Origin of the sequence: Saliniferula longa, assembly GCF_050789285.1 — a bacterium.
Lineage (GTDB): Bacteria > Pseudomonadota > Alphaproteobacteria > Rhodobacterales > Rhodobacteraceae > CAVPWP01.
In genome coordinates, this window is the sequence record NZ_JBOUVX010000004.1 from 57,672 (window position 1) to 275,195 (window position 217,524).

Here is a 217,524-nt window from a genome sequence, read left to right on the forward strand (position 1 = left end):
CACACCTTACGAGCGGCCAAGCCGCGTCGAGTATGTGCTTGGGCGGCTGAAGGAACGGGGGCTGACCGACATCGTCGATCCCGGCGCGCCGGACATGGACGCGATCCGCGCCCTCTGCACCCCTGATTACCTCGAATTCCTCGAAACGGCGTGGGACGAATGGAAGGCCGCCGGGATGGCGGGCGAGATCATCGCGGCCAGCTTCCCGGCCCGGCGGATGCAGATGTCGCGCCCGCCACGCAACATCGACGGCAAGGCGGGCTATTACGCGCTGGCCTCCGAGACCGCGATCACCGGCGGCACCTGGGCCGCCACGCTGTCGTCGGCGGCCTCGGCGCAGGCGGCTCAGGCCCATGTCGCGGCCGGCGCGCGCGCGGCTTTCGCCCTGTGCCGCCCGCCCGGGCACCACGCCACCGCCGACATGTACGGCGGCTACTGCTTCATCAACAACGCCGCTCTCGTGGCCGAGGCCTTCCGCCGCGACGGCGCCGGTCGCGTGGCGGTGCTCGACATCGATTTCCACCACGGGAACGGCACGCAGGACATCTTCTATGACCGGGGCGACGTCTTCTTCGCATCGCTCCATGGCGCGCCGGAAGACGCCTTCCCCTATTTCCTGGGCTTCGCGGACGAGACCGGCGCGGGCGCCGGCGAAGGCGCGACGGTGAACTACCCCATGCTGCCCGGCACCGCCTATGGCCCCTGGGCCAAGGCACTGGACGATGCCATCGCGCGGATCCGCGCCTTCGGGGCCGAGGCGCTGGTCGTCTCGCTGGGGGTCGACGCCTACAAGGACGACCCGATCAGCTTCTTCAAGCTCGACAGCCCCGACTTCATGGACGCGGGCCGCCGGATCGGCAGGCTTGGACTGCCCTCGGTCTTCTGCATGGAGGGCGGCTATGCGATCGAGGCGGTGGGGATCAACACGGTGAACGTGCTGGAGGGGTTCCTCGATGCGTGACGTGGCGGTCGCGGTCACGCAGTTCGCCTGCTCGGACGATCTGGCGGCCAACGCCGACCGCGCCGAGGCCCTGGTGCGCCAGGCCGCGACGCAAGGCGCCCAGGTGATCCTGCTGCAAGAGCTGTTCCACGGCCCCTACTTCTGCAAGACCGAGGACCCGCGCTATTTCGTCTGGGCCAGCCCTTTCGAGGGCAACGCCCTTGTCGCGCGCTTCGCCGCGCTGGCGCGCGAGCTTGGGGTCGTGCTGCCGGTGTCGTTCTTCGAACGCGCGGGGCCCGCGCATTTCAACTCGGTCGCGGTGATCGACGCCGACGGTCGCGCGCTGGGGCTTTACCGCAAAAGCCACATCCCACAGGGACCGGGCTATGAGGAGAAGTACTATTTCACCCCCGGCGATACCGGTTTCCGCGTCTGGGACACCGCCTTCGGGCGGATCGGCGTCGGCATCTGCTGGGACCAGTGGTTCCCCGAGGCGGCCCGCGCGATGGCGCTGATGGGGGCTGAGATGCTTCTGTATCCCACCGCGATCGGGTCCGAGCCCCCTGCCCCAGCCTATGACAGCCAGCCGCACTGGGAGATGACGATGCGCGGCCATGCCGCCGCGAACATCCTGCCCGTGGCCGCCTCGAACCGGATCGGGCGCGAGGTGCAGGGCGGGCAGGAGGTGACGTTCTACGGCACCTCCTTCGTCGCCGATCATACCGGGCAGGTCGTTGCCCAGGCAGGCCGCGACGACACGGCCGTGCGGGTGGCGCGCTTCGACCTTGACGCGATCCGGGACCTTCGGCGCAGCTGGGGCCTGTTTCGCGACCGGCGGCCAGACCTTTACGGCGCCCTTCGCGGCTTCGGCGGTTGACCGCTAGACCGCAGGGGGACGGCGGGCCGGCCAGTCGGTCGCCCGGTGATAGGCATCGCCCATCGCCAGGATGGCGGCGTCCGCGCCGGCGGAACCGAAAAGCTGAAGCCCCGTCGGCAAGCCTGCGGCCGAGAACCCGGCCGGCAGCGCAAGGCAGGGAAGGCCGGCAAGGCTGACCGGCACGACGACCTCCATCCAGCGGTGGTAGGTGTCCATCCGGCGCCCGGCGATCTGATCTGGCCAGCGCCACTCGACCGGGAAGGGCCAGACCTGCGCGGCCGGCAGCGCCAGCGCGTCGAACCGCCCGAACAGGCGCGCGGCGCAGGCATACCAGCGCGAGCGCGTGACGCTGGCGTCATAGAAGGCCGCGGCGGTCAGTGATGCCCCCTGCTCGATCTCCCACAGGGTCTCGGGCTTCGTCAGCGCCCGCTTCGCGGGATCGTCCGCAAGGTCGCGCTTGGCGCCCGCGTTCAGACCCGCGCGCAGCGTCGTCCAGGACGACCAGAGATCTTCGGCCGGAAAGGGCGGTGCCAGCGGCTCGACGACGGCGCCAAGATCCTCGAAGACGCCCAGCGCGGTTTCGCAGGTGGACAGGATGCCGGGCTCCATCGGATAGGCGCCGCCCCAGTCCGCCAGCCAGCCGATGCGCTTGCCCGCAAGGCTGCTGCCGAAGCGGGCGGTGAAATCCCCGGACGGACGCGCGAACGGCACTTCGGGGTTCGGCCCCGCCAGCACCGACAGCAGCAGGGCAAGGTCGCGCGGGCTGCGCGCCATGGGCCCGTCGGTGGTAAGGGTCGACAGGAACGTGTCGCCCTCGGCGTCCAATGGAACCAGGCCCCAGGTCGGCCGAAAGCCATAGACGTTGCAAAAGGCGGCGGGGTTGCGAAGCGACCCCATCATGTCCGATCCGTCGGCCAGCGGCAGAAGCCGCGCGGCCAGCGCCGCAGCCGCCCCGCCCGACGACCCGCCCGCGCTGCGCGACAGGTCATAGGGATTGCGCGTCGCCCCGAAGACCGGGTTGAACGAGTGCGATCCCTGCCCCCATTCGGGCGCGTTGGTCTTGCCGATCAGAACCGCGCCCGCCGCCCTGACACGCGCAGCCAGCAGATCGTCGGAGGCCGGAACGTGGTTGGCAAAAACGGGCGAGCCCCAGGTCGTGCGCAGCCCCTTCGTCGCGACCAGGTCCTTCGCCGCGAAGGGCATGCCCCACAGCGGGCCGGTGGGCACGCCCTGGTCCAGCGCTTCGGCTTCGGCCATCAGTTCGGCCCTCGGACGAAGCGAAACGATCGCGTTGATCTTCGGGTTGACCGCCTCGATCCGGTCGAGAACCGCCGCCATGACCGCGGCCGGCGACAGCGCCCGCGACTGCAGGGCTTGCGCCAGGGCGACGGCGTCCATCGTGGTCGGGTCGTCCAGAGCCGTCGATGTCACGAAGGGGTGCCTTGGGTAACGCCGGGGGGCAGCGCCCCCCGGCAGTCCGGGCGCCGAGGCGCCCGGGTCATCACTTCTGAAGCTCGGTCCAGATCGCCGTGTAGTATTCCTGCGCCTTGGGCGAGCAGGTCGGCAGGAAGTGGCCCGCCGCGGCGAACTCTTCCGGCACCAGGATTTCGGGCGCGGACTTCATGTCCTCGGGCATGAACGGGTCGGACCCTGCGATGCCGTTGGCATAGCGCGCGAAGGCCGAGATCATGGCCGCGTTCTCGGGCACCATGATGAAGTCGAGGAACTTGTAGGCTTCTTCGACGTTCTGCGCATCCGACAGCAGCATCACCTGGTCCATCCACAGCGGGAAGCCTTCCTTGGGATAGCCATAGACCACATCGGGGTTCTGCAGGCGGGCGCGGAAGATCGCCCCGTTCCAATAGACCGAGGCCATCACGTCGTTGGCGGCCATCTTCTCGGTCATGCCGTAGTCCATCGACAGCCACATGGGCTTGGCGGCGACCAGCGCGTCACGGGCCTTCTTCAGGACCTCCGTGTCCTCGGTGCAGGGCTCGCCGCCCACGTACCAAAGCGCCAGCGAGATGACGTCGTTCATCTCGGGCGTCACGTTCACCTTGCCCTCAAGCTCGGGCGGCGGATCGAGGAAGATCGCCGAGGTGTTGATGTCGCCCGAATAGGCGGTCTTGTTCACCGCGACACCAGTTGAACCCCACTGCCACGGGATCGAGTACTTGCGGCCCGGGTCGTAGTCCACGTTCATCCACTCGGGCGCGATGTTGCCGTGATTGGGCAGCTTCGACAGGTCAAGCTCCTGCACGAGGCCCTTTTCGACGTAGATCTGCACGTAGTTGGCCGAGGGCACGACAAGGTCGAAGCCATGCCCGCCGGCCTCGATCTTGGCCAGCGCGGTGTCGTTGCTGTCATAATCGGTGATGGTGACGTCGATGCCGGTCTCGGCCTCGAACTTCTCGATCAGCTCGGGGCTGGTGTAGTCGCCCCAGTTGAAAAGCTGCAGCGTGCCCTCGGCATGGGCCAGTGTGGTCCCCGCCAGAAGCATGGCCACGGTCGACATGAGTTTCTTCATTGGATCCTCCAGGTTGGTCGATCTTCGATTTCAGTCCCGTTTGCGCGTCAGAACGAAGAATGCCGTCAGCATGATCACCGTCAGCAGCAAGAGCAATGTCGAGATCGCGTTGATCTCGGCCGAGACCGACCGACGGATCTGCGCGAGCATGTAGGTGGGCAGCGTATCCTGCCCGGCCGATTTCACGAAGAGCGTGATGACCACGTCGTCAAGCGAGGTGACGAAGGCCAGCATCAGCCCGGCGACAATCCCCGGCATCAAGAGCGGCAGCGTGACGTGGCGAAACGCCTGCCAGGGCGTGGCGTAAAGATCGGCGGCCGCCACCTCGAGGCTTTGGTCCATGCCTTCAAGCCGCGCCCGGATCGGCAGATAGGCGAAGGGGATGCAGAAGGCCGAATGCGCGGCGATCAGGTAGCCAAGCCCCTGATAGCCGGTCGCCACCTTGATCGAGGCGAAGAAGATCAGAAGGGCAACCGCCGTCACGATCTCGGGCACCATGAGCGGCTGGTTGATCATCAGGTAGATCACGGTCTGTCCCCGGGTCCGCCGCCGACGCGTCGTGCCAAGCGCGGCCATGGTCGCCACGAAGGTGGCGATGACCGAGGCGAAGGCGGCGATGGTCAGCGAGCGCAGCGTGACTTCGCGCACCTGCTGGTTGTTCCAGGCCTCGGGATACCACCGCAACGAGAAGCCTTCCCAGATCGCGATGCTGTCGCCGGCGTTGAAGGAGAAGGCGACAAGGATGAAGATCGGCAGGTAGAGCGCCGCAAAGACCAGCAGCGCCACCGTCGCGAAGCCGGGGATCCGCGAGGCGGAGAAGTCGCGCCTAGCCACGGGCGCTCTCCCGCGAGGTGACGCGCACGTAGAACACCAGTGCGATCGAGACGATCACGAGAAGCAGCACCGACAGCGCCGCCCCAAGCGGCCAGTTCCGGCCCTGCCCGAATTGCAGCTCGATGAAGTTTCCGATCATCATGTTGCGGCCGCCGCCGAGGATGCGCGGCGTGACATAGGCGCCAAGCGCCGGAATGAACACAAGGATCGAGCCCGCAACGATCCCGGGTCTGACGATGGGCATGATGACGCGGCGCAGCACCTGCCAGCGCGAGGCGTAAAGATCGTAGGCCGCTTCGATCAGGCGCATGTCGAACCGGTCGATCGCCGCGAAAAGCGGCAGCACCATCAGCGGAAGGTAGACATAGGTCATCCCCAGGAAGACCGCGAAGTCGGTATAGATGATCTGCAGCGGGGTATCGATCACGCCAAGGTGGATCAGCAGGGTGTTCAGGATGCCCTCGTTCCGGATGATCTGGTTGATCGCGAAGGTGCGGATCAGAAGGTTGGTCCAGAACGGAATGGTGATCAGGAACAGAAGCGCCGTGCGCATCCGGGGCGGCCGCGTGGCGATGAACCAGGCCGTGGGGAAGCCCACGATGAAGGCGAAGACGGTCGTGGTCAGCGCCAGCTTCACCGACCTCCAGAAGATCGTCAGGTGCGCGTCGGCCAGGCTGTAGGTGCCGTCGAAGATGTCGCGCGACAGGACGGTCGCGACCCAGGCGTCGGTCGAGAATTCCCACACCACGTTGCCGTACTGGCCCGGTGTCAGGAAGGAATAGACCACCATGATCAGAAGCGGGCCGGCGGCGGCGAAGGTCAGGATCACCAGCGCCGGTGCCGACAGAAGCCAGGACCCCCGCGCCTCGCGCCGTGCTGCCCTGTCTTCGGCCGCGCTCATCGCGTCAGTCCTCCAGCACTTGGACCGCGCCGGGCGCGAAGGTCACGCCCACCTCGGTGCCCACGGGCGGCGCGTCGCCGCCGGCGGCCTCGGCCTGGTAGCGGGCGACCAGACCCGCGCCATCGGCAAGACGCAGGTGAACGTGGCTGTCGGTCCCGAAATAGACGGCCTCGCCCACAGTCGCGGTCAGAAGAGCATCGGGGCCCGCCGGCACGATGCGCACATGCTCGGGCCGCACGGCAAGGGTGTGACGCCCCTCGGGCGCCGCCGCGTCGACGGGGATGGCGACCCCGCCCGCGATCTTTGCGACCCCGCCGCGGACCTCGCCCGGCAGGAAGTTCGTCTCGCCGATGAAATCGGCGACGAAGCGGTTGACGGGATGGTTGTAGATCTCGCGCGGGGACCCGACCTGGAGAAGCCGGCCCGCGCTCATCACGGCGATCCGGTCGGACATGGTCAGCGCCTCTTCCTGGTCATGGGTCACGAAGATGAAGGTGATCCCAAGCTCAAGCTGAAGCCGCTTGAGTTCCGACTGCATCTCCTTGCGCAACTTGAGATCAAGTGCTGACAGCGGCTCGTCAAGCAGCAGCACCTCGGGCGACGGCGCAAGGGCGCGGGCCAGGGCGACACGCTGCTGCTGCCCGCCCGAAAGCTGCTGCGGCTTGCGGTCGGCCATCTCCTCGAGCCGGACGAGCGACAGCGCCCGGTCGACGGTCTGGGTCACTTCCGCAGACGGCCGGCCCCTCATCACAAGGCCGAAACCCACGTTCTCGCGCACCGTCAGGTGCGGGAACAGGGCGTAACTCTGGAAGACCGTGTTCACCGGCCGGCGGTTCGGCGGTTCCTCGGTGATGTCGCGCCCGTTGAGAAGGATCTGCCCCGCGGTGGGCGTCTCGAAGCCAGCGATCATCCGCAGAAGCGTCGTCTTGCCACAGCCCGAAGGACCGAGAAGCGTGAAGAATTCGCCCTTGCGGATCGCGATCGATACATCGTCCAGCGCGACCACTTCCTTGGGGCCGGACCCGTACACCTTGCGGGCCGACCGCGCCTCGATCGCGTCTTCTATCGCCACCCGGACCTCCGATTTCCTTGCTGCCACGATGGACGATGCCGCAGCCCGAAAGCAAGCCTCGTCTAGGGGCGAAGCGCGCCGGACCCGCCCCCCGAGCGGCCCTGATGACCGACCCCGTTCGGTCTGCGATGAAACCACGGGCGCGCACGCTCGAGTTCCGCGCAAAGCGACAGCAGCAGTTCATCCTCGCCGAAGCGCGCGGCAAGGTGGATGCCGACGGGCAGACCTTCCGGCGACCAATGCAGGGGAACCGACGCCGCCGGCTGGCCGCTTGCGTTGAAGGCCGCCGTGAACGGCGAATAGGCGAAGACCCCGTCGGGACCCGTTCGAAAGGCAAGGTAGTCGTCGGTCGCGTGGTCGAAGCGGCCGATACGAGCGGGGGGTTCGGCCAGGGTGGGTGTCAGCAGGATGTCGTGGTCGGCCATGAATTCCGCCATCGCACGGCCGTAGGCATGGACGGCATTGACGCATTCAAGATAGCGGTCGCCCGAAACGGTGGCGGCATGCGCCATCGCGCCGCGGGTGACGCCTTCCACTTCGCCTGCCTCAAGCGGGCGCCCGCGGGCGGTGACGGCGCGGCGAACCGACAGCGCCGCACCACAGGCCACGATGTCGGTCCAGGCCCGCATCATGCCCGCCGTGTCGGCCTGGCGCGGCACGGCCGGCTCGATCTCGTGGCCGAGATCCTCGAGAAGGGCGGCGGCGTCGAACACCGCGCGGCGGCAGTCGGGATGCACGGGATCGCCGGTCAGGGTCGTTTCGCACAGCGCCACGCGCAAGCGGCGGGGGGCGCGATCGATCGCCTGACGGAATGTCCGCCGCAGGGGCGGCGCCCAGTAGGGCGCGCCCAGATCCGCGCCCTGGGTGCCATCGAGGAGGATCGCCGTGTCGCGAACGCTGCGGGTCAGGAAACCGTCGATCGCCATGCCGGCCCAGCCTTCGCCGTAGTAGGGTCCATCGGGCAGACGGGCGCGGGTCGGTTTCACCCCGAAAAGCCCGCAGTTCGACGCGGGGATGCGGACCGATCCGCCGCCATCGGACCCATGGGCGGCCGGGACGATTCCGGCTGCCACCGCCGCCCCCGCCCCGCCCGACGATCCGCCCGGCGTCCGGCCCAGATCCCAGGGATTGCGCGTCGGGCCGCCATAGACGGCGGCCTCGGTCGCGGGACCGATCCCGCCCTCGGGCGCGGTGGTGCGCCCGAACACGACAAGCCCCATCGCGGCCAGCCGCGCATAGATCGCCGAATCGCGCGCATAGCGCGTGTTCGCGAAAAGCCGCGAGCCGTTGTTCGACGGAAAGTCGACTGCCTCGGCGCCCAGGTCCTTGAGCAGGAAGGGAACGCCGCGCAGCGGGCCTTCAGGCAGGCCTTGGGCGATTTTCCGGCGTGCCACCCCTTCGGCCAGCATCACAACCGCGTTGAGATCCGCGTTCACCTCGCCCACCTGGGCGAGTGCAGCGTCAAGCAACTCGTCCGCGCTGACCTCGCCGCGCGCCACCAGCGCCGCAAGCGCGGTGGCGTCGTGATCGTCGTATCCGGTCATCGGTCTTCTCCCCGCCCCATCCCCGTCTCACAGCCTAGCGACGCCCGGATCATCTGCAACCGGAACGCGGGCGCTTCCCTCGGCAAGTTGGGGCGACTACGGTTGGATTGCCCGCAGGCAAGTGCGATTGGGGGGCAAGGCGATGACCGATCTGTATTATCTTCCGGCGACCGAGGTTTTGGACCTCTTTCGCCGGCGCGAGGTGTCGCCCATCGATTACCTCGAGGCGATTCTCGACCGGACAGCAGCGATGAACCCGGCGATCAACGCCTATGCCGACACCTATTTCGACGAAGCCCGTGCGGCGGCGCAGCGGGCCGAGACCGCCTATGCCACCGGAACGGCCCGCCAGCTCGAGGGTCTGCCTGTCGCGGTGAAGGACGCCCAGCGCGTGGCCGGCAAGCGCACCACGCACGGATCGCTTGCCTTCGCCGACAACGTCGAGACGATGTCCGACCCCACGATCGAGCGGCTTCAGGCGGCAGGCGCGATCCTTCACGCCCGCACCACGACACCCGAGTTCTGCCTGTCGGCGACCTGCGCCTCGCGCATGTGGGGGGTCACCCGCAACCCGTTCAATACCGACTTCGGCCCGGGGGGATCGTCCGGGGGATCGGCCGCAGCGCTGGCGGCCGGAATGACACCGGTGGCCACCGGGACCGACATCGGAGGGTCGATCCGCATTCCCGCCAGCGCCTGCGGGGTCGTGGGCTTCAAGCCCCCGCATGGCCGCAACCCCGACGGCCCGCCCGCCAATTTCGACCGCTACAACCACTGCGGCGTCTTGACCCGCACGGTGGCCGAGACCGCGCTTCTTCAGAACGTGATCTCGGGCCCGCACCCGCGTGACCACGACAGCTTGCGCGACGTCGTCCGAATCCCCGGCGCCTTCCCGCCCGCGCCGCTGCGCGTCGCCTGGTCGATGGACCTCGGCTATGTCCCGATCAGCGCCGACGTCCGGCGCAACACCCTGTCCGCGCTGAACCGCTTCCGAGACGCCGGCTGCACGGTCGAGGAAGTCGACATCGGCTGGACCCTCGAAACCGACCGGGCGGCGAACCAGTGGTATTCGGCCATGCATTTCGGCCGCCAGCCGCTGTGGAGCGCGCAGACCCATCGCGCGCTGCTGACCGACTATGCACTGGCGGTCGCCGATCTGGCCGCAAAGCTTGGCCCCGACGACGTGGCCCGGTCCTGGGAAGTGCAGCATCGGATGTACCAGGTGATCGGCGCGATCTTCGAGCGTTTCGATGTGCTTGTCTGCCCGACCCTGTCGGTGGGCGGCGTGCGCGCCGATCACGACCCGCTGTCGACGACCTTCGAGGTCGATGGACAGGTCGTCGACGCGGAATACGGCTGGGTGCTGACCCATGCCTTCAACATGCTGCACAACTGCCCCGTCATGTCGGTGCCCTCGGGGCGCGACGCGAACGGGGTGCCGACCGGCATCCAGATCGTCGGCCCTACCTTCGACGATCTCACGGTGTTTCGCGCCGCGATGCTGTACGAAGCGGCGGCACCGGAAATGTTTCTGCCCGCCTCGGGGCGACCCGACCCCCGGCCCGATCCCCGGCCCGTCGACGGCCCCAACGGCAGCGCGGCCTAGGCCACGTCCGCGACCCGGATCTCAAGGATCGAGGGCCCCGCGATGGCGCGCAGGCGCCGCAGGGTTGCCGCGATCGCGGCGGGGTCGGCGGCGACGGCGGCATGGGGCATGCCGCAGGCCCGGGCAAGGTCGGCGAAGTCGGGCGGTGTCGGATCGCAGCCGATCACAGGCGCGCCCGCATCCCGCATCGAGGTCGCGATCTCGCCATAGCCCCGGTTGTTCCAGATCACGAAAGTGACGGGAAGCGCCTCCTGCGCGGCGGTCATGAGTTCGGCCAGGCTGAACTGCGCGCCGCCGTCGCCCGTCAGGCACAGGACGGGAAGATCGGGGCGCGCGATGGCAGCGCCGATGGCGGCGGGAATGGCATAGCCCAGCGCGCCGTATCCGGTGGCCGAATTGAACCACCCCCCGGCCCGGTCGGGATCATAAAACAGGTTGCCGGCGTAGACCGGCTGGGTGCTGTCGCCCACGATCAGCGCGCCGGGGACGGCCTCGCGCATCGCGTCGAGACAGCGCACCTCGGCCCGCATTTTCGGACCAATCTCGTCCCAGGCGGCGTCCCGGGCAGCGGCGGCACGGGCCTGGGCGCGGGCAGGCTCGGCCGCGTCGGGGCCAAGATCCCGCAGAAGCGCATGTGCCGCGTCCGAGGCATCGGCCATGATGGCGATGCGCGCCGGATGTCGGGCCAGTTGGTCGGGGCAGATGTCGACGCGCACCAGCGACGGCAGGCGCGGCATCCCGCCGGTGCCGTACATATCGTAGTCCGTCGGCCCAAGCTCGGTCCCAAGGGCAAGCACGACGTCGGCGCCTTCAAGAAGATCGCGCACCGCCCTTAGGCTGGGACTGGCGGGCACGACAAGCGGGTGTGCATGCATCCGACCGCGCCCGTTCACCGTCTGGACCACCGGCGCCCCCAATCGCTCGGCAAGGGCCGCAAGGACCGCCCCTTCGCGCATCCCGCCCCCGGCCAAGATCACCGGGGCGCGCGCGGTAGCCAGAAGGCCCGCGGCGTCGGCGATCACCGCGGGATCGGGGCGCGGTACGGCCACCGGCGCGGCCGGGCCGCTGTCGCCCCCGACGGGCAGGCCGGCCACGTCGATGGGCACCTCGACATGCACGGGGCCGGGGCGCCCCGCCGCGAGCCGGGCAAGGGCCCGGTCGATGGCGGGACACAGGTCGTCCGGCGTCTCGACACGCTCCGAACTCAGCGCAACACCGGCGGCCAGGGTGCGCTGGTCGGGAAGCTCGTGCAGATAGCCGAGCCCTTGCCCAAGACTGTCCCGCGCATTGACCCCCGACAGGACAAGAACCGGCACGCTGTCGGCGCGGGCCTGCGCCATCGCGGTCAACGTGTTGGTCAGACCGGGGCCGGTGATGACAAGGGCCACGCCCGGCTTGCCGCTGGCGCGGGCATAGCCGTCGGCCATGAACCCCGCGCCCTGTTCGTGGCGCGGGGTCACATGCCGGATCCCCGAGTCGGCAAGACCCCGGTAAAGCTCGATCGTATGAACGCCGGGAATGCCGAAGATCGTATCGACGCCGCGCGCGACCAGCGCGCGGACCAGTGCTTCGCCCACCGTCGTCACGCGCGCACCCCGGCCAGGGTCCGGGCATAGGCGGCGATCCGGTCGCAGGCCTCGGCGAAGCGGTCGTCGTCCACGGTGAGCGCAACCCGCACCCAGTCACCAAGCGAGGCGCCGAAGGACGCCCCCGGCATCACCGCGACGCCCGCCTCCTCGATCAGGCCGGCGGCGAAGGCTGCGCCATCCAGACCGGTGCCCCGCACGTCGATCAGGGCGAACATCCCCGCCTGGGGCGCATGGACGCGCAGCGGCCCGTCGCCTTCGAGCCGGGTCTTGAGACGCCGCGCGCGCGCCGCGAAGCGCTGCCGCATCCCCGCCGCGACGGGCGAGGGCGCCCGAACCGCAGCCTCGGTCATGTCCGCGATGAAGGGCTGGTTGCCGAAAAGCATCGTTTCGGACAGCGGCAGAAGCCGCGCCGCGAAATCGGCCGGCGCCACGATCCAGCCGCTGCGCATTCCCGGCATGGCGTGCGACTTCGAGATCGAAGAGGCAGCGACCACCCGGTCGGCCAGATGGGGAAACGCCAGGGGCGACACGAATTCAGCCCCCTCGAAGACCAGATCCTCATAGACCTCGTCCGACAGGATCCACAGGTCGTGTGCCGTCGCGACCTCTCCGATCGCCTGCAGATCGTCCCGGCTCAGGATCGCCCCGGTGGGATTGTGCGGCGAGTTCAGAAGGATCGCGCGCGAGCGCGGCGTGACGCGCGCGGCAAGATCGGCCGCGTCCATCCGAAAGCCACGCTCGGGGCGCAGGGGCACCGGCACGGGCGCCGCGCCGCCGGCACGGATCACGCCTTCGTAAGTGGCATACATGGGATCGCCGACCAGAACCTCGGCCCCGACTTCGCCCACGCCAAGAAGCAGGGCGAAAAGCGCGGTCTGCGTTCCGGGAAAGCACAGGATCTGGTGCTCGGTGATCGTCCGGCCGGCACTGCGGGAATAGCGCTCGGCCAGCGCGCGGCGCAGCCCGGCCTCGCCCCGGCCGTCCGAATAACCGGTGCGCCCGGCCCGAAGCGCGGCGACGGCGACTTCGGTCAACACGGGCGGCGCGGGCACGTCGGGTTCACCGATCGTCAGTTCGATCACGTCACGGCCTTGCGCCGCCAGCGCGCGGGCGCGGTAGTGGATCTCCCACTTGGCGCCGCCAAGCCCGGCTAGGCGATCGAGGATCGCGGCGTGTTTCATGGCGCTGCCTCGTCACTGAACGGAATGGCCCGGGGCAAGGCGCCCGGCACGCGGCGGACCTGACAGGACGGCGATGGCTTCGTCAAGGCCGGTCGGGGTCCGCGCGCCGCGATGCGCGGCATCATCAGTCGCGCCCCCCGACAAGCTGTCCATCGGGCAGGCGCAGCACGGCATCGTCGTCAAGATCCGGCTGGCCGCTTGCCTCGGGGGTGCAGGGCGCGGTGGCCCCGTCCGGGCAAACCCTGTCGGCCCGCGCGCGCTGAAGCGTCTGAAGAGACCGGTGTCGCGCCGTGCAGCTTTGGCATTCGGTCCCGGGCGCCGCGACCTCTGTCGCCCCTGCCGCGTCGGCAGCGGTATCGGACTGCGCCGCGAACGGGGCCGCCAAAAGCGCCAAGGCGAAAGGGACGGTGCGATGCATCGCCGTCAGGCCCCGTCCATCCGGGCATCCGTGGGGACCGGCCGGTCAAGATACCGCCGCAAGGGTTCGGCGCTGTCCGCATGCCCCGCGGTCTCGCGGTGTAGGAACTCGAGCGCCGCGCGCTCATGTTCGGGGAGACAGGCAAGCCTCGGGCGATCGGCTTCGGGGCCATCAGCCGCAACCCTTTCGAAATAGGCGACATAGCCCGGATAGGTGCGGCACATCCCGGCCAGCAGCCGGTCCCAGTCGGGTGCCTCGCGCCGCGCCTGAGCCTGCCCCCGGGCCACAAGGCTGTCGTCATCACGGGGGACAAGGCCGTGCCGGCGCAGCAAGGGCGCAATGATGCGCGCTGTGTGCCGTTCGATCTCGGCAAGAAGGCGCAGGCGGTCCTGGCGGTGCGGGTCGTCGAACAACTCGGCGAGGGTGGCGAAATAGGCCTCGGTCTCGATCTCTTCCTCGTAGGCCAGCGTCAGCCGGTCGAAGTAGTCCTGCCGCGCCCCGGTCATGGCTTGGCGCGCCCGATATGCGCCCCAAGATCGGCCACCCGATCGCTGCCGACGTCGATCCGTTCATGCCGGAAGGGCTGGTCTTCGTCGACGACGGTGTCGAGTTCGCGCGCATAGCGGTGGCCGGCATGCACCGCCGTGGCGATGATCGAGGGGGCTTCGCAATCGCCGATTCGGGCCAGCGTAAACGGAAGCGGGTCGGTCCCCGCGCGCGCCATGAGGTCCCGGTAGAGGCCGTCGACAGGCCGACGCGACGTCACCATCACGACCGTTTCGAACGGCATGCGGACCGTCTCGCCGCCATAGACGCAGTCGAGCGCGATTTCGGCGCCGTCGAAGGACGTCAGGGTCTTCGCGGTCACGATGCCGACGCCCAGCTTCGTCAGCCGGGCCCGCATGCGCCAGGCCTCGACGGTGATGCTGCCATAGTCCGACACGCTGTCCGACGGGGTGCAGAGCGTCACTGCGTGCCCTGCCCCGCGCAGCTTTTCGGCCAGGCTGACGGCCATGTAATAGCCGTCTTCGTCGTAGATCAGCGTGGGTCCTTCAGGAAGCGCGCCATCCATGATGTCGTCGGGGGTCAGGACGCGGTCCAGCGCTGCGCCCTCGGCGATGGCGACGTAGCCCTCGGGCCCGAACCGTTCCTTGCGCCAGCGCGCCCCGGTGGCGAGGACCACGTGGTCGGCGCCCACGGCAAGGACGTCGTCGGCGGTCATCGGGCTTTCGCGGAAGACCTCGACATGGGGCATCTCCTGAAGCTGCTGCATCCGGTAGTCACGGACGCGGGCATATTCGCTCATGCCCGGCAGGGCGGCCTCGCGCGTGACGCGCCCACCAAGCTCGCGGGTTGCCTCGGCCAGCATCACCTCATAGCCGCGCGCGCCCAACGCGCGCGCCGCCTCGAGTCCGGCCGGACCCGCGCCCACCACAAGGATGCGCGCGTCCGAGCCTTTCGCGGCGATCGCCTCGGGGTGCCAGCCGCGGCGCCATTCCTCGCCCATGGTGGGGTTCTGCGTGCAGCGGATCGGGACGCCCAGCGCATCGCCCGAATAGCAGATGTTGCAGCCGATGCATTCGCGGATCGCCGACAGCCTGCCCTCCTCGATCTTCTTCGGAAGGAACGGGTCGGCAATAGACGGGCGGGCCGCCCCGATCAGGTCGGTGACCCCGCGCCGCACCTGGCTTGCCATCGTGTCGGGCGAGGTGAAGCGCCCGACCGTGACCACGGGCTTCGAGGTCTGCGACCTGACCCAGGCCATGTAGGGCTCGAGCGCGGCCTCCTTGGCGAAGCGCGACACCCCCATCTCGAGCGAGTAGTCGGCGATGTTGATGTCCCACAGGTCGGGCAGGTCGGCCAGCATGGCGAACATCTCGCGCCGCTCGCCCACGACCGGCACGCCGTCCTCGCCCTCTTCGGCATCGGCGGCAAAGCGCACGGCGACGGCGCAGCGGTCCCCCACCGCGTCCTTCGTTTCCTCGATCAGTTCGCGCACGAGACGGACGCGGTTTTCAAGCGATCCGCCGTATTCGTCCGATCGCGTGTTCAGCCGGGGCGACAGGAAATGCGACAGCAGGTAGTCGTGCGTCGCATAGACATAGACGATGTCGAAGCCCGCGTCGCGCGCCCGCAGTGCGGCCAGACGATGCCAGCGGCGCAGGTTTCGGATGTCGGCCTTGTCCATGACACGGGACTGATAGGGTTGGCCGTTCGGGTTGGGAAAGCTGTCGACGTCCATCGGCGCGATGCGCGACAGCAGGTTGGCGGTCCGCGCGCCGCCATGCCAAAGCTCGACACCGGCCAGCGCGCCATGGGCGTGGACGGCGTCGGTCATCAGCGCGTTCGCGCGGATGTCGCTGTCGTCCCAGAGCGAGGCATAGGGATAGGGCAGATCGTCGGAGGATGGGTGAATCGAGGCATACTCGGTGCAGACCACGCCCCAGCCGCCTTCGGCCTTGACCCCGCGCATGGCGGCCAGCGTGCGCGGTCGAAGCCAGCCCATCCCGGTGCAATGCGGCACCTGGTAAAACCGGTTTTTGGCCGTCACCGGCCCGATCCTCACGGGCTCGAACAGGATGTCGTAGCGGGGGTCCCTCGTCATGGTTCGGCCACCTCGTCGATCTTTTCTTTGCGGGGGGCATTCGTCGCGGCGGGGCTTGCCGGCCCGGGATGGAAATGCCGGGGGAAGACGGTGCCAAGATAAAGGTGGATCTGGCGCCGCGATCCTTCGCGGGTGAAACTTCCCGGATACATCAGCATGTTGAGCCAGAACCCGTCATAAAGCGCCTCAAGCATCCCGGCCACCTCGTGGGCCGGGGGGCCGTCGTAACCGCCTTCGGCAAGGATGCGGGCGCATAGCCTGGTCGAAACCTCGATGCGGCGGCTGTCCATCCCGTCGACAAGCGCGCGATAGACCGCCCGCCGTCCGGCCTCGCCGAAGAAGGCGTACCAGACCGACAGCTTCTTGCGGGTGCAGATGCGGGGGTGGAAATGCGCGTCGACGATCGCCAGAAGCTTGGCCGGGGCACCGAGGTCAGCGTCGCGATAGGCCTTTTCCCACAGGTCGTGATGTTCGCGCGCAAGAAAGACAAGTGTCTCTTCCAGCAGCTTCTGCTTGCTCTGGAAATGGAAGTTGACGATGCCAAGCGACAGCCCGGCAAGCTCGGTCACCGTGGTCATGGTGGTGCCCCCGATCCCGTGCCGGGCGATCGAGGTGATCGTGGCGTCGACCAGTTGCCGCCGCCGAACCTCTTTCGAGGCGGTTCGGGGCGTCGCCTTGTCGTTTCGCGCAGACCGCTTCGCAGAGGCGGGCATGGGGTATCCGGTTCGTCGGGGGCAGCCAGATGGCCGCCGGGTTTCAGGCTCAGTCCGGGTCGAGGACGATGACCGATCCGGGCTTCCAGCTCAGCCAGACAGGTGTGTCGCCAGAGGGCAGGTCCGCGCCCGCGCGCGTCTGGTTCGGCACCGACACAGCCACCGGCGCCTCCCTGTTGTCGATCCTGACATAGAAGTGGCTGCGCTCGCCCAGGAAGGCCGAGGTCGCGAGATGCCCCTGCACCGCCGGCCCGTCCAAGGGGCGTTCGGCCGAAAGGATGAGTTTCTCGGGTCGCAGGGCGATCTGGACGGTGGCGCCATCGGGCCGGTCCTCCTGGCCCTCGGGGATGGGCAGCAGGCCCAGCCCCTCGGCGTCGATCGCGACCGACGCGCCGCCGTTCCGGCGCACCTGTCCGGGAAAGAAGTTCATGCTGCCGATGAAGCTGGCCACGGCGCGCGAGCGCGGCGTCTCGTAAAGACCGGTCGGCGTGTCGACCTGAAGCACGCGACCGCCCTGCATCACCGCGATGCGGTCGCTCAGCGTCAGCGCCTCTTCCTGGTCGTGGGTGACGAAGACGAAGGTGATGCCGACCTTGCGCTGCAACTCGCGCAGTTCAAGCTGCATCTGTTCGCGCAGTTGCTTGTCGAGCGCGCCCAGCGGCTCGTCCAGCAAGAGCACCTTGGGTTTCAGGATCAGCGCCCGGGCCAGCGCGATGCGCTGGCGCTGGCCGCCCGAAAGCTCGTTCGCCTTGCGCCGGCCGTAGCCCGAAAGCTTGATGAGGTCGAGCATCTCGTCGACCATCTCGTCGCGGCGCGCGCGCGGCAGCTTCTGCTTGCGCAGTCCGTAGGCGATGTTGTCGCGCACGTTGAGGTGCGGGAAGATCGCGTAGCTCTGGAACACCATGTTCACGGGACGGTGGTGCGGCGGCACGTCGGACATCGGCTGGCCGTCGATGAAGATTTCGCCCGAACTGGGAAACTCGAATCCCGCCAGCATCCGCAGAAGCGTGGTCTTGCCGCAGCCCGACGCCCCGAGAAGCGAGAAGAACTCGCCGCGCCCGATGTCGATCGACACGTTGTTGATCGCGCGGAAGGACCCGAACATCTTCGAGACATCCCGGATCGAGATGAAGTCGGCGTCCGCGCTCATTCGCTTTTCCCTTCGCCCAATCCGTCGGAGACGCCCATCCGCCCGACCCACTGCGCGATGAAGATCAGCGGCACCGAGAAGAACAGGATGAGCGAGGCCATCGCCAGAACCGAAGGAAACTCCTGCGGGAAGCGCAGCTGACCCCAGATGTACATCGGCAGGGTCGGATCGGTTCCGGACAGGAAGAAGGCCATGATGAACTCGTCGAAGGAGATGGTGAAGGTCAGAAGCAGGCTGGCCACGATCCCGGGGAAGACCATTGGGAAGGTCACGCGCCAGAAGGTCCACCAGCCGTTTTCGCCCAGGTCGGCCGAGGCCTCTTCCAGCGAGGGGTCGAAGCCGTCGAAGCGGGGCAGAAGCGTGGCAACCGAGAAGGGAAGGCAGACGATCAGATGCCCCAGCGTGACGGTGTAAAGCGACAGCGGCACGCCAAGCCGGCTGAGCAGCACCAGAAGCGCCACCCCGAAGATGATGCCGGGAATGACGAGCGGCATCATGATGAACGTCACCAGCGCACTCTTCCCGGGGATACGGTACCGCGTGATGGCGCGCGCGGCGACGACGCCAAGGATGGTCGACACCACCGCGACCGAGACCCCCACGCGAATGCTGTTCCACATCGCGTTCCAGACCGGCTCGCGGGTCCAGAGTTCCGCGTACCACCGAAACGTGAACCCCTCGAGCGGGAAGCGCACGTAGATCGAATCGTTCAGGCTGAACATCGGGATGAACAGCACCGGCAGGTAGAGCACCACAAGGAACACCGCCGCATAGACCTGAAGCGGACGGTTCGGCTGCCGGAGGTAGGACCCGTCACTCATGCCCGGTCCTTCATGCCAGCCGCTCCTGCGCCTTGCGGGTGACGAACAGGAACGCCACCGCGATGGCCGAAATCCAGAGCATCAGCACGATCGAAAGCGCAGCGCCCATCGGCCAGTTGTTCACCGGCCCGAACTGGACCTGGATGAAGTTGCCGATCATCAGGCCATCGGGTCCGCCCAGAAGCGCCGGGGTGATGTAGTCGCCTGTGGTCGGGATGAAGATCAGGAACGAGGCCGCGATCACGCCCGGCATCGACAGCGGCAGCGTGACCCGGAAGAACCGCGCCATCGGTCCATCGCCCAGATCGGTCGCGGCCTCGAGCAGCGATTTGTCGATCTTCTCGAGCGAGACGTAAAGCGGCAGGATCGCGAAGGCCGCCCAGGCATGGGCCAGCGTGATGATGACCGCCTCCTGACTGTAGAGCAGGAACTCGAGAGGCGCCTCGATCCAGCCCAGCGACATCAGCGCCGAGTTGATGACGCCTTCGTAGCCCAGGATCACCTTCCATGCGAAAACGCGCAGAAGATAGCTGGTCCAGAACGGCAGCGTGATCAGGATGAGCCAGAGCATCTTGTTGCGATGCACATGGAAGGCCACGAAATAGGCCATCGGATAGCACAACAGGACCGTGGCCGCCGTGGCCATCGCCGAAATCCAGAGCGACCGGCTGAGGAGCGTGCCGAAGATCGGTTCGGCGACGATGCGGCGGTAGTTGTCGAGGGTCAGCGTGGTGTCGAACTCGAAGCCCTGCCGGGTCCAGAGGCTGAGAACCACGAGAATGACGAAGGGGATCACGATGCCCGCCGTCAGGATCAGTAGGGTCGGCGACATCAGCAGATAGCCGCGCAACGCCTCGTGCCGGTAAAGCAGGCCGGAAAGACGCCCCGCACGGCGCCCGGGGCTGCGTAGTGTCCGCGTCTCGGCGGCGAGGTCGGACGGAAGCGTGTCGGTCATGGTGTCCCGGTGTCAGGAATGTCCGGTGTCCGCCGCCCGAAGGCCGTGCGGACACCGTCTGGATCGGTCAGAACCCGGCCTTGATCTGTTCGAACGTGTCGTTCATCCGGGTTTCCCATTCCTGCGACTGCGGGACCTGGAAGTGGCCCGCCTCGAGGATCTCGATCGGGTTCGTGCTGAGACCAAGGCCGGCAAGCGTCTCGGCATCGAAGGCCTCGAACGCCTTGGCGTTCGAATGGCCGTAGCCATAGTCGTTGATCATGAACTTGCCGGACTCGACGCTGAGCAGCGAGTCGATGATGTCATAGGCATAATCGAGGTTCGGCGCGTCCTTGTGGATCATCAGGCCGCAGACCCAGGTCAGCGCCCCTTCCTTGGGCTTGGCGAACTGGACCGGGACGCCTTCGGACCGCAGCAGGGTCGCCGAGCTGTTCCAGGTCATCGCCGCGACAAGCTCGCCCGAGGCCAGGGCCTGCTCGAGCGTGGTCGTATCGTCGGTATAGACACGGATCAGCGGGCGCTGCTCGCGCATCGCCGCCGCGATCGTGTCGAAGGCCTCGTCGCTGTCGATGTTGGCGAAATCGACGCCCGCCTTGATGGCGCCGCACCACCAGGCATCCGCCCCGGCGGCAAGCGAGCCAAGCCGGCCGGCATAGCGCTGATCCCAGAGCATGTCCCAGCTTTCCTCGCCCTCGAGCTCGAAGAGATCGGTGCGATACGTGACCGAGGTCTGTCCCCAGTCGAAGGGCGCCATCCAGATCGCGCCACTGCCCGCGTCGTTGCCGGCCAGGTTGACGAGTTCAGGCATGACATCGGGCCAGTTCGACAGACGCGACGGGTCGATCGACTGGAAAAGCCCGGTCTGCACCCAGCGCGGCATCGACAGGTTGCAGGGGTGCGACACGTCCACGACGAACCCACCCCGCATCTTGGTCAGCGCCTCTTCCGAGCCGCCGAAGATCGCGAAGTTGGGCAGGGTGCCATGCTTTGCCTGATAGGGCACGAAAAGCTCGGGAATGTCGTATCCGCCCCAGGTGAAGTAGGTGGCGTCGGACGCGCTTGCCTGCGCGCGCCGCGGCAGAAGCGGCACCGAGGTCACCGCAAGTCCTGCCGCCATGAGCGACTTGGTGAAGGCGCGACGGCTGAGCTTGCCTTCGCGCATCGCGCCGAGTTGATCGAGTACATCCATGAAGTGCCGTCTCCCCTGTTGATCGAGTCCGCCCCACGCGGCCCGTTTTCGGGATGATCATGGCCTCGACAGCATCGGACCGAACCGCCGCGACAGGGTGCGGAAGCCCGCCCATTCCCTCCAGACCCGTCCATCCTCTCTCTGAATACTCATTCAATCGTGACGGGCATCCTTGCACTGAGTCAAGCGATTTGACGCGCATGGCGCATCGTGGCGACAACCAAGGGAAAGCCCACGCAAGAAGGACGTGGCGCGCCCCCGGGCCCGGGCACGGCCGGAAATCGACTGAATGCCCGTTCAATCAATTGCAACGTGGCCCGCCGGCTGCTAGCGAGACTGCAGGATCGCCTGAAAAGCCCAAGGAGGCACGCGGATGTCCAACGACCTTCCCAGCCACGCGCAGACGGTGATCGTCGGCGGCGGCTCCATCGGCTGCAACACCGCCTACCATCTGACGAAGCTTGGGCATCGCGACGTCGTCGTGCTGGAACAGGGACGCCTGACGTCGGGCACGACCTGGCACGCGGCCGGGCTTGTCGTCGCGGGATTGCTGAAATCCGAGGCGGAATGCGCGATCTACACGCACGGCCGCGATCTGTATGCCCGACTCGAAGAGGAAACCGGCCTGCCCACGGGCTTCCGCGCCGTGGGCTATCTGCAACTCGCCACCAATGACGAGCGCGTGCACGAGATGCGGCGCGTGTCCGCCTTCATGCGGCGATTCGGCATCGACAACCACGAGATCTCGCTTCGGCAGGCGCAGGAGCTGTTCCCGATCGCCGACCTTGGCGACGCGAAGGCCGCCTTCCTGATCCCCGAGGATGGCCGTGTGAACCCCGTCGACGTCACGATGTCGCTGGCCCGGGGCGCGCGCATGGGCGGCGCGCGCATCTTCGAAGGCACCCGCGTGACCGAAATTCTGTCACGCGACGGCACCGCCACCGGCGTGCGCACCGAGGACGGCCGTACGATCCACGCCGAAAACGTGGTGATCTGCGGCGGGATGTGGTCGCGCCAGCTGGGCGAGAAGGCCGGGCTCACGCTTCCGCTTCAGGCGGCCGAACACTATTACCTGATCACCGAGTCGATCCCGGGGTTGCCGCGCGACCTGCCCGTGCTCGAGGACCCTTCGACCTATACCTATTACCGGGAAGAGGTCGGCGGCCTGATGCTGGGCCTCTTCGAGCCCGGCGCGGCAAGCTGGATGCTGGGCGGTATCCCCGACGGGTTCCAGTTCGGCGAGATCGAGCCGGACTGGGACCGGGTCGGCCCGCACCTTGAAAAGGCCTATTCCCGCGTTCCCGAGACGATGAAGTACGGCGTCCGCAAGCTGTTCTGCGGCCCCGAAAGCTTCACGCCCGATCTGGCCCCCCTTGTCGGCCCCACGCCCGAGCTGCGCAACTGCTGGGTCGCCTGCGGCATGAACTCGCTGGGCATCCTGAACGGCGCGGGAACAGGCATGGTCCTGGCGCACTGGATCGTCGACGGACTCCCGCCCTGTGACGTCACCGGGATCAACGTCAACCGCTTCACGAAAAGCGAAGCGACGCCCGCCTTCCGCCGCGACCGCACGCCCGAACTTCTGGGCCGGATGTTCGGCCAGCACTTCCCCAACGAATCCTTCACCACCGCGCGGGACCTGCGACGGTCGGTCCTGCACGACCGGCTGGCGGCGGCAGGCGCGCATTTCTCGGAAAGCCACGGCTGGGAACTGGCCGACTGGTTCGCACCCTCGCCCGAAGAGGCGAAGGTCGCGCGCTACAGCTGGTTCCGGCAGAACTGGTGGGACTGGCATGCCGAGGAACACCGCGCGGCGCGCGAGGACGTGATCGTCATGGACATGTCGGCCATGGCCTGCTTCCTCGTTCAGGGCCGCGACGCCTGCGCCATGCTCGACCGGCTGAGCTGCAACCTGATCGACGTGCCGCCGGGCCGCGTAGTCTATACCGCCTGGACCAACGAGGCCGGCGGGTTCGAGGCCGATCTGACGGTGACGCGCCTGGCCATTGACCGGTTCCTTGTCGTCGTGGGCGAGAACTCGCGCGGGCACACCGAGATGCGCCTGCGCCGCGCCATCGGCCCCGACGAGTTCGTGACCGTCACCGATGTGACGGACGGCCGCGCCCAGATCAACGTGCACGGGCCGAAATCGCGCGACCTTCTTCAACGCATCTCGGGCGCGGACCTGACGAACGCGGGGTTCCCCTACATGACCGCGCGCGAAATCGACGTGGGCTATGCCAACGTGCTGGCCATGCGCGTCACCTTCGTGGGCGAACTGGGATGGGAGCTTCACGTCCCCGCGACGCAGGCGGTTCAGGTCTATGACCTTATCGTCGAGGCCGGGCGCGACCTGGGCCTCAGGCCCGCGGGAATGCAGACGTTGAACTCGCTGCGCCTCGAGAAGGCCTATCGCGACTTCGGCCTCGACGTCGACAACACCGACAACCCGATCGAGGCGGGCCTTGGCTTTGCCGTGAAGCTTGACAAGCCCGGCGGCTTCATCGGGCGCGATGCCCTGGCAGCGATCAAGGCCAGGGGCACGCCGCATAACCGGATGCTGCAGTTCCTTCTGAAGGACCCCGAGCCGCTTCTGCACGGGCTCGAGCCGATCTATCTGGGCGACGCGCAGGTCGGCTATCTTCAGGTCGGCGGCTACGGGCACAGCCTTGGCGGCGCGGTTGGCCTGGGGTTCGCCGAGCTCGACCGCCCGCTGACGGCCGAGATCGTGGCCGAGGGCCCCTGGCGGATCGAGATCGCGGGACATCGATACGAGGCGACGGCCTCGCTCAGGCCACTTTACGACCCGGACCTGACGAAGGTCCGAAGCTAGAGCTTGGCCTCGATCGCTTCCCACACCAGGGCGGCGATGTTGCGTCCTTCGAAGCGTTCAAGCTCCTGGATGCCGGTGGGCGAAGTCACGTTGATCTCGGTCAGGTAGTGGCCGATCACGTCGATGCCGACGAAGACCTGCCCCTTCTCGCGCAGGGTCGGCCCGATGCGGGCGCAGATCTCGCGGTCGCGATCGGTCAGGCCGGATTTCTCGGGCCGGCCGCCGACATGCATGTTGGACCGCGTCTCGCCGGCTGCCGGCACGCGGTTGATCGCGCCAACGGGGTCACCGTTGACCAGGATGATGCGCTTGTCCCCGTTCGCGACGTCGGGGATGAACTTCTGCGCGATGAGCGGCTCGCGGCTCATGCCGGTGAAAAGCTCGTGCAGGCTAGCGAGGTTCCGGTCGTTGGGATCAAGCCGGAACACCCCCGCGCCACCGTTGCCGTAAAGCGGCTTCAGGATGATGTCGCCATGCGCGTGCTTGAAGTCGCGCAGCGTCTCAAGATCGCGGGCGATGGTCGTGGGCGGTATAAGGTCGGGGAAGCTCAGCACCAGAAGTTTCTCGGGACAGTTTCGCACCCAGAACGGATCGTTCACCACCAGCGTGCGCGGGTGGACGTGGTCCAGAAGGTGCGTCGTGGTGATGTAGCCCATGTCGAACGGCGGGTCCTGCCGCAGCCAGACCACGTCGAACTCGGCAAGGTCGGCATGGCGCCGCTGGCCCAGGGTGACGTGATTGCCGCGCTCGCGCCGCACCACCATGTCGTGCCCGCGCGCGGCCACCCGGCCCTCTTCGAAGGCAAGGTGTTCAGGCGTGTAGAAGAACAGCGAATGCCCGCGCGCCTGCGCCTCTTCCGCGAGCCGGAACGAGCTGTCGGCGTCGATGTTGACGTTCTGGATCGGGTCCATCTGAAAGGCGACCTTGAGGCTCATCACCGTCCCTCTGTTGGCTTGACCCACTACATGGATCAGCCTTGAAGGGGGCGCAATGGCTCAGGCGGTGATGTTGGGCACGATCTCGACCCGGCCCTGCCCGTCAACCGCAGCCAGGTCGATGCGCATCGCCACGAGCGGGGGCACGTCGGGCATTGCCAGAAATTCCTCGGCCGCGCGGGCGATCCGGGCAAGCTGGCGATGCGAGAGGCTTTGAAGCGCGGCATCAATCGTGGCGGCGGCCTTCACCTCGACGATGACAAGCCCCTCGTTACCATCGAGGATCAGGTCGATCTCGCCGGCCTTGCCGCGCCAGCGCCGCGCGCGCAGGCGGTGGCCCGCGGCCTCATAGGCGCGCAGCACGATGTCTTCGGCCGCAAGACCGGCGTGATAGGAGCGCGCCCCGCTCATTCGCCCTTCGCCAGCGCCAGCGCGGCCTGATAGACCTCGCGCCGGGGCAGGTTCAGCGCCTCGGCCACCTGCCGCGCGGCGTCCTTGACGCTGGCGGTGCGCATGGCTTCGCGCAATGCGTCGTCCAGATCGGCCGCGCTGGCGGCCTCCGATCCGCGGTCGATCAGCACCACGAATTCACCCTTGCGCGGCATGTCGGCCAGCGCGGCGTCGACCTCGCCCAGGGGCGCGCGGCGAACCTCTTCGAACTTCTTGGTCAACTCGCGGCAGACCGCGACTTCGCGCGCGTCGCCCATGACCTCGCGGCAAGAGGAAAGCAGCCGGTCAAGGCGCTTGGGGCTTTCGTAAAGCACCAATGTCGCCTGAACCGGGGCGAGTTCTTCCAGGAACTTGCGCCGCGCGACCTCGGTGGTGGGGGGGAAGCCGGCGAAAAGGAAACGATCGGTCGGCAGACCGGCGATCGACAGCGCGGTGATCGCCGCCGAGGGCCCGGGTGCCGCCGTGACCGGATGGCCCGCCGCCCGCGCCGCGCGCACCAGCGCGAAGCCGGGATCGGCCACAAGCGGCGTCCCCGCTTCCGAGGCATAGGCGACCGACTTTCCCGCACCCAGCAGCGCAAGCAGACGGGGGCGCACCTCGGCGCCGTTGTGATCGTGGTACGAGATCACCGGACGCCCGCCGGCAGCGACCCCGTGGATCGCCATGAGATGCCGCAGGCTGCGCGTGTCTTCGGCCGCAAGGACGTCGGCAGAGGCCAGAATATCAAGCGCGCGCAAGGTGATGTCGCGCGCCGATCCGATCGGCGTCGAGACGATGAAAAGTCCCGGCGGAAGCGGCGTCGGCTGGACGCTCATCGGGGGCGATTGCCCGGGCGGCGAGATTTACATGGCGGGCGGTTGCGCATAGGGTCGCGGTCGATACCGCCTCAAGAGAAAGACAGTTGCCATGGTCGCGCTTTTGAACGCTCTTCGCAAGGTCACCATCCGCACCGCCGCCGTTCTGGGGGTTATCGCGCTTGCTGCCTGCGAGACGGCAAGCGTCGGTGGCGGCCCCTCGATCAACACGCGCGCGCCGGTGACGGTCGCGCTGCTGGTCCCGGCCAGCGGCGGGGACAGCGGCGGCACACTTGCGGCCAGCATCGAGAACGCCGCGCGGCTTGCCGTCGGCGACCTGCAGGGGGCCGAGATCGACCTGCGCGTCTATGACACGGGCGGAAGCCCCGCGCTGGCCGCACAAGTGGCGCAGCAGGCCGTGAACGACGGTGCCAAGATCATCCTTGGACCTGTCTTCGCCGAAGCCGCGAACGCCGCCGGCGTCGCCGTGGCGTCGCGCGGGATCAACGTGCTGTCGCTCTCGAACAACCCCGCCATCGCGGGTGGGAACGTCTTCGTCCTGGGCCAGACCTTCGGGAACACGGCCGAGCGGCTGGTGCGTTATGCCAATGCGCAGGGCAAGGGAGACATCTTCATCGTCCATGGCCGCGACACCGCCGAAACCCTGGGCCGCGACGCCATCCAAGGGGCAATCCTTGCCTCGGGCGCACGGCTGGCGGGCACCGCGTCGTTCGACCTGTCACAGCAGGGCGTGATCAACGCCATCCCGGGCATCGCAAGCCAGGTCGACCTGTCGAACGCGACATCGGTCTTCCTGACCTCGGGCACCGCAGGCGCGCTGCCCTTCCTGGCGGACCTTCTGCCCGAGAACGGCGTGAACCCGGCCGAGGTGCAGTACATCGGCCTTCAGCGGTTCGACATCCCGTCGAGCGCCCTGTCGCTGACCGGGCTTCAGGGCGGCTGGTTCGCCCTTCCCGATCCCGCGACAGCGGCGCAGTTCCAGGCCCGCTATGCGGCGGCCTACGGCGCGCCGCCGCATCCGCTGGCGGCCCTTGCCTATGACGGGATCGCGGCGATCGGCGCGCTGATCGCCACCGGCCAGTCCGACGCGCTGACCGCAAGCGCGCTGACCCGCCCGGGCGGCTTCGTCGGCGCCAACGGCATCTTCCGACTGACGACGACGGGCACGAACGAGCGCGGCCTGGCCGTGGCGCAGGTGCAGAACAACCAGGTGATCGTGATTGACCCCGCCCCGAGAAGCTTTGGCGGCGCCGGCTTCTGAGCCGCCCGCCTCCCACAGCGCCGCAGGGACACCTGCCAACCTCATCGCCGACGCAAAGCGCATCTTCGACGCGGATGCGGTGAACGCCGCCATCGCGGAAGCCGTCGACGCCTCGGGCGGCGACCACCCGAAGATCCGCGTCGGGGCGGTCCGGGTCCTCAAGGCCGCGCTGGCCGAAGGCCGCGAAACCATCGCCGAGGCCTTCCGGCTGCGTCCGCTGGCCTCGCGCGAGGCGGCGTCGGCCTATTGCTATCTGACCGACTGCATCGTGAGGACGGTCTTCGAAACGGCGTGCCGGCATCTTCACCCGGTGACCAACCCGACCCAATCCCAGCGCATCGCCCTTGTCGCCCTTGGCGGCTACGGACGCGCGCAGATGGCACCGTTCTCGGATGTCGATCTGCTGTTCCTCACGCCCTACAAGATCACTGCCTGGGCCGAGAGCGTCATCGAATCGATGCTCTACATCCTGTGGGACCTGCATCTGAAGGTCGGCCACTCAAGCCGCACGGTGAAGGACTGTCTGCGGCTGGCGCGCGAGGATTACACGATCCGCACCTCGCTTCTGGAAACGCGCTATCTGGAAGGCGATGCCGCGCTTTTCGACGAGTTGCGCAAGCGGCTGTGGTCGGACGTCTTCAAGGGCACCGGCTCGGACTTCATCGAAGCCAAGCTTCAGGAGCGCCTCGAACGCCACGAAAAGCAGGGCGGCCAGCGCTATGTGGTCGAGCCCAACGTGAAGGAGGGCAAGGGGGGGCTGCGCGATCTTCAGACGCTGTTCTGGATCGCGAAATACGTCTATCGCGTCACCGATTCCTCTGACCTTGTCACCAAGGGCATGCTCACGCAGGGCGAATACGACCGCTTCATCGCGGCCGAGACCTTCCTCATGGCGGTGCGCTGCCACTTGCATCTGATCTCGGACCGGGCGGTCGAGCAGTTGACCTTCGACCTTCAGGTCGCTGTGGCCGAGCGCATGGGCTATCGCGACCGCGGCGGGCGCCGCGCCGTCGAGTATTTCATGCAGGACTATTTCCGCCACGCCACGCAGGTGGGCGAATTGACCCGGATCTTCCTGACCGCGCTTGAGGCCAAGCACGCCAAGAAAGCCCCCAGCCTTGTCGGGTTCTTCCGCCGCAAGAAGCAGGTCAAGGCCGGCTACAAGATCGTTCACAACCGCCTTGCGATCGAGGACGAGCGCGCGTTCCTGGCCGACAAGCTGAACCTGCTTGCGATCTTCGAAGAAGCGCTGCGCACCGGCTACCTGATCCACCCCGACGCCATGCGCCTGATCTCGGCAAATCTCGACATGATCGACGACGAGATGCGCGCCACGCCCGAAGCGAACCGCATCTTCCTTGACCTGATGCTGAAGCACGGTAACCCCGAGCGGGCGCTGCGCCGGATGAACGAGCTTGGCGTGCTGGCGGCCTTTCTGCCCGAATTCGCGCCGATCGTCGCGATGATGCAGTTCAACATGTACCACCACTACACGGTGGACGAGCACATCATCCAATGCATCAAGACGCTGGCGCAGATCGAGCGGGGCGAACTGGTCGAGGAACTGCCGGTGGCCAGCCGCATCCTGCAGAACGATGTGAACCGGCGGGTGCTTTACGTCGCGCTTCTGCTTCACGACATCGGCAAGGGCCGGACCGAGGATCATTCGGTCGTGGGCGCGCGCATCGCGCGCAAGGTCGCCCCGCGGCTTGGCCTGAAGAAGGACGAAGCCGAGACGGTCGAGTGGCTTGTGCGCTATCACCTCCTGATGTCGGACATGGCGCAGAAGCGTGACATCGCCGACCCGCGCACCGTGCGCGACTTCGCCAAGGCGGTGCGGACGACCAAGCGACTGGACCTGCTGACGGTGTTGACGGTCTGCGACATCCGCGGCGTTGGCCCCGGCGTCTGGAACAACTGGAAAGCCCAGCTTCTGCGCACGCTTTACCGCCAGACGTGGAACGCGCTTGATACCGGCCTGGAGGCCGTCAACCGCGAAACGCGCGAGGACGAGGCCAAGCGCGAGTTGCGCGAAGCGCTGGCCGAATGGCCAGCGAAAGAACTGCGGGCCGAGGTGGCCCGCCATTACGGCCCCTACTGGCAGGGCATGCCCGGCGAGGCCCACGTGGTCTTCGCCCGCCTTCTGCGCGACATCGGCAACGACGAGGTTCGGATCGACCTTCTGCTTGACCAGGACCGGGACGCCACGCGCATCTGCTTTGCCCTGGCCGACCACCCCGGCATCTTTTCGCGCCTTGCGGGCGCGCTGGCCCTGGCTGGGGCCAACGTGGTCGACGCACGCACCTATACGTCGAAGGACGGCTGGGCCACGGCGGTGTTCTGGGTGCAGGACGCCGACGGACACCCGTTCGAGGCGTCGCGCCACGAGCGGCTCAAGACGATGATCGGGCGCACGCTGAAGGGCGAGGTCATCGCCTCGAAGGCGCTTGTGGGTCGCGACAAGATGAAGAAGCGGGAACGCGCCTTTACCGTGAACACCTCGATCACCTTCGACAACGACGGGTCCGAGATCTACACGATCATCGAGGTCGATACCCGCGACCGGCCCGGCCTGCTTTACGACCTGACCAAGACGCTGGCCGACGCGAACGTCTATATCGCCTCGGCGGTGATCGCGACCTATGGCGAACAGGTGGTCGACACCTTCTACGTCAAGGACATGTTCGGCCTGAAATTCCATGCCGTGCCGCGCCAGAAGCAACTCGAGCGCAAGCTGAGAGAGGCGATCGCGCGCGGCAGTGAACGGGCACGGGCCTGATGCAGCCCATCCGCCTTGTGGCAGGCATCCTGACGGTCGGGGTCTGGACGCTTCTGAGCCGCGTCCTGGGCTTCGTCCGGGATATCCTGATCGCCGCCTATCTGGGATCGGGTCCGGTTGCCGAGGCCTTCGTTGTCGCCTTCGCCCTTCCGAACATGTTCCGACGGCTTTTTGCCGAAGGCGCCTTCAACATGGCGTTCGTCCCCATGTTCTCGAAGAAGCTCGAGGCCGACGAAGACCCTCTTGGCTTCGCGCAGGACGCCTTCTCGGGCATGTTCTTCATCCTTACCATTGTAACGGTTGCGGGCATCGTGCTGATGCCGGCGCTTGTCCTGTTGATGGCGTCGGGATTTGCGGGCGATGAACGGTTTGACCTTGCCGTCGAGTATGGTCGGGTCGCATTTCCCTATATCCTGCTGATTTCGCTCACCGCGCTTCTGTCCGGTGTGCTTAACGCCAGCGGACGGTTTCTGGCCGCAGCTGCGGCGCCGGTGCTTCTCAACGCCGTCTTCATCCTGGCGATCATCGTTGCGGCCGGCCTGGGACGACCGGTCGGGGACGCGCTTGGGATGTCGATCGATGCCGCGCTTGGACTGCGCGTCGGCGATACGCTCGCGCTGTCGGTGCCGCTTGCCGGCCTGGTGCAGCTGGTCCTGGTGTGGTGGGCGGCCGCGCGTGCGGGCTTCAAGCTGAAGATTGGCGTGCCCCGCTTGACGCCCGAACTCCGGCGGCTGGCCATCATCGCGGCCCCCGCCGCACTGGCGGGCGGGGTCGTGCAGATCAACCTTCTTATCGGTCGGCAGGTGGCCAGCTTCTTCGACGGCGCGATCGTCTGGCTCAACATCGCCGACAGGCTGTACCAGCTTCCGCTTGGCGTGGTGGGCATTGCCATCGGGGTCGTGCTCTTGCCTGACCTGTCGCGCCGCCTGCGCGCCGACGACACGTCCGGGGGGCGCTATGCCTTCAACCGCGCGGCCGAGATCTCGCTGATGCTGACGATCCCCGCCGCCGTTGCTCTGGTGGCCATCCCGACCGCGCTGGTCTCGGTCCTGTTCGAGCGCGGCGCCTTCACCGCCGAGGACACCGCGGCGACTGCCGCGGCGCTTGCGGTCTATGGCCTGGGCCTGCCGGCCTTCGTGCTGCAGAAGGTTCTTCAGCCGCTCTACTTCGCGCGCGAAAACACCCGCACCCCGTTCTACTATGCGCTCGTCTCGATGGTGGTGAATGCGGGTTTGGCCATCGGTCTTGCGCCGGTCATCGGCTTTCTCGCCGCGGCCATCGGCACCACGCTGGCGGCCTGGGCGATGGTCTTCCAGCTGTGGCGCGGCTCGCGGAGCATGGGCGCCGCCGCCGAGCTTGACGACCGGCTGAAACGGCGGGTGATGCGCATTCTGGGCGCGGCCCTTCTGATGGGGGCGATCATTTATGGGGCGCAGCTTTTGCTTCAGCCCGTGCTCTACGGCGGGCGCGAACGCTATCTGGGGCTGCTTGCGCTGGTCTTGATCGGGGCGGTCAGCTACTTCGCAATCGGGCGGTTGATCGGGGCGCTCTCGCTGGCCGAAATCCGGACGGCGATCCGCCGTCAGCGCTGACGCAGACGCTCGCGCACGTGATGCCAGCCGCCGGGGCTGACGACGAAGGACAGAAGGAACCCCGCGACAAACCCGGCGACTTCGGCCACCCAGTCCAACCCCGATCCGAACAGAAGCCCGAAGACCAGCTGCACCAAGAGCAGGATCGCGATCAGCGAGAACGCCCGGTACTGCGGCGCCCCCGCCTGCCCCAGCCGCACCCACAGGATGAAGGTAAAGGCGCCGATCAGGCCATAGACGGCCGGATAGCCGCCCAGAAGCGGCGTGTTGGCGCTGGTCAGCAGCGCGAAGACCAGCGCCCCGATAATGGCCGCGCCGAAGAAGACGACAAGGAACGCCCAGGTCCCGAAGACCTCGCCCACCATCTTTCCCAGAGCCAGAAGGAACACGAGGACCAGAAGCAGATGCGTGAAGCCCAGGTGCAGGAAGGGGTAGGTCACGAAGCGCGCCATCTCGGACAGAGGAAACTGCCCGGTCTCCATCATGTAGCGGAAGACCGACCCGAAGAAGGCATGGTCACGGATCGCGTTCAGCCGCCAGCCCACCGCCTCGGGCCCGCCGATGAACCCGCGCGCCCCGGCCTCGAACAGGATCTCGACCCCGAACATGACCAGCGCCAGCGCCACCACCACGGGCGGCACGGCATTGAAAGGCGAGGCATTGTGGTCACCGCTCATCGTCGGGCCTTTCTTGACGGGCTTTCCCGCCACCGTTAAGCGACCCAGACACGGAAATCCACCATGGGAGTCGGCAATGACAACGGCGGCGTTCACCCCGCGCGTCTTTTCGGGCATCCAGCCTTCGGGCGGGCTGACACTGGGCAACTACCTTGGCGCGCTCAAGCGTTTCGTCGAGATGCAGGATGCCGGCACCCACGAGACGATCTATTGCCTTGTCGACCTGCACGCGATCACCGTCTGGCAGGACCCCGCGAAGCTGGCCCACAACACGCGCGAACTGGCCGCGGCCTTCATCGCCTGCGGAATCGACCCGGAACGGTCCATCCTGTTCAACCAAAGCCAGGTCCCCGAGCACGCGCAGCTTGGCTGGATCTTCAATTGCGTGGCACGCATGGGCTGGATGGGCCGCATGACCCAGTGGAAGGACAAGGCCGGCAAGAACGCCGAGAACGCCTCGCTTGGCCTGTTCGGCTATCCGGCGCTGATGGCGGCCGACATCCTTGTCTATCACGCGACGCATGTTCCGGTGGGCGAGGATCAGAAGCAGCACCTGGAACTGACGCGCGACATCGCGGCGAAGTTCAACCACGACTACGGCACCGACTTCTTCCCGCTGACCGAGCCGGTGATCGAAGGCGTGGCCACCCGCGTGATGTCGCTGCGCGACGGATCGAAGAAGATGTCGAAGTCCGACCCGTCGGACATGAGCCGCATCAACATGACCGACAACGCAGACGCCATCGCCCAGAAGATCCGCAAGGCCCGCACCGACCCCGAACCCCTGCCCGACAACGAGGCGGCGCTTGAAGGCCGGCCCGAGGCGCGCAACCTCGTCAACATCTACGCCGCCCTCAGCGAGCAGGAGTTGCCGACCGTCCTTGCCGAAGTGGGTGGCAAGCCGTTTTCCGAGTTCAAGCCGATGCTGGCCGACCTTGCCGTCGCCAAGCTGTCGCCGATCTCGGGCGAGATGGCGCGGCTGATGAAGGACACCGCCGAAATCGACCGCATCCTGTCGCGCGGGGCCGAGCGCGCGCGGGGGGTGGCCGCGCCGATCATCGATCGGACCTACGAGATCGTCGGCCTCGTCCGATAGGGCCCTTCGCGCCTTGCGCCGGTCTGCCGGTCTGCCGGTCTGCCGGGTTGCCGGTCCGTCGCGTCACAAAAGGGATTCAGACTCGGCCCAATACAAGGGTGCAACGGGCATCCCCGCCATTGCACAGCGCCGGCCGGGCCTTCCGCCTCGTCCCCAAGCAGGGTGCGCTCTCCCGCGCACCGTGGCCCGGCCGGACAGCCACCTCGATGGGTGATCCCCCGAACTGTGCGCAAATGCACGCTTTCCCCGCGACCGGGGCTCTTTTTCCGCACGTCATTAAGGCGCACCTTTCCGGCGAAAGGAGCGTCACATGACCTATACCATCGCCGCAGGTGCCCGAATCGGGCACGTCCATCTGAAGGTTGCGAACCTCGACCGCGCGATCGCCTTCTACCGTGATGCGCTTGGCTTCGAGCTTCAGCAGAAACACGGCACCCAGGCCGCCTTCTTGTCAGCCGGTGGCTATCACCATCACATCGGCCTCAACACCTGGCAAAGCAAGGGCGGCACGCCGCCCGCACCGCATCACACCGGCCTCTTTCATACGGCGATCCTTTACCCCGACCGCGCCTCGCTTGCGCGCGCGCTGAAGCGGCTGGTAGAGGCAGGCATACCGCTGGAAGGGGCGTCCGACCACGGGGTGAGCGAAGCGATCTACCTGCGCGATCCCGACGGCAACGGGATCGAACTTTACCGCGACCGCGATCCCGCTGACTGGCCGCGACGGCCCGATGGGGAACTGGCGATGGTGACCGAACCGCTCGACCTGCGCGGGCTGCTGGCCGAGGCGGAATAACGTCTGGACTTCTGACCTATCCGCGCCTACCGTCGCCGCCGAATGTCGACGGCGCGAGGAGGGGCCGATGGCGACCGGCACGAACATCCGCACCTATTTCGACGGGCGCTGGCACGACGGCGACGCGATGATCATGCGTGCCGCCGACCACGGATCTTGGCTGGGCACGACGGTCTTCGACGGCGCGCGCCGCTTCGAGGGCGTGGCCCCGGACCTTGAGGCGCATTGCGCGCGGGTGAACCGTTCGGCCGAGGCGCTGATGATCACGCCGACGGTGGCGACCAAGGACATGGTCGACATCGTGCGGGAAGGTCTGGCGTCCTATCCCAGGGACGCGGCCATCTACATCCGTCCGATGTACTGGGCGATCGAAGGCGGCGATCTGGGGATCGTGCCCAAACCGGGTGCGACCGGCTTCGCGATCAGCCTTGAAGAAATCCCGATGGCGCCGCCCACCACCGTCACGACACTGACGACGACGCGATTCCGCAGACCGGTTCTCGAGGATGCGGTTGTGAACGCGAAGGCCGGCTGCCTTTATCCCAACAACGCGCGGATGCTGGCCGAGGCCCGCGCGAAGGGCTATGGCAATGCGCTGGTCACCGACGCACTGGGCAACGTGGCCGAAACCGCAAGCGCCAATGTCTTCATGGTCGTCGACGGCGAAGTCTTCACGCCGATCGCGAACGGCACCTTCCTGGCCGGTATCACCCGTGCGCGCCACATCGCGAACCTGCGCGCCGACGGGATCGCGGTGCACGAGACGGTCCTGACCTTCGACGACTTCCGCAAGGCCGACGAGGTTTTCCTGTCGGGGAACATGATGAAGGTCACTGCGGTGCGCGAATTCGACGGCACGCATTACCAGCCCGGCCCGATCACCAAGCGGGTGCGCGAACTTTACTGGGACTGGGCGCTTTCCGAGCGTTGAGAGGGGCGCTCTTCGTGCTAGGCTTCGCCTTCGGCACGCAGGGAGGGCACGATGCAGCTTGGCGCGTTTTCCATCAGCCTTTCGGTCCGCGACATCAAACGGTCGCGTGCCTTCTACGAAACTCTCGGCTTCACTCCGGTCGGCGGGGACGAGGCGCAGAACTGGCTGATCCTTCGGAATGGCCACGCCACCATCGGCCTGTTCACGGGCATGTTCGAAGGCAACCTTCTGACCTTCAATCCGGGATGGTCGCCCGAGGCCGCGCCGCTGTCGGACTTTGACGACGTGCGCGAGATCGAGGCGCGGCTCAAGACGGCCGGCATTTCCATCATCTCGGACGCTGAAGCAGGCGACGGTCCGGCGCACTTCGTCATCGAGGACCCGGACGGGAACCGCATTCTCGTCGACCAGCACGTCCCGCGACCCTCGCGGCGATGACAGATCATCACGGAAACGTTGCGCCGCCGTCCGACCGACGGCATCATCGCGCGACCGCAGAGGAAACATCATGCGCAAGTTCCTAGTCGTTCTTGACGACAGCCGTGAATGCCTGAACGCGATGCGCTTCGCAGCCATGCGTGCGGCGCGCACCGGAGGGGGCGTGCAGATCCTTTCGGTGATCCCGCCCGAGGAGTTCCAGCACTGGATCGGCGTGGGCGAGATCATGCGCGAGGAAGCCCGTGAAAGGATCGTCGCCCATTTCGAAGTCTTCGCCAAATGGATGCGGGATCGCCAGAACGTGAACCCCGAACTGATCATCCGCGAAGGTGAACCCGTGCCCGAGATCCTTGCCCAGGTCCGCGAGGATCCCGAGATCGGCGTTCTGGTTCTGGGCGCCGGCAGCGACAAGAACGGCCCCGGCCCGCTTGTCTCGCAACTGACGCGAAGCGCGGGCAGCCTCCCCGTTCCGATCACCATCGTGCCGGGCGAGTTGTCGAAGGAGCGGCTCGAAGCCGTGACCTGAACCGGTTTAGAATCGTTCCAAACCTTGACACATCTCGGCGCGAGACGCATATCCACGATCAAACAGGAGCGCGCGCCATGTTCATCCAGACCGAATCCACGCCCAATCCGGCGACGTTGAAGTTTCTTCCTGGTCTGACCGTTCTTGAAACCGGCACCGCCGACTTTCCGTCCGCCGACACCGCGGGAACCTCGCCGCTTGCGCAGCGTCTCTTCTCGGTCGGCGGGGTGTCCGGCGTCTTCTTCGGCAGCGACTTCGTCACCGTCACCAAGGGCGACGGCGTGGAATGGGACCATATCAAGCCCGCCCTGCTGGGCGCGATCATGGAGCATTTCCAGTCCGGCGCGCCCGTGCTCGAAGGCGAGGGCGGCGGATCGGCCGGGCATGCGTCGCACGATGGGCCGGACGCCGACATCGTCAACCAGATCAAGGAACTTCTGGACACGCGCGTGCGCCCGGCCGTGGCGCAGGACGGCGGCGACATCACCTTCCACGGGTTCGATCGCGGCATCGTCTATCTGCACATGCAGGGCGCCTGCGCGGGCTGCCCGTCGTCGACGCTGACGCTCAAGATGGGCATCGAGAACCTTCTGCGCCACTACATTCCCGAAGTGGTCGAGGTGCGCCCCGTCGCCGCGTGATGGGCGACAGACCTTCCTTTCTTGTCGCCTTCGACACATCGGCCGCGCATTGCGCGGCCGCCGTCGTTCTGGATGGCGCTATCGCGGCCACGCGTTTTGAAGAGATGGGGCGCGGTCAGGCCGAACGGCTGATGCCGCTTCTCGACGAGATGCTGCGTGCCGAAGGGCTTGCCTGGGCAGAGATCGCGGGGATCGGCGTCGGGATCGGGCCGGGGAACTTCACCGGGACGCGCATTTCGGTCGCGACGGCGCGGGGTCTTGCCCTTGCGCTGGGCATCCCGGCGGTCGGCATCTCGGCCTTCGAGATCATGCGCGAGGGGACCGAGGACGCAGGTGCGCTGCCGCCGCAGGTGGTCAGCGTCGAGGCGCCGCGCGGGCTGGCCTATGTGCAGACGTTCCGCGATGGCCGAGCCGATGGCGCGCCGCAGGTGATCGACCCCGACGCCGTCTCCCAGATGCCGGGATTGACCGCGGGCGCTGTGGTCGTCGGGTTCCGCGCCGCCGAGATCGCGCGCGCCCTTGGCGTGGATCACCGCGCCGGCGGAGCCGAGGGCGTCCCTGCCCGTCTTGCCCACGCCGCGCACCGGGCCTTCGCACGCGGCATCGACCCCGCCACCCGCCCCGCGCCGCTTTATGTGCGCCCTGCGGATGCAGCCCCCGCGCGCGACGCGCCGCCCGTGATCCTGCCGTCCGGGATCGGCCCATGGGCGATCCCGAAGTGACCGCCGAGGACCTTGCAAGGGTCCATGCCCAGGCGATGGACAGCGGACCGGCGTGGAGCGCGGCGGACTTCGCCGGCCTTCTTGCCGCGCCCGGGGTCTTCGCACTGGGCGACGACCGGGGCGTCGCCCTTGGACGGGTGGCGGCGGACGAGGCGGAACTTCTGACGATCGCCGTCCTTCCCGGGCATCGCGGCGCCGGCGTTGGGCGGTCGCTCCTGGCGGCGTTCGAAACCGAAGCCGCCCGCGCCGGGGCCCGGGTCGCCTTTCTGGAGGTCGCCGCCGACAACCATGCCGCCCGCGCGCTTTACACCCGCGGGGGCTATGTCGAAACCGGCCGCCGCAAGGGCTATTACCGCCTGCCGGAGGGTGGCCGGACCGACGCGCTGACCATGACGCGGGCACTTCATCCCTGATCCATGGAATTGCGGCCGAACGCCAAGACGGCCGCCAAAAAGTCTATTGACCCTCCCCTGACCGTGCTGCCTTATCTGAACATGATCTGGCGTGGATCGAGTCTCATGCCGGGCATCTGCCTGTCTTGCCGATGCCCGAAGAACAGACACAACCGGGAGACACAAATGACCTTTACGAAGACCCTGCTCGGCTCTGCCGCGGCGATTGCCATGACCGCGACAGCGGCGGTGGCGGACCCTGCCCTGATCTTCGATCTTGGCGGGAAATTCGACAAGTCGTTCAACGAAGCCGCCTTCAACGGCGCGCAGCGCTGGGCACAGGAAACCGACGGCACCTTCCTCGAGATCGAGATGCAGTCCGAGGCCCAGCGCGAGCAGGCGCTGCGCCGCTTCGCGGAATCGGGTGCGAACCCCGTCGTGATGACCGGCTTCGCCTTTGGCAACGTGCTGAACGAAGTCGCGGCCGACTATCCCGACACCCAGTTCGCGATCATCGACATGGTCGTCGACCAGCCGAACGTGCGCTCGGTCGTGTTTTCCGAGCACGAAGGCTCGTTCCTTGTCGGCATGATGGCGGGCATGGCCAGCGAAACCGGCACGGTCGGCTTCATCGGCGGCATGGACATTCCGCTGATCCGGAAGTTCGCCTGCGGCTATGCCCAGGGCGTCAAGGCGGCGAACCCGGACGCGACGATCATCGCCAACATGACCGGCACGACCCCGGCTGCCTGGAACGACCCGGTGCGCGGCGGCGAACTGACGAAAGCGCAGATCAGCCAGGGCGCCGACGTGGTCTATGCGGCGGCCGGCGGCACCGGCGTAGGCGTCCTTCAGGCGGCGGCCGATGCCGGCATCAAGTCGATCGGCGTCGACTCGAACCAGAACCACCTGCACCCGGGCTCGGTCCTGACCTCGATGCTCAAGCGCGTGGACAACGCCGTGTACGAGGCCTTCAAGACCGGCACCGAAGGCACCTTCGAAACCGGCGTCGTCGTGATGGATCTTGCCGCCGACGGCGTGGGCTACGCCATGGACGAGAACAACGCCGAGCTCGTCAGCGCCGAGATGCAGGCCGCCGTGGAAGACGCGAAGGCCAAGATCATCTCGGGCGAACTCGCCGTCCACGACTACATGTCGGACGACAGCTGCCCTGCCCTGACGTTCTGAATGGGCCTTGGCGAAGATAAGGGGCGGGCGGGAACGGCCGCCCCTGCCATCGAACTGAAAGGCATCTCGAAAGCCTTCGGTCCGGTTCAGGCGAACAAGGACATCTCGATCCGGGTCATGCCCGGCACCATCCACGGCATCATCGGCGAAAACGGGGCGGGCAAGTCCACGCTGATGTCGATCCTTTACGGCTTCTACAAGGCCGATGCCGGGGAAATCTTCATCAACGGACGCAAGACCGAGATCCCGAACAGCCAGGCCGCGATCGCCGCGGGGATCGGCATGGTCTTCCAGCACTTCAAGCTGGTCGAGAATTTCACGGTCCTCGAGAACATCATCCTGGGCGTCGAGGAAGGCGCGCTGCTGCGGCCGTCGCTGGCCAAGGCCCGTGAAAGCCTGTCGAGGCTTTCCGAAGAATACGAACTGGCCGTCGACCCCGACGCGCTGATCGAAGAGATCGGCGTGGGCATGCAGCAGCGGGTCGAAATCCTGAAGGCGCTTTACCGTCAGGCCGACATCCTGATCCTTGACGAACCCACCGGGGTGCTGACCCCGGCCGAGGCCGACCACCTGTTCCGCATCCTCGGGAACCTGCGCGCCGAGGGCAAGACGATCATCCTGATCACCCACAAGCTGCGCGAGATCATGGCGATCACCGACACCGTCAGCGTCATGCGGCGCGGCGAGATGACGGCAACCGTCAGGACCGCCGACACGAGCCCCGAAGAACTGGCCGAACTGATGGTCGGGCGGAAGGTCCTGTTGCGCGTCGACAAGGCGCCCGCGACACCGGGCAAGACGGTTCTCGAGGTCGAGAACCTGCGCGTGACCGACGACAACGGCGTCGAACGCCTGAAGGGCGTGTCGCTGAACGTTCGCGCCGGCGAAATCCTGGGAATTGCGGGGGTGGCCGGCAACGGCCAGTCCGAGCTTCTGGCGGTTCTGGGCGGCATCATGGTCGGCACAGGGCGCGCGCGCCTCAACGGCGTCGAGATCCCGCTGTCAGGGCGCGATTCCAATGGCCAGACCCGGCGCGAGGCTGGCATCAGCCATGTCCCCGAGGACCGGCACCACCTTGGGCTGATCCTCGATTTCGCGGCGTGGGAGAACGTGGGCTTCGGCTATCACAATGACCCCGCCTACAACCGCAACGGGCTTCTGATGGACAACGCTGCGTTGCGCGCCGACACGGTGGGCAAGATGGAGCGCTTCGACGTTCGTCCGCCGAACCCGAAGCTTGCCGCGAAAAGCTTTTCCGGCGGCAATCAGCAAAAGATCGTCCTCTCCCGCGAGATCGAGCGCAACCCCGAGCTTCTGCTTGTCGGCCAGCCGACGCGCGGCGTCGACATCGGCGCGATCGAATTCATCCACCAGCGCATCGTCGAGTTGCGGGATGCCGGCAAGGCGATCCTTCTGGTCAGCGTCGAGCTTGACGAGATCATGTCGCTGTCGGATCGGATCGCGGTGATGTTCGACGGCCGCATCATGGGAGAGCGGCTGCCTGCCGAGACGAACGAGCGCGAGCTTGGCCTGCTCATGGCCGGGATCACCGATGCCGCAACCGAGGCCGCGCAGGCACGGCCCGCGCCGGCTGCGGCAGGGGGGCACTGATGGACACAATGCCGAAGTGGGCGGACGTCGTTCTGATCCCGCTGATCAGCATCCTGATCGCCTTCCTGATCTCGGGCCTCGTGATCCTTGCCATCGGCGAGGACCCGATCATGGCGCTGAAGACCATGGTGCAGGGGTCGCTGATGTCGACCTACGGCTGGGGCTACACGCTTTATTACGCCACGAACTTCATGTTCACCGGCCTTGCCTTCGCCGTGGCCTTCCACGCCGGCCTTTTCAACATCGGCGGCGAAGGACAGGCGATGCTGGGCGGCCTTGGCGTGGCGCTGATCTGCCTTGCCCTGCCCTGGCCGCACTGGACGCTAGCACTGCCTGCCGCAATGATCGCGGGCGCGCTGTTCGGCGCGGCCTGGGCCGCGATCCCGGCCTATCTGCAGGCCGCGCGCGGCAGCCACATCGTCATCACGACCATCATGTTCAACCTGATCGGGGCCTCGGTCCTGAACTACATGCTGGTCAACGTCATGCGGCCCGCAGGCGCGATGGACCCGGCCTCGGCCCGGTTCCCCGAAGGCGCGAACCTGCCCACGTTCCAGGACCTCTTTTCGACCGCGGACATGGTGGTTTTCCGCGGGGCGCCGGTCAACGTCACCTTCTTCGTGGCGCTTCTTGCCTGCGTGCTGGTCTGGGCGCTGATCTGGAAGACGCGCCTTGGCTATCAGATCCGCGCCTTCGGCAAGTCCGAATCCGCCGCCGTCTATGCCGGGATATCGCCGCTGAAGATCACCATGGCCGCGATGCTGATCTCGGGCGCGCTCGCCGGACTGATGGCGATCAACAACGTCATGGGCGAGGCCGAGCGGCTCGTCCTGAACGCCGTCGAGGGGGCGGGCTTCATCGGCATCGCCGTGGCGCTGATGGGGCGGTCGCATCCCTTCGGCGTCTTCCTGGCCGCGATCCTGTTCGGGTTCCTCTATCAGGGCGGGGCCGAACTTTCGCTTTGGACGAACATTCCCCGCGAACTTGTCGTCGTGATCCAGGCGCTGGTGATCCTGTTCACCGGTGCGCTCGACAACATGGTGCGGATGCCGCTTGAAAAGCTGTTCCTCGCCCTGCGTCGCCGGCCCGACGCGGGCCGCGCGCGAACACCGGCGGAATGACGGGGGCGGTCTGATGGATTTCGCGACGCTTCTGCAGATCCTCGACTCGACGGTGCGGCTGGCGATCCCGCTGCTGTTCGCCTGCCTCGCGGGCCTGTTCTCCGAGCGCTCGGGGATCTTCGACATCGGGCTTGAAGGCAAGATGCTAATCTCGGCCTTCTTCTCGGCCGCGCTGGCCTACATGACCGGGTCGGTCTGGATCGGGCTTCTGGCCGGCATTGCCGCGTCGATGGTGCTTGCTGCGATCCACGGACTGGCCTCGATCACCTTTCGCGGCAACCAGTTGATCGCCGGGGTGGCGATCAACTTCCTGGCCGCGGGCATGACCGTGCTCATCGCGCAGGACTGGTTCGACCAGGGCGGCCGGACCCCCGCGATCGAGGGCTCGGCACGCTTCCAGCCCCTGACCCTGCCTTTCGCGGACACCCTGTCCGGCGTGCCGATTCTTGGACCGATCTATGCCGAGCTGATCTCGGGCCACTCGATCCTTGTCTACGTCGGTTTCCTTGCGGTTCCGGTGACGTGGTATGTCCTTTATCGCACCCGCTTCGGACTGCGCCTGCGCGCGGTGGGCGAAAATCCGGGCGCGGTCGATACGGCGGGCATCTCGGTGGTGCGGCTGCGCTATGCCGCCGTGGCGATCTGCGGGCTTCTGTGCGGTCTGGCCGGCGCCTATCTGGCCACCAGCCTTTCCGCCGGCTTCGTCAAGGACATGAGCGCGGGTCGCGGCTTCATCGCGCTGGCCGCGCTGATCTTCGCGAAATGGCGTCCGTGGTACGCGCTTTACGCCTGCCTCCTGTTCGGTTTCCTCGAAGCGATCGGCAACCGCTACCAGAACATCGAGGTTCTGGGCATCACCCTTCCCGGCCAGTTCATGCAGGCGCTGCCCTACATCCTGACCGTGATCATTCTTGCCGGGTTCGTCGGCAAGGCGATCCCGCCCCGCGCCGGTGGCGTGCCCTATGTGAAGGAACGATGAGCGGCCCGAGGCAAAGCTGTCCCTTGCACTGCGGAGGCCCAAGGGTCTAGGGACAGCCATGCAAATCTACCTGCCCATCGCCGAGGTTTCAGTCAACGCGTTCCTCGTGCTGGGCCTCGGCGGGATCGTGGGCATCCTGTCGGGCATGTTCGGCGTGGGTGGCGGGTTCCTGATCACGCCGCTTCTGTTTTTCGCGGGCATCCCGCCCGCCGTCGCGGTCGCCACCTCGACCAACCAGATCGTGGGATCATCCGTCTCGGGCGTGCTGGCCCATCTCAAGCGGCGGACCGTCGACATACGGATGGGACTTGTGCTTCTGGCGGGCGGTCTTGTCGGGTCGGCCGCTGGCGTTCAGGTTTTCGACATGCTCCGCCAGGCCGGGCAGGTCGATCTTGTCGTCCAGCTGAGCTATGTCGTCTTTCTGGGCATTGTCGGCGCGCTCATGCTGGTCGAAAGCCTGAAGGCCCTGCGCCGATCGCGACGCGGGCAGGTCGTCGCGACGCGGCGCAAGCACAACTGGGTGCATGCCCTGCCCTTCAAGATGAAGTTCCGCGCCAGCGGGCTTTACATCTCGGTGATCCCGCCGCTTATGGTGGGCATGCTCGTGGGGGTCCTCGCCGCGATCATGGGGGTGGGTGGCGGCTTCATCATGGTGCCCGCGATGATCTATCTGCTGGGCATGCCGACGAAGGTCGTGATCGGCACGTCGCTGTTCCAGATCATCTTTGTCACGGCCTTCACCACCTTGATGCACGCCACGACGACCTATTCGGTCGATATGGTGCTTGCGGTGCTTCTTCTGGTCGGTGGGGTTATCGGCGCCCAGGTCGGCACGCGCCTTGGCGCGCGCCTCAAGGCTGAACAGCTGAGGATCCTGCTGTCGCTTCTGGTTCTGGCGGTCTGCGGCAAGCTTGCGCTCGACCTGCTGCTGGAACCGTCGGAACTGTTCTCGATCGGGACGGAGGGGCTGTGATGCTGCGGCTGCTTCTCGTGCTGCTGTGCCTTGCGCTTCCGGTGCGCGCTGAACAGGTGGTGGCCGGCCTCTCGCAGAACCGGGTCGCGATCAACACCAACTTCGACGGGCTCGAGATCCTGATCTTCGGCGCGGTCAAGCGGGAAGAGGCAATCGCGACCGAGCCGCCGCTGCAGGTCATCGTCACCGTTGCCGGGCCGTCGCGCCCGCTGACGGTGCGCAAGAAGGACCGCCGCTTCGGCATCTGGGTCAACGCGGACTCGCTGCACGTCGACCGGGCGCCGACCTTCTATGTGGTGGCGACCTCGGCGGCCTGGGACGAAGTCCTGTCCTTCGAGGAAGACTTCCGCAACCGCATCTCGATCCCGCGGGCGATCCGTGCCGACGGCGCGCCCGAAGCCGCCGACACCAAGGGCGACTTCACCGACGCGCTGATCCGTCTTCGTGAGGAGACGGGGCTTTACCAGACGCTGATCGGGGAAGTCGAACTGACCGAAGATACCCTTTTCCGCGCAACGGTGGCGCTGCCCGCGAACCTGACGGAGGGCGAGTATGTCACCCGGTTCTTCCTGACCCGGGGTGGCGAGATCATCGACCGGAAAGAAACCGTGATCTTCGTGCACAAGGTCGGTCTCGAGCGGTTTCTTTTCTCGATGGCGCACGAACAGCCGCTGCTTTACGGGCTGATGTCGATCATGATCGCGATCGGGGCCGGCTGGGGGGCCTCGACGCTGTTCCGCTATCTGCGCGGCTAGCCACGGCCCACATAGGGCATCTTCGTCGCCATGACCGTCATGAACTGGACGTTCGCCTCGGGCGGAAGTCCGGCCATGTGCAGGACGGCCGACGCGGCATGGGCGACGTCCATGGTGGGCTGCGCCTCACGCCCCTCGGCCCGGGCACGCTCGTTCAGGGTCTGAACCATGTCGGTCGCCGCATTGCCGATGTCGATCTGGCCGCAGGCGATGTCGAAGGGCCGGCCGTCAAGGCTCAGCGTCTTGGTCAGACCTGTGATGGCGTGCTTCGTGGTCGTGTAGCAAACCGACCCGGGGCGCGGCGCATGGGCCGAGATCGAGCCGTTGTTGATGATCCGCCCGCCCTGTGGCGACTGGCGGCGCATCTGCGCGAAGGCGATCCGCGCGGCGTTGAACATGCCGGTCAGGTTCACGGCGACCGAGCGATCCCAATCGTCGGGATCGATCTCGTCAATCGTGCCGGCCGGCGTGAAGATCCCCGCGTTGTTGAACAGCACGTCAAGGCGCCCCCAGCGGTCGGTCAGCGCGGCGACCGCGGCCTCGATCTCGGCACGGTGGGTGACGTCGCCGGGCAGGACCAGCGCCTCGCCCGCCGCAGCCACCTCGTGCAGCGGATCGGCGCGGCGGGCGAAAAGCCCCACGCGCCAGCCCGCGGCCAGCGCGGCCTCGGCGACGGCGCGCCCGATACCCGAGCTTGCCCCGGTGATCAGCAGCGTCTTGGTCATGCCTCTTCCTCCTTCAGTTCAAGTGGCACGGCGGGCGCACGCAGGTCCTCTGTGCCCAGCGCGCCCGCCGGCTTCTTCAGACGGTTGCGCGTCACCCACCGCAACTCGCGCTCGGCGCGCGTGATCGCCACATAGGCAAGGCGCTTCCAAAGCGGAATGCCCGCCTCGACGCGTCCCGCGCGGCTTGCCGCCCAGAGATCGGGGGCGAAGACCTGGACCGTTTCCCATTGCGAACCTTGTGCCTTGTGGATCGTGACCGCCGCGCCATGCAGAAAGACCGCCCCCATGTTCGCCGCATAGGGGATGAACGGCTCTTCCTCGTCGGGCTTCTCGATCTTGACGATCGAAGCGGCGGACACCCGCGGGTCCTCGGCACCAAGCACATGAAGGCGCGAAAAGCCGGGCCTCTGGCCGGGGCCAAGATAGATCACCTGTGCGCCCTTGATCAGCCCGCGCGCCTCGAGGTCGAGGCGCTTCTTGCGGTATTTCAGCGGAAGTTCGATCCCGTCGCAGATCAGGGGTTCCCCCGGAAGCAGGGCGTCTTCGGGGGCGCCGAAGGCGCTTCGGAACGCATGGATCAGCCGAATGCGCGTGGCGTTTCGCCAGACCAGTGCCGGGCTGCGTGCCATCAGGTCGGCGTCGGCCGCCTCGGCCAAGACGATCCGCTCGTCACGGTCGGCGTGATGCCGGATCATCGCCTCGAATGCCTCGAACTCAAGCGCGGGATCGGCGAGCGCGTGGGCCAGATCGAGGATCGGGTTGTCGGTCTCCTGCCGGTGGATGCGGTGCAGCGTCAGCTTGCGCGGACCGGAAAGATCGTCGAATACCATCGAGCCTGACTGGTTTACCGGCGCAAGCTGCGCCGGGTCGCCGAACAGGATGAGGCTGGGGAAGATCTCCTTGAGGTCCTCGAACTGGCGGGTGTCGAGCATCGAGGCCTCGTCGACGAAGCCGATATCCAGCGGATCCTCGCGCCGTTTCCAGCCGGTGATGAAGTCCGATCCGCGCAGGCCCGCGGCTGCAAGCGCGCCGGGGATCGACCGCACCGTCCTGTAGAATGCGGCCGCCCGATCAAGCGCGGCGTCGGTCAGCCCTTCGATCTGCGGACGCTCGCCGCTGCCGGTCAGCCATTCGGCGATCTTCTCGTACTCCGGGTGATAGACCGGCGTGTAGAGGATGCGATGGATCGTGGTCGCCGCGACACCGTGGTTGCGCAGGACGCTGGCCGCCTTGTTCGTCGGAGCAAGGATCGCAAGGGTGCGGCGGTCCTTCCGGCGCCGCCCTTCGTATTCGCCCGAAACCGTCTCGACACCGGCATCGGCCAGCGCCTCGGCCAGTTTCGACAGAAGCATGGTCTTGCCCGACCCGGCCTTCCCGACGATGGCGAAGACGCCAAGGCCCGCAGCCCCGGGCGGCGTGAGCGCGCCGTCCTCGATGTCGACGCCGGCCACGCGCAGGGCCTCGGCGAGGGTATCGAACGCGTCGGCCTGGTCGTCCGAGAACTGGTGCAGCGGCAGGGTCATGGCCGGGACCCTACCGTCCGGGTTCCGGCGGCGCCAGTGTTTCAGGCCCTGCGCTTCTGCAACGCCGTCTTGCGGCCGAAGGCCCGTTCGAACCAGTGGCGCGACAGTTCCGCCGACACCCCCGCGCTTTTCGCAACGCGCGCCTTCAGCACATCGTTGCATTCCCAAAGTCCGACGCTGATGCAGTCACGCCCCGTCCCTTCGGCGCCGACGATGATCGGCGCAGCGCCGATCATCCGGTAGATCCGGACCATCCGCGCATCGAAGACACCCACGAAATGGGCAATGCCGAAGCCCTCCATGATCTCGCCTCCGGCCTGCATCAACGCGGCCGAGACGCTGGGGATACCCTCGGGCGAAAGGCAGAACCGCGAGCATTCCCAGATCAGCGGGCTGGCGATGTGGACACCGTCGGTCAGGTGCTGGAAATGGTCGTTGACCATGGTGCGGCCGACGGTCGGCAGAAACCGCATCGAGCCGCCGTGCCCGCCCCCGGGGGTTTCCCAGATCACGTAGAGCGGGTTGAGCGCGTCGTATTGATCGTGCTCTTCCCCGTTCGCGTCGACCGACACCTCCCATTTCTGGCGGTGGTGGAATTGCTGCGCGCGGTGGCGGAACATCTCGGCGGCAAGGCGCGGATAGGCGGCAAGCTGGTCGGCGTAGAGATAGCGTATCATGTGTCCCCCGGACGGATCGTGTCCGGCAAACCCTCGTCAAGCCTGGTAAACCGCGGGTTAGAGCGGCGCGCGATCCATGCCCCGGTCCGGGCCGCCTAGACGACGATCAGGCCAAGCGACAGGGCGCGGGCAACCGCGTGGGTGGTGTTCATCGCCCCAAGCTTGAAGCGCGCGCTTTCGACATAGACCCGCAACGTATGCTCGGAAATCGAAAGCGTGTCAGCGGCTTGCGCGCGGGAATAGCCCAGCGCAAGGAAGGTAAGCGCCTCGGCTTCGCGGGGCGACAGGGCCCGCCCGGCGGTGCCCTGGCCGCCCTGTTCGAAGTCGAGCGCCTTCTGGTTGAAGTAATGCGCCACCAGCATGAGGTCGCGCATGTTGGTCTGGGTGAAGGCTTCCCACGCGTCGTCGGTGCACGAATCGTTGGCGGTGAAGAGGGCGAACTGGCCGGCCGGCCCCCGGAGCGGGATCGAATACCCCTGATTGCCAAGCCCGAAGCTCATCGCCTCGGTCATCAGGTGCCGCGCGGCCTTGCTGGACCAGTCCAGCCGCTTCCATTCGACCGGGTGAAACCGCTGGAAACAGCCCTGGATCACCGGATCGATGCGAAGATAGCCCTGCCGGACATAATGTTCGGCCCATTCGACCGGATAGGTCCCGGCGCCGTATTGTTCGCCATCGCTGTTGACCCAGTGATAGACGACATGGGCGATGCCGTAGTGGTCGCGCAGGTCGAAGGTGAGCGCCTGCAGGTCATCGCGGGTTGTTGCCGCCTCCATGCGCTCGAAGAAGGTATCCAGCATCGCTCGTCTCGACATGCGCCAGTGACGGCGTCATCCCCTCGGTCGATGCGATCTCGGCGGCGGCAACGACCGAAAGATCGTCCAGACCGTGCGTCAGGGCCGGAAGACCGTTGTCACGGGCGAAGGTCTTCAGGTCCGCGAGTACATCGAGTATCCACTCATTCGCCATTCCGGAGTCTCTTTCCCAATGGTTAACGAAGCATTAACACAACCCTAGCATGTAAAGGAAAGTCGCGAAATTCGCGAAATTCAACTCCCCCGATCCTGCGAAGGGGCCGATTGCAACCCACTGAAAACATGCGATTTCCCGCCGCGTGCCGACGGAAAGGGCCCGACGCAGATCGGCGCCGGGCCCCTTGGTTCGGTCCTGACCCCTCGGATCAGCGGCGGCGGCTGGCCTCGAGCGTATCCTCGAAGGTGCGCAGGCCGGTCGTTGGCGCCTGCACCAGCACCGCCATGTTGCCGGGCTTGTGCTCGTTTCGCAGCATCTTGGTGTGCGCGAGCGGAGTCTGCGCCCATGGGAAGACCTCTGACATGCAGGGATCGAGGCGACGCTCGATCATCAGCCTGTTGGCGGCGGCGGCCTGCTTGAGATGCGCGAAGTGACTGCCCTGCAGGCGCTTCTGGTGCATCCACATGTAGCGGACGTCGAAGGTGCAGTTGAAGCCCGTCGTGCCGGCGCAGATCACGACCATGCCGCCCTTCTTGCAGATGAAGGTCGACACCGGGAACGTCGATTCACCGGGGTGTTCGAAGACGATGTCGACGTTCACGCCCTTGCCGGTGATGTCCCAGATCGCCTTGCCGAAGCGGCGCGCCTCGTTGAACCATTCCTTGTACTCGGGTGACCCGACCTTGGGCAGCGGTCCCCAGCACTTGAAGTCCTTGCGGTTGATCACGCCCTTGGCGCCAAGGCTCATGACGTAGTCGCGCTTGTCCTCGTCCGAGATCACGCCGATCGCGTTGGCGCCCGCCGTGTTGATGAGCTGGATCGCATAGACGCCAAGTCCGCCCGACGCGCCCCAGACCAGAACGTTCTGACCGGGCTTCAGTTCGTGTGGATGATGGCCGAACAGCATCCGGTAGGCCGTGGCCAGCGTCAGCGTGTAGCAGGCGCTTTCCTCCCAGGTCAGGTGCTTGGGCCGTGGCATGAGCTGCTGCGCCTGCACCCGGGTGAACTGCGCGAAGGCCCCGTCCGGCGTCTCGTAGCCCCAGATCCGCTGGGTGGGGCTGAACATCGGGTCGCCGCCATTGCATTCCTCGTCGTCGCCGTCGTCCTGGTTGCAGTGCACCACGACCTCGTCGCCGACCTTCCAGGTCTTCACCTTGTCTCCAACCGCCCAGACGATGCCGGCGGCGTCGGACCCGGCGATGTGATAGGACGCGCCGTGGCCGTCGAAGGGGCTGATGGGCTCGCCCAGGCCGGCCCAGACGCCGTTGTAGTTCACGCCCGCCGCCATCACGAGCACCAGAACCTCGTGGCTGTCGATCCTGTGGGTATCGACGACCTCAAGCTGGAACGACTTCTCGGGCTCGCCATGTCGGTCACGGCGGATGGCCCAGGCGTGCATCTTCGCCGGCACATGGCCCAGGGGCGGGATTTCGCCCACGTCGTAAAGGTCTTTCTTCGGCGCGTCGTAGGTCATGATGTCAGCCTTCACGTCCAGTGCCATGGGCGGGCTCCCTGCAATGTCACGCTTGCCGCAATGCAGAATCAAGCGCTGTCTGGCGACTGGATACGAACGGCTGCGCAACTTTGCAACCAAATTTGGCGCCAACTTGTAATTTTATGTCGGTTCGAATTCGGCGGGGGCACGCCCCTCGGCGGCTGGCTTCGAGTCCGCAGCAAGGTGATGGGCGACCGAACGGGCGTAGAACGCCAGAAGCTCCGGCCCGTCGCCCTGCGGTGCGACCGTGGGACCGGGCGCAAGGATCCGGCGCCGGCGCAGGACCGAAAGCTCGAACCGGACCGCCGTGTCGAGCTGCGCGGGATCGAAGGTGAGGAACAGACGCTGGCCCTCGATCGCCTGGACCAGATCCCCAACGGCGGCGACGATGGCGTCGTCGTCAGGGGCCGCTCCGGTGTCGGCCGCATCGCGGATGGCATGGGCGACAAGGGGAACCAGCGGGATGGGGACCGACGCCCGGATCCGGTCGAACAGCGCGCGGGCAAGGACCTCGGGCGAGGGCACACCGTCGGCCTCGGCCATCAGGCGCAACGACAGCGGCTCGGCGGCCACGACGGCCGCGGCGCCGAAGCGATGTCCCCGTCCCCGCACACGGCGCCAGAGATAGCGCAGCGAGAACATGAAGGCCTCGGCCGCCGAGGCGCGAAACCGCCGGTCGCCCCGTCGTCCGGCGGCAACGAGCACCCGGTCCTCGAGCACGCGATCATAGTTGATCGCAACCGGCACGAAGACCATGTCGCGACCGGAGAGGGAGTAGCCCTCGATGATATAGCTGATCAGCCCCAGCTTCGGGTCGCCCGGCGCACCGCTCAGGCTTAGCCCGCCCTCGGGAAACATGGCCTGCGGCACACCGGCCTGGGTGGACAACTGCACATATCGCGCCAGCACCTGGCGATAGAGGCCGTTGCTGGACCGCCGGCGAATGAAGAAGGCCCCCATCCACCGGATGAAGCCCGTCAAGGGCCAGACCCGCGCCCATTCGCCCACAGCGTAGGACAGCGCCGACCGCCGCGCGGCAAGGTAGGTGACGAGCACATAGTCCATGTTCGACCGGTGGTTCATCACGTAGATGACCGTCGCCTCGGGATCGATCGCCGCAAGCGACCCGGGTCGCGTCTCGGCGAAGTGGACGTCGAAGAGAAACCGCGACAGACGCTTCGCGACCCGCGTGGCAAAGCCGAAATAGGCGGTCGCGCTGAACGAGGGCACGATCTCGCGCGCATAGCGCTTGGCCTCGGCGAAAACCACGTCCTCGCGCACGCCGGTTTCGGTGGCGCGGGCCTGGACCGCCTCGACCACATCGCGGTCGTAGATGACGCGCTGGATCATGTCGGTTCGTCGGGCCAGCTTGAAGGGCTGGATCGGGCGCTCCAGCCGCTTGTTCAGTTCCGCGACCACGCGTTCGGCCCGCCGGCGAAGAAACCAGCGCACGGACGGAAAGAGGAAATGCGAGGCGAAGGTGACGGCGGCAAAAAGCAGGATCAGGACAAGCGCCCAGACCGGCAGTTCGACCCTTGCCGTCACCGCTAGGGCTCCATCTCGGCCGCCAGCGTCAGAAGTGGCGACTGGTCGACTTCGATGAGGCCGCGGCGCGGGCGATCAAGGTCGATGATCAGGAAAACCAGCACGACGATAAGCGCTATCATCGCATAGACCGGGGGGCCGGGACGCAGACCGCCTTGCGCCGAACCAAGCCCCAGAACCGCGCCAACGACGATGAACGTTCCGTAAAGCGTGAACAGGACGACCTCGGGAACATGCCGTTCGATGGCGGCGTTCCGCGACAGCAGCGCGTCCGACATGTCGTTAAGGGACGTCACGAACGCCAGGGCGACGGGACCACGCTCGGACCGCGCCTCCTGCGCCGCCAGGACCCAGAGCTTTTCGAAGATCTCTTCCGCGGCGTTCACAAGGATCAGGCGGCGGTCCTCCTCCGACGCGGGCACGCGTCCCGCCTCGGAGCGAACGATCGCATATCGATGCAGCAAGGCGCGGGCTTCCGCGCGCGGTTCGTCCGCCAGAAGGTCCGTCCTGAGCCACGCGGTGCCGATGGCATTCGCTTCATCCACCACGGCCTGGCTTCGCATGTCGTAGCGCGACAGAGAGACCGAGAAGGTGAACCCGAGAAGAAGGCCCAGAATACCCAACAGCGACCCCTGCACGGTCAGCGTCTGACTCTTGGCCTCTTCGTCACGCTTCTTTCGGGCGACCCGTCCGACCGACAGTCCCCCGTACATCGCGGCGATCATCGAAATCATGAGGACGGCGGCGATCAGGCCCGAGGGAAGATCATACATCAACTCTTGCCTTGCCATTCTGGTTCCCGCCGCCTCTCGCGTTTCTGCCCGCTGCATCCGGGATTGACCAGCCCCAGATGCCGCGGCGCAGCATTCCGATTGACTTCGTCATTAAGTTTCCAATATCAACGGCAACGCGCAATAAAATTGCCATTCGGGATTCGCGAGGCCGACATATGCCCAACACCCTCAAGGACAAGCCCTGGCTTTTCCGCACGTACGCGGGCCATTCCACGGCCGAGGCCTCGAACGCGCTCTATCGCGGGAACCTCGGAAAGGGGCAGACAGGCCTGTCGGTTGCCTTCGACCTGCCCACCCAGACGGGATATGACAGCGATCACGAACTTGCCCGCGGCGAGGTCGGCAAGGTCGGTGTGCCGATCGCGCATCTGGGCGACATGCGGACGCTCTTTGACGCGATCCCGCTTGAACAGATGAACACCTCGATGACGATCAACGCCACGGCGCCTTGGCTTCTGGCGCTCTATATCGCCGTGGCCGAGGAACAGGGCGCCGACGTCGCCCAGCTTCAGGGCACGGTCCAGAACGACATCATCAAGGAATACCTCAGCCGCGGCACCTATGTGTGCCCGCCGCGCCCGTCGCTTCGGATGATCACGGATGTCGCCGCCTACACGCGCGCGCACCTGCCCAAATGGAACCCCATGAACGTCTGCTCCTACCATCTGCAGGAGGCCGGCGCCACGCCCGAGCAGGAACTGGCTTTCGCGCTGGCCACCGCGACAGCCGTGCTGGACGACCTCCAGGAAAAGGTCGCGCCCGAGCATTTCCCGGAGATGGTCGGGCGCATCTCGTTCTTCGTCAACGCGGGCATCCGCTTCGTCACCGAGATGTGCAAGATGCGCGCCTTCGTCGATCTCTGGGACGAGATCTGCCGCGACCGCTATGGGGTCGAGGACGAACGGTTCCGCCGCTTCCGCTACGGCGTGCAGGTCAATTCCCTTGGCCTGACCGAGCAGCAGCCCGAGAACAACGTCTACCGCATCCTGATCGAAATGCTGGCCGTCACACTATCGAAGAAGGCCCGCGCCCGCGCGGTGCAGCTTCCCGCATGGAACGAGGCCCTTGGCCTGCCCCGCCCCTGGGACCAGCAATGGTCGCTTCGCATGCAGCAGATCCTGGCGTTCGAGACGGACCTTCTGGAATTCGACGATCTCTTCGACGGCAACCCGGCAGTCGATGCCCGGGTCGAGGACCTGAAAGCCGGCGCGCGGGCCGAGCTTGCGCAGATCGACGCCATGGGCGGCGCGGTCGAGGCGATCGAATACATGAAATCGCGGCTGGTCGAATCGAATGCGGAGCGGATCGCCCGGATCGAGAACGGCCAGACCACGGTGATCGGCGTGAACCGCTATACCGAGGCCGAACCAAGCCCCCTGACCGCGGGCGAGGACACGATCATGGTCGCCGACGCAGAAGCCGAGGCAGATCAGGTCACCCGCCTGAACGCCTGGCGCGCGGCACGCGACGAGGCGGCCGTGCGTGCGGCGCTTGACGATCTGCGCGCCGCCGCGCGCGACGGCCGCAACATCATGCCCCCGTCGATCGCCGCCGCGAAGGCGGGCGCCACGACCGGGGAATGGGGGGATGTGGTGCGGTCGGTCTTCGGCCAGTACCGCGCCCCCACGGGCGTCAGCCGCAGCCCGTCGAACCGGACCGAAGGCCTGGACGAAATCCGCGATGCCGTCGACACCGTGTCGCGCAAGCTTGGCACCCGCCTGCGGTTCCTGGTCGGCAAGCCCGGCCTTGACGGACATTCGAACGGCGCCGAACAGATTGCCTCGCGCGCCCGCGACTGCGGGATGGAGATCCTTTACGAAGGCATCCGCCTGACCCCGGCCGAGATTGTCGAGGCCGCGCGCGAGAAGGCCGTGCATGTCGTCGGCCTGTCGATCCTGTCGGGCAGCCACCTGCCGCTGGTCGCCGAAACGATGCGCCTGATGCACGAGGCGGGCCTCACCGCGACGCCGGTCGTCGTCGGCGGCATCATCCCCGAAGACGATGCGGCGCGGCTGCGCGGAATGGGCGTCGCCGCCGTCTATACACCCAAGGATTTCGAGCTTAATCGCATCATGATGGATGTCGTGACGCTTGCCGATCGCCGGCTGATCGCCGCCGAATAGCCGCCCCGCGGAATACACGCCGGAAATCATCGTCGAAGGATTCGCGTTCCGAATTCCCGGAGAATCCTTATTGTGCGGGCAATAAAGCATGGTAATGAATGGGCGCTCAAAACCCGCGGGGACGGACATGAAGATCAATCTTTCCGAATTGAACGAAAAGCAGCTGGAAAAGCTGAAGGCGGATATCGACAAGGAATTGGTCGACCGCACGAAGCATAAGCTGGCCGAGGCCCGGAAGGCCGTGGAAGAGGCGGCGAAGAAGCACGGCTTCAGCCTTCAGGACGTCATCGGGGGCGGACGCGGGCGCGGCAAGGCCGCCGCGAAGGCCGCGGGCGCGCCGAAATATCGGAATCCCGCCGATGCCTCGCAGACGTGGTCCGGGCGCGGCCGTCAGCCTGAATGGTTCAAGGCGGCGATCGCCTCGGGTAAATCGCCCGACGACATGGCGATCTGACACTGCCATGACGATTCACATCGGCGCACGGCCCGGCGAGATCGCTGAAACGGTTCTGTTGCCCGGCGATCCCTACCGCGCGAAATGGGCGGCCGAGACATTTCTGAAGGATGCCGTTCAGATCAATCAGGTCCGCGGAATGCTGGGATTCACCGGCACATGGAACGGCAATCGCGTCACGATACACGGATCGGGCATGGGAATGCCAAGCCTGTCGATCTACGTGAACGAATTGATCCGCGACTACGGTGCGCAGACGCTGATCCGGATCGGCTCTTGCGGCGGGATGCAGGAGAAGGTGAAGGTTCGCGACGTGATCCTCGCGATGACGGCCTCCACGCTGTCGACGCCGTCGCGTGGGATTTTTCGCGATCTCAACTTTGCGCCCTCGGCCGACTGGTCGCTTCTTCGCGCGGCCGCAGCGGCGGCCGAGGCGAAGGGCGTTCCGACACATGTGGGCGGCATCTATTCGTCGGACGTCTTCTACGACGAACGCCCCGACCTGAACGAGCAGATGACCCGCCATGGCATCCTGGGGGTCGAGATGGAAGCGGCCGAGCTTTACATCCTTGCCGCCCGCTATGCCCGCAGGGCGCTTGCGGTGCTGACCGTCTCGGATCACCTCGTGACCGGAGAGGCCCTGCCCAGCGCTGACCGCGAGCGCAGCTTCGGCGACATGGTCGAGATCGCGCTGGAAGCCGCCTTCGCCTGACCAGCCGCCACGGCCCTAGCCATGGCTGCGGTCGTAGCCGTTGACGGGCGGCGGCGCCCACCCGTCAAGCGCGCCGTCTTCGGGCACGAAGACCTCGACCAGCAAGGGAAAGCAGGCGGCCGTATCGCTTGAATGCTCGGACGAGCAGTCGCCGCCGGGGCAGGCCGACAAGGCGCCAAGAAGCTCGATCTCGGCAAAGAACTCAAGAAAGTCGCCGGGCCGCACCGGGCTTGCCTTCATGAAGTACTGCCCGGTGTCGCGCGTGAAGCCCGTGCACATGAAGACGTTAAGCACGTCATGCACATGGCCTTCCGCCGTCTTGCGTGGCAGGCGCGACTCCTCGGCCAGCGCCCGCGTCAGGTTCGAGTGGCAGCAATGGTGGTACTGCCCCCCCGACAAGAGCGTGTGCGTATAGGGATCGCAGCGTGTTCCGATCACGTCGTGAACCCTGCCCCCGTGGGAATCGACCCCGTACCAGTCCAGCGTGTCCTCGATGATGGTCGCCATCGGGCGAAGCGTTGGGAACGACGACCAAAGCCTGTCGCCGGTGGACAGGTGCGTGCCATGCAGCGCGCGGGTCTTGCCGGAATAGAAGCGCTCGGACAGGTCCGCTGCATTCCACAAGTTCAGATCGCCCACTTGCGGCCCTTCGATGCAGTTGATCCGGAAAAAGGCGCCCGCCGGCACGTGAAAGCACGCCGCCTCGCGCGGGGGCGCCGTGACTTCCGAGACCTTTCGCGCGGTTCCCCGCGCGCGGCGATACAGGGCAAGATCGGGCTGCGGCAGCGTCTCGGTCGGATAGCAGATCACCGGGGCGATCGCGCGGCGGGCGTCGGCGTCGGTTGGTGCGGGCATGGGCGTCCTCGGGGCACGTGTTCCCCCATCCCCGCACAGCGCAGCCGGGTGGTCAATCCCGACCCCGCTCAGCCCGAAAGATCGACCGCCTCGACCGACAGGACGGTGGGCAGATGACGGGCGATCTCGTCCCAAGTTTCGCCCTCGTCGCGGCTGGCGAAGACCGAGCCCGAGTTCGTCCCGAAATAGACCCCCGCCGGATCGCGGTCATCCCCTGCCATCGCCTGCCGGAGGACGGTGAAGAAGCAATTCTCGGCCGGCAGACCCTGCTGCCGGGGGCCCCATGTCGCCCCGCCGTCGGTCGACTTCCAGACGGCCGCGCTGGCGCCGGGGGGAAAGCGACCCTGCGTGTCGCCGTTCAGTGGGACCGTCCAGATCGTGCCGGGATCGCGCGGATGAACGCGGATCGGAAACCCGAAGGTCGAGGGCAGGCCCTCGGTGACGTCGTCCCAGCTGCGCCCGCCGTCGGGGCTGCGGAAGACCCCGTGGTGGTTCTGCTGGTACAGGACGTCGCCCGCGCCCGGTGCCCGCATCATGTTGTGCACGCAGTGGCCGGTTTCCCCGCCCCTCGGCCCGGCCGGGTGGTCGTGATGAACGCAGGCCCCGGCGTTCGACATGCGGTTGCGCCTGTCCCAGCTTTGGCCGCCGTCCTCGGTGGCAAAGACCCCGGCGGCCGAGATGCCCAGCCAGAGCTTGGCGGGATCGCCCGGGTGACTGACGATCGTGTGAAGCACCAGGCCCGCCGCGCCGGGGGTCCAGTCCTCGCGCCCTGGAAAGGCGGCCAGGGCCTTGCCCATCTCCCATGTCAGACCGTGGTCAGCGCTGGTCACGATCTGGGCGGGTTTGGTCCCGGCATGTAGAAGGCCGTGGGCGAAGTGAAGCGACCAGACCGACGAGAGCGACTTGCCGAAGGCGGCTTCGCCCGGCTGCCAGCCGATGAAGGCCGCGAAATCAGGATCGTTCGCGGCCCAGTCGTCGATCGTGCCGGTCGACAGCTTCGACAGGGTCCAGGTCGCGCCGCCATCGGTGCTGCGCCAGACGCCGGCCCCCGTCCAGTCGCTGCCCCCGCCGGCCCAGAGGATGCCGGTGGCGGGATCGGCGACCATGTGGTTGATCGGCCAGCCGCCGCAGTGCGGACCGCTCAGCTTCCAGCCCGTCCGCGATCGGTCGCCCGAAAGCAGAAAGGCGCCTTTGGTCGTGCCGACCAACAGCGTCGGTCCATCGGTCATGCGTGATCCTCCCCACGCACAGAATAGCACAGCCCCGGCCGAACCGAAGCGCGACAGTGGCCCCACACGGCACCGCCTCAAACGGCACCCGGAATCGTGGGCCGCGCTGTCAAGAAAGCGTCATCTCGACCTGTCAAAGGAACTGCGTATGCTGCGGCAGACAGGGGTCGTCCACGAGGCGTGCGACATGAACGACAAGGACAAGTGCGAAGAGGGCCTTGACTGGCTTGAGGCAGAACTGGCCGACACCTTGGACGAGGATCTGGAACTCGAGATCTCGGAGCCCGCGATTTCGGCCGAACTCCGGCGCATCTATCGCGCGACGCGCCCCGAGACCCTGCCCCGCGCGGTCTACTTCCGCGAATTGCTGCGTCTGCAGGCCGAACTGATCAAGCTGCAGGACTGGGTCTCCTATCACGGCGAGAAGGTCGTGGTGGTTTTCGAAGGGCGCGACAGCGCTGGCAAGGGCGGGGTGATCAAGCGCATCACCCAGCGGCTCAATCCGCGCGTGGCGCGGGTCGTGGCCCTGCCCGCGCCTTCGGATCGGGAAAAGACACAGTGGTACTTCCAGCGCTACGTTCCGCATCTTCCCGCGGGCGGCGAGATCGTTCTGTTCGACCGGTCCTGGTACAACCGCTCGGGCGTCGAGCGGGTGATGGGCTTTGCCAGCCCCGATCAGGTCGAAGAGTTCTTCCGCGATGTGCCCGAGTTCGAGCGGATGCTGGTGCGGTCGGGAATCCGGGTGATCAAGTACTGGTTCTCGATCACCGACGAGGAACAGCAACTGCGCTTTCTCATGCGCATTCACGACCCGCTCAAGCAGTGGAAGCTGTCGCCGATGGATCTGCAAAGCCGGGTCCGGTGGGAGGACTATACCAAGGCCAAGGAAGAGACCTTCGCCCGCACCAACATCCCCGAGGCGCCCTGGTACATCGTCGAAGGCAACGACAAGAAGCGCGCACGGCTCAACTGCATGGCGCACCTTCTGAGCCAGATCCCCTACGAGCCCGTCCCGCACGAGGACGTCACGCTGCCCGAACGCGTGTTCAACCCGAATTACGAACGCGCCGTCCTGCCGCCCGAGCTTTACGTGCCGCAAAGGTACTGAGTCGGCTGCAGGACAGATGGGCCTCGCAGTCGCGTCAAGGCGTCTGGTCAGACGCGCCGGCCTCACGCACGATCTTCTCGCGCAGCCGTGCGAGCCGCGTTTCGATCGACGACAGCTCGTCGTCGACTTCCGCCGTGATCCAGCGCGCGAAGCGGTCGATGTCCCTCCTCCGCTGGCGCAGCACCGCCTGCGAGACCTCGGCCCGCCTGAGCCGCCATTCCAGCGACTCGTCCCCGCGGGAGTGCCCGCCCTGCCGATACTTCACCAGGGCCAGCGGCACATGATCGACCTGCCCCAGAAGGCGCGCCCGGCCGTAAAGCACCGAATCCTCGTAGGCACCGGTTTCCACAATCGGGCCGAAGACCTCGTAAAGCGCGCGTCCCCACGCGCAGCTTGCGCCGATGACGGACCGGCGCCCGCGCAGGGCCGCCGCGATGGTGTCATTCGCCTCGACCACCGATTTCCTCGATCGCTTTCCGATGGGCGTGCCGTCGCGCGCGATCGCGATCGTGTCCGAGTAAAGCAACGGCGCCCGGGTGCGTCTGTAGGCCCGGTACATCTCGGCGCAGCGATCGGGCAACGAGATGTCGTCGCCGGCGTTCGGCACGATCAGCACCCCTTCAGCCAGCTCGAACACCGTGTTCACGTGTCCGATCAGCCCAAGATTGCGGGGGTTTCTGTTCAACCTTACCCGATGCGGTCCGTCATAGGCGGCTGCCATCTCCTGCATGATCGCAAAGGTGCCGTCGGACGATCCGTCGTCGCTGAGCAGGATCTCGAGCGGCTGGTGGACCTGCGAAAAGGCGCCCTCGATCGCGTCGCGGACGACCGCTTCCTGATTGTAGGCGATCACGGCCAGCGTCACGAGTTCCTGCGTTTCGCCTGCGTCGTCCGATGATGCAGGTCCGATCTCGTCCACCGGCGCCGCGACCGGGATCGGTGCGGCGACGGGATCGATTCCATGGGTGGCAAGGAGCCGCCCAAGAAGGCTCCAGCGCGGGGGAATGCCGCCTTCCGCCTCGACAAGGCGCTTGCGCATCCGCCGACCGTAGAAGTGGATCGACCGCGTGTCGGGCAACAGATGGCCCGAGGTGTCGAACCCGCGCTGCAACATCTTTCGACGTTCCTGAAAGGTGAAGGGGTAAAGCACGTGGCGCGGGAAGGCGTGTGCGATCTCGCCCGTCGCCTGCAGGAAATGCGTCAGCGCATGCGGGCCCCAGACGCCCCACCGCATTTCGCCGGCATGCACCGGCGTGCCGGCAGCGGCGGCGGCACGATACTCCTGCTGCGCCGCTTCGTCGTACCACGGAGGGATGGCGAAGACATCGCTGGTGAACTCGAGAAGGGCGGCCAGCGTCGCGCTGTCGGCGGGAAGACCCAGAACGCCACCGTTCACATGCCGGTCGCTTTCCCAGCCATAGAAATGGCCGTCACGCGTCTCGAACGGGCGCAGGCAATAGGCATCGGTGTCCGCCCAGATCATTCCCGGTTCCGCCTTCAGAAGCCGGTAGCGGAAGAGGTCGGAATGCAGCGCCGGCGATCCGGTGCGTGCATGGGTCAGGTCGCCGCCGTCTCGGGGAAGGATGCTGGCGGCATCGGCCCGCGCGATGCCGTCCGGAACGTTCAGAACCTCGCCATAATGGTAAAGCACGACGTCGTGCCCGGCGTCGCGGAACGACACGATGCAAAGCTGCTCGAGATAGCTGAGCGGCCCTTCCATCCAGAGCATGCCGATACGTGGAAGCGCCACCAAATCCAAGCTCTCGTCCAGTGCGGGCCGAAGGCCGCACGGCGCTTCGGGTGATCGCACGAACCCTACGGCGTCGACGTCGGCCCGTCTAGAACGCGCCCCAAGCGCATGCCGGTCAGGTGTGCCCCCGAGGGAGGGCCGTCATGGGTGGAAACGGAGGGGTTTGGTGGAGCCAAGGGGAGTCGAACCCCTGACCTCTTGCATGCCATGCAAGCGCTCTCCCAACTGAGCTATGGCCCCGACCGTGGTGCGGGGCGGCCAGGGGCCGCCGCGCCGTGCGTGGTGCTTTAGGTCAGAGACCGAAGCACTGCAAGGGAAAAATCGGCCCCTGCCCGATCAGACGTCCTCGTCGTCACCGGCCACATCGGCCAGGTCGTCAAGCGAAACATCGTCGTCTTCGTCCTCGTCATCGAGGATGTCGTCGCCGATATCCACATCCGCCGCGTCCTCGTCCTCGAGGACCAGATCGTCTTCGTCTTCATGCACCTCGGGCTTGGCGGCCTTCGCGGCGCGTTCGCTGACCAGAACCCGGCTGGTGCGGCCGGTTTCCAGCGTCACGACCTCGCCCGTGTAGGGGCTGACGATCGGGGTCTTGCCAAGATCGTAGAACCGCCGACCGGTGGTCGGACAGACCCGCTTGGTGCCCCATTCTGCTTTGGGCATGCGCATCCCTTTCGATGAGTCGTTCATGTTACGGATTCGGGGCGACGTGCCACATGCCCCCGGCACTGTCAAAGGGTTTCGGCACGTGCGTGCGGGGCGGGCGGATTCCCCCTGTCAAAGGCATGCTCACCGCCCTAGACTCCGGGCCGGCAGGTTGCGGGCAGGTTAACGGCAGGCGGGGCACATGGGGCAGACGATCCTTGCGGGCGATCCCCCGATCACGGTGACATTGAAGCGGTCCGCGCGCGCGCGCCGGCTGGTCTTGCGCGTATCGCGCCACGACGGCCGGGTCACCCTGACGCTTCCCGACCATGTCTCGGAGCGCAAGGCGATGGATTTTGCCCGCACGCGCGAAGGCTGGCTGCGCGAGGCCCTGTCCGCCCTGCCGCCGACCGAGGCCGTCGGGCCGGGCACGCGGCTGCCCGTGCTGGGTCAGGCACTGGTCCTTGCCCCGGCAAGGGTGCGGGCACCGCGCCGTGAGGGCGACGTCCTCGTGGTGCCCGAGGGGCGCCCGGCCGCGGCGACCGCCGCCTGGCTGAAGGCGCTGGCACGGGACCGTCTGGCCGAGGCATCCGACCGGCACGCGGCACGTCTTGGACGCCCCTACAGCGCGCTGCGGCTGCGCGACACGCGCTCGCGCTGGGGATCGTGCAGCAGCGAGGGCATCCTGATGTACTCCTGGCGCCTCGTCATGGCGCCCGAGGCGGTTCTCGATTACGTCGCGGCGCACGAAGTGGCCCATCTTGCGCGGATGGACCACTCGCCCGCCTTCTGGGAGGTCGTGGCGCGCCTGTGCCCCGATCACGCCCGTCACCGCCGCTGGCTGCGTGAGCATGGCGGATCGCTGCACCGGTTCGCGTTCGCCGATTGACCGGCGTCGGGACGTGTGATCACATCCGCCCCATGGCGCAGACCACGCGATCCTCGGACACCCAGAGCCTGGCGCATGACCGCGTCTATCGCGCCATTCGCGCGCGCATCATGCATGGCGAGATGGCCCCGGGCGAAGCCATGACGCTGCGCGGGATCGGGCGAACCTATGGCGTCTCGATGACCCCCGCGCGTGAGGCGGTGCGGCGACTGGTGGCGGAGGGCGCGCTGACGATGAGCGCCTCGGGGCGCGTGGCGACGCCGGAGCTTGCCAACGAGCGGATCGAGGAACTGGCCGCGCTGCGCGCGCTGATCGAGACCGAACTTGCCAGCCGCGCCCTGCCCCGCGCCCACATGGCGCTGATCGAACGGCTTCAGACCATCAACATGGCGATTGCCGAAGTGATCGCGAAGGGCGACGTGGTGGGCTACATCCGCACCAACCTCGAGTTTCACCGCACGCTTTACCTGCGCGCGCAGGCGCCGGCGATGCTGGCCACGACCGAGACGGTCTGGCTTCAGCTCGGTCCCACCATGCGCAGCCTTTATGCGCGGCTCAAGCGCACCGAGGCGCCGGTGCACCACCGCGCGATCATCGCCGCGCTGCGCGCCGGCGACGAGCCCGGGCTCCGGCTTGCGGTGCGCACGGACGTGACGCAGGGTCTCAGGATGCTGACGGGGTAGAGGGGCCCTGCCCCTCTGCGCTGCGCGCATTCACCCCGAGGTATTTCCGGCCAGAAGACGTCCCTAGCTGTGGATCGGCCCGTCGCCGCAGGCCAGGGCGGCCTCGCGCACGGCTTCCGAGAAGGTCGGATGGGCGTGGCAGGTGCGCGCGACATCTTCGGCCGCGGCGCCGAACTCCATCGCGACGCAGATCTCGTGGATGAGATCGCCCGCCATCGGCCCGATGATATGGGTGCCGAGGACGCGGTCGGTCTCCTTGTCGGCGAGAATCTTGACGAAACCGTCACCGGCGAAGACCGCCTTTGCCCGACCGTTGCCCATGAACGAGAACTTTCCGACCTTGTAGGCGCGGCCTTCGTCCTTGAGCTGTTCTTCGGTCTTGCCGACGGTCGCGACTTCGGGGTGGGTGTAGATCACGCCGGGGATCACGCCGTAGTTCACGTGGCCGGCCTGACCGGCGATGGTTTCGGCGACGGCCATCCCTTCGTCCTCGGCCTTGTGGGCGAGCATCGGGCCCGCAATGCAGTCGCCGATGGCGTAGATGCCCTTGACGCTGGTCGCCCAGTGGGCGTCCGTCCTGACCTGGCCACGGTCGGTCATCTCGACGCCCAGCGCCTGCAGGCCAAGACCGTCGGTGTAGGGGCGGCGGCCCGTGGCGACCAGGACCGTGTCGGCCTCGACCGTCGCCACGCTGTCGTCCTTGCGCAACTTGTAGGTGACCTTGGCCTTGGTCTTGGTCGCCTCCACCTTCTGCACGGCGGCGCCCATGATGAAGTCGAGGCCCTGTTTCTTGAGGATGCGCTGGAAGGTCTTCTGCACCTCGCCGTCCATGCCGGGGGTGATCTGGTCGAGATATTCGATGACGGTGACCTCGGCGCCGAGCCGGGCATAGACCGATCCCATCTCGAGGCCGATGACGCCTGCGCCGATCACGACAAGCTTCTTCGGGATCTTCGGGAGGGCCAGCGCGCCGGTCGAGGTGACGACGACCTTCTCGTCGATCTCGACGCCCGGAAGGGACGACGCCTCGGACCCGGTGGCGATGACGATGTGCTTCGCCTCGTGGACCTCGTCGCCGACCTTGACCTTGCCGGCTTCGGGGATCGACCCCCATCCCTTCAGCCAGTCGACCTTGTTCTTCTTGAAAAGGAACTCGATGCCCTTGGTGTTCTGGCCGATCACGTCGTCCTTGTAGGCCAGCATCTGTGCCCAGTCGACCTTGGGCGCGGCGCCCTTGAGGCCCATGGCGGCGAAGTTGTGTTCGGCCTCATGCAACTGGTGCGTGGCGTGCAGAAGCGCCTTCGACGGGATGCAGCCCACGTTGAGGCAGGTGCCGCCCAGCGTCTCGCGCCCCTCGACGCAAGCGGTCTTCAGGCCAAGCTGCGCGCAGCGGATGGCGCAGACATAGCCGCCCGGGCCCGAGCCGATTACGATCACGTCATAGCTTGCCATGGGGTCCTCCGGTCATCCTGTGTCTTTGGTCTGCGTTCAATGTCAGAGAAGCGCGGCGATCACCATCGCCGTCGTCGCGAGAAAGCCCGCCGTCCAGACGAGCGAGCGCCAAGGCACCCAGCCGTAGAGATAGGCGGGCACATAGGCAATGCGGGCGGCCAGATAGATCCAGGCCATGGCGGCGGTTGTGCCCGAGGCCTTGCCCGAGAGCGTCACCACCGTCACCGCGACGGCGAAAAGGAGAAGTCCCTCGAAATGGTTGTTCATCGCCCGCTGGGCACGGCCCGCGAGGCCGGACAGCACCACCGGTTCGTCGCGTGGCAGAAGCGCCGTGCGCGTGCCCACCTGCGCACGCGCGACATGGGAGTAGAGCCCGATCTGGACGACCTGCAGGAGAAAGGCGAAGGCGAGAACAGTCAGTTCAGGGGTCATCGTTTTGTTCCCGATCCGGGGCCGGGCGGGGGGCTGACTGCCCCCCGTGCACCTGCGGCGCATGTCCCCGGACGGATATTTCGGCCAAGCAGAACCACCCTGCCTGCGATCACAGATCCATCAGGAGTCGGCGCGGGTCCTCGAGCGCCTCCTTGACGCGCACGAGGAAGGTGACCGCGCCCTTGCCGTCGACGATGCGGTGATCGTAGCTGAGCGCCAGATACATCATCGGGCGGATCACCACCTGCCCACCGACGGCGATGGGCCGGTCTTGAATCTTGTGCATGCCGAGGATGCCCGACTGGGGCGGGTTCAGGATGGGCGAGGACATGAGCGATCCATAGACCCCGCCGTTCGAGATCGTGAAGGTGCCGCCCTGCATCTCGGCCATCGACAGCTTGCCGTCGCGGGCGCGCACGCCCAGTTCGGCGATCTTCTTCTCGATGGCGGCAAAGCTCATCTGGTCGGCGTCACGCAGCACCGGCACGACAAGCCCGCTGGGCGTGCCCACGGCCACGCCCATGTGCACGAAGTTCTTGTAGACGACATCGGTGCCGTCGATCTCGGCGTTGACCTCGGGGATTTCCTTCAGCGCATGGCAGCAGGCCTTCACGAAGAAGGACATGAAGCCAAGCTTCACGCCGTGCTTCTTCTCGAAGAGGTCCTTGTATTCGTTGCGCAGCGCCATAACGGCGGACATGTCGACCTCGTTGTAGGTCGTCAGCATCGCTGCGGTGTTCTGGGCGTCCTTCAGGCGGCGGGCGATGGTCTGGCGCAGGCGGGTCATCTTGACCCGCTCTTCGCGCGCGGCATCTTCGGCCGGGACCGGGGCGCGGGGCATCTGCGCAGGTTCGGCCGTCTTCGCGGCGGCCTGACCGGCGGCAAGGGCGCGGGCCACGTCTTCCTTCATGATGCGGCCGTCGCGGCCCGTGCCCTGCACCCGGTCGGGCGTGAGCCCCTTCTCGGCCATCATCTTGTTGGCCGAGGGCGCATTCTCCACGTCCTTCGCCCCGGTCGAGGCGGGCGCAGCGGCGGCGGCAGGCGCGGCTTCAGGCTTCGCCACAGGGGCGGCGGCCGCGCCGCCGGCCGCCAGCACGCCCAGCTTGCCGCCGGCCTGAACCGTCTCGCCCTCTTTCGCGAGGATGCTCGTCAGGACGCCGGCGGCGGGCGCGGGCACCTCGACCGAGACCTTGTCGGTCTCGAGTTCGCACAGCATCTCGTCGGCGGCGACGCTGTCGCCTTCCTTCTTGAACCAGGTCGAGACCGTCGCCTCGGTCACGCTTTCGCCCAGCGTCGGCACCATGACGTCGACCGACCCGCCACCACCCGTTGCGCCGTTGGCGGCCGCGGGTTTCGGCGCCTCGGCCGGTTTCGCCGCGGCTGCGCCTTCGGCGATCATCGCCAGAAGCGCATCGACGCCGACGGACTGGCCTTCACCCGCCACGATCTCGGACAGGGTGCCGGCCACAGGCGACGGCACCTCGACCGTGACCTTGTCGGTTTCGAGTTCGCACAGCATCTCGTCGACGGCCACGCTGTCGCCCGGCTTCTTGAACCAGGTCGCCACAGTGGCTTCGGTGACGCTTTCCCCCAGCGTGGGCACACGGACTTCTGTGCTCATCCTGTCAGTTCCCTTCAAGTGTCAGCGCATCGCTCACGAGCGCGGCTTGTTGTTGCTTGTGCGACGAGGCAAGGCCCGTGGCGGGCGAGGCCGCGGCCGGGCGGCCGGCATAGGTCGCGCGGCTGTGCTTCGCGCCGATGCGCGTCAGCACCCATTCAAGGTTCGGCTCCATGAAGCCCCAGGCACCCTGGTTCTTCGGCTCTTCCTGGCACCAGACGAAATCGGCGTTCGAGAAGCGCTCAAGCTCCTTCACGAGGCTCAGCGCCGGGAAGGGATAGAACTGCTCGACCCTGAGAAGGTAGACGTCGTCGATGCCGCGCGCGTCACGTTCCTCGAGCAGATCGTAATAGACCTTGCCCGAGCACAGCACGACGCGGCGGATCTTGTCGTCCGCAACCAGCTGCGTGTCCGAATGCCCTTTCTCGGCATCGTCCCAAAGAACGCGGTGGAAGGACGAGCCGTTGACGAAATCCTCGGCATCCGAGATCGCAAGGCGATGGCGCAGAAGCGATTTCGGCGTCATCAGCACAAGTGGCTTGCGATAGCTGCGGTGCAGCTGCCGGCGCAGGATATGGAAGTAGTTGGCCGGCGTCGTGCAGTTCGCGACGATCCAGTTGTCCTCGGCCGACATCTGCAGGAACCGCTCGAGCCGTGCCGACGAATGCTCGGGCCCCTGCCCTTCGTAGCCGTGGGGCAGAAGCATCACGAGGCCGGACATCCGCAACCACTTTCGTTCGCCAGACGAGATGAACTGGTCGAACATGATCTGCGCGCCATTGGCGAAATCGCCGAACTGGGCCTCCCACAAGGTCAGTGCGTTCGGTTCGGCCAGCGAATAGCCGTATTCGAAGCCCAGCACGGCGTATTCCGAGAGCATCGAATCGATGACCTCGTACTGCGCCTGGCCGTCACGAATGTGGTTCATCGGATAATAGCGTTCCTCGGTGTTCTGATCGATCAGTCCCGAATGCCGCTGCGAGAAGGTGCCGCGCATGGAATCCTGCCCGGCAAGACGCACCTTGTAGCCTTCGGTCAGAAGCGACCCGAACGCCAGCGCCTCGGCCGTGGCCCAGTCGAAGCCCTTGCCGCTCGAGAACATCTCGGCCCGGGTTTCCAGAAGCCGCTGCACGGTCTTGTGCAGCTCGAACCCGTCGGGAACCCGCGTCAGCGCCTGCCCGACCTCGGCCATGGTCTTCTTGGTGATGGCGGTCTTGCCGCGCTGATAGTCCTTGCCCTCGCGGTCGAGGTGCGACCAGCGCCCGTCCAGCCAGTCGGCCTTGTTGGGTTTGTAGTCCTTGCCCGCTTCGAACTCCTCGTTCAGGCGGGCCTGGAAGGCGGCCTTCATGTCCTCGATCTCGCCCTCGGGGATAAGGCCGTCCTGCACCAGGCGCTCGGTGTATAGCTGAAGCGTGGTCTTGTGGGTCTTGATCCGCTTGTACATCACCGGGTTGGTGAACATCGGCTCGTCGCCCTCGTTGTGACCGAAGCGCCGGTAGCAGAAGATGTCGATCACCACGTCCTTGTGGAACATCTGGCGGAATTCCGTGGCGACCTTGGCCGCGTGGACGACCGCCTCGGGGTCGTCGCCATTCACGTGGAAGATCGGCGCCTCGACCATCAGGGCGATGTCGGTCGGATAGGGCGACGTCCGGCTGAAGTGCGGCGCGGTGGTGAAGCCGATCTGGTTGTTCACGACGATATGGATCGTGCCGCCGGTGCGATGACCCCGAATTCCCGACAGCTGGAAACACTCGGCCACGACGCCCTGACCCGCGAAGGCGGCGTCGCCATGCAGCAGGATCGGCAGGACCGCCTTGCGGTCGGGATCGTGCAGCTGGTCCTGCTTGGCGCGCGCCTTGCCCAGGACCACTGGGTTCACCGCCTCGAGGTGCGAGGGGTTCGCGGTGAGCGACAGATGGACGGTGTTGCCATCGAAGGTGCGGTCGGACGAGGCGCCGAGGTGGTACTTCACGTCGCCCGAACCGTCGACGTCCTCGGGCTTGAAGCTGCCACCCTGGAATTCGTTGAAGATCGCACGGTAGGGCTTGCCCATCACGTTCGCAAGCACCGACAGCCGCCCGCGGTGCGGCATGCCGATCACGATCTCCTTCACGCCAAGGCTGCCGCCGCGCTTGATGATCTGTTCCATCGCGGGGATCAGCGCCTCGCCGCCGTCAAGGCCGAAGCGCTTGGTGCCCATGTACTTGACATGCAGGAACTTTTCGTAGCCCTCGGCCTCGACCAGCTTGTTCAGGATCGCGCGACGACCTTCGCGCGTGAAGGCGATCTCCTTGCCATAGCCTTCGATCCGCTCTTTCAGCCAGGCGGCCTGAACCGGATCGGAGATGTGCATGTACTGCAACGCGAAGGTGCCGCAGTAGGTCCGCTTCACGATGTCGATGATCTGCCGCATCGAGGCAAGCTGAAGACCCAGCACGTTGTCGATGAAGATCGGCCGGTCCATGTCGGCCTCGGTGAAGCCATAGGACTTCGGATCAAGCTCGGGGTGCGGCGTCTCTTCGCGCATGCCAAGCGGATCGAGGTCGGCGACGAGGTGGCCGCGGATCCGGTAGGCCCGGATGATCATCAGCGCGCGGATAGAATCGAGCACCGCCTGCCTGACCTGCTCGTCCGAGATCGTCACGCCCTTCTCGGCGGCCTTCGCCTTGATCTTTTCGGCGGCCTTCGCCGGTTCGGCCCATTGCCCGTCAAGTGCGGCGGTAAGCTCGTCGCTAGGCATCAGCGGCCAGTCGGCGCGTGCCCACGAGGGCCCCGCCGCGTCGCGCTTGGCGTCGACCTCGGTATCGCCGAGTTGGCGGAAGAACTGCTGCCAGGCCTCATCCACCGCGTTGGGATCAGAGGCGAAACGGGCATAAAGCTGTTCGATGTATTCCGCGTTATGCCCCTGCAGGAAGGACGAGGCGTGGAACAGGTCGTTGGGGGATTGGTCGGTCATAGCGGAAGCCTCGAAGACTCGGGGTTGCCCGAGCGATGGTCGCGAAGTACCTCAGAGCAGCGTGAAAACGGGTTATCGTGGTGAAAACAGGCAGGACTAGTGTTCACTCTGCATGTGATTGACTCACTTGCGAATGATCCCGACACAAAGCGATGTCCGGGCGAGCAGCGGAACGACAAATGGATGGCAAGCGCTACCTTATTCTCTTGGGGGCACCGAAGTGTGCCACGTCGAGTTTGGCCGTTTGGCTGAGCAAGCTTCCTGGATCTGCGCTGTCTCGAAAGAAGGAGACGCTCTTTTTCACTGGCTACGGGGCGATGAGATGGACGGGGCCGGGCGCGGGCTTCGCTGACGGGGCTCCGAAGTCGGACGACGAGTTCAGAGCCCTGTTCGACCACGCCCTCGATGCAGATCTGCGGATTGAGGCATCGACCGACAATCTTTCCTGCGAGAGCGCCTGCGAAGCGATTCAGAGATTCGCCGCGCGCAGGGATGTGAGCTCGCTCAAGGTGGTGGCGATCACCCGTGATCCCGTCGAACGGATCATCTCCGAGTACGAACACACTCTCCGCCTGGGATGGCAAAGCGGCAATCTTCTGAATTCTCTGCGCCTTGAGGCGTCGCGGCGCGCAGATCACTGGAATCCGCTGTTCCATCACATCCATCGCACCCGGTACGCCTCCCAGATTGCCCGCTTTCGCGCGGCATTCGGGTCCGATCTGCGCGTGATCGATTATCATGAACTGAGCTCGCCCAGGGTGCTGCGAGGACTTGCCGCCTTCGCGGGGAGTGACGCAAGAACTTTGCCCGACACCCTCGGCCATCTCAATGTCCGCAAGGTCTATTCGCGCCCGCTCGTTGAACAACAACTCTCGAAATCTCCGTTGCGAAAGCATGTCGGCTGGCTTGTTCCCAAGGCCATGCGATCGCGCGTCCGATCCATTCTTCGAGGCGCTCCTCAAGATCGCTACCAGCCCACTCGGGAAGAGCGCGCTTTCATTCTGAACGCGCTTCGGCCCGAGATCGAAGCCTGCATTGCGGACCCTGAAATCGAGACGAAGCACTGGACGTCCCTCGAGGTCGTGTAGGTCGGCGTTCGGTCGCACCGTTACATTCCCAAGGACGGTCATTGATTACCCGATCGGCTTTTTCGCGGAGATATCTTCAATCTTCAGCTACCCGATCGCCTTCAGCACAGCCTCGCCAAGGCCGGCGGGGCTATCGGCGACCACGATGCCGGCGGATTTCATCGCCTCGATCTTGGACTCGGCATCGCCCTTGCCACCCGCGACGATGGCGCCGGCGTGGCCCATGCGGCGGCCCGGAGGAGCGGTGCGGCCGGCGATGAAGCCGGCGGTCGGCTTCCAGCGGCCCCGCTTCTTCTCGTCAGCCAGGAACTGCGCGGCTTCCTCTTCGGCCGACCCGCCGATCTCGCCGATCATGATGATCGACTGCGTCTCGTTGTCCGCCAGGAACCATTCAAGGACGTCGATATGTTCCGTCCCCTTGATCGGATCGCCGCCGATGCCGACGCAGGTCGACTGACCAAGGCCCACGTCGGTGGTCTGCTTCACCGCTTCGTAGGTCAGCGTGCCCGAGCGCGACACCACCCCCACGGACCCGCGGCGGTGGATATGGCCGGGCATGATGCCGATCTTGCAGGCGTCGGGCGTGATGACGCCGGGGCAGTTCGGCCCGATCAGGACGGACGGCGAGTCGATCAGCGCGCGCTTCACCTTCATCATGTCGAGGACCGGGATGCCTTCGGTGATGCAGACGATCAGCTCCATCCCCGCGTCGATCGCCTCGAGGATCGAATCCGCCGCGAAGGGCGGCGGGACGTAGATGACCGTGGCGTTCGCCTTGGTCGCGGCGCGCGCCTCGTGCACCGAATCGAATACGGGAAGGTCAAGGTGCGTCTGCCCTCCCTTGCCGGGCGTCACGCCGCCGACCATCTTCGTGCCGTAGGCGATGGCCTGTTCCGAATGGAAGGTTCCCTGGCTGCCGGTGAAGCCCTGACAGATGACGCGGGTGTTCTCGTCGACGAGGATTGCCATGGTCTTACCCCTTCACCGCTTTGACGATCTTCTTGGCCGCGTCGCTCAGGTCGTCGGCGGCGATCACGTTCAGGCCGCTGTCGGCGATGATCTTCTTGCCAAGCTCGACGTTCGTCCCCTCAAGCCGCACGACAAGCGGCACTTGAAGGCCCACTTCCTTCACCGCGGCGATGATGCCCTCCGCGATGATGTCGCAGCGCATGATCCCGCCGAAGATGTTGACGAGGATGCCCTTCACGTTGGGGTCCGAGGTGATGATCTTGAAGGCCTCGGTCACCTTCTCCTTCGTGGCGCCGCCGCCCACGTCAAGGAAGTTGGCGGGCTCCGAGCCGAAAAGCTTGATGATGTCCATCGTCGCCATGGCCAGGCCCGCGCCGTTGACCATGCAGCCGATTTCGCCATCGAGCGCGATGTAGTTCAGATCGTACTTCGAGGCGGCGAGTTCCTTGGGGTCCTCTTCCGTTTCGTCACGAAGCGCGGCGATGTCGGAATGGCGGTAGACCGCGTTGCCGTCGAAGCCCATCTTGGCGTCGAGGCACTTGAGATCGCCCTTGTCGGTCACGATCAGCGGGTTGATCTCGAGCATCTCCATGTCCTTGTCCACGAAGAGCTTGTAGAGCGTGCCCATGAGGTTGACGCACTGCTTGACCTGCTGGCCCGTCAGGCCAAGGGCGAAGGCGATGCGGCGGCCATGGAAGGCCTGGTAGCCCGTGGCCGGGTCGACCGAGAAGCTCAGGATCTTCTCGGGCGTCCGGGCCGCCACCTCTTCGATGTCCATCCCGCCCTCGGTCGAACAGACGAAGGAGATGCGGCTTGACTGCCGGTCGACGAGCAGCGCGAGGTACATCTCGGTCTGGATACCGGACCCGTCCTCGATGTAGATGCGGTTGACCTGTTTGCCGGCCGGGCCAGTCTGATGCGTGATCAGCGTGCGGCCCAGCATCTTCTTGGCCTCTTCGGCCGCCTCGCTGGCCGAGCGCGCCAGTCGCACGCCGCCCTTGTCGCCTGCGTCGGCCTCCTTGAAGTGGCCCTTGCCCCGTCCGCCGGCATGAATCTGCGCCTTGACCACCCAGAGCGGCCCGTCAAGTTCGCCCGCCGCGGTCTTGGCCTCTTCGGCCCGAAGCACGACGCGGCCGTCTGAGACTGGGGCGCCGTAGTCGCGAAGAAGTGCCTTCGCCTGGTATTCGTGGATGTTCACTGGTCCGTCCCGGCTCGGTTGTTTTGCGGGAGGTATGCATGGGATCGACCCCGATTTGAACGGCTTTTCGTCATCGGCGGGCGTTTCGCGGCCATTTTCCCGATTATGTGATCACACGCGGAAAAACTGTGATCACAAGAGCGGTGCTGCAGGGCGGCATCCCGCCCAGGAAGGGTGATTCGCCGCGCCCCCGGCGTCTTGGCGCACACGATGGCCATCACCGGCCTGTTACGCGATGGCGGCCAGTTTCGACCCGCAGGGTCCACCGATCCGTCTCATGCCGGCGCCGCTGGCCACCCATGCTGGCGGCGGGCGCCGGGTTGTCGACGTGGCGCCGGACCAACCGACGACGGCCGCACCGCGGTACCCTTTGCGGCCAGTCGGTGTCCGGCGGGTCCGGCTGGCAAGCGGGCGCATTCGGACGCGCCCGACCGGAGGCGCGAAGACCCATCGGGGCTCGCCGCGCGCGGGGCCGTCAGCGGCGCGCGAGCCGGCGCATCATCTCGCGGAAGGTCAGGTCGTGGTCGAAACTGCCCGTCCGCAGAAAGATCGCGGTTTGCGCGATGACCAGCGGATTGTTCATCATGAAGGTGTGGCTGACCGGTAAGACGATGTGGTCGGCCATGCCCTCGACCTTGGTGCTTTCGACCGAGACGGTGCCGTCGTCGGGGCCGGGAATGACGGCCGAGAACAGCGGGTTGATCGAGACGTCGCCTGCGATCACCCCAAGCTCGAAATCCACCGGCGGAAGGGCGGTCGCGATGCCGCCGGTGCCAAGCGCGGGTCCCGCGGGGCCGGTCAGGGTCTCGAAGATCGCAAGCTGGCCGAAGGTGTCGACCACCTCCGACCCTTGGTTCGGCGGCGCAAGCATCACGACGCGGCCCAGGTTTTCGGGCCGGTTTCCGGCCAGCCAGGCACGGGCGAGGATGCCGCCCATCGAATGCGTGACGAAGTTCACGCGCGCCTCGCCGCATTGGGCGACCGCGTCGGTGACATAGTCGAGAAGCCCCTCGATCGGCGTTTCTTGCGACGGATAGCCCATGTTGACGAGGCCAAAGCCCGCCGCACCCAGCATCTGTTCGAGAAGCACAAGCGAGGTTTCGGTGCGGCCAAGTCCGTGAAGCAGCACGACACATCCGCCCTCGACCGGATCGGCCGTCTGCGCGGCGGCGGGGATGGGGCCGGAAAGCGCGGCGGACGCAAGAAGGGCGATGGCGCGGATCATGGACCTGTGGCTAGCCGAATCCGCGACCATGTTCCACTGTCAAACCAGACAGTCGCACGCTGCGGCCGACCAGGGGGCACCCGGCCAGCCACGCGCACCACAGATGTCAGCCAAGGCTTTCGTCGATCGCCTTGCAGGCGGCGACAAGGCCCTTCACCGCGTTGACCGACTTGTCGAACATCGCCTGTTCGTCTGCACCAAGCGTGATGTCGATCACACGCTCGACCCCACCCGCGCCGATCACCGTCGGAACACCGACGTAAAGGCCGTTCAGGCCATAGGCGCCCTCGACCCAGGCCGCGCAGGGAAGAACGCGCTTCTGGTCCTTGAGGAACGCCTCGGCCATCTCGATGGCGCTGGTCGCGGGCGCGTAATAGGCCGATCCCGTGCCCAGAAGGCCCACGATCTCGGCCCCGCCGTCACGGGTGCGCTGGACGATCGCGTCCATCTTCTCCTGCGTGGTCCAGCCCATCTTGACCAGATCAGGCAGCGGGATGCCGGCCACCGTCGAATAGCGGACCAGCGGCACCATCGTGTCGCCGTGGCCGCCCAGCACGAAGGCCGTGACGTCCTTCATCGATACGTCGAACTCGAGGCTGAGGAAGTGGCGGAACCGCGCGCTGTCCAGAACGCCGGCCATCCCGCAGACCTTCTCGCGCGGGAGACCCGAAAACTCGCGCAGGGCCCAGACCATCGCGTCGAGCGGGTTGGTGATGCAGATGACGAAGGCGTCCGGGGCATGGGCCTTGATGCCCTCGCCGACGGCCTTCATGACCTTCAGGTTGATGCCCAGCAGGTCGTCGCGGCTCATCCCCGGCTTGCGGGGGACGCCCGCGGTGACGATGCAGACGTCCGCGCCGGCGATGTCGGCATAGTCGGTCGTGCCCTTCAGGCGGGCGTCGAACCCTTCGGAAGGGCCGGCCTCTGCGATGTCCAGCGCCTTGCCCTGGGGGACGCCGTCGGCGATGTCGAAGAGAACGACGTCGCCCAGTTCCTTCATCGCGACAAGATGCGCAAGCGTGCCGCCGATCTGTCCAGCGCCGATGAGGGCGATCTTGGGTCTGGCCATGGAATATGTCTCCGGTCCGGTTGGTCTTTCGCGCCAGTGCGTAGCGACCACCGCGAGGTGACGCAAGGGTGCGCCACCGCGCAACGGGCATCGGCAGCGCTAACAGTCGGGAAAGACATCGCGCCAGGGCGCCGGCCGGATCGCCCCGGCGCCCTGACCCGCCAGAGGTCTGGCGCGGATCAGGCGTCGCTGCCCTTGGGGGCCGGCGTCTCGGCCAGATCTTCATAGGCCTGCCCCGAGGCCACGAGGCACGTGGTGCCATTCGGCAGCGTGACCGTGATCGTCCATGTCCCGGTTTCGAGAGAGGCGAAGACTTCGACCACCTGGTTGTTGGCGCCAAGTCCGATCGACTGGCGGGATTCGCCGTAGCGGTCGGCAAGCGCGGCCAGCACATGCGCGCGGGGTCCGCAGTTCTGGCCCGGGGACTGCGCGAAGGCGTGATCCGTCGCCAGCACCAGGGCGCCGATGCCGAGAGAGAAAAGTGTGAGCCGCGCGTTCATGTCCTGCCCTTTCGATTTCTGGCAGCGCCCGTCGACGGTGCGGGCAGGGCCTTGCGTCGATGGGTGAAACCCTCGCGCGGCGATGCCAACATACGGTTAATGCAGGGTGCGCCCCGGTTGGGTCCGGGTGTGGTCGCAACCCCGCCGATTGCTGCGGCGCAGAAAAAAGGCTTGCGAAAAGGTGCGCATCCGTGATGTCTGGCGCAACAAAATTACCAGACGAGGGAATCATGGCCCTGTCCGACCGTCCACTGCGCTCGGTGCTGTACATCCCGGCCTCCAAGGGACGCGCACTCGAGAAGGCGCGTGACCTGCCCGCCGACGCCATCATCTTCGACCTCGAGGATGCCATGGCCCCCGACGAGAAGGCCGCGGCGCGGGCACTTCTGGCCGAGGATCTGGCGCACGGCGGATACGGGCGGCGGCTTCGGATCGTGCGCATCAACGCCCTGTCCACCGCCTGGGGGGCCGAGGACGCCGCGGCCATCGCCCGGATGGACTGCGACGCGGTTCTGCTGCCCAAGGTCGAGAGTCCACGCGACATCGACGACCTGCGGGCGCTGACCGGAAGCCTGCCGATCTGGGCGATGATGGAGTCGCCACGCGGCGTCCTCAACGCGCTTGCGATCGCCGATGCGGCGGGGATGGAGGGCTTCGTCCTTGGCACCAACGATCTGGCGAAGGACCTGGGCTGCGACACAGGCGGCGGGCGGGCGCAGTTGATGTCGGCGCTTCAGACTTGTCTTCTGGCGGCGCGGGCCGCCGGGATCGCCTGCGTCGACGGCGTCTTCAATGCCTTCCGTGACGAGGACGGTCTGCGCGCCGAATGCGCGCAGGGGCGCGATCTGGGCATGGACGGCAAGACACTGATCCACCCCTTGCAGATCGCCATCGCGAACGAGGTCTTCGCGCCCTCCTCCGACGCCGTCGACCTTGCCCGGCGCCAGATCGCCGCGTTTGACGAGGCGCTGGCGAAAGGCGAAGCTGTTGCCGTCGTCGACGGCAAGATCGTCGAGAACCTGCATGTTGCCACGGCCCGCGCGACGCTTGCCCGGGCCGCGGCCATCGCCGCGATGGAGTCCGCATGACGCTTCTAATCCTCGGGATCCTGCTTTGGGTGGCGGGCCATTTCTTCAAGCGTGCGCTTCCGGGCCTGCACGACAGTCTGGGTCCCGCCGCCAAGGGTGTCTCGGCCGTGGTGATCCTTGCGGGCGTCGTCCTCATGGTGATCGGCTACCGGGGGGCCTACACGGACCTCGCCTTTGTCCCGCCGTCCTGGGGGATCCACCTCAACAACCTGCTGATGCTGCTGGCGGTCTACCTTTACGCCGCCAGCGGCACCAAGGCACGGCTTGCCACCCGGATGCGGCATCCGCAGCTCACCGCCGTCAAGACCTGGGCCGTGGCGCATCTTCTGGTCAACGGCGACTGGGCTTCGGTCGTGCTGTTCGGGTCGCTTCTGGCCTGGGCCGTGGCCGAGGTCATCGTGATCAACCGCAGCAATCGCGACTGGACGCCGCCCGAATGGGGTGGCCGCACGGCCGAGATTCGGGCGCTGGCCGGAACGGCGATCGTCTTCGCCGTGATCGCGGGCATCCACGCCTGGCTTGGCTACTGGCCCTTTCCCGGCTGAGATATGACGAAGACCAATCCCGGCCGTTTCTTCGAGGATTATCGCCTGGGCGAAGTCATCGTTCATGCCGCGCCGCGGACGCTGGGCGAAGGCGAACGCGCGCTTTACCATGCGCTCTATCCAGCGCGTCATGCCCTGCATTCGTCGGATGCCTTCGCACAGGCCTGCGGGATGCCGGCCTCGCCCCTGGACGACCTTCTCGTCTTCCACACGGTGTTCGGAAAGACAGTGCCCGACATCTCGCTCAACGCGGTGGCGAACCTCGGCTATGCCGCGGGCCGCTGGCTGAAGCCCGTCTGGCCCGGTGACACGCTGCGCTCGGAAAGCCAGGTGATCGGCCTGCGCGAGAACTCGAATGGAACTTCGGGCATCGTCTTCGTCGAGACGCGGGGCTTCGACCAGCTGGACGACCCCGTCTTAAGCTATGTGCGCTGGGTGATGGTGCGCAAGCGCGACCCTTCTGCGCCCGCGCCACAGCCCGTGGTGCCCGAATTGCCAGCGGCGGTCCTGCCCGAAGACCTGACCGTGCCGGAAGGCCTGACTTTCGCATCCTACGATTTCGCCCTTGCGGGCGAACCGCATCGCTTGGGCGACTATGCCATCGGCGAGACGATCGACCATGTCGACCAGGTCACCGTGGAAGAGGCCGAACACATGCTGGCCACGCGGCTGTGGCAGAACACCTCGAAGGTGCACTTCGACGCCACGCTGCGCGAGGATGGCAAGCGGCTGGTCTATGGCGGCCATGTCATGTCGCTTGCCCGGACGCTCAGCTTCAATGGCCTGGCGAATGCCCAGATGATCGTCGCGCTGAACGGCGGCAGCCACGCCGCGCCCTGCTTTGCCGGTGACACGCTGGGCGCCTGGTCCGAGGTGCTGGACAAGGCGGAAACCGGAGTGCCCGGTGTGGGCGCATTGCGCCTTCGCCTGGTGGCGGTGCGGGCCGGCACGCCGCCCTTCGCGCTGCGGGACGACTCGGGCCGGTATGCGCCCGGGGTCCTTCTGGACCTCGACTACTGGGCGCTGATCCCGATGTGATCGCATTCGTGATCACACGACCGAAAAGTGTGATCACGAAACGCCGAAAAATGCCGCGATGCGCCAAAAAACCGCGCCGCAATGCGGCTAGGGCGCGTGACAGCGCGGAATTCCGCGTTATCAATGGCGCCAATGCCGCGCGGTGCCGGCCGCGACGAATAAGAGGAAGGGACATCGACGATGCCTGACGTCAACAGGGGCGACCGACCGCTGTCGCCATTCATGATCGGCCCCTACTACCGGCCGCAGTTGACTTCGATCACCTCGATCTTCGTGCGGATCACGGGCAACGCCCTGGGTGTGGCTGGCCTGCTTGTCGTCTGGTGGCTTCTTGCCGCCGCGACCTCGGCGGAATACTTCGCCGTCGCAGATGCCGTGCTGACCTCGTGGTTCGGTGATCTGGTGCTGTTCCTGTCGCTCTGGGCGCTCTGGTATCACATGCTGGGCGGACTGCGGCACCTCTACTGGGATCAGGGTGGCAGCCTTGACGTGGCGCTGGCAGAAAAGATGGGCAAAGGCATGATCGCGGGCTCGGTCGTCTTGACCATCCTGACCGCGCTCGTGCTGTAGGAGGGGCGACGATGACCTACGCGACCGACCGCAAGCGCGCAGTGGGCCTTGGCTCGGCCAAGGAGGGGACGCATCACTTCTGGTCGATGCAGGTCAGTTCGATCGCGCTTGCGCTTCTGATCCCGCTTTTCGTCTTCACTTTCGGGCGCATCCTTGGCGCGCCCCATGACGAGGTGGTCGCCTATTTCAGCCGCCCCTTCCCCGCACTTGTCGCGGCCGGAACGATCGCGGTGGGCTTCATGCACTTCAAGAACGGCGTGCGCGTGATGATCGAGGACTACACCGGGGGTCTGACCCGGACATATCTGATCATCGGCACGATCATCTTCAGCTACGCAGCGGCGGCGACGGGGCTTTACGCCATCGCCCGGATCGCGCTGTAAGGAGCAGGACAGAATGGCTGCATACGACTACGAGACGCATACCTATGACGTCGTGGTGGTGGGCGCGGGCGGATCGGGCCTGCGCGCGACGCTGGGCATGGCCGAACAGGGGCTGCGAACCGCCTGCATCACCAAGGTCTTCCCGACCCGGTCCCACACCGTCGCGGCTCAGGGCGGCATCGCCGCGTCGCTGGGCAACATGGGCCCGGACCACTGGCAATGGCACATGTACGACACCGTGAAGGGGTCGGACTGGCTGGGCGACGTCGACGCGATGGAATACCTTGCGCGCGAGGCGCCGAAGGCGGTCTACGAGCTTGAGCACTACGGCGTTCCCTTCTCGCGCACCGAAGAGGGCAAGATCTACCAGCGCCCCTTCGGCGGCCACACCACGGAATTCGGCGAAGGCCCGCCGGTCCAGCGCACCTGCGCCGCGGCCGACCGCACCGGCCACGCGATCCTGCACACGCTCTACGGCCAGTCGCTGAAGGAGAAGGCCGAGTTCTTCATCGAGTATTTCGCGATCGACCTCATCATGTCGGACGATGGCGTCTGCCAGGGCGTCGTGGCCTGGAAGCTTGATGACGGCACGATCCACGTCTTCAACGCAAAGATGACCGTGCTGGCCACCGGCGGCTATGGCCGCGCCTATTTCAGCGCGACCTCGGCGCACACCTGCACCGGCGACGGCGGCGGCATGGTCGCGCGCGCGGGTCTCCCGCTTCAGGACATGGAGTTCGTGCAGTTCCATCCCACGGGCATCTACGGCGCGGGCTGCCTCATCACCGAGGGCGCGCGCGGCGAGGGCGGGTATCTGACGAACTCGGAAGGCGAGCGTTTCATGGAACGCTACGCCCCCACCTACAAGGACCTCGCCAGCCGCGACGTCGTAAGCCGCTGCATGACGATCGAGATCCGCGAAGGGCGCGGCGTGGGGGCCGGGAAGGACCACATCCACCTGCACCTCAACCACCTGCCGCCGGAAACCCTGCACGAGCGGCTTCCCGGCATCTCGGAATCGGCCCGGATCTTCGCCGGCGTCGACGTGACCAAGGAACCGATCCCGGTTCTGCCGACCGTGCACTACAACATGGGCGGCATTCCGACGAACTACTGGGGCGAGGTGCTGAATCCGACAACGACCGATCCCGACCGCGTAAGCCCCGGCCTCATGGCCGTGGGCGAGGCCGGCTGCGCCAGCGTGCACGGCGCGAACCGGCTTGGCTCGAACAGTCTGATCGATCTCGTGGTGTTCGGCCGCGCCGCCGCGATCCGCGCCGGCGAAGTGGTGGACCCCGCGGCACCGAACCCGACCCTGAACAAGGCGTCCATCGACAAGGCCCTGGGCCGCTTCGACGACCTGCGCCATGCCAAGGGCACGGTATCGACGGCCGAACTTCGGCTCGAGATGCAGAAGACCATGCAGTCCGACGCCGCCGTCTTCCGCACCGACAAGACGCTCGCCGAAGGGGTCGAGAAGATGTATGCCGTCGCCGCCAAGATGGACGACATCCAGGTCACCGACCGCTCGATGATCTGGAACAGCGACCTGATGGAGACGCTGGAGCTGACCAACCTGATGCCGAACGCGTTGGCGACGATCGTCGGCGCCGAGGCCCGCAAGGAAAGCCGCGGGGCGCATGCGCACGAGGATCACCCGAACCGCGACGACGAGACGTGGCGCAAGCACACGCTGGCCTGGGTGAACGGCAAGGTCGAACTGGACTACCGCCCGGTGCACCTCAATCCGCTTCTGGGCCACAACGAAGGCGGGATCGACCTCAAGCGGATCGCGCCCAAGGCACGGGTCTATTGAGGGCGGCGGGGGTCATGTTGGCGGCACTTATGGTGGCGGGCTGCGCGACACCTCCGTCGATGCCGGCCGCGCCGGGCACGGTGCAGTGCGGCCCCGCCACCTCGGCCGCGATCGGCGGCGAGGCGATCATGGGCGTGGGAAGCGACGGGTTCATCTCGGACAGCAACCTCGTCTTCAGCACCAGCGTCAGCCCCGGCAGCGCCAGTTGCACTCGGGTCGGCGGCACGGTGCCGATCGTTCGATGAGGCGCGCGCCTCGACACTTCGCGCCATGCGCCCCCAAGGGCCAGCCGGCGCACAGGACGGCACAGACGAACCGCGGCCGCGACGCCGGGGTTGCGATGCAAGGAACAGACGCATGGTTCAGCTGACCCTTCCCAAGAACAGCCGGATCCGTACCGGCAAGACGTGGCCAAAGCCCGCGGGCGCCACCAACGTTAGGAAGTTCCAGATCTACCGCTGGAGCCCCGACGACGGCGAGAACCCGCGCATCGACACCTATTTCGTCGACATGGACACCTGCGGGCCGATGGTTCTGGACGCCCTCATCAAGATCAAGAACGAAATCGACCCGACGCTGACCTTCCGCCGGTCGTGCCGCGAAGGCATCTGCGGGTCCTGCGCGATGAACATCGACGGGATCAACACGCTGGCCTGCATCTATGGCATGGACGAGATCAAGGGCGACGTGCGGATCTATCCCCTGCCGCACATGCCGGTGATTAGGGACCTGATCCCCGACCTCACGCATTTCTACGCCCAGCACGCCAGCATCATGCCCTGGCTCGAGACCAAGACGCAGCGCCCCGAGCACGAATGGCGCCAGTCGATCGAAGACCGAAAGAAGCTTGACGGGCTTTACGAATGCGTCATGTGCGCGTCCTGCTCGACCGCCTGCCCGTCCTATTGGTGGAACGGCGATCGCTACCTTGGCCCCGCCGCGCTGCTTCATGCCTATCGCTGGATCATCGACAGCCGCGACGAGGCCACCGGCGAGCGGCTGGACGAGCTTGAGGATCCATTCAAGCTTTATCGGTGCCACACGATCATGAACTGCGCCAAGACCTGCCCAAAGGGCCTGAATCCGGCGCAGGCCATCGCCGAAATCAAGCGGATGATGGTCGAACGGATGGTTTGACGACCAGGCGCGTCCGCCCGCCAATTGACGAACGCTGGCGTCGCAGTCCCGTCTGCGGGCGCCGGGATTGCGAGTCCCTTGCCATCCCAAGGCTCGCCCGGCACGCCGTTCCCCTGCCGATACCGTCAGTGACGGGCCAACGGACATGACAGATCGTCGTCAGGGTCGGCGACAGATCACCCTGACAGGCAACACCGCGCGTACCGCAACATGCACCGCCGCTATGCTGCCCGTGTGGTGACGTCATTCGATGACTGGGGGTTAAGTGGCGCACCTCGACGGAGAAAGTTCGAACACTCTGTTTGAGGCTCTAGCTAACTGGGAACGTCATCTCGCATCAATAGACGCTAAGCGTCTGAGGTGCGAACATGATAAATTCGCGCCATAAATTCAATAAGATAGCCAAGGATGAGGCGGAGAAGTCGAAGTATCCGCCGCCGTTCTCGCTGCGCCTGACCTATGAGGAACGGGCGCGGCTGGATGCCGAACGGGGCGATCAGTCGCTCGGGGGATATATCCGCGAGCGTCTGTTTGGGGATGATGCTGCGCCGCGCAAGAAGCGCGGCAACAGCCCCGTTCAGGACAAGGAAGCCCTTGGCCGCGTCATGGGCGCGCTCGGCCAGTCGCGCCTGTCTGCCAACCTGAACCAGCTCGCCAAGGCAGTGAACACGGGCTCCCTGCCCGTCACGCCAGAGACGGAAGCAGAACTGATCGAGGCCTGCCGCGAAGTCTCGGAAATCCGTGATGCCCTCATGCGGGCGCTCGGCAAGATGCCAGGCGGTGCGCCGTGATCCTGAAAGCCAAAGAGCGCGGCAATGCCCCGCAGCTCGCCCGCTATCTGCTGGCGATGCGGGACAACGATCATGTCGAGCTGCATGAGGTGCGCGGGTTTATCAGTGACGATCTGGTCGAAGCCTTCGGCGAAGCCGATGCCATCGCGCGCGGAACGCGCTGTCAGAAGTACCTGTTCTCGATGAGCTTCAACCCGCCCCAAGGGGCGAATGCCTCCATCGAGGACTTCGAGAAGGCCATCGAGCAAGTCGAAGCCAAGCTCGGGCTGAACAGCCAGCCCCGCGCCATCGTCTTCCATGAGAAAGACGGACGGCGGCATGCGCATGCCGTCTGGTCGCGGATCGACAGCGAGCGGATGCGGGCAATCAACCTGCCGCACTCCAGGATCAAGCTGCGGGACGTTTCGCGCCAGCTCTATCTTGAGCACGGCTGGAGCATGCCGCGCGGCCTGGAAGATCGCCGCCTGCGCGATCCGCTGAACTTCACGCGGGAAGAATGGCAGCAGGCACGCCGCGCTGGCCTCGACCCGAAGGAGCTGAAGGCCGTCTTCAAGACCGTCTGGGAATCATCCGACAATCGCGCCGCGTTTGAACAGGCACTGAAAGAGCGTGGGTTCTGGCTCGCCAGAGGTGATCGGCGCGGCTTTGTCGCGGTCGATTATCGCGGCGAGGTCTTTGCTGTCGCCCGCTACAGCGGCGTGAAGGCAAAGGACGCGGCTGCCAAGCTCGGCGATCCGCAAGGGCTTCGTTCTGTCGATGAGATCAAGGCCGAGATCGCGGGCGGCATGACAGCCAGGTTGCAGGAGTTCATCAGGCAGGCCGAACGGGACGCGGCGCGGCGGTCGTTGCAGATCGACTTCCGCAAGTCGGAGATTGTCGGGCGGCATGAGGAAGAGCGCCGCGCGCTCACCGAAGCCCATGAGAGGCGCTGGCAAGCGGAAACCCGCAAGCGGGCTGAGCGTCTGCCGAAGGGGTTTTCGGGCATCTGGCATCGCCTGACAGGGCGTTATGCCAAGGTGAAAGAACAGAACGAGCGCGAAGCGCTCGATGCCCTGCACCGCGACCGCGCCGAAAAAGATGCGCTGATCCTGCGGCAGATCGAAGAGCGGCAAGCCATCCAGCGCGACATCCGTGCGCAGAGGGAAGCGGCTCAAGAAGAGCTGCTGCGGCTGCGCGAGGATGTGGCGCACTACATGCGCGAGGATCGGCATGACCCCGATCAGACACCTACGCGCAAGCGCGAAAAATCGCGTGAAGAAGAAGGCCGCAAGCCCGAACGCGCCCCGCGCCCGCATCGCAGGCGCAGCTTCGAGCCTTAAACCAAAGCAAATATTCTTCCAGATTTCTGCCGATGCGCTCACTTCCTAATGTGGCGACATATAAGTACGGCTCACGCTATAGCTAATGACCTACACAACTGTCCTTCTTTGGATAAGGGTATGGATCGGTTCTTCCTAAGTAAGCCGTCACCGGACCGCCTGGTCTCAGCCGAACGTATTCGATGTAGTTTTTGCCACCTCTATAGCACGGAGGAAGGTGTGGCATGGGTGAATTCGCATCGAGTTCGAGGCTAGGATTATGCAGGACGGCAACGACCCCAGATTTGTCTAGCGCCTCAAAAACGTAAAATACAAAACTTCGATCACGAATGTCAGCTCCACCACCCTCGATTGAGAGATCATATTTCATTCTTCTTAATTTTAGTTCTTTGTTGCCGTTGCTCGTCCAGAAATAGGCTCCATCCCTGAATTCTATCGCCATCTCCTTTTTGTCATCAATTTCGCTATTCTGAAGATTTGAGCCAATCGAGTCTGGATAGAGGCGCTCAAGGACTATGCCCATGGCGCGAAGGTCATTGTCTGTATGGGCATACTGCATTGCATTATACCAGAGGGTAGAGCCAGTCCCATGAATCGGCGGCAAGGCGGCAGGGCGAGCCAGCGTGGCAATTGAAACCAATGCCGCGAAAGTTAGAAAAAATAGTGGCACTCCAAACTTTGATAAATCTAATCGCTTCATGCGCATCTCAAAAATGTCATTCATTCTTGATTGTACCATATTGATCTACAATTTCGCCCATTAAGAATACACAGTGATTCATGCCTCTTTGAACCGCAACGATTTGGAAGGGCAAAGGGCGCTCTAGGAGCGCCCTTCTTCGTTTTGCGGCGGGGTGTCGTCCAGCGGAGCCCGCAGGACGATCCGTCCGTTGATCGGGCAAGTCTCAAGCTGAAGCGTGTAGCCCTGTCTGTCCCTGTGCGCCCAAGCTGCGCCGACTTTGTTCCAGGAAGATTTCTCGCCCTTCTGCGTGACGTGCCAGGCCAGAAAGTCGGGTGCGTTCAGTGCTGGGGTAGTTTTCGTTTTTTCGCGTGCCATGATCTCATCTCCTTTGTTTGGGGTGGCTTGCTAACGCCCTCCCGTCAGGCCGAAGGCAAAGGTGCGGAGTTCATGGTCAACACGGCTGGCGCAGCCGAGTGGTGCGGGCAGACCATTGAAGGCCGTGCCGCGTTCGGCCAAGGAGATCGCGAAGTGATTTGGGGTGTTGCAAAGCAAGTCAGCCAATCAGAGGGGATGATTGGCACGGGGGCAGAAAAACGGTGACTGACCTTCAGCCAGCCGCATCCGTCATGACCTGCTGCGTGTCTCGCGCATCTTCGAGGCGTTCATCCGCACCTTACAATCGCTCGCACTGTCTTCGGCGCGCTTGGGGCGGGTCAAACCCGATGCCCGCGTCTTTCCAATCAAACCGCGATCAATCCCGCCGTGCTCTTGGCGATGCCTGCCGCAAACGGAGTCTGCGCTCCCTGCGCATCCGCCTATGGCGTTCTTGCGTCACCTCCGAACCATCAGAGGCCTTCACTGGCCGATGATGATGGGTGCGAGCCGAAAGGCTCTGAGCGGTTCGGAGCCTCCTTGAAGCCAAAGGAGGATGACATGAAACTTGTCTCTCGATTTGAGGCGGCAGCGCTGAGCACAGCCGAATTGTACGGTCTGCGAAAAGAAGCGTTCATCGCCTTCACCGCCGCCCCGCGCGGCTCGCAGGAACAGCGCGAAGCGCTTGTGACGATGCGAACTATCGAAGATGAGCTGGCGACCCGTGCGCCAGGTCTCTAACCTGATGCGGCTGGCCGAGAGGTCAGCCGCGAATTTTTTCACTCAATCTCCACTTAGAACATGACGATGCAAATATCTAGTCAAAGCGAAAGTTGACTTAGATGATCCGAAATCCCTTTTTCGCAGAGTAATTTTCCCGCCAGTAGATTGCCCCTGAGAGCATGCCTAGGAATGGATAAAATAGAAACCCATCTGGCCAACCTGTCTTACCATCGATTGCGCCAATCATTAAGAAACAGAAAATCCCAACTAGAGCGCCCGCAAGAACAAAAGGCCAAAGACGTTTCATATTTCTGCGGTCGAAGAGGTGGCAAACGAAAACAGCCAAGGGCATTGCTGGTATAGCGGACAATAGAAACAACGGCATAGCGAAGACAAAAAACAGTCCAGCCAACGGATGCGCTAGCGTCAACCAGAGAAATGCAGTCACAAATGCACTTATCAAAACTGAATAGATCAGTGATATTGTAATTCTCAGAATGGATATGTTCTTTTCTTCGCTATTCGTGATTCTACAATAAAATCATAGCACAGCTGCGAAGAGCCGCGCTAACTGTTTCAGACAAAATATGTGATGGGCGGAGCCGCCGCTTACGCGGCGACTCCTTCTGCTGTTTCGGCCTTGGCTTGGAAGCCGTGCAGGAAGTCTGCTGCCTTCTGGGCGTGGGCGGCTGCCGAGAAGATCGCCCGCTTGTCGGATCGCAGAACCTTGAGCCAGCTCTGGATATAGGCGGCATGATCTGTGCCAGCCTCGGGGGTCAGACCAAGATCGGCACACAGGAACGCCGCGCCGAGTTCGGCAACCAGCTCTTCGCGGGCGTAGCCTTCATCGCCCCATTTCTTGCGCCCGAATTCGCGGTCAAGGCGCTTGGGGTGCTTCGTCCAGTGCGTCAGCTCATGCGCCAAGGTCGCATAGTAGGCCTCGGGGCTGCGGAAACACTCAAAGACGGGCATCTGCACATGATCGCTGCCGCCGCTATAGAAGGCCTGATTGCCGCCGTGCCGAACGTCTGCGCCCGTTGCCGTGAAGAAATCTTCGGCATGGTCGATGCGCTGCTCGGGGTCGATGACAGGCTCAGGCTTGACGTAGTAGTGCTCGGGCAAGCCTTCGATCTGATCGACGTTGAAGACGGTATAGGCCTTCATGAACGGGATCGTTCGTTCTGCCTCCTCTCCGTTGTCCTGTTCCTCGGTCTTGGTGATGGTGTTGGCATAGACGACAGAGTTGCCGCGCTCGCCCTTCCTGACGTGTGCGCCCAGCTCTTGGGCTTGGCGGTAGGTCATCCAGTACGGGGAGCAAAAGCCTGCTTCCATCGCCGCGCCCCACAGCATCAGGACGTTGATGCCGCTATAGGCTAGGCCGTTGTGGCGCAGGGGCTTGGTCACGCGCCCGTCCATATTGCCAGCGCTCCACGGCTTGAGCCATGTAAGCTCGCCCTGCTCCAGATCAGCGATGATCTTGTCTGTGACTTTCTGATAAACGTCTTGTTTCATTTCTTTTTCTCCTTTGTTTGGTTGCGCATGCAACCGAACTGCCCCTCTGGCGAAGAGAAGGGGGAGACCGTCCAGACCGCAGACGGCGGTGGGGGATCACCCGTCCTGCACGAAGCGACCTGTCCGCCGAAGCCTTGGCGAAGGCGAAGGCGGAAGCGAAGGAAGGATGGGGAAACCGCGGACTGCGCCCGAAGGGCTTGGACTTGACGGCGAAGGGGGGCGCAGACCCCAAAACAAAAGAAGGGAAAGTCAGCCCGCGAGGGCTGGCATCAGATCAGCGCAAGGGATGGAAGCCGCATTGCCGAGACCGCCGCAGGCGGGCTCGGTTTACGACAGCCCGACCCGAAGCGGTGCGCCCAATAATGACATAGATATCTTAACTAGAACCGCCATCCTTGATCTTCCATGAACTCCTCAAGATTCATGCAAGGAACCCCAAGATGAGCGCAGATATTCGGAATCTTGGCGGCACGAGGTTGATTGGCTTCTAAGGTGACAACCGACCGAGCGCTGGCATGCGCCTTGGCGATCACAAAAGGATCAGCATTAAGCCCCCCCTTCTGAATTTTCTTCATTTCAATATTCTGACGGAAGTGTGGAACACTGTAGATATCGCGAATCACTAAAGCTTCTTCAGCGGTGGGCGTTGTGAACATGCTGCCGTTGGCTGCAACCCAATCCTCATCAGCATGTGCATAAACTTCGAGTTCCCTTCTCACCTCGCGCGTTGAAGTTACCACACCATCAGCCACAAGATCCTCGAATTGCGCCCAAAGGGTAGGAAAGCGCCCTCTGTAGAAATGACGAAAAAGATTAGAAAGGGGAGAGGTATCAAATACGTACATCTAAACCACCTTTCTCGCGAAGTAGCTTTCCAGCTTTGGAAGGTTCTTCACTTTTGTGTCTAGATAATCAGCAAGCTGAGGCTCAGATATCCTATTCTGGTAATACCGCGAGAAGGCCAAATTGATGTAGTTCGTGCCCAAGTAGGCAATTTTTGTCCAGTAGTGATTGCCGCCGCTGCCTTCTTGCCGCTGTTGGCTCCACCTTTTCGCCGCCTCTAGGTACTCCCCTTCAGTGATTTGCCCTCGATCCAAGAAGCGACGGAATACCGATTCTCGCGATACATGGTACCGATTTGCAATTAGCGTAGCCGTTTCTTCTGAAGCTGGAAGGGTTGCCGTATCCGCCTCAAAAAGCTCAGAAGGGAGCAAGAATTCTGCGGCGAACTGATTACAAATCACCTCTATGCGACGGTCATCGGGAAGAAGAGCTTCTGTATGCTCATCGCTCAGCGTATTGATACCGCTGGTGTGAAACAGCAAATGAGAAAGCTCGTGGAAAAGGGTAAATATCTGACGCGTTTTGACAGAATTATTAACATATATTAAGGGAAAAACCTCGTCATAAAGACAGAATCCCGAATAGAAGTCATTTCGGAAAGCATCCTTGAACACTGCGACGCCATAGGTATCCAAGACATCTCTCCAAGCGTCAAAGGCTTCCTCACTATTGCTCCAGCCAATCTGAGTTGCAATCGGAACATTCAAATAATTGCGCACCACTTGCGCCATCTCGCTTATGTTCACATCGAGATCAAATCGCAAATCATCTAGAATAAACTTGGCGGCTGGATTTCTGCCTTCATTCAGCTCGGAAAGGTTGATTTGGAGCGCCTTGGCTTTCCTCAGTAGAAAACGCACCTCACGCGGAAGTGCGTCAAAATGGACGTCTGGAAGGGTGCGAAAGGATTCGCGGATAGGCGGGACATTGGGCGGCTCCGGAAAAAAGAATATAGCAACGGGCACTTTGAATGTTTCAGAAAGGCGTTCTAGTTGCGGATATGTTGGAAAAGACTCCCCTCTTTCCCAATCTTCAATGTTGCGAAAATCATCGAGCAGCTCTTCGATCGAGAACTGCGCACGCTCTCGTGCCCAGCGGAGGACTTCAGGCGTTATAGGAATTTGCTCTTTAGCCATGCCGTGAATCTTCCCTCTCTGCACCCAAACTGCCGTCTCGCGCCTCCCTAAGTGCTCGATTGAAAAAATGCCTTGTGGCTTTGTCTCTCGCTTCCGCATCAGTCAGCACGATGTTCCGCATCTCGTTGTCTTTCTGGAACATCTTGATCGCCCCTTGAAAGAAGGCTTGGGCAAAAGCGGTATAGACTACATCGGGTGGGTTATTGCGCAGCATTTCAGTAAGATCGTCATCCATGATGTCACGGTTGACCTGCTCGAAGCGGATCATGTCGGCCTCGCTGAAGTTGGTTCCGTGGCGGTCATTGAACGCCTTGACGATCTCGGAAAGTTCTTTCTGTTCGTCCTCGGTATAGGGCTTTGCACCGAATTCACTGATTGCCTTCAGCGCTGCGCGGTCGCCAGGGGAAAGTGACGCGCTGCCCTGTTCCTTCTGTTCCACCTTGAAGGCCTGAAGGCGCAGCATTTCATCGGTGATCTCAATTTCGGGCGGCACTTCGCGGTTGGGAAGCAAGCGGGCAAGCCATGCGCCGTATGAATACAGCTTCTCAATGCTTGTATCTTCTAGCTTCATGATCTGCGCGATAAAGCTGTAGAAGCGCATATAGCTCTTCAGGAGCTGGCGAAACTCCTCCTGACGGCCTTCGTCTTCATCAGCGTCAAAGCGCCCGACGGCCTCGCGCACCAAGCCCTCAAGGCGGGCACGGTCGCCACCGTCAAGCGCACCCTTGAAGTAGGTTTGGGCGAAGCGCTCTATCTCGTCCTTGTCGAGATAGCCGAACTTGAAGAGCCGACCTTCGAGATCATAGACCAGATTTGGATCGGAATTCGCTTCCAACGCCGTGACTTCATAAAAGGGGCGGAACGCAGTCTGGATGTCCTCCACGGTGTTCTGGAAGTCGAGGATGTAGGTCTGATCTTTGCCTTGTCGGGTGCGGTTCAGGCGCGAAAGGGTCTGCACCGCCTGCAAGCCTGCCAGCTTCCGATCAACATACATCGCGCACAGCTTAGGTTGATCGAATCCAGTCTGGTACTTCTCGGCGACGATCAGAATTTGGTATTGATCGGGGAAAGGCGAACCATCAGGTTTGAAGCCGTCGAAGCGGTTGGGAAGCTCGGTTTCGGCGAAGTCGTTGAGGTCAGCTTCGGTGTAGGTCTCGCCCTCGTAGTTTAGCTCTCCCGAGAAGGCGACAAGTGCTTTCAGATCATCATAGCCTTGGGCTTTAATGTAGTCGCGCACCCCGAAGTAGTAGCGGAGCGCATGGTCGCGGCTGCTGGCCACGATCATGGCTTTCGCCTGTCCGTCCAACATTCCCATGACATGGCGGCGGAAATGCTCGACAATGATCTCAACCTTTTGGCCGATGGCGGTCGGGTGCAGATTGGCATATCGGGCGACCTTTCGCTGCCCGCGCCGTCCGCTGAGGGCAGGATCGTCTTCGATGGCTTTTTCAAGCTGATAGTAGGCTTTGTAGGTCATGTAGTTCTGGAGCACATCTAGAATGAAGCCTTCCTCGATGGCCTGGCGCATGGAGTACAGGTGGAAAGGATGGGGAAGCCCGTCCGCGCCTTTGATCCCAAACCGCTCCAGGGTGACATTGCGCGGTGTCGCCGTGAACGCAAAGAAGCTGATATTCGCCTGCGGACCCCGTGCCTTCTGATAGGCGGCGATGATGTCCTCGATGTCGTCGCTCGATGATGCTTCACGGGTCAGCGCATCAGTCATTGCCTGCGCTGACTTGCCCGACTGGCTGCTGTGCGCCTCATCCACGATAACGGCAAAGCTGCGCTTGCCCTGACCCGAAATCTCCTTGAGATGTTCGGTCGAAAACTTCTGGATCGTCGTAACAATGATCCGAGCCCCTTTGGCAATCGCTTCCTTGAGCTGCTTGGATGTGCCGTCGATCTTGCGCACAACTCCCTGCGTCTGCTCGAACTGCGAAACCGTTCCCTGAAGTTGCCTGTCGAGCACGATCCTGTCGGTGACGATGATCGCTGTGTCGAAGACAGGCTGGTCGGCATCGTCGTGCAGCTTGATCGCATGGTGGGCAAGCCAGCCGATGGTGTTTGACTTGCCCGATCCTGCGGAATGCTGGATCAGGTAGTTATGGCCAGCGCCGAAGTCTCTCGCATGCCCGATCAGCTTGCGAACTGCGTCGAGCTGCTGGAAGCGCGGGAAGATCATGACTTCGCTCTTCCCGTTCGTCTCCAGGTGCATGAACTGCCCGATCACGTCGAGCAGGACGCCGCGCGAGAAGATCGCCTCGCCCCATGCGCCAGCGCGGTACAGGTAGGCGACGCGGAACTCGTCATCGACATCAGGATTGCCAGCTCCGCCATCACGGCCACGATTGAAGGGCAGGAAGCGGGTCTTTCCGTTCTGAAGCCGTGTCGTCATCGACACATTGTCCTCGTCGAGCGCGAAATGTACGAGCGCGCCCCGCTTGAAGGTCAAGAGCGGCTCGCTTGCTGGGGCGCGATCAGTCCGATACTGCCGCTCGGCGTGACGGAACGTCGAGCCCGTGAGAAGGTTCTTGGCCTCCATCGTCACGATAGGCAGGCCGTTCAGGAAGAGCACCACATCAAGACGGTTGCCGTGCTTGGTGCTGTACTCAACCTCTTTCATGGCCGAGAGGATATTGGCCTGATATTCGGCGATGCGCTTAGGCTCCAAGCCGCTTGCAGGGCGAAAATAGCAGAGGGCGAACTTGATGCCTGGCACGATCTTGATGCCCTGCCGAAGAACGTCGAGCAGACCGCGATCTTTCAATGCTTTTTCAAGCTGCTTGAAGAACGTTTCCTCCGCTGACGCGGTGTAGTGACCTACTAGCCTAGACCATTCGTCGGGCTGCGTCTCCTTCACGAAGCGAAGAGCAAGCGCCTTGTCCATTGCCAGCGCGCGGTCATAGTCGATAACGGGATCGCGCCGCTCATAGCCTTCGTCTTTGGCAAGGCATTCAATCAGATGATCTTGAAGAACCTGCTCCTTGTGGAGGTTGTGCGCAGATACGCTCATTGTGCGGACTTCCCTTCTCCGCACGCTACCATTGCGATGGTTCCAACGAGAGCGACGTTCAAAGCCGTCATGGCGGACTGAAAGTGATGAAGATTGACATGGAACTCGCCATCGACGGGGATATCCGCTTTGGCGCTCTTGTCGTATGTCATGTTGTATCGAAAGGCGGTCGAGTTGGGGTCAATTCCGCCCAATTCCTTCATACGTGTGATGATCCATTCAGGACAATCTGCGTCGAATTCTTCCTTGATGAATGCGCGGTATTCTTCTGCAAGAGAGTCTAGGCTGTGCGTCTTCGCCGCGTCCAGCATGACCGCTTTCAAGAACAGCTCTATCGAGTGCCTGTAGAGATAGAGTATAGGGTTCGCGACCTCGGAGTCCGCAACATCCTGATGCTTAATGCTTTCGACCAGGTAATGGGCGGCGTTGAAATACTGCTGACCGAGTTGCTGATACTTCTGATTAGCCATCCCGCCGACCATGAAGCCAAGCGGCTCCGACCACTGGCTCGGACGTTCAAGCGCTGCGGTCGGTTCCTCAAACAGAGGACGGTGCATCTGGTCTTCGTTGAACCCTGTCATCCCAACATCGCCTCTTCGATCTCATCAAGACGGCGGTCGGCGTGACCTCGCTTGCCCCATGTCGCCACGTCGATCTGACCCGTGACGGCAGCAATAGTCAGGGCTGAACTGTATTCTTTAAGCCGCTTGACGGATAGATTGGTTTTTCCTTTCAATTCATCAAATCGCGCGATTTCTTTATCAAGAAAGCTAGCGATCACCTCTTGTTCATCGGGTGGAGGAACGGGCATTCCCAACGCCTTCAGATCAGTCTGCGAGATTTTCATTCGGATGGTGTTAAGCTTACCTGTACCACTAAGTTTGATGAGAATCCCCTTACCATACCGTAGGAGTCCACGCTGAAATCCCGAGTTCAGAAAAATCTTTTCAAAGTATGGGACGTGAGCTGATTTATCTATCGGATACAGTGCATAATATACAGGGCTAATCGCCCCCAGCCATTGTGAGCGGCCAACTGCGCCAACGATTACGTTCATGCTGTTAAGTACGATATCCCCAGGAAAAGCCAACTTATAAGCCGACAGATCATCCTTGCGCTTGTTGCCTCCTGTTTTCTCCTCCTCTGAATAAAGCGTAACGCCGTGCGCTATCGATAATGATAGAATCTGCTCAGTGCGAACAGGATCGTTCTTCTCGTTCCTAAATGAAAAAATTGTACCCAGGCGCCGCGTCTTCCAGTGTTTAGGAATTGAGCCTATCCAGTCGATTCCAGTGTCATACAAATCTGCGCTTGGATTTAGACCCTTGGTCGCAAAGTGCGCAATCTGCGCCGCTTGCTTCTCTTCTAAGAGGCCGACAAAACGCTGCTTCTTCTCCACTAGCTGGTCGATGCGGGCGGTCTCGCGGTCGAGAAAATCTGCAATGGCTTTCTGAGTGTCAGTGTCAGGCGCTGCAATCCAGTCGTTCGGAAAGTCGGAGAACTTAATCGATTGACGAACGCCACCACCAAGGGAGTAGTAGTATTTTGCAAGGTCGAGGCCAAGAAGCGTGTAAGCCCAGAAACGAGGATCATGACCCTTTTTAAGCTCCAAAGCATCGTATGCGGACGTGATTATCCCGCGTTCCTTCACCAAACCTTGACGGAGACTACGTTTGTCGTTCTGAAGGTCGGTAAGCCGCATGACGATGTTGCCTGGCTCCACGACTTGGTAGGTTTCAAAGCTTTCTGGCAAGAGCCCTTCAGCGGAATCAATATCTTTCCGAATAACTCTGCCGTAGCTCAGCGAAAGTAGGTTGTCTTCCCGCATTCCGATGTTCTTGTAGCCCTTCCGCACCCGAAGCACACGATGGAGTTTGTTCAAGCTCCATTCGACAGGTGGCGGTGACGAGTGGACACGCTCTTGAAGGGTAATCACGCTGCCACCTCCTTCAGTAGCCCCGCGATTTGGGATTCTAGCGCCTTAAGCTCGGCGTCAATCTCATCAAGTGGACGGGGCGGCACATACTGGTAAAAATAGCGGTTGAAGTTGATCTCATAACCGACACGCCCGACTTTTTTGTCCGTGCTGTCCGTATGGCTCTCATCAACCCATGCGTCGGGCACAAAGGGCAGGACTTCGCGCTCAAGGTAGTCGCGCCAATCCTCGGACAGCGGCACAAGCTCATGGTCACGCAGATCGCTGTCGGCCTCGGGCTTGCCATCCTTGTCTGTGCAGATGTCGGCTTCGTCATCCCGCTCGGACAAAGCGGACAGGATCGCCTTTTTGATCGGTGCACCAATCTTGAGCCCTGTGGCTTTCAATGCCTTGTTGAGAACTTTCTCGAAGGCGCTACGATTGGTGAAGAGTTGACCTTCAATGGTTTGAAGTGCGGCCTCGATAGCCGTTTGGTCGGCCTTGTCTTGCCGTGCGTAGGGCTTCTGGTCGGCTAGGCGGGCGAGCCGTTCGGCGCTGACCTGAAAGTTCAGCTTCAGCGGACGCTCGACGCGGACTTCGCGATAACCGAAGTCCGCAATGTCGAAGATGCGGGAGACTTCGCCTTCGTCGCCCTCTCCGTTCAGGAAGCCAGCATAGATGCGTACGATTTCTTCGCGCGCTTCGTCGGTGATTTCGCGGCGCTTCGATCCAAGTGACTTCCGCATGGACTTCCAGAAGCGCTCGCCTGATGCGTCGATGAGCTGTACCTTCCCCTTGCGAGCGGCGGGCTTGCGATTAGTCAGGAGCCAGACATAGGTCTGGATTCCCGTGTTGTAAAAAAGGTCGGTAGGCAAGGCCACGATGGCCTCGACCCAATCATTTTCCAGCATCCAGCGGCGGATTTCACTCTCGCCTGAACCCGCGCCGCCAGTGAAGAGCGGCGACCCGTTCATGACGATGCCAATGCGCGAGCCAGTTTCATCTTCACGCATCTTTGAGATCATGTGCTGCAGGAAGAGAAGCTGGCCGTCGGAGATACGTGGCGTACCTGCTCCGAAGCGGCCATCGAAGCCCATCGTTTCGGCCTCTTCCTTGATCGGGTCTTGGTACTTCTTCCAATCCACCCCATAAGGTGGGTTGGAAAGCATATAGTGGAACTTCTTGCCCTTGTGAGCGTCCTGGGTGAGCGTGTTTCCGAAAGCGATCTGTTCGGGGTCGTGGCCTGTGACGAGCATATCCGACTTACAGATCGCGAAAGATTCGGGGTTCAACTCCTGACCGAAAAGCTCGACGCGGATCGAAGGGTTGAATTCCTTGAGCGCTTCCTCAGTGAGTGCCAGCATACCGCCTGTTCCGCATGCGGGGTCATACACTTGGCGAATGATGCCGCGCCCTGTCAGTTTGGCGTCATCATTGGCGATAAGTAGATCAACGATGAGGCGGATCACTTCGCGGGGAGTGAAGTGTTCCCCTGCCGTTTCATTCGAGATTTCTGAAAAGCGGCGGATCAACTCTTCGAAGAGATAACCCATTTCAAGGTTGCTGATCTTGCTCGGGTGTAGATCGATCTCCGCGAAGCGTTCGAAGACATTCCAAAGTATGCCTCCATCCTTAAGGCGCTTGAGCTGGTCGGTGAAAAGGAACTTGTCCAGAAAAATATCGCGGACGTTGCCCGAAAACTTGGTGATGTAGTCCACCATGTTCTGGTGGAGCTGGCGCGGGTCTTGCCCCTTCAGCTTGGTGAAGGTGAAGGCAGAAAGGTTATAGACCTTAACATTGCCGCCGACCGCACCGAACATAATCATATCGCGGGTCGCATCGTCCACACCTTCGGGCAAAGATTTCGCGGCCTCGAGAACCGCATCCTTGCTGTCTTCGAGGATGCAGTCGAGACGGCGCAGTACAACGAATGGCAGGATAACTTTGCCATACTCTGACTGCTTGAAATCGCCGCGAAGGATTTCGGCCACCGACCAAACGAATGCCCCGAGGTTCTGGATGTCTGCTTGTGCCACGTGAGCTGCTCCTACCCGTTGTACTTTTTGGCGAAGATAGCAGCCATATGCGGTATGTGCATCCACAAACGGGCGCGAGCTCGACTTATCCACAGGGCGATCCTCAGTCTTGGTCAGCAACCGTGAGTAGCGCCCTTCCAACCAGCGCAAGCTTGGTCGGGGGTCTCGGGGCAGAGTGTCCCCGAGTCGATGGGTGGTGCAGGTAGGGAGAGCGATGTCTCCCTCCTGGTCAGGGTTCCAAGGGGCTCGAAGGCTCCTTGGTCGATGGGATGGTTCCAAGGAAGGGCAGCGCGAAGGCTCCCTTCCCTTGGTCTCGACGAAGTCGTCTCCATGAAGTGGTCTGGATGAAGTCCTCATGGGGGTATCGGGGGAGCAGGAACGCTCCCCTGATTGGTGATGCAACGGCCAGACGGTGCGAGTGGGTTTCAAGGGGCGCGATAGCCCCTGATCCTCCTGACGGGATCGATGGGTGCAGGGAGAGCGAAGTCTCCCGCGAGTGATTGAACGGCGATACGTTCTGCTGGCTCTGGATGGGGTCGATCCCCTGACAGAGCCACAGCCTGGGGGATGCAACGGGGGTACGCAGTAGCCCCCTTGCCAAGATGGTTTTGTACTACAAAACACATCTTGCGGTATCGCCTTTCGGCTCCCGTAGGGCTTTGTACTACAAAGGATTGTTGCGGCGCACCAAGGCGCGCCACTCTTGTACTACAGCACCCTCAACTGACGCTGAGGATGCTGGAAAGACGGGGCTCAACCTTCGCCCGTAGCAGCTCGATCAGGGCAGGATCGCCCCGCTCGTACTCATCAGGGATGTGGAGCGTGATGATCCTGCTGTCGGCTGGGCGCTGCTTGTACTTCGATCTGATCCGCTCGCGGTGGTGGGTCTCCATGGCGAAGATCAGATCGGCGCTGGCGACAAGCTCCTTGGTCAGCGGCCTCGGCGCTGCCGAATCCGTGCCCGCCGACAACGCCTCGATGCCAGGGTAGTCCCTGAACACGTCCTCGGCTGTCGGGCTGCGGAGCTTGTTGGCGGTGCAGACGAACAGGACTTTCATGGCGGCAAGTCTACCTCATCCTGCTGCGCTGCGGAATCCCCTGCCTCGTGCTCTGCCTCGTCCTGGGCGGCATCCTCGATCCGCACAAGCTCGACCTCATAGTCGGGATGCAGCGGATTCGAGTGGGTCAGGCTTGATGGCCGTCCGATGCCGCCATTGAAATTGAGCTCGCCCCGCAAGGTCAGCGGATCGTCCGCGACCTTGTAAAGGCGATAGAGCCGCGTTTCGAGAACGGTTCGCGTTGCCATGAAATAGCGCGGCACGTCTCGGTCGGAATGACCGAAAGCGACGATGACCCCTGCCTCGGCTTCGCGCGGCAGGTCTTCGGGGAATTCCTCGATCTCGGGATCGACGGAAAAATTGATGATGGCTTCCGAGACAAGCAAGGCCTCGGATTTGGGCATCGGCTTCATCTCGATCACGGCATAAGGGACGCGCGAGATCATCGGCTTCATGGGTGCGGCAGAAAACTCGCCCCATTGGTTTAGCTGCATGACTTCCCTGAATCCGTCATGGCCGTGGGCGCGCCTGTCGGTGCTGGCGTAAACGCGGTAGCGCCCGATCAGACCATCGATCCGCTCCGCGCGCTTGATGCTGCGCGTGAAGAAATGGGCAAGTGTCGCCGCGCTCTGCTCGATCAAAGGCGGCGGGACGCTGCCAAGATAGCGGGCAAGGGCATCGATGAAATCGTCGGGCTGCCGATGCCTGCCCTGAAAGAAGCGCTCAACGCGCTTTCGGCCTGCATCCAAATCCAGCGGGAACTGCGTCTTTCTCGTGATGTCATCGGCGAGTGCCTGGGCGCTGAGCTTCATGGCCGTGCTGTATTCCTGCAAGGCGGCGCGCAGCCGCTCCCGCTCTTCATCGGAATAGTGAACGTACCGATCAGCCACTGTGCCGTGTCCATGTTGTGTCCGAGACGAATCCCGAATTCCCGTATTCATAGGAGGCCAGCACCTGAACCCGCGTCAACCGAAGGAGAGACGCAAATGGCTGGCAAGACCCCTCAGAACGGATCGCCGACCGCAGCCCTGCTGCTGGGCGTGTCGTTCTTCGCGGTCGCGAGCTACTGGCCGCATGTCATGGGCAGCGCGGGTGCTGCCGATGATCTCTATACGGGCTTCTTCAAGCTCGTGGGTGCAATCGCCGCGCTCGGCGGCATCGGCGGATACTATAAGGCCTGGCAGCAGTACCAGAAGCGCAAGGCCACCGAAGCGCTCTCGGGCACCTTCGGCGAAGCCGCGTTCGCAACCCTCGATGAGTGCCGCGATGCTGACCTTCTGAACCCGAACGGGCTGTATCTTGGCCTGCTGGATGGCGAGGCTCTGTTCTACAGCGGCAAGGCGCATCTTCTGACCTGCGCGCCCGCGCGGCAGGGCAAGGGCATCGGCGTCGTCATCCCGAACCTGCTGCACTATCAGGGCTCGGTCATCGTCACCGATCCAAAGGGCGAGCTCGCGGCCGTCACGGCGGCGCACCGCCGCGAGCGCTTCGGCCAGGATGTTGCGGTCTTCAATCCGTGGGGGCTACACGGCCTGCCGCAGCACCGCATCAACCCGCTGGATAACGTGATCGCCATTGCAGGCGATCCCGCCCGCCAGCGCGGCCTGACCGATGAGGTCAAGGCGATTGTCATGCAGCTCTATCCTGAGCCCGAAGACACGCGGAACCAGTTCTTCCGCGAGGGTGCGCGCGCCATCATGCGCGCGGTGCTGCTGTATCTCGCGGTCTGCGCGCCGTCCCGCTGCACCCTGCCCGAGATGTGGCGCATCATCGGCAATCCGCTGCGTCTTGAGCGCGCGATTGCCGCCATGCGCCGCGAAGATGTGCTGGGCGGGATCCTCGCCGATCTTGGCGATGATCTCGCACACCAGATGGAAGATAACGCCGATCTGTTCGGCGACTTCCGCTCGGGCGCTGTCCAGCACCTCTCGATCTTCGAGCCTGGCGGGTATCTGGCGGATGCAGTCAGCGGATCGGACATATCCCTTGCCGATCTGAAGACGGGAAGAGTGACGCTGTATCTTGCCTTCCCGCCTGATCGCATCGCCTCGCACGGCGCGGCGCTCGGCCTGATCGTCAATCAGGCGATCACAACGGTCGCGCGCTCGAAAGAGCGCGGCGAGGTTCTGTTCCTGCTCGATGAGTTCGCCAATATCGGCAAGCTCGCTGGGCTCGCCGAAAGCCTGACCACGCTGCCTGGGCTGGGCGTTCGGGTCTGGATGATCGTGCAGGAGCTCGCGGAGCTCGTGCGCCTCTACGGCCAGCACACGGCCAAGACCATCCAGTCGCAGGCCGAAGTGCGCCAGTTCTTCGCCGTCAATAGCGCGGAGCTTGCGCAGTCCCTTTCGCGCGAGCTCGGCCAGAGGACGGTGAAGACGCGCAACCATAATCTCGGGCGCTTTGACACCGACGAGATCGGCGAAAGCCTGTCCGAGACGGGTCAGCCGCTCATTCGGCCTGAAGAGATCATGCATCTCGGCCAGGGGCAGCAACTCCTGCTGGTCAAGGGCATCAAGCCGATCCTCGGCGAGCGCATGCCGTTCTGGTTCTTCGCGCCCTGGCGCGAATGGGCATCGGTGAACCCTGTCGAGGGCGATTTTCCAAATGTGAAGCCGCTCGTGCGGCTCGCCTACACCGCAAAGAAGGAGGCGAAGAAATGAGCAAGTTCGAGGTCAAGGTTATTGGCGGCAAGCCGCCAAAGCGGCCTGAAGGCGCGTTCAAGCGGCTGCGCCGCCGTATCGGCGGGGCGATCACGGCTGTCCTGCTGCGTCCTAGTATCGTCGTTCTCGCTGGCCTCTCGGGGTTTGTCGTGATGATCGGCACCCCGCATGTGGGCTGGGATTACCAGTGCAGACACGCAATGCGCGGCTTCGGCACCTGCGAGTCCGTCTCGTGGTGCGCCTATTACGGTATCCAAGGTCGCCGCGTGGTGCGCCCCGAAATCGGCGCGCGCTGCCAGCTCGTGACCTTCCTGCCGCCTGACTGGAACAAGCTGATCGAAGGAGTCCTGGGATGAAAAATGAGACGTTCGCAATCGAGCTGGGTGCCGTTCATTTGAACAAGCTCGAACGGCTCGCCGAACATTTCGGCCATGAGAACAAGGGAAAATACGCACTGATCCTCTTCGAGCATGCCATCAAAGAAGCCGAGATGTGGATGCGCGCCGATCTTTACGCAAAGCATGAGCGGATAATCATCGATCTCGAAGAGGCAGAGCGCAGAAACTGGGAAGAATATCTTGCCCGAGACGATGATTGGGATGGCCTGTGTGACGATGACATCCCCTTCTGAAACGCCCAGAATTTGCGGCTTTGCGCGTAATTCTGATAAAATAAAAGTGGGTATTGAAAAATACCCATCTCCCAAAAAGGAGATGACTATGAAAGATGAATTCAATAATTCGGAGCGCGGTGGCGTTCCCGAGACCGCCGCCGCGCATCCGAAGCGGATCGTGACGGTCGATGTCGAAAAGTACCAAGCCTATCTGGACGGCTCGGGCATGACCGATGCGGAGAAGACAGCGTATCTGGAAGCCCTCTGGTCGCTCATCGTGTCCTTTGTCGATCTGGGCTTCGGGGTGCATCCGCTGCAAGAAGTCTGTGGAAAACCCGAAACGCCCTGCGGTGAGGGTGCCAAAGAGGCCTTCGATGGGGTAAGCTCGGAGACATCCAACACAGAAGAAAAGGACAATGGATTCAAGCCCTGACGGGCGGATCGGAGGCAAGATGCACAGTTACGAGGACAAGGATCAGGACATAACCAAGGCCGTCATTTACTGCCGTGTGTCGAGCGCGAAGCAAACAGTGCGCGGCGACGGCCTCGGTTCGCAAGAAACCCGCTGCCGCGAGTTTGCCAAATACAAGGGCTATGATGTTGTCGAGGTCTTCCGTGACGACACGTCTGGAAGCCTCACCTCCCGCCCAGGCATGCAAGCCATGCTGGCCTATCTGAACGCGCGCCGCAAAGAGGCGCATGCGGTCATCATTGATGACATCAGCCGCCTTGCGCGCGGCCTCATGGCTCACTTCGAGCTGCGGGTGAAGATCAGCGATGCGGGCGGTGTCCTTGTCAGCCCGTCCATCGAGTTCGGCGAGGATTCGGACTCTCAGCTTGTCGAGAACCTGCTGGCGTCCGTCTCGCAGCATCAGCGCCAGAAGAATGGCGAGCAAACCAAGAACCGCATGCGGGCGCGGGTGCAGAATGGCTATTGGGTTTTTCAGGCTCCTGTAGGCTATCGTTACGAACGGGTGAGCGGTCACGGCAAGCTACTGGTGCGTGATGAGCCCAATGCGTCGGCATTGCAGGAAGCGCTCGAAGGCTATGCCTCGGGGCGCTTCGAGACGCAGGTGGAAGTGAAGCGCTTCCTGGAGCGCCAGCCGTCCTTCCCGAAAGACCTGCCGAATGGCGAGATTCGCAATCAGCGCGTCTATGACATGCTGACGCGCCCCGTCTACGCGGGCTATGTCGAAGCTCCGAATTGGGACGTGTCGCTGCGCAAGGGGCATCACGAAGGCCTCATCAGCTTTGCGACCTTCGAGAAGATACAGGCTCGCCTCAAGGGCACGGCCAAGGCTCCCGCGCGCAAGGACATCAATATGGACTTCCCGCTGCGCGGGTTCATCCTCTGCGATGATTGCAACAAGCCTCTGACGGCCTGCTGGTCGCAAGGGAAGAACCAGAAGTATCCCTACTATCTCTGCCCGACCAAGGGCTGCGAGAGCTATCGGAAGTCGATCAAGCGCGAAGAGCTGGAAGGCGAATTCGAGGACGTTCTCAAGCGTCTTGAGCCGTCACACAGCCTGTTTGCGCTGGTGAAGGCCATGTTCCGCGATGCCTGGGACATGCGCCTTGCGCAGGCCACAGACGCGAAGAAGACTCTGAAATCGCAGATCGCGTCGCTCGAAAAGCAGATAGATCAGCTTCTTGATCGTATCGTCGATGCAAGCACCGACTCGGTGGTTGCGGCGTACGAAAAGCGCATCGCCAAGCTGGAGCGCGAGAAGCTTCTGGCACAGGAACAACTCGCCGAAACGGGCGCGCCACGGCACACCCTGGAGGAGTCGTTCGAACACGCCATGACGTTTCTCGCAAACCCTTGGAAAATATGGGAAAATGCAGATTATACGCTCAAGAAAACCGTCCTGAGACTGGCTTTTGCAGAGCCTCTGCCCTACTGCCGAAATCAGGGACTTCGAACACCAAATTTGGCCTTACCCTTCAAGGTGTTAGGCCAAATTGGTGGTCAAAAATGTGAGATGGCGCGCTGGGGAGGATTCGAACCCCCGACCCCTTGATTCGTAGTCAAGTACTCTATCCAACTGAGCTACCAGCGCGCGGACGGATGGCAGATACCGACGGTCCCGCCGCTTTGCAAGGGGCAAAACCGCAAAAGACGCTCAACCGGCGTCGTCAGAGGCAGCCGGAAGAAGCGCAGGCGCGGATGGGTCGACCGCGACGGCCTTCGGCAGATAGACCCGGAACACCGTCCCCCCGGGTCCAGTCGAGACAAGGTCAAGACGCCCGCCATGTCCGCGCACCAGTTCGGCCGAAATCACCAGACCAAGACCTGAGCCGCCCTTTCGCACGCCGCCCTGAAACGGCGTGAAGAGGTGCTCGCGCGCCTTGGGCGGAAGTCCCGGCCCGGTGTCGCTGATGGTGACGGACCAGGCGCTGTCGTCCTCTCCGCCGGTGATCGCGATGCGTCCGGCTTCGCCCGTGGCCATGATCGCCTGCCGGGCGTTGCGGACAAGGTTGGCAAGAACACGGTAAAGCTGTTCTGCGTCGGCTCGGGCGACCAGTCCCGGCGGCATGTCGATCTCGAAGGTGATCGCGTGCCCCTCGCTGGCAAGCCGTTCGCCTTCGACCACGTCCGCGACGATCCCGGCCAGCGCGACGCGTTCAAGCTTCGGCGGCGGTTCCTCGGCGCGCCCGAAGGCAAGCGTGGCTTCGCACAGGTTCACCGCGCGACTGATCGAGCCCACCACCTTCGGCGCCATGCGCCGGACGGCGGGGTCCTCGCTGGCCTCGATCCGGTCCGCGAAAAGCTGGGCCGAGGTCAGGATGTTGCGCAGATCGTGGCTGATCTTGGCGACGGCCCCGCCAAGCTGTGCCAGCCGCTCTTTCTGCCGAAGCGCCCCGGTGAGGTCGGTCTGCAGCTTGCGCAGGGTCGTCTCGGCCTCGAAAAGCTCGGTCACGCCGGCCGAAGGTTCGATGATCCGCCGCGCGTCTTCGGGGGCTGCGGCGTAGCTTTGCATCGCGTCTACGACCCGCCGGATCGGCTTGACCAGGAAATGCCGCACCGCCACGAACAAGAGCGCCGCCGTGAAGATCGAGATGATGGCCGACAGAAGCAGGATCCGCAGACCGTAGTCGATCATCGCGGTCCGCAGGGGGCCGGTGTCCATCGTGACCTCGATCAGGATGCCCGCGTCTTGCACCGGGTTTCCGATGACCCGCACCACGGTGGGCTCGGGGTCGATCAGGCGGATCATGGCATCGCGGATCAGCGGCCACGCGCCCGGGTCACGAAGGTCGTAGGTGGCGCTGATCGGCGCCGGCATGGGGGACGACAGGATCAGTTCGCGCACCTCGTCGCGCCGAAGCGCCACGTTGAAGACGCCGGCGTTGCGCAGCAACTCCTGTTCAAGCTCGGCATCGATCATGTCGTTCGCCAGAAGCGCGAGCGACGCGATCTGCGCCCGCTCGAGCCGCGCCAGCATGTAATCCTCGCGGAAGCGCGCGATCGAGGGCACGAAGATGAACACTTCCGCAAGCATGACGAAAATGATCGTCAGGATCAGGAAACGTCCGGAAAGTGATTTCAGGAACATGCGCGCCCTTTGCCCGTCAGATCGTCACGGCAGAACCCTCTGCACAAAGCCGACGACCCGCTTCACCACAGGACTATCAAACAGCCTGGGCGAGAAATAGGCACCCGCGGCGCGCTTGTTAACCTCCATCAGCGTCGGATAGGGCGCCACCATGTTGGCGACCGCACTCATCTTCAGGCGGTTGGCAATGACCAGCGCCCAGAGCGAGATCAACTCGCCCGCCTGCGCGCCGACGATCGTGGCGCCGATGGGGCGGCCCTTCACGACCATCACCTTGACCAGGCCGGTGGTCTTTCCCTCGGCCACGGCGCGGTCGTTTTCATGGTAGGGAAAGCGCACGACCTCAAGCCGGGCGCCATGGGCCTTGCGCGCCGCCGCCTCGGTCAGGCCGACTTGCGCCAGTTCCGGGTCGGTGTAGGTGGCCCAGGGGATGTGATCCTCGCGCACCTTCGCGGGCAGCCCGAAGAGGATCGCGCGGATCACGACGCCCGCGTGATAGCCCGCGACATGGGTGAACTGAAGCTTTCCCGCCACGTCCCCCACCGCATAGACGCGGCGATTCGTCGTCCGCAGGTCGGGACCGACCTTCACCGCGCGGTCATGCGCGATACCCGCCGTGTCGAGGTCAAGCGTGTCGATGTTGGCCTTCCGCCCCACGGCGATCAGAAGGTGCGATCCCGTGAAGCTGCGCCCTTCACCCGCATGAACCGTGATCGCGTCGCCGTCCTTCGACACATGCTCGACCAGCGCATCCTCGGCGATCTCGACGCCCTCGTCGCGCAAACGCTGAAGGACGATCGCGGCAAGCTCGGGGTCGTCCTTGCCCAGCGCCTTTGCGCCCTCGATCACCGTGACCTTGCTGCCCAGCCGGACGTGCGCCTGCGCCATCTCCATCCCGATAGGTCCGCCCCCGATGATCAGCAGGTGATCGGGCCTGTCGCGCAGATCGAAGATCGTCTCGTTGGTGTGGAGCTCGACTTGATCGAGCCCCGGAATCGGCGGCACAAGCGGCGAAGACCCGGTCGCGATGACGAAGCGCCGCGCCTCGATCACCGTCTCGCCGGCCTGCACCTCGGTGGGCGAGATGAAGCGGCCCCAGTCCCGGATCACGCGGACGCCCAGCCCCTCGAACCGCTCCTGGCTGTCGACGGGGGCGATCGTGTCGATCACACGTCGCACGTGGTCCTTGGCGGCGGCATAGCTTACCTCGGGCAGGACCGGCGTCACGCCGAAGGGGCGTCCTGTCTGCATCGCGTGTGCGTGCTTCCCCGCCGCGATCAGCGCCTTCGAGGGCACGCAGCCAAAGTTGAGGCAATCGCCCCCCATCAGGTGGCCTTCGATCAGCACCACGCTTGCGCCCATCTGGACCGCGCCCGCCGCAACCGACAGCCCGCCCGACCCCGCGCCGATGACGCAGACATCTGTCTTGAGCCGTTCCATGCCTCAGATGTCCTTCTTGCCGCGAACGGCCTTGATGACAATCGGCAGCGCCGCCAGCGCCGCCAGCCCAAGGATCGGCAGCAGGATCTGCGGCTCGAAGAGAAGGCCAAGATCGGGGGTGGCGCCTTGCGCGAAGACTTCGCCCAGACCTGCGCCGGCCGAGGTATAGACCAGCGCGCCGGGAATGATGCCGAGGAAGGTCGTGATGACGAAGCGCGACAGCCGCACGCCGACAAGCGCCGGCACTAGGTTGGCGACGAAGAACGGCACCAGCGGCACGAGGCGGATGAGAAACAGCATCTCCCACTGGTTGCGGTCGATGCCGTCCTTGATCCGCTTCACCCGCCCTTCCGAGGCGTCCATGCGCGCGGCCAGCCGCTCGCCCAGGCCCCAGCGCGCGGCAAGAAAGATCGCCGTCGCGCCAATCGTGGCGGCCGTCACGTTGAACAGCACGCCCGGGAAAGTGCCGAAGAGGAACCCGCCCGTCAGCGTCGCGACCGTCGCACCAGGAAGCGAGAAGGCGACGATGCCCACGTAAAGCGCGATGAAGACCGCGACCGTCGAAAGGTAATGCGCGTTACGGAACGCGATCAGCGCCTCGCGGTTGGCGGCGAGCGTCTCGAACGACAGGACGTCGCGCAGGAAGAACGCACCCAGCGCCGCCACAAGAAGGATCGCGATCAGCGGCAGGCGGCGCAGCAGGCCAGTCCGGGGATCGGTGGCTGGGGCGGGGTCGGTCATCTCGCTCATTGGTCTGTCCCTCGAAGGTCGCATCGCTTGTGCCACAAGATGCTTACCTCGGGGGGCCGGCAACAGCCGGATCACGCGGCGTTGATAACCGGTGACCCGCGGCAGGGGCAACGCAGGCCGTTCGGGCCGGAATTGAAACATTCCCCGCGTCCGCCACCCGGAATGTTGCAGAACTGCGTGCGAGGTGCGTTGACTCGGGCCGGCCTTCTCCATAAAGAGCGGGCTTCGAACGCATTGGGGCTTCGCGGCGATCCGCGCCGGCTGGGGCCTGACCGACGGAGAAAAGCGATGAAGCGCACCTACCAGCCCTCGAACCTTGTCCGCAAGCGGCGGCATGGGTTCCGCGCCCGCATGGCGACCGCCGGGGGCCGCAAGGTCCTGAACGCGCGCCGGGCGAAGGGACGCAAGCGGCTGAGCGCGTAAGGCGCCAGCCCGACCGGATCGACGACATGGCACCGCCGGACGCTCGCGTGGCAGACACCGCCGAGCGCCCGGCGGTGCCTTTTCGTGTCGTGCGAATGACGGCGCGGCCGCACTTTCTGGCCGCGGCCCGCAGCCGCTGGAAGGCGATGCCGGGGCTTGTCCTGCAAGGGCGCGACGCCCGCGGCGATGCGGGCCGCGACCCCGAAGCGATCCGCGTGGGTTTCACCTGTTCGAAGAAGGTGGGCAACGCGGTCGAACGCAACCGCGCCAAGCGCCGCCTTCGCGAGGTCGCCCGCCTGATCCTGCCGAACGAAGGCCGTCCGGGCTGGGACTATGTCCTGATCGGACGGCACGAGGCGACAGATACCCGGCCCTTCGATGCGCTCTGCCGCGATCTGAGCGACGCGCTGCGCAAGATTCACGCCGCATGAACCCGCCAGGATGAGCCCGCTCGCCCATATCGTCGCCCTGCCCGTCCGGGCGTATCGGCTGGTCCTGTCGCCGTGGGTCGGCCATTCCTGCCGCTACCATCCGACCTGCTCTGCCTATGCGCTCGAGGCGCTGGAAAAGCACGGCGCGATCAAGGGCACGTGGCTGGCCGCGCGGCGGATCGGGCGGTGCCATCCCTGGGGCGGATCGGGCGTCGACAACGTGCCCGACTGAGCCGGGCACAGAAACCTCTTCCCCGAGTCACGCTTCCGTGATATCGCGCCGCCACGCGCAACACCGACAGTGAAGGAGGGCGTCTGCATGATCAGCATCACGTATCGCACCTTCCTCGCGGGGATGCGCCGTGGGGGCGATTGCCCCCGGGCCTAGGCCCGCACCCTGCCCGCCGTCAGTGACCTGACCGCCGGCAGTCCTTCCTGACCCGCAACCGGACCAGCCAGATCGCGTGCTTCCGCGCCTCGGGACCGGTCCGTTTCCAATCTGAAAAAGGAGTCCGCCTGCCGTCGTGCAGCGGGAAAAGACCATGATCGCAACGTTGAAACCTGGACCAACCCACCCCTCCCGCACCGCCGTGGAGGCCCTGATCGAGGATCTCGGCCCGCGCCGCGTCCTGATGATCGCCGCCGCGGCGCTGCTGCGCGAGATGACGCGGCCCCGTCCGCCGTCGGCGCACGAGTTGAGCGACCATCTGCGCAGGGACATCGGCTTGGCGCCACATGCGCCGCCCCCATTGCCAAGGGGTCCGGTCCTCTAGACGAAGCGGCGCGCGGGTGGACGACCCTTCCGCGCGCCGCACACCCACGAGGGCGGGGCAGACGGACGACTATCGCTTCTCGAAGAAGATCACGACCTCGCCGACCTTCAGGCCGAATCGCTCCATATAGGCGATGTTCAGAAGCCGATCGTCGGACAGAAGCCACATCCAATCGTCGAAGGTTACGCGCACCGTCTCGCCGCCGGACACCGGCAGGTCGATCGTGTAGCCCCAGTTGAAGGTGTCGCCGGCCTCGGTGCCGGTTGCGACGCCCTGAACCCCGGGTGCCGTGCCTTCCCAGGTGTCGTCGCCTGTCTTGCGCAGGGTCCAGACCCGGCGCTCGGTCGACGCGTCCTCGTAGACGAAATCCTCGACCAGGGTCAGCGTCTCGCCGTCCCACGTGCCGTCGATGTCGACGACAAAACGGCGCGTGACGCGGCCAAGGATGTCCTTGAACTGCCCATAGGCGACAAGGTCGCCCTCGAAGAATTCCTCGAGGTTCAGCTGACGGTCCGAAAGCGGCTCCTGGTCAAGGCTCGGGCGGGCCGAGCAGGCGGCAAGCACGACAAGGGCGGCAAGGGCGAGAAGGCGCATGATCTCTCCTGATCTTTGTAGTTCTACGATCCGGCGCGCCCGTCGGATGACCCGCCGGGTCTTTGCGGCGTCCGCGAATTCTGACATACGCCCCCTGTCCCCCGGAGACCGGCCCATGCTTGACGACGCAGACGACATCCACCCGCTGTTTCACGGCGCGCCCTCGACAACCGAATTCCGCAAGCTGCGAAAGCGCATCGTCCGCGAAACCCGCGAGGCGATCGACCGCTACGGCATGGTCGAGCGAGGCGCGCGCTGGCTTGTCTGCCTGTCGGGCGGCAAGGACAGCTACACCCTTCTGGCCGCGCTTCACGAACTGAAGTGGCGCGGGCTTCTGCCGGTCGACATCCTGGCCTGCAACCTTGACCAGGGGCAGCCCGGGTTTCCCGCGACGGTCCTGCCCGAGTTCCTTGCGCGGATGGGCGTCCCGCACCGGATCGAGTATCAGGACACCTATTCCATCGTCGTCGACAAGGTGCCGCAGGGGCGGACCTACTGCGCGCTTTGCTCGCGCCTGCGTCGGGGAAACCTGTACCGGATCGCGCGCGAGGAAGGCTGCTCTGCCGTCGTGCTTGGCCATCACCGCGACGACATCCTCGAAACCTTCTTCCTCAACCTGTTTCATGGCGGCAAGCTGGCCACGATGCCGCCAAAGCTTCTGAACGACGATGGCGACCTGTTCGTGCTTCGCCCCCTGGCCCACGTCGCGGAAGAGGATTGCGACCGTTTCGCGCGGTCGATGAACTATCCGATCATCCCCTGCGACCTTTGCGGCAGCCAGGACGGGCTTCAGCGCCAGGTGATCAAGTCCATGCTCGACGACTGGGAACGCCGGGCGCCCGGGCGGCGGCAAAAGATGTTCTCGGCCCTGATGAACGCGCGGCCCTCGCATCTTCTCGACCCGGGGCTTTTCGATTTCGCCGGCCTTGGCCGGCGCGACGACACGGCTGACCCCGACAGATAAAATCCACGGCAAATCGGACCGCCCGGATTAACCGGCTGCTGACGTCCCGCGCCCTAGCGTGCCGGCGACCCGGGGGCATGGGGCCCGTCCGGACCTGCCCGAGGGGATGCCGATGCCCGCCACCTCTGTCCGCCGTGGGGTGCGGCGCCTGAAATCCGCCATCCGCGCGCAGCTTCTTGCGCCACAGATCCTGGCCTTCCTGCCCGCGATGACGCTGGCGGCCTATTGGGTGGGCGGGCAGACGGCGCTTCTGCTGCTGGCGCTGGTCGTGCCTGGGGTCTTTGCTTTCGGCGGGCTCTTCGGTCGCCAGCCGCCGCGTCGGACCGATGGCGCCACCGGCCTGCCCTTCCGTGAAGCGGCGGTGGCTGCGCTTGACGCCGGCCTGCAGGCCGCCGCCCGCGACGGACGGGCCGTGGGGGCGCTGGCGATCGCCCTCGACAGCCCTGACGACACTTTGGCCGCGTTGGACGACGATGGCCGCGCGACGGTTCTGCGCAGCCTGGGTGATCGGGTCGTCGGCGTCCTGCGCGACCGCGACGTGGTGGCGCGTTCGGGGGCCTGGGGCGTTGTGGCCGCCCTGCTCGACCTGCGCCGCGCCGACCGCGAGATGATGGTGCAGATCGCCCAGCGACTGCAGGATGCCATGGCCGAACCTGTCAGCGTCTCGGGCAGCCGGGTCTTCGTCACGGTTTCGGTGGGCTTCTGTCTGCCGGGCCGTCTTCCGGCGCCGGACGGCGCGCGCCTGATTGCAGGGGCGGAAGACGCCCTTGCTGCGGCCAGGGCCGCGGGGGGATCGACGGTGCGCGGCTGGGAGCCCTCGATGGCGGCGACCATACCCGCGCTGCCCGTCAGCGATGACGAGGTCTCCCGCGCCCTTGATGCGGGCGAGATCGGCCCCTGGGTCCAGCCGCAGGTCGCCGCCGCGGATGGGCGCATCCTGGGGTTCGAGGCGCTCGCGCGCTGGACACATCCGAAGCGCGGCATCGTCCTTCCGGCCGAGTTCCTGCCAAGGGTCAAGGCCGCAGGATTGTCGCGGCGGCTGTGCGACGTCATGCTCTACGGCGCGCTTCAGACCCTGCGGGGCTGGGACCGTGCCGGGCTCGAGGTGCCAGCAGTCTCGGTCAACTTCACCCACGACGACCTTGCCGCTCCCGACCTGAGCGATCGCATCCGGTGGGAGCTTGACCGCTTCGACCTCGCGCCCGACCGGCTTGTGGTCGAGGTTCTCGAAACCGCGCTCTCGCCTGACGCCGAAGGCGTTGCCCGCACGTTGCGCCGCCTGCGCGACATGGGTTGCGGAATCGACCTTGACGATTTCGGCACCGGTCAGACCTCTATCGCGGGGTTGCGGCGGTTTGCGATCAGCCGGATCAAGATCGACCGGTCGCTTGTCGCCGGGCTTGATCGCGACGAACCGCAGCGCGAGGTCGCGGGCGCCATCGTCACGCTGGCCCGCGGCCTTGGCCTGGGCACGCTGGCCGAGGGCGTCGAACGCGTGGGCGAACGCGCCGCGCTGGTCGACCTTGGCTGCGACGCGGTGCAGGGCTTCGGGATCGCCCGGCCGATGCCCCCCGAAGAAGCGCCGGCATGGATCGTCGCCTGGCGCCAGCGCAACGGCCTTTCCGGCTTGCCGTGCGAAGATACCGCGCCTGCCGACCTTCACTTCCGGCGCACCACTGGGAAAACGGCTTGACCTTTGCCGCCGCGAACGATTGAACCCCCGTGATTCAATCTGCACAGGCGGTGGCGGGTGATGGACGATCAGAACAAGAACCTGATTTTGGCGACGGCGCTCAGCTTTGCGGTGATCCTTGTCTGGTTCCTTCTTTTCCCGCCCGAAGAGCCCGTTCCCGTCGACACGCTGCCCCAGGCCACGGCAACGACCGAAGGCCCCGGCGCTGCCATCCCTGGCGCCGTGGTGCCCGGCGCCGACGCCGACAGCCCCGCCGTCATTCCCGGCGTCACGACACCCGGCGAAAGCCGTGATGCCGCCCTGGCCACCACCGCGCGCATCCCGATCCTGACCGACCGTCTTGAAGGCTCGATCTCGCTGGTCGGCGGGCGGATCGACGACCTGTCGCTTAAGGATTATCGCGTCACGCTGGCCGACGATGCCCCGATCGTCACGCTGCTGACGCCGCAAGGAACGGCCGGTGCCTACTACGCGCTCTTCGGCTGGTCGCCCGGCGGCGGGCTGACGACCGATGACGTGCCCAACATCGACACGCCCTATACGCTCGAATCCGGCGACAGCCTTGCCCCCGGAAGGGACGTGACGCTTGTCTGGGACAACGGCGCCGGGCTTGTGTTCCGCCGCACCATCTCGCTTGACGACGACTACATGTTCACCATCACCCAGTCGGTGACGAACACGGGCGACAGCGCGGCCCGCGTGGCACCCTACGGCCTGATCGCCCGCCATGGTGAACCCGCCGACCTCAAGGGCTTCTTCATCCTCCACGAAGGCGTCATCCGCCAGACGGGCGAGAGGCTGGACGAGATCAAGTATTCCGATGTCCGCGATCTTGATCCCGATCCGCGCTGGGGGCCCGCGGCCGAGGTGATCGACATCTCCGGTAACGGCTGGATCGGCTTCACCGACCACTACTGGATGACCACCCTGATCCCCGACGGGGATCAGTCCTTCACCTCGGCGGTGCAATATGATCCCGAGCGCGACGTCTTCCGGACGACCGCGCTTCTGCCGACGATGGAGGTCGCCCCCGGTGCGACGGCGGAAGTCACCCAGCGCCTGTTTGCAGGCGCGAAGGAATGGGAAACCATCCGCACCTACGAGCGCGAACAAGCCATCTATCGGTTCATCGACTCGATCGACTGGGGCTGGTTCTACTTCCTGACGAAGCCGATCTTCTGGCTGTTGCACAACCTGAACGCCCTGATCGGCAACATGGGCTGGTCGATCATCGCGCTGACGCTGATCATCAAGGCGCTGCTCTTCCCGCTGGCCTACAAGTCCTACGTCTCGATGGCGAAGATGAAGGAACTTCAGCCCGAGATGGAGAAGATCAAGGAGCGTGCCGGCGACGACCGCCAGAAGCTCCAGACCGAGATGATGGAGCTTTACAAGAAGGAGAAGGTGAACCCTGCCTCGGGCTGTTTGCCGATCCTGCTGCAGATCCCGATCTTCTTCTCGCTCTACAAGGTGATCTTCGTCACCATCGAACTTCGCCATGCGCCGTGGATCGGCTGGATCCGCGACCTGTCGGCACCGGACCCGTCGTCCTTTTGGAACCTTTGGGGCCTCCTGCCCTGGGCCGCGCCCGATCCGGGCTCGATCCTTGCGCTGATGTTCATCGGCATCATGCCGCTGATCCTCGGGATCTCGATGTGGCTGCAGCAGAAGCTGAACCCGGCACCGACGGATCCGACGCAGGCGATGATCTTCGCCTGGATGCCCTGGGTCTTCATGTTCATGCTGGGCAGCTTCGCGAGCGGCCTCGTGCTCTACTGGATCGCAAACAACACGATCACCTTCATCCAGCAGTACGCGATCATGCGCAGTCAGGGCTACAAGCCGGACGTCTTCGGCAACATTCTGTCGGGCTTCAAGCGCAAGGCGCCTGGCAAGGAATGACCGTCCGCCTCGCCCAGATCTGGCGTCATCCGCTGAAGGCGCTGGGGCGCGAGGGACTGTCCGAGGCAAGGCTCGAACCCGCGAAATGGCTCCCCTTCGACCGCCTCTGGGCGGTCGAGCACGCCGCCGCGAAGCCGGGCGACGGCTGGCGACCCAAGGCGAATTTCCTGCGCGGGGTCAGCGCGCCCGCCCTCATGGCGGTGACGGCGCGACTGGACGAGGTGGCACGCCGCCTGTCGCTCGATCATCCCGAGGCCGGGCGGGTCGAGATCGCGCCAGACGACCCTCGGGACTGGCCCATGTTTCTGGATTGGCTCACACGGATCTGGCCGGCCGATCTGCCCGCGCCCACCGCCGTCGCAGCGGCACGGGACGCGCACCTGACCGATGTGCCCGAGCCCTGGATCTCGATCAACGGGTTATCGAGTCACCGCGCGGTCGAAGGCCGCGTCGGGCATCCGCTGTCGATCCACCGTTGGCGCGGCAACCTCTGGATCGATGGTCTTGCCCCCTGGGAAGAATTTGAATGGCCGGGGCGCGAGATCCGGATCGGCGCGGCCGTCCTGCGTGTCGAAGAGCGGATCACGCGCTGCAAGGCGACCATGGCCAACCCCGACACCGGGCGGCGGGACGTCGACACGCTGGCCGCGTTGCGAAGCTGGGATCATCAGGATTTCGGCGTCTATGCGTCGGTCGTCGAAGGCGGCAAGGTCCGCCCCGGTGACAAGGTCGAGGTGCTCTGACATGCCCGCTGACGCCCTGCCCTTTCCCGAAGCCGAGCCGTCGACCGAGGCCATCGAAGCTGGCCGCCTTCTGTTTGCCGGGCCGGTCACCTTCGTCAAGGGCGTCGTCGCCATGGACGGCCTGCCCCCGGCCGACCGGGTAGAGGTCTGTTTCGCCGGCCGCTCGAACGTCGGCAAGTCTAGCCTGATCAACGCGCTGACCGGGCAAAAGGCGCTTGCGCGCGCCTCGAACACGCCGGGCCGCACGCAGGAAATCAACTTCTTCGCCGCAGGGGACAGCAAGTACCTGGTCGACCTGCCTGGCTATGGCTTCGCCAACGCGCCGGTCAAGGTGAAGGAACGCTGGCAGGCCCTGCTCAAGGCGTATCTCTCGGGCCGGCCCTCGCTGCGGCGCGCCTTCGTTCTGATCGACGCGCGGCATGGCGTGAAAGCCGTGGACGAAGAGATCCTCAAGTTGCTCGACCGCGCGGCGGTGACCTTTCAGTGCGTCCTGACGAAGGCCGACAAGGTGAAGGCGACCGAGCGCGACAAGGTGCTGGCGCAGGTCCGCGCGGCCCTTGCCAGGCATCCAGCCGCCTTCCCCGAGATCGTCGTGACCTCGTCCGAGAAGGGCTGGGGCATCGACGCCCTGCGCGCCGTGGTCGCGACGCTGGAATAGCCGCGCTTGAGCGGCGGCACCCAAGGCGATAAACGAAGCCCTGATGGCCCGGGGGGACCCAAGATGAAAGCCCGCGATACGATGAACCGCGACTGGATTGCCACCGCCCGGACCCTGTCCGAGGCCCTGCCCTACCTTCAGCGCTATGACGGCGCGACGGTGGTCATCAAGTTCGGCGGCAATGCCATGGGCGACGACGCGGCCATGGACACCTTCGCACGCGACGTGGTGCTGATGCGGCAGGTCGGGGTGAACCCGGTGATCGTGCACGGCGGCGGCCCGATGATCAACGACATGCTCAAGCGGCTCGACATCCAGTCCGAGTTCGTGAACGGCAAGCGCGTGACCGATGCCGCCACCGTCGAGGTGGTCGAGATGGTGCTGTCCGGCCGCGTCAACAAGCGGATCGTTCAGGCGATCAACGCGCAGGGCGGGAAGGCCGTGGGCCTGTCGGGCAAGGACGCGAACCTGATGGTCTGCGAACCCGACGACCCAGCGCTTGGCTTCGTGGGCCGTCCGGTCGAGATGAACCCCGCGTTCCTGCGCGCGCTGGCAGCCGCCGAGACGATCCCGGTCATCGCACCCATAGGCACTGGCCGCGCGGGCGAGACGTTCAACGTCAACGGGGACACCGCCGCTGGCGCCATCGCCGCAAGCCTGAAGGCGGACCGCCTGCTTCTCTTGACCGACGTGGCCGGCGTGAAAAACGCCGACGGCGCGGTGGTGACCGAGCTGACCCCGGACCAGATCCGGGCGATGAAGGCCGACGGCACGATCCAGGGCGGCATGATCCCCAAGGTCGACACCGCGCTCGACGCGATTGAAGGCGGGGTCCGGGCCGTGGTCATCCTTGACGGGCGCGCGCCCAACGCCTGCCTCCTGGAGCTTTACACCGAGCATGGCGCCGGCAGCCTGATTCGCACCCCCCGGTGACGCTGACCGACATCGATGCCTCGGCAGGACGCGAGGGGCTTGCCGTCTTCGGGGCCTTCCATCCCCGAGCCGGGGACGAGACGCCGGACGGCACCGGGACGCTTGTTCTTCTCGGACCTTCCGAACCCGGGTTCTGGCCACACGTGACGAAGGCGCCCGAGTTTCTCGACGGGGCGCCCGACCCGCTGGACCGCTGGTCGTCTCGGGTGATCGGGGATCTGGCCTGCGCCTTTGCGGCGACCGCGCTTTTTCCTTTCGGCGGCCCGCCTTTCAGGCCCTTCGTGCGTTGGGCCCTTGCGTCGGGCCGCGCCTGGCAGTCGCCCGTGACGCTACTTGTGCACGAGACGGCCGGCCTGATGCTGTCCTATCGCGGCGCGCTGGCCCTGACCGAGCGGCTGGAGTTGCCCGCGACACGGCCCGCCCGGCCCTGCGACACCTGCGCCGACCGGCCCTGCCTGACGGCCTGTCCCGTGCAGGCGCTTGCAAGCGGACATTACGACGTCGCGGCCTGCCACGCCTTTCTGGATACCGACGCGGGACAGGCGTGCATGTCGCAGGGCTGTGATGTGCGGCGGTCTTGCCCAGTCAGCAGGAATTACGGAAGGTTGCCACAGCAATCGGCATTTCACATGGCGCGCTTTCATCGATGACACGGCAGCTTATCCTGACACGTCACGCGAAATCCAGTTGGGACGATCCCCGTCTCGACGACCATGACCGCCCCTTGAACGGGCGGGGCCGGGCGTCGGCTGCCGCAATCGGGGACTGGCTGCGCGCGAAGGGCCACCTTCCCGACGAAGTTCTGGTCTCGGGCGCGCGTCGCACGGTCGAAACCTGGGGGTGCATGGCGCCCACCATGCCTGCCGACGTCGTCATGCACAGCGAACCCGCGCTCTATCACGCCGGACCGCAAGTCATGCTGAATGTGCTGCGAACCGCGAAGGCGCCGGTCGTCATGTTGATCGGCCACAATCCGGGCATCGCCGAGTTCGCGGAAAGGATCGTGTCCTCACCCCCAGCGCATCCGCGCTTCGCCGACTATCCGACAGCGGCGACGACGGTCATGGACTTCGACATCAACGACTGGCCCGCCGCCGATTGGGGCGGCGGCGCGGTGCGCGACTTCGTCGTACCGCGCGACCTGATCGGCTGACTCGGGTCCCGCCGGCCCCCGGCCTAGTGGCCGAGGATCTGGCTCAGGAACAGCTTCGTGCGCTCGTGTTGCGGGTTTAGGAAGAATTCCTCGGGCTCGTTCTGTTCGACGATCTGGCCCGCATCCATGAAGATGACCCGGTTCGCCACCTGACGGGCGAAGCCCATTTCGTGTGTGACACAGAGCATCGTCATGCCTTCCTCGGCCAGCTCGACCATGGTGTCGAGCACTTCCTTGATCATCTCGGGATCGAGTGCCGAGGTCGGCTCGTCAAACAGCATGATCCGGGGCTTCATGCACAGCGACCGCGCGATCGCCACCCGCTGCTGCTGGCCGCCCGACAACTGGCCAGGGTACTTCAGCGCCTGCTCGGGGATCTTGACCTTTTCAAGGAAGTGCATCGCGGTCTCTTCAGCTTCCCGCTTCGGGATCTTGCGAACCCAGATCGGCGCCAGCGTGCAGTTCTCGAGGATCGTGAGGTGCGGGAAGAGGTTGAAGTGCTGGAACACCATCCCGACTTCCGAGCGGATCTTGTCGATGTTCTTGAGGTCCGACGACAGCTCGGTGCCGTCCACCATGATGCTGCCCGACTGGTGCTCCTCAAGCCGGTTGATGCAGCGGATCAGAGTCGACTTCCCCGAACCCGACGGGCCCGCGATGACGATCCTTTCCCCCCGGTACACCGTCAGGTCGATGTCGCGCAGCACGTGGAACGTGCCGTACCACTTGTTCATCTTGGTGATCTGGACCGCGACTTCATCCGACACACGCATCTGGCTGCGGTCGATTTCGCGGTCGATGGCGAGTTCTGACATCAAAGGATCTCCTTACCGATGCTCGCGACGCAGCTTGCGTTCGAGGTAAAGCGAATACTGCCCCATGGTGAAGCAGAAGGCGAAGAACAGAAGCCCGATGAAGACGAAAAGCTCCCAGTAGATACCATTCCACTCGGTCGTGGCGCGGATCGAGTTCGTCAGCCCGATCGGGTCGAGAAGCCCGATGAAGACCACAAGCGTCGTGTCCTTGAAAAGCCCGATGAAGGTGTTCACGATCCCGGGGATCGAGATCTTCAGCGCCTGCGGAAGGATGATCAGGCGCATCGACTTCCAGTAGTCGAGGCCAAGTGCATCTGCTGCTTCGTATTGCCCGCGTGGAAGGGCCGCCAGCCCGCCCCGGACGACTTCCGCGATATAGGCCGAGGCGAAGAGCGTGACCATGATGATGACGCGCAGCATCAGGTCGAAGTTCGTCCCCGGCGGCAGGAAGTAGTTGAGCAGAAGCGAGGCGGTGAAAAGCCACACGATCAGCGGCACGCCCCGGATCACCTCGATGAAGAAGACGCAGGTCTTGTTGATGATCAGCATGTTCGACTGGCGTCCAAGCGCCAGAAGGATGCCCAGCGGCAGCGACAGGGTGATCCCCGCGATCCCGATGATCAGCGCCAGCATGAAGCCGCCGATGTCGTTCGTCTCGACCGGGGTCAGCGCGATCGGGACGATCGCGTCGAGAGCCGACTTCACCGGCAGGTCGAGGAACAGCCAGTAGACGACCGGCAGAAGCAGGGCTGCGATCGTGCCGACCAGCGCCCCGGCCAGGCGCCCGACGAAGGTAAACGCAGCCCAGCCCACGGCGAAGCCCAGCGCCACGCTGACGGCGCCCCAGATTGACCCGCCCCAGATCAGCCAGAAGACCACGAACGGCGCCGCCAGCGACAGCCACATCGTCTTGCGCGGCAGTTCGGGGAAAAGAACAGGCATCACGGCCAGCAGGAAGACCACGAAGGCCAGGATCGGCCGCCAGTACAGCTCGGGCGGATAGAACCCGAAGATGAGCTGAGGCCAGCGTTCCGCGATGACCGCCCAGCAGGCCGCCGAGGCGTCGGGCCCAAGGGTGGCGTCACGGATCTGGCGGCATTCGTTCAGCGAACCGGCGTTCCAGATGCCATTGATGGCCCAGGGCAGCACATGGCTCAGGGCCCACCAGATCACGTAAAGCGAGACCACGGTCAGCAGGATGTTGAGCCAGCCCGAGAACATGTTCTCGCGCACCCATTTGAAGATCCCCGATTCCGTCAGCGGCGGGTCCTGAGGTTCGATCATCGTGTCGCGCGCGAAGGCGACAGTCTGTGCGTGGGTGTCGCTCATCCTACCGCTCCTTCAGCTTGACCGAGTTGTTGTAGACGTTCATCACGCCCGAGATCAGCAGGCTGAGAACCAGGTAGAAAACCCCCAGAAGAAGCATCCCCTCAAGCTCGCGTCCGGTCTGGTTGATGGTGATGCCGCCCAGAGTCGACCGCACGTCCATGTAGCCCACGGCGATGGCAAGCGAGCTGTTCTTGGTGAGGTTCAGAAACTGCGAGATCAGCGGCGGAATGATGACCCGCATGGCCTGTGGCAGGATCACGAGGTTCATCGTGGTCGAGGGGCGCAATCCAAGGGCATAGGCGGCCTCGGTCTGCCCCTTCGAGATCGCGAGGATCCCGCCGCGCACGATCTCGGCGATGAAGGCGCCGGTGTAAAGCGACAGCGCAAGCCACAACGCGATGAGCGAGTTGCGCAGGTGAATGCCGCCGTTGAAGTTGAAGCCGCTCAGTTCCGGTCGAACAAGGTGCGCGCCCAGCAGCGCCAGCACCAGCCCGGTCGGCACGAACAGAAGCGCCAGATGGATATGCCAGGTCTTGGGGCGGATCCCCGTCGCCTCTTGCTGCGCGGTGGCCCGGGCACTGACGCGGCGCATCGTGAAGATCGACGCCGCAAGAACACCCAAAATGACCAGCCAGTTGAGGAACGAGCCGCCGCTCAGCGGGTTGGCAAGGTGAACCGCGGGCACGTAGACCCCGCGATTGGTGATTGCCACGGAATCGAAGAGGATCATTGAGGCCGTCGCTTCGTCTCCGCGGAAGTCGCGCGGCGTCGGCATGGATTCCGTCATCAGCGCGAAGATCAGAAGGATCCACAGCAGAAGCGGTACGTTTCGGAATCCTTCGACGTAGACGGACATCAGCTTGGCGACGAGCCAGTTCCTTGACAGCCGCAGAACGCCCGCAATGACCCCAAGGATCGTGGCAAGAATGCAGCCCAGAACGGCCACCAATATCGTGTTCAGGATGCCGACCATCGCCGCGCGTCCATGGGTGGACTGGCTGTCGTAGGCGATCAGGCGCTGGTTGATGTCATAACCCGCGGGCTGGCTCAGGAACCCGAAGTTGAAGTCCTTGCCCAGAGCCTGAAGGTTCTGGATCGTGTTCGAGATCAGCCACGAGAACGCGAGCATCAGAAGGATCATCGCGACGACCTGGATCGTCATGGATCGGTAGCGCGTGTCGTAGATAAGCTGGCTCAGCCGGAATCCCTGTCCCGGCGCATCGGTCATTGTCGACATCGTCCTCTCCCCGCGAGGCGCCGTTCTTCCCGGGCTGCTGCATCGGTTGATCCGATGTCCCGCCCCCGTGCGGCGACTGCTTCATTCTTGGCCACTCGAAGCGAAAGGGGCGCGGCGATCTGGCCGCGCCCCCTCCGTCATCCGATCAGCGGAACGGCGGCGCGTACAGAAGGCCGCCATCGGTCCACTGCGCGTTCAGGCCGCGCGCCAGACCGATAGGGGTGTTCTCGCCGATGTTCTTCTCGAACACCTCGCCATAGTTGCCGCCGGCCTTGATGGCGCGAACAGCCCACTGGTTGTCGAGGCCAAGCATCTCGCCGAGGTTGCCCTCGGTCCCGAGAAGGCGGTTGATCTCGGGATTGTCGGTGCCTTTCGCCAGTTCGTCGACATTGGCCGACGTCACGCCGTATTCTTCGGCTGCGATCAGGGCATTCAGCGTCCAGCGCGCGATGTCACCCCACTCGTTGTCGCCATGGCGCACCAGCGGGCCCAGCGGCTCTTTCGAGATGATCTCGGGCAGGATCACGTGATCGGCCGGGTTCTCGAACGTGGCGCGGGTCGAAGCCAGACCCGAGGCGTCGGTCGTGTAAACGTCGCAGGCGCCGGCAAGATACTGCTGCTGGGCTTCGGCGTTCGTTTCGATCGGCACCGGCTCGTAGCTGATGTTGTTGGAGCGGAAGAAGTCCGCAAGGTTCAGCTCGGTCGTGGTGCCGGTCTGGATGCAGACCGTGGCGCCGTCGAGTTCCTTCGCCGAGGTCACGCCCAGTTCGCGGGGGGCGATGAAGCCCTGACCGTCGTAGTAGTTGATGCCGACGAACTCGAACTTGAGGTCGACGTCGCGCGAGAAGGTCCACGTCGTGTTGCGCGCCAGCAGGTCGATTTCACCCGACGCAAGCGCGGTGAAGCGGGTCTGGCCAGTGGTGGGCACGAACTCGACGGCCGTGGGGTCGCCAAGAACGGCCGCAGCGACCGCGCGGCAGACAGCCACGTCGAAGCCCTCCCAGACGCCGTTGGCGTCCGGAGCGGCAAAGCCGACGAGGCCGGTGGTCACGCCACAGTTCAGCTTGCCGCGGGCCTTGACGTCGTCAAGCGTCGCCGCAGCCGCCGCCCCGGCCGCAAGGCCGGCAAACGCGAGAGTGCCAAGGAATACCGATTTTTTCATGTTACCTCTTCCTGATTGTCCGTTCTTTAAGAACGGTTCTACCGGCCGCGGGCGGCCAGCGTGTGGAATGAAGGGTTGTTTCTCCCCAACAGCCGCGATTTTGGGCGCAATCCCTTTCCGACGTCAAGGTCATGGGGGGCGAAAACGGCCGCAGACCGCGTGAAACAAGGGTTACTTCAATTTCTTGCGGAATGACGTTGGGTCAGGTCAAATTTTGGGCAGACCGAATGAAGCTTTCCGCCGAAAGGAATGCGTCACGCCGATTCCCCGCGGCGATCTCGGCTTCGTCGTCGTGGCCCCATTGCTCGACCTGCCAATCTTCGTCGAGGCGCGACCTCGCCCAGGCATCCTCGGCGTCCAGATGCCCCCTCGCAACAGCCAGCCCCAGCACGAGCGAGCCCGACAAAGTCACCAGATCGTGCAGACCCGTGAGACCGAAGGCATCGAAGTCCTCGACCGCGCGCCGAAGCGGGTCCAGCGCCGCAGGCGGTTGCGCAACAGGCATGACCCCCACGGTCGAGACGAGGCGTGCGCCGAACGTCTTGGCCACCCAGTCAAGCAGCGGGTCCCAGGCAGTCGCCTGCCGTGCGGCCAGCAGGCCCGGGCCTTCGGCGCGATAGCACAGCAGGTCGGTCGCGCCGTAGCCCGCCACATAGGCCGCGACCTCGCCATGCCTGTCCGCCACGCGGTCGATCGCGGTATTCGCCATGCGCGTCATCGGCATGGACGTGGGCACGAGAACCTCGCCCTGGGCGTTCCATTCGGCTGCAATCGCCTCGGCCAGGGCATTGGTCGGCACGACAAGATCACGCCGGTCCGGCGTGCGCACGACGCGCCCGTCAAGCACGATGCCAAACCCGCCATCCCGGGCGACGGTGGCGGCCATGGTCCAGAATCGCTTGGGTGCCCATTCGGCCATCGGTTCAGTCCTCGTCGGCGAAGGGATCGGCGGGAACGTCGGCCTCGCGCCAGTCGAACATCGTCCAGGTGCGCTGCATGTGGTCGGGCAGCGGCGCGGTGATGGTGACCGCGGCCCCGGTGATCGGATGGGTGAAACTGATCGAGCGGGCATGCAGATGCAGCTTGCGGCTGACCTCGCCGCCCAGTTGCGCGCCCCAGCCCTCGCCGAGGTTCTCCTGCCCCGATCCGCCGTACTTGCCGTCGCCCACGATCGGGTGCCCGATCTCGGCCATATGCGCCCGAAGCTGGTGCGTGCGCCCCGTGATCGGGACCAGCGCCACCCAGGACACCCGGGTGCCCAGGGACGAGAGCACCGCGTAATCGGTGGTCGCGCGTTTGGCGCCCTCGGTCGTCTCGATGTCTCGGGGATGGATGCACAGCATCTTTTCGCCCTCGCCGCCCCGCCCCCGCCCAGGCGCCTTCACAAGGCCGAAGCGGATCGTGCCCATGCGCGGCTGCGGGGCACCGGCGACCGCGGCCCAATAGATCTTGCGCGTCTCTCGTGCGCGGAAGGCTTCCGACAGGCGGCGGGCGATGCGTTCGGACCGCGCCAGCAGCAGCACGCCCGACGTGTCCTTGTCCAGCCGGTGCACAAGCATCGGCTTCTCGGCCCGCCCGAACTTCAGCGCCTCGGCCAGCGCATCGACATGGCGGTCGCCCTGACCGCTTCCGCCTTGGCTTGGAAGGCCTGGCGGCTTGTTCAGTGCGATGATGTGGTCGTCCTTCCACAGTACCGCGCTCTGGATCATCTCGGCATCGCTTGCGCTGGGTCCGGCCGACGCGGCACGGTCGGGCCTTGTGCCGGCCGCGGGAAGCGGCGGCACGCGGACCGCCTGACCGGTCTCGATCCTCGTGGCCCCCTTCACCCGGCCGCCATCGACGCGGATCTGCCCGGTGCGGCACAATTTCTCGATCTGCACCTGGGAAAGCTGGGGAAAGCGCTTGCGCAGCCAGCGATCCAGCCGCTGGTCACCCTCGTCGGGTCCGACCGTCAATGTCTGCACGCCCGTCATGCGAAGATCCCCCGCCCGATCCACAGACCTGCCATCATCCCCGCGATCGACAGGGCGACCGACAGACCCACATAAAGCGCGGCCAGCCCAAGGTCGCCACGTTCATAAAGCGTCACCGCCTCGAGCGAGAAAGCCGAGAACGTCGTGAACCCGCCCAGAAGGCCGGTGGCCACAAGCGGCGAAAGATGCGTGAGCCCGCGATGCGCGGCAGCCGCCACGAAAAGCCCCATGAGTAGGCTGCCCAGCACGTTCACCGCCAGAATGGCCAGTGGAAAGCCGGTGTGCCCAACAAGGCGCACGACGCCGATCCCGGCAACATACCGCAGGCTCGCGCCGACCGCGCCGCCAAGGGCCACCTGAAGAAGGGTCGAGATCATGGAGGGCGTCATGGTGCGCGCGACGGGCGGAGTCAACCGGACTGCCGCTTCAGCCGCAGCTTCACGAAGTAATCCAGCCGGCGTTTCAACTCTCGTTCGTGTCCGCGCTCGACCGGCTGGTAATAGACCCCCCGTTGCATGCCCTCGGGAAAGTAGTTCTGTCCCGAGAACCCGTCCTGGGCGTCGTGGTCATAGTCGTAGCCCGCTCCATAGCCCTGCTCCTTCATCAACTTCGTCGGAGCGTTGCGGATATGCAGGGGCGGCGGTTCGGACCCGGTGCGCCGCGCGGCGTCGATGGCGGCCTTGAAGGCCGTGTAGGTGGCGTTCGATTTCGGCGCGAGCGCCAGGTAGATCACCGCCTGTGCAAGGGCGAGTTCTCCCTCGGGGCTGCCAAGGCGTTCGTAGGTTTCCCAGGCATCCAGGCACAGGCGCTGCGCCTGCGGATCGGCAAGGCCGATGTCCTCGACCGCCATGCGGGTGATCCGGCGGGCCAGAAAGCGCGGATCCTCGCCCCCGCCCAGCATCCGCGCAAACCAGTAAAGCGCGGCGTCGGGATCGGAGCCGCGCACGGATTTGTGCAGGGCGGAGATAAGGTTGTAATGCTCGTCCCCGGCGCGGTCATACTGCGCGGCCCGCCGCATGAGGCGAGCGCCAAGGGCCTGCGGATCAAGTTTTTCCTTCGCCGGCCAGGCGGCGACCTGCTCGATCAGGTTGAGAAGCGCGCGACCGTCGCCATCGGCCATCTCGAGCAGAGCCTCGCGCGCCTCGCCGGTCAGTGGAAGCGGGCGACCGATCTCCTGTTCGGCGCGCTGGACAAGGCGCTCGAGGTCGGCAAGGCTCAGGCGTTTCAGAACCAGGACCTGCGCACGGCTCAGAAGGGCCGAGTTCAGCTCGAACGACGGATTTTCGGTCGTCGCGCCGACAAGCACGATGGTGCCGTCTTCCATGTGCGGCAGGAAGCTGTCCTGCTGCGCCTTGTTGAAGCGATGGATCTCGTCGACGAAAAGAAGCGTTCCCCGCCCGTTGCGGCGGCGCAGTTTCGCCGATTCGAAGACTTTCTTCAGGTCTGCCACACCGGAAAAGATCGCGCTGATCTGTTCGAAATGCAGATCGGTGGCATGGGCCAGCAGTCGCGCGATCGTGGTCTTGCCGACGCCCGGCGGCCCCCAGAGGATGATCGACGACAGGTGTCCGCCGGCAAGCATCGCGCCAAGGGGCGCGTCGGGACCGATGACCGCCTCTTGTCCGATGACGTCGGCCAGGGTTGCCGGCCGCAGGCGATCCGCCAGCGGGCGCAGGGGCCCGGCGGGAAAGTCGCCCTGTGGGGCTGTGTCGAACAGATCAGCCATCAGACGGCCAGACTACGCCGCCTTCGGGGTCGCTGGAAGGGCCGCTTGCGGACGCCCACGCCCCCTCGCCGGGCGTCCGCAAGCGCTCTTTCAGTGAAGCTTGGTCGCCATCGAGATGTTCACGCAGACACTGCGAGAGCCGTCGATATCAAGCACCGGACCCGCCGGAAGGCAGTCGATCCCCGTCCGTCGGGCAAGACGCGGCGAATGCTCGGGGATAAGGCCCAGCACCTTGGTCGCGCCAAGATCGCGCGCCGAGCGCACCATCTCGGCGATCAGTTCGATCTGCACCTTCAGTCGGACCTTCGAGGGCACGTCCTCGGACACGAAGACGCGGCTCGATTCCCAGATATGGGGGGCGACCGGTGCCTCGTCCCAGAGGAGGTCGCGCGGGATCGATTCGAGCAGTCCGCGTTGGGCATCGCGAATCATGTAGGTGTAGATGCCGACCCGCGCGGTCGTAGGCGTCAGGCGCACCCCGGCCAGAACGCGGCCGAATTCATGCACCGCGATCCAGCGACTTGCCGGCGTATCGTACTGGTCGAACTCCATGCCGTCGGCCTGGGGCAGGTCCCAGTTGTTGCGCTCGATGAAGGTGCGGTGCCGCGCCCGCAGCATGTTGGCGAAAAGGTCGCCGTGCTTGTGGATGTTGTCGAAAGAAAGGGTAGTCGCTTGCATGGTAGCCTCCAGCTTGGGGTTGTAAAACCTGTCGCGGGGAGGCCACGACTTCAGAGAAGTCCGTATTCACGTGCCTTCTTCAGTGCCTGCGCCGTCGTACGCGCACCAAGGCGGACGCGCGCCGAATGCAGTCGGACCTTGAGCGCGCTTTCAGATATCCCGAGCTTGGCAGCCGCTGCGGTGTGCCTGTCCCCATCAGCAAGAAGACGCAAAGCCTCGATCTGCGCCGGGGTCAATTCCGTCGGAGGCTCGGCCGCGTCATGCATCTCGTGGACCAGGGCAGCGGCAGCGTCGATTTCGTCTTCGGTGAATTCGCGGTCCCCACGGGCCAGACCGACGATCGATCGGGATGTGATCGGCCCGCAGGAAATGACCGCACCGAAGGTCAGTCCGGCCTTGCGAGCCTGACCAAGAATGTTGAACGGATCCGGCAGGCGAATGTCGCTCCAGCGGGTCTGCCCCTTTACCCCCAGACCCCAGAAGACAAGGGGGTCGCGCAGGGCATAGGCGTTCTCGTCATAGGTGCGAAGCCAGGCATCGGAGTACGTGCGGACATAGACAAGCGGCGCGGCGAAACGGATGTGAAGCCCTGCCGAGAATCCGGCCGGCGCCAGCCGTCCAAGGTCAAGAAACATCTGGTCCAGCGTCGGCGCACGGGGCCCGCGTCGGCGCGCCGATGCCGCCTGTTGTTCGTCCTCGGACTTGATCGGTTTCCGGAATTCCTCGGTCGCGCGCCACATGCTGGGCTGTCTCTCTGCCAATGTCCTTGTCGCACCATGCGAACAGGGCGTCGTGCCAACCGAACCGCAGCCAATCTGGTCCGCAACCTGGGGTGACAAGGCGACTGCCCCTGACCTGTCCATTTAGACAGGTTGTGGCAACAGTTTTCAACCATAAAGTGTGTTCTGCAACCAGAGACAACGGAAAGTGTCTTGTCTTACGCAGCCAATCCGCCCGCCACGATCCTTGACGCGATGCCGAAACGGGAACGCGACGTCGTCTTGTCCTTCATCACGCTGAGCAGTCGCAAGACGGCCTCGGCCGACGAGGTATTCGAATCGATCTGCCTGTCGATCTCGCTCAAGGTTGCGACACGCAACAGGCCGACCTGACCCATGGCGCGGCGGGGTCTTCATGCCTCGCACCCGCGGCCTGAAAACGCAAAAGGCCGGCTGGACGCCGGCCTTTCGATCCTAAGTGCGCCGCCCGAAGGGGCGACCTGGACCTATTCGTCGCTCATCGCCTCTTCGGCGGCGACACGGGCGCGGTCACCGGCGCCCTTGGCGTCGGGGTCGCGGTCCACAAGCTCGATGATCGCCATCGGCGCCATGTCGCCATACCGGAACCCGGCCTTCAGCACACGGGTGTAGCCGCCGTTGCGCTCCTTGTAGCGCGGGCCCAGCACCTCGAAAAGCTTCTGGACATGGGCGTCCTGCTTCAGTTGCGCGGCCGCCTGCCGGCGGGCGTGCAGATCACCGCGCTTGCCCAGCGTGATGAGCTTGTCAGCGATCCGCTTGAGCTCCTTCGCCTTCGGCAGCGTCGTCTTGATCTGTTCGTGTTCGATGAGCGCACCGGCCATGTTGGCGAAAAGCGCCTTGCGGTGCTCGTGTGTCCGGTTGAGGCGGCGGTATCCGCTTGCGTGACGCATGGGTCTGTCTCCGTGTTGCCCTCTACGGGCTGTTTTGCTTTGTCCGACCGGCGATGCGTGTCACCGGCTCTCCTTGGGGCGGGATTGCCCGGGGTGCCGGCGGGCCCGAAGGCCCGCCGTGGTCTGGTTCAGAACTGGTCCTCGAACTTCTTGGCCAGATCCTCGATGTTCTCGGGCGGCCATTCCTCGACATCCATGCCAAGGTGCAGGCCCATGCCCGAAAGCACTTCCTTGATCTCGTTCAGCGACTTGCGGCCGAAGTTCGGGGTGCGCAGCATCTCGGCTTCGGTCTTCTGGATCAGATCGCCGATGTAGACGATGTTGTCGTTCTTCAGGCAGTTGGCCGAACGCACCGAAAGCTCCAGCTCGTCCACCTTCTTCAGCAGAAGCGGATTGAACTCGAGCCCGGTTTCCTCTTCGCCGCGGCCGGCCGATTCAGGCTCTTCGAAGTTCACGAAGATCGACAGCTGGTCCTGCAAGATGCGCGCGGCATAGGCCACGGCATCATCGGGGGTGATCGAGCCGTCGGTCTCGAGCTTGAGGGTCAGCTTGTCGTAGTCAAGAACCTGGCCTTCGCGGGTCGGCTGAACGTCGTAGCTGACCTTCTTCACCGGCGAATAGATCGCGTCGATCGGGATCAGACCGATCGGCGCATCCTCGGGGCGGTTCTTGTCGGCCGAGACATAGCCCTTTCCCGTATTCACGGTCAGTTCCATGAACAGGTCGGCGCCATCGTCGAGGTGGCAGATCACATGGTCCTTGTTCAGGATCTCGATGCCCGAGCTTTCCGAGATGTCGCCGGCGGTGACGACCTGCGGCCCTTTCGCCGAGATCGACAGGCGCTTGGGCCCCTCGACTTCCATGCGAATCGCGACGCCCTTCAGGTTCAGGACGATGTCGGTCACGTCCTCGCGGACACCCGCGACCGACGAGAATTCGTGCAGGACGTTGTCGATCTGGACGCTGGTGATCGCGCCACCCTGCAGGCTCGACATCAGGACGCGCCGCAGCGCGTTGCCCAGCGTCAGGCCGAATCCGCGCTCGAGCGGCTCGGCGACGACGGTCGCCTGGCGCGCCGGGTCGTTGCCGGGCTTCACCTCAAGCTGCGTCGGCTTGATCAATTCCTGCCAGTTCTTGTGGATCATGCGGGTCTCCTCAATTCCTGCCTTCCGCCCATGTCCGTAGCGGTCAGCGCCCGAGGGTCAAAAAATCTGCGACAGGCCACGCGGGGCGCGCATGGCCTGTCGGAAAAACACTGTCGGTCAGACGCGGCGGCGCTTCGGCGGCCGGCAGCCATTGTGGGCCATCGGCGTCACATCACGGATGGACGTGATGTTGAAGCCCACGGCAGCCAGCGCGCGCAGGGCCGACTCACGGCCCGAACCGGGGCCCTGCACTTCGACTTCCAGCGTGCGTACGCCATGTTCCTGTGCCTTGCGGCCGGCATCTTCAGCGGCCATCTGGGCGGCATAGGGCGTCGACTTGCGCGACCCCTTGAAGCCCATCGTGCCGGCCGACGACCAGGCAATCGCGTTGCCCTGCACGTCCGAGATCAGGATCTTGGTGTTGTTGAACGACGAATTCACATGCGCCACGCCTGCGGCGATGTTCTTGGAGACCTTCTTCTTGCCTCCGCGACGGGTATCACGAGCCATCTCGAAGCCTCCTTATTTCTTCTTGCCGGCGATCGGCTTCGCGGGGCCCTTGCGGGTGCGCGCGTTGGTATGGGTGCGCTGGCCGCGAACCGGAAGATTGCGGCGGTGGCGCAGGCCACGGTAGCACCCCAGGTCCATCAGGCGCTTGATGTTCATCTGCACTTCGCGGCGCAGGTCGCCTTCGACGGTGTAGTTGGCGTCGATATGTTCGCGGATCGCCAGAACCTCGGCGTCGCTGAGTTCGTTGACCCGGCGGCTTTCCTCGATCTTCACGGCGTCACAGATGGCACGCGCCGAAGCGGGGCCGATTCCGGTAATGTAGGTAAGGGCGATGGGAACCCGCTTTGCAGTCGGGATGTTCACGCCGGCAATACGTGCCACGTCGTCTGGTCCTTTCGTTGCGGTTCCGTAGCGCCAGAACCTTTTTTCACAACATCAAGCCCGGGACACATGGCCGCCGGGCTGAAGCGTTCGTCTCGGGGCTTGACCACCGGGAAGTCCCAAAGGCCGAAGCGATTCCCTTCCGGGATGCGGTGACATATGGGGTATCGCCCGGGCCGTCAAGGCCATACGCCCCGCGCTGCACGCCCCCGCGGCCGCGGGGCCGCCGCAGGATGTGGCGGGTCGGCCTGGCAGGCGGCGCCGCGAAATCCCGCCGATCCCCGGGCCATCCTCCCGAACCGGCCTGTCAAGACGCGCATTCTGATCCGATCCGGGGTATGATGCCAGCGACAGGCGCCGAAAAGGCAGGTGCCGACACCGGCGTAGGGGAGGCGATCGTGACACACGAACCGAAGACCGCGCGAGGGAACGTCACCAATGCGACGCACGCACACCATGCCTACATCCTGCAAAGGATCGGGCCCATGCCGCGCCGCACGCTTGCGGCCCTTGAGGATTACGGCCTCGACGATGTCGAGATTGCCCGATATCTCGGGCTGAGCGGTGCCTCACTCGGGCGGCTGCGGCGCACCCTGGGCGCGCGGCGCGCGGGCCCCTTGGCCGACGACCGCTGAAGGCGGCCTATCCCAGGATCTTCGCGATGGACCCGGCCACCTCGTCGATCTCGCCCAGGCCGGGCACCCAGCGCAGTTGCCCCTTCGCATGATAGTAGCCGATCAATGGCGACGTCTTCTTGTAGTATTCCATCAGCCGCGTCCGCAGGCTTTCCTCGTTGTCGTCGGCGCGCCGCTTGAACTCGGTCCCGCCGCAGACGGTGCACTTGCCGTCCGAAGGAATGGGTTTGGTGATGTCGTTATAGACTTCGCCGCACTTCGCGCAGGTCGACCGCGCGGTGATGCGGCTGACCAGGGCGTCGTCGTTCACTTCCATCGCGATGACGTGGTCAAGGCTTTGCCCGTTCCGCGCCAGAAGCGCGTCAAGCGCGTCGGCTTGGCCAAGCGTGCGCGGGAAACCGTCGAAGATGAAGCCGCCGCCAGTCGACTGGTGCAGCTTTTCGTCGATCAGGCCGATGACGATCTCGTCGGTGACAAGCTCGCCCGCATCCATGATCGCGGCGACCTTCTTGCCCATCTCGGTGCCCGAGGTCCGCGCGTCGCGCAGCATGTCGCCGGTCGACAGCTGCACCATGCCGCGCTCCTCGACGAGCCGCCGCGCCTGGGTACCCTTTCCGGCGCCCGGCGGCCCGAGGAGAATGATGTTCATCGTCTGGACGTCCCCTTCTTGCCGCCGCGCCGCTTGCCGCGCAGCTGCGATTTCTCGATCAGCCCTTCGTATTGGTGGGCAAGCAGATGTGACTGAATCTGCTGGATCGTGTCCATACCCACCGACACGATGATCAGGATCGAGGTCCCCCCGAAATAGGCCGTGATCGCAAGGTTCGACCGCACCATCTCGGGGATGAGGCAGACAAGCGCCAGATAGACCGAGCCGAGGACGAGCAGACGGTTCACGACGTACTCGAGGTATTCCTCGGTTTTCTTGCCGGGGCGGATGCCGGGGACGAACCCGTTCTGGTTCTTCAGGTTCTCGGCCACGTCGTCGACCTTGAACGACACGTTATGCGTGTAGAAGTAGGTGAAGAAGATGATCATGCCCCCGAAGAACAGCAGGTAAAGCGGCTGTCCCGGGCCGAAGTAGGCAAGGATCGTCGACATCACCGGGCCGCTCTGGCCGCCCGAGAAGGTGGCCAGCGTCGTGGGAAGCAGCAATAGCGACGATGCGAAGATCGCCGGAATCACGCCCGCAGGGTTCACCTTGATCGGCAGGTGGCTCGACCCGCCGTCGTAGATCTTCATCCCCACCTGACGGCGCGGATACTGGATGTGGATCTTTCGCAGGGCGCGCTCCATGAACACCACGAAGATTAGCGTCCCGATGAGCATCGCGATCACGCCAAGGACCACGGCGGTCGACAGCGCGCCGGACCGACCCTGTTCGAAGAACTGCGCCATCGCCATCGGAAGTTCGGCGATGATGCCCACGAAGATGATCAGCGAAATCCCGTTGCCGACGCCGCGGGCGGTGATCTGCTCGCCCAGCCACATCAGGAACATCGTGCCGCCGACAAGCGTGATGACCGTCGCCGCACGGAAGTACCAGCCCGGATCGGTGGCAAGATCACCCGCTTCAAGGCTGACGGCCAGACCATAGGCCTGCATGGTGGCCAGAAGGACCGTGCCGTAGCGCGTGTACTGGTTGATCTTCTTGCGCCCCTGTTCACCCTCTTTCTTGAGCTGCTGGAGCGACGGCACCATCGCGGTCATCAGCTGAACGATGATCGAGGCCGAGATGTAGGGCATGATGCCCAGCGCGAAGATGCCCATGCGGCTGATCGCGCCGCCGGTGAACATGTTCAGGACGCCGCCAAGGCCAGCCGCCGCCTGATCCATGAAATCGCGCAGCGCGTTGCCGTCGATGCCTGGGACCGGGATGTAGGTGCCGATGCGATAGACGATCAGAAGGCCGATGGTGAAGAAGATCCGCTGCCGAAGCTCGGTCGCCTTGCCAAGCGTGCCCCAGCTGACGTTCGCGGCCATTTGTTCTGCTGCAGATGCCATTCAGCTTTCTTTCATGCAGACGCCGCCAGCCCGTCTTCCGGTCGGCGGCGTGGAAAACCATGCACAGATGTAGGCGGCGCGACGGCCGCCCACAACCCGTTACTCGGCCGCGGACACCGTCGTGACCGTGAGCGCGCCACCCGCCTTCTCGACCGCGGCGATCGCCGATTTCGAGGCGCCGGTCACGGCGATCTTCGCCTTGGCGGTGAAATCGCCCTTGGCAAGGATGCGCACTCCGTCCTTCTTGCGCCGCACAAGGCCGCTGGCGACCAGCGCGTCCTCGGTGATCTCGGACTTCACGTCGATCTTGCCGTCGTCGATGAACTTCTGGATCAGCCCAAGGTTCACCACGGCGAAGGCCTTGCGGTTGGGCTTGTTGAAGCCGCGCTTCGGAAGGCGCTGGTAAAGCGGCATCTGGCCGCCTTCATAGCCGTTGATGGCGACGCCCGAGCGGGATTTCTGACCCTTGATGCCGCGCCCGCCGGTCTTGCCCTTGCCCGAACCCGGGCCACGGCCGACACGCTGGCGTTTCTTGGTTGCGCCGGGATTGTCCCGGAGGTCGTTCAGTTTCATGTCGCTTCTCCTTGCCGGATGCGGGGGGCGAAGCGATGAGGCCCCCGACCACGGCGTTTCTATATTGTTTGGGGTGCCCCAGAGAGCACCGGGGGCGTATAGACCCTGTGCAGCGGGCGATCAAGGGGGCGCGTTCGTCGGACGCGCGGCAGCCGGTCAGCGCGCGTAGAGATCGTCGATCACCTCTGTCAGGTCGGCGAGAAGCGCGCAGGATCGGCCAAGGTTCTCTTCTGTCACGTAGTCCCATTGTGCGGGAAGCATCCAGATCGACTCGTATCCCGCGACCCTTGTCGTCTTGCCGTCCGCCCCCCTGACCCAGACCCAGTAGCCAAGCTGATGCATCGACATTGCTCCGCCACCGGCGAAGAGAACATCGACGGCGACCGGCCGTCCCCCGTGAGAGCCGACGAAGCGTGACATGTCGGAAGACGACCTTTCTTCCGACGCGCCGAAACGCTGCTTGAGGGTGTGCGCGATTTCCTTCCGGATGCGGCGCGGCGGCGCTGGCACGATCCCGTCGAGTTCCGACACGACGGGCGGATGCAGCCGCAGGGCACCCTCGGGCCAGCGAAGCGACGACGCAAGCTTCTCGAAGGTTTCGAAGGATGGATCACGCCGGACGCCGGCTATGACCTTGACGGGCAGGGTCGCCACTCCGCGCCGGTCCCCAAGTGACGCCCTGTCGGCGTTGTAGGTGGCAAGCGCGGGATACCGCTCGATCACCGGTCGCAGATCGGACAGTGGCTCCTTGGCGGCGGCCAGCTCGGCCTCGAAGGCGGTCCAGTCGTCGCCAAGCCGGGCGGCCTGGTCCGGCGTGAGCCGGTCGAGATACCGGATCGCCTTGACCGCAAGGGTATTCGGACAACTGCGCAAGAGCGGCCAGCCGGCCACCGCCTCGGAGCGTCTGTGGTCGGCAAGGCGGTCCGGGTCGATGCCGTTCATCTTCTGTCCTGCGCGCGTCTGACGCCGGGCTCGATAATGGATCAATGCGGCAATTGATTGACGGCAGTCCAGCATCGAGATCGCCCGCGAAGGCCGCGACACGACGGCCGCACCTCGCTCGGGCGGGTCCGATGCGGCAATCCGCTCGGACGTTCCGCCAGCCCGAAATGAAGAACGCCCCGTGCCGGGCACGGGGCTTTCTTATTCGTCCTTTACCGTTCGGCCGGCCTCAGCCCTTCTCTTCGACGATCTCGACGAGGTGAGGGATCGAGTTGACCATGCCGCGCACCGAGGGGGTATCCTCAAGCTCGCGGGTGCGGTGCATCTTGTTCAGGCCAAGTCCCTTCAGCGTGGCACGCTGAACGGCGGGGCGGCGGATCGGCGAACCGATCTGCTTCACGACGATCGTCTTTGCCATGTCTCTCAGGCCTCCTCAGCCACAAGCGACGACTCCGCCGGCGCGTCTTCGCGCTTGGGCAGGATGTCGGCAACCTTCTTGCCGCGACGCTGCGCCACCGAGCGGGGCGAGGCGACCTTTTCGAGGCCGTCGACCGTCGCGCGGATCATGTTGTAGGGGTTCTGCGAACCGATCGACTTGGCGACCACGTCCTGGATGCCCAGCATCTCGAACACGGCGCGCATCGGACCGCCGGCGATGATCCCGGTGCCCTGCGGGGCCGCGCGCATCACCACCTTGCCGGCGCCATGACGGCCTTCGATGTCGTGATGCAGCGTGCGGCCTTCGCGCAGCGGCACCCGGATCATCTGACGCTTGGCCTGCTCGGTGGCCTTGCGGATCGCCTCGGGCACTTCCTTGGCCTTGCCCTTGCCAAATCCGACCCGGCCGCGCTGGTCACCCACCACGACGAGGGCCGCGAAGCCGAAGCGCTTGCCGCCCTTCACGGTCTTCGAAACACGGTTGATCGCGACGAGGCGGTCGGCGAATTCGGGGGTCTCTTCCCGCTCCTGCCGGCCACGGCCGCGACGGTTTTCACGTTCTGCCATCGGACAGTCCTTGCCTTGGTGGCGCCGGGGCGCCGTTGCATCCGATCCCTGGTGACCGCACGGGTCCCGGATCATCGGGGGGGCCGGTGCGGCCCCCCGCCTATCGTCAGATCTTCAGGCCGCCTTCGCGGGCCGCGTCGGCAAGTGCCTTGATCTTGCCGTGGAAAAGGAAGCCGCCACGATCGAAATAGGCTTCCTCGATCCCGGCCTTCTTCGCGCGCTCGGCAATCGCCGCGCCGACCTTCGCCGCCGCTTCGATGTTGTTCTTGCCCACGACGCCGAGGTCCTTCTCGAGCGAGGAGGCCGAGGCGAGCGTGACGCCGTTCACGTCGTCGATCAGCTGGACGCTGATGTTCTTGTTCGAGCGGTGCACCGACAGGCGCGGACGCCCGGCGTTCACCTTGCGAAGCTTGTTCCGGACGCGCAGGCGGCGCTTGAGGAACAGTTCCCGTTTGCTGTTTGCCATCTCTGCGATCCTTACTTCTTCTTGCCTTCCTTGCGGAAGATGTACTCGTCCTTGTACTTGATGCCCTTGCCCTTGTAGGGCTCGGGGCCACGCCATTCGCGGATATTCGCCGCGACCTGGCCGACAAGCTGCTGGTCGATACCTTCCACAACGATCTCGGTCTGCTTCGGGGTCGTCACGGTGACGCCCGCCGGCACTTCGAAGTCGACGTCATGGCTGTAGCCAAGCGCCAGCTTCAGAACGTTGCCCTGCATCTGCGCGCGGTAGCCGACGCCGTTGATCTCGAGTTCGCGCTTGAAGCCGGTGGTGACGCCCGTCACGAGGTTCTGGACCATCGTGCGGGACATGCCCCACTGCTGGCGCGCGCGCTTCGAGGTGCTGCGCGGCTCGATCTTCACGATGTTGCCGTCGATGCTGATGGACACATCGTCGGTCGCCGTGAACGTGCGGCTGCCCTTCGGACCCTTGACCGAAACGGTCTGGCCCGAAACGCTGGCTTCGACACCCGAGGGCAGCTCGACAGGTTTTTTCCCAATACGAGACATGTCGCTCTCCTCAGAACACGGTGCAGAGCACTTCGCCGCCGACATTGGCGGTTCGTGCTGCGGCGTCCGACATCACGCCCTTCGGGGTCGAGACGATGGACACGCCCAGGCCCTGACGGACCTGCGGGATGTCCTTCACGCCCATGTAGACGCGGCGGCCGGGTTTCGACACGCGCCGGATCTCGCGGATCACCGGGGTACCTTCATAGTACTTCAGGCTGATCTCGATGGCCGGCTGGCCGTTCTTGTCGGTGACGTGCTCGTAGCCACGAATGTAGCCTTCGCCCGCAAGCACATCGAGCACCCAGGCCCGAAGCTTCGAGGCGGGCGTCACGACGGTGGACCTGCCACGCATCTGCGCGTTGCGGATGCGGGTCAGCATATCGCCAAGAGGATCGTTCATTTCATACCCTCCTTACCAGCTGGACTTCACAAGGCCGGGGATCTGCCCCTGCGAACCAAGTTCGCGCAGCATGATCCGGCTGACCTTGAGTTTGCGGTAATAGGCGTGCGGACGCCCGGTCAGCTGGCAGCGGTTGTGCAGCCGCGTGGCCGACGAGTTGCGCGGCAGCTGGGCAAGCTTGAGACGTGCCTTGAACCGCTCTTCCATCGGCTTCGTTTCGTCGTTCGCGATCGCCTTCAGCGCGACGCGCTTCGCGGCGTAACGATCCACCAGCGCCTGACGCTTCTTTTCGCGTTCGATCATTGCTTTCTTCGCCATGTCGAATCCCTCAGCTGTTGAAGGGCATGTTGAAATGCTTCAACAGCGCCTTGGCTTCCGCGTCCGTGGCCGCGGTGGTGACGATGATGATGTCCATGCCCCAGACCTCGTCGACCTTGTCGAACTCGATCTCGGGGAAGACGATGTGCTCTTTCAGGCCCATGGCATAGTTGCCGCGGCCATCGAACGACGCGCCCGAAACGCCCCGGAAGTCACGAACGCGCGGCAGCGCGATGGTGACGAGGCGGTCAAGGAATTCGTACATCCGGTCGCCGCGCAGCGTCACCTTGGCGCCAAGCGGCATTTCCTCGCGCACACGGAACCCGGCGATCGATTTCTTCGCCTTGGTCACCACGGCCTTCTGGCCGGCGATCGTCGACAGGTCTTCCTGGGCCGATTTCGCCTTCTTCGAATCCCGCACCGCTTCGGCACCGCAGCCGATGTTCAGCACGATCTTCTCGAGGCGCGGGATCTGCATGTCGTTCTTGTAGCCAAACTCTTCCTTCAGAGCGGCCTTCACGGCATCCCGGTAGTGCGCCTTCAGGCGCGGGGTATAGGTCGCAGCGTCAAGCATCAGATCACGTCCCCCGTGGTCTTGGCGAAGCGGACCTTCTTGTCGCCGTCCATGCGGAAGCCGACGCGGGTGGCCTTGCCGTTCTTGTCCATCAGCGCAAGGTTCGACAGGTCGATCGGCATCGCCTGCGGAATGCGGCCGCCCTGGCTTTGGGCGCTTTGACGGGTGTGGCGGATGGCGATGTTCACGCCGTCGACGATGGCCTTGCCGTCCTTGGGCATGACGCGGGTGATCTCACCCGTCTTGCCCTTGTCCTTGCCGGCCAGCACGACGACCTTGTCGCCTTTCTTGAGTTTCGCAGCCATCAGAGCACCTCCGGTGCCAGCGAAATGATCTTCATGAAGTTCTTGGCGCGCAGTTCGCGCACGACCGGCCCGAAGATGCGGGTGCCGACGGGCTCGTTCTGGTTGTTGAGGATCACGGCGGCGTTCCGGTCGAACCGGATCGAGGTGCCGTCCTCGCGGCGCACTTCCTTGGCGGTCCGCACGACGACGGCCTTGCGGACATCGCCCTTCTTCACGCGACCGCGCGGAATGGCTTCCTTCACCGACACCACGATGATGTCGCCGACGCTGGCATAGCGGCGGTGGGAACCACCCAGGACCTTGATGCACTGAACCCGGCGGGCGCCGGAGTTGTCAGCAACATCCAGATTGGTCTGCATCTGGATCATTTGGTTTCTCCCGACCTATGAGGGCTGTTCTGTTGTTGGCCCCCAGGGTTTCGTTCAAACCGGGTGTCGTGTGCCTTAGACGGCGGTCACGACCTCCCAGCGTTTCGTCTTCGAGATCGGCGCGCATTCCTGGATGCGGACGGTGTCGCCCACCTTGAACTGGTTCTCGGCGTCATGCGCACGGTACTTCTTCGACTTCCGCACCGTCTTCTGCAGAAGCGGGTGCTTGAAGCGGCGTTCCACCAGAACGGTCACGGTCTGATCGTTCTTGTCGCTGGTGACGGTGCCTTGGAGGATGCGTTTGGGCATGGGATCAGGCCTCCGACGCGGCGGCAGCCGCCTTTTCGTTCAGAATCGTCTTCACGCGCGCCGCGTCACGGCGCACGGTGCGCATGCGCGCGGTGCTTTCAAGCTGGCCGGTGGCCTGCTGGAAACGGAGGTTGAAGGCCTCCTTCTTGAGCGCGGTCAGCTGGTCACGCAGCTGATCGGGCGTCTTGTTACGCAGTTCCTTGGCGTCCATCGCCGGGTCTTCCTTCCAACAATCACGAGGGCGCCCCGTATGGACGGGTCACGCTGATTCCCGTGGAGTTCGTGAATGAGCGCGGCAGATACCCCGCGGGGACCGACAATGCAAGCCCCCGTCAGGTCTTTTCACCGCGACGGCTGCCCGCCAGGCGTCAATCCGCGTGGGCATCGAAATAGGCGATGGTCGCCGCGATCATCGCTTCCAGGGTTTCGTCGGTCGAGAAAGCGTTGAAGACATGGTCCATTTCGGCCACCCAAAGCTCTTCCGGGCCGTCGTGCGCGGCAATGAGCACCTCGGCCGAGGCCGGTGGCACCGTGTCGTCAAGGCTGCCCTGGGCGACGAACAGCGGTCCGGCGTAGTCCGCGATCTCGGCGGCCGGGTCGAAGGTGGCGACGCCATCGAAGAAGGCGCCCTTCAGTTCGATCTCGGCGCCCCAGGGCAAGGTGACCGCATGAACCGTATCGGCATCGCCCGCGATGGCCGCATCCACCAGGTCGGCGCCAAGGATGCCAGCGTAGGTCGAGGGCGGCGTGGCGACCGCAGCCCAAAGCGCCACCGCGTCGGGCAGGTCCGAGCGACCGGCCGCCGCAGTGGCGACGAGGCCCCCCTGACTCCAGCCGATGACGAAGATGTCGTCGCCCGCCACCCCCTCATGCGCGGAAAGGTATTCGAGGGCGGCCAGGGCGTCGGCCGTTTGCCCCTCGAACGTCGTCTCGGCGAAGGTCAGATCGGCCAGGCTTTCGCCAGAGCCGCGAAAGTCGACGCGAAGGCTGGCGTAGCCGGCGTCGGCCAGGCGGGCGGCGGTGCGGGCGAAGATGCCTTCGGGGACACTTTCGGTCGACAGTTCGTTCCTGCTCCCCGTAAAGCCATGAAGAAGAAGGACGACCGGCGCCGGGTCGCCCTCCGGCAGGGAAAGGGTTGCCACGATCTCGCCCCCCGGCGAGGGAATCGTGACGACGTCTTCCGCCGCGAAGGACGGAATTGGCGCAAGAAGCGCGGCCGACAGAAGGGACAGGCGGACAGGGGTCATGGAGTCGTCCTTCGGACAAAGGGGTGCCGTTCGATGATTTGCCCTTGCCGGGCGCGCGTCAACTGCCGCGACGCGCCTCGGCCCTGCGTCGGACATGAAACGCCCCCGCCGGCCCGCGACCGGAGTGTATTGAGCGCCGTCAATGCCCCGAAGGGGCGGAGCGACAAGACTCGGCGCAGAACTCAGACGAAGGGATGAAGATGCATCGCGGCACACTGGCCCTCTTGCTGGCCGCCCAGATCCTCGGGTCCTGTGACGCGGGCAACGCCAATCCGCAGGGGCCGGACGCGTTATCGGGGCTGCCCTTGACCGATGCCATTCGCGCCGAGTTGTCACAGAGTCTTGCGGCCTTCGACGACCCCGACCTGCGCCGCTCCTGCTCGGAAAACGAGATCGCGTTTCTGCGCACCAGCCTGATCGGCTACGGCGTGTTCATCGGCGAAGAGCAGACCGCCCCCTGGACGGCGAGCGAACGCAAGGCTGTCGAGGCGCTGATGCAAAGGTGGAACAGCCTTGGCGGCGACGGAAGGGAAGTATCGGACCGGTGCAGCCAGGCCGAAGCGTTGCTGGCCGGAAAGTGAAAGGCCCCCGCCGATCGTTCGGCAGGGGCCCGATAGCTGGGCGAATTCGAAGCCTGGTTTACCAGTCTTCCCGCATCACCGTCCGGGTCTTGATCGGCAGCTTCATCGCGGCAAGGCGCAGCGCCTCGCGCGCGACCTGTTCGCTGACACCGTCAATCTCGAACATGATGCGACCCGGCTTGACCTTGGCGGCCCAGAAATCGACCGAGCCCTTGCCCTTGCCCATCCGCACCTCGGTCGGCTTCGACGTCACCGGAACGTCCGGGAAGACGCGAATCCAGACGCGGCCCTGACGCTTCATGTGACGCGTCAGCGCCCGCCGGGCGGCTTCGATCTGCCGCGCGGTGATGCGCTCGGGCTGGGTGGCCTTCAGACCGAACGAACCGAAGTTCAGTTCGAACCCGCCCTTGGCCTCGCCATGGATACGGCCCTTGTGCTGTTTACGGAACTTCGTGCGCTTAGGTTGCAGCATCTTCCTTCACTCCTTAACGGTCACGGCGGGGGCCGCCGGCGCCGCGCGGAGCGGGGCCATCCTGGGCCTCTTGCTGGCGACGGTCACGGGCAGACGGATCGTGCTCGAGGATCTCGCCTTTGAAGATCCAGACCTTCACACCGATGATGCCATAGGGCGTCGAGGCTTCGGCCAGGGCATAATCGATGTCGGCGCGCAGCGTGTGCAGCGGCACGCGTCCCTCACGGTACCATTCCGTCCGGGCGATCTCGGCACCGCCAAGGCGGCCGGCCACGTTCACGCGGATGCCAAGCGCGCCCATGCGCATGGCGTTCTGCACCGAGCGCTTCATGGCGCGGCGGAAAGACACCCGGCGCTCCAGCTGCTGGGCGATCGATTCCGCCACAAGCTGGGCGTCAAGCTCGGGCTTGCGCACCTCGACGATGTTGAGGTGCAGCTCGGACGCGGTCATCGCGGCAAGCTTCTTGCGAAGCGTCTCGATGTCCGCGCCCTTCTTGCCGATGATCACGCCCGGACGGGCCGTGTGAATCGTCACACGGCATTTGCGGTGCGGACGCTCGATGATGATCTTCGACACGCCGGCCTGGGCGCATTCCTTCTTGATGAACTCGCGCATGCGCAGGTCCTCGAGAAGGAGGTTGCCGTAGTCCTTCGTGTCGGCGTACCAGCGGCTGTCCCAGGTGCGGTTCACCTGAAGGCGCATGCCGATCGGATTGACCTTCTGACCCATTACGCTTGCTCCTCGACCTGGCGGACCTTGATGGTGAGTTCCGAGAACGGCTTCATGATCTTGCCGTACCGGCCACGGGCCCGCGGACGGCCGCGCTTCATCACGAGGTTCTTGCCGACATAGGCTTCGGCCACCACCAGTTCATCGACGTCCAGGTTGTGGTTGTTCTCGGCGTTGGCGATCGCGGACTGAAGGCACTTCTTCACGTCCTGCGCGATCCGCTTCTTCGAGAAGGTCAGATCGGCCAGCGCCTTGTCGACCTTCTTGCCGCGGATCATCGCCGCCACGAGGTTCAGCTTCTGCGGGCTCGTGCGAAGCATCTTCGACTTCGCCATCGCCTCGTTCTCCGCCACGCGGCGGGGATTCTTCTCCGTGCCCATGGCTTACTTCCTCTTCGCTTTCTTGTCGGCAGCATGACCGTAGTAGGTCCGCGTCGGCGAGTACTCGCCGAACTTCTGGCCGATCATGTCCTCGGTCACGTTGACCGGGATGTGCTTCTGGCCGTTGTAGACGCCGAAGGTCAGGCCCACGAACTGGGGCAGGATCGTCGAGCGGCGCGACCAGATCTTGATGACTTCGTTGCGGCCCGATTCACGGGCCTTCTCGGCTTTCTTCAGGACGTACGCGTCCACGAAGGGGCCTTTCCAGACAGAACGGGTCATGGCTTAACGGCCCCCTTTCCTGGCGTGACGCGAGCGGATGATCAGCTTCTGCGACGCCTTGTTCTTGTTGCGGGTACGGGTGCCCTTGGTGTCCTTGCCCCAGGGCGTGACCGGCGTGCGGCCACCCGAGGTCCGGCCCTCGCCACCGCCGTGGGGGTGGTCGATCGGGTTCATCGCCACGCCACGCACCGTCGGGCGGATGCCCATGTGGCGCTTGCGGCCGGCTTTCCCGAGGTTCTGGTTCGAGTTGTCGGGGTTCGACACCGCGCCGACCGTCGCCATGCATTCCTGGCGGACCAGGCGAAGTTCGCCCGACGACAGGCGGATCTGGGCATAGCCGCCATCACGGCCGACGAACTGGGCATAGGTGCCCGCCGCGCGCGCCAGTTGCCCGCCCTTGCCGGCCTTCAGCTCGACGTTGTGGACGATCGTGCCGATCGGCATGCCCGAGAAGGGCATCGCGTTTCCGGGCTTCACGTCGGTCTTGGCGCCCGCAATCACGGTATCGCCAACGGCGAGACGCTGCGGCGCAAGGATATAGGCCTGCTCGCCGTCCTGATACTTGACCAGGGCGATGAAGGCGGTGCGGTTCGGATCGTATTCGATCCGCTCGACCGTCGCGGGGACGTCGAACTTGCGGCGCTTGAAATCGACGACGCGGTAAAGGCGTTTCGCCCCACCGCCCTTGTGCCACATCGTCACCCGTCCGGTGTTGTTCCGGCCGCCGCTCTTGGTCAGGCCCTGCGTGAGGGACTTGACCGGACGTCCTTTCCAAAGCTCCGAACGGTCGATCAGAACCAGCCCGCGCTGGCCAGGCGTCGTCGGCTTGTACGACTTGAGTGCCATGCTTCCTGTCTTCCGTCTGCTTGGTGCCCCGTTGCCGGGGCGGGTTGAAAAATCGCGGCCCCCGAAGATCGGGGGCCGAAAGCTGCCGCTCTCTATTAAAGACCCGTGGTCACGTCAATCGTGTTGCCCTCTTCGAGGGTCACATAGGCCTTCTTGACATCCTTGCGGGTGCCCTTGATTCCGCGGAACCGCTTGGTCTTGCCCTTGGCAACGGTCGTGTTCACGGCCTTCACCTTGACACCGAACAGCGCCTCGACCGCCTGCTTGATCTCGGGCTTGGTCGAATCGATCGCCACTTCAAAGACGACGGCTCCGTTCTCGGACACCATCGTGGCCTTCTCGGTGATGATCGGCCGGCGGATCACGTCGTAGTGTTCTGCTTTCGCGCTCATTTCAGCCTGGCCTCCAGAGCTTCGACACCCGCCTTTGTGATCACCAGGGTGTCACGCTTGAGGATGTCATAGACATTCGCGCCCATCGACGGCAGCACATCCACGTCCTGGATGTTGGCCGCGGCGCGGGCGAAGTTCTCGTTCACTTCGGCCCCGTCGATGATCAGGACGCGCTTCCAGCCAAGATCCTTCACGGCCTTGGCAAGACTGCTCGTCTTGGCTTCGGCCAGCGACGCTTCGTCGATGACGACGAGGTTGCCGGTCGCGGCTTTCGACGACAGCGCGTGCTTCAGACCGAGCGCCCGGAACTTCTTGGGCAGGTCGTGGGCGTGGCTGCGGGGCGTCGGGCCCTTGTAGGTGCCGCCATGACGGAAGATCGGCGCGCCCTTGTCACCGTGGCGTGCGCCGCCGGTGCCTTTCTGGCGGTAGATCTTCTTGGTCGAATAGCTGACCTCGGACCGCCCCTTGACCTTATGGGTGCCGGCCTGCGCCTTGGCGCGCTGCCAGCGGACCACGCGGTGAAGGATGTCGGCGCGCGGCTCGAGACCGAAGATCTCGTCGCCAAGCTCGACCGAGCCGGCCTTCTTGCCGTCCAGCTTGATCACGTCGAGTTTCATTCCTCGCCTTCCTTCTTCTCGGGCTCGGCGGCGTCGTCGGCCTGGGCCTCTTTCTGCGCTTCGGCCTCGGCGGCCTCCATCGCGGCCTGTTCAGCCTCGGCGGCGGCCTTCGCGGCGGCTTCCGCTTCGGCTGCTGCCTGGGCCGCAGCTTCCTCGGCGGCGCGACGCGCTTCCTCGGCGGCCGACTTCAACGCGGCGGGAACGATGACATTGTCCGGAACCGGCTTCTTGACCGCGTCCTTCAACGTCACCCAGCCGCCCTTGTTGCCTGGCACCGCACCCTTGATCATGATCAGGCCGCGGTCGGCATCGGTGCGCACGACCTGCAGGTTCTGCGTGGTCACGCGCGCGGCCCCCATGTGGCCGGCCATCTTCTTGCCCTTGAACACCTTGCCGGGGTCCTGGCACTGGCCGGTCGAGCCGTGCGAGCGGTGGCTGATCGACACACCATGCGACGCCCGCAGGCCGCCGAAGTTGTGCCGCTTCATCGCGCCCGCGAAGCCCTTGCCGATCGAGACGCCCGTCACGTCGACGTACTGACCCTCGAAATAGTGGTCGGCGGTGATTTCCTCGCCCACCGGGATCAGGTTTTCGGGGTCGACGCGGAACTCGGCGATCTTGCGCTTGGGTTCCACCTTGGCGGCGGCGAAATGGCCGCGCATCGCCTTCGACACGCGCTTGGCCTTCGCCGTGCCCGCACCAAGCTGGACCGCCGAATAGCCGTCCTTTTCGGGCGTGCGGTTGGCGACGACCTGCAGCCCGTCAAGCTGCAGCACGGTCACCGGCACCTGCCGTCCGTCTTCCATGAACAGCCGGGTCATGCCCAGCTTCTTCGCGATCACTCCGGAACGCAGCATCATCCTGCCCTCCCTCAGACCTTGATCTCGACATCCACGCCGGCGGCGAGGTCGAGCTTCATGAGCGCGTCCACCGTCTGCGGGGTCGGATCAACGATGTCGAGAAGACGCTTGTGCGTCCGGATCTCGAACTGGTCACGCGACTTCTTGTCGATGTGCGGACCCCGAAGAACCGTGAACTTCTCGATCTTGTTCGGCAGCGGAATCGGGCCGCGGACCTGGGCGCCCGTGCGCTTGGCCGTGTTGACGATTTCCTGCGTCGACGCATCGAGGACGCGGTAATCGAAGGCCTTGAGCCGGATGCGGATGTTCTGGCTTTGCATTGCCATTTTCTAGCCTTTCACGATTGAGAGGAGGGGGCGGGCGGACCCGCGCCCCTCGTCGAACCGGTTTCAGATTACTCGAGGATTTTCGAGACGACGCCGGCGCCGACGGTGCGGCCGCCTTCACGGATGGCGAAGCGGAGCTTCTCCTCCATGGCGATCGGCGCGATCAGCTCGACCTCGAACTTCAGGTTGTCGCCCGGCATCACCATCTCGGTGCCCTCGGGAAGCTTCACCGTCCCGGTCACGTCCGTCGTGCGGAAGTAGAACTGCGGACGGTAGTTCGCGAAGAACGGCGTGTGCCGCCCGCCCTCTTCCTTCGTCAGGATGTAGGCCTCGGCCTCGAACTTCGTGTGCGGCTTCACCGAACCCGGCTTGCACAGCACCTGGCCGCGCTCCACCGCGTCCTTGTCGATGCCGCGCAGAAGCGCGCCGATATTGTCGCCCGCCTCGCCGCGATCCAGCAGCTTGCGGAACATCTCGACGCCCGTCACCGTCGACTTCTGCGTCGTCCGGATCCCGACGATCTCGACTTCGTCGCCCACGTTCACAACGCCGCGCTCGATCCGGCCCGTCACGACCGTGCCCCGGCCCGAGATCGAGAACACGTCCTCGATCGGCATCAGGAACGGCTGGTCGATCGGACGCGCCGGCGTCGGGATGTAGCTGTCCACGGCCTCCATCAGCGCGCGGATCGACTTCTCGCCGATCTCCTCGTCACGACCCTCCAGCGCGGCAAGCGCCGAGCCCTTGATGATCGGAATGTCGTCGCCGGGATACTCGTAGCTCGTCAGAAGCTCGCGCACTTCCATCTCGACAAGCTCCAGAAGCTCCTCGTCGTCCACCTGGTCGACCTTGTTGAGGTACACCACCATGAACGGGATGCCCACCTGGCGGCCCAGAAGAATGTGCTCGCGCGTCTGCGGCATCGGGCCGTCGGCCGCGTTCACCACAAGGATCGCGCCGTCCATCTGCGCCGCGCCCGTGATCATGTTCTTCACGTAGTCCGCGTGGCCCGGGCAGTCGACGTGCGCGTAGTGCCGGTTCGGCGTCTCGTATTCAACGTGCGCCGTCGAGATCGTGATCCCACGCGCCTTCTCCTCGGGCGCCGCGTCGATCTGGTCGTACGCCTTGAACTCCCCGAAGTACTTCGTGATCGCCGCCGTCAGCGTCGTCTTGCCGTGGTCAACGTGACCAATCGTGCCAACGTTCACATGCGGCTTCGTACGTTCGAATTTTGCCTTTGCCATGGTGGCCTCCTTGAACTGACGGGCGGCGGGGGGCGTCCCCCGCCGGCTGCGTTACGCGTATTTCTTCTGGATCTCGTCCGAGATGTTCTGCGGGACGGGTTCGTAGTGGTCGAACTGCATCGTGAACACCGCACGACCCGAGGACATCGAGCGCAGGGTGTTGATGTAGCCGAACATGTTGGCGAGCGGCACGAAGGCGTTGATGACGTTCGCGTTGCCGCGGGTGTCCTGCCCCTGCACCTGACCACGGCGGGACGTGAGGTCGCCGATGATGCCACCGGTATATTCCTCGGGCGTCACCACCTCGACCTTCATGATGGGCTCGAGCAGCTTCGCCCCGGCCTTCTTCATGCCGTCGCGCATCGCCGCGCGGGTCGCGATCTCGAAGGCGAGAACCGACGAGTCGACGTCATGGAACGCACCGTCGACCAGCGCCACCTTGAAGTCGATCACCGGGAAGCCCGCAAGCGGACCCGAATCCATCACCGACTTGATGCCCTTCTCGACGCCGGGGACGTATTCCTTCGGCACCGCGCCACCGACGATCCGGCTTTCGAACGAATAGCCCTCGCCCGGCTGGGTCGGCGTGATCTCGAGCTTGACGCGCGCGAACTGGCCGGTACCGCCGGTCTGCTTCTTGTGCGTGTAGTCGATCTCGGTCTTGTGGCTGATCGTTTCGCGATAGGCCACCTGCGGCGCGCCGATGTTGGCCTCGACCTTGAATTCGCGCTTCATCCGGTCGACGAGAATGTCGAGGTGAAGTTCGCCCATCCCCTTCATGATCGTCTGGCCCGACTCGAAGTCGGTCTCGACGCGGAAGGACGGGTCTTCGGCGGCCAGACGTGCCAGCGCAATGCCCATCTTCTCCTGGTCGGCCTTCGACTTCGGCTCGACCGCGATCTCGATGACCGGCTCGGGGAAGGTCATGGTCTCAAGGACAACCGGCTTGGCCGGGTCGCACAGGGTGTCGCCCGTGGTCGTTTCCTTCAGACCCGCAAGCGCGATGATGTCGCCCGCGAAGGCTTCTTCGATCTCTTCGCGGTTGATCGCGTGCATCATCATCATGCGGCCCACGCGCTCGCGCTTGCCCTTCGTGGCGTTCAGCATCTGGTCGCCCTTCTTGAGCTGGCCGGAATAGATGCGCGTGAAGGTGAGCGAGCCCACGAAGGGGTCGTTCATGATCTTGAAGGCAAGCCCGGCGAAGGGCTGCGCGTCTTCGGCCGAGCGCTCGATGTTGCGCGTCTCGGTTTCGTCACCCGGAGCGAAGCCCATGTAGGCCGGCACGTCGAGCGGCGACGGAAGGAAGTCGATCACCGCGTTCAGAAGCGGCTGGACGCCCTTGTTCTTGAAGGCGGAGCCGGCGGTCACCGGCACGAAGTCCAGCGCCAGAGTCCCCTTGCGGATAAGCCGGCGAAGCGTGGGCGCGTCGGGCTCTTCGCCTTCCAGATAGGCCATCATCACGTCGTCGTCCTGATCGACGACGATCTCGATAAGCTTGCCGCGCCATTCCTCGGCTTCGGCCTTCAGGCTGTCGCGAACCGGCTGGCGCCGCCAGGACGCGCCAAGATCCTCGCCCTCGTAGACCCACTCTTCCATGGTGATGAGGTCGATGATGCCTTCCAGCTTGTCCTCGGCACCGATCGGCAGCGCGATGGGCGCAGGCGTGGCGCCGGTGCGGTCCTTGATCATCTTCACGCAATTGAAGAAGTCGGCGCCGATCTTGTCCATCTTGTTGACGAAGACGATGCGCGGAACCTTGTAGCGGTCGGCCTGACGCCAGACGGTTTCGGTCTGCGGCTCGACGCCAGCGTTGGCATCGAGAAGGCAGATCGCGCCGTCAAGCACCGCCAGCGACCGCTCGACCTCGATGGTGAAGTCGACGTGGCCGGGCGTGTCGATGATGTTGAAGCGGTACTTGGTGTCCGACGTGCCGGCCGGAGTCGGGTCTTCCTGGCGCTGCCAGAAGGTCGTCGTCGCGGCGGACGTGATCGTGATCCCGCGCTCCTGCTCCTGCTCCATCCAGTCCATGGTGGCGGCGCCGTCGTGGACTTCACCGATCTTGTGGGACTTGCCGGTGTAGTAAAGGATGCGCTCGGTCGTCGTGGTCTTGCCGGCGTCGATGTGCGCCATGATCCCGAAGTTCCGGTAGCGCTGAAGCGGGTATTCGCGTGCCATTGGTATGGTCCTCAGGCTGAGATTTTGGGTTACCAGCGGTAGTGGCTGAACGCCTTGTTGGCGTCGGCCATCTTGTGGGTGTCTTCGCGCTTCTTCACGGCGGTGCCGCGGCCGTTCACGGCATCAAGAAGCTCGCCCGCAAGGCGCTCTTCCATGGTGTTCTCGTTGCGGTTGCGCGACGCTGCGATGAGCCAGCGGATGGCCAGTGCCTCGCGGCGTTCCGGGCGCACCTCGACCGGCACCTGGTAGGTGGCGCCGCCAACCCGGCGAGAGCGAACCTCGACCGCAGGCTTGATGTTGTCGAGAGCCTCGTGGAACACCTCGACGGGCGCACGCTTGAGGCGCGACTCCACCCGATCGAAGGCGTTGTAGACGATCGTCTCGGCGACGGACTTCTTGCCGTCGACCATCAGGTTGTTCATGAACTTCGTCAGGACCACGTCACCATACTTGGCGTCGGGCAGGACTTCGCGCTTCTCGGCAGCGTGACGGCGGGACATTTCGGCTTCCTCTTACTTCGGACGCTTCGCGCCGTATTTCGAACGGCGCTGCTTGCGGTCTTTGACGCCCTGGGTGTCGAGCACCCCGCGCAGAATGTGGTAGCGAACGCCGGGAAGGTCCTTCACGCGGCCGCCGCGGATCAGGACCACCGAGTGCTCCTGAAGGTTGTGGCTTTCACCGGGGATGTAGCTGATGACCTCGTAGCCGTTCGTCAGGCGCACCTTGGCGACTTTCCGCATGGCCGAGTTCGGCTTCTTCGGCGTCGTGGTGTAGACGCGCGTGCAGACGCCACGCTTCTGCGGGCAGCTCTCGAGGTGCTGGGACTTCGAGCGTTTCACTTTCGGCTCCCGCGGCTTGCGGATGAGCTGTTGGATCGTGGGCATTGGGTCTCGTTCCCCGTGTTGCAACACTTCAATTCATGGGGCGCGCGCACCCCGGTTTCGTCGTCAGCGTCCTGCGCGTCCGCAAAACGCAAAAACCGCATTCGATCCCTTGCTCGCGGGATCGACGCGGTGGGCATCCAGAGGATCGGGGCCATGGGCCCGGATCGTGACCACTTCGGTTCTGTGACAGGTTCCGGCCTGAAGCCAGGAGCCCGAGTGCGCGCCGTATAGATAGAGTCGCAAGGAGTGTCAACAGCAGCCGGCAGTCACCTTCGGGTTGGCCGGAGGTCGCCGGCGTCAGCCCGTCGCGGCCTCTTCCGCGCGGGTGTGGCGCAGCCGGGCGCGGGTCAGCCGATGCTCACGGTAAAGCGTGAAAAGCCCGGTCGCCACCACGATTCCGGCGCCCAGCAACGTCAGGTTGTCGGGCCACTCGTCGAAGATCGCATAGCCAAGGATCAGCGCGACCACGAGGCTGGTGTATCGGAAGGGGGCGACGAACCCGATCTCGCCGGTTCGCATGACCATGATCGAAAGAAGATAGCCGCCCATCACGAAGATGGCCGACCCGGCAAGCTGCATCGCGGCACGGCCCGAGACGGGCGCCCAGCCCTCGAACACCGACGCGAGGCCGGCGGCAAGGCCCACGGCCAGGGCCGTGATCAGCGCAACCGACATCGACGGCACCGAAGGCGACAGTCGCCGCGTGCACAGGTCGCGCAGCGCCACCGCGAAAACCGCGGCCACGACGTAGAGCGAATACACGTTGAACCCCTCGCCGCCGGGCCGGACGATCAGCATGACCCCGCCGAATCCGATCAGAATCGCCACGAGGCGCCGCCAGCCCACGGCCTCGCCCAGAAACAGGGCGCCAGCCAGCGTGATGGTCAGCGGCAGCGCCTGCAGGATGGCCGAGACGTTGGCGAAGGGCATGTTGAACAGCGCCGTCAGGAAGAAATAGGCGGCCGCGATTTCGCCCAGCGTGCGCAGGCCGATGATCCCCCAGTCGCGGCGCGGGATGTTGAGGTCGAACCGCCCGGTCAGCTGCAGGAACAGATAGATCAGCGCCGAGGTCGCCATGCCCCTCAGAAACAGCGCCTGCATCAGCGGCAGTTCGTCCGACAGCGCCTTCATGCAGGCATCGTTGAACGTGAAGGCCGTCATGCTTCCCACCATGAGAAGCGCGCCGCGCATGTTGTCGGTCAGGGCTGGCATCGCCGGGGTCTTTCAGGGGCGGGTCGTCCCGCCCGGGTCCCGCGCCGAACGTGATCTGACCTGGCAGGGGCAGAGGGACTCGAACCCCCGACCCTCGGTTTTGGAGACCGATGCTCTACCAACTGAGCTATACCCCTGCGGCCGTGGGCTGGATTAGGTGGAATGCGGGGGGAAATCAAGGCGGATTTCACGCTGGTGCAAAGCGCTGCATTCCTGCTAACTCCGGCGCATGTCGACCACCGGGAAACGCAGTCTGCGCAAACGCATCGCGGACAGCGAAACACTGAACAACGCGCTTGCGGCCGTGCTTGCACGGTATGTGGCGTTCTGCCATCGCACCTCGATCTGGGACCGCCGCGGTTTCGAGGAACTCACGGAATTCCTCAAGACAGGCCAGCCCGCGGTCATGTGCCTGTGGCACCAGCGGCTTCTGATGGCGCCCTATCTCTTCGACCAGGACACCGCGCGGATCTGCTCGCTGAACACGACGGCGCGCGCGGGAATGCTGGCGGGCCGGATCCTCGAGAAGCTGGGATTCGAGGTCGAGGCAATGCACCCCACGGCGACGAACGTCACCGTCTCGCGCGCGGTGCTGGGCCGGATGAAGCGCGGCTATTCGGTGGGCATGGCGACCGACGGCACCCGCGGCCCGGCACGGGTATCGAAGACGCATCCGCTGCTCTGGGCCCGCTCGGCGCAGGCGCCGATCTATGTCGTCGCCTACGCCGGAAAGCGCTGCATCCACCTGCCCAGTTGGGACAGGATGATGGTGCCGGTCCCGTTCACCCGCGGCGCGCTTGTCATCCGCCGGTTCGAGGAAGAGGTGCCGCGCAAGATGGACGAGGCCGAGCTTGAGGCGCTTCGGCAAAAGCTCGACCAAGCGCTTGATGCCGTCACCGAGGAAGCCGACCGGATCGCGGGGCGCATCGCCTAGCCTGGCGCACAGCGCTCGACCCCGGCGATATCGCCCGCGCACAGCGCCGGCTGGGCGTCAAGGATGTTCCCAAGCGGCCAGTCCCACCAGGCCAGCGCCATCAGTCGCGCCACGACATCCGGCGGAAAGCGCATGCGCAGGACGCGGGCGGGGTTGCCCGCGACGATCGCATAGGGCGGGACCGTGCCGCCGACCACGGCGCCCGCGCCAACGATGACCCCGTCGCCGATCACGCTGCCGGGCAGGATGCGGGCGCCCTGCCCGATCCAGACATCGTTGCCGATCACCGTGTCGGGGCCAGGGCCGGGCATCGACGCCGCGTCGCCTCCGAAGATGAAGAACGGATAGCTTGTGAAGCCATCGTGGCGGTGGTTGGCGGACGCCGTGATGAACTGCACGCCGTCCGCAATCTGGCAGAACTTCCCGATCACCAGCCGCTCGGGACTGAAAGCGTAAAGATAGGGCGCAAGATGCGCGGCCCAGTCGGCGGGCGGATGATGGGCGCTGGCATAGCTGTAAGCGCCCGCCTCGAACCGCGGGTGGTCGATGACGGCGGACAGAAACACCGTGCCTTCGTGCGCACTGCCATCGGGCAGTCTCACGGGGTTGCGCGTGTCGGGCGCGGGAAAACTCGGGGGCATGGGCGGACCTCGCTGAAAAGCCGGAATGTCGGTTCGTTCAGTGCGCGGTCTGGTTCATCTCGCCCTCCATTGATCGGGGTGTGCCTACCCGATCGGGGCCCAAAAGAGAAGGCCCGCAGGGGAATCCCGTGCAGGCCTTCGGTTCGTCTGACTGGCGCGAAGCTTACTCGAGGATCTTCGAGACGACGCCGGCGCCGACGGTGCGGCCGCCTTCACGGATGGCGAAGCGGAGCTTCTCCTCCATGGCGATCGGCGCGATCAGCTCGACCTCGAACTTCAGGTTGTCGCCCGGCATCACCATCTCGGTGCCCTCGGGAAGCTTCACCGTCCCGGTCACGTCCGTCGTGCGGAAGTAGAACTGCGGACGGTAGTTCGCGAAGAACGGCGTGTGCCGCCCGCCCTCTTCCTTCGTCAGGATGTAGGCCTCGGCCTCGAACTTCGTGTGCGGCTTCACCGAACCCGGCTTGCACAGCACCTGGCCGCGCTCCACCGCGTCCTTGTCGATGCCGCGCAGAAGCGCGCCGATATTGTCGCCCGCCTCGCCGCGATCCAGCAGCTTGCGGAACATCTCGACGCCCGTCACCGTCGACTTCTGCGTCGTCCGGATCCCGACGATCTCGACTTCGTCGCCCACGTTCACAACGCCGCGCTCGATCCGGCCCGTCACAACCGTGCCCCGGCCCGAGATCGAGAACACGTCCTCGATCGGCATCAGGAACGGCTGGTCGATCGGACGCGCCGGCGTCGGGATGTAGCTGTCCACGGCCTCCATCAGCGCGCGGATCGACTTCTCGCCGATCTCCTCGTCACGACCCTCCAGCGCGGCAAGCGCCGAGCCCTTGATGATCGGAATGTCGTCGCCGGGATACTCGTAGCTCGTCAGAAGCTCGCGCACTTCCATCTCGACAAGCTCCAGAAGCTCCTCGTCGTCCACCTGGTCGACCTTGTTGAGGTACACCACCATGAACGGGATGCCCACCTGGCGGCCCAGAAGAATATGCTCGCGCGTCTGCGGCATCGGGCCGTCGGCCGCGTTCACCACAAGGATCGCGCCGTCCATCTGCGCCGCGCCCGTGATCATGTTCTTCACGTAGTCCGCGTGGCCCGGGCAGTCGACGTGCGCGTAGTGCCGGTTCGGCGTCTCGTACTCAACGTGCGCCGTCGAGATCGTGATCCCACGCGCCTTCTCCTCGGGCGCCGCGTCGATCTGGTCGTACGCCTTGAACTCCCCGAAGTACTTCGTGATCGCCGCCGTCAGCGTCGTCTTGCCGTGGTCAACGTGACCAATCGTGCCAACGTTCACATGCGGCTTCGTACGTTCGAATTTTGCCTTTGCCATCGCCTCTGTCAGCCCTTTGCGCGTTGTGGTGGGTCGATATCGGGCCGCCCCTTAGCGGCACGCCGGGGGAAAATCAAGCGGCAGATGGGCAGCGGTGCGGACGGGTCACTCGCCCGCGCGAAGCGTCTCGGCGGCGCTGCGCGCGGCGTCTTCGGTGGCCGTGCGCTCTTCGTCGCCGAAGGGCACGCGGACCTGACCGGGCTTCGGAGTGAACCAGGTCTCGTTCTCGCGCAGCCAGTCCTCGATCTGTCGGGCGGCGTTGGCCGAGATGTTGGCAAGCTGTTCGTCGCGCGCGCGCGTCAGCCCCGAGCCAAGGACCGGCACCGTCTTGTCGAACCCCTCGCCGATCACCATGCGGTGCGGTTCCGCGTTCAGGCGCTGGCGCGTCGCGTTGTCGAAGACGTTGACCTCGATCACCATGTTCGACTGCGGGGTATAGACCAGCGGCACCCCCGGCAGGGCAAGCACCCCCGCCCCGACATAGACCCCGATGTGATACAGGCCGTCGCCGTCGAACCGCCCCAGGCGCTGCTGGATTGCGGTCTGCATCGCGACCTCGATCTCTTCCTCGACAAGCTCGCGGGTGAAGGGGCCCGCCTGGATGTTGTCGGCAATGACGATGTTGTGGCCAAGGCGGAAATCGCCCAGCGGCTCGGAACTCATCTGGGCAGGGGCGCAGGCGGAAAGGCCAAGCACAAGCGCCAGCCCCGCGATGACGATCCGTGCGTCTGCCATTCAGCCCCTCCAGATACCGTGGGCGCCCTGCCCGTTCACCCGCGCTTAGCGCAGCACCGCCGGTGCCGCAAGCGCGCCGCTATTCACAAATCCGCCCCAGAGCCGCCCAGTCGGCGGCGTCGAGCGCAGGCGTGAATGCCCGGCCCGATGTCGCGCCGGCATTGCGCGAGGCGACGATCCGGTCGCCGAGGTCGGGGTGCGACAGGAAATGGCGAAGGATCCCCGGCACCGCCCCCACGTCCTTCTGCAGCGCTTCGAAGAAGGTCGCCAGCGCATCGGGCCTGATCCCCGCCTCGGCCATCGCGGCAAGCGCGAAGGCGTCGGCGGCGGCCTCGGCCTCGCGAGTGTAGCTGGCCTGGATCAGGCGCTCGGTCAGGAACAGGACCACGGCGCCACCGGCGAAATCACCGAAGAGCAGGCCGAGAACACCGATCGACCCGGCCGACCGCAGAGCGATCCGGACCGGATCGCGCGACACCACGTGGCCAAGCTCGTGCGCGAAGACTGCGGCGACCTCGTCGGGATCGCCGGCAGCGTCGATCAGTCCGCGGAAGAAGACGATGTGCCCCCCGGGTAGGGCGAAGGCGTTGACCAGTTCGTGGTCAAGCACGGTGAGTGTCAGGTCATAGGGCAGCGTCCGGTCGCCGACGATCCGTGCGCGCATCCGTTCCAGCGCGGCGACGCCTTCGGGGGCATCACAGACCCTCAGCCCGTCGACCGCGCCTTCGGCAAGCGCCGACCGCACCTGCGCAAGCGTCGCATCGCCCAGCGCCTTTTCCCCCCGCGCCGGCAAGAGCGTGGCCAGTTGGTTGGCCAGCACGGGGAGCATGACAAACAGGATCAACGCCACCGAGGCGACGGCGGCGGCCCCCCAGGCGAAGATCCGGCCAGTTCCCCCGGCCCCGGCCCGCGCCGGCGAGCGCCGCGTCAGGTGCGGCGCCTGACTGCGCAGGACGCGGACCATGTCGGCGTCGGCCAGGTAAAGCCGGGCAAGCGGCTCATCCGTTGAACTGACGACAAGGCCCCTGTCGCCGGCCTGATCGTTCGGGCTGAAAAGGTCATCGAGGCGCCACTGCCGGGGCGGCGCCTCGGGCAGCGCGATTGCCAGCCACTCTCCCGACAGCGAGACTTCGGCCCGCTGGACCCGGGCGGTCCGGCCATCGACGAAGTCGGCGAAGACCCCCGTCATATCGCCGCCCCCAGATCAAGCGCCTCGGCAAAGCCCTCGGCCTCGACGTGGTCGTCACGTCCGCGCTGCTTTACCGCGGCAAGGGCGTGCGCGCCCTGGATCGTCAGGGTCTGAGCGTAATGCGCCCAAAGCGGCAGGGTGATGAAGACCTGACGGAACACCTGCCAAAGCAGGAACAGACCAAGATAGGCCCCAAAGAGAAGGCCAATGCCCAGGGCAATCGGGATATCGAGGTCGTCGACCCCCGGGTCGAAGGTCGCGGGCCCCGCGACGGCTGCGACGATGGCGGTCCCGGCCGCCGCGAAAAGGCCGAGCGCGCCACCCAGCAGCACCCCGATGATCAGGTTGCCCGCGACATGGATGCCAAGGACCTGCCCGACCCGCGGTCGGGCGGTCAGCGTTACGCCCCCCGCGCGCTTGAGGTTCGTCAGGATTTCGAGACTGCGCACGCGGTAGTGCAGAAGGCCGTAGAGGAACAGTGGCACGGTGGCGATCAACAGGAAAAGCCAGCCGGGCGATCCCAGCCACGCCGCCGCAACCGCAAGAAGGCTCGCGATCACGCTGAACAGAAGCGGTCGCGCCGCCGGGAAAAGCATGGTCCAGTGCCCGCCCTGCTCGAACCTGAGGTCGCCGTACCAGGTCCGGTCGGTGCGGTACTTCTCGAGCCAGAAGGTCATGCGCGGCCAAAGAAGGCCAAGGCTCAGGACCGTGATCAGCCAGTGCCCCATGGCGCGCCAGGCATAGCCCCAGGCACCGGGTTCAAGCCCGAAGCGGATGCCGCGCCAGCGGGTGCGGGCCAGCACGTATCGGCGCGCGCGGTACTGGGCATAGAACCACAGCGGGATGACGCCAAGGAACGACAGCAGGTAGCCCGCGCCGCCCCCCTCGAAAAGCGACAGGCTTGCGAAGACCAGAAACAGGTTCACGATGCCGACATAGAAGGCAAGGATCACGACAGCGATCAGGAAGCCCAGAAGCTTCTCGCCGCCCTGTCCGACGTACTCGAGCGGCAGCCCCCCCGGCCGGACCGATGACCAGAAGTACCGCCTGAGCCGCGTCTTCATCCAGAACCGGTAGAGGCCAAGCGTCAGCATCGTCAGAACCCCGGTCCTGAGCCCAAGCCAGAACAGGGCCCCGCGCTGACCGGCGAAAGTGGTGACCAAGGGATCAAGCATGGGCCGGCGCGCTCAGAACAGGCCGAGGCCGCGCTGACCGGGCTGAGTCACGTCCGCGCCCTGCGCGCGACGCAGGCGCCCGGCAAGGATGCGGGCGATGGCATAGACAAGGTCGCAGGACCGGGCGGGATGATCGCGGCGAAAGGCCTCGAAGGCGTCGTGCGAGACGCGGAACAGGGTCGATGGCCCGCTTGACCAGACGCTGGCCGAGCGTTGCCGTTCGTCGAAGAACGCGACCTCGCCCACGATCGATCCGGCTTCGACCCGGAAACCCGGCACGATCGAGATGCTGCGCGCCTGCGGGACCGAAACCTCAAGCGCGCCCTCGGCCACGAAGTAAAGGTCGTTTCCGCCGGCGTTCCGCTGGATCAGGACGTCGCCGTTCCCAAGCGTCACAATGTCGGCCCGGGCAAGAAGCGCCTCCCAGGCGGCATGGTCCCAATGCATCAGGGACAGGGCGTCTCCGGCGCCCGCACGATCGGCGACGGCGGCTTCAAGACGGGCCAGAAGCGCGGATCGGTCGGTCATGGCGCCTTCATATCCCTGCAAGCGCGTAACTCCACGCCGTCAGTGTAACGAACGAGATCGGCACGCCAAGCCCGACCAGCAGGGTGGCGAGTTGCGGATCGAGGTCGTTCTCCATCGCGACGATCGAAGCACCGATCATCGGCGCCATGGCGACTTCGAAAACGGTGATCTGCGCGACGATGCCCGATCCGCCAAGGGCCCAGACCAGAAGCCCCAGAACGATCAGCGGCCCTAGGATCAGCTTGTAGGCAAGGCCAAGGATCAGCGGCCGAAGCTTTCCGCCGATATCGGTCAGCCGCAACTGGAAGCCCACCGACACCAGCGCCAGCGGCGCCACGGTAACGGCCAGCCGCTCGAGCATGCCGTCCAGCCAGTCGGGATAGGTCGTGTTCATCAGGGCAAGCGCCACGACGGTGGCGATGAAGGGCGGAAAGGACAGGATCGTCCGGGCGATGTCGCGCGGCGCCGGTCGCGGACCCTCGGCGAAAAGGCGCGCGACGGTAATGCCGAGGAATGTCAGCACGATGTAGGATCCAAGCTGGTCCATCACCACGCCCACGCTCATCCATTCGGGGCCGTAGAACGCTTCGATCATCGGGATTCCGATGAACGAGGTATTGGCAAGCCCGCCCACAAGGATGACGCAGCCCGTCGTCTGCCGCGGGAATTGCATGACGCGGCACAGAGGCCAGAGGATCGCGATGCCGACAAGGAACAGCACCCAGGGCGCAGCGGCCGCAAAAAGGAGCTCGGGCGAGAGCGTCAGACCGTTCAGATAGGCCAGTGCCATGGCGGGCAGGCCGATATTGATGATGAACGAGTTGAGCACCGACGAGGCATTGGCCGGAAACCGCCCGAGACGGCGCAGGGCAATCCCGGCCGCGAAACAGAAGACAAGAAGAACGATGTTGTCCATGCGGCCTCACCCGCCGCGCGGGTCAAGGGCGGCAGTTCACCGAACCCTGCCCCAAATCGGGTGGCAAGGGAATCGCCTTGATCGCCGCCTAGGTGAAGCGGTTGTCGCGGGGGAAGCCGCGCGGGGCCATGCGCCCGGACCCGGCGCGCTTGCCGATCCAGTTGGCAAGGTCGGTTTCTGTGCGGGTGCGGCCGGCGGGATCAAGCCAGCTCAGTCCCTCGGCCAGGGTGAAAGTCGTGGCGTCCGACAGCCCACCGTCCTTGTACTTCTGAAGTCGCACGCCCTTGCCCCGCGTCATCTCGGGCAACTCGTCGATCGGGAAGACCACCACCTTGCGGTTGTCGCCCACCACCGCGACGTGGTCGCCGGAAACCGGGCGGCAGACGGCGGCGCGGGCCGGGTCCTTCACGTTCAGCACCTGCTTGCCGGCGCGGGTCTGGGCGATCACCTCGTCCTCGGCCACAAGGAAGCCGTCGCCGGCGGTCGAGGCGACCAGCAGCTTCCTACCGGGGCGGTGAATGAAGAAGGCCACGATCTCGGCCTCGTTCGGCAGATCGATCATCAGGCGCACCGGTTCGCCCATGCCGCGACCGCCCGGCAAATTGGCGGCGGCAAGCGTGTAGAACCGACCGTTCGTGCCGAAAAGCACAAGCTTGTCGGTCGTCTCGCCGTGGAAGGCGAAGCGGGGACCGTCGCCGTCCTTGAACTTCAGGTCCTGCCCAAGGTCGAGATGCCCCTTCATCGCCCGGATCCACCCCATGCGAGAACAGACGACGGTGATCGGTTCGCGCTCGATCATCGCCTCGATCGGCACGTCCGCGACCTCGGCGGCCTCGGCGAACTGGGTCAGGCGCTGCCCGCGCGCATGGTCTTTGCCGAACTGCTTTTTCACCTCGCGCAGCTGTTCGGCGATACGGGTCCATTGCAGGCCATCCTGTTCAAGCAGGTCCTCGAGGCCCGCGCGTTCCTCCATCAGGGCGTCGCGCTCGCGCAGCAGTTCAAGCTCTTCGAGGCGGCGCAGGCTGCGAAGCCGCATGTTGAGGATCGCCTCGGCCTGAAGGTCCGACAGGCCCACTTCGGGGTCCGCCCCGGCCGGCGCCAACGGCGAGACGTAGTCAGCCTCGGAACTGGCGCGCGGCTTCGGGTCGGCCCAATCCTCGGCCATGAGCGCGGCCTTGGGATCGTTGTCGTAGCGGATGATGTCGATCACCCGGTCAAGGTTGAGGAAGGCCAAGATGAAGCCTTCAAGCACCTCAAGCCGGTGGTCGATCTTGTCCATCCGGTGCCGGCTACGCCGGATCAGGACCTCGCGCCGGTGGTCGAGGAAGGCGCGCAGAACCTCCTTGAGGGAACAGACCTTGGGCGTCAGCCCGTCGATCAGCACGTTCAGGTTCATCGGGAACCGCGTCTCGAGGTCCGAGTTGCGGAACAGAAGGCCCATCAGCACCTCGGGGTCGACGTTCCGCGACCGGGGTTCCAGCACGATGCGGATGTCGTCGGCGGATTCGTCGCGCACATCGGCAAGGATCGGGATCTTCTTGGTCTGGATCAGCTCGGCGATGCGTTCGATCAGCTTCGACTTCTGCACCTGATAGGGAATCTCGGTGACGATGACGACCCAGGTGCCGCGGCCCTGATCCTCCACCCCCCATTTCGCCCGCAAGCGGAAGCCGCCCCGGCCGGTCCGATAGGTCTCGGCGATTGAAGCATGGGGCTCGACGATCACGCCGCCGGTGGGAAAATCCGGGCCGGGGATGAAGTTGAGAAGCGTGTCGTCACGTGCGTCCGGCGTCTTGATCAGGTGCAAGCAGGCGTCCACCAGCTCGCCGATGTTGTGCGGCGGGATGTTCGTGGCCATGCCCACGGCGATGCCGGACGATCCGTTGGCCAGAAGGTTCGGGAAGGCCGCGGGCAGGACCACCGGCTCGCGCAGCGTGCCGTCGTAGTTGTCGCGGAAGTCGACCGCGTCCTCGTCCAGCCCTTCAAGAAGCGCCTCGGCGGCGGCGGTCATCCGGGCCTCGGTGTAGCGGCTGGCCGCCGGGTTGTCGCCGTCGATATTGCCGAAGTTGCCCTGGCCATCGACCAGCGGGTAGCGCACGTTGAAGTCCTGCGCGAGACGCGCCATGGCGTCGTAGATCGCCGCGTCCCCATGGGGGTGGTAGTTCCCCATCACGTCGCCCGAGATCTTCGCCGACTTGCGAAACCCCCCGGTGGACGACAGGCGCAGCTCGCGCATCGCGTAAAGAATGCGCCGGTGCACGGGCTTCAACCCGTCGCGTGCATCGGGAAGGGCGCGGTGCATGATCGTCGACAGCGCATAGGTCAGATAGCGGTCGCCCAGAGCGCGGCGAAGCGGCTCGGACAGATCGGGGACCGGGACGTTTTCGTCGTCGATGGCATCGGACATGAAAGCGGTGTAAACGGGCGGCGAGTCTGGGTCCAGAGGCGAAAGCAAGAGGCAGGAAACCGTGACCCGATCGATCCTGATCACCGGATGCTCGTCGGGCATCGGCCTTGATGCCGCGCATGGGCTGCGCGCGCGCGGCTGGCGCGTTTTCGCAAGCTGCCGGCAAGCGGCCGACTGCGACCGCCTTAGGGCGGAAGGCTTCGAGAGCCCGCGCATCGACCACGCCGATCCCGCGTCCATCGTCGAAGGGCTCACCGAGGTGCTCGAGGCCACGGGCGGGACGCTGGACGCGCTGTTCAACAACGGCGCCTGGGGCTTGCCCGCCCTTGTCGAAGACACCCCGCGCGAAGCGCTCGAGGCGATCTTCCACGCCAATGTCTTCGGCGTCCACGACCTGACGCGCCGCGTGATCCCGGTGATGCGCCGGCAGGGTCAGGGCCGGATCGTGACCTGCAGTTCGGTCCTTGGCTTCGTGGCGGCCCAGTTCCGCGGCCCCTACTGCGCGACCAAGTTCGCGCTTGAGGGTCTGACCGACGCGCTGCGGCTCGAGATGCGGGGAACCGGCATCCATGTCGTTCTGATCGAGCCCGGCCCGATCGGCACCGCGTTTCGCAGGAACGCGGCCCTCCAGTACGAACGCTGGATCGACCCCGCGTCCTCGGTGCGGACCGACGACTACCGGTTTCGTGTGGAAAAGCGGCTATACCGGCCCGATGGACCCGACCGGTTCGAATTGCCGCCCGCTGCGGTGACCGCGAAGCTGGTTCGCGCGCTCGAGACGCGAAATCCCCGCGCGCGCTACTTCGTGACGACCCCCACCTTTCTTGCCGCGGCGCTCAAGCGCATCCTGCCGACCCGGACGGCCGACCGGTTGCTTGCGCGGCAGTGACGGTGCAGGGTCGCCTTTCGCCGAAAGTCGCCTAGGTGAAGGCGCGTTGACAACAGGAGCCGCAGGGTGCTGACCGATCCATTCTTCTACGTCGTCCTTGCCGCGGTGCTTGCGGTCGCGGTCATCCTGATGATCGGGATCGGCGGCTTCGCGAAGGGCGGCGACTTCAACCGCAAGCACGCCAACCGCGTGATGCGCTGGCGGCTTTACGCGCAGGCCTTCGCGGTCGCGCTGATCGTCGCCTTCGTTCTCATCCGGCAGGCAGGAGGCTAGGGATGGTCGTTCTCAACAAGATCTACACCAAGACCGGCGACGCCGGCGAAACCGCGCTTGGCAACGGCGCGCGGGTGGCGAAGCATTCGCTGCGCGTGGCCGCCTATGGCACGGTGGACGAGACGAACGCCGCTGTCGGCCTGGCGCGTCTGCACGCCGCCGGCGACATCGACGCGCGGCTGGCCATGATCCAGAACGACCTCTTCGATCTGGGCGCCGATCTGTGCCGCCCGGACATGGAGCGCGACGGCGAGGCAGGCTACCCGGTGCTGCGCATGGTCGAGGCGCAGGTCACCCGGCTCGAGCGCGAGATCGACGAAATGAACCTCAAGCTTCAACCGCTGCGGTCGTTCATCCTGCCGGGCGGTTCGCCCCTTGCGGCGCATCTGCACCTCTGCCGCACGGTCAGCCGGCGCGCGGAACGCCTGACGGTCGAACTGGCGACGATGGAATCGGTGAACGAGGCGGCGGTGAAGTACCTCAACCGCCTGTCCGACTGGTTCTTCGTCGCCGGCCGGATCGCCAACGACGATGGGCGCGCGGACGTGCTTTGGGTGCCCGGAGCGAACCGCTGAGCGGTCAGCACGGGCGGGAACGAAACAGTGATCGCGCGATCCGCCACATTGACGGGACCTGGATTCGGTGCTGCACTTCATCTGACGTGCCGTGACGATTACAGGAGGTGCCGAAGATGACCGATCGCGGGTCCGAAGCTGCGACGCGGGTCTATACGCGGGCCGAATACCTGTCGGACGCAGCCATTCATGTCATCGGGGTTCTGGCGGCGCTGATCGCGGCACCGGTCATGGTGACGCTGGTCGTCCTTTGGGGCGCCGACGCCGGCACCGTGACCGCCGTCACGGTCTATGCGGTCACGCTGATCGCCATGCTGTCGTGTTCGGCCTTCTACAACATGATCCGCACCGAAAGCTGGAAGCCGGTTCTGCGCCGGATCGACCAGTCGGCGATCTACATGAAGATCGCGGGCACCTACACGCCCTTCGTGATGCTGACCGGCGCGCACATGGGCCTGTTCCTGACCGCCGTGTGGAGTGTCGCCGGCGCCGGTGCCGCGCTCATCATATTCGGGTCCGAGCGGGTCAAGCCGCTGGCCATCGTCCTTTACCTTGCACTTGGCTGGGCCGGGGCGGTGTGGGGCGGACCGCTGATCGACGGGCTCAGCACGGCGGGCTTCGTCCTGATGGTGATCGGCGGCATCCTCTATTCGGTGGGCGTCATCTTCCTGCTTTGGCAACGGCTGCCCTTCCACAACACGATCTGGCATGTCTTCGTGCTGACCGCGACGGTGCTGCTTTATGCAAGCCTTCTGGTCGAACTGATCGGCCGCACCTCGGTCGCCTGACCTGCAGGAAGGATGAGACGCGGCGTCGCAAGGCGCGGACATGACGTTTTTGCACTGTTTTCCGGGCCGGGGCCGGGCTAACACCGGACGCGATTGGAACCGGCGCGCGCGCGCCGCAACGATGGAGCCACGCCGATGAAGGTTCTCGTCCCTGTGAAACGGGTGATCGACTACAACGTGAAGGTCCGGGTGAAGGCGGACGGCAGCGGGGTCGACCTGGCGAATGTGAAGATGTCGATGAACCCCTTCGACGAGATCGCCGTCGAAGAGGCGATCCGGCTGAAGGAAGCCGGCAAGGCCGAAGAGATCGTGGTCGTGTCGGTCGGCGTAAAACAGGCGCAGGAGACGCTGCGCACGGCGCTTGCCATGGGCGCGGACCGCGCGATCCTAATCGAGGCCGCGTCCGACGTGCACCAGGACATCGAGCCGCTGGCCGTGGCCAAGCTTCTTGCCAAGGTGGTCGAGGATGAAGAGCCCGGGCTTGTCCTGTGCGGCAAGCAGGCCATCGACAACGACATGAACGCCACGGGCCAGATGCTGGCCGCCCTTCTGGGCTGGAGCCAGGCGACCTTCGCGAGCGAACTGGCCGTGGAGGGCGATCATGCGCTGGTCACGCGCGAAGTCGACGGCGGGCTGCAGACGGTGAAGGTGACGCTGCCGGCGATCGTCACGGTCGACCTGCGGCTGAACGAGCCGCGCTATGCCTCGCTGCCCAACATCATGAAGGCGAAGAAGAAGCCGCTCGACGAAAAGACGCCGGCCGACTACGGCATCGACGTCACGCCGCGGCTTCAGGTGGTGAAGACCACCGAACCTTCGGCGCGCAAGGCCGGGGTCAAGGTGGGTTCGGTGGACGAGCTGATCGCGAAACTCAAAGACGAAGCGGGGGTGATCTGATGGCGGTTCTTGTTCTGGCCGAGGTGGTGAACGGGCAACTGGCCACCGATGCGGTTTCGAAGACGCTGACGGCCGTGGCGCCGCTTGGCGAGGTGCATGTGCTGGTGGCTGGCCAGGGCGGCGATGCCGCGGCGGCCGAAGCGGCGGCGGTTCAGGGCGTCGCGAAGGTGCTGTTCGCGGGCGACCACGGCTTCTGCCACATGCTGGCCGAACCCGTGGCCGCGCTGATCGTGTCGATGGCCGGCGGATACAGCCATATCGTCGCGCCGGCGACGTCGGACGCCAAGAACATCCTGCCGCGGGTGGCCGCGCTTCTGGACGTGATGGTGATCTCGGACGTGACCGGCATCGTGGACGCCGAGACCTTCGAGCGTCCGATCTATGCCGGCAACGCAATCCAGACCGTTAGATCGACAGATGCGGTGAAGGTCCTGACGGTGCGCACCTCGACCTTCGATGCGGCGGGCACGCAGGCCCCCGCCCCGGTCGAGGCGGTGGGTACCTCCGCCACCGGCGGCCTGTCGGAATGGGTCGAGGACAAGGTCGCCGCCTCTGATCGGCCCGAACTGACCTCGGCCGGGATCGTCGTCTCGGGCGGTCGCGGCTTGGGCAGCCAAGAGCAGTTCGCGATCATCGAGTCGCTTGCCGACAAGCTGGGCGCCGCGGTCGGCGCGTCGCGCGCCGCGGTCGATTCGGGCTATGCGCCGAACGACTGGCAGGTGGGCCAGACCGGCAAGGTCGTGGCGCCCGAGTTGTACATCGCCGTGGGCATCTCGGGTGCCATCCAGCACCTTGCCGGGATGAAGGACAGCAAGGTGATCGTCGCCATCAACAAGGACGAAGAGGCCCCGATCTTCCAGGTCGCCGACTACGGCCTGGTCGCCGATCTCTTCACCGCCGTCCCCGAGCTTATCGAAAAGCTCTGACACCTTCGGCCAGTTCCACGCGCGGCCCGGCGACCCGATCGCCGGGCCGTTCACGTTTCAGATGCGCCGCCAGGCAGACGGCCAGCGCATCGGCGACCTCGCGATGAAAAAGCGGCCCGGGCACTTCCATCGCAGCCGGCGCCTCCATCGGGGCGAAGACCTTGCCATCCAGTCCGGCGGCACGGGCGGGATCGCTGGCCACAACCTCGACGATGTCGGACACGTCGGCACGGAGGGCCTCGATCAGGGCGCGGTCGACGAAAAGCGGATCAGCGGACAAGGCACGGTCGGCGCCCTGCCCGGGTCCGCGGTTCGACATCCACAGAAGCACGACGCGACCACCGATCTTGCGCACCAGCATCCGCATCCGCCCGAGCCAGGCATCGCGCAACTCGTTCCGCACGGCCGCGAAGGCGTCGGGGGCATGGCCTTCCAGCGCGGCCAGCAGGTGACGTGTGAAGTTGAACTCGGTGAAGTCGAGGTGAGGATAGAGCGCCCGAAGCGCGGGCGACGCCTTGAGGAACCGGTCGTTCCGGCGGGGGTGGACGGTGTAAAGGCGGTTCGACATGTTCGCCGCGCCCATGACCTGGATCACGGTCAGATCGGCCTCGCCACAGGCGGCAAGCACCGAGTCGTCGTCGACGAAGACGTTCACGCCGGCATGCATGCAGCCGAAATTCACCACCGGCAGGCCAAGACGTTCCCCAAGCAGCGCCGGGAACGGCGCGGCCACGTATTTTCCGTAGGTTTCGGTCCCGCCAAGAATGGCGACATACCCGCCGTCGATCTTCGGACGTGGACCCCGGAACAGAAGCCGCGACCGCCCGAACCGGTAGGCAAAGTAATCCAGTCCGCCACCGGCACCATCTTCATATGCCATGTCCACCCACGCTGTCCGATCTGACCCGCCCCCGGTGTGCCGGAAGGGTCTTGCCAATCCGCTAAAAGCCCAATTTTCCGCGAATTCGCGACACCGTTACCGCTTGCGCCCCCGGGCGGCTGCTGCATAAGGTCGGCGCGACCAGACGGACGGGAAGTGGCGGGATGGACATCGCGAAAGTTGGCGTAATCGGCGCCGGGCAGATGGGCAACGGAATCGCGCATGTCTTCGCCCTGGCCGGCTACGACGTGCTGATGACGGACATCAGTCAGGACGCCCTTGAAAAGGCCCGTCAGATCATCGCCGGCAACCTTGACCGGCAGGTGACGCGCGGACGGATCGACGCCGCCGAAAAGGACGCCGCGCTTGCCCGCATAGACACCACGCCGTCGTTGAAGGACCTTGGTCCGTGCGACCTCGTGATCGAGGCCGCGACCGAGCGCGAAACGGTGAAGACCGCCATCTTCGAGGATCTCGTGCCCCATCTGGCGCCGCACACGATCCTGACGTCGAACACCTCGTCGATCTCGATCACGCGGCTGGCCAGCCGCACCGATCGGCCCGAAAAGTTCATGGGCTTCCACTTCATGAACCCCGTGCCGGTGATGCAGCTGGTCGAGCTGATCCGCGGCATCGCCACGGACGAGGACACCTACCAGACGCTTCATGCCGTGGTCGAGCGGCTGGGCAAGACTTCGGCCACGGCCGAGGATTTCCCCGCATTCATCGTCAACCGCATCCTGATGCCGATGATCAACGAGGCGGTCTACACGCTTTACGAAGGGGTGGGCTCGGTCCAGTCGATCGACCAGGCCATGAAGCTGGGCACGAACCACCCGATGGGGCCGCTGGAGCTGGCCGATTTCATCGGCCTCGACACCTGCCTTGCGATCATGAACGTGCTGCACGACGGGCTTGCCGACACGAAATACCGGCCCTGCCCGCTTCTGACCAAGTACGTCGAGGCCGGGTGGCTGGGGCGCAAGACCCAGCGCGGCTTCTACGACTATCGCGGCGAGGTCCCGGTTCCGACGCGCTAAAGCGCGTCGCCGCCCAGCATCAGCGTCTGTTCGCGCAGCCAGGCCATGAAGCCGCGCGTGTTGCCTGACCACAACTCGATCTCCTCCCGGCCGATCGGATGACCGATCACCGGACGCTGCGGCTTGTTCAGCGCGTGGACGACCTCGTGCAGCAAAAGCCCCTGCCGCAGCGTGGCCGAGATCTGGTTGGCGATCTGGTAGGCGCGCGAGTTCCGGCCGGGAAAGTAGATGGGCAGCACCTGCGCGCCCGACCGTTGGATGAGCTTGGCCGTGAACGGGTTCCATTCGGCTTCGATCACGGGGCCGAAGGCCGATTTCGAAGTGGCCACCACACCGGACGGAAACACGGCGATGACGCCGCCCTGCCCTAGGTGATCCATCGCGCGGCGGCGCATCTCGAGGTTCTTCTCAAGTGCGCCGGCCTCGTGCTGGAAGGGCACCGGGATCATGAAATGCGCGATCTCGCTGACCCCTGTCAGCAAGTTGCGCGTCAGGATCTTGTAGTCGGTGCGCGTCCGCCCGATCAGTTCGGCAAGGACCATCCCGTCGACAAGGCCGTGGGGATGGTTGGCCACAACCACCAGAGGCCCCTCGCGCGGGATGCGGGCAATCTGTTCGGCAGGCGTCAGAAGCTCGATTCCCATGTGGCGCAGCGCCTGCGCCCAGAACGCCTGTCCGATCGGCACGCCCTCGCGCTCGAACCGGCGGATGCGGCGCAGCAGCGTCAGCTTGCCGGTCATCCATTCCATCGTGCGGATGCTGCCGGCCTGCCAGCGATTGTCGAAGGTATGGGCGTAGCTCAGCCGCCGCTTGTCATAGGGCACGTAGCCTTCGCCGGCCTTCTGCGTGTGCCTATCCAAAGTGCTGTCGACCACAGCTTCCGGCTTCGCCTCCCGCCGCGCCCGCGTTTTCCGGGGCGTCACATCTCTTCGCCGAAGCGGTCCGCGACAAGCGCGTCCAGGGCATCGGCCAACGCCGCAGCGTCGGGGCCGCGGGCTTCGACTTCAATAGTTGTTCCTTTCGAGGCTGCCAACATCAAAAGCCCCATGATGCTGTCACCCGAGGCGGACAGTCCGTCGCGGCGCACTTCGGCCGTGGCATCGAAGGATTCGACCACCTCGACCAGCCGCGCCGAGGCCCGGGCATGCAGCCCCTTCTCGTTGATGATGGTAAGCGTCTTGCGCACGCAGTCCGACACGGCCGACCTATCCCGCAGTTCCGTCGTAACTGTCGATGTATTTTCGCCCGGCGGCAAGGGCGCCCGCGACCGCGTCCGGCATCGGCTTGTGACGGGATTTCGCTAGCTTGATCAGAAGCGGCAGGTTGGCGCCATAGATGATCTTGCGATCCGGCGGCGTGCAGGCCGGAAGCGACAGGTTGGAGGGCGAGCCGCCGAACATGTCAGTGACCACGACCACCCCGTCGCCGGTGTCGACGCGATCCACGGCCGACATGATTTCGGTCTGCTTCGCGGCCCGATCGTGCTCGGCCTCGATCGATATGGCAAGGATGCCGGGCTGATGACCAACCACATGTTCGACAGCGGAAAGATACTCTCTTGCCAGCCCGCCATGTGCCACGATCACGATGCCGATCACGCGCGTTACCCCGCCTCGCCCGGCGCGGATGCCCCGGTCCTGCGCTCAAGCTCCCTGTGCCTTATAGACACGCCCCATCCGGCCTCTGCAAGGGCCTCGGCAAGCATTTCGGCCAGGGCGACGGATCGGTGCTGGCCACCCGTGCAGCCGAAGCCGATCGCAAGGTGCGACTTGCCCTCGTCGCGGTAGGCCGGAAGCAGCGAGAGCACCAGATCACGCACGGCGGTGAAGAACGGCTGAAGCCGGGGATCCTCGGCCACGAAGGCTGCGACGCGCGGATCGCGCCCGTCAAGCGGGCGCAGCGCCGCCTCCCAGTGCGGGTTCCTCAGGAAGCGGACGTCGAACACCATGTCGATGCCGCGCGGCAGGCCACGCTTGTACGAGAACGACTGGACCGAGACCGCCATTCGGCGGTCGTCCTTGGGCGCGTACCATCGAGTGATCTCGTCGCGCAGGTCATGGGGGGTCAGATCGGATGTGTCGATCAGCACGTCGGCCCGGTTGCGAACCGAGGCCAGCATCTCGATCTCACGGTCCACGCCGATCGACGGCGCGTCCTCGGGCGCGGCGGGATGGCGCCGGCGCGTTTCGGAATAGCGGCGCACGATCACCTCGGGGCGGGCGTCGAGGTACAGCACCTCGGCCTGAAGCGCGGGATCGCGGGTCAGAAGATCGATCGCCTCGACCATCGCCGCGACCGAGAAGTCGCGGTTTCGCACATCGATGCCAAGCGCAAGCGGATGGTCGAGAGGACCCGACAGAAGGCGTGGCAGGAAGGACAGCGGAAGATTGTCGATCACCTCGAAGCCAAGATCCTCGAGCACGTTGATCGCCGTCGAACGGCCGGCGCCGGAAGGGCCGGTGACGAACACGACACGACCGCCCGGCGCCGAAGCGCCGTCGGCCGGAGACCCCGACCTTTCGCTGTTGTCAGTCGTCGTCATCACGCGCACCGCCCGGCCTTGAGATACTGCAGGATCGCAGGGGCGAAATGCGCACTCTCCACCTTGTGAACAAGAGGGATCGCGTGACCAAGCACCGCGACCTCGCGTCGGGGAGGAAGCCGGTCGGTTTCCGTGGTGGACAGATCGACGACCAGCGCAAGCCAGGCCCCCTCGGCGGCGTCGGCCGACAGAAGGCCCAGGTGCCGGGCCTCGATCATCCCGGAGATCCCCGGCGGCGCGCAAAGCCAGGGGACGCCGTCCCGAAGCGACAGCGCGACACGATCGTCCGCCACCAGGACCGCGCCGCAGGCCATGAGCGAAAGCGCAAGACCCGACTTGCCCGATCCCGACGGCCCAAGGATAAGCAGCCCGCGCGGGCCCAGCGCAACGGCGCTTCCGTGGATGGTTCCAGGGCTGTCGAGCGGGCTATGCGCCTGGTCCGACATGGCGCGGCCGGTCAGACCGGCAGGCCCACGACGAAGCGTGCGCCCAGCGGTTCCGAGGTGATGTCCTCGTCGGTGGGCCGGATGTTCTCGGCCCAGATCACGCCGCCATGGGCCTCGACGATCTGTTTCGAGATGGCCAGACCAAGGCCGGAGTTGTTGCCGAACTGTCCGGCGGGGCGCTCGGAATAGAAGCGGTTGAAGATCTTGGTCAATGCCTGTTCGGGGATACCCGGGCCCGTGTCCTCGACCACCACGAGGACACGGTTGTCGCGTTTGCGCGCCCAGACGCGGATCGCGTCGCCTGCCTCACAGAACGAAATCGCATTGGTCAGCAGGTTCACGAAGACCTGCGCCAGACGCGATTCAAGCCCGACGATCTCGATCGGGTCGGTCGGCAGGTCCGTGATGAACTCGATCCCCTTCGACTTCGCTTCCTTGCCAAGATGGTCGGACAGGTTGTGGATCATCTTGACCAGGTTGAACTGTTCTTCCTCTTCGCGCACCAGTTCGCTGTCGAGCCGCGAGGCGTTCGAGATGTCGCTGACCAAACGATCCAGGCGGCGCACGTCATGTTCGATCACGTCGAGCAGGCGGTCACGCTGGTCGTCGCGCTTGGCCACGCGCAAGGTCCCGACGGCGGACCGCAGCGAGGCAAGCGGGTTCTTGATCTCGTGCGCGACGTCGGCTGCGAACTGTTCGTTCGCGTCGATCCGGTCGTAAAGCGCCGCCACCATGCCGCGCAGCGCGCCCGACAGCCGTCCGATCTCGTCGGGGCGGGCCGTCAGGTCGGGAATGCGGACGCGGCCCGGGCTGACGCGGCCGGCGTTCTTCTCGCGCCCGATCTCGGCCGCGGCGGCCAGATCGGACAGCGGGTTGGCGATGGTCGAGGCCAGAACAAGACTGAGGCCGATCGACACGAGAATTGCGATGACGAACATGTGCAGCACCTGCTCACGCTCGGCGCGAACAAGGTCGTCGATCTCGCCCGCCGCGCTGGTCAGCGCGATCACGCCGACGGCCTCGCCGTCCTGAAGGATAGGCGTCGCCACCGCGAAGATCGTGTTGCCCTGCGGGTCGGTCCCGGTGTCGCTTTGCGTCCGCCCTTCCAACGCCGACGGCACGAGCCGGCGCGCCTGGCTTTCCGATCCCGGATCCTCGGACCCGCGGCCGCCGGGATGCAGGACGCCCGAAAGACCTTCCCAAAGCTGCGTCAGGGCATCGGTGATGACGGTCGACCGCTCGTCCCGATCCAGCCCGATGATCGGCGGCGGAGAGGTGCGGGTCTGGCCCACGGTCGTCGCCATGAGCGTGCCGTCCGGGGCATAGACGAAGACTTCGACCGCTGAGGGCAGGCTGAGTTCCAGAAGCGTGTCGCCGACATCGAGACCGTCGCCGGCGGCAAGGCTGACCGGCACACCGCCGGGAAGCCGGGCCTCGAACACCTCGGCGATCAGCTGTGCCTCGTTCACAAGCCCTTGTTCGCGCTGGAAGACAAGGCTGTCGCGAAACGGGTTGAGCAGCAACACCCCCGCGACCAGCACGAGGATCGCAAGAAGGTTGAAGGTGATGATCTTCCGCGCCAGGGGCGAGCGGTTGATCGAGATCAGGCCACGGCGTTCGCGCCGGCTGCGCAGTTCGGCTTCGGCCTGGCCCTGGGGGCCAACCCAATCTTCACCCAGAACGACGTCGGGTTGCCGCGCCCTGCCGGAGCCCTCCACCTTGATCTCCGTTGCCAGCTACGCTTACTCTTCGTTGTACCGGTAGCCGATCCCGTAAAGCGTTTCGATGGCAGAAAATTCGGGGTCGACCATGCGCATCTTCTTGCGCAGGCGCTTGATGTGGCTGTCGATCGTGCGGTCGTCGACATACACCTGATCGTCATAGGCCACATCCATCAGCTGGTCGCGGCTTTTCACGAAGCCGGGGCGCTGCGCGAGGGCCTGAAGAAGCAGGAACTCCGTCACCGTCAGCGACACGTCCAGCCCCTTCCACACCACCGAATGGCGCAGCGGGTCCATGCGAAGTTCGCCGCGAACCATGACCTGGGCCTGCTCGCCCTCGCCGACGACGTCGCCGGCGATCACTTCCTGGCGGCGCAACAGGGCGCGGATGCGTTCCACCAGAAGGCGCTGGGAGAACGGCTTCTTGACGTAGTCGTCCGCCCCCATGCGCAGACCCAGAACCTCATCGATCTCGTCGTCCTTCGAGGTCAGGAAGATGACCGGCATCGAGGTCTTCTGCCGCACCCGCTGCAGCAGGTCCATCCCGTCCATCCGGGGCATCTTGATGTCGAAGACCGCCATGTCCGGCAGCTTCTTGTTGAAGGCGTCGAGCGCCGCCTGACCGTCATTGTACGTCTCGACCTCGAACCCTTCGGCCTCGAGGGTGATCGAGACCGACGTCAGGATGTTGCGGTCGTCATCGACCAGCGCGATGGTGGCCATGAATCTGATCCTTGTTCTGCTCTCGGTGCCCGCACACACACATGTTGGTGCGACTTTTTTGGGGCAATATCATGTGCAGTTCCGCCCGAATCAACAATAATGTGAGAATCCAGTCATTTGTTGCCGGCATGCGCCGCAGATAATTGCGAAGCATGACCGAATTGCCGCAGTATCCGAACTTGGTTGCGCTAACGTTCAGATGGTTGCGCTAACTGCCCGCATCGGCCCTGTTCAAGACGTCTCACGCAAGATTATAACCCGCCCAAGGCAGCGGGGGGCTTGATCCTTTCGCCGTCCCTGTCACCTTTTTTGCCGGCGCCGTCCGGCCCATGGGGGAGCTTGATCAAGATGACCACTGGAACCGTCAACCCGAAGCAACGCCTCGAGGATCAGGGCATCACGGGACTTGGCGCGGTCTATTACAACCTGCTCGAGCCCGCCCTGATCGAAGAGGCGCTGAAGCGCGGCGAGGGCCGGCTGGGTCTTGGCGGCACGCTTCTGGTCGAAACCGGCAAGTACACGGGACGCTCGCCCAAGGACAAGCATGTGGTCCGCACCGCCACGACCGAGAACGTGATCTGGTGGGAAAACAACGGCACCATGACGCCCGAGGGGTTCGAACGGCTGCACGCCGACATGCTCGAACATATGAAGGGCCGGGACTACTTCGTTCAGGACCTTTTCGCAGGCGCCGATCCGGCGAACCGGCTGGACGTGCGGCTGGTGACAGAGCTGGCCTGGCACGGTCTGTTCATCCGGCACCTCCTGCGCCGCCCCGACCGGGAAGAGCTGTTCTCGTTTGTCCCGCACTTCACGATCATCAACTGCCCAAGCTTCAAGGCCGATCCCAAGCGCCACAGCTGCCGCACCGACACCGTGATCGCGATCGACTTCGACAAGAAGCTTGTCCTGATCGGGGGCACCGAATACGCGGGCGAGAACAAGAAGGGCGTCTTCACCCTGCTCAACTACCTGCTGCCCGAAAAGGGCATCATGCCGATGCACTGCTCGGCGAACCATGCCCGCGGCAACCCCGTCGACACCGCGATCTTCTTCGGCCTGTCGGGCACGGGAAAGACCACGCTGTCCTCCGATCCCGACCGCATCCTGATCGGCGACGACGAGCACGGCTGGTCCGAGCGCGGCACCTTCAACTTCGAAGGCGGCTGCTACGCCAAGACGATCAACCTCAGCCCCGAAGCCGAGCCCGAGATCTTCGCGACCACGAAGATGTTCGCCACCGTGATCGAGAACATGATCTTCGATCCCGACACGCTCGAGCTTGATTTCGAGGATGACCGCCTGACGCCGAACATGCGGGCGGCCTACCCGATGGACTACATCGCCAATGCCTCGACGACGGCGCTTGGGGGGCATCCGAAGAACGTCGTCATGCTGACCTGCGATGCCTTCGGCGTGCTGCCGCCGATCGCGCGCCTGACGCCGGCGCAGGCGATGTATCACTTCCTGTCGGGCTTCACCTCGAAGGTCGCAGGCACCGAGCGCGGCGTGACCGAGCCGCAGCCCACCTTCTCGACCTGCTTCGGCGCGCCCTTCCTGCCGCGCCGCCCCGAGGTCTACGGCAAGCTCCTGCGCGAGAAGATCGCACGCCACGGCGCGACCTGCTGGCTGGTGAACACCGGCTGGACCGGAGGCGCCTACGGCACCGGAAGCCGGATGCCGATCAAGGCGACACGGACGTTGCTGACCGCGGCGCTTGACGGGTCGCTGCGCGACGCCCCGTTCCGCAAGGACAAGTATTTCGGCTTCGAGGTTCCAACCACGGTCGATGGCGTGCCGGACATCCTGCTTGATCCCCGCCGGACCTGGGACGATCCCGAGGCCTACGACCGGCAGGCCGAAAAGCTTGTCGGCATGTTCGCCGAGAACTTCGCGAAATACATCGATCATATCGACGACGACGTGAAGGCCGCCGCACTGGGCTGATCCTTTCGGCCGAAACGGGCTTGACCTTTGCCCGCTCCCCCATAAGTTAGCGATACTAACTTCAAGGGAGCGGGCGATGCCACGCACAGTTCTGGTCACCGGGGCCACCGGCTACATTGCCAAGCACATCGTGCTTCAACTTCTCGAACGGGGCGACCGCGTGCGCGGCTCGGTCCGGTCCGAGAAGCGGGCCGGCGACCTCCGCGCGTCGTTGCAGACCGCCCTGTCGGACCCCACGAAACTTCACAACCTGTCGACCGTGACGCTCGACCTGACGTCGGATGACGGCTGGGATGCCGCGATGGTCGACGTCGACGCGGTGATCCACACCGCCTCGCCCTTTCCGCTTGTCCAACCCAAGGATGAGAACGAGGTCATCCGCCCGGCAGTCGACGGCGCGCTTCGCGCCCTGCGCGCGGCGCAGGCGGCGGGCGTGCGCCGCGTCGTGCTCACTTCGTCCGCGGTCGCGGTGATCACGGCCGTGCGCCCGTCGAACGGCCGGGCCTACACCGAGGCTGACTGGTCCGACGCATCCAGCCCGGCCGCCACGCCCTATGCGAAATCCAAGACATTGGCCGAGCGCGCAGCTTGGGATTTCGTGCGCGACAGCGGCGGCTCGATCGACCTGACCTGCATCAATCCGACGCTGGTGGTGGGACCGCCTCTCGACCTCGACTACGGGACTTCGATCGAGGTGATCGAGCGTGTCCTACGCGCCAAGGACCCGATGCTGCCGAACGTCGGCTTCGGTACGGTCGACGTGCGCGACGTGGCGACGGCCCACGTACAGGCGCTGGACGTGCCGGAAAGCATCGGCCAGCGCGTCCTGATCAACGATCGCTTCATGTGGTTCGCCGACATGGCCCGCGCGGTGAAGACGGCGTTGCCTGACCGCAAGATCGTGACGCGCGTGGCGCCCGACTTCGTGGTGCGCTTCCTCGGCCTCTTCGATCGGTCGATCGCGACGATCAGGAACGATCTCGGCAAGAGCCTGAGCATCGACACCACGCGGGCGCGCGAGCTTCTGGGCATCGCGTTCCGCGACACGCGCCAAAGCGTGGGCGAGACGGCGCGCTGGCTGGTCGACAAAGGCCGCGTCTAGCCGGCCCGCGCCAGCAGGTCCAGCAACCGCTGGCGCGCCTCGGGCACGGGGCGATTTCCCATCGCTTCGGCCAGCTTGGCGACAAGGAAATGCCCCGTCGTCCCGAGCCCGGCCAGAACCTGGGCCACATCGTAGGTATCGGTGCCCGTCATCGCGGGGCTCAGCGGCAAAAGCCGGTCGGCCCACTCTCCGGCCGCGCCCCGGCTGATGGCCCGCCCCGAGCGTGGCGAGACATAGACCAGGTCGTCGACCGTTCCCGTGACGGCGCAGCCCGACAGGTCAAGGCCGAACCCAAGCTCGTCCAGAAGCGCCATCTCCCAGCGCAGATAGGCCAGCGGCCAGACTTCGGTCGCGCCGATCATGTCGAGAAGCCCGATGGTGCGCGCGTAAAGGCGCGGGTGCGCCTCACGCTCGGGCAGGGCAAAGGTCAGCAGGGCTGTGACCGCGTGAAGGCCGGCAAGGGATTGGCGGTCCGACATGAGATCGGCCGCCCGGCTTTTCAACGGCTCGACGGTGAAGGCGCCGATGTGTTCGTCCAACCGCGCGCGCCAGGTCAGGTCGAGCTGCGCGCCCGGTTGCAGGATCGGCGCGATCTTGCGGCTTGTGCCGCCCCGCACGACACCGGCGTGGCGGCCATGGCCGGCCGTGAAGACCTCGATGATCGCGGCTGTCTCGCCGTGGCGGCGCACCGACAGAAGCGCGCCTTCGTCGCGCCACTCCATCATGTCGAAAGGCCCGGTTCGTCCAGCAGATGCCGCCCCTCGCGGTCCTCGACCTCGATGACCCAGAGATCGCGGTCGAAGCCGCGCTGACGGGAGATGGCGGCGTCGACCTCGGCCTCGGTGCCTTCGGTCAGCACGATCCACGCCCTCTCGCCGCTGGTCAGGTCGAACGATCGCTGGAAGGCCCGCGCCCGGCCGTCAAGGGTGTTCTGCTTGACCAGCACCGCGCCCGCTGTCCCGTCGCCCTTCGCAACGACGAAGGCCGGAATGTCGGCAAGGCGCAGCCGGTTGAGATAGGCCGCGACCCAGAAGTCGGTCGTCAGCCGCGTCACGGTTTTCCGTCGGAGAAGTCGAGACCCATCTCGGAATAGCGCTCGGCTTCTTCCAGCCAGTTCGGCCGGACCTTCACCTGAAGAAACAGGTGCACCTTGCGGCCCAGGAACTCCTCGATCTCGGCGCGGGCGAGTTGGCCGATGGTCTTGATCGTCTCGCCCTTCTTGCCCAGCAGGATGCCCTTGTGGCCGTCGCGGGCGACATAGATCACCTGGTCGATACGGACCGAGCCATCCTTGCGCTCGTCCCAGGCTTCCGTCTCGACCGTCAGTTGATAGGGCAGTTCCTCATGCAGGCGCAGCGTAAGCTTCTCGCGCGTCATCTCGGCGGCGATCATCCGCAGCGGCAAGTCTGCGATCTGGTCTTCGGGGTAAAGCCAGGGGCCTTCGGGCATCTCGGCCGCCAGCCACTCGCGCAGGGCGTCGACGCCATGCCCGCGCTCGGCCGAGATCATGAAGGTGCGCACAAAGGGGAAGCGCTCGTTCAATTGCTTGGTGAGTTCCAGAAGCTGAGGCGCCTCGACCCGGTCGATCTTGTTGATGGCCAGCGCCACCGGCCGGTCGCCGACACGGCCGCTCAGGGCCTCGAGAATCGACTCGACGCCCGGGGTGATCCCGCGGTGCGCCTCGATCAGAAGGACCACGACATCGGCATCCGCCGCCCCGCCCCAGGCCGCGGCGACCATGGCGCGGTCCAGCCGGCGGCGCGGCCGGAACAGGCCCGGCGTGTCGACGAAGACGATCTGACTGTCGCCTTCCATGGCGACCCCGCGGATGCGCGCACGCGTGGTCTGCACCTTGTGCGTGACGATCGACACCTTGGCGCCGACCATGCGGTTCAGCAAAGTCGACTTGCCGGCGTTCGGTTCCCCGATGAGGGCGACGAAGCCCGCGCGCGTGGTGGTCATTCGTCTGCCCTCACCTTTTCCAATAGCGCCTGCGCGGCCAGTTGCTCGGCCTGTCGTTTCGATCCCGCCTGGGCCACGGCGCTGCGCCCGTCCGACAGACGTGCCTCGATCGTGAAGACCGGCGCATGGTCGGGGCCCTCGCGCTGGGTCTCGACATAGTCGGGCGGTGTCTGGCCCTGCGCCTGCGCCCATTCCTGCAACGCCGACTTGGGGTCGCGCGCATCGTCTTCGACCGCGGCAATGCGGTCGGTCCAATGCGCCAGCACCACCGCGCGCGCCGCCTCGAAGCCTGCGTCCAGATAGACCGCGGCGATCACCGCCTCCATCCCGTCGGCCAGAAGGGCGTCCTTCCGGCGCCCGCCCGACATCATCTCGGACCGGCCAAGTTTCAGCACCGACCCAAGGTCAAGGGTGCGCGCGATCTCGGCGCAGGTTTCCTTGCGCACGAGCGCGTTGAACCGTGGCGCCAGCGTTCCCTCGGACGCCTCGCGGTCGGCTTGGAACAGCGCCTCGGCGATGACAAGGCCCAGGACCCGGTCGCCCAGAAACTCGAGCCGCTGGTTGTCCGGGCGCGACGGCGTCGCGATCGAGGGATGCGTCAGGGCGCGGATCAGAAGGTCCGGGCCCTGGAACCGGTGGCCGAGACGCCGCGCGAAGGCGTCAAGATCCGCCGAAAGCTTCACTATTCGATCGCCTTGAAGAACCGGTCCGCGCGCCAGGTCCAGAAGAAGAACAGTGACCGGCCAGCAGACGAGAACATGACCCGGTCGGCGCGACCGATCAGGTTCTCGAAGGGCACGAAGCCCACGCCCGCAGGCGGCATGACGCGGCTGTCGGTCGAGTTGTCGCGGTTGTCACCCATGAAGAAGTAGTGACCCTCGGGCACCGTGTAGACGCCGGTGTTGTCAAGCTGGCTCTCGCGGGCGTTCAGGATGCGATGCTCGCGGCCGTTCGGCAGCGTCTCGATGAAGCGGTCCTTCTCGCACACCGCGCCAAGGCCCACAGCCATGTTCTTGCACAGCGGCAGGCTGCCGCTTGCGCCCTGGCGTTCATAGATTTCCTCGAAGACGCCATCGGGGGTCTGGGGCGCGGGCGCGTCGTTGATCTGGAGAACGCCGTCGATCACCTGAACGCGGTCGCCGGGAAGGCCCACGACGCGCTTGATGAAGTCCGATCCGTTGGTGGGGTGGCGGAAGACGACGACGTCGCCGCGCTCGGGTTCGGTGGCGAACCAGCGCCCGTCGATGAAGACGCACATCGAGAACGGGCAGGAATGCCGCGAATAGCCATAGGCCATCTTGTTGACGAACAGGAAATCGCCGATCAGCAGCGTGTCCTTCATCGACCCCGAGGGAATCCAGAACGGCTGGAAGAACAGCGTGCGGAACACGCCCGCGATGAGAAGCGCATAGACGACCGTCTTGATCGTCTCGACGACCGCGCCGCCTTCGCTCTTGTCCGCCATTGTCACGTCCGCCTTTCGCTGGTTGCGCGCTACATGGAAGGGCCGTCAGGGCGTGTCAAGCGGACGCGCCTCGATCACCACGAAGGCCTGCGCCCAGGGATGGTCGTCGGTCAGTGTGACATGCACGATCGCCTCGTGGCCCGGCGGCGTCATCTCACGCAGGCGCTCGGCCGCCCAACCGGTCAGGTGCATCACCGGCTGGCCGGTGCGCAGGTTCGACACGGCCATGTCCTTCCAGGCGATGCCCATGCGCAGGCCCGTGCCCAGCGCCTTCGAGCAGGCCTCTTTCGCGGCCCAGCGTTTGGCATAGGTGCCGGCGGTGTCGGCGCGGCGTTCCGCCTTCATCTGCTCGACCTCGGTGAAGACGCGGTTGCGGAAGCGGTCGCCGAAGCGCTCAAGCGTGCGTTCGATCCGCTCGATGTTGCACAGATCGGTGCCGATGCCGAGGATCATGCCATCCCCCGGGCGATCATGACCCCGCTGGCGAAGTCATGGCCGGCCTGTTGAAAGTTCCGGGTCATCCGCACCTGTCCCGCGGGTCATCAAGGTCGGGCGATGCCCGGTCCGGCACTGCATACGCCCCGGGTCGTGTCAGGGCAATGCTTGGCCTTGCAAGGGTCCGACGGGCCCGGACTTGTGCGCAAGCCCAGGTTGGGCCATGACCGGCACAACCGCAGCGAAGGAACACGCAAGATGGATTACGGCAAGTCCGGTGCCGCCCGCCAGGGCAAGAGCGGGCCGAAGCACGTCGAGCACAACGCGAAGGGCACCGCGAACAACCCCTTCGGCGCGCGCGACGCGAAGGCCGAACTCGTGGCGCGCATGAAAGCCGCCGCCCAGGCGAAGGCACGGCCCGACCGCGACGGCGCGTCCTAGCCCCGCGCCTCGTCCATGAGCCGCCGCATTTCCCCGATGGCGGGGCCAAGGCCGCGGAAAATCGCCTCGCCGATCAGGAAATGCCCGATGTTGAGTTCCATCACCTCGGGCATGGCCGCGACGGGGGCGACGGTCTCGTAGGTCAGGCCGTGGCCCGCGTGCACCTCGAGGCCCAGCGAATGGGCGAAGGCCGCCATGTCGCGCAGCGCGGCAAGCTCGCGGTCGCGCGCGTCGAAATGACCTTCGGCATGGGCGTCGCAATAGGCGCCGGTGTGCAACTCGATCACCTGCGCGCCGATCCGGGCGGCGGCCTCGATCTGGCGGCGGTCGGCGGCGATGAAGATCGACACCCGGCAGCCCGCCTCGCGCAGGGGCGCGATGAAGTGGGCAAGCCGGTTTTCCTCGCGCGCGACTTCAAGGCCACCCTCGGTGGTCCGTTCCTCGCGCTTTTCGGGCACGATGCAGACGGCATGCGGCCGGTGGCGCAGGGCGATCGCCTGCATCTCGGCCGTGGCGGCCATCTCGAAGTTGAGCGGCAGGCGCAGGTTCGCCATCAGCCCCTCGATATCCGCGTCCGAGATGTGGCGGCGGTCTTCGCGCAGGTGCGCGGTGATGCCGTCCGCACCTGCCTCTTCGGCAAGTTTCGCGGCGCGGATCGGGTTGGGATAGGCGCCGCCGCGGGCGTTCCGCACGGTCGCCACATGGTCGATGTTCACGCCCAGCCTCAGCCTGCCCAACGGCTTCATTCCCTGTCCTCCTCGGCCTGCGCGCCTGCCGCCGCGGCCCCGGCCTCGGCGCGCTTGCGTCGCTTCTTTTCAAGCCGCGCCTGTTTACGTCGGTCGCGTGCCTTTTGGTAGGTCACGATGATCGGATAGGACAGATAGTACGCGGCCAGCCCGGCGACGATGCCCGGGATGATCCCGCCCACGAGATAGGGCAGGAAGATCACGCGGAAGAAATCGGCAAGCCGGTCCCAATGCATCGCTTCGGGCGAGAAGACGGCATAGAAGTTATGCCAGAGTTCCTGGAAGGCCTGGCTGAAGGCCTGGCCGACCCGGTTGAGCGGGACCGGGGGCGAACCCAGCATCCACGAGCCGATTTCCATCGATACGGCGGCAATGATCGGGAAGGTGATCGGATTGCCGATGAAGGTCGCCAGAAGCGAGGCCAGGATGTTGCCGCGCAGCGCCACGGCAAGTCCGGCGGCCAAGATGAAATGGAACCCGAAGAACGGCGTGAACGACACGAAGACGCCCGCTGCGACCCCCCGGCTGATCTTGTGCGCCGGGTCCGGCAGACGCCGCAGCCGGTAGATCACGTATTGCGAGGCACGCCGCCAGCCCCCCCGCGGATAGAAGGACTCCGCGACGATCTGGTAGTAGGTCCGTGGCGTCCGTCGCTTGAAGACCACCTAGGCGTTTCCCCGTTCCGTCCCTATGGCTTGCGGCCAAGATCGCGATGACGCGAGATCGAGGCCACGTCACTGTCGGCCTCGAGCGCCAGCATCACCGAATGCAGATGCTCGACATCGCGCAGATCCACGTCGACGATAAGGCGATAGAAATCCGGTTTCCTGTCAAGAAACTGAAGGTTCGAGATGTTGGCGCGCTGTTCCCCTATCAGCGTGCAGATCCGGCCCAGAACGCCCGCGTCGTTGGCGATGGTCAGGTCAAGGCTGACGGCGTGGACCGCGGGGTGATTGCCGGAATGCCAGTGCAGGTCGACCCAGCGCTTGGGCTGGTCCTCGAATTCCTGAAGCGCACGGCAGTCGATCGTGTGGATCATGACGCCGCGCCCGCGATAGGTGATGCCCACGATCCGCTCGCCCGGCAGGGGCTGGCAACAGTTCGCGCGGCTGAAGGTCTGCCCGGGCTCGAGCCCGACGACCGCGCGCGCAGCGTCGATCTCGTCGCCCTTTTTCGCGACAAGTTCGGGGTAAAGCGTGTTCACCACCTCGCGCGCAGTCAGCTCGGCCGACCCGAGGCGGGCCAGCAGTTCCTCAGTGTCCTCAAGGCCAAGGTGCCGGGCGGCGGTGCCCAGCGCCTTGTCGGTGGGTTTTTTGCCGACGTGCTCGAAGGCCACGCGGGCCAGTTCGCGTCCAAGCTTGATGAACCGCTCGCGGTCCTCTTCGCGCAGGCTGCGCCGAATCGCGGCCTTGGCGCGCCCCGTTGCGACGATGTCGATCCAGGTGGCCTGAGGGCGCTGGCCCTCGGCAGTCAGGATCTCGACCGACTGTCCGTTCTTCAACCGCGTCCAGAGCGGCACGCGGATCGTGTCGACCTTCGCACCCACGCAGCTGTCGCCGATGCGGGTGTGGATCGCATAGGCGAAGTCCAGCGGCGTCGCCCCGCGCGGCAGCTTCACCACCTCGCCCTTGGGCGTGAAGCAGAAGACCTGGTCCTGATACATCTCGAGCTTCACATGCTCGAGGAACTCGTCGTTCGTCTCGGCCACCTCGAATCGTTCGGTCAGCGTCGAGATCCAGCGCGCGGGATCGACGGCAAAGCGGTTCTCCGACCGCACCCCGTCGCGATAGGACCAGTGCGCGGCCACGCCGGTTTCGGCGACCTCGTGCATCTCGCGCGTGCGGATCTGCACCTCGACCCGCTTGCCGTCGCGGCCCGATACGGTGGTGTGGATCGACCGGTAGCCGTTCGACTTGGGCTGGCTGATGTAATCCTTGAACCGGCCCGGCACCGCGCGCCAGCGCTGGTGGATGGCGCCCAGCGCGGCATAGCAATCGGCCTCGGTGCCCACGATGATGCGGAAGCCATAGATGTCCGAAAGGCGCGAGAAGCCCTGTTCCTTCTCCTGCATCTTGCGCCAGATCGAATAGGGCTTCTTGGCGCGGCCGATCACCTCGGCCTGAAGACCGGCCTTCTCGAGTTCGAGCTCGATATCGGCGGTGATCTTCTGGATCACGTCGCCGGTTTCGCGTTGCAGGGTGATGAAACGGCGGATGATCGAGGCGCGTGCCTCGGGGTTGAGGACGCGGAAGGCCAGATCCTCCAGTTCCTCGCGCATCCACTGCATGCCCATCCGGCCGGCGAGCGGCGCGAAGATGTCCATCGTCTCGCGCGCCTTCTGCGCCTGCTTCTCGGGCCGCATCGACCGGATCGTGCGCATGTTGTGCAGCCGGTCGGCCAGCTTCACCAGGATCACCCGCAGGTCCTTGGACATCGCCATGAAAAGCTTGCGGAAGTTCTCGGCCTGCTTCGACTCGGTCGACGACAGTTGCAGGTTGGTCAGCTTCGTGACCCCGTCGACCAGTTCCGCGATCTCGACGCCGAACTCGAACTTCACGTCCGAATAGGTCGACCGCGTGTCCTCGATCGTGTCGTGCAGAAGCGCCGTGACGATGGTGGCGTCATCCAGCTTCATCTCGGTCAGGATCGCCGCCACGGCGACAGGATGCGAGAAGTAGGGTTCGCCCGAATGACGGAACTGGCCGTCATGCATGCGCTGACCATAGGCATACGCCTTCCCGATCAGCGCGGCGTCTGTCTTGGGGTTGTAGGTGCGAACCAGCGCGATCAGGTCGGAGGCATCGATCATCGCGTCCGCCCGTGTGGGGCCTTGCCGCCCCTTACTGGCGCTCCTGCGCTTCCATGAGGGCGCGAAGCAGTTTCTCTTCCGAGATGTCGTCGTCGACCGGCCGGTCGGCCTCGGCGCCCATCAGAAGCGCCATCGCGTCTTCCTCGGGTTCGTCCACCTCGATCTGGGTCTGCAGGCTTTCGATCATGCGCTCGCGCAGATCGTCGGCTTGCTGCGCCTCGTCCGCGATCTCGCGCAGGCTGACCACAGGGTTCTTGTCGTTGTCGCGCTCCACCGTGATCGGCGCCCCCGACGCGATCTCGCGCGCGCGGTGCGCGGCAAGCATGACAAGCTCGAACCGGTTGGGAACCTTGTCAACGCAGTCTTCGACCGTCACGCGGGCCATGGGTCACTCCATCGTTGGGGTGGGGGGCAAAACGAACCCTGCATTTAGACGCTGGGCCGACGAATGGCAAGCCCCCTGCCCCCAAGGCGCAGAGCCGGCGAATGCGGCACAAGTCCCGGATCATGCCGAATTGATGCGCCGCGAGGTCCCGACAGGTCCGACACGGAAAATTGTCGGTTGCGCAACGACCGCGAATGCCTATCTTGCGGCGGGTCCTGATGTCCGAAGGGTGCCTCACTCCCACCCGACCGAAGCGGACGGAGGGGCCATTATTCGGAAGGAAGGATAGATGTTTTATCGGGACGAACGGCTTGCGCTGTTCATCGATGGATCGAATCTTTACGCGGCCGCGAAGGCCCTGGGATTCGACATCGACTACAAGCTCCTCCGGCAGGAGTTCATGCGGCGGGGAAAGCTTCTTAGAGCCTTCTACTATACGGCGCTTCTGGAGAACGACGAGTATTCTCCGATCCGTCCGTTGGTGGATTGGCTCCATTACAACGGCTTCACCATGGTGACGAAACCCGCCCGCGAATACACCGACAGCATGGGGCGTCGGAAGGTCAAGGGGAACATGGACATCGAGCTTGCCGTCGATGCCATGGAGCTTGCGCCGCGGGTGGACCACATCGTCCTCTTTTCGGGCGACGGCGACTTCAAGCCGCTTGTCGCAAGTCTTCAGCGCCAGGGCGTGCGGGTTTCGGTCGTGTCGACCATCCGCAGCCAGCCGCCGATGATCGCCGACGACCTGCGCCGTCAGGCCGACAACTTCATCGAGCTTGACGAACTGCGCGAAGTGATCGGGCGCCCCCCGCGCGAGGATCGTGAAGACGACCGCGCCGAACGCGCCGACCGCACGCAGGACCGCGTCGCCGAATAACCTTGGCCGGCTGATCCACGGCCACCCACCGGCAGGGAGGGTGGCCGTCTTCTTTTCCCCCGGCAGGACGATGTCCGGCAAAGTCACGGTTGCGCGTTCCGGCATCCCCTCTATCTTGACGCCATCAGCCACCCCGCTGGAGGCGCCCCGTGCCCAAGCCGCCCCTGACCCTTTATCTTGCCGCGCCGCGCGGGTTCTGCGCGGGTGTCGATCGCGCGATCAAGATCGTCGAGATGGCGCTTCAGAAATGGGGGGCGCCGGTCTATGTGCGCCACGAGATCGTTCACAACCGATACGTGGTCGACGGGCTGCGCGCGAAGGGCGCCGTCTTTGTCGAGGATCTTGACGACTGTCCGCCAGACCGGCCGGTCATCTTCTCGGCCCACGGGGTGCCCAAGGCCGTCCCGGCCGAGGCGTCGCGGCGGCGGATGATCTTCGTCGACGCGACCTGTCCGCTGGTGTCAAAGGTCCATATCGAGGCCGCGCGTCACCACGAAAACGGGCTTCAGATGATCATGATCGGCCATGCCGGCCACCCCGAAACGATCGGAACCATGGGACAGCTGCCCGAGGGCGAGGTGCTTCTGGTCGAAACGGTCGAGGATGTGGCGGCGGTGAGGGTGCGTGACCCGGCCCGACTGGCCTTCGTCACCCAGACGACGCTGTCAGTCGACGACACCGCGGATATCGTGGCCGCGCTCAAGGCGCGGTTTCCCGCCATCGTCGGCCCGCACAAGGAAGACATCTGCTACGCCACCACCAACCGCCAGGAGGCGGTGAAGGCGATGGCGCCGAAGGCCGACGCGATGCTGGTGGTCGGTGCGCCGAATTCCTCGAACTCGAAGCGTCTGGTCGAGGTCGGCGCGCGGGCCGGTTGCGCCTATGCGCAGCTTGTCCAGCGCGCGACCGACATCGACTGGCGCGCGCTCGAAGGCATCCGCACCGTCGGGGTGACCGCCGGCGCCTCGGCCCCCGAAGACCTGGTGGACGAAGTGATCGACGCCTTCCGCGACCGCTTCGACGTGACCGTCGAACTGGTCGAGACCGCGGTGGAGAACGTCGAGTTCAAGGTGCCGCGGATACTTCGCGAACCGGCATGAGCGACTGGCTGACCTTCGAGGGGGTCATCGAACCGGTTCTGTGGGGCGAGACGACCTATACCATCCTGCGCCTGCCGCGAGAGGTGGCCGAAGCGCTCGAGGCCACCGGTGCGCGGCGCGTCGAGGGCGAGTTCGGCGAGCATCCCGTGAACCTTGCGCTGACGCGGGCCGAGCCGACCGGAGACGGGGTCTTTCTGTGGGCCGGCAAAAGTCTGCTCGCGGCGACCGGCCTTGAACCCGGCGACGTCTTCGAGGTCCGGCTGCGCCCGGCGCCCGAGGACGCGGTCGACACACCCGACGATGTCGCCCACGCCCTGCAATCCGCGGGCCGGACCGCCGACTGGGAGGCGCTGACGCCCGGCAAGCGGCGCGGGCTGCTCTACAAGATCGCCACGGCCAAGACCGAGACCACGCGACACAAGCGCATTGCGCAGATGCTTGCCGACCTGCAGAAGGCCCCATGACCCCAATCCCTCGCTCTGCCCTTGTCCTTGGCCTGGCCGGCCTTCTTCCTTTCCTCTGGGGGGCGCTCACGCTGTTCAGCGAAGCTGCGGCCGGCGCCGGGATGCAGGCCTTCGGTCCGCGCTTCGTCGGCCCCTATGTCCTTCTGTCCTATGGCACGGTGATCCTTTCGTTCATGTCGGGCGTCCTGTGGGGCTTTGCCACCCGGGCCGAGGGCCGGGTCGCCTCGACCGGGTATGCCCTGTCGGTGCTGCCCGCGCTCTGGGCCTTCTTCTTCGTGGGCGGCGGGCCGGTGTCGGCGGCGATCTACCTGATCGCGGGCTTCGTCGGGCTGCTGGGCCTTGACTGGCTGTTCTGGACGCAGGGCCTTGCGCCGCGCTGGTGGATGAGCCTGCGCATCGGGCTGACCGTCGTGGTCGTGGCCTGCCTTTCGATGGTGGTGATCTGATGGGGCTGACGCTTTATTCGATGCCGTCCTCGGGCAACAGCTACAAGGCGCGGCTTCTGCTGGCGCACCTTGGCCTGCCCTACACCCATGTCGGGATGGAGTACCTGACCCCGGAACTCGACGCTGCCCATGGCGCGGGCACCCTGCCCTTCGCCAAACTTCCGGTTCTCGAACTCGACGACGGCACACGCCTCCCGGAATCGAACGCGATCCTGTGCTATCTGGCCGAGGGCACCGACTGGCTGCCGGCGGACCGGCTGGACCGGGCGCGGGCACTGGCCTGGATGTTCTGGGAGCAGAACCAGCACGAAGGCGTCATCGCCGTGCGCGCGGCACTTCTGACCTATCCGCACCGCGCGCATCTGGCCACGCCCGAGCGCCTGGCCGAGCTTCTGGATCGTGGCAATGCCCTGCTGGCGATCATGGAACGACGGTTGGCCGGGCATGACTGGATCGCGACGCAAGCTCCGACCGTCGCGGACCTGAGCCTTTACGCCTATACCCACAGTGCCGAAGAAAAGGGCGGCTTCGATCTTGGGCCCTTCCCCGCAGTGCGCGCCTGGCTGGACCGGGTCGCGCGCCTGCCTGGCCATGTCGGGTTGACCGACATTCCCGCATGACCGAGCTTTTCGCCTATACCGACGGCGCCTGTTCAGGGAACCCGGGTCCCGGCGGCTGGGGTGCGCTTCTGGTCGCCCGCGACGGCGAACGCGTTCTGAAGGAGCGTGAACTGAGCGGCGGCGAGGCCCTGACCACGAACAACAGGATGGAGCTTCTGGCGGCGATCAACGCGCTCGAGGCGCTGGACCGACCGTCGACGATCACGGTGGTGACCGACAGTGTCTACGTCAAGAACGGCGTCACCGACTGGATCCTGGGCTGGAAGCGCAACGGCTGGAAGACAGCCGCGAAGAAGCCGGTGAAGAACGACGATCTCTGGCGCCGTCTCGACGAGGCGCGGGCGCGCCACGAGGTGCGGTGGGAATGGATCAAGGGCCACGCCGGCCACCCCGAGAACGAACGCGCCGACGAACTCGCGCGGGCGGGGATGAAGCCCTTCAAGCCGGGCAAGGCCGCGCAATGACCGCGCTTTCGATCCTCGATCACGCGGCGGTGCTTGTCTTCGCCCTGACCGGAGCGCTGGTCGCCAGCCGGGCGCAGCTTGACATCGTGGGCTTCGCCTTTCTGGCCTGCCTCACGGCGGTGGGCGGCGGCACTGTGCGGGACCTCCTGCTTGACCGCCATCCGATCTTCTGGCTGTCGGCGCCGACGTATCTTCTTCTGGCCTCGGTCGCGGCGGTGGTCGTCTTCTTCACGGCGCATCTGCTGGAAAGCCGCTACCGCGTCCTTCTCTGGCTCGACAGCGTGGCGCTTGGCGTGGCGGTCGCCGCGGGCGTCGCGGCGGCGACGGCGGTGGGACAGCCAGCGGCGATCGTCGTGCTGATGGGCGTGATCACCGGCTGCCTCGGCGGGCTGATGCGCGACGTGGTCGCCAACGAGGTTCCGCTGGTGCTGAAGCAGGGCGAACTTTACGTCTCGGCAGCCTTCGGCGGCGCGCTGGCCGCGGTCCTGGCCGCGCCGTTCCTGCCCGGCACGCTCTGGCAGCTTGCCTTGTGCATCGGCGTGACCTGGGCGCTGCGCGCCGGGTCCATCGCCTTCGGCTGGCGGTTGCCGGTCTATCGTGCCCGGCCGCCGCGGAACCGCTGAGCCGTCATTTCCGCCAGTGCGTCGGCACGATGATCAGCGCGCCGACAGCAGCGACGATGGCGTTGATGCCGGGCCTTCCGAAGCTGATCCCGAACATCAGTGTCACGAAGTAGAAGACGAACGCCCCGCCGACGCAGATGATAATCGACTGCAGGATCCCGTTATGGGTGAAGCCGGTCTTCTCGGCGAGGTAGCCGACGATCCCGGCGATCACGACCGTGCCGATCAGGGTGGGGAACATGGACTATCCTCCAAGGATGGTGCCGGGGGGCAGCGGCGTGCCGTTGAGGAAGGCGTTGACGCCCTGCCGTTCGCGGCCCTCGATCTGAGCTTCGGTGACTTCCACGGCGCCGGTTCCGCAGGCCACGATGAAGCCTTCAAGAACCGCACCCGGCGCGCCGGCCCCCTTCGCCAGCCGCGACCGCAGAAGCTTCACGCGCTTGCCGTTCAGCGTCGTCCATGCGCCGGGGAAGGGCGAAAGGCCGCGGATCTGGCGGTCGACCTCGACCGCGGGGCGGATCCAGTCGATGGCGGCCTCGGCCTTGTCGATCTTTCTGGCATAGGTCACGCCCGCCTCCGGCTGCGGGTCGGGCACAAGCGTATCGAGACGGTCCAGCGCCATGACGATCAGCCCGGCGCCAAGGCCCGCCAGCCGGTCGTGCAGGTCGGCCGTTGTCTCGGCCTCGCCGATCGGCGTCGCCTCGCGCAGAAACACTGGCCCGGTGTCGAGACCGGCCTCCATGCGCATGATGCAGACCCCGGTTTCCGCGTCGCCCGCAAGGATCGCCCGGTGGATCGGCGCCGCACCGCGCCATCGCGGCAAGAGAGAGGCATGGATGTTCAGGCAGCCGCGGCGCGGCGCGTCGAGGACCGCCTGCGGCAGGATCAGCCCATAGGCCACGACGACACCCACATCGGCGTCGAGCGCGGCGAAGTCGGCCTGCGCCTCGTCGGTGCGCAGGCTGCGGGGGTGGCGCACCACGATCCCAAGCGCCTCGGCCCGGGCATGGACCGGGCTTGGCCGGTCCTTCTGGCCGCGCCCCGCCGGGCGCGGCGGCTGGGTATAGACACATACGACGTCATGCCCCGCCGCGACCAGCGCGTCGAGCGCCGGAACCGAAAACTCCGGCGTGCCCATGAACACCACCTTCATGCCGCGCCCTTCCGCACCTTGCGCAGCAACATGTCACGCCGCGTCCGGCTTAGCCGGTCGATGAAGAGCCTGCCGTCCAGGTGGTCGATCTGGTGCTGCACGCTGGTCGACCACAGCCCCTCGAAGTCGCGCGTGACGTCGGCGCCCGTCTCGTCGAGGTAGCGCACCGTCACCCGCGCGGGGCGGTGCAGGATGGCCGAAATGCCGGGCAGGTTGGGGCTTGCCTCTTCATGGGCGCGCAACTCGTCAGAGGCGGCGACGATCACCGGATTGGCCAGCCGCACCGCCTGATCGCGTGCGTCCGAGGCATCGACGACGGCAAGGCGCAGCATCACCCCGATCTGCGGGGCGGCAAGGCCGACGCCCGGCATCGCCTCCATCGTGTCGATCATGTCGCCCCAGATCGCGCGGGTCGCGTCGGTGATCGCGGGCACCTCGTCGGCGCGGGTCCTGAGCCGGCGGTCGGGCCAGGGCAGGCAAAGGCGCGCCGTCATCTCGTGGCCTCGGCATAGGCGGACTCGAGGTCGGCACGCAGAGTGGGGTCGGCGCGGGCGAAGGTGACGATTCCGTCGAGGTGATCGTATTCGTGCTGGGCGCAGATCGCGGCGAAGCCCGTCATCTCGGCCTCGACACGGGCGCCCTTCAGATCGGTCCAGCGCAGCACGATCCGGCCCGGACGCCGGACCGGCACAAGGATGCCGGGGATCGACAGGCAGCCTTCCTCGTTCAGAAGCAAGTCGCCGCCGGTCTCGACGATCTCGGGGTCGATGCAGACGATCGGGTCGGGGTCGCCGGTCTTCCAGGCCACGTCCATGACGAACAGGCGCCGCGACACGCCCACTTGCGGCGCGGCAAGGCCGCGTCCGGGCGCGGCATACATCGTTTCCAGCATGTCGGCGGCAAGGGCGCGCACCCCGTCGTCCACCCGCCCCACGGGATCGGCCCGGCGCGCCAGCACCGGATCGGGCCATAGGGCGATGGGCCGAACGGTCACGCCCGCGCCCGGTCGCGCTTGAGCTTGACCATCTTGCGGGTGATCATCTGTCGCTTCAGCGGCTTGAGATAGTCGATGAAGAGGATGCCGTTCAGATGATCGATCTCATGCTGGACGCAGGTGGCCCAGAGACCGGAAAAGCGTTCGGCCTGGGGCTTGCCGTCAAGACCGGTCCAAGCCACCTCGACCTCGGCCGGGCGCTCGACCTCGGCGTATTGCTCGGGGATCGACAGGCACCCCTCCTCGTAGACGTTGCGCTCCTCCGAGGACCAGACCACCTTGGGGTTGATCAGGACCATGGGGCGCGGGGGCGCGGCTTCGTCCTTTACGCAATCCATCACCAGCATCTGCTTCAGCACGCCGACCTGCGGCGCGGCAAGACCGATGCCGGGGGCATCGTACATCGTCGCCAGCATGTCGTCGGCAAGCCGACGCAGGTCGTCGGTAATCTCGGACACGGGGTCGGCGACCTTCTTCAGGCGCGGGTCGGGATGGATCAGGATCGGGCGCAACGTCATGGCCCCGATTTAGGGGACCCTCGCCGCCTGCGCAATCGGCTTGCGGTCGCCCGCCGCCCGGCTAGGTTTGCCGAACTTCGGCGAGGATGACGAACCATGGACTTCGATTTCGACAGCGCCCCCTCGGGCAAGGGACACTTCGCGCAGAAGTGGGATGACATGGCCACGCTCATGGGCGTGACCGCCGAGGACGCCATTCCGATGTGGGTGGCCGACATGGACTTCCAGGCCGCGCCCTGCATCCTCAAGGCGCTTCAGACCGAGGTCGATCGCGGGTTCCTTGGGTATTTCGCGCAGACCGCCCGCGTGTCCGAGGCCGTCACGACATGGATGTCCACCCGGCACGGCTGGAGCTTCGATCCGTCGGCCTTGCGGTATTCGCACGGGGTGGTCGCGGGCTTCGCCATGGCGGTCGATGCCTTTTCCGACCCAGGCGACGGCGTCATCCTGTTCTCGCCCGTCTACCATTCCTTCTACGGCAAGCTTCGGGCATTGGGCCGCACCGTGCTGGAAAGCCCGCTGGCGATGACCGACGGCCGTTTCGAGATGGATCTCGAAGACCTGGCGACCCGGCTGACAGGCCGCGAACGGATCGTGGTCCTGTGTTCACCGCACAACCCCGGCGGGCGGGTCTGGTCGCCGGACGAGATCCGCGCCCTGGCCGCCTTCTGCGAGGCCCACGACCTGATCCTGATCTCGGACGAGATCCACATGGACCTGACCTTCCCGGGCGTCCGCCATGTGCCGACCGCGGTCGCCGCGCCCGAGGCCAGGGCACGGCTCGTCACCCTGTCGGCGGCGTCGAAGGGCTTCAATATCGCCGGGGGCGAAACCGGGTTCATCGTGATCGAGGATCCCGCACTGATGGCGACCTTCGACCAGACCTTCAGGAACCGGGGCGGCACCCCCAACCGCTTCGGCATGCTCCTGCTGCGCGCGGCCTGCCGCGAGGGCGGACCGTGGAGCGATGCGGTCCGTGCCTATCTTGCCGACAACTTCACGCTGTGGCGGGACCGCATCGGCGCCCTGCCGGGCATCGAGGTCATGGACATGAGCGCCACCTATCTGTCGTGGGTCGACTTCCGTGGCACGGGCTGCACGACGCAGGATGTCGATACCCGAATCGGGGTCCATGCCCGAATCGCCAAAAGCCCGGGTCAGGCCTTCGGCACCGGCGGTGACGGCTGGAACCGGTTCAACCTTGCCATGCCGCGGCCGCGCCTTTTGACGGCGATCGAGCGCATGGAAGAGGCCTTCGCCGATCTTCAGTAGGTCCGCCGCGCCTCAGACAAGGCGCGGGATCAGACCCACGGGGGCGTTTTCGTCCCGGTCGTAGTCCAGCGGCGCGCGGTCGACGGCCGCGGTCGAGCGCTTGAATTCATAGACCATCTCGCCGGCCTCTTGCGCGCTGGCCACGATAAGGCACTGCGACAGATGCCGCGCGCCATCGTAAAGGTCGACAAGGCCGCGCAGGTGCGGCGCGTCCTCGGCATCGAGGGCGAAGCCCCGGTCCCACACGCGCAGAATGGTGAAGGTCTGATCGCCAACCTTCACCCGAAGGCGGCTTTTCTTGGCGGCGGCACGCTTGCGGGCCCGTTCCAGGCCGTCACGCACCTCTTTCGGCAGATACTCGGACATGACACATACTCCCCCTAACGCCTTGAGGATGAGGGGTTTTCACGTTTCGTCAAGCAAAGCTTCGGAATCTCCAAACGCAAGGCGACGATTCCACTTCGACTGGGGAATTGTCGCCACATGGGCCGGCCGTCGGATTTGGTGTGCAATTTCGCACTTAAGCTGCGCCAACATGGGGATTACTGTGCCTGGATGCGTCGCCTACCTGACCCGTGGATTGCTGAACGGAGGACCTCGGATGGGACAGCTGGTAGACGGCGTCTGGCACGACACATGGTACGACACGGCGCGCAGCGGTGGGGCCTTCGTGCGGTCGACCGCGCGGTTCCGGAACTGGATCACCCCCGATGGCAGGCCGGGCCCGTCAGGCGATGGCGGCTTCGAGGCCGAAGCGGGACGCTATCATCTTTACATCTCCTACGCCTGTCCCTGGGCGCATCGCACGCTGATCTTCCGCGAACTGAAAGGCCTTCAGGACCTGATCGGCGTTTCGGTCGTGCACCCCGACATGCTGACGGACGGCTGGACCTTTGCGCATGACTATCCGGGCACGACCGGAGACAGGCTGCATGCTGCGCCCTTCCTGCGCGACATCTACCTGAAAGCCGATCCGAAGATTTCGGGCCGCGTTACCGTGCCGGTGCTCTGGGACCGGCAGCGCGAGACGATCGTGTCGAACGAATCCTCGGAAATCATCCGCATGTTCAACGGCGCCTTCGATCACCTGACCGGCAACCGCGACGACTACTGGCCAGAAGACCTTCGCGCGGCCATCGACGACGTGAACACCCGCATCTACGACACGGTCAACAACGGCGTCTACCGCGCCGGCTTCGCCACCACCCAGTCCGCCTACGACGCGGCAGTGGCGCCTCTGTTTCAGTCGCTCGACTGGCTCGAGGATCGGCTGTCACGCAGCCGCTACCTGATGGGCGGGCGGATCACCGAGGCCGACTGGCGGCTCTTCACGACGCTGGTGCGCTTCGATCCGGTCTATCACCTGCATTTCAAATGCAACCGGAAACGGCTGATCGACTATCCGAACCTCTGGGCCTACACGCGCGAACTTTACCAACGACCGGGCGTCGCCGGCACCGTGAACTTCGACCACATCGTGCGGCACTATCATTACAGCCACGCCTCGATAAACCCGCATCGCATCCTCCCGATCAACCCGATCCTCGATTGGTCCGAACCGCATCGGCGCGAGGAACTGCCGCGCAGGGCCGCCTGAAGCCAGGGCCTCAGGTGCTGCCGTAGTGGTGGACGATCGCCGCGATGTCCTCGGGCGGGGTGTGGGTTTTCACATAGGCGCAGGCGTTGGGGATGTGGTTGAAGATCGACCCGTCGGAAAAGAAGGTGCTGTTCGTGACGAAGACGACCTTGGCGTCGGGCTGGCGGTAGCTTGCGAAATCGGCCACCGCGATCGCGCTGCCCCGCACCAGCATCAGGTCGAGCACGATGACGCCGACCTCGAACTCGCACAGGAACTGCGTTGCCTCGTCCTGCGACGCGACACGCGCCACGATGGCTCCAAGACGCTCAAGATGGTTCGCCCAGACCCTCGACAGGTCGGGATTGTTCGCCACGATCAGGACCAGCATGTCACCTCCGGGGCCAGATCTTCCGGCTCCGCGTTCCCCCGACGCCAATATGTCGGCCAAGTTCCTAACGAAAGGTTAACGCGCGACCGTGGTCGACACCTGACGCGGCGGCAGTCCGCCGGCCATTGCCAGACGGCAGCGGACTGCTAGGGTTCAGCATCACAGACGGAGTGACCCCATGCGCCTGCGCCACCACATCGCCCCCCTCATGGTCGCCCTTGCGGGCCTTTCCGCAGCCGCCCCCGCATCTGCGAGCGTGCCCTGCGGAGGAAGCTTCGGCGATTTTGTCGCGGCGATGAGGGCCGAAGCCCTGCGCCAGGGGTTCGACCGGGCAAGCGTCGACAGCTTCTTTTCCGGCGTCCGGCAGGATCCGGCGGTGATCCGCGCCGACCGCGCGCAGGGCATCTTCCAGATGCCCTTCACCGATTTCGCCCGCCGTCTCATCAGCAACGACCGCCTGGTGCGGGGCCAGCGCAACGCGCAGCAGTGGGATGCCGTCTTCGACCGGATCGAACGGGACTACGGCGTCAACCGGGGTGTCCTTCTGGCCTTCTGGGCCTTCGAGACCGACTACGGCGCGGTTCAGGGCGACTTCAACACCGTGAACGCGCTGATGACCCTTTCGCACGACTGCCGCCGGCCCGACCTGTTCCGGCCGCAGGTCTTCGCGGCGCTTCAGCTTTATACCATGGGCGATCTCGACCCGGCGCGCACCACCGGCGCCTGGGCGGGCGAGATCGGCATGGTGCAGATGCTGCCGGGTGACATCATCCGGAACGGGGTCGATGGCGACGGCGACGGGCACGTGCGGCTCAAGACCTCGGCGCCCGACGCGCTGATGTCGGGGGCGAACATGCTGCGCGCGCTTGGCTGGCGGGCGAACGAGCCCTGGCTGGTCGAGATCGTCGTGCCGCAATCGCTTGACTGGTCGCAAACCGGGCTTGGAAAGGCCAGGCGCGTCTCGGACTGGGAGGCGCTGGGCGTGCGCGGCAGATCGGGCGCGTTGCCGGCGCGAAACCTGCCCGCCTCGGTCCTGCTGCCGCAGGGGCGCAACGGGCCGGCCTTCCTCGCCTACCCGAACTTCGACGTCTATTTCGAGTGGAACAAGAGCTTCGTCTACGTCACCACCGCCGCCTATTTCGCGACACGCCTGGAAGGCGCGCCGGTGTTCGAGGCCGGCAATCCCAGCCCCGCCCTGCCCGAGGGACAGATGAAAGCCCTTCAGCAGAAGCTGCAGGCGCGCGGGCACGACGTGGGCGCCATCGACGGCATCCTTGGCGCCCTGACGCGCGCGGCGGTCCAGAAGGAGCAGATGCGCCTTGGCCTGCCCGCGGATGCCTGGCCAACGACCGAGCTTCTGAACCGCCTCTGAAGCGGTCAGCGCAGGGCGACGACCACCAGCGGCTTGGTCGCGAAATCGCGCTTCACCGCATGATCCGGGCTGCCAAGCCCGCTGGCGATGGCCAGAAGGAAGAGACCCAGAGCGATTCCCGTGAACTCGTACATCGTGAACACCTCATGTCGTTCGTTCACGAGTCGTTCTAAGCCGTAAAGGTTAATTCGGTCTAAGGTTAAGCGACCAGCGCCTCGGCCTTTCGCAGGTCGACCGAGACAAGCTGGCTGACCCCCAGTTCGGCCATCGTCACCCCGAACAGCCGGTCCATCCGCGACATGGTCACGGCATGATGGGTGATGATCAGGAATCGTGTGTCGGTGCGCCGCGTCATCTCGTCCAGAAGGTCGCAGAACCGGGTAACGTTGGCGTCGTCCAGCGGCGCGTCGACTTCGTCCAGAACGCAGATCGGCGCAGGGTTTGCCAGGAACACGGCGAAGATCAGCGCCAGCGCGGTCAGCGTCTGCTCGCCCCCCGACAGAAGGCTGAGCGTGGCCAGCTTCTTGCCCGGCGGCTGGCACATGATCTCGAGCCCGGCCTCGAGCGGGTCATCGCTTTCGACAAGGACAAGCCTCGCCTCGCCGCCCCCGAAGAGATGCTTGAAGAGCATCGCGAAGTTCCCGTTCACCTGCTCGAAAGCGGTTAGCAGCCGTTCCCGGCCCTCGCGGTTGAGGTTGGCGATCCCGGTCCGCAGGGTGCCGATCGCCTCTTGCAGGTCGGTGCGCTCGCTCACCAGCGTGTCGTGTTCTTCCTGCACTTCACGGGCGTCTTCCTCGGCGCGCAGGTTGACCGCGCCAAGCGCGTCGCGCTGGCGGCGCAGGCGATGGACGTCTGCCTCGAGCGCGGTGGCCGAAGGCATGGCGTCAAGCGTGGTGGCCAGGGTGTCGAACAGCGCGTCGGGCGACGTGTCGAGTTCTTCGGCGATCCGCGCCGCGGCCGCGGCCACGGCCTCTTTCGCGGCGGCGTGCCGCGCCTCGGTGCCGGCCCGCGCCTCGCGGGCCTCGGATGCGGCGCGTTCGGCGTCGCGTTCGGCCGCGGCGGCCTCGCGCAGGGCGGTCTCGCCCGCGGCCAAGGCATCGGCGGCCTTCCGGCGCCGCGCCTCGGCCTCGTCGATGCGCGACCGCAGCGCCGCCTGATCGGCACGGATGCGTTCAGGCGCGGCCTTCGCCTCGGTCAGCTTGCGGTCGGCGGCCTCGCGACGCTCGTCGAGTTCGGCGATCCGCGCCCCGGCGGTTTCAAGCCGGTTGACCCAATCGCCGCGCTCGCGCGCGATCTCGGTCAGGCGGCGATGACGCGCCTCGCCGGCGCGGCGCAGCTCGTCATGACCCGACCGCCGGGTCATCATCGTCATCCGCGCGGCCTCGACGGTCACGCGCACATCCTCGGCCTCGGCCCGTGCGGCATCGAGGTCGCCCAGACCCTTCAACGCCGCCTCGGCCTGGCGCAGGCGCTCGCGTGCCGCCGCCGCTTCCTCGGAATGGCGCACCTCGGCCAGGCGCGAGCTTTCCAGCTTGCCCGCGGCGATGTTGCGATCGGCTTCGGCCCGCGACAGCGCGCGGCTGGATTCCGTCACGCGCTGGTCGGCGGCACGGCGGGCTTCGCGCGCGGCCCGGTCGGCCTCGGTCGTCTCGGCCAGCCGCCGCTTGAGCACCTCGTGCGCCTGTTCGGCGCCCGCGGCGCGCGCACCGACCTCTTCAAGGTCCTGCTTCAGCTCCTGCAGGCGGTTCAGTTGCTGCATCCGAAGCGCGGTCGCCGAAGGCGCATCCTCGGCGGCGGTGCGGAAGCCGTCCCAGCGCCAAAGGTCGCCGTCGACGCTGACAAGGCGCTGGCCGGGACGAAGCTCGGCCTGACGCCGGGTGCCATCCGACCGGTCGACCAGTCCCACCTGGCTCAGCCGGCGGGCCAGGACATCGGGCACGGTCACGAAATTCGACAGGGCCGCGACGCCGTCGGGCAGGGTCTGCGGCTGGGCATAGCCCGGCAGCGCGGCCCAGCCCGACACGCCATCGGCCTTCACGACCGGGGCGCGCAGGTCGTCGGCCAGCGCCGCGCCCAGGGCCTTCTCGTAGCCCGACTTGACCGAGACAAGGTCCAGAACCTGCCCGCCCTCGGCGGTGTCCCGCTGGACAAGACGCGCCAGCGCGGCAACCTCGGCCCGAAGGGCGCTGACCTCTCCCGAAGCGGCCGAATGGGCGGCCCGGGCGTCGGACTCGCGCGCCTGGGCTTCGCCGCGCGCATCGTCGGCGGCGACCAGCGCGGCCTCGGCGGATTCGGCGGCGGCGGTCGCTTCGGCCAGCGCCGCCTCAGCGGCCGCAAACGCCGATTCCGAGCGCTTCAGGTCCTCGGCGGACTGGCGCGCGGCCTCACGGGCAGCGACGGCGGCAGCCTCGCTTTTCTGCTGTGTCGCGGACTCGTCCTCGACCAGACGCTGCGCGGACTGATGACGCGCGGCAAGCCGGGCCACATCCTCGGTCAGCTGGGAATAGGCGGTCTCGCGATCCTGCAGGACCTGCGCGGCGTCGTGCGCGGCCGCCGCGGCAGCCTCGAGCGCGGCCTCATGCCCCTCGCCATCGGCCGCAAGCCGCGTGGCTTCGTCGTCAAGCGCCGCCAGCGTCTGGCCGGCGTCCCGGTTCAGCACGGCTTCGCGTTCGGCGTCGCGCGCCAACTGCTCGATCTGGGCCTCGAGTGCCGCGATCGCGCCGCGCGCCCGCTTCTCGGCCTCGTCCAGCGTCGACAGCTCGACCGTCAGCCGCTGCAGGATGGCCGAGGCGATGGCCTCTTCCTCGCGCAGGGGGGGCAGACCTTCCTCGGCCTCGCCCCGGCGCGTGGCCGCCGCGCGCGCAAGGCGCTCGGCCTCGGCCGTGCGGCGCGTCTGGTCGGTCAGGGCCGCCTGAGCCGCCTGCGCGTGCTGGCCGGCCTCGTGCCAGCGGCGATAAAGCAGCGCGCCCTCGGCCTTGCGAAGTTCTTCGCCGATCTCGCGATAGCGCGCGGCTTGTCGGGCCTGGCGTTCCAACTGCCGCAATTGCTGGGCCAGCTGCTCGATCACGTCCTCGACCCGTGCAAGGTTCTGCTCGGCGCCGTTCAGCTTCAGTTCGGCCTCGTGACGGCGCTGGTAAAGACCCGAGATGCCGGCGGCTTCCTCGAGGATCCGGCGACGGTTCGTCGGCTTGGCATTGATCAGTTCCGAAATCTGGCCCTGCCGCACCAACGCCGGCGAATGCGCCCCGGTCGAGGCATCGGCAAACAGCATCTGCACGTCGCGCGCGCGCACGTCCTTGGCGTTGGCCTTGTAGGCCGACCCCGCGTCGCGGGTGATGCGGCGCACGATTTCAAGGGTGTCCGCGTCGTTGAAGGCGGCCGGAGCCAGCCGCTCGGAATTGTCGATGAACAGTGCCACTTCCGCGAAGTTCCGCGCCGGGCGGCTGGCGGCCCCGGCAAAGATCACGTCCTCCATCCCGCCCCCGCGCATGGCGGTCGGGCGGTTTTCCCCCATGACCCAGCGCAGCGCCTCAAGCAGGTTCGACTTGCCGCAACCGTTCGGCCCGACGACGCCGGTCAGCCCATCGGCGATGACAAGGTCGGTGGGGTCGACAAAGCTTTTGAAGCCGTTGAGTCTGAGCCTGGTGAAGCGCAAGGGCGTGCGGGGTCCGCTGTGATTCCGATCCGGGCAGTGTCAGGCCGGTGCGCCGCCCTGTCAACGCAAAGGACCCCGCATCTGCGCGACCTTGCCGGCTTGTCCACAAGATATTGAAAGGGTGTGCGCGTTCAAAGCGACCGGCGCAATCCCATCTCGCGCGCTTCGGACAGGCTGAAGCCGGTCGCCAGCGCCTCGGGATCGAGGCGCAGTTCGATCACGGCGGCCGTACCCGAGGCAAGGGCCCGCGCGAACGCCGCCGGGAAATCCGACGTGCGCTCAACCGTTTCGCCATGCCCGCCATGGGCACGCGCCAGCGCCGCGAAGTCGGGATTGCGCAGGTCTGTGCCGCTGACGCGGCCCGGATAGGTCCGCTCCTGGTGCATGCGGATCGTGCCGTAGCGGCCGTTGTTGGCGACGATGACGACGACGTTCGCACCGTATTGGAGCGCGGTCGAGATTTCGTTCCCGGTCATCTGGAAGCAGCCGTCGCCCGCGAAGCAGACGACGGTCCGTGCGGGGTGTTCCAGCTTTGCGGCGATGGCGGCGGGCAGGCCGTAGCCCATGCTGCCCGAGGTCGGCGCAAGCTGGCTGCGATAGCCCTTGTAGGTGAAGTATCGGTGCACCCAGGCCGCGTTGTTGCCCGCGCCATTGGTGACGATGGCATCTTCGGGCAGGCTGTCGGAAAGCCACCGGACGACCTCTTCGAGCCTGACCGCACCGGGGCTCTCTTTCGGCACCTGCCAGGCCTGGTATTCGGCGCGCGCGGCGGCGGTCCAGTCGGCCCAGTCGCCCGTCACCGGCCCGCCGTCCAGCAGCGCGCGAATCGCCACGGGCGCGGGGACGCACAGCGTCACATCGCTGCGAAAGACCGTGCCCGGCAGGTCCGGGTCGGGATGGACGTGCAGGATCGTCTTGCCCGGTGCGGCGGGGTCCATCAGTTCGTAGCCTTGCGTCGGGATATCCCCGAACCGCGACCCGAGGATCAGAAGGCAGTCCGCCCGCTGAAGCCGCTGGGCAAGCTTGGGGTTCATGCCGACGCCAAGATCGCCCACGTAGGACGCCGACCGGTTGTCTATATGGTCCTGCCGCCGAAAGGTCACCGCGACCGGAAGGCCCGAAGCCTCGGCGAAAGCGCGCAGATCCTCTGCCGCCTGCGCCGTCCAGCCCGACCCGCCGGCGACGATCAGGGGGTTGCGCGCCCGCCCCAGCCTGTCACGGATCGCCCGCAGCGCGTCCGCGTCCACCCCCTGCGCCGAGGGCGCGGTGGGGGCAAGGTCGGGGACGTCGGCGTGTTCGGCCAGCATGTCCTCGGGCAGTGCCAGCACAACGGGGCCGGGACGTCCCGACATAGCCACATGAAATGCGCGGTTCAAGTATTCGGGCAGACGGGCGACATCGTCGATCTCGGCCACCCATTTCGCAAGCGGGCCGAAGACCGCGCGGTAGTCGACCTCCTGGAAGGCTTCGCGGTCGCGGTGGCCGCGCGCGATCTGGCCGACGAACAGGATCATCGGCGTCGAATCCTGCCGCGCGACGTGGGTGCCCGAAGCGCCGTTCGTCGCCCCCGGCCCGCGGGTGACGAAGGCCACGCCCGGGCGTCCGGTCAGCTTGCCGTGCGCCTCGGCCATCATCGTCGCGCCGCCCTCGTGCCGGCAGACGACATTCTCGATCCCGCTGTCGTAAAGCCCGTCGAGCACCGCAAGAAAGCTTTCGCCCGGGATCGAGAAGACCCGCGCCACGCCCTGCGCCTTCAGATGATCGACAAGGATGCGGCCGCCGTGCCTCATGTCCCGTTCCTCCGCGATTCGCTTGCATATCCGGGCCAGTCCCCTAGATCGCGTTCGGAACCAACGGGGGACAGCCCATGCTGCTTGGCATCTCGGGGTCGCTGCGTAAAGAGGCGACCAACCGCAAGCTCATCCGCGAGGCGGCGCGGCTTTACGGCGGCCCCTACACCGAAGCCGACCTGCGCCTGCCGCTTTACGACGGCGACGAAGAAAAAGCCGAAGGCATCCCCGCCAAGGTCCAGACCCTGGCCGACCAGATCAAGGCGGCCGAGGCGGTGGTGATTTCGACCCCCGAATACAACCAGTTGCTGTCAGGCGTCCTGAAGAACGCGCTCGACTGGGTCAGCCGGGTGCCCGGCCGGCCGTGGCGGGACAAACCCGTGGCCGTGATCTCGGCCGCCGACGGGCGCGCGGGCGGCGCGCGGGCGAACTCGTCGCTGCGGCTGGCGCTGGTGCCGTTCCGGCCGCGCATGCTGATGGGGCCGGACGTTATGGTCGCGGACAGTTCCAACGCCTTCGACGAGTCCGGCCGACTGACGGGCGAGCGCTACATCGCGCAACTGACCGAGTTGATGGAGCTTCTCAAGGCCGAGGCCCGAAGGGGCCAAGGGGCCTAGAGGGACGCCTCGACGCGGAAGTCGTCGGGAATCGTGTCGCGTCCGTCAAGGATCAGGTCGGCCATGACCTCGGCCACCTTCGGGGCGACCCCGAACCCGATCTTGAAACCGCCGTTGGCGATGAAATGCCCGGGCCGCCCCGGCCAGGGCCCGAGGATCGGGGCGCGCGACCGGCTGCGCGGGCGCAGGCCCGCCCAGCGCCGGACGACCCGGGCGCCGTGCAGCACCGGCATGGCCGCGACCGCCTGCTCGATGACCGCGTCAAGGGCGGCATCAGTCCCGGTGGGGTCTGCATAGTCGCGTTCCGAAGTCGATCCGACAGCGACCGTGCCATCGGCATGGGGCACGATGTGAAGCCCGCCCGCGAAGACCTGCGGCATCTCGCGCGCGTCGAAATGCAGGACGGCCGCCTGCCCCTTTACCCCGCCGCCCGCCGGCCGCCCCGTCGCCCCGGACAGCGCATGCAGGCCGGCGGCCCCCGTCGCCCACAGGACCGCGCCGTCGTCCGCGCCGTCGCGCAGGATCTCGCCCCCACGCATCGCGATAGCCGCGGCCAGCGCATGGCAGGCGGCGAGCGGGGCTAGGCGGGCGCTCAGGTCGTCATGCACCAGAAGCCCCGTGGGTGACGGCGGTGCCCAGGCACCGGCCTGGGTCGCGTCAACCACGCTCCAGCGAAAGCGTCCCTGCCAGACCTCCTGCGCCGAGGCCTCGCGCGCCCGCGCCATGTCGACCGCGCGCTCGTCAGCAAGGGGTTGAAGCCGCCCCAGCCGGGCATAGCCCGTGACCAGACCCGACGTCGCCTCGACCTGACGCCAGAAGGGCTCTGCCAGAACCAGACTGTCGAACTGGAAGGCCTTCTTGGCGTTCCAGGCGTCGGGCGTATGCGGGGCCAGCGCGCCCACGACCCCCCCCGAGGCACCGGCCGCCACGCCATGAGGATCGACCACCCGCACACGCGCGCCCCGAAGCAGCGCGGCCCAGGCCACGGACAGGCCGAAGATGCCCGCCCCGCGCACGGTCAGATCGACGGTTGCCAATGCTCGCGGCCTTCTCCAGTGTCGCGCCGGCGATCAGGGTAGTCGGGACGGGAACCGGTGGCAAACGGGCAGGCAGAGGTGGACTGGCGCGACGGGCGCGTGCCGATCTCGACTCGCTTCGACGACCCCTATTTCTCGCTCGAGGATGGTCTGGCCGAAACACGCCACGTCTTCCTGCAGGGCAACGACCTGCCCGCGCGCTTCCGCCCCGGCTTCACCATCGCAGAACTTGGCGTCGGCACGGGGCTGAACCTGCTTGCGGCCCGGCTGCTGTGGCGCGAGAGCGGACAGACCGGCCGGCTTCACTATGTGGGCTTCGAAGCCTACCCGATGGCCGAGGCCGATCTGCGCCGGGCGCTGTCGGCCTTCCCCGAAGTGTCCGACGGCGCGGACCTCGTCGCCCGGGCTCTTGCGCAACCGGGAACAACCGTCGAGGACGGCGACATGGCGGCAACGATCCTGATCGGTGACGCTGCACGGACCCTTCCGGGATGGTCGGGGAGGGCCGATGCCTGGTTCCTTGACGGCTTCTCGCCTGCCAAGAACCCCGGGCTCTGGACGCCGGACCTTCTGGCCGGTGTCGCGCGTCACACCGCCCCGGGGGGCAGCGCCGCCACCTATTCTGCCGCCGGCGCCGTGCGCCGAGCGCTGGCCGAGGCGGGATTTCAGGTCGAACGCCGCCCGGGCTTCGGCCGCAAGCGCCACATGACCGTGGCCCGGATGCCCGAATGACCGAGACCAACACCCGCCTTGGCATCTCCCTCATGCTGGCGACCACCTTCGTCTTCGCGACGCAGGACGGCATCTCGCGCCACCTGGCGTCCGAATACAACGTGCTGATGGTCGTGATGATCCGCTACTGGTTCTTCGCGGCCTTCGTCATGGCGGTTGCCGCGCGAAAGAGCGGCGGCCTGCGCAAGGCGGCCGCGACGTCGCAGCCCGTGCTCCAGACGGTGCGGGGGTTGCTCCTGGCCAGCGAGGTCTGCGTGATGGTTCTGTCCTTCACTCTGCTTGGCCTGATCGAAAGCTATGCCGTCTTCATCAGCTATCCGCTCATGATCGCCGCCCTGTCAGGCCTCGTCCTGGGCGAGCGCGTGGGCTGGCGGCGCTGGGTCGCCATCGCGGTGGGCTTCGTCGGTATCCTGATCGTGCTTCGGCCGGGGTATCACGTGTTCTCGCCCATCGCGCTTGTGCCCCTTCTGTCGGCGCTGATGTTCGCGCTTTATGGGCTTCTGACGCGCTATGCGGCGCGCAAGGACACGACGGCCACCTCGTTCTTCTGGACCGGCACGGTGGGCGCGGCCTTCATGACGCTTGTCGGCATCTGGTTCTGGGAACCGATGACGCCCGCCGACTGGGGCTGGATGGCCGCGCTTTGCGTGACCGGGGCGCTGGGCCACTGGCTGCTGATCCGCTGCTACGAGGTGGCCGAGGCCAGCGCGGTGCAGCCCTTCGCCTATTTCCAGCTGGTGTTCGGGGCGATGTTCGGGATCTTCATCTTTGGCGAGACGATCGAGACGAACGTCGCCATCGGAACCGCCGTCGTGATCGGAGCGGGCCTGTTCACGCTGTGGCGCGAACGGCTGGCGCTGCGGCGTCAGCGGCCCTGAAGCTCCTGGCTCAGCCGCAAAGGCTCGGTCCGGCCTGTCAGACGCGCGCGATAGACCGGCAGGCTTTCGGTGACCCGCATCACATAGTTGCGCGTCTCGTCGAAGGGGATGTGCTCGATCCAGTCGATCACGTCGGTCCCGGCCGCGCGCGGATCGCCGCGCTCTTGTATCCAGCGGCGGGGACGGCTTGGTCCAGCGTTGTAGGCCGCCGAAACAAGCACGAAGTTACCCCCGAACTCGCTGATCAGCTCGGCAAGGTAGGCCACCCCCAGCGTCGCGTTGTAGGCCGGGTCGCTGAGCAGCCGGTTCGCGCTGTAAGGCAGCCCAAGATCGCCGGCCATCTCTTCGGCGGTGCCCGGCATGAGCTGCATCAGCCCCCGTGCGCCCACGCCGCTGACCACGCCCGGGTCGAATTCGCTTTCGCGCCGCGCGATAGACAACGCCAGTTCCGGCGGCACGATCGGGTTCGCCGCCCCCAGGTCCACGACCGGGTAATAGGCCGCCGGCACAACGATCCCGGCATCCGCCGCTCGCTTGGCGATCATCAGGGCGATGTGCGGCTCTTCCAGTTCGAAGGCCAGCGCGGCAAGCTGGCCCACGCCGGACTCATCCAGGCTTTCGGCCAGGTGCGTCAGGAAACGCTCGGCCAGCGACCGTTCGCCCGCCTTTTGCAGCAGAAGACCCGCCGCCAGCACCGAGCTTTCGGCGAAGGACGAGGTGCGCCAATCGCCATAGTCGGTGGTCCCGGTCAGCGCGGGATCCATCGGCAGGCCTGCGGCTTCGGCCGCCAGCAGGCCGTAGAAGCTGGTCTGGAACTCGCCGCCGAAGGCATAGGCGGCCTGGGCCATCTCGGCATTGCCCATCGCGGCGTGGGCGCGACCTTCCCAGTAGCCCGCGCGGCCAAGGCTGATCGGCGTCTCGACCGCCAGTCGGAAACGCTGGAAATGGCCCAGCGCCGCTTCGGGATCGTCGAGATACCGCAGGGCGACATAGCCGGCCAGCCATTCGAGATCGGCATAGTTCGATCCTTCGGTCAGACCGTGGCGCGCGGCAAGGCGATACGCGGTGCGGGCCTCTCCGCTGCGCATGGCCGATCGCGCGAGAACCCGCCGCCAGTTCGACCAGGCTTCGGGATTTCCGAGATCGGCCACCGTGCCGTCGCGGTCGATCATCAAGGCGATGGCGTCGTCGGTTCGGCCCTTTCGGACACGCCACTGCATCCGCTCGTAAGCCAGGCCCGGATCGTCGGCATGCGACGCGGGAATGGCCGCGATCAGCGTGTCGACGCCGGGCTGGTCCGCCCGCAAGGCAAGGCGCGCGCGCCCCAGCGCCCGCCAGCCTTCGTCCACGCGGGGATACATGCGCTCGGCCCCTGGCCGCTGGTCACGCCAGAGCAGCATGTCGAGCCGCTCGGTGTGATGCGGGGCAAGAACGCCGCCGAAGCGCGACAAGAGAACGTCTTCGTCCGCCGCCGACAGGATCTGTGTCCGCCAGGCAAGGACGGCCTGCGCCTCGGCCTCGGCGGCCCGGCCTTCGGCAAGATAGGCCGCAGTCAGCGCTGACGAGCCCGACCCCGTCTGCGGCGGGGTCTCGGCGAAGAAGGCAAGCACCTCGGCCGAGCGCGTTCCGAAGGGAACAGCCGCCTCGGATCGTTCACGCAGGTAGGCAAGGCCCGGCCAGTCGGGGCGGCGGGCAAGAAAGGCCACGGCTTCGTCGAAGGTCCCACGCGCGCCGCGCAGGTAATGCCATTCGATGATGTCGGCACCGATGGGTCCGGCGCCACGCGCCGAAGCCCGAGCGGCCTCCCAGTCGCCCGCGCGCATCTCGGTCAGGGCACGCGACAGCGCGTCGGCCTCGCGCGTGGATTGCGCGGCGGCCATGCCGGCGCCGGCCAGAAGAAGGGCCAGAACGGTGATCAGGCGGGCAAGAAGGGGGCGAAGCGACATGCGGGGGACCCTAGCTTGGCCGCACGCCGTGGCAATACACAAACTTGGCAAGGCCCGGCGGCTTGGCTAGTGTCCGCCGCGATCGGTCCGGGGTGGCCGGACGCGGTCATGGGGACCGCCAGGGGAATGAGGGACGCGCGCATGTTCAAGGGATCGATTCCGGCACTGGTCACGCCGTTCCGCAATGGCGAGCTTGACCTCGACACCCTGCGCGCGCTGATCGACTGGCACGTCGCCGAGGGCAGCGCGGGCGTGGTCCCGGTGGGAACGACCGGCGAAAGCCCGACGCTGACCCACGAAGAACACGAGCTTGTGGTCAGCGAAACGGTCAAGGCCGCCGCTGGCCGGATCCCGGTGATCGCCGGGGCCGGATCGAACAACACCGTCGAGGCGATCCGATTCGTCCGCCACGCCGAAGCCGCGGGCGCGGATGCCGCCCTGGTGGTGACGCCCTATTACAACAAGCCGACGCAGGCGGGTCTCATCGCGCACTACCGCGCGCTGCATGACGCCTCGAGCCTGCCGATCATCATCTATAACATTCCCGGCCGCTCGGTCGTCGACATGACACCGGCCACGATGGGCGAACTGGCCAAGCTGCCGCGCATCATCGGGGTGAAGGACGCGACCGGCGACATCACCCGCGTGTCGAAACAGCGCGAGACCTGCGGCAAGGACTTCCTGCAGCTTTCGGGCGAGGATGCCTCGGCGCTGGGCTTCAATGCCCATGGCGGCAGGGGGTGCATCTCGGTCACCGCAAACGTCGCGCCCCGACTTTGCGCGGAATTCCAGGCCGCGACGCTGGCGGGCGACTATGCCGCCGCTCTCGCCTACCAGGACCGGCTGATGCCGCTGCACGAGGCGATCTTCCTTGAACCCGGCCTTGCCGGCGCGAAGTATGGCCTGTCGCTTCTGGGTCGCTGCCGCGAAGAGGTGCGGCTGCCTCTGGTCGGCCTGACCGACGGCACGAAGGACCGCATCCGCGCGGCCATGCGCCACGCGGGTCTCGTGAACTAGTCGCTCCAGCGCATTCTGCGCATGTCGCGCAGTGTGTCGGTCAGCATCGCGGTCAGCAGCCCGAACATCAGGAAGCCGTTGGCGCCGACCATGCCGCCCAGAAGCCGCCATTGCAGCGGCACAAGGACATCGCCCAGACCAAGCGTGGTATAGGCCACCAGCGAGTAGTAGATCGCCTCTTCGACCGTATCGAAGGTGTCGATGGCGATGAACACCGTCGCCCAGATGCCCACGCCCAACATCACGACAGCCATCGTCCAGGTGACCACAAGGCAGATCACGCCGATCGTCTTGAAGGCATAAGGGGGGCGCCGCACCCAGGGCTCGATCCGCCGCAGCATCCGGATCAGAAGCCACCACATCACCGCGCCGACGATGACTGAGCAGAAGGTGATGACGGTGCCAAGCAGGATCTGGACAAGCATTCCGGACTTGTTCTCCAGACCGAAGGTCGGGTCAAGGCTCGGACTGGACAGGCAGGACCGTGCACCATATGTCAGGCGGCCATGTCGAAGCCCAAGGACAACCCCAACTACAAGGTCGTCGCCGAGAACCGGCGCGCGCGCTTCGACTATGCCATCGAGAGCGATCTCGAATGCGGGATCATCCTCATGGGGTCCGAGGTGAAGTCGATGCGGACCGGGCAGGTCAACATCGCCGACAGCTATGCCGAGGTGAAGAACGGCGAGCTCTGGCTCGTGAATTCCTACATCGCGCGCTACGAACCGGCCCGCCAATGGGGCCACGAGGAACGGCGGATCCGCAAGCTTCTGATATCGAAAAAGCAGATGGCCGACCTCTGGAACGCCACCCAGCGCCAGGGCATGACGCTGGTACCGATCGTGCTGTATTTCAACGACCGTGGCATCGCGAAGCTGAAGCTGGGCATCGCGAAGGGCAAGAAGGCCACCGACAAGCGCGAGACCGAAGCCAAGCGTGACTGGCAGCGGCAGAAACAGAGGCTCTTGAAGGAGCGGGGGTGAGGCGGGGACGCCACGGCGCTCCGCCAGATGCGACCACCCGGCTATGTGTTCAGGCAAAACCGACCTTATCCTGAAGCCATGGCTCGTCCCCTTGTCCATGCCCTCGCGCTCGGCGTGACGCTCGTCGCCACCTTCGCGGCGGACGGCGCCGTCGCCGAGGGGTCCGAGGCAACGCCCTGGTACGTCGACAACGCGCGGCTCTGGCCTGACGGGGCCGCGGTGAAGTTCGACACGCGGTACCTCCGGATCTGCCAGCCGTGGTTCGGCCCGGCGTCCGGGCGGCAGGCGCTCCTCGGCGTCAACGCGGCGGTGATCCCCGGCTCGGAGAACGCCTATGCGCCGCTGAACCTGCGCCTCAGTTCGCGCAGCTCGAGGGACGAGGTCAAGGCGAACATGCTCGGGTTTCTCACGCTTCGCGGAACCCGCGCGTTCGGTCCGGTGACCTACGAGGCTTACGAGTCGTATCGCGACGAAGGTGACATCTTGCCGGTCCGAGGCCTGTAGATCTTCGAGGGCGACAGCGGCCAACCCTGGCCGCCGCACTGGGTCAACTGCTCGCATGAGGTTTCTGTGCCCTCGGGTGGAATGGAGGCCTGCAACGTCTGGGTCTGGTACACCGACCACCTCTCGGCGCGCCTCGTCTTCCACCGCTCGCTCGAGCGCAAGGACGTGCGCGCCTACTTCCCCTTCTTCGCCCGCGAGATCGTCAAGGTGCTGGAGGCGGTCGATGTCACCGACGACCTCCCCGACCTCGAGGGGCCGATCGATATCGTGGAGTGACCCCCGCCCCTTGCCTGATGCCCGCTGCGGCGCTAGGCACGACAGGCGCACCTTCCGGGGGTTTCCGCCATGTCCGACGATCCGAAAACGCTTGTGTCCACCGGCTGGCTGGCCGAGCACCTGAAGGACCCCGACCTGCGGGTGCTCGACGCAAGCTGGTATCTGCCGGACATGGGCCGGGACGCGAAGGCCGAGTATGCGGAAAGCCACATCCCCGGCGCGCGGTTCTTCGATATCGACGAGATCTCGGACCTGCGCTCGGACCTGCCGCACATGGCGCCGCCGCCCGAGAAGTTCATCAGCCGGATGCGCGCCATGGGCGTGGGCGACGGGCATCAGATCGTGATCTACGACGGGGCGGGCATGTTTTCGGCCGCCCGGGTCTGGTGGCTGTTCCGCCTGATGGGCAAGACCGATGTCGCCGTGCTTGATGGCGGGTTCCCGAAATGGCGCGCCGAAGGCCACCCGGTCGAGGACATGCCCCCGATCCTGCGTGACCGACACATCACCGTGCAGCGCCAGGCGGCGCTGGTCAACGACGTGACGCAGGTCGCCGCCGCGGCAAAGCTGGGCGACCACGAAATCGTGGATGCGCGATCTCCCGCCCGGTTCCGGGGCGAGGAAGCCGAGCCCAGACCGGGCCTGCGGTCAGGACATATCCCCGGCTCGAAGAACGTGCATTACCGCACGGTCCTGAACGACGACGGCACCATGAAGGACACGGCCGGCATCCGCGCGGCCTTTGCGGCGGCCGACGTGGACCTGTCGAAACCGGTCATTACCACCTGCGGGTCCGGCGTCACGGCCGCGATCCTGTTTCTGGCGCTGGACCGGATCGGGCACCTCGACCATTCGCTTTACGACGGGTCCTGGGCCGAGTGGGGCATGTATCCCGACCTGAAGGTCGAGACGGGATGACCATCGTTCCTGCCGGCACCGAGGTGCCCTACACGGTGACCTTCCTCGAAATGACCGAGCGCCCCACCTGGAGCTATCCGCATCTTCCTGCCACGGAACCGGCCTCGCTTCTGAAGGCCGAGGATCCGCCGGTCTGGTACTTTCTGTCGCTCTACGACGCGGTGGGGCGCGATTATGCCTGGGAAGACATCCACCAGCGCGAGCATTCCGATATCGCGGCCTGGCTCTCGCACGAGGCGGTGACGCTTCATACGCTTCTCGTGCACGGTTGGCCGCACGGCTTCTTCCTGCTCGACGCGCGCGCGGGAACGACCTGCGATCTCGCCTATTTCGGCCTTGTGCCCGAAGCGGTCGGGCGCGGCCTTGGCTCGTGGCTTCTGAAGACCGCGATCCTGATGGCCTGGGACATGCCCGGCGTGACCCGGCTTGAGGTGAACACCTGCACGCTCGACCATCCCCGCGCACTTCAATCCTATCAGCGTCACGGTTTCACGCCCGTCCGCCGCGAGGATCGCACCCGTGTGCTGACACGCAACCGCGACCTGACCCGCATCCCCGACTGAGAGTTCCCGATGCTTTCCAACCTCACGCCCCAGCCCGCCGACAAGATCATCGAACTGATGAAGCTCTTCCGCGAAGACCCGCGCACCGCCAAGGTCGACCTTGGCGTCGGCGTCTACAAGGACGCAACCGGGCATACCCCCGTGATGCGCGCGGTGAAGGCCGCCGAGAAGCAGCTTTGGGAACAGGAGACGACCAAGACGTACGTGGCGCTGGCCGGCGACCCGGCCTTCGCCGACGCGATGCGCCAGCTCATCCTTGGCGACGCGGCTCCCGCCGCGCGCGTGGCGGGCGCCGCGACGCCGGGCGGCACCGGCGCGGTTCACATGGCCTTCGAACTTGCGAAGATGGCGAAGCCCGATGTGCGCGTGCGCGTGTCTTCCCCGACCTGGCCGAACCACCTTTCGATCCTGAGGCACCGCGGCATTGCCTTCGCCGAGTATCGCTATTTCCACGAGGCGACACGCGGCGTCGATTTCGATGCGATGATGGCCGACCTGGCCGACGTGGGACCTGGCGATCTGGTGCTGCTGCATGGCTGCTGCCACAACCCGACCGGCGCCAACCTTACCGAGGCCCAATGGGGCGCCGTGGCGGATCTGCTCGAGCGGACCGGCGCGGTGCCGATGATCGACATGGCCTATCAGGGCTTCGGCGATGGGCTTGATGCCGATGCCTATGGCACGCGGCTTCTGGCGGCGCGGCTGCCCGAGGTGCTGATCGCGGCAAGCTGTTCGAAGAACTTCGGCGTCTATCGTGAACGCACGGGGCTTCTGCTTGCCATTGCGGCGGATCAGGCGACGCGGGATATCGCGCAGGGTTCGATGGCGCACCTGAACCGCCAGAACTTCTCGTTCCCGCCCGACCACGGGGCACGGCTGGTGACGATGATCCTGAACGATCCCGCCCTGCGCGCCGACTGGCAGGCCGAACTCGAAGAGGTGCGGCTGGGAATGCTGGGTCTGCGCCAAAGCCTTGCGGACGAATTGCGCCAACGCACGAACTCGGATCGCTTCGACTTCGTCGCCCGGCATCGCGGCATGTTCTCGCGCCTGGGCGCAACCCCCGAACAGGTGATGGCGATGCGTGCCAGCCACGGGATCTACATGGTGGGGGATTCGCGGATCAACATCGCCGGGCTGAACGCCACGACCGTCCCGATCCTTGCCGAGGCGATCGTCAAGGCGGGCGTCTGACCGAGATGGCGGGCGGGCTGCGCATCGCCGCCGTCACCGGCGCGGCGTCCGGCCTGACCGATCCGATTCTGGCCGAGCTTGCCGACCGCCTGACGGCCGAAGGGCTGCGCGTATCCGGCGCGGTGCAGCGCACCACACCGTCCAGCGCCCTTCGCAACAAGACGATGGAGCTTGTCCTGCTGCCCGATCGCCGGGTGGTGACAATTTCCGAGGAACGCCCCCCGGGGGCGCCGGGCTGTTCGCTGGACCCCGGCGTCTTCGAGACCGTGGCGGCCGAGGTCGCCGCGCGAATCGCCCCGGGGGCCGACGTCGCGATCCTGAGCAAGTTCGGCCAGCGCGAGATCGAGGGGCAGGGCCTGCGCGCAGCCATCGTGGCGGCGGTGGAACACGACCTGCCGCTGCTGATCGGTGTCGCCCCCGCCCGCGTGGCGGCCTTCGAGGCCTTCGTTGGCGGCCCTGTGACCTGCCTTCCGGCGGCCGTGCCCCCCTTGCAGCGTTGGGTCCGCGACAATCTTGGGCAGCTTGCCTGAGCGCGGAAGATCGTCCTGAAACACGAGAAAGCCCGGGCGCGAACGCCCGGGCCAGTGGTGAAGAGCTGACAGGAAGGGAGATCAGCCCTTGGTGAAGTCCGGGTAGGCCTCCATGCCCATTTCGGCCATGTCGAGACCGTTGATCTCGGCCTCCTGATCGACGCGGATCCCCATGATCCCTTTCAGGATGATCCAGACGATCAGCGAGGTCACGAAGACGAAGATCCCGATCGCCGCGAAGCCGATGAACTGGGTCACGAAGCTCGTGTCCGGCGCATAGAACGGAACCGCCATCGTGCCCCAGAACCCGGCGACAAGGTGCACCGGGATCGCGCCGACCACGTCGTCGATCTTCATCTTGTCGAGCATCGGCACCGCGACGACCGCGATGATGCCACCGACGGCACCGACCCAGAGCGCGCCGAAAAGCGTGGGCTCGAGAGGGCTTGCCGTAATCGACACGAGACCGGCCAGCGCGCCGTTCAGCAGCAGCGTGAGGTCAGGCTTCTTGTAGAGCACCTGCGACAGGATCATCGCCGCCATCGCGCCGGACGCCGCCGCCATGTTGGTGTTGGCGAAGATCCGGCCCACGTCGGTGATGTCGCCCACGGTCCCGGCCGCAAGCTGCGAGCCCCCGTTGAACCCGAACCAGCCAAGCCACAGGATGAACGTCCCCAGCGTCGCGAGGGCCAGGTTCGAACCCGGCATCGGAATGGTCCGGCCGTCCTTGTAGCGGCCGATCCGCGGGCCAAGGACGAAGGCACCAGCCAGGGCGGCGAAGCCACCTGCGGCATGGACCAGCGTCGAGCCGGCAAAGTCGTAGAAGCCCATCTCGGACAGCCAGCCGCCGCCCCACTGCCAGGACGCCTCGATCGGGTAGATGAATCCGGTCAGGACGACCACGAAGATCAGGAAGGGCCACAGCTTGATGCGCTCGGCCAGGGTGCCCGACACGATCGACGCCGTGGTGGCGCAGAACATCAGCTGGAAGAAGAAGTCCGACGCGACCGACGCGTAGTCGAGCGAGGCATCCGCCGCCGCAAGGCCAACGGGTTCAAGCGACGTAGGCGAGAAAAGCGCGCCCAGCCAACCGGCGATGGTCCAGCCGTCACCCGGATACATCAGGTTGAAGCCGACCAGCCAGTACATGATCGCCGCGATCGAGAAGAGCGCGATGTTCTTGGTCAGCTGGGTGGTGACGTTCTTCGACCGAACGAGGCCGGCCTCGAGCATGGCAAAGCCCGCGGCCATCCACATCACAAGGAAGCCGCCGACCAGGAACAGCAGCGTCGTCATGATGTAGGGGCCGATTTCGTCGAAGGTCGGCGCGGCCTCGACGACTTCCTCGGCGACTTCGGCGGCCGTCTCGGCCTCCTGCGCGAAGCCCATCAGCGGCAGGGCCACGAGGGCGGCCGCGACTGGAATGAGAGTCTTTAGTTTCATGTGTTTCAGTCCCCTTGTCCTCGAGCGGCCTTAAAGCGCGTCCTCATTGGTTTCGCCTGTGCGGACGCGCACGGCGCTTTCCACATCCAGAACGAAGATCTTGCCGTCGCCGATCTTGTCGGTCTTGGCCGTGGTCGCGATGGTGTCGACGACCTGTTCGGCCATCCCATCCGAGACGACGATCTCGAGCTTCACCTTCGGCACGAAATTCACGGCGTATTCGGCACCACGATAGATTTCGGTGTGTCCGGACTGCGAGCCGAAGCCCTTGATTTCCGTCACCATCATGCCGCGCACGCCGATAGAGGTCAGCGCCTCGCGCACCTCCTCGAGCTTGAACGGCTTGATCGCTGCAATGATCAGTTTCACTTGCTGCATCCCCTTCCGTTACGCGGGGAACGCCCCCGCCAGTCCACGGACGAACAAGGAAGGCACGAACGGGGATTCTCAAGGAAACGCGGCCCCGCAGACGGACCCACGGCATCCGCATTTGCACAATTTTTGCACAAATGGGGGGCGTCGCCTATTTTTTAGACAGATCGCGAATTATTCATCAGACGGAATCGGGCACCTTCGCACTCCACATCCCGCGCAAGGGCGAGTAATCTTCTGCAAAACGGGCAGAGCCAAGAATGGACACAGGATGATCGGGTCGCGCGGCAAACGCCCCCCATTGGTAGCGGACAAGCGGTCGTCGGGCGGGAAGAAGGCACGCCAGCCGGCCGAAAAGCCTGCGCCGAAGTCATCGCGGAGGCGGCGCACTGCGGCGCCCCGGCGCAAGCTTCACCCGCTGATCGGCTGGCCTCTGGCCTTGATCGGCTGGGTCGTGGGCCTTGTCTTCCGGCTGACGTGGCGCGCGGGCGTGATCGCCGCGCTGATCCTGGGGCTTGCGGTCGGCTACTTCGCGCTGACGATGCCCCCGGCCAGCGCGCTTCTCGACGCGCGCACGCGCGGGTCCGTCACGATGCTCGACCGGGACGGCGAGGTCTTCGCCTGGCGGGGCGAGCAGTTCGGCGGCCAGATCACCGCCGACACGGTCAGCCCCAACCTGCGGAACGCGATCATCGCGACCGAGGACCGCCGCTTCTACCGCCACTTCGGGGTCAGTCCGCGCGGCGTCGCCAGCGCCGTCCGCATCAACCTCAGCGAAGGGCGCGGGCCGTTGTCCGGGCATGGCGGATCGACCATCACCCAGCAGACCGCGAAGCTTCTGTGCCTCGGCGTGCCCTACGACCCGGCCAGCGGCATGACCGAGGCCGAGTACGAGGCGGACTGCCGACGCTCGACCATGCAGCGCAAGCTTAAGGAAGCGGTCTACGCGCTGGCCATGGAGCTTCGGTATTCGAAGGACGAGATCCTGACGATCTACCTCAACCGGGCCTATCTGGGGGCCGGGACGCGCGGGTTCGAAGCCGCGGCGCAGCGCTATTTCGGCAAGTCCGCGAACGAGGTGAACCCCTCCGAGGCGGCGATGCTGGCCGGGCTTCTGGTCGCGCCATCGCGGTTCGCGCCGACGGCCGACCTGCAAAGATCGCAGGATCGGGCGCGGCTGATCATCGGACTGATGGAGGAGCAGGGCTTCCTGACCACCGCCGAGGCCGACCAGGCCCGCGCCAATCCCGCGCAACTCAGCGCCGCCGCCGAAGCCCGCGCAGGGGGCTATTTCGCCGATTGGGTGATGGACGTGGGCCCGGCCTTTCTGACCAGCGAGACGACCGAAGACGTGATCATCCGCACGACCTTCGACCAGCGCATCCAGACCGCCGCGGAAGATGCGCTTCAGTACATCTTCGAAAACAAGGTGCGCGAAGGCTCGCAGGCACAGGCCGCGATCGTGGTGATGAGCGCCGATGGCGCCGTGCGCGCCATGGTGGGCGGTCGCAAGTTCCGTGGCGTCGCGGGCCAGTTCAACCGCGCGATCCAGGCCAAGCGGCAGACCGGATCGGCCTTCAAGCCCTTCGTCTATGCCGCGGCGCTGGATCTGGGGTGGTCCCCGAACGACATCATCCTTGACGGGCCGCTAACGATCAACATCCCCGGGTCCGGCCCGTGGAGCCCACGCAACTACACCAACGACTTCTACGGCCCCGTGACGCTGACCGAAGCACTGGCACGATCGCTGAACACGACCGCCGTGCGCCTGTCCGAAGAAGTCGGGCGCGACAACGTCCGCGCCGTGGCCGAAGCCTTCGGGATCCGCAGCGATCTGGCGCAGGGGCCTGCGCTGGCGCTTGGCGCATCGGAATCGACCCTGCTCGAGATGACCGGGGCCTATGCCGGGATCCTGAACGGCGGTTCGGCCGTCGCGCCCTATGGGCTGATCGAGATCCGCCTGCAGGGCGAAACCGACCCGATCCTGGGCCAGGAGGGCGGAATCCAGGAGCGGGTGATCCGCCAGGAAGCTGCAGAACAGCTTGTCTACATGATGAGCGAGGTGATGACCCGCGGCAGCGGCACGCGGGCCGCCCTGCCCGACCGCCCCTCGGCCGGCAAGACCGGAACGACGCAGGCCGCGCGCGACGCCTGGTTCCTGGGGTTCACCGCCGACTACGTGGCGGGCGTCTGGATGGGATATGACGACAACACGCCCCTGACCGGGGTCACCGGCAGCGGCCTGCCCGCGGAAATCTGGCACGAGACCATGGTGCGCGTGCACGAAGGCTTGCCGGTGCGCCCCTTGCCGATGCGCGCGCCCGAACCGCCGACGCGCGTCGCGCAGCGCGAACCGCAGCGCAGCGCGCCGGCGACCGGCACGGGCAACGCGGCCGACCAGATCATCATGGACGTGCTGAATGCGATCTTCGGCGCCCGCTGAGCCGGGCGGGCGTCAGCCCATGGACTGAAGGTCCTGCGCCAGTTTCGCGATGCTGCCGCCGCGGCGGTCCAGCATGGCGCCGATCTCGGTTTGTTCGGTCTTGATCAGGCTGACGCCCTCGATCAGCATGTCGAAGAACTTGTTGGCCCCGGACCGATCCGAGACCATGAAGCTGACCGCATAGGGCGACTGCCCCGGCGTCCGTGCGATGGCCTGCACCTCGAAGAAGGATTTGACCTCGCGCGCGCCCACCACCTCGATCCGGGTGCCCTGGAACTCGCGGAAGCGTTTGCCGTATTTGCGCGCCATGTAGCCCTGGAAGGCCTTGGTGAAGGCCGAAAGCTCGGCCGGACTGGCGCTTCTGGCCGTGGGGCCAAGGGCGAAGCGCGCGATCGTGGGCACATCGGCATAGCGCGCGAAGACCTGCTCGAAGTCGCGGTACATCCCGGCCTCCGACTTGCCCGAACCGATGATCGCGTTGATGTCGGCAACGGCCCCATCGATCAGCTGACGCGCCTGCGCCGTGGTCAGCGCCCGCGCGGGAAGCGCGGCCAGACAGGCGGCGCCTGCGGCAAGGGCAAGGGTCTGCCGGCGGGAAAGCCTATTCGTCGTAGATCTCGTCATAGATATCCGTCACCTGTTCGGCGGCGTCGCCACCCGAGTAATTGAAGCGCAAGTTCTGCAGGAAAAGGCTGCGTGTCTGCGCGTAGCTGTCTTCGCTTTCGTAGAAGACACTGTCGATCGGCCCGAGAAGATCATAGCGGACGTTCAGAAGATCGACAACTCCGACACCCGTGGCGGCAAGGGCCGAGGTTCCCTCAAGCGCGTAGGAATCCGCGTTGGTGAAGAAATCGACGACCCGGCCCACCGCCTCGCGCTGGGTCGACGGGCCCAGGAACGGAAGCTCGATGTAGGCGCCCTCGTTCACGCCCCAGGTGAACAGCGTCTCGCCGAAGCCGGTATCCCGCGTCTCGAGACCGAAGGACGCCGCCGGGTCGAAGATGCCGCCGACACCCAAAGTCGCGTTAAGCGTGAACCGGAAGGTGTTGTGGATCGCGTCCTCGCCGTTGCCTTGCAGGACGTTGTTCACCACGTCCCCGGTCAGGCTGATGGTATCGGCCAGGTTCCCGATCACGGTGCGCACCGGTTTCGGCAGCGTCTGGCCATAGAAGACGGCGGTCGGCCGCAGCACCCTGCTGTCGAAGCCCCGGTTGAAATCGTGGATGGCGCGGTTCGTCTCTTCGAAGGGATCGTTGATGCCGGTCGGCTGCTCGGGCGCGGCACAGGCCGACAGCAGCAGTCCGCCCAGAAAGAGCGGGACGACGCGGACGTGCGTCTGGGCACGAAGGATCAGGGGCCGGAGCGTGGTCATTTGCCTGTGTCAGATAGTGGATCCGGCGGCGCCGGTAAGGCCCCTGCGGTAACATGTTCGGGCGAATGTTGCGAGGGCGCGACAGGGAAAAACGGCCGGCCCGTCCTTTTCGGCTTTTCGTCGCCGATGCCGGGAATTAGCGTCGGCGCGGCCATCAGGACAGGGAGAGCGGGCGATGACAGGGCGAATCGAGACACGGCTGAAGGACCTTGGGCTTGTCCTGCCGGACGCCCCGGCGCCGGCGGCCAATTATGTGCCATTCGTCGTGGCCGGTGACATCGTCCACGTCTCGGGTCAGGTCGCCATGGCCAATGGCGCCTTCCTGACCGGCAAACTGGGCGCGGACATGGATGTGGCGGCGGGTGCCGCCGCCGCCCGCGCCTGCGCGCTGAGCCTTCTGGCGCAGGTGCGCGCGGCCAGCGGCGGCGACCTCGATCGGCTGAAACGGGTGGTGAAGCTGACCGGCTTCGTCAACTCGACCGCCGATTTCGTCGACCAGCCCAAGGTGATCAACGGCGCCTCGGACCTGCTGGTCGAGATCCTTGGGGAGGCCGGGCGGCATGCCCGCTCGGCGGTCAGCGCCGCGTCGCTTCCCTTCGGCGTCGCGGTCGAGATCGAAGGCGTCTTCCAGATCGCATGACCATGCCCGCGTCCGTGCCCGCGCCTGCATCCCTGCCCGCGGCGTTCCTGCGGGTTCCGCTGGCGCATCGCGGCCTGCATGACCCGGCGGCCGGCCGGCCCGAGAACACCCGCGCGGCGGTGCGCGCCGCCGTCGACGCGGGCTATGGCGTCGAGATCGACGTGCAGCCCTCTTCGGACGGGCAGGCAATGGTCTTTCAC

Annotated in this window: 238 protein-coding genes and 3 tRNA genes (2 of these 241 running past the window's edge); 94 read left to right on the top strand and 147 right to left on the bottom strand. The window is 65.5% G+C overall.

What is annotated here, in order from left to right; all coding sequences use genetic code 11:
* Positions 1 to 961, top strand: partial view of a histone deacetylase family protein gene (locus ACRDNQ_RS16690; protein ID WP_431829845.1) — the 3' portion only. It extends 71 nt beyond the left edge of the window; the window shows 961 of its 1,032 coding nt (coding positions 72–1,032); the start codon falls outside the window, past its left edge; the stop codon is at positions 959 to 961.
* Entirely contained in the window at positions 954 to 1,817 is an 864-nt protein-coding gene (gene aguB / locus ACRDNQ_RS16695) for an N-carbamoylputrescine amidase (protein WP_431829846.1), read from the top strand. Before ACRDNQ_RS16690 ends, aguB begins: the two co-directional genes overlap by 8 nt.
* 3 nt (positions 1,818 to 1,820) lie before the next feature.
* Here aguB and ACRDNQ_RS16700 read toward each other — a convergent pair whose 3' ends face one another.
* The 6 genes from ACRDNQ_RS16700 to ACRDNQ_RS16725 all read right to left on the bottom strand — a co-directional run bounded on the left by ACRDNQ_RS16700 (position 1,821) and on the right by ACRDNQ_RS16725 (position 8,695).
* On the bottom strand, positions 1,821 to 3,248 hold the full coding sequence (locus ACRDNQ_RS16700; protein WP_431829847.1) for an amidase: 1,428 nt from the start codon (positions 3,246 to 3,248) through the stop codon (positions 1,821 to 1,823).
* Positions 3,249 to 3,318: 70 nt separating this feature from the next.
* A complete protein-coding gene (locus ACRDNQ_RS16705) occupies positions 3,319 to 4,344 on the bottom strand; it encodes an extracellular solute-binding protein (protein WP_431829848.1) in 1,026 nt (341 codons plus the stop codon).
* A 30-nt stretch (positions 4,345 to 4,374) separates the two neighbouring features.
* On the bottom strand, positions 4,375 to 5,178 hold the full coding sequence (locus ACRDNQ_RS16710) for an ABC transporter permease (protein WP_431829849.1): 804 nt from the start codon (positions 5,176 to 5,178) through the stop codon (positions 4,375 to 4,377).
* On the bottom strand, positions 5,171 to 6,079 hold the full coding sequence (locus tag ACRDNQ_RS16715) for an ABC transporter permease (RefSeq protein WP_431829850.1): 909 nt from the start codon (positions 6,077 to 6,079) through the stop codon (positions 5,171 to 5,173). Before ACRDNQ_RS16715 ends, ACRDNQ_RS16710 begins: the two co-directional genes overlap by 8 nt.
* A 4-nt stretch (positions 6,080 to 6,083) precedes the next feature.
* A complete protein-coding gene (locus ACRDNQ_RS16720; RefSeq protein ID WP_431829851.1) occupies positions 6,084 to 7,151 on the bottom strand; it encodes an ABC transporter ATP-binding protein in 1,068 nt (355 codons plus the stop codon).
* 62 nt (positions 7,152 to 7,213) lie between these two features.
* Positions 7,214 to 8,695: an amidase gene (locus ACRDNQ_RS16725; RefSeq protein WP_431829852.1), complete on the bottom strand. Its 1,482-nt coding sequence runs from the start codon at positions 8,693 to 8,695 to the stop codon at positions 7,214 to 7,216.
* Positions 8,696 to 8,837: 142 nt separating this feature from the next.
* On the opposite strand from ACRDNQ_RS16725, the gene ACRDNQ_RS16730 reads away from it, so the two are divergent.
* The gene (locus ACRDNQ_RS16730; RefSeq protein WP_431829853.1) at positions 8,838 to 10,301 is read left to right on the top strand and encodes an amidase; all 1,464 of its coding nucleotides are present in this window, start codon (positions 8,838 to 8,840) and stop codon (positions 10,299 to 10,301) included.
* Here ACRDNQ_RS16730 and ACRDNQ_RS16735 read toward each other — a convergent pair.
* The 10 genes from ACRDNQ_RS16735 to ACRDNQ_RS16780 all read right to left on the bottom strand — a co-directional run bounded on the left by ACRDNQ_RS16735 (position 10,298) and on the right by ACRDNQ_RS16780 (position 20,922).
* Positions 10,298 to 11,887 carry a 5-guanidino-2-oxopentanoate decarboxylase gene (locus tag ACRDNQ_RS16735; protein WP_431829854.1) on the bottom strand — a complete coding sequence of 530 codons (1,590 nt, stop codon included), beginning with the start codon at positions 11,885 to 11,887 and terminating at the stop codon, positions 10,298 to 10,300. The two genes, ACRDNQ_RS16730 and ACRDNQ_RS16735, sit on opposite strands and share 4 nt — an antisense overlap.
* On the bottom strand, positions 11,884 to 13,071 hold the full coding sequence (locus tag ACRDNQ_RS16740) for a pyridoxal phosphate-dependent aminotransferase (protein ID WP_431829855.1): 1,188 nt from the start codon (positions 13,069 to 13,071) through the stop codon (positions 11,884 to 11,886). The genes ACRDNQ_RS16735 and ACRDNQ_RS16740 overlap by 4 nt, the downstream gene beginning before the upstream one ends.
* Before the next feature lie 124 nt (positions 13,072 to 13,195).
* Positions 13,196 to 13,489: a hypothetical protein gene (locus tag ACRDNQ_RS16745; RefSeq protein ID WP_431829856.1), complete on the bottom strand. Its 294-nt coding sequence runs from the start codon at positions 13,487 to 13,489 to the stop codon at positions 13,196 to 13,198.
* A gap of 5 nt (positions 13,490 to 13,494) precedes the next feature.
* Positions 13,495 to 13,995: a ferritin family protein gene (locus ACRDNQ_RS16750; protein ID WP_431829857.1), complete on the bottom strand. Its 501-nt coding sequence runs from the start codon at positions 13,993 to 13,995 to the stop codon at positions 13,495 to 13,497.
* Positions 13,992 to 16,094 (bottom strand): oxidoreductase, encoded by a 2,103-nt coding sequence (locus tag ACRDNQ_RS16755; RefSeq protein ID WP_431829858.1) that lies wholly within the window; start codon positions 16,092 to 16,094, stop codon positions 13,992 to 13,994. Before ACRDNQ_RS16755 ends, ACRDNQ_RS16750 begins: the two co-directional genes overlap by 4 nt.
* Positions 16,091 to 16,807: a TetR family transcriptional regulator C-terminal domain-containing protein gene (locus ACRDNQ_RS16760; RefSeq protein WP_431829859.1), complete on the bottom strand. Its 717-nt coding sequence runs from the start codon at positions 16,805 to 16,807 to the stop codon at positions 16,091 to 16,093. The genes ACRDNQ_RS16755 and ACRDNQ_RS16760 overlap by 4 nt, the downstream gene beginning before the upstream one ends.
* A gap of 49 nt (positions 16,808 to 16,856) precedes the next feature.
* Positions 16,857 to 17,957 carry an ABC transporter ATP-binding protein gene (locus ACRDNQ_RS16765; protein WP_431829860.1) on the bottom strand — a complete coding sequence of 367 codons (1,101 nt, stop codon included), beginning with the start codon at positions 17,955 to 17,957 and terminating at the stop codon, positions 16,857 to 16,859.
* Complete coding sequence (locus tag ACRDNQ_RS16770) at positions 17,954 to 18,778, bottom strand: ABC transporter permease (RefSeq protein WP_431829861.1); 825 nt, start codon at positions 18,776 to 18,778, stop codon at positions 17,954 to 17,956. The genes ACRDNQ_RS16765 and ACRDNQ_RS16770 overlap by 4 nt, the downstream gene beginning before the upstream one ends.
* Before the next feature lie 10 nt (positions 18,779 to 18,788).
* Positions 18,789 to 19,733: an ABC transporter permease gene (locus ACRDNQ_RS16775; RefSeq protein ID WP_431829862.1), complete on the bottom strand. Its 945-nt coding sequence runs from the start codon at positions 19,731 to 19,733 to the stop codon at positions 18,789 to 18,791.
* 67 nt (positions 19,734 to 19,800) lie between these two features.
* Positions 19,801 to 20,922, bottom strand: a complete 1,122-nt coding sequence (locus ACRDNQ_RS16780; protein ID WP_431829863.1) for an ABC transporter substrate-binding protein — start codon at positions 20,920 to 20,922, stop codon at positions 19,801 to 19,803.
* A 373-nt stretch (positions 20,923 to 21,295) separates the two neighbouring features.
* On the opposite strand from ACRDNQ_RS16780, the gene ACRDNQ_RS16785 reads away from it, so the two are divergent.
* Complete coding sequence (locus tag ACRDNQ_RS16785; protein WP_431829864.1) at positions 21,296 to 23,755, top strand: GcvT family protein; 2,460 nt, start codon at positions 21,296 to 21,298, stop codon at positions 23,753 to 23,755.
* Here ACRDNQ_RS16785 and gshB read toward each other — a convergent pair.
* Genes gshB through rsmI form a run of 3 tightly spaced genes read right to left on the bottom strand, consistent with a single transcriptional unit; the run spans position 23,752 to position 25,955 of the window.
* Entirely contained in the window at positions 23,752 to 24,690 is a 939-nt protein-coding gene (gene gshB, locus ACRDNQ_RS16790; protein WP_431829865.1) for a glutathione synthase, read from the bottom strand. The genes ACRDNQ_RS16785 and gshB overlap by 4 nt on opposite strands.
* A 60-nt stretch (positions 24,691 to 24,750) precedes the next feature.
* Complete coding sequence (locus tag ACRDNQ_RS16795; RefSeq protein ID WP_431829866.1) at positions 24,751 to 25,101, bottom strand: YraN family protein; 351 nt, start codon at positions 25,099 to 25,101, stop codon at positions 24,751 to 24,753.
* Positions 25,098 to 25,955, bottom strand: coding sequence for a 16S rRNA (cytidine(1402)-2'-O)-methyltransferase (gene rsmI / locus ACRDNQ_RS16800; protein WP_431829867.1), 858 nt, complete (start codon positions 25,953 to 25,955; stop codon positions 25,098 to 25,100). The genes ACRDNQ_RS16795 and rsmI overlap by 4 nt, the downstream gene beginning before the upstream one ends.
* 91 nt (positions 25,956 to 26,046) lie before the next feature.
* On the opposite strand from rsmI, the gene ACRDNQ_RS16805 reads away from it, so the two are divergent.
* The 3 genes from ACRDNQ_RS16805 to murJ are packed head-to-tail and all read left to right on the top strand — an operon-like array spanning position 26,047 to position 31,587.
* The gene (locus ACRDNQ_RS16805) at positions 26,047 to 27,216 is read left to right on the top strand and encodes a penicillin-binding protein activator (protein ID WP_431829868.1); all 1,170 of its coding nucleotides are present in this window, start codon (positions 26,047 to 26,049) and stop codon (positions 27,214 to 27,216) included.
* Complete coding sequence (locus tag ACRDNQ_RS16810; protein WP_431829869.1) at positions 27,176 to 29,995, top strand: [protein-PII] uridylyltransferase; 2,820 nt, start codon at positions 27,176 to 27,178, stop codon at positions 29,993 to 29,995. Before ACRDNQ_RS16805 ends, ACRDNQ_RS16810 begins: the two co-directional genes overlap by 41 nt.
* Complete coding sequence (murJ, locus tag ACRDNQ_RS16815) at positions 29,995 to 31,587, top strand: murein biosynthesis integral membrane protein MurJ (RefSeq protein WP_431829870.1); 1,593 nt, start codon at positions 29,995 to 29,997, stop codon at positions 31,585 to 31,587. The genes ACRDNQ_RS16810 and murJ overlap by 1 nt, the downstream gene beginning before the upstream one ends.
* Here the strand turns inward: murJ and ACRDNQ_RS16820 are convergent.
* Positions 31,578 to 32,264, bottom strand: coding sequence for a rhomboid family intramembrane serine protease (locus ACRDNQ_RS16820; protein ID WP_431829871.1), 687 nt, complete (start codon positions 32,262 to 32,264; stop codon positions 31,578 to 31,580). The two genes, murJ and ACRDNQ_RS16820, sit on opposite strands and share 10 nt — an antisense overlap.
* 76 nt (positions 32,265 to 32,340) lie before the next feature.
* Here ACRDNQ_RS16820 and trpS point away from each other — a divergent pair, with 76 nt between their 5' ends.
* The 14 genes from trpS (at position 32,341) to ACRDNQ_RS16890 (ending at position 44,433) form a co-directional block, all read left to right on the top strand.
* Entirely contained in the window at positions 32,341 to 33,360 is a 1,020-nt protein-coding gene (trpS, locus tag ACRDNQ_RS16825; RefSeq protein ID WP_431829872.1) for a tryptophan--tRNA ligase, read from the top strand.
* Positions 33,361 to 33,670: 310 nt separating this feature from the next.
* A complete protein-coding gene (locus tag ACRDNQ_RS16830) occupies positions 33,671 to 34,156 on the top strand; it encodes a VOC family protein (RefSeq protein WP_431829873.1) in 486 nt (161 codons plus the stop codon).
* A gap of 67 nt (positions 34,157 to 34,223) precedes the next feature.
* Positions 34,224 to 35,087 (top strand): branched-chain amino acid aminotransferase, encoded by an 864-nt coding sequence (locus tag ACRDNQ_RS16835; protein WP_431829874.1) that lies wholly within the window; start codon positions 34,224 to 34,226, stop codon positions 35,085 to 35,087.
* A 51-nt stretch (positions 35,088 to 35,138) separates the two neighbouring features.
* Positions 35,139 to 35,525, top strand: a complete 387-nt coding sequence (locus ACRDNQ_RS16840) for a VOC family protein (protein WP_431829875.1) — start codon at positions 35,139 to 35,141, stop codon at positions 35,523 to 35,525.
* Positions 35,526 to 35,595: 70 nt separating this feature from the next.
* Positions 35,596 to 36,051 (top strand): universal stress protein, encoded by a 456-nt coding sequence (locus tag ACRDNQ_RS16845; RefSeq protein ID WP_431829876.1) that lies wholly within the window; start codon positions 35,596 to 35,598, stop codon positions 36,049 to 36,051.
* A gap of 77 nt (positions 36,052 to 36,128) precedes the next feature.
* On the top strand, positions 36,129 to 36,692 hold the full coding sequence (locus ACRDNQ_RS16850) for a NifU family protein (RefSeq protein ID WP_431829877.1): 564 nt from the start codon (positions 36,129 to 36,131) through the stop codon (positions 36,690 to 36,692).
* Positions 36,692 to 37,414, top strand: a complete 723-nt coding sequence (gene tsaB / locus ACRDNQ_RS16855; protein ID WP_431829878.1) for a tRNA (adenosine(37)-N6)-threonylcarbamoyltransferase complex dimerization subunit type 1 TsaB — start codon at positions 36,692 to 36,694, stop codon at positions 37,412 to 37,414. The genes ACRDNQ_RS16850 and tsaB overlap by 1 nt, the downstream gene beginning before the upstream one ends.
* The gene (locus ACRDNQ_RS16860) at positions 37,396 to 37,827 is read left to right on the top strand and encodes a GNAT family N-acetyltransferase (protein ID WP_431829879.1); all 432 of its coding nucleotides are present in this window, start codon (positions 37,396 to 37,398) and stop codon (positions 37,825 to 37,827) included. The genes tsaB and ACRDNQ_RS16860 overlap by 19 nt, the downstream gene beginning before the upstream one ends.
* A gap of 165 nt (positions 37,828 to 37,992) precedes the next feature.
* Complete coding sequence (locus ACRDNQ_RS16865; protein ID WP_431829880.1) at positions 37,993 to 38,994, top strand: BMP family lipoprotein; 1,002 nt, start codon at positions 37,993 to 37,995, stop codon at positions 38,992 to 38,994.
* A complete protein-coding gene (locus tag ACRDNQ_RS16870; RefSeq protein WP_431829881.1) occupies positions 38,995 to 40,605 on the top strand; it encodes an ABC transporter ATP-binding protein in 1,611 nt (536 codons plus the stop codon).
* The gene (locus tag ACRDNQ_RS16875; protein ID WP_431829882.1) at positions 40,605 to 41,726 is read left to right on the top strand and encodes an ABC transporter permease; all 1,122 of its coding nucleotides are present in this window, start codon (positions 40,605 to 40,607) and stop codon (positions 41,724 to 41,726) included. Before ACRDNQ_RS16870 ends, ACRDNQ_RS16875 begins: the two co-directional genes overlap by 1 nt.
* Positions 41,727 to 41,739: 13 nt before the next feature.
* Positions 41,740 to 42,705, top strand: a complete 966-nt coding sequence (locus ACRDNQ_RS16880) for an ABC transporter permease (protein ID WP_431829883.1) — start codon at positions 41,740 to 41,742, stop codon at positions 42,703 to 42,705.
* A gap of 58 nt (positions 42,706 to 42,763) precedes the next feature.
* Complete coding sequence (locus ACRDNQ_RS16885; protein WP_431829884.1) at positions 42,764 to 43,678, top strand: sulfite exporter TauE/SafE family protein; 915 nt, start codon at positions 42,764 to 42,766, stop codon at positions 43,676 to 43,678.
* Complete coding sequence (locus ACRDNQ_RS16890) at positions 43,678 to 44,433, top strand: TIGR02186 family protein (protein WP_431829885.1); 756 nt, start codon at positions 43,678 to 43,680, stop codon at positions 44,431 to 44,433. The genes ACRDNQ_RS16885 and ACRDNQ_RS16890 overlap by 1 nt, the downstream gene beginning before the upstream one ends.
* On the opposite strand, the gene ACRDNQ_RS16895 is transcribed toward ACRDNQ_RS16890, so the two are convergent.
* From ACRDNQ_RS16895 to ACRDNQ_RS16930, 8 genes are all read right to left on the bottom strand, one after another.
* The gene (locus ACRDNQ_RS16895; RefSeq protein WP_431829886.1) at positions 44,430 to 45,158 is read right to left on the bottom strand and encodes an SDR family oxidoreductase; all 729 of its coding nucleotides are present in this window, start codon (positions 45,156 to 45,158) and stop codon (positions 44,430 to 44,432) included. The two genes, ACRDNQ_RS16890 and ACRDNQ_RS16895, sit on opposite strands and share 4 nt — an antisense overlap.
* A complete protein-coding gene (locus ACRDNQ_RS16900; protein WP_431829887.1) occupies positions 45,155 to 46,681 on the bottom strand; it encodes an ATP-dependent DNA helicase in 1,527 nt (508 codons plus the stop codon). Before ACRDNQ_RS16900 ends, ACRDNQ_RS16895 begins: the two co-directional genes overlap by 4 nt.
* A 41-nt stretch (positions 46,682 to 46,722) precedes the next feature.
* The gene (locus tag ACRDNQ_RS16905; protein WP_431829888.1) at positions 46,723 to 47,358 is read right to left on the bottom strand and encodes an acyl-homoserine-lactone synthase; all 636 of its coding nucleotides are present in this window, start codon (positions 47,356 to 47,358) and stop codon (positions 46,723 to 46,725) included.
* A gap of 95 nt (positions 47,359 to 47,453) precedes the next feature.
* Complete coding sequence (locus ACRDNQ_RS16910; protein WP_431829889.1) at positions 47,454 to 48,173, bottom strand: helix-turn-helix transcriptional regulator; 720 nt, start codon at positions 48,171 to 48,173, stop codon at positions 47,454 to 47,456.
* Positions 48,109 to 48,327 (bottom strand): hypothetical protein, encoded by a 219-nt coding sequence (locus ACRDNQ_RS16915; protein WP_431829890.1) that lies wholly within the window; start codon positions 48,325 to 48,327, stop codon positions 48,109 to 48,111. The genes ACRDNQ_RS16910 and ACRDNQ_RS16915 overlap by 65 nt, the downstream gene beginning before the upstream one ends.
* Before the next feature lie 211 nt (positions 48,328 to 48,538).
* Positions 48,539 to 49,831 carry a crotonyl-CoA carboxylase/reductase gene (ccrA, locus tag ACRDNQ_RS16920; RefSeq protein WP_431829891.1) on the bottom strand — a complete coding sequence of 431 codons (1,293 nt, stop codon included), beginning with the start codon at positions 49,829 to 49,831 and terminating at the stop codon, positions 48,539 to 48,541.
* A gap of 114 nt (positions 49,832 to 49,945) precedes the next feature.
* Positions 49,946 to 51,370: a 1-acyl-sn-glycerol-3-phosphate acyltransferase gene (locus ACRDNQ_RS16925; protein WP_431829892.1), complete on the bottom strand. Its 1,425-nt coding sequence runs from the start codon at positions 51,368 to 51,370 to the stop codon at positions 49,946 to 49,948.
* A 2-nt stretch (positions 51,371 to 51,372) separates the two neighbouring features.
* Positions 51,373 to 52,143, bottom strand: coding sequence for a bestrophin-like domain (locus tag ACRDNQ_RS16930; protein ID WP_431829893.1), 771 nt, complete (start codon positions 52,141 to 52,143; stop codon positions 51,373 to 51,375).
* Positions 52,144 to 52,319: 176 nt separating this feature from the next.
* Here ACRDNQ_RS16930 and ACRDNQ_RS16935 point away from each other — a divergent pair, with 176 nt between their 5' ends.
* From ACRDNQ_RS16935 to deoD, 3 genes are all read left to right on the top strand, one after another.
* Positions 52,320 to 54,287, top strand: coding sequence for a methylmalonyl-CoA mutase family protein (locus ACRDNQ_RS16935; protein WP_431829894.1), 1,968 nt, complete (start codon positions 52,320 to 52,322; stop codon positions 54,285 to 54,287).
* A gap of 127 nt (positions 54,288 to 54,414) precedes the next feature.
* On the top strand, positions 54,415 to 54,741 hold the full coding sequence (locus ACRDNQ_RS16940; RefSeq protein WP_431829895.1) for an H-NS histone family protein: 327 nt from the start codon (positions 54,415 to 54,417) through the stop codon (positions 54,739 to 54,741).
* A 7-nt stretch (positions 54,742 to 54,748) separates the two neighbouring features.
* Positions 54,749 to 55,453, top strand: coding sequence for a purine-nucleoside phosphorylase (gene deoD / locus ACRDNQ_RS16945; RefSeq protein ID WP_431829896.1), 705 nt, complete (start codon positions 54,749 to 54,751; stop codon positions 55,451 to 55,453).
* 15 nt (positions 55,454 to 55,468) lie between these two features.
* Here deoD and ACRDNQ_RS16950 read toward each other — a convergent pair whose 3' ends face one another.
* Both ACRDNQ_RS16950 and ACRDNQ_RS16955 read right to left on the bottom strand, forming a co-directional pair.
* On the bottom strand, positions 55,469 to 56,308 hold the full coding sequence (locus tag ACRDNQ_RS16950; protein WP_431829897.1) for an urea carboxylase-associated family protein: 840 nt from the start codon (positions 56,306 to 56,308) through the stop codon (positions 55,469 to 55,471).
* Between the two features lie 68 nt (positions 56,309 to 56,376).
* Complete coding sequence (locus ACRDNQ_RS16955) at positions 56,377 to 57,537, bottom strand: WD40/YVTN/BNR-like repeat-containing protein (RefSeq protein ID WP_431829898.1); 1,161 nt, start codon at positions 57,535 to 57,537, stop codon at positions 56,377 to 56,379.
* Positions 57,538 to 57,724: 187 nt separating this feature from the next.
* Here ACRDNQ_RS16955 and ppk2 point away from each other — a divergent pair, with 187 nt between their 5' ends.
* Complete coding sequence (gene ppk2, locus ACRDNQ_RS16960; protein ID WP_431830195.1) at positions 57,725 to 58,645, top strand: polyphosphate kinase 2; 921 nt, start codon at positions 57,725 to 57,727, stop codon at positions 58,643 to 58,645.
* Positions 58,646 to 58,679: 34 nt separating this feature from the next.
* Here ppk2 and ACRDNQ_RS16965 read toward each other — a convergent pair whose 3' ends face one another.
* The 3 genes from ACRDNQ_RS16965 to ACRDNQ_RS16975 all read right to left on the bottom strand — a co-directional run bounded on the left by ACRDNQ_RS16965 (position 58,680) and on the right by ACRDNQ_RS16975 (position 61,058).
* Positions 58,680 to 60,395, bottom strand: a complete 1,716-nt coding sequence (locus tag ACRDNQ_RS16965) for a glycosyltransferase (protein WP_431829899.1) — start codon at positions 60,393 to 60,395, stop codon at positions 58,680 to 58,682.
* 164 nt (positions 60,396 to 60,559) lie between these two features.
* A tRNA-Ala gene (locus ACRDNQ_RS16970) sits at positions 60,560 to 60,635 on the bottom strand.
* Positions 60,636 to 60,731: 96 nt separating this feature from the next.
* The gene (locus tag ACRDNQ_RS16975; protein ID WP_431829900.1) at positions 60,732 to 61,058 is read right to left on the bottom strand and encodes a TIGR02300 family protein; all 327 of its coding nucleotides are present in this window, start codon (positions 61,056 to 61,058) and stop codon (positions 60,732 to 60,734) included.
* Between the two features lie 184 nt (positions 61,059 to 61,242).
* On the opposite strand from ACRDNQ_RS16975, the gene ACRDNQ_RS16980 reads away from it, so the two are divergent.
* Both ACRDNQ_RS16980 and ACRDNQ_RS16985 read left to right on the top strand, forming a co-directional pair.
* Complete coding sequence (locus ACRDNQ_RS16980) at positions 61,243 to 61,929, top strand: M48 family metallopeptidase (RefSeq protein WP_431829901.1); 687 nt, start codon at positions 61,243 to 61,245, stop codon at positions 61,927 to 61,929.
* A gap of 32 nt (positions 61,930 to 61,961) precedes the next feature.
* Positions 61,962 to 62,612 (top strand): GntR family transcriptional regulator, encoded by a 651-nt coding sequence (locus ACRDNQ_RS16985; protein ID WP_431829902.1) that lies wholly within the window; start codon positions 61,962 to 61,964, stop codon positions 62,610 to 62,612.
* Between the two features lie 63 nt (positions 62,613 to 62,675).
* Here the strand turns inward: ACRDNQ_RS16985 and lpdA are convergent, their stop codons facing one another.
* From lpdA to ACRDNQ_RS17005, 4 genes are all read right to left on the bottom strand, one after another.
* Positions 62,676 to 64,064, bottom strand: coding sequence for a dihydrolipoyl dehydrogenase (gene lpdA / locus ACRDNQ_RS16990; RefSeq protein WP_431829903.1), 1,389 nt, complete (start codon positions 64,062 to 64,064; stop codon positions 62,676 to 62,678).
* A gap of 42 nt (positions 64,065 to 64,106) precedes the next feature.
* Entirely contained in the window at positions 64,107 to 64,496 is a 390-nt protein-coding gene (locus ACRDNQ_RS16995) for an MAPEG family protein (protein ID WP_431829904.1), read from the bottom strand.
* 109 nt (positions 64,497 to 64,605) lie between these two features.
* Positions 64,606 to 66,117: a 2-oxoglutarate dehydrogenase complex dihydrolipoyllysine-residue succinyltransferase gene (gene odhB, locus ACRDNQ_RS17000; RefSeq protein WP_431829905.1), complete on the bottom strand. Its 1,512-nt coding sequence runs from the start codon at positions 66,115 to 66,117 to the stop codon at positions 64,606 to 64,608.
* A 4-nt stretch (positions 66,118 to 66,121) separates the two neighbouring features.
* Complete coding sequence (locus ACRDNQ_RS17005) at positions 66,122 to 69,073, bottom strand: 2-oxoglutarate dehydrogenase E1 component (RefSeq protein WP_431829906.1); 2,952 nt, start codon at positions 69,071 to 69,073, stop codon at positions 66,122 to 66,124.
* Between the two features lie 179 nt (positions 69,074 to 69,252).
* Here ACRDNQ_RS17005 and ACRDNQ_RS17010 point away from each other — a divergent pair, with 179 nt between their 5' ends.
* Entirely contained in the window at positions 69,253 to 70,161 is a 909-nt protein-coding gene (locus ACRDNQ_RS17010) for a hypothetical protein (RefSeq protein WP_431829907.1), read from the top strand.
* Between the two features lie 87 nt (positions 70,162 to 70,248).
* Here ACRDNQ_RS17010 and sucD read toward each other — a convergent pair whose 3' ends face one another.
* The 5 genes from sucD to ACRDNQ_RS17035 all read right to left on the bottom strand — a co-directional run bounded on the left by sucD (position 70,249) and on the right by ACRDNQ_RS17035 (position 75,122).
* Positions 70,249 to 71,130 carry a succinate--CoA ligase subunit alpha gene (gene sucD, locus ACRDNQ_RS17015; protein WP_431829908.1) on the bottom strand — a complete coding sequence of 294 codons (882 nt, stop codon included), beginning with the start codon at positions 71,128 to 71,130 and terminating at the stop codon, positions 70,249 to 70,251.
* 4 nt (positions 71,131 to 71,134) lie between these two features.
* A complete protein-coding gene (gene sucC, locus ACRDNQ_RS17020; protein ID WP_431829909.1) occupies positions 71,135 to 72,328 on the bottom strand; it encodes an ADP-forming succinate--CoA ligase subunit beta in 1,194 nt (397 codons plus the stop codon).
* Between the two features lie 475 nt (positions 72,329 to 72,803).
* On the bottom strand, positions 72,804 to 73,553 hold the full coding sequence (locus tag ACRDNQ_RS17025; protein WP_431829910.1) for an esterase/lipase family protein: 750 nt from the start codon (positions 73,551 to 73,553) through the stop codon (positions 72,804 to 72,806).
* 106 nt (positions 73,554 to 73,659) lie between these two features.
* On the bottom strand, positions 73,660 to 74,622 hold the full coding sequence (mdh, locus tag ACRDNQ_RS17030; RefSeq protein WP_431829911.1) for a malate dehydrogenase: 963 nt from the start codon (positions 74,620 to 74,622) through the stop codon (positions 73,660 to 73,662).
* Positions 74,623 to 74,801: 179 nt separating this feature from the next.
* Entirely contained in the window at positions 74,802 to 75,122 is a 321-nt protein-coding gene (locus ACRDNQ_RS17035) for a hypothetical protein (protein ID WP_431829912.1), read from the bottom strand.
* A 194-nt stretch (positions 75,123 to 75,316) separates the two neighbouring features.
* Here ACRDNQ_RS17035 and ACRDNQ_RS17040 point away from each other — a divergent pair, with 194 nt between their 5' ends.
* The 10 genes from ACRDNQ_RS17040 (at position 75,317) to ACRDNQ_RS17085 (ending at position 83,809) form a co-directional block, all read left to right on the top strand.
* Positions 75,317 to 76,210: an HpcH/HpaI aldolase/citrate lyase family protein gene (locus ACRDNQ_RS17040; RefSeq protein ID WP_431829913.1), complete on the top strand. Its 894-nt coding sequence runs from the start codon at positions 75,317 to 75,319 to the stop codon at positions 76,208 to 76,210.
* Positions 76,207 to 76,755, top strand: a complete 549-nt coding sequence (locus ACRDNQ_RS17045; protein WP_431829914.1) for an NnrU family protein — start codon at positions 76,207 to 76,209, stop codon at positions 76,753 to 76,755. The genes ACRDNQ_RS17040 and ACRDNQ_RS17045 overlap by 4 nt, the downstream gene beginning before the upstream one ends.
* Positions 76,756 to 76,758: 3 nt before the next feature.
* Positions 76,759 to 77,793, top strand: coding sequence for a MaoC family dehydratase (locus tag ACRDNQ_RS17050; protein ID WP_431829915.1), 1,035 nt, complete (start codon positions 76,759 to 76,761; stop codon positions 77,791 to 77,793).
* Between the two features lie 180 nt (positions 77,794 to 77,973).
* Positions 77,974 to 78,363: a succinate dehydrogenase, cytochrome b556 subunit gene (sdhC, locus tag ACRDNQ_RS17055; RefSeq protein WP_431829916.1), complete on the top strand. Its 390-nt coding sequence runs from the start codon at positions 77,974 to 77,976 to the stop codon at positions 78,361 to 78,363.
* Between the two features lie 11 nt (positions 78,364 to 78,374).
* Complete coding sequence (sdhD, locus tag ACRDNQ_RS17060) at positions 78,375 to 78,746, top strand: succinate dehydrogenase, hydrophobic membrane anchor protein (protein ID WP_431829917.1); 372 nt, start codon at positions 78,375 to 78,377, stop codon at positions 78,744 to 78,746.
* Positions 78,747 to 78,759: 13 nt separating this feature from the next.
* Positions 78,760 to 80,562 carry a succinate dehydrogenase flavoprotein subunit gene (gene sdhA, locus ACRDNQ_RS17065; RefSeq protein ID WP_431829918.1) on the top strand — a complete coding sequence of 601 codons (1,803 nt, stop codon included), beginning with the start codon at positions 78,760 to 78,762 and terminating at the stop codon, positions 80,560 to 80,562.
* 14 nt (positions 80,563 to 80,576) lie between these two features.
* Complete coding sequence (locus ACRDNQ_RS17070) at positions 80,577 to 80,807, top strand: hypothetical protein (RefSeq protein WP_431829919.1); 231 nt, start codon at positions 80,577 to 80,579, stop codon at positions 80,805 to 80,807.
* Positions 80,808 to 80,919: 112 nt separating this feature from the next.
* A complete protein-coding gene (locus ACRDNQ_RS17075) occupies positions 80,920 to 81,699 on the top strand; it encodes a succinate dehydrogenase iron-sulfur subunit (RefSeq protein ID WP_431829920.1) in 780 nt (259 codons plus the stop codon).
* Positions 81,700 to 82,067: 368 nt separating this feature from the next.
* Positions 82,068 to 82,490: a MobC domain-containing protein gene (locus tag ACRDNQ_RS17080; RefSeq protein WP_431829921.1), complete on the top strand. Its 423-nt coding sequence runs from the start codon at positions 82,068 to 82,070 to the stop codon at positions 82,488 to 82,490.
* Positions 82,487 to 83,809: a relaxase/mobilization nuclease domain-containing protein gene (locus tag ACRDNQ_RS17085; RefSeq protein WP_431829922.1), complete on the top strand. Its 1,323-nt coding sequence runs from the start codon at positions 82,487 to 82,489 to the stop codon at positions 83,807 to 83,809. The genes ACRDNQ_RS17080 and ACRDNQ_RS17085 overlap by 4 nt, the downstream gene beginning before the upstream one ends.
* Before the next feature lie 82 nt (positions 83,810 to 83,891).
* Here the strand turns inward: ACRDNQ_RS17085 and ACRDNQ_RS17090 are convergent, their stop codons facing one another.
* Both ACRDNQ_RS17090 and ACRDNQ_RS17095 read right to left on the bottom strand, forming a co-directional pair.
* Positions 83,892 to 84,533, bottom strand: coding sequence for a hypothetical protein (locus ACRDNQ_RS17090; protein WP_431829923.1), 642 nt, complete (start codon positions 84,531 to 84,533; stop codon positions 83,892 to 83,894).
* Positions 84,534 to 84,632: 99 nt separating this feature from the next.
* The gene (locus ACRDNQ_RS17095; protein WP_431829924.1) at positions 84,633 to 84,866 is read right to left on the bottom strand and encodes a hypothetical protein; all 234 of its coding nucleotides are present in this window, start codon (positions 84,864 to 84,866) and stop codon (positions 84,633 to 84,635) included.
* A 72-nt stretch (positions 84,867 to 84,938) separates the two neighbouring features.
* On the opposite strand from ACRDNQ_RS17095, the gene ACRDNQ_RS17100 reads away from it, so the two are divergent.
* Positions 84,939 to 85,091, top strand: coding sequence for a hypothetical protein (locus tag ACRDNQ_RS17100; RefSeq protein WP_431829925.1), 153 nt, complete (start codon positions 84,939 to 84,941; stop codon positions 85,089 to 85,091).
* 255 nt (positions 85,092 to 85,346) lie between these two features.
* On the opposite strand, the gene ACRDNQ_RS17105 is transcribed toward ACRDNQ_RS17100, so the two are convergent.
* From ACRDNQ_RS17105 to ACRDNQ_RS17150, 10 genes are all read right to left on the bottom strand, one after another.
* On the bottom strand, positions 85,347 to 85,646 hold the full coding sequence (locus ACRDNQ_RS17105; protein ID WP_431829926.1) for a hypothetical protein: 300 nt from the start codon (positions 85,644 to 85,646) through the stop codon (positions 85,347 to 85,349).
* Positions 85,647 to 86,195: 549 nt separating this feature from the next.
* Positions 86,196 to 87,098: an ArdC family protein gene (locus tag ACRDNQ_RS17110; RefSeq protein ID WP_431829927.1), complete on the bottom strand. Its 903-nt coding sequence runs from the start codon at positions 87,096 to 87,098 to the stop codon at positions 86,196 to 86,198.
* Positions 87,099 to 87,478: 380 nt separating this feature from the next.
* Positions 87,479 to 87,943, bottom strand: a complete 465-nt coding sequence (locus ACRDNQ_RS17115) for a PIN domain-containing protein (protein ID WP_431829928.1) — start codon at positions 87,941 to 87,943, stop codon at positions 87,479 to 87,481.
* Positions 87,944 to 89,077 (bottom strand): helix-turn-helix domain-containing protein, encoded by a 1,134-nt coding sequence (locus ACRDNQ_RS17120; protein ID WP_431829929.1) that lies wholly within the window; start codon positions 89,075 to 89,077, stop codon positions 87,944 to 87,946.
* A complete protein-coding gene (locus tag ACRDNQ_RS17125) occupies positions 89,070 to 92,090 on the bottom strand; it encodes a type I restriction endonuclease subunit R (RefSeq protein WP_431829930.1) in 3,021 nt (1,006 codons plus the stop codon). Before ACRDNQ_RS17125 ends, ACRDNQ_RS17120 begins: the two co-directional genes overlap by 8 nt.
* The gene (locus ACRDNQ_RS17130) at positions 92,087 to 92,671 is read right to left on the bottom strand and encodes a hypothetical protein (protein WP_431829931.1); all 585 of its coding nucleotides are present in this window, start codon (positions 92,669 to 92,671) and stop codon (positions 92,087 to 92,089) included. Before ACRDNQ_RS17130 ends, ACRDNQ_RS17125 begins: the two co-directional genes overlap by 4 nt.
* Entirely contained in the window at positions 92,668 to 94,026 is a 1,359-nt protein-coding gene (locus ACRDNQ_RS17135; RefSeq protein ID WP_431829932.1) for a restriction endonuclease subunit S, read from the bottom strand. The genes ACRDNQ_RS17130 and ACRDNQ_RS17135 overlap by 4 nt, the downstream gene beginning before the upstream one ends.
* On the bottom strand, positions 94,023 to 96,041 hold the full coding sequence (locus tag ACRDNQ_RS17140; protein ID WP_431829933.1) for a type I restriction-modification system subunit M: 2,019 nt from the start codon (positions 96,039 to 96,041) through the stop codon (positions 94,023 to 94,025). The genes ACRDNQ_RS17135 and ACRDNQ_RS17140 overlap by 4 nt, the downstream gene beginning before the upstream one ends.
* 719 nt (positions 96,042 to 96,760) lie before the next feature.
* Entirely contained in the window at positions 96,761 to 97,099 is a 339-nt protein-coding gene (locus tag ACRDNQ_RS17145) for a low molecular weight protein tyrosine phosphatase family protein (protein ID WP_431829934.1), read from the bottom strand.
* Positions 97,096 to 97,989 carry a hypothetical protein gene (locus ACRDNQ_RS17150; protein ID WP_431829935.1) on the bottom strand — a complete coding sequence of 298 codons (894 nt, stop codon included), beginning with the start codon at positions 97,987 to 97,989 and terminating at the stop codon, positions 97,096 to 97,098. Before ACRDNQ_RS17150 ends, ACRDNQ_RS17145 begins: the two co-directional genes overlap by 4 nt.
* 96 nt (positions 97,990 to 98,085) lie before the next feature.
* On the opposite strand from ACRDNQ_RS17150, the gene ACRDNQ_RS17155 reads away from it, so the two are divergent.
* The 5 genes from ACRDNQ_RS17155 to ACRDNQ_RS17175 all read left to right on the top strand — a co-directional run bounded on the left by ACRDNQ_RS17155 (position 98,086) and on the right by ACRDNQ_RS17175 (position 102,393).
* Positions 98,086 to 99,759, top strand: coding sequence for a type IV secretory system conjugative DNA transfer family protein (locus tag ACRDNQ_RS17155; RefSeq protein ID WP_431829936.1), 1,674 nt, complete (start codon positions 98,086 to 98,088; stop codon positions 99,757 to 99,759).
* A complete protein-coding gene (locus tag ACRDNQ_RS17160; RefSeq protein ID WP_431829937.1) occupies positions 99,756 to 100,115 on the top strand; it encodes a hypothetical protein in 360 nt (119 codons plus the stop codon). Before ACRDNQ_RS17155 ends, ACRDNQ_RS17160 begins: the two co-directional genes overlap by 4 nt.
* The gene (locus ACRDNQ_RS17165; RefSeq protein ID WP_431829938.1) at positions 100,112 to 100,390 is read left to right on the top strand and encodes a hypothetical protein; all 279 of its coding nucleotides are present in this window, start codon (positions 100,112 to 100,114) and stop codon (positions 100,388 to 100,390) included. The genes ACRDNQ_RS17160 and ACRDNQ_RS17165 overlap by 4 nt, the downstream gene beginning before the upstream one ends.
* A gap of 88 nt (positions 100,391 to 100,478) precedes the next feature.
* Entirely contained in the window at positions 100,479 to 100,805 is a 327-nt protein-coding gene (locus ACRDNQ_RS17170; RefSeq protein ID WP_431829939.1) for a hypothetical protein, read from the top strand.
* Between the two features lie 19 nt (positions 100,806 to 100,824).
* On the top strand, positions 100,825 to 102,393 hold the full coding sequence (locus ACRDNQ_RS17175) for a recombinase family protein (protein WP_431829940.1): 1,569 nt from the start codon (positions 100,825 to 100,827) through the stop codon (positions 102,391 to 102,393).
* On the opposite strand, the gene ACRDNQ_RS17180 is transcribed toward ACRDNQ_RS17175, so the two are convergent.
* From ACRDNQ_RS17180 to ACRDNQ_RS17195, 4 genes are all read right to left on the bottom strand, one after another.
* A tRNA-Arg gene (locus ACRDNQ_RS17180) sits at positions 102,356 to 102,432 on the bottom strand. The genes ACRDNQ_RS17175 and ACRDNQ_RS17180 overlap by 38 nt on opposite strands.
* Positions 102,433 to 102,495: 63 nt before the next feature.
* The gene (locus tag ACRDNQ_RS17185) at positions 102,496 to 103,929 is read right to left on the bottom strand and encodes a sensor histidine kinase (RefSeq protein ID WP_431829941.1); all 1,434 of its coding nucleotides are present in this window, start codon (positions 103,927 to 103,929) and stop codon (positions 102,496 to 102,498) included.
* A gap of 24 nt (positions 103,930 to 103,953) precedes the next feature.
* Entirely contained in the window at positions 103,954 to 105,369 is a 1,416-nt protein-coding gene (locus ACRDNQ_RS17190; protein ID WP_431829942.1) for a dihydrolipoyl dehydrogenase family protein, read from the bottom strand.
* A gap of 3 nt (positions 105,370 to 105,372) precedes the next feature.
* Positions 105,373 to 106,110 (bottom strand): TVP38/TMEM64 family protein, encoded by a 738-nt coding sequence (locus ACRDNQ_RS17195; RefSeq protein ID WP_431830196.1) that lies wholly within the window; start codon positions 106,108 to 106,110, stop codon positions 105,373 to 105,375.
* 297 nt (positions 106,111 to 106,407) lie between these two features.
* On the opposite strand from ACRDNQ_RS17195, the gene rpmH reads away from it, so the two are divergent.
* From rpmH to ACRDNQ_RS17215, 4 genes are all read left to right on the top strand, one after another.
* A complete protein-coding gene (gene rpmH / locus ACRDNQ_RS17200) occupies positions 106,408 to 106,542 on the top strand; it encodes a 50S ribosomal protein L34 (protein WP_431829943.1) in 135 nt (44 codons plus the stop codon).
* A gap of 26 nt (positions 106,543 to 106,568) precedes the next feature.
* Complete coding sequence (gene rnpA, locus ACRDNQ_RS17205) at positions 106,569 to 106,973, top strand: ribonuclease P protein component (RefSeq protein WP_431829944.1); 405 nt, start codon at positions 106,569 to 106,571, stop codon at positions 106,971 to 106,973.
* Positions 106,974 to 106,983: 10 nt separating this feature from the next.
* Positions 106,984 to 107,205, top strand: coding sequence for a membrane protein insertion efficiency factor YidD (yidD, locus tag ACRDNQ_RS17210; RefSeq protein WP_431829945.1), 222 nt, complete (start codon positions 106,984 to 106,986; stop codon positions 107,203 to 107,205).
* Between the two features lie 310 nt (positions 107,206 to 107,515).
* Positions 107,516 to 107,746, top strand: coding sequence for a hypothetical protein (locus ACRDNQ_RS17215; RefSeq protein WP_431829946.1), 231 nt, complete (start codon positions 107,516 to 107,518; stop codon positions 107,744 to 107,746).
* 69 nt (positions 107,747 to 107,815) lie between these two features.
* Here ACRDNQ_RS17215 and ACRDNQ_RS17220 read toward each other — a convergent pair whose 3' ends face one another.
* Entirely contained in the window at positions 107,816 to 108,340 is a 525-nt protein-coding gene (locus tag ACRDNQ_RS17220) for a DUF3833 domain-containing protein (RefSeq protein WP_431829947.1), read from the bottom strand.
* 115 nt (positions 108,341 to 108,455) lie between these two features.
* Between ACRDNQ_RS17220 and ttcA the strand changes: the two genes are divergently transcribed.
* The 8 genes from ttcA to ACRDNQ_RS17260 all read left to right on the top strand — a co-directional run bounded on the left by ttcA (position 108,456) and on the right by ACRDNQ_RS17260 (position 116,386).
* Complete coding sequence (gene ttcA, locus ACRDNQ_RS17225; RefSeq protein ID WP_431829948.1) at positions 108,456 to 109,304, top strand: tRNA 2-thiocytidine(32) synthetase TtcA; 849 nt, start codon at positions 108,456 to 108,458, stop codon at positions 109,302 to 109,304.
* A gap of 112 nt (positions 109,305 to 109,416) precedes the next feature.
* Positions 109,417 to 110,997, top strand: a complete 1,581-nt coding sequence (locus ACRDNQ_RS17230; protein ID WP_431829949.1) for an EAL domain-containing protein — start codon at positions 109,417 to 109,419, stop codon at positions 110,995 to 110,997.
* A gap of 60 nt (positions 110,998 to 111,057) precedes the next feature.
* Positions 111,058 to 112,899, top strand: a complete 1,842-nt coding sequence (gene yidC, locus ACRDNQ_RS17235; protein WP_431829950.1) for a membrane protein insertase YidC — start codon at positions 111,058 to 111,060, stop codon at positions 112,897 to 112,899.
* Complete coding sequence (locus ACRDNQ_RS17240; RefSeq protein ID WP_431829951.1) at positions 112,896 to 113,642, top strand: MOSC domain-containing protein; 747 nt, start codon at positions 112,896 to 112,898, stop codon at positions 113,640 to 113,642. The genes yidC and ACRDNQ_RS17240 overlap by 4 nt, the downstream gene beginning before the upstream one ends.
* Position 113,643: 1 nt before the next feature.
* Positions 113,644 to 114,300: a ribosome biogenesis GTP-binding protein YihA/YsxC gene (yihA, locus tag ACRDNQ_RS17245; RefSeq protein ID WP_431829952.1), complete on the top strand. Its 657-nt coding sequence runs from the start codon at positions 113,644 to 113,646 to the stop codon at positions 114,298 to 114,300.
* 63 nt (positions 114,301 to 114,363) lie between these two features.
* Entirely contained in the window at positions 114,364 to 115,233 is an 870-nt protein-coding gene (gene argB / locus ACRDNQ_RS17250) for an acetylglutamate kinase (RefSeq protein ID WP_431829953.1), read from the top strand.
* A complete protein-coding gene (locus tag ACRDNQ_RS17255) occupies positions 115,230 to 115,883 on the top strand; it encodes a ferredoxin (RefSeq protein WP_431829954.1) in 654 nt (217 codons plus the stop codon). The genes argB and ACRDNQ_RS17255 overlap by 4 nt, the downstream gene beginning before the upstream one ends.
* Entirely contained in the window at positions 115,880 to 116,386 is a 507-nt protein-coding gene (locus tag ACRDNQ_RS17260; RefSeq protein ID WP_431829955.1) for a SixA phosphatase family protein, read from the top strand. The genes ACRDNQ_RS17255 and ACRDNQ_RS17260 overlap by 4 nt, the downstream gene beginning before the upstream one ends.
* Before the next feature lie 23 nt (positions 116,387 to 116,409).
* Here the strand turns inward: ACRDNQ_RS17260 and ACRDNQ_RS17265 are convergent, their stop codons facing one another.
* The 10 genes from ACRDNQ_RS17265 to ACRDNQ_RS17310 all read right to left on the bottom strand — a co-directional run bounded on the left by ACRDNQ_RS17265 (position 116,410) and on the right by ACRDNQ_RS17310 (position 126,046).
* Complete coding sequence (locus ACRDNQ_RS17265; protein ID WP_431829956.1) at positions 116,410 to 117,201, bottom strand: amino acid ABC transporter ATP-binding protein; 792 nt, start codon at positions 117,199 to 117,201, stop codon at positions 116,410 to 116,412.
* A gap of 12 nt (positions 117,202 to 117,213) precedes the next feature.
* Positions 117,214 to 118,530 (bottom strand): amino acid ABC transporter permease, encoded by a 1,317-nt coding sequence (locus ACRDNQ_RS17270; RefSeq protein WP_431829957.1) that lies wholly within the window; start codon positions 118,528 to 118,530, stop codon positions 117,214 to 117,216.
* Position 118,531: 1 nt separating this feature from the next.
* Positions 118,532 to 119,767, bottom strand: coding sequence for an amino acid ABC transporter permease (locus ACRDNQ_RS17275; RefSeq protein WP_431829958.1), 1,236 nt, complete (start codon positions 119,765 to 119,767; stop codon positions 118,532 to 118,534).
* A gap of 145 nt (positions 119,768 to 119,912) precedes the next feature.
* Positions 119,913 to 120,929: an amino acid ABC transporter substrate-binding protein gene (locus ACRDNQ_RS17280; protein ID WP_431829959.1), complete on the bottom strand. Its 1,017-nt coding sequence runs from the start codon at positions 120,927 to 120,929 to the stop codon at positions 119,913 to 119,915.
* Positions 120,930 to 121,131: 202 nt separating this feature from the next.
* Positions 121,132 to 121,848, bottom strand: a complete 717-nt coding sequence (locus ACRDNQ_RS17285) for an ATP12 family chaperone protein (protein ID WP_431829960.1) — start codon at positions 121,846 to 121,848, stop codon at positions 121,132 to 121,134.
* Between the two features lie 4 nt (positions 121,849 to 121,852).
* Positions 121,853 to 122,902 (bottom strand): RluA family pseudouridine synthase, encoded by a 1,050-nt coding sequence (locus ACRDNQ_RS17290; RefSeq protein WP_431829961.1) that lies wholly within the window; start codon positions 122,900 to 122,902, stop codon positions 121,853 to 121,855.
* On the bottom strand, positions 122,899 to 123,279 hold the full coding sequence (gene crcB / locus ACRDNQ_RS17295) for a fluoride efflux transporter CrcB (RefSeq protein ID WP_431829962.1): 381 nt from the start codon (positions 123,277 to 123,279) through the stop codon (positions 122,899 to 122,901). Before crcB ends, ACRDNQ_RS17290 begins: the two co-directional genes overlap by 4 nt.
* Positions 123,280 to 123,311: 32 nt before the next feature.
* Positions 123,312 to 124,628 carry a replication-associated recombination protein A gene (locus tag ACRDNQ_RS17300; protein WP_431829963.1) on the bottom strand — a complete coding sequence of 439 codons (1,317 nt, stop codon included), beginning with the start codon at positions 124,626 to 124,628 and terminating at the stop codon, positions 123,312 to 123,314.
* Between the two features lie 90 nt (positions 124,629 to 124,718).
* A complete protein-coding gene (locus tag ACRDNQ_RS17305; protein ID WP_431829964.1) occupies positions 124,719 to 125,306 on the bottom strand; it encodes an acyl-homoserine-lactone synthase in 588 nt (195 codons plus the stop codon).
* Between the two features lie 50 nt (positions 125,307 to 125,356).
* Complete coding sequence (locus ACRDNQ_RS17310) at positions 125,357 to 126,046, bottom strand: helix-turn-helix transcriptional regulator (protein WP_431829965.1); 690 nt, start codon at positions 126,044 to 126,046, stop codon at positions 125,357 to 125,359.
* Positions 126,047 to 126,238: 192 nt separating this feature from the next.
* Here ACRDNQ_RS17310 and ACRDNQ_RS17315 point away from each other — a divergent pair, with 192 nt between their 5' ends.
* Positions 126,239 to 126,418: a hypothetical protein gene (locus ACRDNQ_RS17315; protein ID WP_431829966.1), complete on the top strand. Its 180-nt coding sequence runs from the start codon at positions 126,239 to 126,241 to the stop codon at positions 126,416 to 126,418.
* Between the two features lie 113 nt (positions 126,419 to 126,531).
* On the opposite strand, the gene rplQ is transcribed toward ACRDNQ_RS17315, so the two are convergent.
* From rplQ to rpsM, 4 genes are all read right to left on the bottom strand, one after another.
* Positions 126,532 to 126,954 (bottom strand): 50S ribosomal protein L17, encoded by a 423-nt coding sequence (rplQ, locus tag ACRDNQ_RS17320; RefSeq protein ID WP_431829967.1) that lies wholly within the window; start codon positions 126,952 to 126,954, stop codon positions 126,532 to 126,534.
* 128 nt (positions 126,955 to 127,082) lie between these two features.
* On the bottom strand, positions 127,083 to 128,099 hold the full coding sequence (locus tag ACRDNQ_RS17325; protein ID WP_431829968.1) for a DNA-directed RNA polymerase subunit alpha: 1,017 nt from the start codon (positions 128,097 to 128,099) through the stop codon (positions 127,083 to 127,085).
* A 117-nt stretch (positions 128,100 to 128,216) separates the two neighbouring features.
* On the bottom strand, positions 128,217 to 128,609 hold the full coding sequence (gene rpsK / locus ACRDNQ_RS17330) for a 30S ribosomal protein S11 (RefSeq protein ID WP_431829969.1): 393 nt from the start codon (positions 128,607 to 128,609) through the stop codon (positions 128,217 to 128,219).
* 12 nt (positions 128,610 to 128,621) lie between these two features.
* Entirely contained in the window at positions 128,622 to 128,990 is a 369-nt protein-coding gene (gene rpsM, locus ACRDNQ_RS17335) for a 30S ribosomal protein S13 (protein WP_431829970.1), read from the bottom strand.
* Positions 128,991 to 129,388: 398 nt separating this feature from the next.
* Between rpsM and ACRDNQ_RS17340 the strand changes: the two genes are divergently transcribed.
* Positions 129,389 to 129,625 carry a hypothetical protein gene (locus ACRDNQ_RS17340; protein WP_431829971.1) on the top strand — a complete coding sequence of 79 codons (237 nt, stop codon included), beginning with the start codon at positions 129,389 to 129,391 and terminating at the stop codon, positions 129,623 to 129,625.
* Positions 129,626 to 129,632: 7 nt separating this feature from the next.
* On the opposite strand, the gene ACRDNQ_RS17345 is transcribed toward ACRDNQ_RS17340, so the two are convergent.
* From ACRDNQ_RS17345 to ACRDNQ_RS17420, 16 genes are all read right to left on the bottom strand, one after another.
* Entirely contained in the window at positions 129,633 to 130,274 is a 642-nt protein-coding gene (locus ACRDNQ_RS17345; protein ID WP_431829972.1) for an adenylate kinase, read from the bottom strand.
* On the bottom strand, positions 130,271 to 131,629 hold the full coding sequence (secY, locus tag ACRDNQ_RS17350) for a preprotein translocase subunit SecY (RefSeq protein WP_431829973.1): 1,359 nt from the start codon (positions 131,627 to 131,629) through the stop codon (positions 130,271 to 130,273). The genes ACRDNQ_RS17345 and secY overlap by 4 nt, the downstream gene beginning before the upstream one ends.
* A gap of 99 nt (positions 131,630 to 131,728) precedes the next feature.
* A complete protein-coding gene (gene rplO, locus ACRDNQ_RS17355; RefSeq protein WP_431829974.1) occupies positions 131,729 to 132,202 on the bottom strand; it encodes a 50S ribosomal protein L15 in 474 nt (157 codons plus the stop codon).
* A gap of 156 nt (positions 132,203 to 132,358) precedes the next feature.
* The gene (locus ACRDNQ_RS17360; protein WP_431829975.1) at positions 132,359 to 133,144 is read right to left on the bottom strand and encodes a hypothetical protein; all 786 of its coding nucleotides are present in this window, start codon (positions 133,142 to 133,144) and stop codon (positions 132,359 to 132,361) included.
* A gap of 229 nt (positions 133,145 to 133,373) precedes the next feature.
* The gene (gene rpmD, locus ACRDNQ_RS17365; RefSeq protein ID WP_431829976.1) at positions 133,374 to 133,562 is read right to left on the bottom strand and encodes a 50S ribosomal protein L30; all 189 of its coding nucleotides are present in this window, start codon (positions 133,560 to 133,562) and stop codon (positions 133,374 to 133,376) included.
* A 5-nt stretch (positions 133,563 to 133,567) separates the two neighbouring features.
* Positions 133,568 to 134,149, bottom strand: a complete 582-nt coding sequence (rpsE, locus tag ACRDNQ_RS17370) for a 30S ribosomal protein S5 (protein WP_431829977.1) — start codon at positions 134,147 to 134,149, stop codon at positions 133,568 to 133,570.
* A gap of 106 nt (positions 134,150 to 134,255) precedes the next feature.
* Positions 134,256 to 134,615 carry a 50S ribosomal protein L18 gene (gene rplR / locus ACRDNQ_RS17375; RefSeq protein ID WP_431829978.1) on the bottom strand — a complete coding sequence of 120 codons (360 nt, stop codon included), beginning with the start codon at positions 134,613 to 134,615 and terminating at the stop codon, positions 134,256 to 134,258.
* A gap of 11 nt (positions 134,616 to 134,626) precedes the next feature.
* Positions 134,627 to 135,160, bottom strand: a complete 534-nt coding sequence (gene rplF, locus ACRDNQ_RS17380; protein ID WP_431829979.1) for a 50S ribosomal protein L6 — start codon at positions 135,158 to 135,160, stop codon at positions 134,627 to 134,629.
* Positions 135,161 to 135,170: 10 nt separating this feature from the next.
* The gene (rpsH, locus tag ACRDNQ_RS17385) at positions 135,171 to 135,563 is read right to left on the bottom strand and encodes a 30S ribosomal protein S8 (RefSeq protein WP_431829980.1); all 393 of its coding nucleotides are present in this window, start codon (positions 135,561 to 135,563) and stop codon (positions 135,171 to 135,173) included.
* Positions 135,564 to 135,575: 12 nt separating this feature from the next.
* Complete coding sequence (rpsN, locus tag ACRDNQ_RS17390) at positions 135,576 to 135,881, bottom strand: 30S ribosomal protein S14 (protein ID WP_431829981.1); 306 nt, start codon at positions 135,879 to 135,881, stop codon at positions 135,576 to 135,578.
* Positions 135,882 to 135,891: 10 nt separating this feature from the next.
* Entirely contained in the window at positions 135,892 to 136,455 is a 564-nt protein-coding gene (gene rplE, locus ACRDNQ_RS17395; protein WP_431829982.1) for a 50S ribosomal protein L5, read from the bottom strand.
* A complete protein-coding gene (rplX, locus tag ACRDNQ_RS17400; RefSeq protein WP_431829983.1) occupies positions 136,455 to 136,760 on the bottom strand; it encodes a 50S ribosomal protein L24 in 306 nt (101 codons plus the stop codon). Before rplX ends, rplE begins: the two co-directional genes overlap by 1 nt.
* Entirely contained in the window at positions 136,760 to 137,128 is a 369-nt protein-coding gene (rplN, locus tag ACRDNQ_RS17405; protein ID WP_109760336.1) for a 50S ribosomal protein L14, read from the bottom strand. The genes rplX and rplN overlap by 1 nt, the downstream gene beginning before the upstream one ends.
* A 75-nt stretch (positions 137,129 to 137,203) precedes the next feature.
* Positions 137,204 to 137,437 carry a 30S ribosomal protein S17 gene (gene rpsQ, locus ACRDNQ_RS17410; protein ID WP_431829984.1) on the bottom strand — a complete coding sequence of 78 codons (234 nt, stop codon included), beginning with the start codon at positions 137,435 to 137,437 and terminating at the stop codon, positions 137,204 to 137,206.
* Between the two features lie 4 nt (positions 137,438 to 137,441).
* Positions 137,442 to 137,648: a 50S ribosomal protein L29 gene (gene rpmC / locus ACRDNQ_RS17415; protein ID WP_431829985.1), complete on the bottom strand. Its 207-nt coding sequence runs from the start codon at positions 137,646 to 137,648 to the stop codon at positions 137,442 to 137,444.
* Between the two features lie 157 nt (positions 137,649 to 137,805).
* Complete coding sequence (locus tag ACRDNQ_RS17420) at positions 137,806 to 138,684, bottom strand: alpha/beta hydrolase family protein (protein WP_431829986.1); 879 nt, start codon at positions 138,682 to 138,684, stop codon at positions 137,806 to 137,808.
* A gap of 200 nt (positions 138,685 to 138,884) precedes the next feature.
* Here ACRDNQ_RS17420 and ACRDNQ_RS17425 point away from each other — a divergent pair, with 200 nt between their 5' ends.
* The gene (locus ACRDNQ_RS17425) at positions 138,885 to 139,265 is read left to right on the top strand and encodes a hypothetical protein (protein WP_431829987.1); all 381 of its coding nucleotides are present in this window, start codon (positions 138,885 to 138,887) and stop codon (positions 139,263 to 139,265) included.
* Positions 139,266 to 139,323: 58 nt separating this feature from the next.
* On the opposite strand, the gene rplP is transcribed toward ACRDNQ_RS17425, so the two are convergent.
* From rplP to ACRDNQ_RS17500, 15 genes are all read right to left on the bottom strand, one after another.
* Complete coding sequence (gene rplP / locus ACRDNQ_RS17430) at positions 139,324 to 139,737, bottom strand: 50S ribosomal protein L16 (RefSeq protein ID WP_431829988.1); 414 nt, start codon at positions 139,735 to 139,737, stop codon at positions 139,324 to 139,326.
* 13 nt (positions 139,738 to 139,750) lie between these two features.
* The gene (rpsC, locus tag ACRDNQ_RS17435; RefSeq protein WP_431829989.1) at positions 139,751 to 140,467 is read right to left on the bottom strand and encodes a 30S ribosomal protein S3; all 717 of its coding nucleotides are present in this window, start codon (positions 140,465 to 140,467) and stop codon (positions 139,751 to 139,753) included.
* Entirely contained in the window at positions 140,467 to 140,847 is a 381-nt protein-coding gene (gene rplV, locus ACRDNQ_RS17440; protein WP_431829990.1) for a 50S ribosomal protein L22, read from the bottom strand. Before rplV ends, rpsC begins: the two co-directional genes overlap by 1 nt.
* 3 nt (positions 140,848 to 140,850) lie before the next feature.
* On the bottom strand, positions 140,851 to 141,129 hold the full coding sequence (rpsS, locus tag ACRDNQ_RS17445; RefSeq protein WP_431829991.1) for a 30S ribosomal protein S19: 279 nt from the start codon (positions 141,127 to 141,129) through the stop codon (positions 140,851 to 140,853).
* A gap of 3 nt (positions 141,130 to 141,132) precedes the next feature.
* Positions 141,133 to 141,975, bottom strand: coding sequence for a 50S ribosomal protein L2 (gene rplB / locus ACRDNQ_RS17450; RefSeq protein ID WP_431829992.1), 843 nt, complete (start codon positions 141,973 to 141,975; stop codon positions 141,133 to 141,135).
* Between the two features lie 95 nt (positions 141,976 to 142,070).
* Positions 142,071 to 142,367 carry a 50S ribosomal protein L23 gene (locus ACRDNQ_RS17455; RefSeq protein ID WP_431829993.1) on the bottom strand — a complete coding sequence of 99 codons (297 nt, stop codon included), beginning with the start codon at positions 142,365 to 142,367 and terminating at the stop codon, positions 142,071 to 142,073.
* Complete coding sequence (gene rplD / locus ACRDNQ_RS17460) at positions 142,364 to 142,984, bottom strand: 50S ribosomal protein L4 (protein ID WP_431829994.1); 621 nt, start codon at positions 142,982 to 142,984, stop codon at positions 142,364 to 142,366. Before rplD ends, ACRDNQ_RS17455 begins: the two co-directional genes overlap by 4 nt.
* The gene (gene rplC, locus ACRDNQ_RS17465; RefSeq protein WP_431830197.1) at positions 142,981 to 143,841 is read right to left on the bottom strand and encodes a 50S ribosomal protein L3; all 861 of its coding nucleotides are present in this window, start codon (positions 143,839 to 143,841) and stop codon (positions 142,981 to 142,983) included. The genes rplD and rplC overlap by 4 nt, the downstream gene beginning before the upstream one ends.
* 14 nt (positions 143,842 to 143,855) lie before the next feature.
* The gene (rpsJ, locus tag ACRDNQ_RS17470) at positions 143,856 to 144,164 is read right to left on the bottom strand and encodes a 30S ribosomal protein S10 (protein ID WP_431830198.1); all 309 of its coding nucleotides are present in this window, start codon (positions 144,162 to 144,164) and stop codon (positions 143,856 to 143,858) included.
* Positions 144,165 to 144,238: 74 nt separating this feature from the next.
* Positions 144,239 to 145,414 (bottom strand): elongation factor Tu, encoded by a 1,176-nt coding sequence (gene tuf / locus ACRDNQ_RS17475; protein WP_431829995.1) that lies wholly within the window; start codon positions 145,412 to 145,414, stop codon positions 144,239 to 144,241.
* 51 nt (positions 145,415 to 145,465) lie between these two features.
* Entirely contained in the window at positions 145,466 to 147,589 is a 2,124-nt protein-coding gene (gene fusA / locus ACRDNQ_RS17480) for an elongation factor G (protein WP_431829996.1), read from the bottom strand.
* A gap of 29 nt (positions 147,590 to 147,618) precedes the next feature.
* Positions 147,619 to 148,089, bottom strand: a complete 471-nt coding sequence (gene rpsG / locus ACRDNQ_RS17485) for a 30S ribosomal protein S7 (RefSeq protein ID WP_431829997.1) — start codon at positions 148,087 to 148,089, stop codon at positions 147,619 to 147,621.
* Positions 148,090 to 148,101: 12 nt separating this feature from the next.
* Positions 148,102 to 148,473, bottom strand: coding sequence for a 30S ribosomal protein S12 (gene rpsL, locus ACRDNQ_RS17490; protein WP_431829998.1), 372 nt, complete (start codon positions 148,471 to 148,473; stop codon positions 148,102 to 148,104).
* A 297-nt stretch (positions 148,474 to 148,770) separates the two neighbouring features.
* A complete protein-coding gene (locus ACRDNQ_RS17495) occupies positions 148,771 to 149,685 on the bottom strand; it encodes a DMT family transporter (RefSeq protein WP_431829999.1) in 915 nt (304 codons plus the stop codon).
* 61 nt (positions 149,686 to 149,746) lie between these two features.
* Positions 149,747 to 149,822, bottom strand: a tRNA-Trp gene (locus ACRDNQ_RS17500).
* 92 nt (positions 149,823 to 149,914) lie between these two features.
* On the opposite strand from ACRDNQ_RS17500, the gene ACRDNQ_RS17505 reads away from it, so the two are divergent.
* Positions 149,915 to 150,619: a lysophospholipid acyltransferase family protein gene (locus tag ACRDNQ_RS17505; RefSeq protein WP_431830000.1), complete on the top strand. Its 705-nt coding sequence runs from the start codon at positions 149,915 to 149,917 to the stop codon at positions 150,617 to 150,619.
* Here the strand turns inward: ACRDNQ_RS17505 and ACRDNQ_RS17510 are convergent.
* From ACRDNQ_RS17510 to ACRDNQ_RS17545, 8 genes are all read right to left on the bottom strand, one after another.
* Positions 150,616 to 151,260, bottom strand: coding sequence for a CatB-related O-acetyltransferase (locus tag ACRDNQ_RS17510; protein ID WP_431830001.1), 645 nt, complete (start codon positions 151,258 to 151,260; stop codon positions 150,616 to 150,618). The two genes, ACRDNQ_RS17505 and ACRDNQ_RS17510, sit on opposite strands and share 4 nt — an antisense overlap.
* A gap of 163 nt (positions 151,261 to 151,423) precedes the next feature.
* Positions 151,424 to 152,599, bottom strand: a complete 1,176-nt coding sequence (gene tuf / locus ACRDNQ_RS17515) for an elongation factor Tu (protein WP_431829995.1) — start codon at positions 152,597 to 152,599, stop codon at positions 151,424 to 151,426.
* A gap of 105 nt (positions 152,600 to 152,704) precedes the next feature.
* Entirely contained in the window at positions 152,705 to 153,334 is a 630-nt protein-coding gene (locus ACRDNQ_RS17520; protein ID WP_431830002.1) for a hypothetical protein, read from the bottom strand.
* Between the two features lie 79 nt (positions 153,335 to 153,413).
* On the bottom strand, positions 153,414 to 154,523 hold the full coding sequence (locus ACRDNQ_RS17525; protein WP_431830003.1) for a M48 family metallopeptidase: 1,110 nt from the start codon (positions 154,521 to 154,523) through the stop codon (positions 153,414 to 153,416).
* Positions 154,520 to 155,698 (bottom strand): DUF898 family protein, encoded by a 1,179-nt coding sequence (locus ACRDNQ_RS17530; RefSeq protein ID WP_431830004.1) that lies wholly within the window; start codon positions 155,696 to 155,698, stop codon positions 154,520 to 154,522. Before ACRDNQ_RS17530 ends, ACRDNQ_RS17525 begins: the two co-directional genes overlap by 4 nt.
* A gap of 12 nt (positions 155,699 to 155,710) precedes the next feature.
* Positions 155,711 to 156,226, bottom strand: coding sequence for a Crp/Fnr family transcriptional regulator (locus ACRDNQ_RS17535; RefSeq protein WP_431830005.1), 516 nt, complete (start codon positions 156,224 to 156,226; stop codon positions 155,711 to 155,713).
* 7 nt (positions 156,227 to 156,233) lie between these two features.
* Positions 156,234 to 157,142, bottom strand: a complete 909-nt coding sequence (locus ACRDNQ_RS17540; RefSeq protein ID WP_431830006.1) for an AEC family transporter — start codon at positions 157,140 to 157,142, stop codon at positions 156,234 to 156,236.
* 88 nt (positions 157,143 to 157,230) lie between these two features.
* On the bottom strand, positions 157,231 to 159,549 hold the full coding sequence (locus tag ACRDNQ_RS17545) for a DNA topoisomerase IV subunit A (RefSeq protein WP_431830007.1): 2,319 nt from the start codon (positions 159,547 to 159,549) through the stop codon (positions 157,231 to 157,233).
* 61 nt (positions 159,550 to 159,610) lie between these two features.
* On the opposite strand from ACRDNQ_RS17545, the gene ACRDNQ_RS17550 reads away from it, so the two are divergent.
* The 6 genes from ACRDNQ_RS17550 to ACRDNQ_RS17575 all read left to right on the top strand — a co-directional run bounded on the left by ACRDNQ_RS17550 (position 159,611) and on the right by ACRDNQ_RS17575 (position 163,897).
* Positions 159,611 to 160,438 (top strand): SDR family NAD(P)-dependent oxidoreductase, encoded by an 828-nt coding sequence (locus ACRDNQ_RS17550; protein WP_431830008.1) that lies wholly within the window; start codon positions 159,611 to 159,613, stop codon positions 160,436 to 160,438.
* A 66-nt stretch (positions 160,439 to 160,504) separates the two neighbouring features.
* Entirely contained in the window at positions 160,505 to 160,711 is a 207-nt protein-coding gene (locus ACRDNQ_RS17555) for a twin transmembrane helix small protein (protein WP_431830009.1), read from the top strand.
* Positions 160,712 to 160,713: 2 nt separating this feature from the next.
* Positions 160,714 to 161,286 (top strand): cob(I)yrinic acid a,c-diamide adenosyltransferase, encoded by a 573-nt coding sequence (locus tag ACRDNQ_RS17560; protein WP_431830010.1) that lies wholly within the window; start codon positions 160,714 to 160,716, stop codon positions 161,284 to 161,286.
* 116 nt (positions 161,287 to 161,402) lie between these two features.
* Entirely contained in the window at positions 161,403 to 162,074 is a 672-nt protein-coding gene (gene trhA, locus ACRDNQ_RS17565; RefSeq protein ID WP_431830011.1) for a PAQR family membrane homeostasis protein TrhA, read from the top strand.
* 135 nt (positions 162,075 to 162,209) lie between these two features.
* Complete coding sequence (locus tag ACRDNQ_RS17570) at positions 162,210 to 162,971, top strand: electron transfer flavoprotein subunit beta/FixA family protein (RefSeq protein WP_431830012.1); 762 nt, start codon at positions 162,210 to 162,212, stop codon at positions 162,969 to 162,971.
* A complete protein-coding gene (locus ACRDNQ_RS17575; RefSeq protein ID WP_431830013.1) occupies positions 162,971 to 163,897 on the top strand; it encodes an electron transfer flavoprotein subunit alpha/FixB family protein in 927 nt (308 codons plus the stop codon). Before ACRDNQ_RS17570 ends, ACRDNQ_RS17575 begins: the two co-directional genes overlap by 1 nt.
* On the opposite strand, the gene ACRDNQ_RS17580 is transcribed toward ACRDNQ_RS17575, so the two are convergent.
* Positions 163,881 to 164,777, bottom strand: coding sequence for a DUF6473 family protein (locus ACRDNQ_RS17580; RefSeq protein WP_431830014.1), 897 nt, complete (start codon positions 164,775 to 164,777; stop codon positions 163,881 to 163,883). The genes ACRDNQ_RS17575 and ACRDNQ_RS17580 overlap by 17 nt on opposite strands.
* Positions 164,778 to 164,941: 164 nt before the next feature.
* Here ACRDNQ_RS17580 and ACRDNQ_RS17585 point away from each other — a divergent pair, with 164 nt between their 5' ends.
* Positions 164,942 to 165,817: a 3-hydroxybutyryl-CoA dehydrogenase gene (locus ACRDNQ_RS17585; RefSeq protein ID WP_431830015.1), complete on the top strand. Its 876-nt coding sequence runs from the start codon at positions 164,942 to 164,944 to the stop codon at positions 165,815 to 165,817.
* Here the strand turns inward: ACRDNQ_RS17585 and ACRDNQ_RS17590 are convergent.
* Genes ACRDNQ_RS17590 through ACRDNQ_RS17620 form a run of 7 tightly spaced genes read right to left on the bottom strand, consistent with a single transcriptional unit; the run spans position 165,814 to position 171,249 of the window.
* Positions 165,814 to 166,677 (bottom strand): lysophospholipid acyltransferase family protein, encoded by an 864-nt coding sequence (locus ACRDNQ_RS17590; RefSeq protein WP_431830016.1) that lies wholly within the window; start codon positions 166,675 to 166,677, stop codon positions 165,814 to 165,816. The two genes, ACRDNQ_RS17585 and ACRDNQ_RS17590, sit on opposite strands and share 4 nt — an antisense overlap.
* Positions 166,678 to 166,736: 59 nt before the next feature.
* Entirely contained in the window at positions 166,737 to 167,003 is a 267-nt protein-coding gene (locus ACRDNQ_RS17595) for an HPr family phosphocarrier protein (protein WP_431830017.1), read from the bottom strand.
* Between the two features lie 19 nt (positions 167,004 to 167,022).
* Complete coding sequence (locus ACRDNQ_RS17600) at positions 167,023 to 167,415, bottom strand: PTS sugar transporter subunit IIA (RefSeq protein WP_431830018.1); 393 nt, start codon at positions 167,413 to 167,415, stop codon at positions 167,023 to 167,025.
* A gap of 5 nt (positions 167,416 to 167,420) precedes the next feature.
* Positions 167,421 to 168,359, bottom strand: a complete 939-nt coding sequence (gene rapZ, locus ACRDNQ_RS17605) for an RNase adapter RapZ (protein ID WP_431830019.1) — start codon at positions 168,357 to 168,359, stop codon at positions 167,421 to 167,423.
* Positions 168,359 to 168,805 carry an HPr kinase/phosphorylase gene (locus tag ACRDNQ_RS17610; protein ID WP_431830020.1) on the bottom strand — a complete coding sequence of 149 codons (447 nt, stop codon included), beginning with the start codon at positions 168,803 to 168,805 and terminating at the stop codon, positions 168,359 to 168,361. Before ACRDNQ_RS17610 ends, rapZ begins: the two co-directional genes overlap by 1 nt.
* Before the next feature lie 11 nt (positions 168,806 to 168,816).
* Entirely contained in the window at positions 168,817 to 170,529 is a 1,713-nt protein-coding gene (locus tag ACRDNQ_RS17615) for a sensor N-terminal transmembrane domain-containing protein (RefSeq protein ID WP_431830199.1), read from the bottom strand.
* Positions 170,530 to 170,547: 18 nt separating this feature from the next.
* A complete protein-coding gene (locus tag ACRDNQ_RS17620) occupies positions 170,548 to 171,249 on the bottom strand; it encodes a response regulator transcription factor (RefSeq protein WP_431830021.1) in 702 nt (233 codons plus the stop codon).
* Positions 171,250 to 171,597: 348 nt separating this feature from the next.
* Between ACRDNQ_RS17620 and ACRDNQ_RS17625 the strand changes: the two genes are divergently transcribed.
* Positions 171,598 to 173,196 carry a phosphoenolpyruvate carboxykinase gene (locus ACRDNQ_RS17625; RefSeq protein WP_431830022.1) on the top strand — a complete coding sequence of 533 codons (1,599 nt, stop codon included), beginning with the start codon at positions 171,598 to 171,600 and terminating at the stop codon, positions 173,194 to 173,196.
* A 76-nt stretch (positions 173,197 to 173,272) separates the two neighbouring features.
* Positions 173,273 to 174,298: an SDR family oxidoreductase gene (locus ACRDNQ_RS17630; RefSeq protein ID WP_431830023.1), complete on the top strand. Its 1,026-nt coding sequence runs from the start codon at positions 173,273 to 173,275 to the stop codon at positions 174,296 to 174,298.
* Here ACRDNQ_RS17630 and recO read toward each other — a convergent pair.
* From recO to acpS, 6 genes are read right to left on the bottom strand one after another with little or no spacing between them, the layout of a single operon-like run.
* Positions 174,295 to 175,020, bottom strand: coding sequence for a DNA repair protein RecO (gene recO, locus ACRDNQ_RS17635; protein ID WP_431830200.1), 726 nt, complete (start codon positions 175,018 to 175,020; stop codon positions 174,295 to 174,297). The genes ACRDNQ_RS17630 and recO overlap by 4 nt on opposite strands.
* A complete protein-coding gene (locus ACRDNQ_RS17640; RefSeq protein ID WP_431830024.1) occupies positions 175,020 to 175,352 on the bottom strand; it encodes a DUF1491 family protein in 333 nt (110 codons plus the stop codon). Before ACRDNQ_RS17640 ends, recO begins: the two co-directional genes overlap by 1 nt.
* On the bottom strand, positions 175,349 to 176,260 hold the full coding sequence (era, locus tag ACRDNQ_RS17645) for a GTPase Era (RefSeq protein ID WP_431830025.1): 912 nt from the start codon (positions 176,258 to 176,260) through the stop codon (positions 175,349 to 175,351). The genes ACRDNQ_RS17640 and era overlap by 4 nt, the downstream gene beginning before the upstream one ends.
* Positions 176,257 to 176,943 carry a ribonuclease III gene (gene rnc / locus ACRDNQ_RS17650; RefSeq protein ID WP_431830026.1) on the bottom strand — a complete coding sequence of 229 codons (687 nt, stop codon included), beginning with the start codon at positions 176,941 to 176,943 and terminating at the stop codon, positions 176,257 to 176,259. Before rnc ends, era begins: the two co-directional genes overlap by 4 nt.
* Positions 176,943 to 177,725: a signal peptidase I gene (lepB, locus tag ACRDNQ_RS17655; protein WP_431830027.1), complete on the bottom strand. Its 783-nt coding sequence runs from the start codon at positions 177,723 to 177,725 to the stop codon at positions 176,943 to 176,945. Before lepB ends, rnc begins: the two co-directional genes overlap by 1 nt.
* 45 nt (positions 177,726 to 177,770) lie before the next feature.
* Positions 177,771 to 178,178 (bottom strand): holo-ACP synthase, encoded by a 408-nt coding sequence (acpS, locus tag ACRDNQ_RS17660; RefSeq protein WP_431830028.1) that lies wholly within the window; start codon positions 178,176 to 178,178, stop codon positions 177,771 to 177,773.
* A 240-nt stretch (positions 178,179 to 178,418) separates the two neighbouring features.
* Here acpS and ACRDNQ_RS17665 point away from each other — a divergent pair, with 240 nt between their 5' ends.
* Positions 178,419 to 178,601: a hypothetical protein gene (locus tag ACRDNQ_RS17665; protein WP_431830029.1), complete on the top strand. Its 183-nt coding sequence runs from the start codon at positions 178,419 to 178,421 to the stop codon at positions 178,599 to 178,601.
* Here ACRDNQ_RS17665 and ACRDNQ_RS17670 read toward each other — a convergent pair.
* From ACRDNQ_RS17670 to rpoZ, 4 genes are read right to left on the bottom strand one after another with little or no spacing between them, the layout of a single operon-like run.
* Entirely contained in the window at positions 178,598 to 179,347 is a 750-nt protein-coding gene (locus ACRDNQ_RS17670; protein ID WP_431830030.1) for a pyridoxine 5'-phosphate synthase, read from the bottom strand. The genes ACRDNQ_RS17665 and ACRDNQ_RS17670 overlap by 4 nt on opposite strands.
* Positions 179,344 to 180,012, bottom strand: coding sequence for a DUF2062 domain-containing protein (locus ACRDNQ_RS17675; RefSeq protein ID WP_431830031.1), 669 nt, complete (start codon positions 180,010 to 180,012; stop codon positions 179,344 to 179,346). The genes ACRDNQ_RS17670 and ACRDNQ_RS17675 overlap by 4 nt, the downstream gene beginning before the upstream one ends.
* A 23-nt stretch (positions 180,013 to 180,035) precedes the next feature.
* On the bottom strand, positions 180,036 to 182,156 hold the full coding sequence (locus tag ACRDNQ_RS17680; RefSeq protein WP_431830032.1) for a RelA/SpoT family protein: 2,121 nt from the start codon (positions 182,154 to 182,156) through the stop codon (positions 180,036 to 180,038).
* Positions 182,157 to 182,187: 31 nt separating this feature from the next.
* On the bottom strand, positions 182,188 to 182,541 hold the full coding sequence (gene rpoZ, locus ACRDNQ_RS17685) for a DNA-directed RNA polymerase subunit omega (RefSeq protein WP_431830033.1): 354 nt from the start codon (positions 182,539 to 182,541) through the stop codon (positions 182,188 to 182,190).
* A 289-nt stretch (positions 182,542 to 182,830) separates the two neighbouring features.
* Here rpoZ and ACRDNQ_RS17690 point away from each other — a divergent pair, with 289 nt between their 5' ends.
* The 7 genes from ACRDNQ_RS17690 to ACRDNQ_RS17720 all read left to right on the top strand — a co-directional run bounded on the left by ACRDNQ_RS17690 (position 182,831) and on the right by ACRDNQ_RS17720 (position 187,138).
* The gene (locus ACRDNQ_RS17690) at positions 182,831 to 183,421 is read left to right on the top strand and encodes a LabA-like NYN domain-containing protein (RefSeq protein ID WP_431830034.1); all 591 of its coding nucleotides are present in this window, start codon (positions 182,831 to 182,833) and stop codon (positions 183,419 to 183,421) included.
* 149 nt (positions 183,422 to 183,570) lie between these two features.
* Positions 183,571 to 184,521, top strand: coding sequence for a 4-hydroxy-3-methylbut-2-enyl diphosphate reductase (ispH, locus tag ACRDNQ_RS17695; protein WP_431830035.1), 951 nt, complete (start codon positions 183,571 to 183,573; stop codon positions 184,519 to 184,521).
* On the top strand, positions 184,518 to 184,985 hold the full coding sequence (locus tag ACRDNQ_RS17700) for a YdeI/OmpD-associated family protein (RefSeq protein ID WP_431830036.1): 468 nt from the start codon (positions 184,518 to 184,520) through the stop codon (positions 184,983 to 184,985). The genes ispH and ACRDNQ_RS17700 overlap by 4 nt, the downstream gene beginning before the upstream one ends.
* Entirely contained in the window at positions 184,982 to 185,431 is a 450-nt protein-coding gene (locus tag ACRDNQ_RS17705; protein WP_431830037.1) for a DUF3429 domain-containing protein, read from the top strand. Before ACRDNQ_RS17700 ends, ACRDNQ_RS17705 begins: the two co-directional genes overlap by 4 nt.
* Entirely contained in the window at positions 185,431 to 186,051 is a 621-nt protein-coding gene (locus ACRDNQ_RS17710; protein WP_431830038.1) for a glutathione S-transferase family protein, read from the top strand. The genes ACRDNQ_RS17705 and ACRDNQ_RS17710 overlap by 1 nt, the downstream gene beginning before the upstream one ends.
* Complete coding sequence (gene rnhA, locus ACRDNQ_RS17715) at positions 186,048 to 186,515, top strand: ribonuclease HI (protein WP_431830039.1); 468 nt, start codon at positions 186,048 to 186,050, stop codon at positions 186,513 to 186,515. The genes ACRDNQ_RS17710 and rnhA overlap by 4 nt, the downstream gene beginning before the upstream one ends.
* A complete protein-coding gene (locus tag ACRDNQ_RS17720; RefSeq protein ID WP_431830040.1) occupies positions 186,512 to 187,138 on the top strand; it encodes a trimeric intracellular cation channel family protein in 627 nt (208 codons plus the stop codon). Before rnhA ends, ACRDNQ_RS17720 begins: the two co-directional genes overlap by 4 nt.
* A gap of 4 nt (positions 187,139 to 187,142) precedes the next feature.
* On the opposite strand, the gene ACRDNQ_RS17725 is transcribed toward ACRDNQ_RS17720, so the two are convergent.
* The 5 genes from ACRDNQ_RS17725 to def (ACRDNQ_RS17745) are packed head-to-tail and all read right to left on the bottom strand — an operon-like array spanning position 187,143 to position 189,803.
* Positions 187,143 to 187,379 carry a hypothetical protein gene (locus tag ACRDNQ_RS17725; RefSeq protein ID WP_431830041.1) on the bottom strand — a complete coding sequence of 79 codons (237 nt, stop codon included), beginning with the start codon at positions 187,377 to 187,379 and terminating at the stop codon, positions 187,143 to 187,145.
* 3 nt (positions 187,380 to 187,382) lie between these two features.
* Positions 187,383 to 188,291, bottom strand: coding sequence for a methionyl-tRNA formyltransferase (gene fmt / locus ACRDNQ_RS17730; protein ID WP_431830042.1), 909 nt, complete (start codon positions 188,289 to 188,291; stop codon positions 187,383 to 187,385).
* Positions 188,288 to 188,785 carry a peptide deformylase gene (gene def, locus ACRDNQ_RS17735; protein ID WP_431830043.1) on the bottom strand — a complete coding sequence of 166 codons (498 nt, stop codon included), beginning with the start codon at positions 188,783 to 188,785 and terminating at the stop codon, positions 188,288 to 188,290. The genes fmt and def (ACRDNQ_RS17735) overlap by 4 nt, the downstream gene beginning before the upstream one ends.
* Positions 188,782 to 189,285, bottom strand: coding sequence for a peptide deformylase (def, locus tag ACRDNQ_RS17740; protein ID WP_431830044.1), 504 nt, complete (start codon positions 189,283 to 189,285; stop codon positions 188,782 to 188,784). The genes def (ACRDNQ_RS17735) and def (ACRDNQ_RS17740) overlap by 4 nt, the downstream gene beginning before the upstream one ends.
* Complete coding sequence (gene def / locus ACRDNQ_RS17745; protein WP_431830045.1) at positions 189,282 to 189,803, bottom strand: peptide deformylase; 522 nt, start codon at positions 189,801 to 189,803, stop codon at positions 189,282 to 189,284. Before def (ACRDNQ_RS17745) ends, def (ACRDNQ_RS17740) begins: the two co-directional genes overlap by 4 nt.
* 96 nt (positions 189,804 to 189,899) lie before the next feature.
* Between def (ACRDNQ_RS17745) and ACRDNQ_RS17750 the strand changes: the two genes are divergently transcribed.
* Positions 189,900 to 191,075 carry a MalY/PatB family protein gene (locus ACRDNQ_RS17750; RefSeq protein ID WP_431830046.1) on the top strand — a complete coding sequence of 392 codons (1,176 nt, stop codon included), beginning with the start codon at positions 189,900 to 189,902 and terminating at the stop codon, positions 191,073 to 191,075.
* A 12-nt stretch (positions 191,076 to 191,087) separates the two neighbouring features.
* Here the strand turns inward: ACRDNQ_RS17750 and ACRDNQ_RS17755 are convergent, their stop codons facing one another.
* A complete protein-coding gene (locus ACRDNQ_RS17755) occupies positions 191,088 to 191,441 on the bottom strand; it encodes a hypothetical protein (protein WP_431830047.1) in 354 nt (117 codons plus the stop codon).
* A gap of 235 nt (positions 191,442 to 191,676) precedes the next feature.
* Between ACRDNQ_RS17755 and ACRDNQ_RS17760 the strand changes: the two genes are divergently transcribed.
* Positions 191,677 to 192,672, top strand: a complete 996-nt coding sequence (locus ACRDNQ_RS17760) for a glutathione S-transferase family protein (protein ID WP_431830048.1) — start codon at positions 191,677 to 191,679, stop codon at positions 192,670 to 192,672.
* Between the two features lie 10 nt (positions 192,673 to 192,682).
* Here the strand turns inward: ACRDNQ_RS17760 and ACRDNQ_RS17765 are convergent, their stop codons facing one another.
* Positions 192,683 to 193,042: a hypothetical protein gene (locus ACRDNQ_RS17765; RefSeq protein WP_431830049.1), complete on the bottom strand. Its 360-nt coding sequence runs from the start codon at positions 193,040 to 193,042 to the stop codon at positions 192,683 to 192,685.
* Between the two features lie 178 nt (positions 193,043 to 193,220).
* On the opposite strand from ACRDNQ_RS17765, the gene ACRDNQ_RS17770 reads away from it, so the two are divergent.
* On the top strand, positions 193,221 to 194,414 hold the full coding sequence (locus ACRDNQ_RS17770) for a lytic murein transglycosylase (RefSeq protein ID WP_431830050.1): 1,194 nt from the start codon (positions 193,221 to 193,223) through the stop codon (positions 194,412 to 194,414).
* A 5-nt stretch (positions 194,415 to 194,419) separates the two neighbouring features.
* Here the strand turns inward: ACRDNQ_RS17770 and ACRDNQ_RS17775 are convergent, their stop codons facing one another.
* The 3 genes from ACRDNQ_RS17775 to ACRDNQ_RS17785 all read right to left on the bottom strand — a co-directional run bounded on the left by ACRDNQ_RS17775 (position 194,420) and on the right by ACRDNQ_RS17785 (position 199,859).
* Entirely contained in the window at positions 194,420 to 194,575 is a 156-nt protein-coding gene (locus ACRDNQ_RS17775; RefSeq protein ID WP_431830051.1) for a hypothetical protein, read from the bottom strand.
* A 38-nt stretch (positions 194,576 to 194,613) separates the two neighbouring features.
* Positions 194,614 to 198,069 carry a chromosome segregation protein SMC gene (gene smc, locus ACRDNQ_RS17780; RefSeq protein WP_431830052.1) on the bottom strand — a complete coding sequence of 1,152 codons (3,456 nt, stop codon included), beginning with the start codon at positions 198,067 to 198,069 and terminating at the stop codon, positions 194,614 to 194,616.
* Positions 198,070 to 198,200: 131 nt separating this feature from the next.
* Positions 198,201 to 199,859 carry a thiamine pyrophosphate-binding protein gene (locus tag ACRDNQ_RS17785; RefSeq protein ID WP_431830053.1) on the bottom strand — a complete coding sequence of 553 codons (1,659 nt, stop codon included), beginning with the start codon at positions 199,857 to 199,859 and terminating at the stop codon, positions 198,201 to 198,203.
* Between the two features lie 77 nt (positions 199,860 to 199,936).
* Here ACRDNQ_RS17785 and ACRDNQ_RS17790 point away from each other — a divergent pair, with 77 nt between their 5' ends.
* A complete protein-coding gene (locus ACRDNQ_RS17790) occupies positions 199,937 to 200,476 on the top strand; it encodes an NADPH-dependent FMN reductase (RefSeq protein WP_431830054.1) in 540 nt (179 codons plus the stop codon).
* Here ACRDNQ_RS17790 and ACRDNQ_RS17795 read toward each other — a convergent pair.
* A complete protein-coding gene (locus ACRDNQ_RS17795) occupies positions 200,473 to 201,513 on the bottom strand; it encodes an NAD(P)/FAD-dependent oxidoreductase (protein ID WP_431830055.1) in 1,041 nt (346 codons plus the stop codon). The genes ACRDNQ_RS17790 and ACRDNQ_RS17795 overlap by 4 nt on opposite strands.
* Before the next feature lie 57 nt (positions 201,514 to 201,570).
* On the opposite strand from ACRDNQ_RS17795, the gene mnmD reads away from it, so the two are divergent.
* On the top strand, positions 201,571 to 202,245 hold the full coding sequence (gene mnmD / locus ACRDNQ_RS17800) for a tRNA (5-methylaminomethyl-2-thiouridine)(34)-methyltransferase MnmD (protein WP_431830056.1): 675 nt from the start codon (positions 201,571 to 201,573) through the stop codon (positions 202,243 to 202,245).
* Positions 202,242 to 203,123: a DMT family transporter gene (locus tag ACRDNQ_RS17805; RefSeq protein WP_431830057.1), complete on the top strand. Its 882-nt coding sequence runs from the start codon at positions 202,242 to 202,244 to the stop codon at positions 203,121 to 203,123. The genes mnmD and ACRDNQ_RS17805 overlap by 4 nt, the downstream gene beginning before the upstream one ends.
* Here the strand turns inward: ACRDNQ_RS17805 and ACRDNQ_RS17810 are convergent.
* Positions 203,111 to 205,069, bottom strand: a complete 1,959-nt coding sequence (locus ACRDNQ_RS17810) for a lytic transglycosylase domain-containing protein (protein WP_431830058.1) — start codon at positions 205,067 to 205,069, stop codon at positions 203,111 to 203,113. The genes ACRDNQ_RS17805 and ACRDNQ_RS17810 overlap by 13 nt on opposite strands.
* 141 nt (positions 205,070 to 205,210) lie before the next feature.
* Here ACRDNQ_RS17810 and dapA point away from each other — a divergent pair, with 141 nt between their 5' ends.
* Entirely contained in the window at positions 205,211 to 206,086 is an 876-nt protein-coding gene (gene dapA, locus ACRDNQ_RS17815; RefSeq protein ID WP_431830059.1) for a 4-hydroxy-tetrahydrodipicolinate synthase, read from the top strand.
* Here the strand turns inward: dapA and ACRDNQ_RS17820 are convergent.
* Complete coding sequence (locus ACRDNQ_RS17820; RefSeq protein ID WP_431830060.1) at positions 206,083 to 206,511, bottom strand: ion channel; 429 nt, start codon at positions 206,509 to 206,511, stop codon at positions 206,083 to 206,085. The two genes, dapA and ACRDNQ_RS17820, sit on opposite strands and share 4 nt — an antisense overlap.
* Before the next feature lie 81 nt (positions 206,512 to 206,592).
* Here ACRDNQ_RS17820 and smpB point away from each other — a divergent pair, with 81 nt between their 5' ends.
* The 7 genes from smpB (at position 206,593) to ACRDNQ_RS17855 (ending at position 211,054) form a co-directional block, all read left to right on the top strand.
* The gene (smpB, locus tag ACRDNQ_RS17825; RefSeq protein WP_431830061.1) at positions 206,593 to 207,069 is read left to right on the top strand and encodes an SsrA-binding protein SmpB; all 477 of its coding nucleotides are present in this window, start codon (positions 206,593 to 206,595) and stop codon (positions 207,067 to 207,069) included.
* A 78-nt stretch (positions 207,070 to 207,147) separates the two neighbouring features.
* Complete coding sequence (locus ACRDNQ_RS17830) at positions 207,148 to 207,573, top strand: hypothetical protein (protein WP_431830062.1); 426 nt, start codon at positions 207,148 to 207,150, stop codon at positions 207,571 to 207,573.
* An 81-nt stretch (positions 207,574 to 207,654) separates the two neighbouring features.
* Positions 207,655 to 207,849 (top strand): hypothetical protein, encoded by a 195-nt coding sequence (locus ACRDNQ_RS17835; protein WP_431830063.1) that lies wholly within the window; start codon positions 207,655 to 207,657, stop codon positions 207,847 to 207,849.
* A 69-nt stretch (positions 207,850 to 207,918) separates the two neighbouring features.
* The gene (gene sseA, locus ACRDNQ_RS17840; protein ID WP_431830064.1) at positions 207,919 to 208,767 is read left to right on the top strand and encodes a 3-mercaptopyruvate sulfurtransferase; all 849 of its coding nucleotides are present in this window, start codon (positions 207,919 to 207,921) and stop codon (positions 208,765 to 208,767) included.
* Entirely contained in the window at positions 208,764 to 209,330 is a 567-nt protein-coding gene (locus tag ACRDNQ_RS17845) for a GNAT family N-acetyltransferase (RefSeq protein ID WP_431830065.1), read from the top strand. The genes sseA and ACRDNQ_RS17845 overlap by 4 nt, the downstream gene beginning before the upstream one ends.
* A 9-nt stretch (positions 209,331 to 209,339) precedes the next feature.
* Positions 209,340 to 210,524, top strand: coding sequence for an amino acid aminotransferase (locus tag ACRDNQ_RS17850; protein WP_431830066.1), 1,185 nt, complete (start codon positions 209,340 to 209,342; stop codon positions 210,522 to 210,524).
* Positions 210,525 to 210,529: 5 nt separating this feature from the next.
* Positions 210,530 to 211,054: a DUF2478 domain-containing protein gene (locus tag ACRDNQ_RS17855; RefSeq protein WP_431830067.1), complete on the top strand. Its 525-nt coding sequence runs from the start codon at positions 210,530 to 210,532 to the stop codon at positions 211,052 to 211,054.
* Between the two features lie 81 nt (positions 211,055 to 211,135).
* Here the strand turns inward: ACRDNQ_RS17855 and amt are convergent, their stop codons facing one another.
* Positions 211,136 to 212,497, bottom strand: a complete 1,362-nt coding sequence (gene amt, locus ACRDNQ_RS17860) for an ammonium transporter (protein WP_431830068.1) — start codon at positions 212,495 to 212,497, stop codon at positions 211,136 to 211,138.
* A 30-nt stretch (positions 212,498 to 212,527) separates the two neighbouring features.
* Positions 212,528 to 212,866 carry a P-II family nitrogen regulator gene (locus ACRDNQ_RS17865; protein WP_431830069.1) on the bottom strand — a complete coding sequence of 113 codons (339 nt, stop codon included), beginning with the start codon at positions 212,864 to 212,866 and terminating at the stop codon, positions 212,528 to 212,530.
* A gap of 274 nt (positions 212,867 to 213,140) precedes the next feature.
* On the opposite strand from ACRDNQ_RS17865, the gene ACRDNQ_RS17870 reads away from it, so the two are divergent.
* The gene (locus ACRDNQ_RS17870) at positions 213,141 to 215,312 is read left to right on the top strand and encodes a transglycosylase domain-containing protein (RefSeq protein ID WP_431830070.1); all 2,172 of its coding nucleotides are present in this window, start codon (positions 213,141 to 213,143) and stop codon (positions 215,310 to 215,312) included.
* Positions 215,313 to 215,324: 12 nt separating this feature from the next.
* Here ACRDNQ_RS17870 and ACRDNQ_RS17875 read toward each other — a convergent pair whose 3' ends face one another.
* Together ACRDNQ_RS17875 and ACRDNQ_RS17880 are read right to left on the bottom strand one after the other, a co-directional pair.
* The gene (locus ACRDNQ_RS17875) at positions 215,325 to 215,936 is read right to left on the bottom strand and encodes an MlaC/ttg2D family ABC transporter substrate-binding protein (protein WP_431830071.1); all 612 of its coding nucleotides are present in this window, start codon (positions 215,934 to 215,936) and stop codon (positions 215,325 to 215,327) included.
* Positions 215,914 to 216,684 carry an MlaA family lipoprotein gene (locus ACRDNQ_RS17880; RefSeq protein ID WP_431830072.1) on the bottom strand — a complete coding sequence of 257 codons (771 nt, stop codon included), beginning with the start codon at positions 216,682 to 216,684 and terminating at the stop codon, positions 215,914 to 215,916. Before ACRDNQ_RS17880 ends, ACRDNQ_RS17875 begins: the two co-directional genes overlap by 23 nt.
* A 175-nt stretch (positions 216,685 to 216,859) precedes the next feature.
* On the opposite strand from ACRDNQ_RS17880, the gene ACRDNQ_RS17885 reads away from it, so the two are divergent.
* Together ACRDNQ_RS17885 and ACRDNQ_RS17890 are read left to right on the top strand one after the other, a co-directional pair.
* Positions 216,860 to 217,324, top strand: coding sequence for a RidA family protein (locus ACRDNQ_RS17885; protein WP_431830073.1), 465 nt, complete (start codon positions 216,860 to 216,862; stop codon positions 217,322 to 217,324).
* Positions 217,321 to 217,524, top strand: partial view of a glycerophosphodiester phosphodiesterase family protein gene (locus tag ACRDNQ_RS17890; RefSeq protein WP_431830074.1) — the 5' portion only. The gene runs 594 nt beyond the window's last position; only the first 204 of its 798 coding nucleotides appear in the window; the start codon lies at positions 217,321 to 217,323; the stop codon falls past the right edge of the window. Before ACRDNQ_RS17885 ends, ACRDNQ_RS17890 begins: the two co-directional genes overlap by 4 nt.

Bases quoted from the DNA above. Each gene is read 5' to 3' on its own strand.
- ACRDNQ_RS17120 (WP_431829929.1), bottom strand. From the start codon at position 89,077: ATGGCTAAAGAGCAAATTCCTATAACGCCTGAAGTCCTCCGCTGGGCA.
- ACRDNQ_RS16935 (WP_431829894.1), top strand. From the start codon at position 52,320: ATGCCCAACACCCTCAAGGACAAGCCCTGGCTTTTCCGCACGTACGCG.
- ACRDNQ_RS17630 (WP_431830023.1), top strand. From the start codon at position 173,273: ATGCCACGCACAGTTCTGGTCACCGGGGCCACCGGCTACATTGCCAAG.
- ACRDNQ_RS17280 (WP_431829959.1), bottom strand. From the start codon at position 120,929: ATGAAAAAATCGGTATTCCTTGGCACTCTCGCGTTTGCCGGCCTTGCG.
- ACRDNQ_RS16845 (WP_431829876.1), top strand. From the start codon at position 35,596: ATGCGCAAGTTCCTAGTCGTTCTTGACGACAGCCGTGAATGCCTGAAC.
- ACRDNQ_RS16835 (WP_431829874.1), top strand. From the start codon at position 34,224: ATGGCGACCGGCACGAACATCCGCACCTATTTCGACGGGCGCTGGCAC.
- ACRDNQ_RS17545 (WP_431830007.1), bottom strand. From the start codon at position 159,549: ATGTCCGATGCCATCGACGACGAAAACGTCCCGGTCCCCGATCTGTCC.
- ACRDNQ_RS17625 (WP_431830022.1), top strand. From the start codon at position 171,598: ATGACCACTGGAACCGTCAACCCGAAGCAACGCCTCGAGGATCAGGGC.
- rplD (WP_431829994.1), bottom strand. From the start codon at position 142,984: ATGAAACTCGACGTGATCAAGCTGGACGGCAAGAAGGCCGGCTCGGTC.
- ACRDNQ_RS17885 (WP_431830073.1), top strand. From the start codon at position 216,860: ATGACAGGGCGAATCGAGACACGGCTGAAGGACCTTGGGCTTGTCCTG.
- ACRDNQ_RS17100 (WP_431829925.1), top strand. From the start codon at position 84,939: ATGGTCAACACGGCTGGCGCAGCCGAGTGGTGCGGGCAGACCATTGAA.
- ACRDNQ_RS16745 (WP_431829856.1), bottom strand. From the start codon at position 13,489: ATGCATCGCACCGTCCCTTTCGCCTTGGCGCTTTTGGCGGCCCCGTTC.
- ACRDNQ_RS17175 (WP_431829940.1), top strand. From the start codon at position 100,825: ATGCACAGTTACGAGGACAAGGATCAGGACATAACCAAGGCCGTCATT.
- era (WP_431830025.1), bottom strand. From the start codon at position 176,260: ATGACCACCACGCGCGCGGGCTTCGTCGCCCTCATCGGGGAACCGAAC.
- sucD (WP_431829908.1), bottom strand. From the start codon at position 71,130: ATGGCAATCCTCGTCGACGAGAACACCCGCGTCATCTGTCAGGGCTTC.
- ACRDNQ_RS17585 (WP_431830015.1), top strand. From the start codon at position 164,942: ATGGACATCGCGAAAGTTGGCGTAATCGGCGCCGGGCAGATGGGCAAC.
- ACRDNQ_RS17810 (WP_431830058.1), bottom strand. From the start codon at position 205,069: ATGTCGCTTCGCCCCCTTCTTGCCCGCCTGATCACCGTTCTGGCCCTT.
- ACRDNQ_RS16885 (WP_431829884.1), top strand. From the start codon at position 42,764: ATGCAAATCTACCTGCCCATCGCCGAGGTTTCAGTCAACGCGTTCCTC.
- gshB (WP_431829865.1), bottom strand. From the start codon at position 24,690: ATGAGCCTCAAGGTCGCCTTTCAGATGGACCCGATCCAGAACGTCAAC.
- ACRDNQ_RS17075 (WP_431829920.1), top strand. From the start codon at position 80,920: ATGGTTCAGCTGACCCTTCCCAAGAACAGCCGGATCCGTACCGGCAAG.
- ACRDNQ_RS17710 (WP_431830038.1), top strand. From the start codon at position 185,431: ATGGGGCTGACGCTTTATTCGATGCCGTCCTCGGGCAACAGCTACAAG.
- ACRDNQ_RS17160 (WP_431829937.1), top strand. From the start codon at position 99,756: ATGAGCAAGTTCGAGGTCAAGGTTATTGGCGGCAAGCCGCCAAAGCGG.
- ACRDNQ_RS17115 (WP_431829928.1), bottom strand. From the start codon at position 87,943: ATGTACGTATTTGATACCTCTCCCCTTTCTAATCTTTTTCGTCATTTC.
- ACRDNQ_RS17220 (WP_431829947.1), bottom strand. From the start codon at position 108,340: ATGCGCCTTCTCGCCCTTGCCGCCCTTGTCGTGCTTGCCGCCTGCTCG.
- ACRDNQ_RS16870 (WP_431829881.1), top strand. From the start codon at position 38,995: ATGGGCCTTGGCGAAGATAAGGGGCGGGCGGGAACGGCCGCCCCTGCC.
- rplP (WP_431829988.1), bottom strand. From the start codon at position 139,737: ATGCTGCAACCTAAGCGCACGAAGTTCCGTAAACAGCACAAGGGCCGT.
- ACRDNQ_RS17215 (WP_431829946.1), top strand. From the start codon at position 107,516: ATGATCGCAACGTTGAAACCTGGACCAACCCACCCCTCCCGCACCGCC.
- sdhA (WP_431829918.1), top strand. From the start codon at position 78,760: ATGGCTGCATACGACTACGAGACGCATACCTATGACGTCGTGGTGGTG.
- ACRDNQ_RS17155 (WP_431829936.1), top strand. From the start codon at position 98,086: ATGGCTGGCAAGACCCCTCAGAACGGATCGCCGACCGCAGCCCTGCTG.
- trpS (WP_431829872.1), top strand. From the start codon at position 32,341: ATGACAACGGCGGCGTTCACCCCGCGCGTCTTTTCGGGCATCCAGCCT.
- ACRDNQ_RS17310 (WP_431829965.1), bottom strand. From the start codon at position 126,046: ATGTGGCGCGCGACCGAGGAATTCCGGAAACCGATCAAGTCCGAGGAC.
- ACRDNQ_RS17610 (WP_431830020.1), bottom strand. From the start codon at position 168,805: ATGTCGGACCAGGCGCATAGCCCGCTCGACAGCCCTGGAACCATCCAC.
- crcB (WP_431829962.1), bottom strand. From the start codon at position 123,279: ATGATCTCGACCCTTCTTCAGGTGGCCCTTGGCGGCGCGGTCGGCGCG.
- rpsN (WP_431829981.1), bottom strand. From the start codon at position 135,881: ATGGCGAAGAAAGCAATGATCGAACGCGAAAAGAAGCGTCAGGCGCTG.
- ACRDNQ_RS16765 (WP_431829860.1), bottom strand. From the start codon at position 17,957: ATGAGCGCGGACGCCGACTTCATCTCGATCCGGGATGTCTCGAAGATG.
- ACRDNQ_RS16740 (WP_431829855.1), bottom strand. From the start codon at position 13,071: ATGAAACACGCCGCGATCCTCGATCGCCTAGCCGGGCTTGGCGGCGCC.
- ACRDNQ_RS17420 (WP_431829986.1), bottom strand. From the start codon at position 138,684: ATGACCCCTGTCCGCCTGTCCCTTCTGTCGGCCGCGCTTCTTGCGCCA.
- ACRDNQ_RS16730 (WP_431829853.1), top strand. From the start codon at position 8,838: ATGACCGATCTGTATTATCTTCCGGCGACCGAGGTTTTGGACCTCTTT.
- rpsH (WP_431829980.1), bottom strand. From the start codon at position 135,563: ATGAACGATCCTCTTGGCGATATGCTGACCCGCATCCGCAACGCGCAG.
- ACRDNQ_RS17125 (WP_431829930.1), bottom strand. From the start codon at position 92,090: ATGAGCGTATCTGCGCACAACCTCCACAAGGAGCAGGTTCTTCAAGAT.
- ACRDNQ_RS17520 (WP_431830002.1), bottom strand. From the start codon at position 153,334: ATGGCAGACGCACGGATCGTCATCGCGGGGCTGGCGCTTGTGCTTGGC.
- ACRDNQ_RS17275 (WP_431829958.1), bottom strand. From the start codon at position 119,767: ATGTCGACAATGACCGATGCGCCGGGACAGGGATTCCGGCTGAGCCAG.
- ACRDNQ_RS17090 (WP_431829923.1), bottom strand. From the start codon at position 84,533: ATGAATGACATTTTTGAGATGCGCATGAAGCGATTAGATTTATCAAAG.
- rpsE (WP_431829977.1), bottom strand. From the start codon at position 134,149: ATGGCAGAACGTGAAAACCGTCGCGGCCGTGGCCGGCAGGAGCGGGAA.
- sdhD (WP_431829917.1), top strand. From the start codon at position 78,375: ATGACCTACGCGACCGACCGCAAGCGCGCAGTGGGCCTTGGCTCGGCC.
- ACRDNQ_RS16865 (WP_431829880.1), top strand. From the start codon at position 37,993: ATGACCTTTACGAAGACCCTGCTCGGCTCTGCCGCGGCGATTGCCATG.
- ACRDNQ_RS17195 (WP_431830196.1), bottom strand. From the start codon at position 106,110: ATGACCGACCCCGCCCCAGCCACCGATCCCCGGACTGGCCTGCTGCGC.
- ACRDNQ_RS16805 (WP_431829868.1), top strand. From the start codon at position 26,047: ATGGTCGCGCTTTTGAACGCTCTTCGCAAGGTCACCATCCGCACCGCC.
- ACRDNQ_RS17770 (WP_431830050.1), top strand. From the start codon at position 193,221: ATGCGCCTGCGCCACCACATCGCCCCCCTCATGGTCGCCCTTGCGGGC.
- rpsC (WP_431829989.1), bottom strand. From the start codon at position 140,467: ATGGGTCAGAAGGTCAATCCGATCGGCATGCGCCTTCAGGTGAACCGC.
- sseA (WP_431830064.1), top strand. From the start codon at position 207,919: ATGTCCGACGATCCGAAAACGCTTGTGTCCACCGGCTGGCTGGCCGAG.
- ACRDNQ_RS16850 (WP_431829877.1), top strand. From the start codon at position 36,129: ATGTTCATCCAGACCGAATCCACGCCCAATCCGGCGACGTTGAAGTTT.
- rplC (WP_431830197.1), bottom strand. From the start codon at position 143,841: ATGCTGCGTTCCGGAGTGATCGCGAAGAAGCTGGGCATGACCCGGCTG.
- ACRDNQ_RS16860 (WP_431829879.1), top strand. From the start codon at position 37,396: ATGGGCGATCCCGAAGTGACCGCCGAGGACCTTGCAAGGGTCCATGCC.
- ACRDNQ_RS17850 (WP_431830066.1), top strand. From the start codon at position 209,340: ATGCTTTCCAACCTCACGCCCCAGCCCGCCGACAAGATCATCGAACTG.
- ACRDNQ_RS17820 (WP_431830060.1), bottom strand. From the start codon at position 206,511: ATGCTTGTCCAGATCCTGCTTGGCACCGTCATCACCTTCTGCTCAGTC.
- lpdA (WP_431829903.1), bottom strand. From the start codon at position 64,064: ATGGCAAGCTATGACGTGATCGTAATCGGCTCGGGCCCGGGCGGCTAT.
- ACRDNQ_RS16880 (WP_431829883.1), top strand. From the start codon at position 41,740: ATGGATTTCGCGACGCTTCTGCAGATCCTCGACTCGACGGTGCGGCTG.
- ACRDNQ_RS17110 (WP_431829927.1), bottom strand. From the start codon at position 87,098: ATGAAACAAGACGTTTATCAGAAAGTCACAGACAAGATCATCGCTGAT.
- ACRDNQ_RS16705 (WP_431829848.1), bottom strand. From the start codon at position 4,344: ATGAAGAAACTCATGTCGACCGTGGCCATGCTTCTGGCGGGGACCACA.
- amt (WP_431830068.1), bottom strand. From the start codon at position 212,497: ATGAAACTAAAGACTCTCATTCCAGTCGCGGCCGCCCTCGTGGCCCTG.
- ACRDNQ_RS17575 (WP_431830013.1), top strand. From the start codon at position 162,971: ATGGCGGTTCTTGTTCTGGCCGAGGTGGTGAACGGGCAACTGGCCACC.
- ACRDNQ_RS17050 (WP_431829915.1), top strand. From the start codon at position 76,759: ATGACGAAGACCAATCCCGGCCGTTTCTTCGAGGATTATCGCCTGGGC.
- ACRDNQ_RS16900 (WP_431829887.1), bottom strand. From the start codon at position 46,681: ATGACCCTGCCGCTGCACCAGTTCTCGGACGACCAGGCCGACGCGTTC.
- ACRDNQ_RS17095 (WP_431829924.1), bottom strand. From the start codon at position 84,866: ATGGCACGCGAAAAAACGAAAACTACCCCAGCACTGAACGCACCCGAC.
- dapA (WP_431830059.1), top strand. From the start codon at position 205,211: ATGTTCAAGGGATCGATTCCGGCACTGGTCACGCCGTTCCGCAATGGC.
- rplV (WP_431829990.1), bottom strand. From the start codon at position 140,847: ATGGGCACGGAGAAGAATCCCCGCCGCGTGGCGGAGAACGAGGCGATG.
- def (WP_431830045.1), bottom strand. From the start codon at position 189,803: ATGACGTTGCGCCCGATCCTGATCCATCCCGACCCGCGCCTGAAGAAG.
- lepB (WP_431830027.1), bottom strand. From the start codon at position 177,725: ATGGCGGACAAGAGCGAAGGCGGCGCGGTCGTCGAGACGATCAAGACG.
- ACRDNQ_RS17270 (WP_431829957.1), bottom strand. From the start codon at position 118,530: ATGAGCGACACCCACGCACAGACTGTCGCCTTCGCGCGCGACACGATG.
- rpsK (WP_431829969.1), bottom strand. From the start codon at position 128,609: ATGGCTCGTGATACCCGTCGCGGAGGCAAGAAGAAGGTCTCCAAGAAC.
- ACRDNQ_RS16980 (WP_431829901.1), top strand. From the start codon at position 61,243: ATGGGGCAGACGATCCTTGCGGGCGATCCCCCGATCACGGTGACATTG.
- yidD (WP_431829945.1), top strand. From the start codon at position 106,984: ATGAGCCCGCTCGCCCATATCGTCGCCCTGCCCGTCCGGGCGTATCGG.
- ACRDNQ_RS17345 (WP_431829972.1), bottom strand. From the start codon at position 130,274: ATGAACATCATTCTCCTCGGGCCGCCGGGCGCCGGAAAGGGTACCCAG.
- ACRDNQ_RS16775 (WP_431829862.1), bottom strand. From the start codon at position 19,733: ATGACCGACACGCTTCCGTCCGACCTCGCCGCCGAGACGCGGACACTA.
- ACRDNQ_RS16830 (WP_431829873.1), top strand. From the start codon at position 33,671: ATGACCTATACCATCGCCGCAGGTGCCCGAATCGGGCACGTCCATCTG.
- ACRDNQ_RS17360 (WP_431829975.1), bottom strand. From the start codon at position 133,144: ATGAACGGCATCGACCCGGACCGCCTTGCCGACCACAGACGCTCCGAG.
- rplO (WP_431829974.1), bottom strand. From the start codon at position 132,202: ATGAAACTGAACGACCTCCGGGACAATCCCGGCGCAACCAAGAAACGC.
- odhB (WP_431829905.1), bottom strand. From the start codon at position 66,117: ATGAGCACAGAAGTCCGTGTGCCCACGCTGGGGGAAAGCGTCACCGAA.
- smpB (WP_431830061.1), top strand. From the start codon at position 206,593: ATGTCGAAGCCCAAGGACAACCCCAACTACAAGGTCGTCGCCGAGAAC.
- mdh (WP_431829911.1), bottom strand. From the start codon at position 74,622: ATGGCCAGACCCAAGATCGCCCTCATCGGCGCTGGACAGATCGGCGGC.
- ttcA (WP_431829948.1), top strand. From the start codon at position 108,456: ATGCTTGACGACGCAGACGACATCCACCCGCTGTTTCACGGCGCGCCC.
- rplF (WP_431829979.1), bottom strand. From the start codon at position 135,160: ATGTCTCGTATTGGGAAAAAACCTGTCGAGCTGCCCTCGGGTGTCGAA.
- ACRDNQ_RS16785 (WP_431829864.1), top strand. From the start codon at position 21,296: ATGTCCAACGACCTTCCCAGCCACGCGCAGACGGTGATCGTCGGCGGC.
- ACRDNQ_RS17760 (WP_431830048.1), top strand. From the start codon at position 191,677: ATGGGACAGCTGGTAGACGGCGTCTGGCACGACACATGGTACGACACG.
- rnhA (WP_431830039.1), top strand. From the start codon at position 186,048: ATGACCGAGCTTTTCGCCTATACCGACGGCGCCTGTTCAGGGAACCCG.
- rsmI (WP_431829867.1), bottom strand. From the start codon at position 25,955: ATGAGCGTCCAGCCGACGCCGCTTCCGCCGGGACTTTTCATCGTCTCG.
- rplN (WP_109760336.1), bottom strand. From the start codon at position 137,128: ATGATCCAGATGCAGACCAATCTGGATGTTGCTGACAACTCCGGCGCC.
- ACRDNQ_RS16750 (WP_431829857.1), bottom strand. From the start codon at position 13,995: ATGACCGGGGCGCGGCAGGACTACTTCGACCGGCTGACGCTGGCCTAC.
- ACRDNQ_RS17495 (WP_431829999.1), bottom strand. From the start codon at position 149,685: ATGCCAGCCCTGACCGACAACATGCGCGGCGCGCTTCTCATGGTGGGA.
- ACRDNQ_RS17505 (WP_431830000.1), top strand. From the start codon at position 149,915: ATGTCGACCACCGGGAAACGCAGTCTGCGCAAACGCATCGCGGACAGC.
- rpsQ (WP_431829984.1), bottom strand. From the start codon at position 137,437: ATGCCCAAACGCATCCTCCAAGGCACCGTCACCAGCGACAAGAACGAT.
- murJ (WP_431829870.1), top strand. From the start codon at position 29,995: ATGCAGCCCATCCGCCTTGTGGCAGGCATCCTGACGGTCGGGGTCTGG.
- ACRDNQ_RS17725 (WP_431830041.1), bottom strand. From the start codon at position 187,379: ATGTTCCCCACCCTGATCGGCACGGTCGTGATCGCCGGGATCGTCGGC.
- ACRDNQ_RS17170 (WP_431829939.1), top strand. From the start codon at position 100,479: ATGAAAGATGAATTCAATAATTCGGAGCGCGGTGGCGTTCCCGAGACC.
- ACRDNQ_RS17285 (WP_431829960.1), bottom strand. From the start codon at position 121,848: ATGGCCGAATGGGCACCCAAGCGATTCTGGACCATGGCCGCCACCGTC.
- ACRDNQ_RS17765 (WP_431830049.1), bottom strand. From the start codon at position 193,042: ATGCTGGTCCTGATCGTGGCGAACAATCCCGACCTGTCGAGGGTCTGG.
- ACRDNQ_RS17305 (WP_431829964.1), bottom strand. From the start codon at position 125,306: ATGCAAGCGACTACCCTTTCTTTCGACAACATCCACAAGCACGGCGAC.
- ACRDNQ_RS17240 (WP_431829951.1), top strand. From the start codon at position 112,896: ATGACCGTCCGCCTCGCCCAGATCTGGCGTCATCCGCTGAAGGCGCTG.
- sdhC (WP_431829916.1), top strand. From the start codon at position 77,974: ATGCCTGACGTCAACAGGGGCGACCGACCGCTGTCGCCATTCATGATC.
- ACRDNQ_RS16770 (WP_431829861.1), bottom strand. From the start codon at position 18,778: ATGAGTGACGGGTCCTACCTCCGGCAGCCGAACCGTCCGCTTCAGGTC.
- ACRDNQ_RS16895 (WP_431829886.1), bottom strand. From the start codon at position 45,158: ATGACCAAGACGCTGCTGATCACCGGGGCAAGCTCGGGTATCGGGCGC.
- ACRDNQ_RS17700 (WP_431830036.1), top strand. From the start codon at position 184,518: ATGAGCGACTGGCTGACCTTCGAGGGGGTCATCGAACCGGTTCTGTGG.
- ACRDNQ_RS16995 (WP_431829904.1), bottom strand. From the start codon at position 64,496: ATGACCCCTGAACTGACTGTTCTCGCCTTCGCCTTTCTCCTGCAGGTC.
- ACRDNQ_RS16985 (WP_431829902.1), top strand. From the start codon at position 61,962: ATGGCGCAGACCACGCGATCCTCGGACACCCAGAGCCTGGCGCATGAC.
- ACRDNQ_RS17680 (WP_431830032.1), bottom strand. From the start codon at position 182,156: ATGATCGATGCCTCCGACCTGATCGCGCTGGTTCGCACCTACAACCCC.
- rplR (WP_431829978.1), bottom strand. From the start codon at position 134,615: ATGGCAAACAGCAAACGGGAACTGTTCCTCAAGCGCCGCCTGCGCGTC.
- rpsJ (WP_431830198.1), bottom strand. From the start codon at position 144,164: ATGCAAAGCCAGAACATCCGCATCCGGCTCAAGGCCTTCGATTACCGC.
- ACRDNQ_RS17145 (WP_431829934.1), bottom strand. From the start codon at position 97,099: ATGAAAGTCCTGTTCGTCTGCACCGCCAACAAGCTCCGCAGCCCGACA.
- tsaB (WP_431829878.1), top strand. From the start codon at position 36,692: ATGGGCGACAGACCTTCCTTTCTTGTCGCCTTCGACACATCGGCCGCG.
- ACRDNQ_RS17325 (WP_431829968.1), bottom strand. From the start codon at position 128,099: ATGATCCACAAGAACTGGCAGGAATTGATCAAGCCGACGCAGCTTGAG.
- ACRDNQ_RS17025 (WP_431829910.1), bottom strand. From the start codon at position 73,553: ATGATCCGCGCCATCGCCCTTCTTGCGTCCGCCGCGCTTTCCGGCCCC.
- ACRDNQ_RS16955 (WP_431829898.1), bottom strand. From the start codon at position 57,537: ATGACCGATGGACCGACGCTGTTGGTCGGCACGACCAAAGGCGCCTTT.
- ACRDNQ_RS17510 (WP_431830001.1), bottom strand. From the start codon at position 151,260: ATGCCCCCGAGTTTTCCCGCGCCCGACACGCGCAACCCCGTGAGACTG.
- ACRDNQ_RS17560 (WP_431830010.1), top strand. From the start codon at position 160,714: ATGGTCGTTCTCAACAAGATCTACACCAAGACCGGCGACGCCGGCGAA.
- rnpA (WP_431829944.1), top strand. From the start codon at position 106,569: ATGGCACCGCCGGACGCTCGCGTGGCAGACACCGCCGAGCGCCCGGCG.
- rpmH (WP_431829943.1), top strand. From the start codon at position 106,408: ATGAAGCGCACCTACCAGCCCTCGAACCTTGTCCGCAAGCGGCGGCAT.
- ACRDNQ_RS17835 (WP_431830063.1), top strand. From the start codon at position 207,655: ATGGAGGCCTGCAACGTCTGGGTCTGGTACACCGACCACCTCTCGGCG.
- ACRDNQ_RS17845 (WP_431830065.1), top strand. From the start codon at position 208,764: ATGACCATCGTTCCTGCCGGCACCGAGGTGCCCTACACGGTGACCTTC.
- ACRDNQ_RS16905 (WP_431829888.1), bottom strand. From the start codon at position 47,358: ATGATACGCTATCTCTACGCCGACCAGCTTGCCGCCTATCCGCGCCTT.
- ACRDNQ_RS17265 (WP_431829956.1), bottom strand. From the start codon at position 117,201: ATGTCAGAACTCGCCATCGACCGCGAAATCGACCGCAGCCAGATGCGT.
- ccrA (WP_431829891.1), bottom strand. From the start codon at position 49,831: ATGGCACTGGACGTGAAGGCTGACATCATGACCTACGACGCGCCGAAG.
- ACRDNQ_RS17690 (WP_431830034.1), top strand. From the start codon at position 182,831: ATGTTTTATCGGGACGAACGGCTTGCGCTGTTCATCGATGGATCGAAT.
- rplE (WP_431829982.1), bottom strand. From the start codon at position 136,455: ATGCTTGACGCTGCGACCTATACCCCGCGCCTGAAGGCGCACTACCGG.
- ACRDNQ_RS17010 (WP_431829907.1), top strand. From the start codon at position 69,253: ATGGATGGCAAGCGCTACCTTATTCTCTTGGGGGCACCGAAGTGTGCC.
- ACRDNQ_RS17830 (WP_431830062.1), top strand. From the start codon at position 207,148: ATGGCTCGTCCCCTTGTCCATGCCCTCGCGCTCGGCGTGACGCTCGTC.
- ACRDNQ_RS17005 (WP_431829906.1), bottom strand. From the start codon at position 69,073: ATGACCGACCAATCCCCCAACGACCTGTTCCACGCCTCGTCCTTCCTG.
- rapZ (WP_431830019.1), bottom strand. From the start codon at position 168,359: ATGACGACGACTGACAACAGCGAAAGGTCGGGGTCTCCGGCCGACGGC.
- ACRDNQ_RS16715 (WP_431829850.1), bottom strand. From the start codon at position 6,079: ATGAGCGCGGCCGAAGACAGGGCAGCACGGCGCGAGGCGCGGGGGTCC.
- aguB (WP_431829846.1), top strand. From the start codon at position 954: ATGCGTGACGTGGCGGTCGCGGTCACGCAGTTCGCCTGCTCGGACGAT.
- rpmC (WP_431829985.1), bottom strand. From the start codon at position 137,648: ATGGACGCCAAGGAACTGCGTAACAAGACGCCCGATCAGCTGCGTGAC.
- ACRDNQ_RS17855 (WP_431830067.1), top strand. From the start codon at position 210,530: ATGGCGGGCGGGCTGCGCATCGCCGCCGTCACCGGCGCGGCGTCCGGC.
- acpS (WP_431830028.1), bottom strand. From the start codon at position 178,178: ATGATCCTCGGCATCGGCACCGATCTGTGCAACATCGAGCGGATCGAA.
- ACRDNQ_RS17045 (WP_431829914.1), top strand. From the start codon at position 76,207: ATGACGCTTCTAATCCTCGGGATCCTGCTTTGGGTGGCGGGCCATTTC.
- ACRDNQ_RS17670 (WP_431830030.1), bottom strand. From the start codon at position 179,347: ATGAAGCCGTTGGGCAGGCTGAGGCTGGGCGTGAACATCGACCATGTG.
- rpmD (WP_431829976.1), bottom strand. From the start codon at position 133,562: ATGGCAAAGACGATCGTCGTGAAGCAGATCGGTTCGCCGATCCGCCGC.
- ACRDNQ_RS17535 (WP_431830005.1), bottom strand. From the start codon at position 156,226: ATGACCGACCGATCCGCGCTTCTGGCCCGTCTTGAAGCCGCCGTCGCC.
- rplB (WP_431829992.1), bottom strand. From the start codon at position 141,975: ATGGCACTCAAGTCGTACAAGCCGACGACGCCTGGCCAGCGCGGGCTG.
- ACRDNQ_RS17755 (WP_431830047.1), bottom strand. From the start codon at position 191,441: ATGTCCGAGTATCTGCCGAAAGAGGTGCGTGACGGCCTGGAACGGGCC.
- ACRDNQ_RS17540 (WP_431830006.1), bottom strand. From the start codon at position 157,142: ATGGACAACATCGTTCTTCTTGTCTTCTGTTTCGCGGCCGGGATTGCC.
- recO (WP_431830200.1), bottom strand. From the start codon at position 175,020: ATGGAGTGGCGCGACGAAGGCGCGCTTCTGTCGGTGCGCCGCCACGGC.
- rpsG (WP_431829997.1), bottom strand. From the start codon at position 148,089: ATGTCCCGCCGTCACGCTGCCGAGAAGCGCGAAGTCCTGCCCGACGCC.
- ACRDNQ_RS17290 (WP_431829961.1), bottom strand. From the start codon at position 122,902: ATGACGGGCGTGCAGACATTGACGGTCGGACCCGACGAGGGTGACCAG.
- rpsS (WP_431829991.1), bottom strand. From the start codon at position 141,129: ATGACCCGTTCTGTCTGGAAAGGCCCCTTCGTGGACGCGTACGTCCTG.
- ACRDNQ_RS16755 (WP_431829858.1), bottom strand. From the start codon at position 16,094: ATGACGAGGGACCCCCGCTACGACATCCTGTTCGAGCCCGTGAGGATC.
- ACRDNQ_RS16915 (WP_431829890.1), bottom strand. From the start codon at position 48,327: ATGGCGAATGAGTGGATACTCGATGTACTCGCGGACCTGAAGACCTTC.
- ACRDNQ_RS17260 (WP_431829955.1), top strand. From the start codon at position 115,880: ATGACACGGCAGCTTATCCTGACACGTCACGCGAAATCCAGTTGGGAC.
- ACRDNQ_RS17870 (WP_431830070.1), top strand. From the start codon at position 213,141: ATGATCGGGTCGCGCGGCAAACGCCCCCCATTGGTAGCGGACAAGCGG.
- ACRDNQ_RS16940 (WP_431829895.1), top strand. From the start codon at position 54,415: ATGAAGATCAATCTTTCCGAATTGAACGAAAAGCAGCTGGAAAAGCTG.
- trhA (WP_431830011.1), top strand. From the start codon at position 161,403: ATGACCGATCGCGGGTCCGAAGCTGCGACGCGGGTCTATACGCGGGCC.
- ACRDNQ_RS16910 (WP_431829889.1), bottom strand. From the start codon at position 48,173: ATGTCGAGACGAGCGATGCTGGATACCTTCTTCGAGCGCATGGAGGCG.
- yihA (WP_431829952.1), top strand. From the start codon at position 113,644: ATGCCCGCTGACGCCCTGCCCTTTCCCGAAGCCGAGCCGTCGACCGAG.
- ACRDNQ_RS16875 (WP_431829882.1), top strand. From the start codon at position 40,605: ATGGACACAATGCCGAAGTGGGCGGACGTCGTTCTGATCCCGCTGATC.
- ACRDNQ_RS17620 (WP_431830021.1), bottom strand. From the start codon at position 171,249: ATGGCCACCATCGCGCTGGTCGATGACGACCGCAACATCCTGACGTCG.
- def (WP_431830043.1), bottom strand. From the start codon at position 188,785: ATGACGGCGCGCCTTTGCCTGCCCTGGCCCGACCGCCGGCTCAGGACC.
- rpsL (WP_431829998.1), bottom strand. From the start codon at position 148,473: ATGCCCACGATCCAACAGCTCATCCGCAAGCCGCGGGAGCCGAAAGTG.
- ACRDNQ_RS17230 (WP_431829949.1), top strand. From the start codon at position 109,417: ATGCCCGCCACCTCTGTCCGCCGTGGGGTGCGGCGCCTGAAATCCGCC.
- ACRDNQ_RS17880 (WP_431830072.1), bottom strand. From the start codon at position 216,684: ATGACCACGCTCCGGCCCCTGATCCTTCGTGCCCAGACGCACGTCCGC.
- ACRDNQ_RS17035 (WP_431829912.1), bottom strand. From the start codon at position 75,122: ATGAACGCGCGGCTCACACTTTTCTCTCTCGGCATCGGCGCCCTGGTG.
- ACRDNQ_RS16780 (WP_431829863.1), bottom strand. From the start codon at position 20,922: ATGGATGTACTCGATCAACTCGGCGCGATGCGCGAAGGCAAGCTCAGC.
- ACRDNQ_RS17665 (WP_431830029.1), top strand. From the start codon at position 178,419: ATGGATTACGGCAAGTCCGGTGCCGCCCGCCAGGGCAAGAGCGGGCCG.
- rpoZ (WP_431830033.1), bottom strand. From the start codon at position 182,541: ATGGCCCGCGTGACGGTCGAAGACTGCGTTGACAAGGTTCCCAACCGG.
- ACRDNQ_RS17455 (WP_431829993.1), bottom strand. From the start codon at position 142,367: ATGAGCGCGAAAGCAGAACACTACGACGTGATCCGCCGGCCGATCATC.
- ACRDNQ_RS17080 (WP_431829921.1), top strand. From the start codon at position 82,068: ATGATAAATTCGCGCCATAAATTCAATAAGATAGCCAAGGATGAGGCG.
- ACRDNQ_RS17720 (WP_431830040.1), top strand. From the start codon at position 186,512: ATGACCGCGCTTTCGATCCTCGATCACGCGGCGGTGCTTGTCTTCGCC.
- ACRDNQ_RS16975 (WP_431829900.1), bottom strand. From the start codon at position 61,058: ATGCCCAAAGCAGAATGGGGCACCAAGCGGGTCTGTCCGACCACCGGT.
- argB (WP_431829953.1), top strand. From the start codon at position 114,364: ATGAAAGCCCGCGATACGATGAACCGCGACTGGATTGCCACCGCCCGG.
- fmt (WP_431830042.1), bottom strand. From the start codon at position 188,291: ATGAAGGTGGTGTTCATGGGCACGCCGGAGTTTTCGGTTCCGGCGCTC.
- ACRDNQ_RS17040 (WP_431829913.1), top strand. From the start codon at position 75,317: ATGTCTGGCGCAACAAAATTACCAGACGAGGGAATCATGGCCCTGTCC.
- ACRDNQ_RS17190 (WP_431829942.1), bottom strand. From the start codon at position 105,369: ATGGAACGGCTCAAGACAGATGTCTGCGTCATCGGCGCGGGGTCGGGC.
- ACRDNQ_RS17705 (WP_431830037.1), top strand. From the start codon at position 184,982: ATGACCCCAATCCCTCGCTCTGCCCTTGTCCTTGGCCTGGCCGGCCTT.
- secY (WP_431829973.1), bottom strand. From the start codon at position 131,629: ATGGCATCTGCAGCAGAACAAATGGCCGCGAACGTCAGCTGGGGCACG.
- ACRDNQ_RS17425 (WP_431829987.1), top strand. From the start codon at position 138,885: ATGCATCGCGGCACACTGGCCCTCTTGCTGGCCGCCCAGATCCTCGGG.
- ACRDNQ_RS17805 (WP_431830057.1), top strand. From the start codon at position 202,242: ATGACCGAGACCAACACCCGCCTTGGCATCTCCCTCATGCTGGCGACC.
- ACRDNQ_RS17790 (WP_431830054.1), top strand. From the start codon at position 199,937: ATGCTGCTTGGCATCTCGGGGTCGCTGCGTAAAGAGGCGACCAACCGC.
- ACRDNQ_RS17530 (WP_431830004.1), bottom strand. From the start codon at position 155,698: ATGCTTGATCCCTTGGTCACCACTTTCGCCGGTCAGCGCGGGGCCCTG.
- tuf (WP_431829995.1), bottom strand. From the start codon at position 145,414: ATGGCAAAGGCAAAATTCGAACGTACGAAGCCGCATGTGAACGTTGGC.
- rplQ (WP_431829967.1), bottom strand. From the start codon at position 126,954: ATGCGTCACGCAAGCGGATACCGCCGCCTCAACCGGACACACGAGCAC.
- ACRDNQ_RS17785 (WP_431830053.1), bottom strand. From the start codon at position 199,859: ATGAGGCACGGCGGCCGCATCCTTGTCGATCATCTGAAGGCGCAGGGC.
- ACRDNQ_RS17750 (WP_431830046.1), top strand. From the start codon at position 189,900: ATGGACTTCGATTTCGACAGCGCCCCCTCGGGCAAGGGACACTTCGCG.
- ACRDNQ_RS17070 (WP_431829919.1), top strand. From the start codon at position 80,577: ATGTTGGCGGCACTTATGGTGGCGGGCTGCGCGACACCTCCGTCGATG.
- ACRDNQ_RS17165 (WP_431829938.1), top strand. From the start codon at position 100,112: ATGAAAAATGAGACGTTCGCAATCGAGCTGGGTGCCGTTCATTTGAAC.
- ACRDNQ_RS16795 (WP_431829866.1), bottom strand. From the start codon at position 25,101: ATGAGCGGGGCGCGCTCCTATCACGCCGGTCTTGCGGCCGAAGACATC.
- rplX (WP_431829983.1), bottom strand. From the start codon at position 136,760: ATGGCTGCGAAACTCAAGAAAGGCGACAAGGTCGTCGTGCTGGCCGGC.
- ACRDNQ_RS17580 (WP_431830014.1), bottom strand. From the start codon at position 164,777: ATGGCATATGAAGATGGTGCCGGTGGCGGACTGGATTACTTTGCCTAC.
- yidC (WP_431829950.1), top strand. From the start codon at position 111,058: ATGGACGATCAGAACAAGAACCTGATTTTGGCGACGGCGCTCAGCTTT.
- ACRDNQ_RS16930 (WP_431829893.1), bottom strand. From the start codon at position 52,143: ATGTATGATCTTCCCTCGGGCCTGATCGCCGCCGTCCTCATGATTTCG.
- ACRDNQ_RS17875 (WP_431830071.1), bottom strand. From the start codon at position 215,936: ATGACGAGATCTACGACGAATAGGCTTTCCCGCCGGCAGACCCTTGCC.
- ACRDNQ_RS16760 (WP_431829859.1), bottom strand. From the start codon at position 16,807: ATGCCCGCCTCTGCGAAGCGGTCTGCGCGAAACGACAAGGCGACGCCC.
- deoD (WP_431829896.1), top strand. From the start codon at position 54,749: ATGACGATTCACATCGGCGCACGGCCCGGCGAGATCGCTGAAACGGTT.
- ACRDNQ_RS16725 (WP_431829852.1), bottom strand. From the start codon at position 8,695: ATGACCGGATACGACGATCACGACGCCACCGCGCTTGCGGCGCTGGTG.
- ACRDNQ_RS17130 (WP_431829931.1), bottom strand. From the start codon at position 92,671: ATGACAGGGTTCAACGAAGACCAGATGCACCGTCCTCTGTTTGAGGAA.
- ACRDNQ_RS17300 (WP_431829963.1), bottom strand. From the start codon at position 124,628: ATGGCTGATCTGTTCGACACAGCCCCACAGGGCGACTTTCCCGCCGGG.
- ACRDNQ_RS16950 (WP_431829897.1), bottom strand. From the start codon at position 56,308: ATGCCCGCACCAACCGACGCCGACGCCCGCCGCGCGATCGCCCCGGTG.
- ACRDNQ_RS16840 (WP_431829875.1), top strand. From the start codon at position 35,139: ATGCAGCTTGGCGCGTTTTCCATCAGCCTTTCGGTCCGCGACATCAAA.
- ACRDNQ_RS16890 (WP_431829885.1), top strand. From the start codon at position 43,678: ATGCTGCGGCTGCTTCTCGTGCTGCTGTGCCTTGCGCTTCCGGTGCGC.
- tuf (WP_431829995.1), bottom strand. From the start codon at position 152,599: ATGGCAAAGGCAAAATTCGAACGTACGAAGCCGCATGTGAACGTTGGC.
- ACRDNQ_RS17525 (WP_431830003.1), bottom strand. From the start codon at position 154,523: ATGACGGGGGTCTTCGCCGACTTCGTCGATGGCCGGACCGCCCGGGTC.
- ACRDNQ_RS17185 (WP_431829941.1), bottom strand. From the start codon at position 103,929: ATGTTCCTGAAATCACTTTCCGGACGTTTCCTGATCCTGACGATCATT.
- ppk2 (WP_431830195.1), top strand. From the start codon at position 57,725: ATGAACGACAAGGACAAGTGCGAAGAGGGCCTTGACTGGCTTGAGGCA.
- fusA (WP_431829996.1), bottom strand. From the start codon at position 147,589: ATGGCACGCGAATACCCGCTTCAGCGCTACCGGAACTTCGGGATCATG.
- ACRDNQ_RS17570 (WP_431830012.1), top strand. From the start codon at position 162,210: ATGAAGGTTCTCGTCCCTGTGAAACGGGTGATCGACTACAACGTGAAG.
- ACRDNQ_RS16820 (WP_431829871.1), bottom strand. From the start codon at position 32,264: ATGAGCGGTGACCACAATGCCTCGCCTTTCAATGCCGTGCCGCCCGTG.